General features: G+C 61.2%; 203 protein-coding genes, 5 tRNA genes and 1 pseudogene (2 of these 209 running past the window's edge). 132 read left to right on the top strand and 77 right to left on the bottom strand.

The genetic code is table 11. From position 1 onward, the window contains the following. Both HGP31_RS21360 and HGP31_RS21355 read right to left on the bottom strand, forming a co-directional pair. Window positions 1-113 carry the start of a MarR family winged helix-turn-helix transcriptional regulator gene (locus HGP31_RS21360; RefSeq protein ID WP_020800394.1) on the bottom strand. 349 nt of this gene lie to the left of the window's left edge, so only the first 113 of its 462 coding nucleotides appear in the window; its start codon is at window positions 111-113; its stop codon lies beyond the left edge, outside the window. Between the two features lie 69 nt (window positions 114-182). Beyond that, window positions 183-1,139, bottom strand: coding sequence for a LysR family transcriptional regulator (locus HGP31_RS21355; RefSeq protein ID WP_020800395.1), 957 nt, complete (start codon window positions 1,137-1,139; stop codon window positions 183-185). A gap of 112 nt (window positions 1,140-1,251) precedes the next feature. Here HGP31_RS21355 and HGP31_RS21350 point away from each other — a divergent pair, with 112 nt between their 5' ends. Beyond that, a complete protein-coding gene (locus HGP31_RS21350) occupies window positions 1,252-2,001 on the top strand; it encodes a sulfite exporter TauE/SafE family protein (protein WP_020800396.1) in 750 nt (249 codons plus the stop codon). Here the strand turns inward: HGP31_RS21350 and HGP31_RS21345 are convergent. Continuing rightward, the gene (locus HGP31_RS21345; protein WP_020800397.1) at window positions 1,991-2,845 is read right to left on the bottom strand and encodes a LysR substrate-binding domain-containing protein; all 855 of its coding nucleotides are present in this window, start codon (window positions 2,843-2,845) and stop codon (window positions 1,991-1,993) included. The genes HGP31_RS21350 and HGP31_RS21345 overlap by 11 nt on opposite strands. Window positions 2,846-2,940: 95 nt before the next feature. Here HGP31_RS21345 and HGP31_RS21340 point away from each other — a divergent pair, with 95 nt between their 5' ends. From HGP31_RS21340 to HGP31_RS21330, 3 genes are all read left to right on the top strand, one after another. Then, entirely contained in the window at window positions 2,941-3,162 is a 222-nt protein-coding gene (locus tag HGP31_RS21340; RefSeq protein ID WP_020800398.1) for a DUF1127 domain-containing protein, read from the top strand. Between the two features lie 12 nt (window positions 3,163-3,174). Continuing rightward, the gene (locus HGP31_RS30820) at window positions 3,175-3,564 is read left to right on the top strand and encodes a DUF1127 domain-containing protein (protein WP_338106359.1); all 390 of its coding nucleotides are present in this window, start codon (window positions 3,175-3,177) and stop codon (window positions 3,562-3,564) included. Window positions 3,565-3,631: 67 nt separating this feature from the next. Beyond that, a complete protein-coding gene (locus HGP31_RS21330) occupies window positions 3,632-4,861 on the top strand; it encodes a winged helix-turn-helix domain-containing protein (protein WP_151142857.1) in 1,230 nt (409 codons plus the stop codon). A 104-nt stretch (window positions 4,862-4,965) separates the two neighbouring features. Here HGP31_RS21330 and HGP31_RS21325 read toward each other — a convergent pair whose 3' ends face one another. Continuing rightward, a complete protein-coding gene (locus HGP31_RS21325) occupies window positions 4,966-6,312 on the bottom strand; it encodes a class II 3-deoxy-7-phosphoheptulonate synthase (RefSeq protein ID WP_033041859.1) in 1,347 nt (448 codons plus the stop codon). A 159-nt stretch (window positions 6,313-6,471) separates the two neighbouring features. On the opposite strand from HGP31_RS21325, the gene HGP31_RS21320 reads away from it, so the two are divergent. Further along, the gene (locus HGP31_RS21320) at window positions 6,472-7,227 is read left to right on the top strand and encodes a spermidine synthase (protein WP_020800402.1); all 756 of its coding nucleotides are present in this window, start codon (window positions 6,472-6,474) and stop codon (window positions 7,225-7,227) included. 98 nt (window positions 7,228-7,325) lie between these two features. Here HGP31_RS21320 and HGP31_RS21315 read toward each other — a convergent pair whose 3' ends face one another. After that, on the bottom strand, window positions 7,326-8,117 hold the full coding sequence (locus HGP31_RS21315; protein ID WP_168758606.1) for a crotonase/enoyl-CoA hydratase family protein: 792 nt from the start codon (window positions 8,115-8,117) through the stop codon (window positions 7,326-7,328). Between the two features lie 420 nt (window positions 8,118-8,537). On the opposite strand from HGP31_RS21315, the gene HGP31_RS21310 reads away from it, so the two are divergent. After that, window positions 8,538-10,211, top strand: a complete 1,674-nt coding sequence (locus HGP31_RS21310) for a DEAD/DEAH box helicase (RefSeq protein ID WP_020800404.1) — start codon at window positions 8,538-8,540, stop codon at window positions 10,209-10,211. A 211-nt stretch (window positions 10,212-10,422) separates the two neighbouring features. Here the strand turns inward: HGP31_RS21310 and HGP31_RS21305 are convergent, their stop codons facing one another. The 8 genes from HGP31_RS21305 to minC form a co-directional block, all read right to left on the bottom strand. Continuing rightward, entirely contained in the window at window positions 10,423-12,579 is a 2,157-nt protein-coding gene (locus HGP31_RS21305) for a mechanosensitive ion channel family protein (RefSeq protein WP_168758604.1), read from the bottom strand. A 77-nt stretch (window positions 12,580-12,656) separates the two neighbouring features. Then, complete coding sequence (locus HGP31_RS21300; protein ID WP_008056983.1) at window positions 12,657-12,833, bottom strand: hypothetical protein; 177 nt, start codon at window positions 12,831-12,833, stop codon at window positions 12,657-12,659. A gap of 184 nt (window positions 12,834-13,017) precedes the next feature. Continuing rightward, window positions 13,018-14,307 (bottom strand): M18 family aminopeptidase, encoded by a 1,290-nt coding sequence (locus HGP31_RS21295; protein ID WP_020800408.1) that lies wholly within the window; start codon window positions 14,305-14,307, stop codon window positions 13,018-13,020. A gap of 88 nt (window positions 14,308-14,395) precedes the next feature. Continuing rightward, window positions 14,396-15,487, bottom strand: coding sequence for a hypothetical protein (locus tag HGP31_RS21290; protein ID WP_168758602.1), 1,092 nt, complete (start codon window positions 15,485-15,487; stop codon window positions 14,396-14,398). 146 nt (window positions 15,488-15,633) lie between these two features. Continuing rightward, a complete protein-coding gene (locus HGP31_RS21285) occupies window positions 15,634-16,269 on the bottom strand; it encodes an RluA family pseudouridine synthase (protein ID WP_020800410.1) in 636 nt (211 codons plus the stop codon). 76 nt (window positions 16,270-16,345) lie between these two features. Then, a complete protein-coding gene (gene minE, locus HGP31_RS21280; RefSeq protein WP_007974947.1) occupies window positions 16,346-16,600 on the bottom strand; it encodes a cell division topological specificity factor MinE in 255 nt (84 codons plus the stop codon). A 3-nt stretch (window positions 16,601-16,603) separates the two neighbouring features. Next, a complete protein-coding gene (gene minD / locus HGP31_RS21275; RefSeq protein WP_008056976.1) occupies window positions 16,604-17,416 on the bottom strand; it encodes a septum site-determining protein MinD in 813 nt (270 codons plus the stop codon). Window positions 17,417-17,616: 200 nt separating this feature from the next. Beyond that, on the bottom strand, window positions 17,617-18,354 hold the full coding sequence (minC, locus tag HGP31_RS21270; RefSeq protein ID WP_033044636.1) for a septum site-determining protein MinC: 738 nt from the start codon (window positions 18,352-18,354) through the stop codon (window positions 17,617-17,619). Between the two features lie 118 nt (window positions 18,355-18,472). Here minC and HGP31_RS21265 point away from each other — a divergent pair, with 118 nt between their 5' ends. From HGP31_RS21265 to HGP31_RS21260, 3 genes are read left to right on the top strand one after another with little or no spacing between them, the layout of a single operon-like run. Beyond that, a complete protein-coding gene (locus tag HGP31_RS21265; RefSeq protein WP_020800412.1) occupies window positions 18,473-19,405 on the top strand; it encodes a lipid A biosynthesis lauroyl acyltransferase in 933 nt (310 codons plus the stop codon). 25 nt (window positions 19,406-19,430) lie between these two features. After that, entirely contained in the window at window positions 19,431-19,553 is a 123-nt protein-coding gene (locus HGP31_RS30735; protein ID WP_020800413.1) for a hypothetical protein, read from the top strand. A gap of 16 nt (window positions 19,554-19,569) precedes the next feature. Beyond that, window positions 19,570-20,742 carry a patatin-like phospholipase family protein gene (locus tag HGP31_RS21260; RefSeq protein WP_020800414.1) on the top strand — a complete coding sequence of 391 codons (1,173 nt, stop codon included), beginning with the start codon at window positions 19,570-19,572 and terminating at the stop codon, window positions 20,740-20,742. Window positions 20,743-20,843: 101 nt separating this feature from the next. Here the strand turns inward: HGP31_RS21260 and HGP31_RS21255 are convergent, their stop codons facing one another. The 8 genes from HGP31_RS21255 to puuE all read right to left on the bottom strand — a co-directional run bounded on the left by HGP31_RS21255 (window position 20,844) and on the right by puuE (window position 28,971). Beyond that, the gene (locus HGP31_RS21255; RefSeq protein ID WP_033044650.1) at window positions 20,844-21,629 is read right to left on the bottom strand and encodes an outer membrane protein OmpK; all 786 of its coding nucleotides are present in this window, start codon (window positions 21,627-21,629) and stop codon (window positions 20,844-20,846) included. A 376-nt stretch (window positions 21,630-22,005) separates the two neighbouring features. Then, window positions 22,006-22,791 carry an outer membrane protein OmpK gene (locus HGP31_RS21250; protein WP_168758600.1) on the bottom strand — a complete coding sequence of 262 codons (786 nt, stop codon included), beginning with the start codon at window positions 22,789-22,791 and terminating at the stop codon, window positions 22,006-22,008. A gap of 170 nt (window positions 22,792-22,961) precedes the next feature. After that, window positions 22,962-24,314, bottom strand: coding sequence for a nucleobase:cation symporter-2 family protein (locus HGP31_RS21245; protein ID WP_020800419.1), 1,353 nt, complete (start codon window positions 24,312-24,314; stop codon window positions 22,962-22,964). Between the two features lie 138 nt (window positions 24,315-24,452). Further along, window positions 24,453-25,757: a urate hydroxylase PuuD gene (locus HGP31_RS21240; protein ID WP_033044497.1), complete on the bottom strand. Its 1,305-nt coding sequence runs from the start codon at window positions 25,755-25,757 to the stop codon at window positions 24,453-24,455. 50 nt (window positions 25,758-25,807) lie between these two features. Next, complete coding sequence (locus tag HGP31_RS21235; protein WP_007988150.1) at window positions 25,808-26,311, bottom strand: ureidoglycolate lyase; 504 nt, start codon at window positions 26,309-26,311, stop codon at window positions 25,808-25,810. A gap of 139 nt (window positions 26,312-26,450) precedes the next feature. Beyond that, complete coding sequence (gene alc / locus HGP31_RS21230; protein WP_020800421.1) at window positions 26,451-27,446, bottom strand: allantoicase; 996 nt, start codon at window positions 27,444-27,446, stop codon at window positions 26,451-26,453. An 86-nt stretch (window positions 27,447-27,532) separates the two neighbouring features. Further along, a complete protein-coding gene (gene uraD / locus HGP31_RS21225) occupies window positions 27,533-28,048 on the bottom strand; it encodes a 2-oxo-4-hydroxy-4-carboxy-5-ureidoimidazoline decarboxylase (protein ID WP_033042892.1) in 516 nt (171 codons plus the stop codon). After that, window positions 28,045-28,971, bottom strand: a complete 927-nt coding sequence (gene puuE, locus HGP31_RS21220) for an allantoinase PuuE (protein WP_020800423.1) — start codon at window positions 28,969-28,971, stop codon at window positions 28,045-28,047. Before puuE ends, uraD begins: the two co-directional genes overlap by 4 nt. Window positions 28,972-29,405: 434 nt before the next feature. On the opposite strand from puuE, the gene uraH reads away from it, so the two are divergent. The 3 genes from uraH (at window position 29,406) to HGP31_RS21205 (ending at window position 31,275) form a co-directional block, all read left to right on the top strand. Continuing rightward, complete coding sequence (gene uraH, locus HGP31_RS21215) at window positions 29,406-29,759, top strand: hydroxyisourate hydrolase (protein WP_020800424.1); 354 nt, start codon at window positions 29,406-29,408, stop codon at window positions 29,757-29,759. 265 nt (window positions 29,760-30,024) lie between these two features. Then, window positions 30,025-30,891: a transcriptional regulator HexR gene (gene hexR, locus HGP31_RS21210; protein ID WP_008056956.1), complete on the top strand. Its 867-nt coding sequence runs from the start codon at window positions 30,025-30,027 to the stop codon at window positions 30,889-30,891. Between the two features lie 171 nt (window positions 30,892-31,062). Continuing rightward, on the top strand, window positions 31,063-31,275 hold the full coding sequence (locus tag HGP31_RS21205; protein WP_033042891.1) for a PA3496 family putative envelope integrity protein: 213 nt from the start codon (window positions 31,063-31,065) through the stop codon (window positions 31,273-31,275). On the opposite strand, the gene HGP31_RS21200 is transcribed toward HGP31_RS21205, so the two are convergent. After that, window positions 31,217-32,179, bottom strand: coding sequence for a LysR family transcriptional regulator (locus HGP31_RS21200; RefSeq protein WP_033042890.1), 963 nt, complete (start codon window positions 32,177-32,179; stop codon window positions 31,217-31,219). The genes HGP31_RS21205 and HGP31_RS21200 overlap by 59 nt on opposite strands. 189 nt (window positions 32,180-32,368) lie before the next feature. Here HGP31_RS21200 and HGP31_RS21195 point away from each other — a divergent pair, with 189 nt between their 5' ends. The 3 genes from HGP31_RS21195 (at window position 32,369) to HGP31_RS21185 (ending at window position 36,856) form a co-directional block, all read left to right on the top strand. Beyond that, window positions 32,369-33,784, top strand: a complete 1,416-nt coding sequence (locus tag HGP31_RS21195; protein WP_008056950.1) for an acetyl-CoA carboxylase biotin carboxylase subunit — start codon at window positions 32,369-32,371, stop codon at window positions 33,782-33,784. 11 nt (window positions 33,785-33,795) lie between these two features. Then, entirely contained in the window at window positions 33,796-35,604 is a 1,809-nt protein-coding gene (gene oadA, locus HGP31_RS21190; protein WP_020800427.1) for a sodium-extruding oxaloacetate decarboxylase subunit alpha, read from the top strand. 193 nt (window positions 35,605-35,797) lie between these two features. Then, window positions 35,798-36,856, top strand: coding sequence for an AI-2E family transporter (locus tag HGP31_RS21185; RefSeq protein WP_020800428.1), 1,059 nt, complete (start codon window positions 35,798-35,800; stop codon window positions 36,854-36,856). Here the strand turns inward: HGP31_RS21185 and HGP31_RS21180 are convergent. From HGP31_RS21180 to HGP31_RS21170, 3 genes are all read right to left on the bottom strand, one after another. Next, window positions 36,853-37,044, bottom strand: coding sequence for a hypothetical protein (locus HGP31_RS21180; RefSeq protein ID WP_032831464.1), 192 nt, complete (start codon window positions 37,042-37,044; stop codon window positions 36,853-36,855). The two genes, HGP31_RS21185 and HGP31_RS21180, sit on opposite strands and share 4 nt — an antisense overlap. Window positions 37,045-37,159: 115 nt before the next feature. Continuing rightward, window positions 37,160-37,354, bottom strand: a complete 195-nt coding sequence (locus HGP31_RS21175) for a hypothetical protein (RefSeq protein WP_020800429.1) — start codon at window positions 37,352-37,354, stop codon at window positions 37,160-37,162. Between the two features lie 173 nt (window positions 37,355-37,527). Beyond that, complete coding sequence (locus tag HGP31_RS21170) at window positions 37,528-37,911, bottom strand: hypothetical protein (RefSeq protein WP_020800430.1); 384 nt, start codon at window positions 37,909-37,911, stop codon at window positions 37,528-37,530. 244 nt (window positions 37,912-38,155) lie between these two features. On the opposite strand from HGP31_RS21170, the gene HGP31_RS21165 reads away from it, so the two are divergent. Next, a complete protein-coding gene (locus HGP31_RS21165; protein ID WP_020800431.1) occupies window positions 38,156-38,983 on the top strand; it encodes a shikimate 5-dehydrogenase in 828 nt (275 codons plus the stop codon). Between the two features lie 42 nt (window positions 38,984-39,025). On the opposite strand, the gene HGP31_RS21160 is transcribed toward HGP31_RS21165, so the two are convergent. Continuing rightward, window positions 39,026-39,673: a YceH family protein gene (locus HGP31_RS21160; protein WP_020800432.1), complete on the bottom strand. Its 648-nt coding sequence runs from the start codon at window positions 39,671-39,673 to the stop codon at window positions 39,026-39,028. A 227-nt stretch (window positions 39,674-39,900) separates the two neighbouring features. On the opposite strand from HGP31_RS21160, the gene HGP31_RS21155 reads away from it, so the two are divergent. From HGP31_RS21155 to HGP31_RS21145, 3 genes are all read left to right on the top strand, one after another. Continuing rightward, the gene (locus HGP31_RS21155) at window positions 39,901-41,073 is read left to right on the top strand and encodes an acyl-CoA dehydrogenase family protein (protein ID WP_168758598.1); all 1,173 of its coding nucleotides are present in this window, start codon (window positions 39,901-39,903) and stop codon (window positions 41,071-41,073) included. Continuing rightward, complete coding sequence (locus HGP31_RS21150; protein WP_020800434.1) at window positions 41,070-42,263, top strand: acyl-CoA dehydrogenase family protein; 1,194 nt, start codon at window positions 41,070-41,072, stop codon at window positions 42,261-42,263. Before HGP31_RS21155 ends, HGP31_RS21150 begins: the two co-directional genes overlap by 4 nt. A gap of 78 nt (window positions 42,264-42,341) precedes the next feature. Beyond that, on the top strand, window positions 42,342-42,851 hold the full coding sequence (locus tag HGP31_RS21145) for a DUF1993 domain-containing protein (protein ID WP_020800435.1): 510 nt from the start codon (window positions 42,342-42,344) through the stop codon (window positions 42,849-42,851). A 189-nt stretch (window positions 42,852-43,040) separates the two neighbouring features. Here the strand turns inward: HGP31_RS21145 and sstT are convergent, their stop codons facing one another. Continuing rightward, complete coding sequence (gene sstT, locus HGP31_RS21140; RefSeq protein WP_020800436.1) at window positions 43,041-44,273, bottom strand: serine/threonine transporter SstT; 1,233 nt, start codon at window positions 44,271-44,273, stop codon at window positions 43,041-43,043. A gap of 324 nt (window positions 44,274-44,597) precedes the next feature. Here sstT and HGP31_RS21135 point away from each other — a divergent pair, with 324 nt between their 5' ends. Then, on the top strand, window positions 44,598-45,752 hold the full coding sequence (locus HGP31_RS21135; RefSeq protein WP_168758597.1) for an MFS transporter: 1,155 nt from the start codon (window positions 44,598-44,600) through the stop codon (window positions 45,750-45,752). 4 nt (window positions 45,753-45,756) lie between these two features. Here HGP31_RS21135 and nhaR read toward each other — a convergent pair whose 3' ends face one another. Then, complete coding sequence (nhaR, locus tag HGP31_RS21130) at window positions 45,757-46,656, bottom strand: transcriptional activator NhaR (RefSeq protein WP_020800439.1); 900 nt, start codon at window positions 46,654-46,656, stop codon at window positions 45,757-45,759. A 242-nt stretch (window positions 46,657-46,898) separates the two neighbouring features. Between nhaR and HGP31_RS21125 the strand changes: the two genes are divergently transcribed. Both HGP31_RS21125 and HGP31_RS21120 read left to right on the top strand, forming a co-directional pair. Then, on the top strand, window positions 46,899-47,141 hold the full coding sequence (locus tag HGP31_RS21125; protein WP_020800930.1) for a hypothetical protein: 243 nt from the start codon (window positions 46,899-46,901) through the stop codon (window positions 47,139-47,141). Between the two features lie 29 nt (window positions 47,142-47,170). Next, window positions 47,171-47,920, top strand: coding sequence for a TerC family protein (locus tag HGP31_RS21120; RefSeq protein ID WP_020800929.1), 750 nt, complete (start codon window positions 47,171-47,173; stop codon window positions 47,918-47,920). 78 nt (window positions 47,921-47,998) lie between these two features. Here the strand turns inward: HGP31_RS21120 and HGP31_RS21115 are convergent, their stop codons facing one another. Continuing rightward, complete coding sequence (locus HGP31_RS21115; RefSeq protein ID WP_020800928.1) at window positions 47,999-48,166, bottom strand: hypothetical protein; 168 nt, start codon at window positions 48,164-48,166, stop codon at window positions 47,999-48,001. Window positions 48,167-48,333: 167 nt separating this feature from the next. Between HGP31_RS21115 and HGP31_RS21110 the strand changes: the two genes are divergently transcribed. The 3 genes from HGP31_RS21110 (at window position 48,334) to HGP31_RS21100 (ending at window position 49,589) form a co-directional block, all read left to right on the top strand. Continuing rightward, window positions 48,334-49,062, top strand: coding sequence for a peptidase C39 family protein (locus HGP31_RS21110; RefSeq protein WP_168758596.1), 729 nt, complete (start codon window positions 48,334-48,336; stop codon window positions 49,060-49,062). A gap of 87 nt (window positions 49,063-49,149) precedes the next feature. Then, window positions 49,150-49,356 (top strand): DUF6021 family protein, encoded by a 207-nt coding sequence (locus tag HGP31_RS21105; protein ID WP_020800926.1) that lies wholly within the window; start codon window positions 49,150-49,152, stop codon window positions 49,354-49,356. 17 nt (window positions 49,357-49,373) lie between these two features. Beyond that, window positions 49,374-49,589, top strand: coding sequence for a hypothetical protein (locus tag HGP31_RS21100; protein ID WP_020800925.1), 216 nt, complete (start codon window positions 49,374-49,376; stop codon window positions 49,587-49,589). 103 nt (window positions 49,590-49,692) lie between these two features. Here the strand turns inward: HGP31_RS21100 and pbpG are convergent, their stop codons facing one another. Then, a complete protein-coding gene (pbpG, locus tag HGP31_RS21095) occupies window positions 49,693-50,634 on the bottom strand; it encodes a D-alanyl-D-alanine endopeptidase (RefSeq protein ID WP_020800924.1) in 942 nt (313 codons plus the stop codon). Window positions 50,635-50,873: 239 nt separating this feature from the next. Next, a complete protein-coding gene (gene folD / locus HGP31_RS21090) occupies window positions 50,874-51,728 on the bottom strand; it encodes a bifunctional methylenetetrahydrofolate dehydrogenase/methenyltetrahydrofolate cyclohydrolase FolD (protein WP_020800923.1) in 855 nt (284 codons plus the stop codon). 275 nt (window positions 51,729-52,003) lie between these two features. Between folD and HGP31_RS21085 the strand changes: the two genes are divergently transcribed. The 12 genes from HGP31_RS21085 (at window position 52,004) to HGP31_RS21030 (ending at window position 62,439) form a co-directional block, all read left to right on the top strand. Then, window positions 52,004-52,080, top strand: a tRNA-Arg gene (locus HGP31_RS21085). A gap of 32 nt (window positions 52,081-52,112) precedes the next feature. Beyond that, window positions 52,113-52,188, top strand: a tRNA-His gene (locus HGP31_RS21080). Window positions 52,189-52,244: 56 nt separating this feature from the next. Next, a tRNA-Leu gene (locus HGP31_RS21075) sits at window positions 52,245-52,329 on the top strand. A 78-nt stretch (window positions 52,330-52,407) separates the two neighbouring features. Then, a tRNA-His gene (locus HGP31_RS21070) sits at window positions 52,408-52,483 on the top strand. Between the two features lie 395 nt (window positions 52,484-52,878). After that, window positions 52,879-54,189, top strand: a complete 1,311-nt coding sequence (tig, locus tag HGP31_RS21065; protein ID WP_020800921.1) for a trigger factor — start codon at window positions 52,879-52,881, stop codon at window positions 54,187-54,189. Between the two features lie 93 nt (window positions 54,190-54,282). Beyond that, the gene (gene clpP, locus HGP31_RS21060; RefSeq protein ID WP_008062468.1) at window positions 54,283-54,918 is read left to right on the top strand and encodes an ATP-dependent Clp endopeptidase proteolytic subunit ClpP; all 636 of its coding nucleotides are present in this window, start codon (window positions 54,283-54,285) and stop codon (window positions 54,916-54,918) included. Between the two features lie 111 nt (window positions 54,919-55,029). After that, window positions 55,030-56,313: an ATP-dependent Clp protease ATP-binding subunit ClpX gene (gene clpX, locus HGP31_RS21055; protein WP_007946893.1), complete on the top strand. Its 1,284-nt coding sequence runs from the start codon at window positions 55,030-55,032 to the stop codon at window positions 56,311-56,313. A gap of 161 nt (window positions 56,314-56,474) precedes the next feature. After that, complete coding sequence (gene lon / locus HGP31_RS21050; RefSeq protein ID WP_168758595.1) at window positions 56,475-58,871, top strand: endopeptidase La; 2,397 nt, start codon at window positions 56,475-56,477, stop codon at window positions 58,869-58,871. Between the two features lie 148 nt (window positions 58,872-59,019). Beyond that, window positions 59,020-59,292, top strand: coding sequence for an HU family DNA-binding protein (locus HGP31_RS21045; protein ID WP_002552737.1), 273 nt, complete (start codon window positions 59,020-59,022; stop codon window positions 59,290-59,292). Window positions 59,293-59,345: 53 nt separating this feature from the next. Further along, window positions 59,346-59,423 (top strand) — tRNA-Leu (locus HGP31_RS21040). 101 nt (window positions 59,424-59,524) lie between these two features. Further along, entirely contained in the window at window positions 59,525-61,396 is a 1,872-nt protein-coding gene (locus HGP31_RS21035; protein ID WP_168758594.1) for a SurA N-terminal domain-containing protein, read from the top strand. A 200-nt stretch (window positions 61,397-61,596) separates the two neighbouring features. Next, window positions 61,597-62,439 (top strand): DUF2242 domain-containing protein, encoded by an 843-nt coding sequence (locus HGP31_RS21030; protein WP_020800917.1) that lies wholly within the window; start codon window positions 61,597-61,599, stop codon window positions 62,437-62,439. A gap of 337 nt (window positions 62,440-62,776) precedes the next feature. Here the strand turns inward: HGP31_RS21030 and HGP31_RS21025 are convergent, their stop codons facing one another. From HGP31_RS21025 to HGP31_RS21005, 5 genes are read right to left on the bottom strand one after another with little or no spacing between them, the layout of a single operon-like run. Next, the gene (locus HGP31_RS21025; RefSeq protein WP_168758593.1) at window positions 62,777-63,832 is read right to left on the bottom strand and encodes an AraC family transcriptional regulator; all 1,056 of its coding nucleotides are present in this window, start codon (window positions 63,830-63,832) and stop codon (window positions 62,777-62,779) included. 3 nt (window positions 63,833-63,835) lie between these two features. After that, window positions 63,836-64,966, bottom strand: a complete 1,131-nt coding sequence (locus HGP31_RS21020) for a carbon-nitrogen hydrolase family protein (protein WP_168758592.1) — start codon at window positions 64,964-64,966, stop codon at window positions 63,836-63,838. Between the two features lie 53 nt (window positions 64,967-65,019). After that, window positions 65,020-65,697, bottom strand: coding sequence for a TetR/AcrR family transcriptional regulator (locus HGP31_RS21015; protein ID WP_033042663.1), 678 nt, complete (start codon window positions 65,695-65,697; stop codon window positions 65,020-65,022). 45 nt (window positions 65,698-65,742) lie between these two features. Next, window positions 65,743-67,071 (bottom strand): spinster family MFS transporter, encoded by a 1,329-nt coding sequence (locus tag HGP31_RS21010; protein WP_052024745.1) that lies wholly within the window; start codon window positions 67,069-67,071, stop codon window positions 65,743-65,745. Continuing rightward, a complete protein-coding gene (locus tag HGP31_RS21005; protein ID WP_020800912.1) occupies window positions 67,068-68,051 on the bottom strand; it encodes a flavin reductase family protein in 984 nt (327 codons plus the stop codon). Before HGP31_RS21005 ends, HGP31_RS21010 begins: the two co-directional genes overlap by 4 nt. Before the next feature lie 170 nt (window positions 68,052-68,221). Between HGP31_RS21005 and HGP31_RS21000 the strand changes: the two genes are divergently transcribed. The 6 genes from HGP31_RS21000 to HGP31_RS20975 all read left to right on the top strand — a co-directional run bounded on the left by HGP31_RS21000 (window position 68,222) and on the right by HGP31_RS20975 (window position 78,355). Further along, on the top strand, window positions 68,222-69,685 hold the full coding sequence (locus HGP31_RS21000) for a coniferyl aldehyde dehydrogenase (protein WP_256229515.1): 1,464 nt from the start codon (window positions 68,222-68,224) through the stop codon (window positions 69,683-69,685). A gap of 56 nt (window positions 69,686-69,741) precedes the next feature. After that, a complete protein-coding gene (locus HGP31_RS20995) occupies window positions 69,742-71,394 on the top strand; it encodes a methyl-accepting chemotaxis protein (protein ID WP_168758591.1) in 1,653 nt (550 codons plus the stop codon). Between the two features lie 156 nt (window positions 71,395-71,550). Further along, on the top strand, window positions 71,551-73,119 hold the full coding sequence (locus HGP31_RS20990; RefSeq protein WP_168758590.1) for an amidase: 1,569 nt from the start codon (window positions 71,551-71,553) through the stop codon (window positions 73,117-73,119). A gap of 1,053 nt (window positions 73,120-74,172) precedes the next feature. Beyond that, window positions 74,173-75,882 carry an FAD-binding protein gene (locus tag HGP31_RS20985; RefSeq protein WP_168758589.1) on the top strand — a complete coding sequence of 570 codons (1,710 nt, stop codon included), beginning with the start codon at window positions 74,173-74,175 and terminating at the stop codon, window positions 75,880-75,882. 8 nt (window positions 75,883-75,890) lie between these two features. Then, window positions 75,891-77,585, top strand: coding sequence for an FAD-binding protein (locus HGP31_RS20980; RefSeq protein WP_168758588.1), 1,695 nt, complete (start codon window positions 75,891-75,893; stop codon window positions 77,583-77,585). After that, complete coding sequence (locus HGP31_RS20975; protein WP_168758587.1) at window positions 77,582-78,355, top strand: SDR family oxidoreductase; 774 nt, start codon at window positions 77,582-77,584, stop codon at window positions 78,353-78,355. Before HGP31_RS20980 ends, HGP31_RS20975 begins: the two co-directional genes overlap by 4 nt. Before the next feature lie 192 nt (window positions 78,356-78,547). On the opposite strand, the gene HGP31_RS20970 is transcribed toward HGP31_RS20975, so the two are convergent. From HGP31_RS20970 to HGP31_RS30605, 3 genes are read right to left on the bottom strand one after another with little or no spacing between them, the layout of a single operon-like run. Continuing rightward, entirely contained in the window at window positions 78,548-79,786 is a 1,239-nt protein-coding gene (locus HGP31_RS20970; RefSeq protein ID WP_168758586.1) for a hypothetical protein, read from the bottom strand. Between the two features lie 4 nt (window positions 79,787-79,790). After that, window positions 79,791-80,570 (bottom strand): hypothetical protein, encoded by a 780-nt coding sequence (locus HGP31_RS20965; protein ID WP_168758585.1) that lies wholly within the window; start codon window positions 80,568-80,570, stop codon window positions 79,791-79,793. Beyond that, window positions 80,563-83,304, bottom strand: a complete 2,742-nt coding sequence (locus HGP31_RS30605) for a glycoside hydrolase family 19 protein (protein WP_240963497.1) — start codon at window positions 83,302-83,304, stop codon at window positions 80,563-80,565. The genes HGP31_RS20965 and HGP31_RS30605 overlap by 8 nt, the downstream gene beginning before the upstream one ends. 522 nt (window positions 83,305-83,826) lie before the next feature. On the opposite strand from HGP31_RS30605, the gene HGP31_RS20955 reads away from it, so the two are divergent. After that, window positions 83,827-84,165, top strand: coding sequence for a DUF6124 family protein (locus HGP31_RS20955; protein ID WP_168758583.1), 339 nt, complete (start codon window positions 83,827-83,829; stop codon window positions 84,163-84,165). A gap of 221 nt (window positions 84,166-84,386) precedes the next feature. Next, window positions 84,387-85,499, top strand: a complete 1,113-nt coding sequence (locus HGP31_RS20950) for an SEL1-like repeat protein (protein ID WP_168758581.1) — start codon at window positions 84,387-84,389, stop codon at window positions 85,497-85,499. A 130-nt stretch (window positions 85,500-85,629) separates the two neighbouring features. On the opposite strand, the gene HGP31_RS20945 is transcribed toward HGP31_RS20950, so the two are convergent. After that, window positions 85,630-86,421: an enoyl-CoA hydratase gene (locus HGP31_RS20945; protein ID WP_168758579.1), complete on the bottom strand. Its 792-nt coding sequence runs from the start codon at window positions 86,419-86,421 to the stop codon at window positions 85,630-85,632. A gap of 135 nt (window positions 86,422-86,556) precedes the next feature. Here HGP31_RS20945 and HGP31_RS20940 point away from each other — a divergent pair, with 135 nt between their 5' ends. The 10 genes from HGP31_RS20940 to HGP31_RS20895 all read left to right on the top strand — a co-directional run bounded on the left by HGP31_RS20940 (window position 86,557) and on the right by HGP31_RS20895 (window position 98,352). Then, the gene (locus HGP31_RS20940) at window positions 86,557-87,342 is read left to right on the top strand and encodes an SDR family oxidoreductase (RefSeq protein ID WP_168758578.1); all 786 of its coding nucleotides are present in this window, start codon (window positions 86,557-86,559) and stop codon (window positions 87,340-87,342) included. 56 nt (window positions 87,343-87,398) lie between these two features. Beyond that, the gene (locus HGP31_RS20935) at window positions 87,399-88,367 is read left to right on the top strand and encodes a bifunctional MaoC family dehydratase N-terminal/OB-fold nucleic acid binding domain-containing protein (RefSeq protein WP_168758577.1); all 969 of its coding nucleotides are present in this window, start codon (window positions 87,399-87,401) and stop codon (window positions 88,365-88,367) included. 8 nt (window positions 88,368-88,375) lie between these two features. Further along, window positions 88,376-89,509, top strand: coding sequence for an acyl-CoA dehydrogenase family protein (locus HGP31_RS20930; protein WP_168758575.1), 1,134 nt, complete (start codon window positions 88,376-88,378; stop codon window positions 89,507-89,509). After that, window positions 89,481-89,900 carry a MaoC family dehydratase gene (locus HGP31_RS20925; RefSeq protein WP_033043866.1) on the top strand — a complete coding sequence of 140 codons (420 nt, stop codon included), beginning with the start codon at window positions 89,481-89,483 and terminating at the stop codon, window positions 89,898-89,900. Before HGP31_RS20930 ends, HGP31_RS20925 begins: the two co-directional genes overlap by 29 nt. 17 nt (window positions 89,901-89,917) lie before the next feature. Then, the gene (locus HGP31_RS20920) at window positions 89,918-91,096 is read left to right on the top strand and encodes a lipid-transfer protein (protein ID WP_020801276.1); all 1,179 of its coding nucleotides are present in this window, start codon (window positions 89,918-89,920) and stop codon (window positions 91,094-91,096) included. 10 nt (window positions 91,097-91,106) lie between these two features. Then, the gene (locus tag HGP31_RS20915; protein WP_020801277.1) at window positions 91,107-92,276 is read left to right on the top strand and encodes an acyl-CoA dehydrogenase family protein; all 1,170 of its coding nucleotides are present in this window, start codon (window positions 91,107-91,109) and stop codon (window positions 92,274-92,276) included. Window positions 92,277-92,341: 65 nt separating this feature from the next. Continuing rightward, window positions 92,342-93,547, top strand: a complete 1,206-nt coding sequence (locus tag HGP31_RS20910) for an acyl-CoA dehydrogenase family protein (protein WP_168758574.1) — start codon at window positions 92,342-92,344, stop codon at window positions 93,545-93,547. Next, window positions 93,544-94,686 carry an acyl-CoA dehydrogenase family protein gene (locus HGP31_RS20905; protein ID WP_020801279.1) on the top strand — a complete coding sequence of 381 codons (1,143 nt, stop codon included), beginning with the start codon at window positions 93,544-93,546 and terminating at the stop codon, window positions 94,684-94,686. The genes HGP31_RS20910 and HGP31_RS20905 overlap by 4 nt, the downstream gene beginning before the upstream one ends. 508 nt (window positions 94,687-95,194) lie before the next feature. After that, window positions 95,195-96,877, top strand: a complete 1,683-nt coding sequence (locus HGP31_RS20900) for a class I adenylate-forming enzyme family protein (RefSeq protein WP_151142827.1) — start codon at window positions 95,195-95,197, stop codon at window positions 96,875-96,877. Window positions 96,878-96,969: 92 nt separating this feature from the next. Continuing rightward, the gene (locus HGP31_RS20895; protein ID WP_020801281.1) at window positions 96,970-98,352 is read left to right on the top strand and encodes a DUF1329 domain-containing protein; all 1,383 of its coding nucleotides are present in this window, start codon (window positions 96,970-96,972) and stop codon (window positions 98,350-98,352) included. A gap of 221 nt (window positions 98,353-98,573) precedes the next feature. Here HGP31_RS20895 and HGP31_RS20890 read toward each other — a convergent pair whose 3' ends face one another. The 9 genes from HGP31_RS20890 to cysD form a co-directional block, all read right to left on the bottom strand. After that, on the bottom strand, window positions 98,574-99,029 hold the full coding sequence (locus tag HGP31_RS20890) for a nuclear transport factor 2 family protein (protein ID WP_020801155.1): 456 nt from the start codon (window positions 99,027-99,029) through the stop codon (window positions 98,574-98,576). 82 nt (window positions 99,030-99,111) lie between these two features. Continuing rightward, window positions 99,112-99,903 (bottom strand): SDR family oxidoreductase, encoded by a 792-nt coding sequence (locus tag HGP31_RS20885; RefSeq protein WP_020801154.1) that lies wholly within the window; start codon window positions 99,901-99,903, stop codon window positions 99,112-99,114. Window positions 99,904-99,943: 40 nt separating this feature from the next. Continuing rightward, window positions 99,944-100,411: an SRPBCC domain-containing protein gene (locus tag HGP31_RS20880; RefSeq protein ID WP_020801153.1), complete on the bottom strand. Its 468-nt coding sequence runs from the start codon at window positions 100,409-100,411 to the stop codon at window positions 99,944-99,946. Between the two features lie 20 nt (window positions 100,412-100,431). Then, window positions 100,432-100,887, bottom strand: coding sequence for a nuclear transport factor 2 family protein (locus HGP31_RS20875; protein ID WP_020801152.1), 456 nt, complete (start codon window positions 100,885-100,887; stop codon window positions 100,432-100,434). A gap of 22 nt (window positions 100,888-100,909) precedes the next feature. Further along, window positions 100,910-101,626, bottom strand: a complete 717-nt coding sequence (locus tag HGP31_RS20870; protein WP_151142818.1) for an EthD domain-containing protein — start codon at window positions 101,624-101,626, stop codon at window positions 100,910-100,912. Between the two features lie 18 nt (window positions 101,627-101,644). Beyond that, on the bottom strand, window positions 101,645-102,832 hold the full coding sequence (locus HGP31_RS20865) for a sulfotransferase family protein (RefSeq protein ID WP_168758572.1): 1,188 nt from the start codon (window positions 102,830-102,832) through the stop codon (window positions 101,645-101,647). Beyond that, window positions 102,829-103,941: a DUF1214 domain-containing protein gene (locus tag HGP31_RS20860; RefSeq protein ID WP_020801149.1), complete on the bottom strand. Its 1,113-nt coding sequence runs from the start codon at window positions 103,939-103,941 to the stop codon at window positions 102,829-102,831. The genes HGP31_RS20865 and HGP31_RS20860 overlap by 4 nt, the downstream gene beginning before the upstream one ends. A gap of 73 nt (window positions 103,942-104,014) precedes the next feature. Then, window positions 104,015-105,928, bottom strand: a complete 1,914-nt coding sequence (cysN, locus tag HGP31_RS20855) for a sulfate adenylyltransferase subunit CysN (RefSeq protein ID WP_168758571.1) — start codon at window positions 105,926-105,928, stop codon at window positions 104,015-104,017. After that, window positions 105,928-106,914, bottom strand: a complete 987-nt coding sequence (gene cysD, locus HGP31_RS30600; protein ID WP_225441952.1) for a sulfate adenylyltransferase subunit CysD — start codon at window positions 106,912-106,914, stop codon at window positions 105,928-105,930. The genes cysN and cysD overlap by 1 nt, the downstream gene beginning before the upstream one ends. A gap of 1,043 nt (window positions 106,915-107,957) precedes the next feature. On the opposite strand from cysD, the gene cysQ reads away from it, so the two are divergent. After that, window positions 107,958-108,722 carry a 3'(2'),5'-bisphosphate nucleotidase CysQ gene (cysQ, locus tag HGP31_RS20845; RefSeq protein ID WP_020801146.1) on the top strand — a complete coding sequence of 255 codons (765 nt, stop codon included), beginning with the start codon at window positions 107,958-107,960 and terminating at the stop codon, window positions 108,720-108,722. A gap of 148 nt (window positions 108,723-108,870) precedes the next feature. On the opposite strand, the gene HGP31_RS20840 is transcribed toward cysQ, so the two are convergent. From HGP31_RS20840 to HGP31_RS20830, 3 genes are all read right to left on the bottom strand, one after another. Beyond that, entirely contained in the window at window positions 108,871-109,317 is a 447-nt protein-coding gene (locus HGP31_RS20840; RefSeq protein WP_168758570.1) for a nuclear transport factor 2 family protein, read from the bottom strand. 95 nt (window positions 109,318-109,412) lie between these two features. Next, window positions 109,413-109,847, bottom strand: coding sequence for a nuclear transport factor 2 family protein (locus HGP31_RS20835; protein ID WP_083349416.1), 435 nt, complete (start codon window positions 109,845-109,847; stop codon window positions 109,413-109,415). A 260-nt stretch (window positions 109,848-110,107) separates the two neighbouring features. Then, on the bottom strand, window positions 110,108-111,436 hold the full coding sequence (locus tag HGP31_RS20830; protein ID WP_033045701.1) for a spinster family MFS transporter: 1,329 nt from the start codon (window positions 111,434-111,436) through the stop codon (window positions 110,108-110,110). Window positions 111,437-111,954: 518 nt separating this feature from the next. On the opposite strand from HGP31_RS20830, the gene HGP31_RS20825 reads away from it, so the two are divergent. From HGP31_RS20825 to HGP31_RS20775, 11 genes are all read left to right on the top strand, one after another. Next, on the top strand, window positions 111,955-113,040 hold the full coding sequence (locus HGP31_RS20825) for an alkene reductase (protein ID WP_020800075.1): 1,086 nt from the start codon (window positions 111,955-111,957) through the stop codon (window positions 113,038-113,040). Then, complete coding sequence (locus HGP31_RS20820) at window positions 113,037-114,890, top strand: long-chain-acyl-CoA synthetase (RefSeq protein ID WP_168758569.1); 1,854 nt, start codon at window positions 113,037-113,039, stop codon at window positions 114,888-114,890. The genes HGP31_RS20825 and HGP31_RS20820 overlap by 4 nt, the downstream gene beginning before the upstream one ends. After that, on the top strand, window positions 114,883-115,968 hold the full coding sequence (locus HGP31_RS20815; RefSeq protein WP_168758568.1) for an MBL fold metallo-hydrolase: 1,086 nt from the start codon (window positions 114,883-114,885) through the stop codon (window positions 115,966-115,968). Before HGP31_RS20820 ends, HGP31_RS20815 begins: the two co-directional genes overlap by 8 nt. Window positions 115,969-116,068: 100 nt before the next feature. Continuing rightward, window positions 116,069-117,703, top strand: coding sequence for a DUF1302 domain-containing protein (locus tag HGP31_RS20810; protein ID WP_168759207.1), 1,635 nt, complete (start codon window positions 116,069-116,071; stop codon window positions 117,701-117,703). 93 nt (window positions 117,704-117,796) lie between these two features. Further along, window positions 117,797-119,008, top strand: a complete 1,212-nt coding sequence (locus tag HGP31_RS20805; RefSeq protein ID WP_020800079.1) for a thiolase family protein — start codon at window positions 117,797-117,799, stop codon at window positions 119,006-119,008. Window positions 119,009-119,012: 4 nt separating this feature from the next. Beyond that, the gene (locus HGP31_RS20800; protein ID WP_168758567.1) at window positions 119,013-119,963 is read left to right on the top strand and encodes a bifunctional OB-fold nucleic acid binding domain-containing protein/MaoC family dehydratase; all 951 of its coding nucleotides are present in this window, start codon (window positions 119,013-119,015) and stop codon (window positions 119,961-119,963) included. A gap of 585 nt (window positions 119,964-120,548) precedes the next feature. Then, window positions 120,549-121,535 carry a WD40/YVTN/BNR-like repeat-containing protein gene (locus HGP31_RS20795; RefSeq protein ID WP_083349410.1) on the top strand — a complete coding sequence of 329 codons (987 nt, stop codon included), beginning with the start codon at window positions 120,549-120,551 and terminating at the stop codon, window positions 121,533-121,535. Window positions 121,536-121,549: 14 nt separating this feature from the next. Further along, window positions 121,550-123,982: an efflux RND transporter permease subunit gene (locus tag HGP31_RS20790; RefSeq protein ID WP_033044538.1), complete on the top strand. Its 2,433-nt coding sequence runs from the start codon at window positions 121,550-121,552 to the stop codon at window positions 123,980-123,982. A gap of 146 nt (window positions 123,983-124,128) precedes the next feature. Next, a complete protein-coding gene (locus tag HGP31_RS20785) occupies window positions 124,129-125,364 on the top strand; it encodes a helix-turn-helix transcriptional regulator (protein WP_168758566.1) in 1,236 nt (411 codons plus the stop codon). A gap of 246 nt (window positions 125,365-125,610) precedes the next feature. Continuing rightward, window positions 125,611-126,378, top strand: a complete 768-nt coding sequence (locus HGP31_RS20780) for an SDR family oxidoreductase (protein WP_020800084.1) — start codon at window positions 125,611-125,613, stop codon at window positions 126,376-126,378. An 11-nt stretch (window positions 126,379-126,389) separates the two neighbouring features. Further along, entirely contained in the window at window positions 126,390-127,223 is an 834-nt protein-coding gene (locus tag HGP31_RS20775; protein WP_020800085.1) for an SDR family NAD(P)-dependent oxidoreductase, read from the top strand. An 836-nt stretch (window positions 127,224-128,059) separates the two neighbouring features. Here HGP31_RS20775 and dmpG read toward each other — a convergent pair. The 4 genes from dmpG to HGP31_RS20755 form a co-directional block, all read right to left on the bottom strand. After that, window positions 128,060-129,088 carry a 4-hydroxy-2-oxovalerate aldolase gene (gene dmpG / locus HGP31_RS20770; RefSeq protein WP_168758565.1) on the bottom strand — a complete coding sequence of 343 codons (1,029 nt, stop codon included), beginning with the start codon at window positions 129,086-129,088 and terminating at the stop codon, window positions 128,060-128,062. Window positions 129,089-129,098: 10 nt separating this feature from the next. Further along, window positions 129,099-130,016 carry an acetaldehyde dehydrogenase (acetylating) gene (locus HGP31_RS20765; RefSeq protein ID WP_168758564.1) on the bottom strand — a complete coding sequence of 306 codons (918 nt, stop codon included), beginning with the start codon at window positions 130,014-130,016 and terminating at the stop codon, window positions 129,099-129,101. Between the two features lie 32 nt (window positions 130,017-130,048). Next, window positions 130,049-130,840, bottom strand: coding sequence for a fumarylacetoacetate hydrolase family protein (locus HGP31_RS20760; RefSeq protein WP_083349409.1), 792 nt, complete (start codon window positions 130,838-130,840; stop codon window positions 130,049-130,051). 73 nt (window positions 130,841-130,913) lie between these two features. Further along, complete coding sequence (locus tag HGP31_RS20755; protein ID WP_168758563.1) at window positions 130,914-131,687, bottom strand: glucose 1-dehydrogenase; 774 nt, start codon at window positions 131,685-131,687, stop codon at window positions 130,914-130,916. A gap of 1,009 nt (window positions 131,688-132,696) precedes the next feature. Between HGP31_RS20755 and HGP31_RS20750 the strand changes: the two genes are divergently transcribed. The 5 genes from HGP31_RS20750 (at window position 132,697) to HGP31_RS20730 (ending at window position 139,683) form a co-directional block, all read left to right on the top strand. Then, window positions 132,697-133,884: an acyl-CoA dehydrogenase family protein gene (locus tag HGP31_RS20750; protein WP_020801201.1), complete on the top strand. Its 1,188-nt coding sequence runs from the start codon at window positions 132,697-132,699 to the stop codon at window positions 133,882-133,884. Between the two features lie 78 nt (window positions 133,885-133,962). After that, on the top strand, window positions 133,963-134,985 hold the full coding sequence (locus tag HGP31_RS20745; RefSeq protein WP_020801200.1) for a ferredoxin--NADP reductase: 1,023 nt from the start codon (window positions 133,963-133,965) through the stop codon (window positions 134,983-134,985). Window positions 134,986-135,016: 31 nt separating this feature from the next. After that, entirely contained in the window at window positions 135,017-136,633 is a 1,617-nt protein-coding gene (locus HGP31_RS20740) for a FadD3 family acyl-CoA ligase (protein WP_168758562.1), read from the top strand. Window positions 136,634-136,728: 95 nt separating this feature from the next. After that, window positions 136,729-138,375, top strand: coding sequence for a DUF1302 domain-containing protein (locus HGP31_RS20735; protein ID WP_179057051.1), 1,647 nt, complete (start codon window positions 136,729-136,731; stop codon window positions 138,373-138,375). A 75-nt stretch (window positions 138,376-138,450) separates the two neighbouring features. Then, on the top strand, window positions 138,451-139,683 hold the full coding sequence (locus HGP31_RS20730; protein ID WP_168758561.1) for an NADH:flavin oxidoreductase: 1,233 nt from the start codon (window positions 138,451-138,453) through the stop codon (window positions 139,681-139,683). Between the two features lie 79 nt (window positions 139,684-139,762). Here HGP31_RS20730 and HGP31_RS20725 read toward each other — a convergent pair whose 3' ends face one another. Continuing rightward, on the bottom strand, window positions 139,763-140,596 hold the full coding sequence (locus HGP31_RS20725) for an alpha/beta fold hydrolase (RefSeq protein ID WP_168758560.1): 834 nt from the start codon (window positions 140,594-140,596) through the stop codon (window positions 139,763-139,765). 253 nt (window positions 140,597-140,849) lie between these two features. Here HGP31_RS20725 and HGP31_RS20720 point away from each other — a divergent pair, with 253 nt between their 5' ends. From HGP31_RS20720 to HGP31_RS20710, 3 genes are read left to right on the top strand one after another with little or no spacing between them, the layout of a single operon-like run. Continuing rightward, a complete protein-coding gene (locus HGP31_RS20720) occupies window positions 140,850-141,584 on the top strand; it encodes an SDR family NAD(P)-dependent oxidoreductase (RefSeq protein ID WP_168758559.1) in 735 nt (244 codons plus the stop codon). Between the two features lie 14 nt (window positions 141,585-141,598). After that, entirely contained in the window at window positions 141,599-142,372 is a 774-nt protein-coding gene (locus tag HGP31_RS20715) for an SDR family NAD(P)-dependent oxidoreductase (RefSeq protein WP_168758558.1), read from the top strand. Then, window positions 142,372-143,007: a nuclear transport factor 2 family protein gene (locus tag HGP31_RS20710; protein ID WP_020801193.1), complete on the top strand. Its 636-nt coding sequence runs from the start codon at window positions 142,372-142,374 to the stop codon at window positions 143,005-143,007. Before HGP31_RS20715 ends, HGP31_RS20710 begins: the two co-directional genes overlap by 1 nt. A gap of 123 nt (window positions 143,008-143,130) precedes the next feature. Here HGP31_RS20710 and HGP31_RS30590 read toward each other — a convergent pair. Further along, window positions 143,131-143,220 (bottom strand): annotated as a pseudogene (locus tag HGP31_RS30590) (outer membrane lipoprotein carrier protein LolA); the annotation flags it as partial. Between the two features lie 310 nt (window positions 143,221-143,530). Continuing rightward, window positions 143,531-144,700 carry an IS4 family transposase gene (locus tag HGP31_RS20705; RefSeq protein ID WP_168757130.1) on the bottom strand — a complete coding sequence of 390 codons (1,170 nt, stop codon included), beginning with the start codon at window positions 144,698-144,700 and terminating at the stop codon, window positions 143,531-143,533. Between the two features lie 607 nt (window positions 144,701-145,307). Between HGP31_RS20705 and HGP31_RS20700 the strand changes: the two genes are divergently transcribed. The 17 genes from HGP31_RS20700 to HGP31_RS20620 all read left to right on the top strand — a co-directional run bounded on the left by HGP31_RS20700 (window position 145,308) and on the right by HGP31_RS20620 (window position 162,817). Then, entirely contained in the window at window positions 145,308-146,198 is an 891-nt protein-coding gene (locus HGP31_RS20700) for a VOC family protein (RefSeq protein WP_168758557.1), read from the top strand. A gap of 12 nt (window positions 146,199-146,210) precedes the next feature. Further along, the gene (locus HGP31_RS20695) at window positions 146,211-147,086 is read left to right on the top strand and encodes a CoA transferase subunit A (protein WP_151144109.1); all 876 of its coding nucleotides are present in this window, start codon (window positions 146,211-146,213) and stop codon (window positions 147,084-147,086) included. Between the two features lie 12 nt (window positions 147,087-147,098). Further along, window positions 147,099-147,896 carry a CoA-transferase subunit beta gene (locus HGP31_RS20690; protein ID WP_020796877.1) on the top strand — a complete coding sequence of 266 codons (798 nt, stop codon included), beginning with the start codon at window positions 147,099-147,101 and terminating at the stop codon, window positions 147,894-147,896. Between the two features lie 15 nt (window positions 147,897-147,911). Further along, window positions 147,912-148,820: an enoyl-CoA hydratase gene (locus HGP31_RS20685; protein ID WP_168758556.1), complete on the top strand. Its 909-nt coding sequence runs from the start codon at window positions 147,912-147,914 to the stop codon at window positions 148,818-148,820. Next, complete coding sequence (locus tag HGP31_RS20680) at window positions 148,817-149,929, top strand: NAD(P)H-dependent flavin oxidoreductase (RefSeq protein ID WP_168758555.1); 1,113 nt, start codon at window positions 148,817-148,819, stop codon at window positions 149,927-149,929. The genes HGP31_RS20685 and HGP31_RS20680 overlap by 4 nt, the downstream gene beginning before the upstream one ends. Continuing rightward, window positions 149,926-150,678: an enoyl-CoA hydratase family protein gene (locus tag HGP31_RS20675; RefSeq protein ID WP_020796880.1), complete on the top strand. Its 753-nt coding sequence runs from the start codon at window positions 149,926-149,928 to the stop codon at window positions 150,676-150,678. The genes HGP31_RS20680 and HGP31_RS20675 overlap by 4 nt, the downstream gene beginning before the upstream one ends. A gap of 9 nt (window positions 150,679-150,687) precedes the next feature. Next, entirely contained in the window at window positions 150,688-151,851 is a 1,164-nt protein-coding gene (locus HGP31_RS20670) for an acyl-CoA dehydrogenase family protein (protein WP_033043316.1), read from the top strand. A 9-nt stretch (window positions 151,852-151,860) separates the two neighbouring features. Beyond that, on the top strand, window positions 151,861-152,919 hold the full coding sequence (locus HGP31_RS20665) for an acyl-CoA dehydrogenase family protein (RefSeq protein ID WP_020796882.1): 1,059 nt from the start codon (window positions 151,861-151,863) through the stop codon (window positions 152,917-152,919). 3 nt (window positions 152,920-152,922) lie between these two features. Beyond that, a complete protein-coding gene (locus HGP31_RS20660) occupies window positions 152,923-154,074 on the top strand; it encodes an acetyl-CoA C-acetyltransferase (RefSeq protein ID WP_020796883.1) in 1,152 nt (383 codons plus the stop codon). A gap of 59 nt (window positions 154,075-154,133) precedes the next feature. Beyond that, window positions 154,134-155,012, top strand: coding sequence for an SDR family oxidoreductase (locus HGP31_RS20655; RefSeq protein WP_033043317.1), 879 nt, complete (start codon window positions 154,134-154,136; stop codon window positions 155,010-155,012). Between the two features lie 1,078 nt (window positions 155,013-156,090). Beyond that, window positions 156,091-156,876, top strand: coding sequence for an SDR family oxidoreductase (locus tag HGP31_RS20650; protein WP_168758554.1), 786 nt, complete (start codon window positions 156,091-156,093; stop codon window positions 156,874-156,876). Between the two features lie 10 nt (window positions 156,877-156,886). Next, on the top strand, window positions 156,887-157,357 hold the full coding sequence (locus HGP31_RS20645) for a MaoC family dehydratase (RefSeq protein ID WP_020801039.1): 471 nt from the start codon (window positions 156,887-156,889) through the stop codon (window positions 157,355-157,357). Window positions 157,358-157,363: 6 nt separating this feature from the next. Further along, window positions 157,364-158,569, top strand: coding sequence for an acetyl-CoA C-acyltransferase (locus HGP31_RS20640; protein ID WP_083349405.1), 1,206 nt, complete (start codon window positions 157,364-157,366; stop codon window positions 158,567-158,569). Between the two features lie 76 nt (window positions 158,570-158,645). After that, the gene (locus tag HGP31_RS20635; RefSeq protein ID WP_168758553.1) at window positions 158,646-159,863 is read left to right on the top strand and encodes a helix-turn-helix transcriptional regulator; all 1,218 of its coding nucleotides are present in this window, start codon (window positions 158,646-158,648) and stop codon (window positions 159,861-159,863) included. Window positions 159,864-159,941: 78 nt separating this feature from the next. Further along, the gene (locus HGP31_RS20630) at window positions 159,942-161,318 is read left to right on the top strand and encodes a DUF1329 domain-containing protein (protein ID WP_168758552.1); all 1,377 of its coding nucleotides are present in this window, start codon (window positions 159,942-159,944) and stop codon (window positions 161,316-161,318) included. Between the two features lie 178 nt (window positions 161,319-161,496). Continuing rightward, on the top strand, window positions 161,497-162,537 hold the full coding sequence (locus tag HGP31_RS20625; RefSeq protein WP_020801034.1) for a 3-ketosteroid-9-alpha-monooxygenase, oxygenase component: 1,041 nt from the start codon (window positions 161,497-161,499) through the stop codon (window positions 162,535-162,537). 106 nt (window positions 162,538-162,643) lie between these two features. After that, window positions 162,644-162,817, top strand: a complete 174-nt coding sequence (locus tag HGP31_RS20620) for a hypothetical protein (protein WP_020801033.1) — start codon at window positions 162,644-162,646, stop codon at window positions 162,815-162,817. Here the strand turns inward: HGP31_RS20620 and HGP31_RS20615 are convergent. After that, a complete protein-coding gene (locus HGP31_RS20615) occupies window positions 162,804-162,962 on the bottom strand; it encodes a DUF2986 domain-containing protein (RefSeq protein WP_020801032.1) in 159 nt (52 codons plus the stop codon). The two genes, HGP31_RS20620 and HGP31_RS20615, sit on opposite strands and share 14 nt — an antisense overlap. Window positions 162,963-163,199: 237 nt before the next feature. Here HGP31_RS20615 and HGP31_RS20610 point away from each other — a divergent pair, with 237 nt between their 5' ends. From HGP31_RS20610 to nahK, 6 genes are all read left to right on the top strand, one after another. Continuing rightward, on the top strand, window positions 163,200-163,721 hold the full coding sequence (locus HGP31_RS20610; protein ID WP_020801031.1) for a sigma-70 family RNA polymerase sigma factor: 522 nt from the start codon (window positions 163,200-163,202) through the stop codon (window positions 163,719-163,721). After that, window positions 163,718-164,680 (top strand): FecR domain-containing protein, encoded by a 963-nt coding sequence (locus HGP31_RS20605; RefSeq protein WP_033042267.1) that lies wholly within the window; start codon window positions 163,718-163,720, stop codon window positions 164,678-164,680. The genes HGP31_RS20610 and HGP31_RS20605 overlap by 4 nt, the downstream gene beginning before the upstream one ends. 99 nt (window positions 164,681-164,779) lie before the next feature. After that, a complete protein-coding gene (locus HGP31_RS20600) occupies window positions 164,780-167,260 on the top strand; it encodes a TonB-dependent siderophore receptor (protein WP_168758551.1) in 2,481 nt (826 codons plus the stop codon). A 250-nt stretch (window positions 167,261-167,510) separates the two neighbouring features. Further along, window positions 167,511-168,695, top strand: a complete 1,185-nt coding sequence (locus HGP31_RS20595) for a porin (protein ID WP_020801028.1) — start codon at window positions 167,511-167,513, stop codon at window positions 168,693-168,695. A 247-nt stretch (window positions 168,696-168,942) separates the two neighbouring features. Then, the gene (gene nosP, locus HGP31_RS20590) at window positions 168,943-170,106 is read left to right on the top strand and encodes a nitric oxide-sensing protein NosP (RefSeq protein WP_168758550.1); all 1,164 of its coding nucleotides are present in this window, start codon (window positions 168,943-168,945) and stop codon (window positions 170,104-170,106) included. Continuing rightward, a complete protein-coding gene (gene nahK, locus HGP31_RS20585) occupies window positions 170,036-172,669 on the top strand; it encodes a hybrid sensor histidine kinase/response regulator NahK/ErcS' (protein ID WP_420850667.1) in 2,634 nt (877 codons plus the stop codon). Before nosP ends, nahK begins: the two co-directional genes overlap by 71 nt. Window positions 172,670-172,788: 119 nt before the next feature. Here the strand turns inward: nahK and HGP31_RS20580 are convergent, their stop codons facing one another. The 6 genes from HGP31_RS20580 to HGP31_RS20555 all read right to left on the bottom strand — a co-directional run bounded on the left by HGP31_RS20580 (window position 172,789) and on the right by HGP31_RS20555 (window position 177,884). After that, a complete protein-coding gene (locus tag HGP31_RS20580) occupies window positions 172,789-173,454 on the bottom strand; it encodes a response regulator transcription factor (protein ID WP_008056546.1) in 666 nt (221 codons plus the stop codon). 56 nt (window positions 173,455-173,510) lie between these two features. Further along, a complete protein-coding gene (locus tag HGP31_RS20575; RefSeq protein WP_033044204.1) occupies window positions 173,511-174,068 on the bottom strand; it encodes a PQQ-dependent catabolism-associated CXXCW motif protein in 558 nt (185 codons plus the stop codon). Window positions 174,069-174,195: 127 nt separating this feature from the next. Beyond that, window positions 174,196-174,987 (bottom strand): ABC transporter permease, encoded by a 792-nt coding sequence (locus HGP31_RS20570; RefSeq protein ID WP_020800562.1) that lies wholly within the window; start codon window positions 174,985-174,987, stop codon window positions 174,196-174,198. Then, the gene (locus tag HGP31_RS20565; RefSeq protein WP_168758549.1) at window positions 174,984-175,715 is read right to left on the bottom strand and encodes an ABC transporter ATP-binding protein; all 732 of its coding nucleotides are present in this window, start codon (window positions 175,713-175,715) and stop codon (window positions 174,984-174,986) included. Before HGP31_RS20565 ends, HGP31_RS20570 begins: the two co-directional genes overlap by 4 nt. Beyond that, a complete protein-coding gene (locus HGP31_RS20560) occupies window positions 175,712-176,671 on the bottom strand; it encodes a YVTN family beta-propeller repeat protein (protein ID WP_020800564.1) in 960 nt (319 codons plus the stop codon). Before HGP31_RS20560 ends, HGP31_RS20565 begins: the two co-directional genes overlap by 4 nt. A 28-nt stretch (window positions 176,672-176,699) precedes the next feature. Further along, window positions 176,700-177,884 carry an ABC transporter substrate-binding protein gene (locus tag HGP31_RS20555; protein WP_083349400.1) on the bottom strand — a complete coding sequence of 395 codons (1,185 nt, stop codon included), beginning with the start codon at window positions 177,882-177,884 and terminating at the stop codon, window positions 176,700-176,702. A 157-nt stretch (window positions 177,885-178,041) separates the two neighbouring features. Here HGP31_RS20555 and HGP31_RS30730 point away from each other — a divergent pair, with 157 nt between their 5' ends. From HGP31_RS30730 to HGP31_RS20545, 3 genes are read left to right on the top strand one after another with little or no spacing between them, the layout of a single operon-like run. After that, on the top strand, window positions 178,042-178,164 hold the full coding sequence (locus HGP31_RS30730; RefSeq protein ID WP_020800566.1) for a hypothetical protein: 123 nt from the start codon (window positions 178,042-178,044) through the stop codon (window positions 178,162-178,164). Between the two features lie 2 nt (window positions 178,165-178,166). Beyond that, entirely contained in the window at window positions 178,167-179,429 is a 1,263-nt protein-coding gene (locus HGP31_RS20550; RefSeq protein ID WP_168758548.1) for a sensor histidine kinase, read from the top strand. Further along, the gene (locus HGP31_RS20545; protein WP_033044193.1) at window positions 179,426-180,064 is read left to right on the top strand and encodes a response regulator; all 639 of its coding nucleotides are present in this window, start codon (window positions 179,426-179,428) and stop codon (window positions 180,062-180,064) included. Before HGP31_RS20550 ends, HGP31_RS20545 begins: the two co-directional genes overlap by 4 nt. A gap of 130 nt (window positions 180,065-180,194) precedes the next feature. Here the strand turns inward: HGP31_RS20545 and HGP31_RS20540 are convergent, their stop codons facing one another. Further along, on the bottom strand, window positions 180,195-180,842 hold the full coding sequence (locus tag HGP31_RS20540) for a pentapeptide repeat-containing protein (RefSeq protein ID WP_168758547.1): 648 nt from the start codon (window positions 180,840-180,842) through the stop codon (window positions 180,195-180,197). 96 nt (window positions 180,843-180,938) lie between these two features. Further along, window positions 180,939-182,831, bottom strand: coding sequence for a quinoprotein ethanol dehydrogenase (gene exaA / locus HGP31_RS20535; RefSeq protein WP_020800570.1), 1,893 nt, complete (start codon window positions 182,829-182,831; stop codon window positions 180,939-180,941). Between the two features lie 254 nt (window positions 182,832-183,085). Between exaA and pedF the strand changes: the two genes are divergently transcribed. The 16 genes from pedF (at window position 183,086) to HGP31_RS20455 (ending at window position 201,067) form a co-directional block, all read left to right on the top strand. Next, window positions 183,086-183,547: a cytochrome c-550 PedF gene (pedF, locus tag HGP31_RS20530; RefSeq protein ID WP_020800571.1), complete on the top strand. Its 462-nt coding sequence runs from the start codon at window positions 183,086-183,088 to the stop codon at window positions 183,545-183,547. A gap of 3 nt (window positions 183,548-183,550) precedes the next feature. Beyond that, the gene (locus HGP31_RS20525; protein ID WP_020800572.1) at window positions 183,551-184,426 is read left to right on the top strand and encodes a substrate-binding periplasmic protein; all 876 of its coding nucleotides are present in this window, start codon (window positions 183,551-183,553) and stop codon (window positions 184,424-184,426) included. 9 nt (window positions 184,427-184,435) lie between these two features. Further along, window positions 184,436-185,197, top strand: a complete 762-nt coding sequence (locus HGP31_RS20520; protein WP_151142778.1) for a quinoprotein dehydrogenase-associated SoxYZ-like carrier — start codon at window positions 184,436-184,438, stop codon at window positions 185,195-185,197. Between the two features lie 16 nt (window positions 185,198-185,213). Next, entirely contained in the window at window positions 185,214-186,152 is a 939-nt protein-coding gene (locus tag HGP31_RS20515; RefSeq protein WP_033044232.1) for a quinoprotein relay system zinc metallohydrolase 1, read from the top strand. A gap of 254 nt (window positions 186,153-186,406) precedes the next feature. Continuing rightward, a complete protein-coding gene (locus HGP31_RS20510; protein ID WP_020800576.1) occupies window positions 186,407-188,182 on the top strand; it encodes a PQQ-dependent methanol/ethanol family dehydrogenase in 1,776 nt (591 codons plus the stop codon). A 264-nt stretch (window positions 188,183-188,446) separates the two neighbouring features. Then, window positions 188,447-189,967 (top strand): acetaldehyde dehydrogenase ExaC, encoded by a 1,521-nt coding sequence (exaC, locus tag HGP31_RS20505; RefSeq protein WP_033044683.1) that lies wholly within the window; start codon window positions 188,447-188,449, stop codon window positions 189,965-189,967. Window positions 189,968-190,210: 243 nt separating this feature from the next. Beyond that, window positions 190,211-190,282, top strand: a complete 72-nt coding sequence (pqqA, locus tag HGP31_RS20500; RefSeq protein WP_003253598.1) for a pyrroloquinoline quinone precursor peptide PqqA — start codon at window positions 190,211-190,213, stop codon at window positions 190,280-190,282. A 55-nt stretch (window positions 190,283-190,337) separates the two neighbouring features. Continuing rightward, a complete protein-coding gene (gene pqqB, locus HGP31_RS20495; protein ID WP_151142775.1) occupies window positions 190,338-191,252 on the top strand; it encodes a pyrroloquinoline quinone biosynthesis protein PqqB in 915 nt (304 codons plus the stop codon). Between the two features lie 116 nt (window positions 191,253-191,368). Continuing rightward, window positions 191,369-192,121: a pyrroloquinoline-quinone synthase PqqC gene (pqqC, locus tag HGP31_RS20490; RefSeq protein WP_033041441.1), complete on the top strand. Its 753-nt coding sequence runs from the start codon at window positions 191,369-191,371 to the stop codon at window positions 192,119-192,121. Then, window positions 192,118-192,390 carry a pyrroloquinoline quinone biosynthesis peptide chaperone PqqD gene (gene pqqD / locus HGP31_RS20485; RefSeq protein WP_020800245.1) on the top strand — a complete coding sequence of 91 codons (273 nt, stop codon included), beginning with the start codon at window positions 192,118-192,120 and terminating at the stop codon, window positions 192,388-192,390. Before pqqC ends, pqqD begins: the two co-directional genes overlap by 4 nt. After that, entirely contained in the window at window positions 192,368-193,510 is a 1,143-nt protein-coding gene (gene pqqE, locus HGP31_RS20480) for a pyrroloquinoline quinone biosynthesis protein PqqE (RefSeq protein ID WP_168758546.1), read from the top strand. Before pqqD ends, pqqE begins: the two co-directional genes overlap by 23 nt. Before the next feature lie 234 nt (window positions 193,511-193,744). Next, window positions 193,745-194,908 carry an alcohol dehydrogenase-like regulatory protein ErcA gene (ercA, locus tag HGP31_RS20475; protein WP_020800247.1) on the top strand — a complete coding sequence of 388 codons (1,164 nt, stop codon included), beginning with the start codon at window positions 193,745-193,747 and terminating at the stop codon, window positions 194,906-194,908. Continuing rightward, a complete protein-coding gene (locus HGP31_RS20470) occupies window positions 194,892-196,628 on the top strand; it encodes a PAS domain-containing hybrid sensor histidine kinase/response regulator (protein ID WP_168758545.1) in 1,737 nt (578 codons plus the stop codon). The genes ercA and HGP31_RS20470 overlap by 17 nt, the downstream gene beginning before the upstream one ends. A 140-nt stretch (window positions 196,629-196,768) precedes the next feature. Further along, the gene (locus tag HGP31_RS20465) at window positions 196,769-198,808 is read left to right on the top strand and encodes an NADPH-dependent 2,4-dienoyl-CoA reductase (protein ID WP_168758544.1); all 2,040 of its coding nucleotides are present in this window, start codon (window positions 196,769-196,771) and stop codon (window positions 198,806-198,808) included. A gap of 248 nt (window positions 198,809-199,056) precedes the next feature. Next, window positions 199,057-200,004 (top strand): IS110 family RNA-guided transposase, encoded by a 948-nt coding sequence (locus HGP31_RS20460; RefSeq protein ID WP_168757207.1) that lies wholly within the window; start codon window positions 199,057-199,059, stop codon window positions 200,002-200,004. 103 nt (window positions 200,005-200,107) lie between these two features. After that, window positions 200,108-201,067: a 1-aminocyclopropane-1-carboxylate deaminase/D-cysteine desulfhydrase gene (locus HGP31_RS20455; protein WP_420850666.1), complete on the top strand. Its 960-nt coding sequence runs from the start codon at window positions 200,108-200,110 to the stop codon at window positions 201,065-201,067. 12 nt (window positions 201,068-201,079) lie between these two features. On the opposite strand, the gene HGP31_RS20450 is transcribed toward HGP31_RS20455, so the two are convergent. The 3 genes from HGP31_RS20450 to HGP31_RS20440 all read right to left on the bottom strand — a co-directional run bounded on the left by HGP31_RS20450 (window position 201,080) and on the right by HGP31_RS20440 (window position 203,907). Further along, entirely contained in the window at window positions 201,080-201,640 is a 561-nt protein-coding gene (locus HGP31_RS20450) for a cytochrome b (RefSeq protein ID WP_168758543.1), read from the bottom strand. A gap of 177 nt (window positions 201,641-201,817) precedes the next feature. Next, entirely contained in the window at window positions 201,818-202,645 is an 828-nt protein-coding gene (gene phnX / locus HGP31_RS20445; RefSeq protein WP_033044926.1) for a phosphonoacetaldehyde hydrolase, read from the bottom strand. A 152-nt stretch (window positions 202,646-202,797) separates the two neighbouring features. Further along, entirely contained in the window at window positions 202,798-203,907 is a 1,110-nt protein-coding gene (locus HGP31_RS20440) for a 2-aminoethylphosphonate--pyruvate transaminase (protein WP_033044927.1), read from the bottom strand. Between the two features lie 109 nt (window positions 203,908-204,016). On the opposite strand from HGP31_RS20440, the gene HGP31_RS20435 reads away from it, so the two are divergent. Further along, complete coding sequence (locus tag HGP31_RS20435; RefSeq protein WP_020800255.1) at window positions 204,017-204,880, top strand: LysR substrate-binding domain-containing protein; 864 nt, start codon at window positions 204,017-204,019, stop codon at window positions 204,878-204,880. Window positions 204,881-204,984: 104 nt separating this feature from the next. Here HGP31_RS20435 and HGP31_RS20430 read toward each other — a convergent pair whose 3' ends face one another. Beyond that, window positions 204,985-205,857 carry a LysR family transcriptional regulator gene (locus HGP31_RS20430; protein ID WP_020800256.1) on the bottom strand — a complete coding sequence of 291 codons (873 nt, stop codon included), beginning with the start codon at window positions 205,855-205,857 and terminating at the stop codon, window positions 204,985-204,987. A 268-nt stretch (window positions 205,858-206,125) separates the two neighbouring features. Here HGP31_RS20430 and HGP31_RS20425 point away from each other — a divergent pair, with 268 nt between their 5' ends. Further along, complete coding sequence (locus tag HGP31_RS20425) at window positions 206,126-207,451, top strand: MFS transporter (protein WP_168758542.1); 1,326 nt, start codon at window positions 206,126-206,128, stop codon at window positions 207,449-207,451. Window positions 207,452-207,455: 4 nt separating this feature from the next. Here HGP31_RS20425 and HGP31_RS20420 read toward each other — a convergent pair whose 3' ends face one another. Next, entirely contained in the window at window positions 207,456-208,868 is a 1,413-nt protein-coding gene (locus tag HGP31_RS20420; RefSeq protein WP_168759203.1) for a type VI secretion system Vgr family protein, read from the bottom strand. Window positions 208,869-209,093: 225 nt separating this feature from the next. Here HGP31_RS20420 and HGP31_RS20415 point away from each other — a divergent pair, with 225 nt between their 5' ends. Next, window positions 209,094-209,798 carry a YebC/PmpR family DNA-binding transcriptional regulator gene (locus HGP31_RS20415; protein WP_008063883.1) on the top strand — a complete coding sequence of 235 codons (705 nt, stop codon included), beginning with the start codon at window positions 209,094-209,096 and terminating at the stop codon, window positions 209,796-209,798. 978 nt (window positions 209,799-210,776) lie between these two features. Here the strand turns inward: HGP31_RS20415 and zapE are convergent. Further along, window positions 210,777-211,907: a cell division protein ZapE gene (gene zapE / locus HGP31_RS20410; RefSeq protein WP_168758541.1), complete on the bottom strand. Its 1,131-nt coding sequence runs from the start codon at window positions 211,905-211,907 to the stop codon at window positions 210,777-210,779. 245 nt (window positions 211,908-212,152) lie between these two features. Between zapE and HGP31_RS20405 the strand changes: the two genes are divergently transcribed. From HGP31_RS20405 to HGP31_RS20390, 4 genes are all read left to right on the top strand, one after another. Then, window positions 212,153-212,626, top strand: a complete 474-nt coding sequence (locus tag HGP31_RS20405; protein WP_020801191.1) for a MarR family winged helix-turn-helix transcriptional regulator — start codon at window positions 212,153-212,155, stop codon at window positions 212,624-212,626. Further along, on the top strand, window positions 212,623-214,092 hold the full coding sequence (locus HGP31_RS20400; RefSeq protein WP_168758540.1) for an efflux transporter outer membrane subunit: 1,470 nt from the start codon (window positions 212,623-212,625) through the stop codon (window positions 214,090-214,092). The genes HGP31_RS20405 and HGP31_RS20400 overlap by 4 nt, the downstream gene beginning before the upstream one ends. 15 nt (window positions 214,093-214,107) lie before the next feature. Beyond that, complete coding sequence (locus HGP31_RS20395) at window positions 214,108-215,310, top strand: HlyD/EmrA/EmrK family protein (RefSeq protein ID WP_168758539.1); 1,203 nt, start codon at window positions 214,108-214,110, stop codon at window positions 215,308-215,310. 168 nt (window positions 215,311-215,478) lie between these two features. Beyond that, on the top strand, window positions 215,479-217,008 hold the full coding sequence (locus HGP31_RS20390; protein ID WP_020801188.1) for a DHA2 family efflux MFS transporter permease subunit: 1,530 nt from the start codon (window positions 215,479-215,481) through the stop codon (window positions 217,006-217,008). Window positions 217,009-217,133: 125 nt separating this feature from the next. Here the strand turns inward: HGP31_RS20390 and lpxH are convergent, their stop codons facing one another. Together lpxH and HGP31_RS20380 are read right to left on the bottom strand one after the other, a co-directional pair. Then, window positions 217,134-217,862 carry a UDP-2,3-diacylglucosamine diphosphatase gene (gene lpxH / locus HGP31_RS20385; protein ID WP_033045694.1) on the bottom strand — a complete coding sequence of 243 codons (729 nt, stop codon included), beginning with the start codon at window positions 217,860-217,862 and terminating at the stop codon, window positions 217,134-217,136. After that, window positions 217,859-218,362: a peptidylprolyl isomerase gene (locus HGP31_RS20380; RefSeq protein WP_020801186.1), complete on the bottom strand. Its 504-nt coding sequence runs from the start codon at window positions 218,360-218,362 to the stop codon at window positions 217,859-217,861. The genes lpxH and HGP31_RS20380 overlap by 4 nt, the downstream gene beginning before the upstream one ends. Window positions 218,363-218,613: 251 nt before the next feature. On the opposite strand from HGP31_RS20380, the gene HGP31_RS20375 reads away from it, so the two are divergent. Next, on the top strand, window positions 218,614-220,311 hold the full coding sequence (locus HGP31_RS20375; RefSeq protein WP_020801185.1) for a glutamine--tRNA ligase/YqeY domain fusion protein: 1,698 nt from the start codon (window positions 218,614-218,616) through the stop codon (window positions 220,309-220,311). 14 nt (window positions 220,312-220,325) lie between these two features. Next, complete coding sequence (gene cysS, locus HGP31_RS20370) at window positions 220,326-221,708, top strand: cysteine--tRNA ligase (RefSeq protein WP_020801184.1); 1,383 nt, start codon at window positions 220,326-220,328, stop codon at window positions 221,706-221,708. A 229-nt stretch (window positions 221,709-221,937) separates the two neighbouring features. Here the strand turns inward: cysS and HGP31_RS20365 are convergent, their stop codons facing one another. After that, on the bottom strand, window positions 221,938-223,770 hold the full coding sequence (locus HGP31_RS20365; protein WP_042955948.1) for a sigma-54-dependent Fis family transcriptional regulator: 1,833 nt from the start codon (window positions 223,768-223,770) through the stop codon (window positions 221,938-221,940). Window positions 223,771-224,131: 361 nt separating this feature from the next. On the opposite strand from HGP31_RS20365, the gene HGP31_RS20360 reads away from it, so the two are divergent. The 6 genes in view from HGP31_RS20360 to HGP31_RS20335 are tightly spaced (at most 47 nt apart) and all read left to right on the top strand, a layout consistent with a single transcriptional unit that may run on beyond the window. Then, window positions 224,132-225,226 (top strand): ABC transporter ATP-binding protein, encoded by a 1,095-nt coding sequence (locus HGP31_RS20360; RefSeq protein WP_020801181.1) that lies wholly within the window; start codon window positions 224,132-224,134, stop codon window positions 225,224-225,226. Continuing rightward, entirely contained in the window at window positions 225,226-226,341 is a 1,116-nt protein-coding gene (locus HGP31_RS20355; RefSeq protein ID WP_020801180.1) for an ABC transporter ATP-binding protein, read from the top strand. Before HGP31_RS20360 ends, HGP31_RS20355 begins: the two co-directional genes overlap by 1 nt. After that, window positions 226,338-227,204, top strand: coding sequence for a carbohydrate ABC transporter permease (locus tag HGP31_RS20350; RefSeq protein ID WP_020801179.1), 867 nt, complete (start codon window positions 226,338-226,340; stop codon window positions 227,202-227,204). The genes HGP31_RS20355 and HGP31_RS20350 overlap by 4 nt, the downstream gene beginning before the upstream one ends. Before the next feature lie 7 nt (window positions 227,205-227,211). Continuing rightward, complete coding sequence (locus HGP31_RS20345; RefSeq protein WP_008061967.1) at window positions 227,212-228,012, top strand: carbohydrate ABC transporter permease; 801 nt, start codon at window positions 227,212-227,214, stop codon at window positions 228,010-228,012. Between the two features lie 10 nt (window positions 228,013-228,022). After that, the gene (locus HGP31_RS20340) at window positions 228,023-228,295 is read left to right on the top strand and encodes a DUF2160 domain-containing protein (RefSeq protein WP_020801178.1); all 273 of its coding nucleotides are present in this window, start codon (window positions 228,023-228,025) and stop codon (window positions 228,293-228,295) included. Window positions 228,296-228,342: 47 nt separating this feature from the next. Then, window positions 228,343-228,656: the start of an ABC transporter substrate-binding protein gene (locus tag HGP31_RS20335; RefSeq protein ID WP_168758538.1), read on the top strand. The gene runs 1,429 nt beyond the window's last position; the window shows 314 of its 1,743 coding nt (coding positions 1-314); it begins with the start codon at window positions 228,343-228,345; its stop codon lies off the right edge, out of view.

Below are 228,656 nucleotides of genomic sequence, written 5' to 3'. Positions count from 1 at the left end.
AAGGGCTTGTAGACCTTGGTCATCATCAGCGAAGTGGAATGCAGGGCGAAACAGGCCTGGTTGTCGAGCAGCAGGTCGTCGCAGTTGTCCGGGGTGTCGCGCTTGGTGGTCATTGGGAAACCTTGATCAGTGATCTTCATGAATCTAGCGGGCAAATCTTTAACGCGCCAGACAATTCTTGGCTAGTGCCGTCCCAGATGGGTTTGCAGCTCCAGGTCCCAGGGCGGAATGGGGCTGAAACGGGTTTTCAGGTATTCCAGGAGAAGGCGACTGCGGGAGTTGGGTTGTTGCTGCAGTCGCAAGGCGTAGATCCCGGAGCTTTCCGGCTTTGGCAGGCCGTTCTCGCAGAACAACGGCAGCAGTTCGCCGCGCAACAGGTATTCGCTGACGAGCCAGGTCGGCAAGTGGGCAATGCCCAGGCCGGCCAGTGCGCTGGAGATCAACGCTTCGGCATTGTTGGCGCTCATGCGCACGCGCGACGGCCGATGCAATTGCATCTGGCCGTTCCGTTCAAAGCGCCAGGCGAAGGGAGGGGCCAGGCCGGCCCAGTCCAGGCCATCATGCTCGACCAGTTGCGCCGGATCATTCGGCACGCCGCGGCGTTGCAAGTAGGCGGGACTGGCGCAGGCAATGCGAACCATGCTCGCCAGCGGCGTGGCCACCAACCGGGTATCGGCCAATTGCCCGGCGCGCAACACCAGGTCGACCTTGCCCAGGTTCAAGCCCTGCATGTCGACAAAGCTGTCGATCAACTGCAATTGCACGTCGAGGCCGGGATAGAGCAGCAGGAAATCGGCAATCACCGGTGCCAGATGACGCCGCCCGAACGCGGCCGGTGCGTCGATACGAATCAGGCCTTCCGGAGCACTGCTCAGGGACACCGCTTCGGCCCGGGCCAGGCGCAATTCGGCGACGATCCTGCGTGCGCGCTCAGCGAACGCCATGCCCGCAGGCGTCGCGCGCACCGCATGGGTGCTGCGTATGAACAATTGGCTGCCGACGGCGCCTTCCAGACTGTCAATGCGCCGTGCCACAGCCGAGGGCGTCAGTGGATGACGGCGTGACGCGGCGGAAAAACTGCCGGTTTCCAGAACGTCGAGAAACAGGCCCAGTTGATCGGTCAGTTGGTTGGGATTCATGAGTGGCTCGATGCTTGTGCGAGTTTGGCATAGCCATTGTGCGTTGCTGTGCGTTTCGCCGCCAGAACCAGTTGCGTAGGATGAATCGCCTGACGTTTGGGAGAGATACACAGTGATTGAGTTTGTGCTGTACCTGGTTTTCGGCGCCGCCTTGGGAACACTCGGCGGCCTCTTTGGCATCGGCGGGGGATTGATCGCCATTCCTATGCTGGGCGTGTTATTCGGTCTCGATCAGCAGATTGCCCAAGGTACGGCGTTGGTGATGGTGGTGCCGAACGTGATGCTGGCGCTGTGGCGCTACCACCAGCGCAACAAGATCGAGTTGCGCTACGCGCTGCCGCTGGCCTCGATGGGCTTTTGCTTCGCCTGGCTTGGATCGATCTGGGCGGTGGGTATCGATGCACAAAGCATGCGCATCGGTTTTGTCGCGTTCCTGATCGCGTTGTGCGCCTACAACCTGGTGCGGATGTTCTTCACCAGTGCAGCGCCTTCAACGCAGATGAACCATTCCTGGCCATGGCTCGGCGTGCTCGGTGCCGCATCCGGCACCATGGGCGGGCTGTTTGGCGTGGGCGGGGCGGTGGTGGCCACACCGGTGTTGACCAGCGTGTTCGGCACTACACAGGTGGTTGCCCAAGGGTTGTCCCTGGCACTGGCACTGCCGAGCACCGGTGTGACGCTGGTCACCTATGGCGTCCATCACCAGGTGAACTGGATGATCGGTGTGCCACTGGCGATCGGCGGGCTGATGAGTATCAGTTGGGGCGTGAAGATCGCCCACAGCCTGCCGGAGCGCCTGTTGCGCGCCTTGTTTTGCGGCTTCCTGCTGTGCTGTGCGGTCATGCTTGTGTTTAAAGCTTGAAGCCTTCGACGATATGCTCTGCCAGGCACTCGGTGATCGGTGACGGATTATGCAGGTTGCGCACCAGCATGATGCTGGCCTCGGGTAGCACTGGCAGGTCCTCGGCTTCACCCAGGATGCGCATGTCCGCGGTGATCAGGCTTTCAAGCTGCGCGGTGACAGCCAGGCCAGCGCTGACGACCGCCATGATCGCCGACAGACTGTCGCTGTTATACGCCACGCGATAATCGCGCCCTTGGGCATCAAGGGCGTTACAGGCCCACATCCGGCAGAAGCAATCAGTGTTGAACATCGCCAGGCGCAACGGCGTCTGCTCGTGGGCGCTGTAGCATTGCGCCTCGGCCCAGACCAAACGCTCCTTGCGCAACAACTGGCCGATTTCGCTGCCCGGTTCACGGGTGACGATGGACAGGTCGAGATCCTGGCGCATCAGCAGTTGTTTTGATGATTCACAATGCACTTCGATCTGGATCAGCGGATAGGATTGGGCAAACTGACGCAGGATCCCCGGCAGAAATCGCATCACGTAGTCGTCCGGGGTGCCAATGCGAACCGTACCGACCATGTGTGGCTCGCGCAGCGTGTTGAATACTTCGCTGTGCAGCTTGAGGATACGCCGCGCATAACCCAGCAGTACCTGGCCTTCGGCCGTGAGCCGCACCTGGCGTCCGTCGCGCTGGAACAATTGGCGCTGCAGCACATCTTCTTCCAGCCGCTTCATCTGCATGCTGACGGCTGACTGGGTACGGTTGACCAATTCACCGGCACGGGTGAACCCCCCCTGGTCAGCGATGGCGACAAAGGTGCGCAGCACTTCGGTATCAATACTCGGGTAGGCGGACATTCATCAATCTCCGAGATGGTTACCATCAGAAACATTCGTTGGATTGATCTTAGACCTGGGCAGAGACTTGAGCCATCCAAACGGAGGGCAACAAGATGAAAGGTCATCATGAAATTCACGGCACTGAAAAACATTCGGTTCACCTGATATCCGACCTGTTGCACAAGTTCAGTCGCTGGTACGAACTGCACCGTGAGCGCGAAATGCTGGCGAGCATGAGTGATGAGGCGTTGAAGGACATCGGCTTGAGTCGTGCCGACGTCGCCCACGAAGCTGAACTGCACTTCTGGCAAGACCCGATGAGCAATGGAAAATAGGCTCGACGACCCATGGAAATGTCCTGTCACTACCCCATTATCCCGGCCAAACCCCGGGCTGATGGGGTAGGCGCGAGTCCGAAACAGATGGTCATAGAGCTTTGCTGGAGCCTGGTTCTGCGCTGGCCGAAGATCCCCTCCCCAACATTGAGGAGTGGTGTCATGGATCGACAAGACATTGAACGAAGGCGTGCGAGGCATGGCGTGCGCGATGCGCTGCGCAGGCTCCGACAGCCCGTTTGGGCGGTGGTCACGCAAGTGCAGCGCTGGCGCAAACTGAACAGGGATCGAACCGAGTTGGCGCGACTGAGCGACGACTGCCTGCGTGATATTGGCTTGAGTCGAGCCGATGTCCGCAGGGAGTCTGCCCGGCCATTCTGGAATGATCCTCTCAAGCGATGAGGCGTTGGTAGTGGCGTTTTTCCCGCCTGCCGCTAAGGTGGGAAGACCCTTGCCGAAGAGCCGCCAGATGCCTGCATCCCTGTCTTTTTCCTTGAAGCAAGCCAGACGCCTGGCGCTGACCGCACAAGGTTTTGTCGGGCGCCAGCCCCCTGTTCCGGTCAAGCCTGCCAGGATCAATCGATTGATCGAGCGCCTGGGCATTTTGCAGATCGACTCGGTCAATGCGCTGGTGCGTTCGCACTACCTGCCGCTGTTTTCCCGGCTTGGCCAGTATCGCGCCGACCTGCTAGATCAAGCCGCCTGGAGCCAGGGACGACAGCGTACCTTGTTCGAATACTGGGGGCATGAAGCGTCCTTGCTGCCCTTGTCGATGTACCCATTGATGCGCTGGCGCATGCAGCGTGCAAGCCGTGGCGAAGATATTTATCAGCAACTGGCGCGTTTCGGTCGTGAGCAGCAGGACACGGTTCGCCGGGTGCTGGCCTGTGTTCAGGAGCAGGGCGCGTTGGGCGCTGGCAGCCTGTCGACTCGCCAGGAACGGGCAGGGCCCTGGTGGGACTGGAGTGCGGAAAAGCATGCACTGGAATGGCTGTTCGCCGCCGGTGAAGTGACAGTGGCAGGCAGGCGCGGCTTCGAACGCCTCTACGACCTGCCGGAGCGGGTTATTCCTTCTGCAATACTGGCCCAGCCGCTGCTGAGCGAGGCTGAGGCCCAGCGCGGGCTGATACGGCATGCTGCGTCGGCCTTGGGCGTCGGCACCGAGAAAGATCTGAGAGACTATTTTCGCTTGGGTCCTGGGGACAGTCGTCCGCGCCTGGCGGAGTTGGTCGAGGCAGGCGAGTTGCTCCGCTGCGAAGTCGAGGGCTGGCGGCAACCTGCCTATTGCCTGCCTGAGCCGAAGGTGCGGCGCAAGGTCGAGGCCAGCGCCTTGCTTTCACCGTTCGACTCACTGATCTGGGAGCGCAGCCGTACCGAGCGGCTTTTTGATTTTCGCTATCGGCTGGAGATCTACACGCCGCCGGACAAGCGGGTCTATGGCTATTACGTCCTGCCGTTTTTGCACAATGAACGGATTGCCGCGCGGGTTGACCTGCGTGCCGAGAGGGCGGCCGGGCGGTTGGCGGTGCATGCGGTACATGAGGAAGCGTCGGGGCTGGATGACGAGGGGATGTTGGCGTTGGCGGTGAATTTGCGGCGGATGGCGGATTGGCTGGGACTGGCGCAGGTCCAGTTGAATTGCCCGCGGGCGAGTGCGGCAAGATTGCGGGTGGCATTGGCCAGTATTGATGGTGCCTGAGCCGACCCCTTCGCGAGCAGGCTCGCTCCCACAGTAAACCGAGTTGCCCTGTAGGACGCGGTCCACTGTGGGAGCGAGCCTGCTCGCGAAGAATTCAGCGCTGTTTAACGCCGAACCTGCTTCAATGTCTCAGCAATCAAAAACGCCAATTCCAGCGACTGATCGGCATTCATCCGCGGGTCGCAATGCGTATGGTAGCGATCCGACAAACCGTCCTCGGTGATCGGCCGCGCTCCACCGATGCACTCGGTGACATTCTGACCGGTCATTTCGATGTGGATGCCACCGGCGTAACTGCCCTCGGCTTCGTGAACCTGGAAGAACTGCTTCACCTCGCCAAGGATCTGCGCAAAGTCGCGAGTCTTGTAGCCACTACTGGCCTTGATCGTGTTGCCGTGCATCGGATCGGAACTCCAGAGCACCTGCCGGCCTTCTTGCTGCACGGCGCGGATCAGTTGCGGCAAATGATCGCCAACCTTGTTCGCGCCCATGCGGGCGATCAGGTTCAGGCGCCCCGGATCGTTGTCGGGGTTGAGCACGTCGATCAGGCGAATCAGCTCCTCGGGATTCATGCTCGGGCCGACCTTGACCCCGATCGGATTATTCACCCCGCGCAGGAATTCGACATGCGCGCCATCGAGTTGGCGGGTGCGATCGCCGATCCATAGCATGTGGGCCGAACAGTCGTAATAGTCGTTGGTCAGGCTGTCGCGACGGACAAAGGCTTCCTCGTAATTGAGCAGCAGCGCTTCGTGAGCGGTGAAAAAACTTGTTTCGCGCAGTTGCGGCGAGCTGTCCATGCCACAGGCGCGCATGAACGCCAGTGTTTCATCGATGCGGTCGGCGAGGTGGCTGTATTTTTCCGCGAGGGCCGAGTTGGCGATGAAGTCCAGGTTCCACTTGTGTACCTGGTGCAGGTCGGCAAACCCGCCCTGGGCGAAGGCACGCAGCAGGTTGAGGGTGGCGGTGGACTGGTGGTACGACTGCAGCAGGCGTTCCGGGTCCGGCACGCGGCTTTTTTCATCGAAACCGATGCCGTTGACGATATCGCCACGGTAGGCGGGCAATGTCACGCCGTCGATGGTCTCGTCGTTAGCCGAACGAGGCTTGGCGAACTGCCCGGCCATGCGCCCGACCTTGACCACCGGGCAGCCGGCCGCGAAAGTCATGACAATGGCCATTTGCAGCAGCACCTTGAAGGTGTCGCGGATTTTCGCAGCGGAAAACTCGGCGAAACTTTCGGCGCAATCGCCGCCCTGCAGCAAAAACGCTCGTCCCTGGGTCACTTCGGCGAACTGACGGCGCAATTCCCGGGCTTCCCCGGCAAACACCAGCGGCGGGTAGCTGGCCAGGGTCTGCTCGACGTGCTGCAGATGCGCCGCGTCGGGGTATTGGGGTTGTTGCTGGATCGGCAGGGCGCGCCAGCTGTCAGGGCTCCAGGGTTGGCTCATCATGATCTCTAGTGTTTTCCGCTCGGACGACCATGTTATCAGCAATTAGTGCGTGACCTGTTCCCGTCGATTCGCGGACAATCGCGCCTTTGCCGCTTCCGCTGCGGTTTATCGCGTTGCTGTTTGCCCAAGAAGGCCCGGCAACGATCAGGAGACGAAATGACTGAGGAGCGCGTCGAGCATCTGCTCGCCGAGGTGCAGGACGAATATGGCGTGATTCGCGTGCTGGAAGTGGCCGATTACCGCTTCCTCGAATTCGGTGATGCCATCGAACAAAGTTGCGTGTTCACGGCCGATCCGAGCTGGCTCGAGTACGACTATACCCGGGCGATGCTGATCGGTGCGCTGTGCCATGAGCAGCCGGAAAGCGCGCTGTTCCTGGGGCTTGGCGCCGGAACGCTGACCCAGGCCTGCCTCAAGTTCCTGCCCCTGGAGGATGTCGAAGCCATCGAACTGCGCCCGGATGTGCCGCGCCTGGCCATCGAGTACCTGGGGCTGGACGACGACCCGCGCCTGTATATCCGCGTGGGCGATGCGCTTGAGCTGCTCGACACCGCCGAGCCTGCGGACCTGATTTTTGTCGATCTCTACACCGACGTCGGCCCGGGTGTCGGGCATCTGGCCTGGACCTTCCTGGAGAACTGTCAGAAGCGCCTGAATCCGGGAGGCTGGCTGGTGATCAACCAATGGGCCACCGACGATGGCAAGCCACTGGGCGCCGCGTTGCTGCGCGGGCTCTACCATCGGCATTACTGGGAGCTGCCGGTGAAGGAGGGCAACGTGATCCTGATCGTGCCGTCGGAACTGGATCAGGCGCTGGACATGGAAAGCCTGACCGCACGGGCCGAAGCATTGGCGCCGCGGTTGGGGTATTCGTTGCAGTCGCTGATCAAGGCGATTCGCCCGGCGACCTGAGAACACAAATCCCCGTGTAGGAGCTGCCGCAGGCTGCGATCTCTTGATTTTGTTTTTTAAGATCAAAAGATCGCAGCCTGCGGTAGCTCCTACAGGGGTCAACAACCTTTGAAAATTCCGGGGCGGCGCTCCACCAGTGACCGCACACCCTCCTGTGCATCCTCGCTGGCCAGTAATTTCTTCACCAGCGCCGGCAACCCTTGCGCTGCGGCGGTTTCGCCCTCGTAGCGGGCCTGTCGGGCAGACATCAATGTTGCCTGAACCCCCAGCGGCGCCTGCCGGGCAATGCGCTCGGCCAGTTCAAAAGCCCGCGGCAACAAATCCTCGCTGGCCATGACTTCCTGCACCAGGCCCAGGTGCAAGGCATCATGGGCATCGAATTCGTCGCCGGTCAGCATCCAGCGCATGGCATTGCCCCAGCCGGCCACCTGATGCAGGCGCAAGGTGGCACCACCGAAGGGGAAGATGCCGCGTTGCACCTCCATTTGCGCAAAGCGGGTGTTGCTGGCGCACAGGTTGATATCGGCGGCCAGCATCAACTCGATGCCGATGGTCAGGCAGTAGCCCTGGGCGGCGACGATCACCGGTTTGCTGACCCTGGGCCCGGCGAAGACCCCCCAGGGGTCGCAGCCACCGGGTGGGGCTTGCCAGCCTTCGGTCAGTGCCGCGCTGGCGCTGACCAGGTCCAGGCCGGCGGTAAAATGATCGCCATGCCCGAAGACCACGGCCACCCGTGCTTCGCTGTCAGCTTCGAATTCACCGTAGGCCAGGCTCAACTCGTTGAGCAGGTCGATATCAAAGGCGTTGCGCTTGGCCACCCGGTCCAGTCCGATCAACAGGACATGACCACGCTTTTCCCGACTCACACGGCTGGTATTGAGCTCTTTCATGGTGCATTTCCTCGAGCGGCTGAGGGCGCGCAGACTCAAGGTCTGTGGCGGGTGGGTGAACCGTTTTAGCGTCATCGCCCGCAGGGCAGGGCCTTTGAAAAGTAGACGTTCGAGCGATTATCCGCAAAGCCTGCGATAGAACGCCGTGCGCGGGAGTTTTGCGATAAAAAAAGCTCCCTTTTTCGGCAAATTCCGGTATAGTGCGCGCCGGCCTTTAGCCGGGCCGCGTTTAGGTGGCGCAATTCCCCGAAGTCAGATTCGGTTGCACGTTCGCCCAGCGAACTCTTCCTAAACGATTCTTTCATTCATTCGTTTTCGCAAATCCCCGCCGACAAAGCTGCCAGGGCGACTCTTGAGTCTCAACACGGCATGCGCAGCTTTGGAGCATGGGTCTTTGCGGATGCACTTAGAGGCAGACCCATGACCCAGGAAATCGGCGGCTTCGCCGCTCTTGAACTTCACCCTAATATTGTCGCTGCAGTAGTCGCTACCGGCTATGAAGAGCCTTCGGCCATTCAGCAGCAGTCGATCCCGATCATTCTCGCCGGTCACGATATGATTGGCCAGGCGCAAACCGGTACCGGTAAAACCGCTGCCTTTGCCCTGCCTATCCTGCACCGCATTGATCCGTCCAAGCGCGAGCCGCAAGCTCTGATCCTGGCCCCAACTCGTGAGTTGGCGCTACAAGTTGCAACCGCTTTCGAAACCTACGCCAAGCAAATGCCGGGCGTAACTGTTGTGGCTGTCTACGGCGGCGCGCCGATGGGCCCACAATTGAAAGCAATCCGTAATGGCGCACAGATCGTTGTCGCCACTCCGGGCCGTCTGTGCGACCACCTGCGTCGCGACGAAAAAGTTCTGGCGACCGTGAACCACCTGGTTCTCGACGAAGCAGACGAAATGCTCAAGCTGGGCTTCATGGACGACCTGGAAGTCATCTTCAAGGCCATGCCGGAAACCCGTCAGACCGTACTGTTCTCGGCCACCTTGCCTCAATCGATTCGTGCCATCGCTGAGCGCCACCTGCGCGATCCGAAGCACGTCAAGATCCAGAGCAAGACCCAGACCGTTACCGCGATCGAGCAGGCTCACCTGCTGGTTCACGCTGACCAGAAGACTTCCGCCGTTCTCAGCTTGCTGGAAGTGGAAGACTTCGACGCCCTGATCATGTTCGTGCGCACCAAGCAAGCGACCCTGGACCTGGCCAGCGCCCTGGAAGCCAAAGGCTACAAAGCCGCTGCGCTGAACGGTGACATTGCCCAGAACCAGCGTGAGCGCGTGATCGACTCCCTCAAGGATGGCCGTCTGGACATCGTTGTGGCGACCGACGTTGCCGCTCGTGGCCTGGACGTTCCGCGCATCACTCACGTGTTCAACGTCGACATGCCGTACGATCCGGAATCCTACGTTCACCGTATCGGTCGTACCGGCCGTGCCGGTCGCGAAGGTCGTGCATTGCTGCTGGTGACTCCACGTGAGCGCCGCATGCTGCAAGTGATCGAGCGTGTAACCGGTCAGAAGGTTGCTGAAGTTCGCCTGCCGGACGCTCAAGCCGTTCTGGATGCGCGCATCAAGAAACTGACCAACAGCCTGTCGCCGCTGGTGGCTGAAGCCGAATCGACCCACGGTGATCTGCTCGATCGCCTGACCGCCGACATCGGTTGCAGCCCGCGTGCCCTGGCCGCAGCCCTGCTGCGCAAGGCAACCAACGGTCAAGCGCTGAACCTGGCCGCTATCGAGAAAGAGCGTCCACTGGTGCCGAACAACGCACCGCGTGGCGATCGTCCAGAGCGTTCCGGTGATCGTCCTGAGCGTGGTGACCGCGAGCGTCGCGCACCGATCCCTCTGGCCGAAGGCCGTGCTCGTTGCCGTACCGCGCTGGGTGCGCGTGATGGTATCGCTGCCAAGAACCTGCTGGGCGCGATCCTCAACGAAGGTGGTCTGGCGCGTGAAGCCATCGGTCGCATCCAGGTGCGTGACAGCTTCAGCCTCGTCGAACTGCCGGAAGACGGTCTTGAGAAGTTGCTGAGCAAGCTGAAGGACACTCGCGTTGCCGGTAAGCAGTTGAAGCTGCGTCGCTACCGCGAAGATTGATCCGCCCACGGGCTGATTGATCGAACATAAAAAATCCCCGACTGGTTTGGGGATTTTTTATGCCTGTGATTTGTTGTTGTAGGAGCAGCCGGTCGACGCTCGAATGCTCGCGATGGACGTTAACGAAAACGCTGGCTGTCTGACACCCCGCGCTGCCTGATCCTCCATCGCGAGCATTCGAGCGTCGACTGGCTGCTCCTACATTATGGGGTTATTCGGCAGTTGGCCCGCCGCCCGCCGTCACCACCTGAATGCTCATGCGCGGTGTCGCCAGATCCAGTCCGGCTTCATCCAGATGCCGTTTGAGCGACAGGTTGAATGCCCGTGAAACTTCCCATTGCTTGATCGGAGCGGTCTTGAATCGAGCCCGCAGAATCGCGTTGCCAGACTCGAAGCTCTCCACGCCCTGAAACTCCAGGGGCGACCAGATATTGCGTCGTTGCAGCGGGTCGGTGCGCATTTTCTGGCCGACGTCGCGCATTAGCTTGATCGCATTGTCGATGTCCATGCTGGCAGGCACCGCGACCCGGAATATCGCGTAGCCAAATTCCCGGGAGTAATTCTTGATGCTCTTGATTTCGCTGAACGGAATGGTGTGGACGATGCCGTCGATGTCCCGCAGGCGCACGGTGCGAATGGTCAGGCCCTCGACGGTGCCGAGGTGGCCGCCGACGTCCACGTAGTCGTCGATGGCCAGGGAGTCTTCGATGATGATGAACAGGCCGGTGATCAGGTCGGCGACCAGCGATTGGGCGCCAAAACCGATGGCCAGGCCGATCACGCCGGCACCGGCCAGCAGTGGCGTAACGTTCATGCCCATGTTCGCCAGGGCGACGATCAGCGCGATGATGAAAATCGCCACGAACAGCACGTTGCGGATCAACGGCATCATGGTCTGTGCGCGGGCGTTGGCCAGGCCCTTGCGAGAGCGGGTGAGGGCGTGATGCACGGCGGTGTCGCTGAGGATCCAGATCAGCCAGGCAAAGATCAGTGTGCCAATAAGGCTGAACAGCTTGACGCTGACCTCATGTCCTTCACCTTCGGTGAAGCCGATCAGTGACATGCCCCACACCCGCAGGCCCAGTTCGATGAATGCCAGCCATACCACTAGATGGGCCAGGGTATAGAAGAAGTTTTTCAGGCGTTCCGAATACAGCGCGTGACGCTTTGCGCCGCGTTGCGGTTTGAGGGCGTGGCGGCGCACCAGGCCATTGATGACCATGCACAACACCAGCAACACGGTGCAGATCAGCGACTGGCGCAGCGCGGTGCTGGTGTCGCCTGCCGAGACGAAGGTGGCGAACAGCGAGATCCCCACCAGCACCAGTGCCGGTACAAACCAGAAGGTGCCGAGAATTTCGATGGTGTCGCTGAGGGCGCGGCGGGTCAGGCGCCGGGACAGTGGCTGATTGCGGATCAAGTGGGCAATCGGGCGCCGGAAACGCAGGATGAACAGCCCCGTGGACAACGCCGCCAACACATTGGCCACCGTCGCCGCCGTGTGCGCCAGGTGTACGCCAAGGCTTTCAACCAGGCGTGGGTCGCTCAAGGCCTCACCAAAAGCGGCGAAACTGCCGATCAACCATAGCGGTCGGAAGGCCTGGTGCCGCAGGATGTACAGGGCCCGGTGACGGTGTGGGCCGTCGAGCAGGGAAAAGGCAATCACGCAGATTGCTGAGAAACAGGTGCCGACCACCAGTGCATAGGCCAGCACCATGGCGAGGCTTTTACCGAGTGACGATGGCAGGGCGTAACTCATGTAGACGGTGATGACCAAGGCAATCAACCACGGCCCCAGCTTGCGCAGGGCAAAGCGCAGCATATCCACGGCCCGGGGGTGTTGCGGCAATTCCTCGGTCAGGCCGAAGCGCATCCGTACCCGATGGCTGACCCAGATCAGCACCGCCCCCAGCAGGCTCCAGACCATCAGGATCATGGCAAAGGCGAAGATGATCGGCGGCCACTCGCTGGCCGGCAGCACCAGTGCCGCCAATTCATCCTTGGCCAGGTCGAATTCGGCGGACCAGCGAGTGATTGGGCTGTCGGCGCCGGAAAATTGCTTTTCGAAACTGGCCAGGGTCCCGCCAATCAGCCCCAGCACGCCTTCCTCGGCCACCGGTTGGGCTTTTTTTGTGGCGTCGCGCAGCTTCTTCAGATCAGCCAGCAGCTTGCTGCGCTGCTGATCGTTCTCCAGCGACTTGATGACTTCGTCGAGGGATTGCCCAAGGGGTTCCTGCGCCTCGGGTTGGGTTTTTGCCGGGCTGCCAAGCAGGCCCGGCAACCCGACGGCCTGGGCTGGCGCTGACGCCATCAGGGTCATCAGGCAGATAAGGAAAAGACATGGCAGGGCGAACAGGCGAGCGAACACTAGGCGGTCAACCTCGAAATGGGCAGATCGACCGAGTGTACGAGCCCGTCAAAACCAATGCGAGCGGGGTGGGGATTTTATTCGTTGAGTTTGGCGAGGATCTTGAAGATCACCGTGGCCAGGATCAGCAGCATGCCGAGCCACATGGCGAGCACGCCGGCGTTCTTGTCGCGAAAATTGAAACCGACTGCCAACATGATCATCCCGATAAGAATGGGGATGAGCATGGCGTGAAATGAGGACATCGTGATCATGGCGACTGCCTTGTCAAAGGAGTGGTTAAAGTCTAGGTGGCATTTTGCAGGCTGCTGTCTGTAGGAGCGAGCATGCTCGCGATGGACGCCAACGAAATCGCTGGCCGTCTGACACCTCGCGGTGCTTGTGCCTCCATCGCGAGCATGCTCGCTCCTACAGATAAAGATGCAGATTCATGCGCGGTTACGGCAATTCGCGGCAGGCGTAGAACGCACTGAGCACCTTTACCAGGTGCGCCAGGTCATGGCTTCCGCACAGTTCGCGGATCGAATGCATGGCGAAGGTCGGCAGGCCGATGTCCACGGTACGCACCCCAAGGTGGCTGGCGGTGATTGGGCCGATGGTCGAGCCGCAACCCATGTCGCTGCGCACCACGAAGCTCTGCACCGGCACTTCTTCGGCCATGCACAGGTGACGGAAGAACCCGGCGGTTTCGCTGTTGGTGGCGTAGCGCTGGTTGCTGTTGACCTTGATCACAGGGCCGGCGTTGAGTTTCGGGCCGTGATTGGCATCGTGCTTGTCGGCGTAGTTGGGGTGCACGCCGTGGGCGTTGTCGGCCGAGACCAGCAGTGATTTCTGAATGGTGCGTACGAATTCATCGCCTTCTGGCAGCAGGCGGCGCAATGTCTGCTCCAGCATCGGACCGTCGGCGCCACAGGCCGAGCAGGATCCGACTTCCTCGTGGTCATTGCAGACCAGGACGCACGTTTCGTCGGTGTCCGTGGTCAGCAGCGCTTGCAGGCCGGCATAGCATGACAGCAGGTTGTCCAGGCGCGCGCCGGCGATGAAATCACCATGCAGGCCAATGACGGCCGCGCTTTGGGTGTCGTAGAAGCTCAATTCGTAATCCAGCACGACATCGGCGTTCAGGCCGTGTTCGCGGGCCAGTTGGTCGGTGAGCACGGCGCGGAAATCCACGCGCTCGTCCCCGGCGAATTGCGCAAGTACCGGGGGCAGTTCGGTCTGGGCGTTGATCGCCCAGCCCATGTTGGCTTCACGATTGAGGTGAATGGCCAGGTTGGGGATGATCGCGATCGGCGCCTTGAAGTCGATCAGCTGGCTTTCGACCTTTCCATCACGACGGAAGGTGACGCGGCCGGCCAGGGACAGGTCGCGGTCGAACCAGGGAGCCAGCAGGGCGCCTCCATAGACTTCGACGCCCAATTGCCAGAAACCCTGGCGTTGCAGTTCCGGCTGAGGCTTGACCCGCAGGCACGGGCTGTCGGTGTGGGCACCGACCAGGCGAATGCCGCCGTGCAGTGGCGAGTGCCGGCCCATCTTGATCGCGACGATCGAGGAGTCGTTACGGGTGACGTAGTAGCGACCATTGACTTCGGTGTTCCATGGCTCGCGTTCGTCCAGGCGTTGGAAGCCCGCCGCTTCCAGACGCTGAACAAGGCTGGCGGTGGCATGAAACGGGGTAGGGGAGGCCTTGAGGAAATCGATCAGGCCTTGGTTCAACTCTTCGCGCATAAGTAGCTCCAGACAGCAATGACGCCAGTTTAACGTATTGGCCCGGTGCGTTGGACAAGAGCTTGCAGCACCGGGCCTGGCCGGGCGCTCAATGGGTCATTCGCTCGCGCAGGTAGGCAATGATGGTTTGTTCGTCGCTGGACTTGGCTGGCCGCGGCAGATGTTTTGGCCAGCGACCCTTGTCCGTGCCGAAAAACCTTTTCTGTTTGTCTTCATCCCAGCGCAGGATTTCGCGGGAGGCGGACTCCCACCATTCATGGCGGCACACTTCGTAGTAAGGATGTTCGGGCGCCGCGCTTCCATAGAGCAGGTCACGACCGACCTTTTTCACGCTCTTGCGCTTGTTGCGCAGCTTCCACTTGATGCGCAAGCGCTGCCAGGGTGAGGGCACGGGCTTGCAGCGCGGGACTTCTGTGCACAGCGCTGGCAGCTCGGCACGGAACTGCTCGCCATGGCGGGAGAAAAAATGCTTCTGCATGGCATGGAAGAAGCGTTTTTCCGCGAAGTAGTGATAGACGAACTTCTTTGCTTCCTGAACGGGTTGGTTGCGCATCGCGAACGACAGGGCGATTTGCTCGATGGTGTGGATATCGAATGAGTCTCGGGTCCATTCATCGATCAGGCGGATTGATTCATCGAGCAACCGCGTATCACCGTCGGTGACACCGCACAGCCCGCTGTTATACAGCTTGAAACTGTTGTTGGCCGAGATGCCATGGGTTTGCAGGTAGCGGCCGAGCTTGACGTAGTCCGGGCGTTCGCAGACGTAGCTCCAGTCGTACTCGAAACGGTCCATGACATAACGCCCGGGCGCGATGCGGTCGAAGACGCGATGCGGCGATTCCAGGAACAGTGTATCGGTGTCGACGAACAGCGTCTTTTGCGCAAGCTTCAGCCCTTGGGCAATGGCGCAGGCCTTGCGTCGATGGTGATAGCCGTTTTCGCCCTGCCACTGGGTCATGGTCTGCTCGTTCAGGGCGATCGTGTCCACCGGCCAGCCAGCATAATCTTCCGGGCGATCGGTCATGACCCTGATGCACAATGACTCGCCCCGTTTGAGTTGCGACAGGGCGGTGAGCATGCTGAATTTGGCTTCGCGCCGGTAGACATCCTGGTTGCCATAGATGAGGTAGAGCAACTGGTGCGGTGTTTTTTCCAGGGGGGGCAGCGCTTCGCGCATAAGTAGCTCCAGGCAACAGAAGCGCGAGTTTACCGTATTGGCCTGGGGCAATGCAGGCGCGCTGTTGTCAGCAAATGTTGTAACGACAAATGAAAAGCGCCCTTCATTGCAAGGGCGTTTTCAATGCGCTTTCAGTGGTCAGCCACTCAAAAAGGTGCAGGGCACTCAAAGCGCAGTCGCTCGCCGCTTTGTGGGTGGGTGAAGCTAAGCATGCTTGCATGCAGGCACAGGCGTGGCCAGGCGGCCAGGGCTTGCTCATGGGCGTAGAGTCCGTCGCCCAGCAATGGATGACCGATCGACAGCATGTGCACGCGCAATTGGTGCGAGCGTCCGGTGATCGGCGTGAGTTCGACGCGACACCAATCACCGCAGCGTTCCAGCACGCGCCAGAAGGTCAGGGCGTGTTTGCCGAATTCATGGTCCACCACGTGACGTGGCTTGGTCGGCGGGTCGTAGCGCAGCGGCAAGTCGATGCTGCCACTGTCGAGCTCCGGCTGGCCCCAGCACAATGCGGTGTAGGCCTTTTCCGTTTCGCGGTCGTGAAATTGCCGAGACAGTTCACGGTGCGTATCGGGATCCCGGGCCAGCAGGATGATGCCGGAGGTTTCCCAGTCCAGTCGATGGACGATTCGCGCTTCCGGGTAGCCGTTTTCCTGCAGGCGGGTAATCAGGCAGTCCTTATTGTCGTCGGCCCGACCGGGCACGGAGAGCAACAGGGTGGGTTTGTTGACCACCAGGACAGCAGCGTCCTCATGGATGATGTGAATATTGGACAGCGGCATCAAACAGCCTCGTTACAAACGCCAACGGCGGTTCAGGCCTGCAGGCCTGAACCGCCGTGGTTCCACCCGGATCGACTCAGCGATCTGGCAGGGTGATATTGAGTTCCAGAATCGAGCAGCTGCCCTGGCTTTCCAGTGCGACGTGCACGTCATCGGACCCGATATTGACGTACTTGCGAATCACCTCGACCAGTTCCTTCTGCAGGGCTGGCAGGTAATCCGGGGTACTGCGTTGGCCGCGTTCGTGCGCCACGATGATCTGTAGACGCTCTTTCGCTACCGACGCGGTGCTTTGCTTTTTGTTGGCACGAAAGAAGTCAAAAAGGTTCATTGGTTAGTTGCCTCCAAACAGGCGCTCGAAGAATCCCTTCTTCTGTACATCAAGGAAACGATGTTCCACGGTTTTGCCCAACAGGCGGTCCACGGTATCGCTGTAGGCCTGGCCTGCATCGCTCTGGTCGTCGAGAATCACTGGAACGCCCTGGTTGGATGCCTTGAGCACCGCCTGGGATTCAGGGATCACGCCGAGCAGGGCCACCGAGAGGATCTCCTTGACGTCTTCGACGCCGAGCATTTCACCCTTGCTCACGCGCTCTGGATGGTAACGGGTAATCAGCAGGTGTTCCTTGATCGGGTCTTCGCCACGCTCGGCTCGACGGGACTTGCTGGCCAGCAGGCCAAGCATGCGGTCGGAGTCGCGCACCGAGGAGACTTCCGGGTTGGTCACCACGATCGCTTCGTCTGCGAAGTACATGGCCAGGTGAGCACCTTTTTCGATACCCGCCGGGGAGTCGCAGACCACGAACTCGAAGTCTTCCTTGAGTTGCATCAGGACTTTTTCCACGCCTTCGACCGTCAGCGCGTCTTTGTCGCGGGTCTGGCTGGCGGCCAGTACGTAGAGGTTCTCCAGGCGCTTGTCTTTGATCAAGGCCTGTTGCAGGTTGGCTTCGCCGTTCACTACGTTGACGAAGTCATACACCACGCGACGCTCGCAACCCATGATCAGGTCGAGGTTACGCAAACCGACGTCGAAGTCGACGATGACTGTTTTGTGACCGCGCAGAGCGAGGCCGGTACCGATAGCGGCGCTGGTGGTGGTCTTACCCACACCACCCTTGCCGGATGTAACCACGAGAATCTTGGCCAAGGTGTTTCACCCCTAAGGAAAAAGGACTTTTAGCCCCTGAAAAACATCTCTTGAAAACTACAGCAGTTGGACAGCCTTGGCTGGAATATGGCCGCAGACGGCATTTACCCCCGGTAAACACTGTTTGTAGCCTGTTTCCTACTTCGTTTGAGCCGTTTTCGCTACGTTTTAGAGATGCTTGGAAAATGCGGCAGTATCCGTTAAAGCCGAATGATGTTCAACACATCGCCAGACAGGCTGACCTGCACGCCCGAGCCCCACAACGGGTCGCGGCGCAGATCTTCGGAAACCTTGTAATGTCCGGCAATAGAGATCAGTTCAGCGCTCATTTGCTGGCAGAAAATCCGTGCCTTGGTGTCGCCTTTGACGCCGGCCAGCACACGACCGCGCATCGGGCCGTATACATGGATGTTCCCATCGGCGAGAAGTTCCGCCCCCGGGCTGACCGAGGAGATCACTACCAGATCACTGCCCTGGGCGTAGATCTGCTGGCCACCGCGCACTGGCGAAGTGATGATTTTCGTCGGCTTGATGGTCGGTTCCGCTGGTTTTTCCGGTTTTTTCGCAACGACGCCTTCGTTCAGGTCCAGCGCCCGTTCACGGGCCCCGGATGGCGGCAACACTGGCAGGTCGACGGCGATGGCGGCCGCGATGTCTTCGATGCGGCTGGCGCGGATGGCCAGGGTACGCAGGCCATGCTGACGGCAGATGCGCATCAGGCCGGGCAGATCCACGGCACCACCGTTGGCCGGGAGTTTGTCCAAAGCCAGGACCAGCGGTGCATTACTGAAGAAGTTCGGCGCCTGAGCGACTTTGGCGGCCAGCTGCCGATCGAGGCCTTCAAGGTCATTTCGGGCCAGTTCCAGCACCGTTATGGCAAGCATGCTGCCCTTCAACTGGAACACGGGATCTTGGTCAAGCGGTTCGGTTTGGCTCATGGTCGGCATACAACGACTTGTCACTAAAAGTGCCCAGACTTATAACGAGAACGCCCGCGAGCCGCAAGCCGGGTCGAACGATGTAGAATGCGCGGCCAACGTCTTTTCGGAACCTTTAATGGATCGCCCGCGTTTTCGAACAACTTTTCTGATGCCGCGTTTCTGGCCGCTCTGGTGCGGCCTGGGGCTGTTATGGCTGATTGTCCAGCTGCCGTACCCTGCATTGCTGTGGATCGGTCGGGTCCTGGGTGCCTTGATGTATCGGGTAGCGGCCGACCGGCGGCGCATTGCCAAGCGCAATCTCGAACTGTGCTTCCCGGAAAAATCCGCGGCAGAGCGCAAGCGTCTGCTCAAGGAAAATTTTGCGTCCACCGGTATCGCCTTCTTTGAAATGGCGATGAGCTGGTGGTGGTCACGCGAGCGGTTGGCGAAACTGGCCCATGTCGAAGGCCTGGAGCACCTGAAGAATGCCCAGCGTGAGGGCAAGGGCGTGATCCTGATGGCCGTCCACTTCACCACGCTGGAAATCGGTGCGGCGCTGCTCGGCCAGCAACACACCATCGACGGTATGTACCGCGAGCACAAGAACCCGCTATTCGACTATGTGCAGCGTCGCGGTCGCGAGCGGCACAACCTGGATTCGCTGGCGGTGGAGCGTGAGGACGTGCGCGGCATGCTCAAGTTGCTACGCGCCGGCCGTGCGATCTGGTATGCGCCGGACCAGGACTATGGCGCCAAGCAAAGCATTTTCGTGCCGTTGTTCGGCATCCAGGCCGCCACCGTCACCGCCACCAGCAAGTTCGCGCGGTTGGGCAAGGCGTTGGTGGTGCCGTTCACCCAGGAACGCCTGGCGGACGGGAGTGGGTATCGCCTGGTGATCCACGCGCCGCTCGAAGGCTTCCCAGGCGAAACCGAGGAAGCCGACTGCCTGCGCATCAACCAGTGGATCGAAGGCGTCTTGCGTGATTGCCCAGAGCAATACCTCTGGGCCCATCGCCGCTTCAAGAGCCGTCCGCCCGGTGAACCGAAGCTGTACCCAAAGCGCGGCTGAACGGCCGCACCCTGTAGGAGCGAGCATGTCGAATCGTCGCACCGTCGCGATGGTCGTCAACGATAATGCTGGCAGCCTGACACCCAGCGGCGTCCTCGGGTCCATCGCGAGCATGCTCGCTCCTACAAGGGACGATCCCCATCAATGAGCATGGAGCGTTATTCATGAATCCCGCTGAACCCGTCACGGGCTTGATCCTTTCCGGCGGCGGGGCTCGGGCGGCCTATCAAGTGGGCGTGCTGGCGGCGATTGCCGAGTTGCTGCCATTGGGTGCGGACAATCCTTTTCCGGTGATCGTCGGCACCTCCGCTGGCGCTATCAATGCCGTCAGCCTGGCCAGCGGGGCGATGGATTTTCGCGCGGCTATCGAGCGGCTGACGGCGTTCTGGCAGGGTTTTCGCAGCCATCTGGTGTTGCGCAGCGACTGGCCGGGCGTGATCAGCCAGGCCGCCCGGTTCGTTAGCCACAGTTTGTTGGGCCTTGGCGCCCCGGTGCCCGTGGCGTTGCTCAACAGCTCGCCGCTACGCGGATTACTCGACGACAAACTGCACATGGGCGGCATTGCCCACGCCATCGAGCAGAAGCAGTTGCAGGCCGTCGCGGTCACGGCGTTCGGCTATGAATCCGGTCAGGCGGTGACGTTCTATCAGGGCGGCGGCACTATAGACGCCTGGTTGCGCCATCGGCGGATCGGCGTTCCCACACAATTGTCGGTCGACCATTTGCTCGCCAGTTCGGCCATTCCGCTGCTGTTCGCCCCGGTGAAAATCGGCGAGGAGTATTTCGGCGACGGCGCGGTGCGCCAATCGGCACCGATCAGCCCGGCCCTGCATCTGGGCGCCAACCGGGTGCTGGTGGTAGGTGTCAGCGGCAACCCGCGCGGCATCGACCCGGAGCAGCCGCTGCAACGCGCCTACTCCGGTCAGCAGCCAACCTTGGCGCAAATCGGTGGGCATTTGCTCAACAGCACGTTCATCGATAGCCTGGAAAGTGATATCGAACTTTTGCAGCGCTTGAATCAGTTCAGTCGCCTCATGCCCGATGGCACGCCGATCCGTACGTTGGGGGTGGCGCCAGTGGAGGTGTTGGTGATTTCACCCAGCCAGCCGATCGACGAGATCGCCGCACGCCATCGCCAGGAACTGCCAGCGGCGCTGCGCCTGTTCTTGCGTGGACCGGGAGCGACCAAGACCAGCGGGGCGGGGGTGTTGAGTTATCTGCTGTTCGAGGCGGGGTATTGCAGCGAGTTGATTGATCTGGGGCGGCGGGATGCGTTGGCCAAGCGCGGGGAGATTTGCCGGTTTCTCGGGTTGGCGGAGCCTGTGGTTTCGGCTTGAGATTGGCGGTGCGGCATTCGCGAGCAGGCTCGCTCCCACAGTGAATCTTCAGTGCGACAAAGATCAAATGTGGGAGCGAGCCTGCTCGCGAAGTTTTTAAATCAGAAGTGCACCTTGACCAGGAAGCTGGTCACGCTCTGATCGGTCTTGAAGCCCTGGCTGTCTTCGATACCGTACTTGTTTTTCCAGTAGTCATACTCGACACCGACGTACAGCTGCTTGGCGCCCAGGTTCAGCACCTTGCCCAGGTCGTATTTGATCTGTGGGTTGAAGTGCAGGTTGGCGTGGTATTCGCCTTTCTTGTTGACGTCGTTGTCAACGACCCAGTCCATGAAACCGTCGATCAGCACGTCCGAGTCACCCACCGGAATGGTGTAGGACCAGGCGGGAGTGATCTGCCAGACATCGTCACCCGGGCGGTCGCCTTCGGTATGACGGTTGTAGAAGTTCAGCTGGAAGTAGTCAAAGCCGGGGATGGCCAGGTCGAAACCCGGACCGATCAGGTACGACTCGGTATCGTCTTCACCGAACTCATAGGTCATGGCGAGCAGCACGTCCTTGATCGGACCGAACTCCAGCTTCTGATCGAAAATCTTGTTGAACGACAAGCGCGGGCTGAATTCACCATAGTGAGTGTTCTTGCCCGCGAAGGCGTCTTCCTTGCCGTTGTAGAAGATTTTGTCGATGAAGAAGAAGTTGTCGCCGTATTTCCAGCCGTCGGCGTGTTCGAAGGTCACCGTCTGCTGGATGCGCGGGTTGACCTGGAAGTCCTTGCCATACAGGTAGGTCAGGCTGTTGTTCTGCCATTGCAGCAAGTCGCCGGCCATGGCCTGACCCCCCGCCAGCAACGATCCTGCCAGCATCAGGCTAGTGCACGTACGTTTCATTCGGTTGCTCCCAAAAAAGTAGTGGTTTCACGTTATTTTTTTAAGGTCGACGCTCTGGTGTGGCGCCTTTTTCCGTAACTGCAAAAAAATCATCCATTCGGTCAGCTTTGTACTGTTAGCAAGAGCTGCGCCAAGGCTTTCAGAAAACAAAAAAACTCCCGTTCGGCGGCTCTGGAGCAGTCGATTGAGAGTGGTTTGGGGGTGCCTTGGTACCGTCCAGAGCCGGGATAAGTTGGCTTTCTGGTCAGGAATTAAATCCGGGCTTTTTTTTAAAGCGGATTCAGGCGGCCGCGGAGAATACTGACTCCTCGGCCAGGTCTCAAGTGCTCCGCAACAGCGCACCGACGACAGGTTTGGGGCATGGTTGCGGATCATCTTAGAAATGCACCTTCACCAGCAGGCTGGTGGTGCTTTCGTGGGTATCGAGGTTGTTGTTGTTTTCGATGCCGTATTTGTCTTTCCAGTAGCTGTATTCGACGCCGACGTACACCTGCTTTTCCCGCCAGCCGAGGGTTTTGCCCAAGTCATATTTGACCTGCGGGTTGAAGTGCAGGTTGGCGTGATACGTGCCGCGCGAGTTCTGGTCATTGTCGACGACCCAGTCCAGGTAGCCGTCGATCAACAGGCTCGAGTTGCCCAGGGGCACGGTGTAGGACCAGGCCGGCGAGATCTGCCAGACGTCATCACCGGGACGCGAGCCTTCGGTCTGGCGATAGTAGAAGTTCAAGGTGAAAAAGTTGAAGCCCGGTACCGCGAGGTCAAAACCGGGGCCGATCAGGTACGCCTCGCTGTCGTCTTCGCCATTCTCGTAGGTCAAGGCCAGCAACACATCCTTGATCGGGCCGAGTTCGAAACGGCGGTCGAGAATCTTGCCGAAGGAGAGCCGCGGACTGAACTCGCCGTAATAGGCGTGCACGCCTTTGTTGCGGTCTTTCTCGCCGTTGTAGTAGGTGCTGTCGATGAACATGAAGTTGTCGCCGTACTTCCAGCGGTCGGCATGTTCAAAAGTGATCGTTTGCTGGATCGGCGGGTTGACCGCGAAGTCCTTGCCATACAGATAGCTCAAGCTGTTGGTTTGCCACAGCAGTAGATCGCCGGCCATCGCTTGGCTCGCGGCCAGGAGGCCAGCACCCATCAGCATGTTTTTCTGTGTCCGAATCATCTGTTGCTCCCTCTTGTTTTTATTTTTCAAGGCGCAGGAAACCCCAACCCCTGTAGGAGCGAGCATGCTCGCGATGGTCGTTAACGATTACGCGTGGTATCTGGTTAAACGCGTTGTCTTCACGTCCATCGCGAGCATGCTCGCTCCTACAGTGGGGGGGCGTTTCTGTCTTAGTGGGCGTGACAGTCGTTGATGGCCGCGCGTTCGGCGCCGCCGAGGATGTTGAACAGCAAGTTCAGGGTCAGGGCGCTAAGCGTGGCCATGGCGATACCGCTGTGGGTGATCGGGCTCATCCACACCGGCAGGTGGGCGAAAAACTCCGGCCGAACCACCGGAATCAGGCCCATGCCGATGCTCACCGCCACCAGCAATTGGTTGCGTCGGTCACCGATGTCGGCTTCCTGCAGGATCTTGATCCCGGTGGCGGCGACCATGCCGAACATTGCGATCGCCGCGCCGCCCAGCACCGCCGGTGGAATCGAGGCCACGAGGAACGCGGCCTTGGGCAGAAGGCTCAGCACGATCAACAAGCCGCCCGCAACGATGGTTACTGAGCGGCAACGTACGCCAGTCATCTGCACAAGGCCGATGTTCTGCGCGAAGGAGGAGTGGGTGAAGGTGTTGAAGAAGCCGGCGAAGAACGAGGCGCCAGCATCACACAACAAGCCGCGACGCAACATGCGCGGGCAGACTTCCTGGCCGGTGATCTTGCCCAAGGCCAGGAACATCCCGGTGGACTCGACGAAAATGATCACCACCACCAGGCACATCGAGAGGATTGGCGCGAGCTCGAATTTCGGCATGCCAAAGTGCAGCGGCGTGACAAATTGCAGCCATGGCGCCTGAGCCATGCCGCTGAGGTCGACCATGCCCAGCACGCCACAAAGTACATAGCCCAGGCACATGCCGATCAATACGGAAATGTTGACCCAGAAGCCGCGCATGAAGCGATGCACCAGCAGGATGGTGCCCAGCACCAACGCGGCGATGGTCAGGTAGATCGGTGAGCCGAATTGAGCGGCTTGAGCACCACCGCCGGCCCAGTTCACGGCCACGGGGAACAGCGACAAACCGATCGAGGTGATGACCGTGCCAGTGACCAGCGGCGGGAAGAAGCGCACGACCTTGGACATGAATGGCGCGATCAGCATGCCGAAGAACCCGGCGGCGATGGTCGCGCCGAAGATCCCCTGCAGGCCGATGCCCGGCATGCCGGCCATGGCGACCATGCTGCCGACGGCGGCGAAACTGGCACCCATCATCACCGGCATGCGAATGCCCATGGGACCGATACCGAGAGACTGGACGATGGTGGCGATGCCGGCGACCAGCAGGTCGGCGTTGATCAGGAAGGCGATTTCTTCACGATTCAGGCCAGCGGCCTGTCCGATGATCAGCGGCACCGCAATGGCGCCGCCGTACATCAGCAGAACATGTTGCAGACCGACCAGGATCAGTTGCAAAAGGGGCAAACGCTGAATGGCGGGTGCGTCGGGGATGCGCGCTTGGAAGAGCTCGGACATGCAACACCTCGGATCATTTTTATTCTTGTGATTTTTGCATCAGGGTCGACCGCGGTGCGGCCATTCGCGAGCAGGCTCGCTCCCACAGGTTTTGCATTGTCTGTGTGGGAGCGAGCCTGCTCGCGAAGCTTTTATTGCTTAATTGGTCGGGGCACCCTGAACGATCCAGGCGCCGATCAGGTCACGTTCCTGCTGGGTCATCTGGGTGATGTTGCCCAACGGCATGATCTGGGTGGCAACCGCTTGAGCCTGGATGCGCGCCGCGTTCTGGCGGATCTGCTCGGGGGTGTCGAGCATCACGCCGGCGGGAGCGGCGCTGAACAGTGGGCTGGTCGGTTTGGCCGAATGACAGACTGCGCAGCGTTCCTGGATCACGCTGTGCACCTTGTCGAAACCAGGGCCGGCGTTGGACGCCTTAACTTGCGCGGTTGCAGGGGCTTCGGCAGGTTTTGCTTCAGCCGGTTTCAAACCACCACCCACTGCTGTTTCCGGCAGAGGCTGGTACTCGATCGCGGCAGGTGCCTTGGCCACTTCAGGCGCGCTGGACATCGGCTTCGGACCAGACACATAGGCCAGGCAAATCATGCCCACCGCTGCCACCGGCAGGGTCCAGGCAAACTTGTGGCTGTCGTGACGGGTGTTGAAGTAGTGACGCACCAACACCGCCAGTACCGCGATCCCGGCCAGGATCAGCCAGTTGTATTGGCTGCCGTAGGTGCTCGGGAAGTGGTTGCTGATCATGATGAACAGCACCGGCAAGGTGAAGTAGTTGTTGTGGCGCGAACGCAGCAGGCCTTTGGCCGGAAGCGCCGGATCGGGCGTGCGGTTCTCGGCGATGGCCGCCACCAGTGCGCGTTGCGCCGGCATGATGATGCGGAACACGTTGCCGACCATGATGGTGCCGATGATCGCGCCGACGTGCAGGTATGCACCACGACCGCTGAACACCTTGCTGAAGCCATAGGCGGCGCCAATGATCAGTACGAACAGGATGAAACCCAGCAGGGCAGGGCGTTTGCCCAGGGCCGAGTCACAGAGGAAGGAGTAGATGAACCAGCCGATGAACAACGAGCCGATACCGATGGCCACGCCTTCAGGGCCGCTCAGGGTGCTGCCCGGAGCCAGCAGGTAGAGCGTCGGGTTGGAATAGAACACCACGCACAGCAGCGCGATACCCGACATCCAGGTGAAGTAGGCTTCCCATTTGAACCAGTGCAGGTTGTCCGGCATGGTCGGTGGAGCCAGTTTGTATTTTTCCAGGTGGTAGATACCGCCGCCATGGATCGCCCATAAGTCACCGGCCAGACCGCTTTTCGGGTTGACCCGATTGAGGTTGTTTTCCAGCCAGACGAAGTAGAACGATGCGCCGATCCAGGCCACGCCAGTAATCATGTGAACCCAGCGCACGCTCAGGTTCAGCCATTCCAACAGATGTGCTTCCACAGTCTTTACCTCTCGCCTGTCACTCTGTTGTCGAGTGATCAGACCTTCTCTTATTGGTGGGGGGCGAGGATCAAACGCTCATCCTCTTTGAAAAAATGCTCATCGCAGTTATTGCCTGTGCCACTGCGATCAACCACCAGGAAGTCATCCCGCTTTTCGATCGTCAGCACCGGGTGGTGCCAGACGCCGCGATGGTAATTAATGCCCTGCCTGCCGTTGGTGACGAAGGCGCGGACCAAGCCTGATACAGGTTCATCGCCAAGTGGCGCGACCACGATCAGAAAGGGGTTGCCGAGCAGCGGAATGAAAGCCTGGCTGCCCAGCGGATGACGCTCCAGCATGCTGACGGTCAGCGGCATGTCCTGCGCGTCGGCGCGGAAGATGCTGATGATCGCCTTGTCCTCTGGCGTGGCGGTTTCCACCGTCGCCAGTTTGTGAAAGCGCATGGTCGAACCGTTGTTGATCATGAAGTGATCGCTGCCGTCGGTTTCGATCACGTCACCGAAAGGGGCGAAGGCTTCTTTGGTCAGCGGTTCAATCGTCAGTGTGCGCATGCTGGTCTTCTTAATCTTTTGAATTTGATCGTTCCCACGCTCTGCGTGGGAACGCCGCCATGGACGCTCCGCGTCCACTGTGACGCGGAGCGTCACGGTATGCATTCCCACGCGGAGCGTGGGAACGATCATCTACACCTTATTTAGCGACCTTGCCGAGGACGCGCAGGCGGCTCACACCACCGTCCGGGAACACGTTCAGGCGGATGTGAGTGATCGGGCCCAGGGCCTTGATCTGCTCGGCGAAGGTGTGTTCGGCGTGCATTTCCAGCTTCTGGCTTGGCAGCAGTTCGCGCCAGAACAGCGACTGGGTTTCGATCTGGCTGTCGGTACCGCCCTTGACGAACGCGCCCTGGATCGAGCAGCTGTCCGGGTAGTTGCCCTTGAAATGCAGGGTGTCGACGATGATTTTCTCGATCTCGCCCGGATGGCCGAGGGCGACGATCACCCAGTCATTGCCTGGCGTGCGACGACGTGCGGTTTCCCAGCCGTCGCCCATGTTGATGCCACGGCCCGGGTTGAGGATGTTGCTCATGCGGCCGAAGTGTTCGTCGGAGCAGGCGAGGGCACGGCCACCGTTGAGGGCTGCCGCCAGGTCGACCTGCTCGTTGTCACCCACCGCCGACCAGTCGCGGAACGGGATGCCGTACACGCGCAGGCGAGCCACGCCGCCATCCGGGTAGATGTTGAAGCGCAGGTGGCTGAACGCCTGGTCGTTGCTGATTTCGTGGTAGTGGTGGCTGTTGCCTTGCAGCTCGACGGCCGACAGCACTTCGGTCCACTGGGTGTTTTCGTCTGGCTCACCTTCGGCCAGGAAGCAGGCTTCCAGGGAAGCCGACGGCGGGAAGTTGCCGGTGAAGAATGAAGTGTCGATGTCCACGCCTTTGATCGAGCCAGGCACGCCCAGGCGGATCACGGCGCTGTCGTAGCCTTCGAAGCGCTTGCGGCGCGACTCCCAGCCGTCCATCCACTTGCCGTTATCATCGAACACGCCCTCCTTCCATACGGCCGGGGTCGGTTGAAACAGACGGTTGGCGTCTGCGAACCAGTCATCGGTGACCGAGATGATCTTGGTGCCCAGGCGGGCGTCGGCCAGGTTGACGAACTTCTCGAAAGGTACGGCGTAAGCTTTCATTCTTCTTGTCTGCCTTTAATAAGTTGGCTTGGGATGCTTGCAGTGCCCTGGGTGCTTCAGCGTTTTTAACACTCGGGCAAAACTCGCTATAGGGTCAGTAATCGGAACAGGGCGATCTTGTTGATCTCCGCCAGCGCGCACTTGAACTCGGTATCTACCGGGTTGTGGATGCGCGTTTCGAACGCCGCGAGGATCTGATGCCGGTTGCTGCCTTTTACCGCCATGATGAAGGGAAACTTGAACTTGGCCTTGTAGGCGTCGTTCAGCTCGGTGAAGCGCTGGAACTCTTCGGCCGTGCATTGGTGAATACCGGCGCCAGCCTGTTCATGGGTGCTGGCTTCGGTCAATTGGCCCTGGACGGCAGCTTTGCCAGCCAGGTCCGGGTGAGCGTTGATCAGGGCCAACTGGCTTTCGTGATCAGCGCTCAACAGGATGTCGCTCATGCGCTGGTGCAGGGTTTCGATCTGGTCGATCGAGGCATCCCGGCCCAGGTCGAAGGCCTTCTCGGCCACCCATGGCGAATGTTCGTAGATGTCGGCGAAGGCTTTGACGAAGGCGTCGCGGCTCAGGGTCGAGGGTTTCAATGTTTGAAAGGCGCTCATTTCGCGGCCCCTTGGTACGGGTGGGTTTCCTGCCAGTGGCGTGCAATGTCGACGCGGCGGCTGAACCACACCTGTTCATGACTTTTAGCGTATTCGATAAAGCGCTTGAGCGAAGCCAGACGCGCCGGACGGCCGATCAGGCGGCAGTGCAGGCCGATCGACAGCATTTTCGGGGCTTCCGCGCCTTCGGCGTAGAGCACGTCGAACGCATCCTTGAGGTATTCGAAGAAATCGTCGCCCTTATTGAAGCCCTGCACCTGGGTGAAGCGCATGTCGTTGGTGTCCAGGGTGTACGGGATCACCAGGTGCGGCTTGCCGGTCGGGTTGTTCGGTTCCCAGTAGGGCAGGTCGTCGTCGTAGGTGTCGCAGTCGTAGAGGAAACCGCCTTCTTCCATCACCAGCTTGCGGGTGTTGGGGCCGGTGCGACCGGTGTACCAGCCCAGCGGACGCTCGCCGGTGATTTCGGTGAGGATGCGGATCGCTTCGAGCATGTGCTCGCGTTCCTGCGCTTCGTCCATGTACTGGTAGTCGATCCAGCGGTAGCCGTGGCTGCAGATTTCGTGGCCGGCATCGACCATCGCGCGGATCACATCCGGGTGACGCTGGGCGGCCATCGCCACGGCGAAGATGGTCAGCGGAATGTCGAATTCCTTGAACAGCTTCAGAATCCGCCAGACGCCGGCGCGGCTGCCATACTCGTAAAGCGATTCCATGCTCATGTTGCGCGCGCCCTGTAGCGGCTGGGCAGACACCATTTCCGAGAGGAATGCTTCGGACTCTTTATCGCCGTGCAGGATATTGCGCTCGCCGCCTTCTTCGTAGTTGAGAACGAATGACAGGGCGATGCGGGCATTGCCCGGCCAGTGTGGGTGCGGAGGGTTACTGCCGTAACCGATCAGGTCGCGAGGGTAGTCAGCGCTCACTGCAGTCTTCCTTCTTATATTCGTGGTGACAGTTGGTGTGACGCGACTAAAGGTTGGATCACTGGGTGGCGTCACAGCGATGGGGTGATTGTATACAACTTTATATTCACTTTGTAAGCCTGATTTTTTGCATTTTTCGTTAACGGTCATCTTTGCGTGTTAATGACAAGCTCCCGCAAGAAACCTGCCTGGCTGGTCAGTTAATGATTGCACGGTTCAGAGGTGGCGGGTTTCACAGGAAATCCGCGGGATTTTCATCGTTGGCGCCATCAGTCGCAAAAATGTCGTTTTTATTGTGTACAATTTTTTTGAAAAGTGTCTTAATCAATCGCTCGCCGCAGCTTTTCGTGCTCCGAATCGGTGCGGTCTCCTTTTCATCTGACTTCGGGAGGCGCGAAGCCTGGCTGCTCCACGCAGGCAGGTGCGCAGAATCAATGGGACGTTTGACTACACATGTTTTGGACGCTGCACATGGTTGCCCAGGCAGCTCGATCAAGGTCGAGTTGTACCGCGTTGAAGGTTCGCAGCTGGAATTGGTCGCCAGCGCGATAACCAACAGCGATGGTCGTGTCGATGCGCCGCTGCTGCAAGGCGATGAGTACCGGACCGGCGTCTACCAGGTTCAGTTTCATGCGGGCGACTATTACCGCGCCCGTGGTGTCCAGTTGCCGGAGCCGGCATTCCTGGATGTGGTGGTGCTGCGTTTTGGCATCTCTGCCGAGCAGGATCACTACCATGTACCGCTGCTCATTTCGCCCTACAGCTATTCAACGTACCGAGGAAGCTGATCCCCCAAGCAGCTTTCTCCACCTGGAAGCGACTGCGCATATAGCTTCTTTGGTCTTTCGCCCGCTCACACTGCGGGCTTTTTTTCGCAAAAAATCCTGGGTGGCAAAGGCCGGATCCGCTGCTACATAAAGCCCATCCCGCCAAAACAGGGTGTGACGAAGACAATTCAGTTACTTATTGAGCAGGCAAAAAGGCGATTCATGTAGTATAACTACAAGCGTGCTACATCCCCGGCGCCTGCCAAATAAAAAAGAGTCCAGCCCTTTGAATCTGCTGCAACACATCGCCCAGTCTCGCCACCTGTTACGCAAGTCGGAGCTCAAGGTCGCCGATCACGTTTTGCTTGATCCTGCGGCCGTGATGCACAGTTCCATGGCGGACCTGGCCCACAGCGTGGGGATCAGTGAGCCGACCATCGTGCGCTTTTGCCGCGCCATCGGTTGCTCGGGTTTCCAGGACTTGAAGCTGAAGCTGGCCCAGAGCCTGGCGGCGGGCGCGAGTTTCGGGCAGTTCGCGATCCATGAGGACGATTCGGTAGCGGACTACAGCCTGAAGATTTTCGACACCACCCTGCACACGCTGATGGAGGTTCGCGAGAAGCTCGATCCGCTGGAGTTGCAGCGTGCGGTGACACTCATGTCCCAGGCCCAGCGCGTCGAATTCTATGGTTTCGGCGCCTCTGGTGCGGTGGCGGCGGATGCGCAGCACAAGTTCTTCCGCTTGCTGCTCACGGCGGCGGCGTATTCCGATCCGCACATGCAGGCGATGTCGGCGGTTACCCTGAAACCAAGCGACGTGGCGATTTGCATTTCGCAGTCCGGCCGCTCCAAGGATTTGTTGATCACCGCCAACCTGGTGCGTGAGAGCGGCGCCTCATTGATCACCTTGTGCCCTAGCCAGACGCCTTTGGCTGAACTGTCGACCGTCAACCTGGCCATCGACGTGCACGAAGACACCGAAATCTATACGCCGCTGACCTCGCGCATTGCCCACCTGGTGGTGATCGATGTGTTGGCCATGGGCGTGGCCATGGCCCGGGGGCCGAGCCTGGTCAACCACCTCAAGAGCGTCAAGCGCAGCCTGCGCAGCTTGCGCCTGTCACCCAAGTCGGTGAAAGCGCTGGACGACTAAGGTCAAAAGATCGCAGCCTGCGGCAGCTCCTACAGGTGTTCACAAATCCCTGTAGGAGCTGCCGCAGGCTGCGATCTTTTGATTGTTCATCTCTCTGTCACCGACCCGCCGCCAAACCGTCATCCCTCGCGCCTATCTTGAAACTCCCGTATTCGACTTGGGAGAACTCAAATGGCCCAGCCCTACGAAGAACGCAACAGTGTCGTCAAAACCCGTCGCCAGCAGGAAGACCGGCGCCGCATGGCGTTTCGCCGTGCGATCGAAGATCGTTGTGAGCAGCGTCAGCTGCTGGCCGAGATCGCCGATTTTACTGGCGACCTTGAGCTCAATTACTGGCAGGCGGCCGCGACAGCTTCCCGTCGAAGCGCTCAACCAGCGCGCTGATCTGAATTCTTTCGCTTCGAATGAACGCAAGGAAGGCGTGAGCCACCGGTGACAGGCGTTTGGCCTTGGCCTGTACCAGGCACCAGCTGCGGTAGAGCGGCAGTTCTTCGATCGGCAACTCGATCAAGCCGCCGGTGGCCAATTCAAGGTTCAGGGCGTGGCGCGTCAACAGAGCCACGCCCAGGCCCGCCAGCACACATTCGCGCTGAGCTTCGGCCGAGGAGACCTCCTGGGTCTGGTTGAAGTGCACACGTTTCTCCTTGAAGTATTCCTCGCAGGCCAATCGCGTGCCCGAACCCACCTCGCGCATCAGCAAGGTGTAAGGCTCAAGATCCTGCAGGCGCAAAGGCCCCTGATGGCACAGCGGGTGGTCCGGCGGTGCCACAGCAACGATCGGATTGTTCAAGAACGGCAGGAACTCCAGCCCCATGTCCTGCGGCACCATGGACATGATCACCAGGTCGTCGCGGTTGTCCGACAGTCGCCGAATCACCTGGGCGCGATTGACCACCGTCAGTTGCAGATTCACTTCCGGATGCTGGCGCTTGAAGGCGGCAAACAGATGCGGTACGAAATACTTGGCGCTCGATTCCACCGCCAGTTTTAGTTGGCCTTGCAAGGAGCCCTGCATGTCCGACAGTTGCATGTCGAGGTTTTCCAGGCGCCCGAAAATGTCCCGGCTCGCTCGTTGCAGCGCTTCTGCGGCCTCGGTCATGTAGAGTTTTTTGCCGACATAATCGAACAGGGGCTGGCCAACCAGCTCTTCAAGTTGACGAATCTGCAGGCTGACGGCCGGTTGCGTGAGGGACATTTCGTCGGCTGCCCGGCTGTAGGACCTCAGGTCACAGACTTCGTTGAAGATCTGCAATTGACGTAATGTCATTCGCATCAAGGACTTACGCATTTTTTGAACACTCTGGCCACGGCTGGTGCGTCAACTATAAGTCTTTACTTATGCATGACCCAATAATTATTCATTTTTGTTAATCCCTTGTGAGCGCTAGTGTGGCGGTGCGACCAAATTGAAACATTTGGTCACTCGTCGACCTGGTCTAGCAGGTCGTGGGTACCACCGGATCAAGGGAAACTCCAAGTGATAAAAAAGATCCTGATCGCCAACCGCGGTGAAATTGCCGTACGAATCGTACGCGCTTGTGCCGAAATGGGCATTCGCTCGGTCGCGATCTATTCCGACGCCGATCGCCATGCCCTGCATGTCAAACGTGCGGATGAGGCCCACAGTATTGGTGCCGAGCCACTGGCCGGTTACCTGAACCCGCGCAAGCTGGTGAACCTGGCGGTGGAAACCGGTTGCGATGCCTTGCACCCTGGGTACGGATTCCTCTCGGAAAACGCTGAACTGGCCGACATCTGCGCCGAACGCGGGATCAAATTCATCGGTCCATCGGCTGAAGTCATTCGCCGGATGGGTGACAAGACCGAAGCTCGCCGCAGCATGATCAAGGCGGGTGTCCCGGTCACCCCGGGTACCGAAGGCAACGTTTCGGGCATCGAAGAAGCCCTGACCGAGGGTGACCGTATCGGCTACCCGGTGATGCTCAAGGCTACCTCCGGTGGTGGCGGTCGCGGTATCCGTCGCTGCAACAGCCGTGAAGAACTTGAACAGGCGTTCCCGCGCGTCATTTCCGAAGCCACCAAGGCGTTCGGTTCCGCGGAAGTGTTCCTGGAAAAGTGCATCGTCAACCCCAAGCACATCGAAGCGCAGATCCTCGGCGACAGCTTTGGCAACGTGGTGCACCTGTTCGAGCGTGACTGCTCGATCCAGCGCCGCAACCAGAAGCTCATCGAAATCGCGCCGAGCCCGCAACTGACCCCGGAACAGCGCGCCTACATCGGCGACCTGTCGGTGCGCGCAGCCAAGGCCGTGGGTTACGAGAACGCCGGTACCGTGGAGTTCCTGCTCGCCGAGGGCGAGGTGTACTTCATGGAAATGAACACCCGGGTGCAGGTGGAACACACCATCACCGAAGAAATCACCGGTATCGACATCGTCCGCGAGCAAATCCGCATTGCATCCGGCCTGCCGCTCTCGGTGAAACAGGAAGACATCCAGCATCGCGGTTTCGCGCTGCAGTTCCGGATCAACGCCGAAGACCCGAAAAACAACTTTTTGCCCAGCTTCGGCAAGATCACCCGTTACTACGCTCCCGGCGGCCCGGGCGTACGGACCGATACGGCGATCTACACCGGCTATACCATTCCACCGTTCTACGATTCCATGTGCCTGAAACTGGTGGTCTGGGCGTTGACCTGGGAAGAAGCGATGGACCGTGGCCTGCGCGCGCTGGACGACATGCGCGTGCAAGGGGTCAAGACCACCGCGGCCTACTACCAGGAAATCCTGCGTAACCCGGAATTCCGTAGCGGCCAGTTCAACACCAGCTTCGTCGAAAGCCACCCTGAACTGACCAACTACTCGATCAAGCGCAAACCCGAAGAGCTGGCCCTGGCCATCGCCGCCGCCATTGCCGCCCACGCAGGCCTGTGAGGAATAGAACAATGTCCAAGAAGATTTTCGTAACCGACACCATCCTGCGCGACGCCCACCAATCGCTGCTCGCGACCCGCATGCGCACTGAAGACATGCTGCCGATCTGCGACAAGCTCGACAAGGTCGGCTATTGGTCGCTGGAATGCTGGGGCGGCGCAACGTTCGACGCCTGCGTACGCTTCCTCAAGGAAGACCCGTGGGAGCGTCTGCGCCAACTGCGCGCCGCGTTGCCTAACACTCGCCTGCAAATGCTCCTGCGCGGCCAGAACCTGCTGGGCTATCGCCACTACAGCGACGACGTGGTCAGGGCTTTCGTCGCCAAGGCAGCGGTCAATGGCATCGACGTGTTCCGCATCTTCGACGCCATGAACGACGTGCGTAACCTGCGTACCGCCATCGAAGCGGTGAAAGCCGCCGGCAAGCACGCCCAGGGCACCATCGCCTACACCACCAGTCCGGTGCACACCATCGACGCGTTCGTGGCACAGGCCAAGCAAATGGAAGCCATGGGTTGCGACTCGGTGGCGATCAAGGACATGGCTGGTTTGCTGACCCCCTACGCCACCGGCGAACTGGTCAGGGCGCTGAAGGCCGAGCAATCGCTGCCAGTGTTCATTCACTCGCACGACACCGCCGGCCTGGCAACCATGTGCCAGCTCAAGGCGATTGAAAACGGCGCCGACCACATCGACACCGCAATCTCCAGCTTTGCCTCCGGTACCAGCCACCCAGGCACCGAGTCGATGGTCGCGGCCCTCAAGGGCACCGAGTACGACACCGGCCTGAATCTCGAGCTGATCCAGGAAATCGGCCTGTACTTCTACGCCGTGCGCAAGAAGTACCACCAGTTCGAAAGCGAATTCACCGCGGTCGACACCCGTGTTCAAGTCAACCAGGTGCCGGGCGGGATGATTTCCAACCTGGCCAACCAGTTGAAAGAGCAGGGCGCACTGAACCGCATGAGCGAAGTGCTGGCAGAGATCCCGCGGGTTCGCGAAGACCTCGGCTTCCCGCCACTGGTGACCCCGACTTCGCAAATCGTCGGCACCCAGGCGTTTTTCAACGTGCTGGCCGGCGAGCGCTACAAGACCATCACCAACGAAGTGAAGCTGTACCTGCAAGGTGGCTACGGCAAGGCGCCGGCCCCGGTGAACGAGCAACTGCGTCGCCAGGCTATCGGCAGCGAAGAAGTGATCGACGTGCGCCCAGCCGACCTGCTCAAGCCGGAAATGGCCAAGCTGCGTGCCGACATCGGTGCCCTGGCCAAGTCTGAAGAAGACGTGCTGACCTACGCCATGTTCCCGGACATCGGGCGCAAGTTCCTCGAAGAGCGTGCAGCGGGCACCCTGACCCCGGAAGTGCTGTTGCCGATTCCGGAAGCTGGCGGCGTCGCTTCGGCTGGCGGCGAAGGCGTGCCGACCGAGTTCGTCATCGACGTCCACGGCGAAACCTACCGCGTCGACATCACCGGTGTGGGCGTCAAGGCTGAAGGCAAGCGTCACTTCTACCTGTCCATCGACGGCATGCCGGAAGAAGTGGTGTTCGAGCCGCTCAACGAATTCGTCGGCGGTGGTAGCAGCAAGCGCAAGCAGGCCAGCGCACCGGGCCACGTCAGCACCACCATGCCGGGCAACATCGTCGATGTGCTGGTCAAGGAAGGCGACAGTGTCAAGGCGGGCCAGGCTGTGCTGATCACCGAAGCGATGAAGATGGAAACCGAAGTCCAGGCCGCCATCGCCGGCAAAGTCACCGCCATTCACGTGGCCAAGGGCGACCGGGTGAACCCGGGCGAGATCCTGATCGAGATCGAAGGCTGAGTTAACGGCCGCGATACAACGCTTTAAACCTCGGGGGGGCATGTGCTCCCCTTTTTTTTGCCCGGATTTTCACCATTGGTCCCCTGGGCGCCTTCCTCCGATGCTTTTTGAACAACGTACGGCACTCGCGCTCGCTGTGATGGCCTAAGCATCAGGGCGCAACGTTGCGCCCGGTGACTGGCCAGGATCGGATATGAACGAAGAGACGCTAAAAGATAAATCGCTGGCGGTTTTGCTGGTGTTGGTGAGCATCGCGTTCATCTGGATCCTGCTGCCATTCTACGGTGCGGTGTTCTGGGCGGTGATCCTTGGGATTGTCTTTGCGCCCATGCAGCGCCGGCTGCAGCTCAAGTTCGGCTGGGAGCGCAACCTGACGTCGTTCTGTACGTTAAGCATCTGCCTGGTGATTGCGATCCTGCCGGTGATCATCATCAGCTTCCTGCTGGTTCAGGAAGGGACGGCGCTGTACAAGAGTATCGAGAGCGGTGAGCTGGACATTGCCGCGTATGTAACGCAGTTCAAGCATCACTTGCCACCGTATTTCCAGCATTTGCTCGATCGGTTCGGCGTGGGAGAGTTGAACGGGCTTCGGGAGAAAATCGTCAAGAGCGCGATGGCAGGCGGCGAGGTGACTAATCGGGTGTTCAGTCTTGGCCAGGGTACATTCGAGTTCATCGTCAGCTTTTTCATCATGCTCTACCTGTTGTTTTTCTTCCTGCGCGACGGCGCTGAACTCGCGCGCAAGGTACGCATGGCCGTGCCATTGGAAGAACACCAGAAACGCCGTTTGCAGCTCAAGTTCAACCGCGTGGTGCGAGCCACGGTGAAGGGCAACCTATTGGTAGCGATTACCCAGGGTGCATTGGGCGGAATGATTTTCTGGTTTCTCGACATTCCGAGCGCGCTGGTCTGGGCGGTGTTGATGGCGCTTCTGTCCTTGTTGCCAGCAGTTGGGGCAGGGATTGTCTGGGCGCCGGTGGCGGCGTTTTTCCTGTTGACCGGCGCAGTCTGGCAAGGCGTGGTGCTGGGGTTGTTCGGGGTATTCGTAATCGGCCTGGTGGATAACGTGCTGCGCCCGATCCTGGTGGGCAAGGACACGAAGATGCCGGACTACATGATCCTGATCTCGACCCTGGGCGGCCTGGCGCTGTTCGGGCTCAACGGGTTTGTCATCGGTCCGTTGATCGCGGCCCTGTTCATGTCGAGCTGGGCCATTTTCATCGAGACCAAACCGCGGGTTCAGCTGCCTTAGGCACTGAGCTTGCCCGGCTGTCCCGTGCCGATTTGCAGGGACAACGCCTGGGCGTCCGGTAGTGAGGTCAGCGGGCCGCTGATTTGTTCGCCGTCCTGGACCAGGTACCAGCAGGCGAGCAACCCAAGCGCTCTGAGCGGTGCGGGAACGGCGCTGCCGATAACGGACATGATCTGAATCTGAGACATCATAGGGACCTCCATCAATCTGTGGAGTCACCTTACGGTCCGGGTGCGTCGAGGGAAAATCAACGTTTTCAATAGTGGTCATTGATGCCAGTGAGGTCAGCCCACCGGCTGACGCTCAGACGACCACCTGGTCGAGCATATGAACCACTTCCTGCTCGCTGAGCAGTCCCTTTCTCACCAGGTTCTGCGTCAGTAGCGAAAGGAACTTGGCGCTGCGATGACCTTCGAGCTGCTTGAGTTCCGTCAGGGCGTTGTAGACCTTGCTGCAAGTGCACAGGCCATTGATGCGGTGCGGGTTTTGCGTGGGCATGAGCTCGTCCTTGTTGTTATTGACCCGTTGCAGGCGCCGTTATTGCTGTTGCTGGCGCAAAAGGGAAGGGCGAGTCAATCTTGCCGACTTCACCGGTCGACACTGTCCCGAGAACGACACCGACAGGATCTTTCCAGACCTGTGACGACGAACGGCGGATTGCGCGCGCGGGATTACCAGCGGCCGTAGCCGTGGGGCGGACCGTAGTAGCCGCGAGGTGGGCCGTAGTAACCACGGGGTGGGCCGTAATAGACCGGTGCCGGGCGGTAGTAGATCGGTTGCCCCACATACACCGGTGCGGGTTGGTAGTAGACCGGTGGGGGCGGCGCCATGTACACCGGCTGCGGTTGCGCATAAACCGGCTGGGCGTAGACCGGTTGCGGCGTCACGTACACAGGCCGGTTGCTGTTGATGATTGCCGAGCCAACGATGGCAGAGCCGACGATCGCGCCAAATACCGCCGGACCTTCCCAACCGCCACCGCCATGGGCCTCTGCTTGGCCTGCGACCGCGAGGGCGCCGATCAGCAAAGCCACTGTGGGGATTCTACGGATCATGATGACTCCTCGGTGCTTCGCCCCGGCGCTTGTGTCTGCAATAGACTCAAGGAATGTCGCGGGGATACTTCTAAGACAGCTTTTTTTAAAAAAACAGCACAGCCGCCGGGTAAATTTTGTGTAAGGTCTGTGTCGTCATCCTTACGGTCATGCGGCGTCCGCCAGTGCACGCAAATATGATTGATCAGAACCCGATGGGCAGGCTAATCCCTTCCATCCGAAAGTGCAGCACAAGGAGATTCATATGCAGATGAACCCCAACAGAGACACCCAGCTGTGCATGTCCCTCTCCGGACGCCCTGGGAACTTTGGCCTGCGATTTCACAATCACCTGTATGAGCAGTTGGGGCTGAATTTCTACTACAAGGCGTTTTCCAGTCAGGATCTGCCGGGCGCCGTCGGCGGCATTCGCGCCCTGGGAATTCGGGGTTGCGGTGTATCGATGCCGTTCAAGGAAGCCTGCATAGCCCTGGTCGATGAACTGGACCCTTCTGCCGCAGCCATCCAGTCGATCAACACCATCGTCAATACCGACGGCCATCTCAAGGCCTTCAATACCGACTACATCGCCATTGCCCAGTTGCTGCAGACCCACCAGGTGTCCAAGGACACCACGTTTGCGTTGCTTGGCAGTGGCGGCATGGCCAAGGCAGTGGCCAGCGCCTTGCGCGATGGCGGTTACCGCGATGGCCTGATCGTGGCGCGTAATGAGCGCGCGGGCCAGGCATTGGCCCAGTCGCTGGGTTACCCGTGGCAAGCCGAGCTCGGTGAGCAACGTCCGCAAATGCTCATCAACGTCACGCCCATCGGCATGACCGGCCCACATGCCGAGCAGTTGGCGTTCGATGCCCATGCCATTGCGGCTGCGGATATCGTCTTCGATGTCGTCGCGGTTCCTGCGGAAACTCCGCTGATCGTGCGCGCTCGTACCGAGGGCAAACATGTCATCACCGGGCTCGAAGTGATTGCGATCCAGGCACTGGAGCAATTCGTGCTTTATACCGGTGTGCGCCCGACCGATGAGCAGTTTCAAAAAGCCGTGGAGTTTGCCCGCAGCAGCCTTGCCTATTGATTGACGGGCAGCCGCAATTGCCGCCCGCAAAGGCTCGCCCCTTTATTCGAGGCGTGCCAAGCGCTCTTCCAGCGCGGCAATTCGTGCTTCGAGCTCCTCGATTCGTTCAACCGATACCGCGCCGCCAGCACCACGCTCCGGCGCGTTTTGGCGGGCCGCGAGGATCGCTTCGATATCCGCCGGATCACCCAGTGCGTGGGTATAACGATCTTCGCGTTGTCCGGCCTGACGCGGGATCAGCACTGCCAGGCCACGGGCGATCAGGCGTTCCAGCTGATGCACGACCTGCTCCGCATCCTCGAAATCATGCATGCGCCCGCTGCGGGTCAGCAGTTCGTTGACCGTCTGCGGTCCCCTCAGAAACATCAGCCCGGTCAGGATCACCTGCGCTGGCACCAGTTCCAGTGCCTTGTCGACCTTGTGCTCCCAGCGATCGGCGCGGCTGCCCATCACCAGTCTGGCGAAGCCGCGTCCTTCGAGGGCGCGCAGGCTCTGGCCAACCTGGCCCTGGGTGAGGTTCATCACCGGCTCGCGGCTGGTTTTCTGATTGCAGGCAATCACCAGGGCATTGAGGGTCAGCGGGTAGGTTTCCGGGCTGGTGGCCTGTTTTTCGATCAGGGAACCCAGAATGCGGATTTCCGTGCTGTTCAGGCGTGGTTCGTCGAAAGTCGTTTCTTGCTCAGTACTCACAGTGTCTGGAACCTCGCTAAGGGTTGGTCAGGATTTTCTCGGCTTATAAGACCTCGTTGATGGAGGTTAGTCGAGCCTTGCCTGCGTTCAGCGCTTCATTGTCCACGGCATCGCTCGTTCGGACTAGGCAAGGCTGACGATTTCACCGCGCCCGCACAGCGGCAGACTTCATGTTCAAAGGGGTGTTGCGCCACGCGTGCCCCACCAGACGAGCAGAAGGCGCCGCGATGGAGTTTGCATTCAGCGACGAACAGGAAATGATCCGCGCATCGGCCGAGGGCTTGCTCGCCGATGTGTCGGATTCGGCCGCCGTGCGCGCGGCAATGGCCAGCGAACGGGGTTTCGACGAGGCCCTCTGGCAGCGGTTATGCCAGGAAATGTGTTGGCCGGCGATCCATATTCCCGAAGCCTATGGCGGCCTCGGGCTGGGCTTCGTCGAGCTGGCAATCCTGCTGGAGCAGATGGGGCGGCGATTGTTGTGCTCGCCGTTTTTCGCCACTGCTTGCATGGCCACGCCAGCGTTATTGCTGGCCGCCAATGATGAACAGAAGCAGCGTTGGTTGCCTTCGATTGCCGACGGCAGCCTGACCGCGACCCTGGCGTTCAGCAGTGCCAACGGCTGGTCGGCCGGCGATGTCCAGGCCACGGTGGTGGCTGAGGGCGACGGTTTTGTCCTCGACGGCACGCTCAAGCATGTACTGGATGGCCATGGCGCCGACCTCTTGATCATTGCCGCACGGCAACCCGGATCGACCGGCGAGGCGGGCATCAGTCTGTTCGCCGTTGACGCCGCGCGGGCGGGCATCGAGCGGCAAATGCTGCCGACCATGGACCAGACCCGGCGCCAGGCTCGCATCGAGCTCAAGGGCCTGTACCTCGAAGCCGACTGCCTGCTGGGTACATTCGGCAACGGCTGGCCGCACCTGGAGCAGGTCCTGCAACTGGCCTGCATCGGCCTGGCTGCCGAACAGACCGGCGGCGCGCAGCAGGTGCTCGACCTCAGCGTGGCCTACATGCAGGAGCGTCAGCAGTTCGGTCGCCCCATCGCCAGTTTCCAGGCCCTCAAACACCGTGCAGCGGACATGATGCTGCAAGTCGAATGCGCGCGTTCGGCCTGCTACTACGCGGCGTGCGTCGCTCAGGAAGCCCTTGATCCCCGGGGCGATGCCGACGTGGCGGGCGAACTGCCGCTGGCAGCAGCGCTGGCCAAGGCGCAGTGCTCGGAAACCTTTTTCCACTGCGCGTCCGAGTCGATCCAGTTGCATGGCGGCGTCGGTTTCACTTGGGAATATGACCCACACCTCTACTTCAAGCGCGCCCGCGCCAGCGAGAGCTTCCTCGGGCTGCCGGCCTGGCATCGCGAGCGGATCGCCGCGGTGATTCTTGGAGAGCAACCATGAAAATCAGTTTCAGCGAGCAAGACGAGTGCTTTCGCCAGGAAGTCGCCGACTGGATGAGCGCCAACCTCTGTGGCGAATTCGAGTCCCTGCGTTTTCGCGGCGGCCCTGGCGATGAGCACATGTTTCCCCAAGAGCGCAAAGCCTGGGAGCGCAAACTGGCCGAGGGCGGCTGGACATGCGTCGGCTGGGCGCCTAAGCATGGCGGGCGTGGGCTGTCGATCACGCGGCAGGTGATTTTTCACGAAGAGTACGCCCGCGCTGGCGGCCCAGGGCGCATGGGGCATATCGGTGAAGGCCTGGCCGGGCCGACTATTGCCGCATTCGGCACGGTCGAGCAGCAACAGCGTTTTCTGCCTGGGATCGTCAACGGCACGAGCTTCTGGTGCCAGGGCTATTCCGAGCCAGGGGCCGGCTCCGACCTCGCCAACGTCAAGACCCGCGCGACGCTGGACGAAGCGACCGGCAGTTGGGTGATCAACGGGCAGAAAGTCTGGACCTCCCTGGCCCATGAATCGGATTGGTGCTTTGTGATTGCTCGCACTGAACCGGGCAGCGTCGGCCATCGAGGTTTGTCTTTCCTGCTGGTCCCGATGGCCCAGGCTTCAATCACCGTGCGACCGATCGAGCAACTGACCGGCACCTCGGAGTTCAACGAAGTGTTCTTCGATGACGCCCGCACCGACGCCGCCAATATTATCGGCGCGCCGGGCGACGGCTGGAAAATCGCCATGGCGTTGCTGGGGTTCGAGCGCGGCGTGTCGACCCTCGGCCAACAGATGCAGTTCCAGAACGAACTCAACGAAATCATCGCCATCGCCAAGCGCAACGGGGCTGCCCGCGATCCGATCCTGCGCCAACGCCTGGCCGAGGCCTGGAGTGGGTTGCGGATCATGCGCTACAACTCGCTGCGCATGCTCTCGGGAAGCCAGGATGGATCGCTGCGCAAGGAGGCGACCATCTACAAGCTGTTCTGGTCGACCTGGCATGCCAGCCTCGGCAAGCTGGCGATGGACGTACTGGGCGCCGAGGCAGAACTGCTCGAAGCTGCGCCTTATCAACTGACTCGGCTGCAGTCTCTGTACCTGTTCAGCCGCGCCGACACCCTCTATGGCGGCAGCAACGAGATCCAGCGCAACATCATTGCCGAGCGCGCCTTGGGCATGCCTCGGGAGGCGCGTGCGGGCAAGTAGCAAAAAGAGCGATCTCGGGAGGACCGCGCACGGCTATAATCGGCCGACGTTTTCCTCCTGTCATCACACGAGACTGCCATGACTATTTCCCTGTACGACGCCTCCGTTCCTGTTTTCCAGCAAATGCTCAACGCCCTGAGCGACGTGCTGAAAAAAGCCGAGGCCCACGCCACTGCGAAAAACATCGACCCGAACGCTTTCCTGCAAGCGCGCCTGTACCCGGACATGTTCCCACTGGTACGTCAGGTGCAGATCGCCGTTGATTTCGCCAAAGGCGTGACTTCCCGTCTGGCTGAAGTCGAACTGCCGAAATACGACGACAGCGAAACCACCTTCGCCGAACTGCAAGCACTGATCGCCAAGGTCCTGGCCTACATCGGCGAGTTCACGCCCGAGCAGATCAACGGCAAGGAGGGCATCGAGATCGTAACCCGCCCAGGCACGCCGAAAGAGAAGCGTTTCTCCGGCCAGGCTTACCTGCTGACCTACGGCCTGCCGCAGTTCTTCTTCCACGTCACCACCGCCTATGCGCTGCTGCGTCATAACGGCGTGGAAGTGGGCAAGCGCGACTACATGGGCGCGTTCTAAACCGTCCAGCTGCAAAAAAGCCCGCCCAGGTTTGCGCCTGGGCGGGCTTTTTCGTGGGCGATCATTTTTCATGCTCAGCACCGGACCTGTGGGAGCGGGCTTGCTCGCGAAGTCGGTGTGTCAGGCAACGTTAATGTTGAAGCTGACGACCCCTTCGCGAGCAAGCCCGCTCCCACAGAGTCTGCAGCGTTACGCCAATCTTTGGACTTTCTGTTCTTCGCCCAGGCAAGCAGCCGCGGTGAACAGCACATCGGTAGACGAGTTCAGCGCAGTCTCGGCCGAGTCCTGCAGCACGCCAATGATGAAACCGACCGCCACCACCTGCATGGCGATTTCGCTCGGGATGCCAAACAGGCTGCACGCCAGCGGGATCAGCAGCAACGAACCACCGGCCACGCCCGAGGCGCCACAGGCGCAGATTGCCGCAACGACGCTCAGCAGGATGGCGGTCGGGATGTCCACGGCGATGCCCAGGGTGTGCACGGCTGCCAGGGTCAGCACGGTGATGGTGATCGCCGCGCCGGCCATGTTGATGGTGGCGCCGAGCGGGATCGACACTGAATAGGTGTCTTCGTGCAAGCCCAGGCGCTTGCTCAGTTCCAGGTTGACCGGAATGTTCGCCGCCGAGCTGCGGGTGAAGAACGCGGTTATGCCGCTTTCGCGCAGGCAGGTCAGCACCAGCGGATACGGGTTGCGGCGCAGTTTCCAGAACACGATGAGCGGGTTCATTACCAACGCCACGAACAGCATGCAGCCGAGCAGTACGGCCAGCAGTTGCGCGTAGCCGATCAAGGCGCCGAAACCGGAGGTAGCCAGGGTCGAGGCCACCAGGCCGAAGATCCCCAGCGGCGCGAAGCAGATCACCAGGCGCACGATCACCGTCACGCCGTTGGACAAGTCGCCCAGCACTTCACGGGTGGTGTCGCCGGCATGGCGAATGGCGATGCCCATGCCGATGGCCCACGCCAGGATGCCGATGAAATTGGCGTTCATCAAGGCGCTGACCGGATTGTCGACCACGCTCAGCAGCAGGCTTTGCAGCACTTCACCAATTCCGCCCGGCGCGGACACTGCAACGTCATGGGTCGACAGCACCAGGCTGGACGGGAACATCATGCTGGCAACCACCGCGACCACGGCGGCAGCGAAAGTCCCCAGCAGGTACAAGAACAGAATTGGCCGGATATGGGTTTCCTGGCCGTGCTTATGGTTGGCGATCGATGCCATGACCAACACGAACACCAGAATCGGCGCGACCGCCTTGAGCGCGCTGACGAAGACTTTGCCGATGAACGCCGTGGATTTCGCCGCTTCAGGCGCGAACGAGGCCAGGGCGATACCGGCGATCAGGCCGATCACGATTTGCGTGACCAGGCTCAGGCGTTTCAAGCGTTGCAATAAAGAAGGGGCTGAAGCAGTCATAAAACGGCATCTCGGATTTTTATAAGTGCAAGGTTTCACCGCTGCTGCAGAGCAGCTTCAGGCAGGAAACCGAAGAGGGTCGCGCTATCGACGTCATGAAAGGTCGATGAGCGCTGGGTGTACGTTTTGCAGGGCGCGGACTTTATCACAGCGTAGGAAGAATCCTTCAGGCCTGTGACGAACTGCCGCTCGACTAAGCGACGCGATTTGCAGGTTCGTGCAACCGCGTGCGCAATCACTCTGTTAATATTCGCCATCCTCATTTTCATGTCTGCCAGTGGGCCTTCGGGCTATCGCTGGTGTTGTCGTTTTCTGGAGTTTTGCATGCTGTTGCCCATTCTTCTGTTGTCTGCCGCCGGCTTCACGGTGCTGACCACGGAATTCGTTATCGTCGGCCTGTTACCGGCCATTGCCCGGGACCTGGACGTCAGCATCCCGCAAGCTGGTTTGCTGGTCACCCTGTTCGCCTTCACTGTCGCCGCATTCGGACCATTCCTCACGGCGTACTTCGCCCGCTTCGAGCGGCGCAAGCTGTTTATCTCGGTGTTGATCATGTTTGGCCTGGCCAACACCCTGGCGGCACTGGCGCCGAACATCTGGGTCATGGCGCTTGCCCGGTTGATTCCAGCGCTGGGGTTGCCGGTGTTCTGGGCGCTGGCCAGTGAGACCGCGGTGGACATCGTCGGTCCCGATTACGCCGGCCGCGCCATCGCCAAGATCGGCTTTGGCATAGTCTGTGCCACGGTGTTCGGCATTCCCGTGGGCACGTTGATTTCCGATGCGTTCGGCTGGCGCAGTGCTTTCGCCATTCTGGCGGTCATCGCCTTTGCCAAGGCACTGCTGCTGTTTATCTACTTGCCGAAAACCAACCTGCACCAGCATCAGGTGAGTTTGCTGTCGCAATTGAAGATCCTGCGCAGCCCGCTGATGCTGGGTCATGTGTTGCTGTCGGTGATTGTGTTCAGCGGCATGTTCACGGCCTACACCTATCTGGCCGATATCCTTGAGCGCCTGGCCGGGTTCAACGGCACCGTGGTTGGCTGGTGCCTGATGGGCTTCGGCGCGGTCGGGTTGATCGGCAACTCGCTGGGCGGTCGTGCGGTGGATCGTCACCCGCTGATGGCGTCGATGATGTTCTGTGCGTTCATGATTGCCGGCCTGGTGGCATTGGTGCCGAACATTCATTCGCCCTTTGGTCTGGCCGCGGCGATGGGCATTTGGGGCGTGACCCAGGCGGCGATGTTCCTGGTCAGTCACGTGCGCCTGATGAAGGCCGCGCCTGAAGCGCCGGCGTTCGCCGCCTCGCTGAACATTGCTGGCGCCAACCTGGGTATTGGCCTGGGCGCGATGATCGGCGGGCGGGTGATCGACAGCGTAGGGCTGCAAGGCCTTGGCTTCGCGGCAGCGGCTTTTATCCTCGCCTCAATCCTGCTGGCCATCGCCCTGATGACGTTCAAGCCCCGGGAAGTCTGCGCCTGAGGCTTTACAGTTCGGTAAACAACTCGCGTCGGGCACCTTCGGTAATGGCGACAATGCCAGGGTGCTTGACCTTGCGCTCCACTGAAATGGCGTAGAACGACTCGCTGACCGCGTCGGTCTGGCCAATCACTTGCACGCCGTATTGGCGCTGCACTTCGTTGGCGATCACGCTCGGGCCGATGAAGATTCCGCTGCCGGATTGGCCGAACGCCTGCATCAAGGCACTGTCGTCGAACTCGCCGACGATCTGCGGCTGGATCTGCTGCTCGGCGAACCAGCGTTGCAAACGGCTGCGCACCACGGTTTCCGGCCCGGGAATCAGCAGGGGCGCGCCGTGCAGGCTACGGGGAAAATCCTGGCCATAGCGCGCCGCCAATTCGGCAGTGGCGAAGAAACTGATCCCGCATTCGCCGAGTTTCTGGCTGTAGCCCTTGATGTCCAGGTGTGATGGCATCGGGCTGTCGGAGATCACCAGGTCCAGGCGCTGGATGGCCAGGTCGGCCAACAGCCGTTCGAGCTTGTCTTCGCGGCAGGTGATGCGCAGTGGCTCACTCAACTCCATGGTCGGCGCGATCAGGCGATAGACGATGGATTTGGGCACCACGTCGGCCACGCCCACGCGAAACAGGATCTGCTGCTCGTTGGGCTGCGCGCGCAGCATCAATTCCAGTTCGCCCCCCAACTGAAACATTTGCTCGGCGTAAGGCAAGGTTTGCCGGCCTGCCTCCGTCAGCTCAAGCTGTCGACCCACCCGGCGGAACAATTCAATGCCATAGGTTTGTTCGAGCAGCGAGATCTGCCCGCTGATGGTTTGTGGCGTCAGGTTCAGTTGCTCGCAAGCGCGCACGATGCTGCCCGTCTTGGCCACCACCCAGAAGTAATGCAATTGTCGATAGTTGAGCATGCACGCTGCGTTCCTTTGTAGGAGCTGCCGCAGGCTGCGATCTTTTGATCTTGTTTTTAAGATCAAGATCAAAAGATCGCAGCCTGCGGCAGCTCCTACAGGGTGAATTTTTATTTAGTTCGTTAAAACCGAAGTATAACCGCTAAAAATACGAATTTTCCTGAAGTATTCAATTGCCTAGAATCCCTCGCTATCAACGGGCCATCGTTTCGGCTGCGTTCGTTATATCGAGGAAAAACACCATGAAACTCAAAGCTACGGCCTTCTTGATCACCTCCTTGCTGGTCCTGGCCGGTTGCGACCAGGCAGAAAAAAGCGCCCAGCAGTTGATGGGCAAGGCTGCCGAAAGCGCGAAACAGGCAATCGACGATACCCACAAGGCCGCCGAGCAAGCGCTCAGTGATGCCACCGGTGGGTTGATCAGCAAAAAAGAATCATCGGAAAAAGAGGCGGAAAAATCCGCATCGTCCTCCCAGGAAATCTAAACCGTCTTACAGCGAGTCAGGACTGACCCATGGAATACCTTTTACAGTTAGCCGCCAGCCCCACTGCCTGGGTCGCCCTGGCCACCCTGGTGGTGATGGAAATCGTGCTCGGCATCGATAACCTGATCTTCATTTCGATCCTGACCAACAAACTGCCCGAGCAGCATCGGCAGAAGGCTCGGCGTATCGGTATCGGCATGGCGTTGATCCTGCGACTGGGCTTGCTGAGTACCATTGCATTCATCGTCCAGCTGACCGCGCCGGTCATTGAGATCTTCGGCCACGCATTCTCCTGGAAGGACATGATCCTGATCGCTGGCGGCTTGTTCCTGTTGTGGAAAGCCACCACCGAGATCCACCACAGCATGGACCCGGCGCCGGACGATCCGAAGTCGGCGACCTCGACCGTGACCTTGGGCTTTGCCGCTGCGATCGGTCAGATCCTGATGTTGGACATGGTGTTCTCCATCGACAGCATCATTACCGCTGTCGGCATGACCGAGCATTTGCCGATCATGATCATCGCCGTGGTGGTGTCGGTGCTGGTGATGTTGCTGGCGGCTGATCCGTTGGCCAAGTTCATCAATGACAACCCGACAGTCGTCATGCTGGCGCTGGGCTTCCTGATCATGATCGGCATGACGCTGATCGCCGAAGGCTTCGGCGCCCACGTACCGAAGGGCTACGTTTATGCGGCGATGGCGTTCTCGGCAGCGATCGAGGTGCTGAACATGATGTCCCGCCGGGCTCGGCAGAAGCGGGTTACCGCTGAGGCTTGAACCTCGCTGACATAAAGCGGCCGCCTGGATTCCAGGCGGCCGTTTTTTTTACTGATTTTTTGGGTGAGCAGGGGGCGTTCAATGGACAGTGGCGTGTGATGCGCTGGCTTTTTCGGTTTTCGCCAGAGGTGCCGGCTCGACAGGATGATGGTGCCGGCGGGTGATGCGCAGAACGCCCCATAACATGGCGGCCGCTACCGCCAACCATCCAGAAATCAACATTACGATCGTCATTGCCAGGCTCATCGAGGCCTCCTCTTCGCCCTGCTGCGGGCGCACACGCCATGCAAGTGACAGTCTAGTCGCTGGCGTGTTTCAGGCTATTGACCAAAGGTCGGCTATCACCAACCAGTTTGCTCTATCGAAGACGATCAACTGCCGATTAAGGCTATACCGCTGCAGTGCGGCGCCCTATGATCGACGGCCAAGCCGGGAATGCGATTGCCTGGCATCTGAATAAGAGAGAGATGATGGTGCGAGTAATTTCTCGAATGCTGTCGGCGGCACTGATCGTGGGATGTGTTGCCAGTTTGGCGGGGTGCGCCGGGAGCGTTTCGCCGCAGATCAAGCGTCTGCCGGAGCGTGTCGAACTCAGCGGCCGGTTCTACAAGGGTGTGGCCAATCAAAGCGGGCCGCAAGTCTTGGCGAGCATGCTGTCGCAACAGGGCATCGTGATCACCCCTGGCTTACTCGACAAGCCTTTGCATCTGCCGGGCGGTGAGGCGCAGTTGCAACAGAACATGCAGAACCTCGCCCGCGAGTACGGGATGGTGGTTTATCCCCTTGACAGCAATCTGCCCGCCTTGCTGACCCAAGTCGCGGCCGGTTACCCGGTGATGGTGCGCTTCACCGAAGGCTCGGCGCTCTGGGCCGAACCGCGCTACGCGATTTTGAGTGGATACAACCGTCAGAAGCAGACCGTCTTGCTACGTGCAGGTATGGATCAGCGGCTGATGATGGGGTTTGGTTCGTTCGAATCAGCGTTCAAGGACGCCGGCGGATGGGCCGTGTTGATTCAGAATCCGACCCAGCTGCCCGCTCAGGTCGATCAGCAGCGTTGGCTCAAGGCAGCCAGCGATCTTGCCCAAGCGGGCCAGGAACAGGCTGCCGCCAAGGCGAAGAAAGCGCTGGTCGCGCCGTAAGCCCGTTCGTCACTCGCCGGGCACCTGCGGCCTTTGCCAACCTCTTATCTTAAAGGCCCGGATTTTCCCGGGCTATCAGGAGGTGTCATGGCACATTCCAATACCCCCGACGGCCCTCACTCATCCGAGCATTCGTCTGGCGATGAGTTGGGGTTCGATCCCGACTCCCCGGACCTTGCCGATCCGGCGGTCGATCCAATCGGGCCAGCCAAGGCCCCGAGGGATGTGAAGCCGGGTGACAACTCCAAGGCTCCGGCCAAACCCTACGATCCATTGGGTAATCTCAAACCCTAGTTCTTTTGGAGGTGCGTATGTCTACCGATTCGAGCTTCAACGACGAACGTCCGGAAACCGTACCGACCACTCCCGAGAAGGACATGGATCCGGTGATGGACCCGGACAGTCCGCTGCGCGATCCGCTGGCGCGGCCGACGGTGGTGCCGACTGAACATCCGCAGGGCTGGCACGACCCCAGCAAAGGTGATGGTATTCCTGATGATGACCAGATGCCGCTGCCTAACGATTGATGGCGGGGAGGTCGTCCAATTTCGGCGGGGCCCATCGTAGCGAATGATCGTTCCCACGCTCTGCGTGGGAACGATCATATGTGTTCAATCACCCATTGCCTGCTTACTTCGAAGCCTCAACAACACCACTCTGGCGCTGCTTGAGGTTCTTGTCCGATTTGTATTGCAAGGCCGCAGAAGCCACGGCGGCGCTCTTGCCGGTTTCGACCCAATTGCGGATGCGGGCGGCGTCGGCAAAGTGTGTGTACTTGCCATAGGCGTCCAGGAGCACCAGGGCAACCGGACGATTACTCATCCGGGTCACCAGCACCAGGCAATGACCTGCTTCGTTGGTAAAACCGGTCTTGGTCAACTGGATATCCCAGTCTGGCTTGCGAACCAAATGGTCGGTATTGCGAAAACCCAGGCTATAGACGGGTTTACGGAAGGTGACGGTTTTTTCCTTGGTTGTGCTCAGCTCTGTCAGCAGCGGGTATTTGTGTGCGGCGATCAACAGTTTGCTCAGGTCGCGCGCGGTCGAAACGTTACGCGCGGAGAGGCCGGTCGGCTCGACGAAATGTGTATTGGTCATTCCCAGGGCTCGGGCCTTGGCGTTCATAGCGGCAATGAACGCGGCATAGCCGCCTGGATAATGATGGGCCAGGCTCGCGGCGGCACGGTTTTCGGAAGACATCAAGGCAATCAGCAACATTTCCCGGCGCGGCAGTTCGCTCCGGAGTTTTACCCGGGAGTACACACCCTTCATTTCCGGCGTGTCGCTGATGTTGATGTTGATGTATTCGTCCATGTTCTGCCGGGCTTCAACCACGACCAGGCCGGTCATCAGCTTGCTGACGGAAGCGATAGGGACGACGACGTCCGGATTGCTGGCATAGATGATTTTGTTGGTCTGCATGTCCAGCAACAAGGAGCTGCCGGAAGCGAGTTTGAGTTGCGAGGTGTCTCGAGGCGCCGCGGTGGTGGTGTCGCCCGCGGTGGCGATTGGCGTGATGAAAGTCCCTGTAACTGCAAAAAATAGGCTCAGGATGGAAAGACGGATTTTCACGCTGGCAGACTCAATGAAGTGTTGATAAGCCGTTTTGTAACGGGCTATTTCTTAAAAAGCGCGACATTCTGGAGTATGGCTGAATAACTGTCGATGGTTGTTCGAGGACGGGGTGAAAGACCCTGTAAACATGAAAAAAAAGTCACTTTCCGGCGGATGGTCAATCCGGTTTCACGGGCAAAAAAGAACCCCGCCATGGGCGGGGTTCCTTGTGTCGCGGGTGACCGTTGCCTTAAGCCTCAGCTGTGCAGGGTTTCTGCGGCGTACAGCGTGTTTTCCAGAAGGCAGGCGCGAGTCATTGGGCCGACGCCACCTGGCACTGGAGTGATCCACCCGGCGCGGGGCAGGGCGGTTTCATAGATCACGTCACCCACCAGCTTGCCGTCTTCCTGGCGGTTGATGCCGACGTCGATCACGATCGCGCCTTCCTTGATCCACTCACCTTTTACCAGGCCTGGCTTGCCAGCAGCGACCACCACCAGGTCGGCGCGGCCGACATGATCGGCCAGGTCATTGGTGAAGCGGTGGGTCACGGTCACGGTGCAACCGGCCAGTAGCAATTCCATTGCCATCGGGCGTCCGACGATATTGGAAGCGCCGACCACTACCGCGTTCATCCCGTACAGGTTGGCACCGGTGCTTTCCAGCAAGGTCATGATGCCTTTTGGCGTGCATGGGCGCAGCAACGGGATGCGTTGGGCCAGGCGACCGACGTTGTAAGGATGGAAGCCATCGACGTCTTTATCCGGACGAATGCGCTCCAGCAATTTGGAGGCGTCCAGGTGTTCGGGAAGAGGAAGTTGTAGCAGGACGCCATCAATCGCCGGATCGTCATTGAGGCGATCGATCAGGTCGGCCAGTGCTTGCTGAGTGGTGTCGGAAGGCAGGTCATAGGCCTGGGACAGGAAGCCGACCTCTTCACAGTCTTTACGCTTGTGCGAGACATAAACCTGAGAGGCAGGATCGCTGCCGACCAGGATCACCGCGAGGCCGGGCGTGCGCAGGCCTTGCTGGCGACGCTCGTTGACGCGTTGGGCGATCTGCTGGCGCAGGCTGGCGGCGATCGATTTGCCGTCGATAAGTTGTGCAGTCATTGCGCGTGATTAACCATCGAGAGGGGAAAAAAAGAGAGCGTATTCTCGCATGTCATGCGGTGAGGGCAAAGGCGCTTGGTCTGCAAATTCCGCTAACCCCTTTAATTAAATGAATTTTTTTCAAAAAGGATTTGACGACCTGCAGGGGGCTCTATACTATTCGTCGCACTTGTCGGGCACAGCCTAGCACTGGTTGAGAAGGTTAAGCGGGATTACGGTTCTGCAAGACTGAAAAGCACTTAGTTTGTAGTCCTCCAAGAGTACAGATTAACAAGGCGCCCGTAGCTCAGCTGGATAGAGCATCCGCCTTCTAAGCGGATGGTCGCAGGTTCGAGTCCTGCCGGGTGCGCCATTAGGCAGCTTTGGCACAAGTAACGCGATATGGTGGGCGTAGCTCAGTTGGTAGAGCACGGGATTGTGACTCCCGTTGTCGTGGGTTCGATCCCCATCGTCCACCCCATATTTCGAAGGGCGCCAGATTAACAATCTGGCGCCTTTGCTTTAAGGCTTCATCTCGCGGATGTGGTGGAATTGGTAGACACACTGGATTTAGGTTCCAGCGCCGCGAGGCGTAAGAGTTCGAGTCTCTTCATCCGCACCAAACAAGACTTCGTCCATGCCGCCTGGCCTGGTCGAGGTTCAACAAAGAAGTGATTTGGCTTCTTTGGCACGCAATATGGTGGGCGTAGCTCAGTTGGTAGAGCACGGGATTGTGACTCCCGTTGTCGTGGGTTCGATCCCCATCGTCCACCCCATATTTCGAAAAGGCGCCAGATTAATAGTCTGGCGCCTTTTTTGTTTCAGCGGTTTCAGCGACCGCCGGTTCCGGGTCGCAAGGGCAGGGCGTTTCGTCGTTTTTATGTTTCCCGATGATGCCGTGCTGCCCGCCGGCCTTGTTCGCAAGATCGGCTGTCAGGGAAATGATTGGCAACCTCCTCCCTATAAGGAAGGGTTGGCGCAGAGCCTTGGCGTGATTGGCTGTATTTGCCACCGGGGCGAGGTGCACTCGTGCATTCGCACCTATAAATTGCCTGCTGCGTTTTTACCCGTTTTCAGTAGGGTGACTTCTTTAGTTTGACCCACTAGAATGCATGCCCTTGATTCTGGGGTCGGAAACGGCCGGCTAACGTCTGTGCAACGAGGAATATCCATGCAAGTTTCTGTTGAAAATACTTCTGCTCTTGAGCGCCGCATGAGCATCACCGTGCCGGCGGAGCGCATCGAGACTCAGGTCAACAAGCGTCTGCAGCAGACTGCCCAAAAGGCCAAGATTGCTGGCTTCCGTCCAGGCAAAGTGCCAATGAGCGAAATCAAGCGTCGTTTTGGCGCTGAAGCTCGCCAGGAAGCGGTAGGCGACGTCATCCAGTCTTCCTTCTACGAAGCTGTGGTTGAGCAGAAGCTGAACCCGGCTGGTTCGCCTTCGATCGAGCCTAAATCCCTGGAAGCAGGCAAGGACCTGGAATACGTCGCTGTATTCGAAGTGTTCCCTGAGTTCACCGTTGCCGGTTTCGAAGGTATCACTGTAGAGCGCCTGAGCGCTGACGTGGCTGATGCCGATCTGGACAAGATGCTGGACATCCTGCGCAAGCAGAACACCCGTTTCGAAGTGGCCGATCGCGCTGCCCAGAACGAAGACCAGCTGAACATCGATTTCGAAGGCAAGGTCGACGGTGAAGTATTCGCTGGCGGTTCCGCCAAGGGCACCCAGCTGGTGCTGGGCTCCGGCCGCATGATCCCAGGCTTCGAAGATGGCCTGGTTGGCGCTAAAGCCGGTGAAGTGCGCGTCCTGAACCTGACTTTCCCAGAGGACTATCAGAATCTGGACCTGGCTGGCAAAACCGCCGAGTTCACTGTGACCGTCAACACCGTATCCGAGCCAAAACTGCCTGAGCTGAACGAAGAGTTCTTCGCGCAGTTCGGCATCAAGGAAACCGGTCTGGAAGGCTTCCGCGCCGAAGTTCGCAAGAACATGGAGCGCGAACTGCGTCAGGCGATCAAATCCAAGGTCAAGAATCAGGTTATGGATGGTCTGCTGGCCACCAACCCGATCGAAGTGCCAAAGGCTCTGCTGTCCAACGAAGTTGACCGTCTGCGCGTGCAGGCTGTTCAGCAGTTCGGTGGCAACATCAAGCCTGACCAACTGCCGGCCGAGCTGTTCGAAGAGCAAGCCAAGCGCCGTGTTGTCCTGGGCCTGATCGTGGCTGAAGTGGTCAAGCAATTCGACCTGAAGCCTGACGAAGCCCGCGTTCGCGAGATGATTCAGGAAATGGCTTCGGCTTATCAGGAGCCTGAGCAAGTTGTGTCCTGGTACTACAAGAACGACCAGCAACTGAACGAAGTTCGTTCGGTTGTGCTGGAAGAGCAAGTTGTGGATACTGTTCTGCAGAAAGCTAGCGTGACCGACAAATCGGTCTCTTACGAAGAAGCGGTCAAGCCGGTAGAAGCTCCACAAGCCGACTGATCATTTTTGCGCTAAGAAGCACACACCATAAGCCAGCTCTCGAGCTGGCTTATGCGTATTCAAGACATAACTATTTGGGAGTGACTGCAGAGCATGTTCCGTAATTCGTATATTCAGCAGAACTCTGATATCCAGGCCGCAGGCGGCCTGGTCCCGATGGTTGTCGAGCAGTCCGCTCGTGGCGAGCGCGCCTACGACATCTACTCGCGCCTCCTCAAGGAGCGAGTGATCTTTCTGGTGGGCCCCGTAGAGGACTACATGGCCAACCTGATCTGTGCGCAACTGCTGTTCCTTGAAGCGGAAAACCCGGACAAGGACATCCATCTCTATATCAACTCCCCGGGCGGTTCGGTGACGGCGGGCATGTCGATCTATGACACCATGCAGTTCATCAAGCCCAACGTGTCGACCACCTGTATCGGCCAAGCGTGCAGCATGGGTGCGTTCCTGCTGACGGCCGGTGCCAAAGGCAAGCGTTACTGCCTGCCGAACTCGCGTGTGATGATTCACCAGCCTCTGGGCGGTTTCCAGGGCCAGGCGTCGGACATCGAAATCCACGCCAAGGAAATTCTCTTCATTCGTGAGCGTCTCAACACGCTGATGGCCAAGCACAGCGGGCGCACCCTTGAAGAAATCGAGCGCGATACCAACCGCGATAACTTCATGAGTGCAGAAGCCGCGCGTGAGTACGGGTTGATCGATGAAGTGATCAACCAGCGCCCCGCTTAAATAAGCAGCTCAAAACAAGGCTGGTCGGCAAGTCTGATCACCGGCGGGCTTGAAAAAGCCCGCAATAGCCTTCATCTTGTGTTGCAAGCCTATCGGATTTGGATCGAACGAATGACTGACACCCGCAACGGCGAGGACAACGGCAAGCTGCTCTATTGCTCCTTCTGTGGCAAAAGCCAGCATGAAGTGCGCAAATTGATTGCCGGCCCCTCGGTCTTTATCTGCGACGAGTGCGTCGACCTGTGCAATGACATCATCCGTGAGGAGGTGCAGGAAGCCCAGGCCGAAAGCAGCGCGCATAAATTGCCTTCGCCTAAAGAAATCAGCGGCATCCTTGATCAATACGTGATTGGTCAGGAGCGTGCGAAAAAGGTTCTGGCCGTAGCGGTGTACAACCACTACAAGCGCCTCAACCAGCGTGACAAGAAGAATGACGACGTCGAACTCGGCAAGAGCAACATCTTGCTGATCGGACCGACAGGCTCGGGTAAGACCCTGCTTGCCGAAACACTGGCCCGCTTGCTGAACGTTCCGTTCACCATCGCCGACGCAACCACCCTCACCGAGGCGGGTTATGTGGGTGAAGATGTCGAGAACATCATTCAGAAGCTGTTGCAGAAGTGCGATTACGACGTGGAAAAAGCCCAGATGGGCATTGTCTACATCGACGAAATCGACAAGATTTCGCGCAAGTCTGACAACCCGTCGATCACCCGGGACGTTTCCGGTGAAGGCGTACAGCAGGCCCTGCTCAAGTTGATCGAAGGCACGGTGGCTTCCGTTCCGCCTCAAGGTGGTCGCAAGCACCCGCAGCAGGAATTCCTTCAGGTCGACACCCGTAACATCCTGTTCATCTGCGGTGGTGCGTTCTCCGGTCTGGAAAAGGTTATTCAAAACCGTTCCACCAAGGGCGGCATCGGTTTCAACGCGGAAGTTCGCAGCAAGGAAGAAGGCAAGAAAGTCGGAGAGTCCCTGCGTGAAGTCGAGCCTGACGATCTGGTCAAGTTCGGTCTGATCCCGGAATTCGTCGGTCGCCTGCCGGTCCTGGCTACGCTGGACGAGCTTGATGAAGCTGCCTTGATGCAGATCCTCACCGAGCCGAAAAATGCGCTGACCAAGCAATACGCCAAGCTGTTCGAGATGGAAGGCGTGGACCTGGAATTCCGGGCCGACGCATTGAAATCGGTCGCAAAACGCGCACTGGAACGCAAGACCGGTGCCCGTGGCCTGCGTTCGATTCTCGAAGGTGTGTTGCTCGACACCATGTATGAAATCCCCTCGCAGTCCGAGGTGAGTAAAGTAGTCATCGACGAAAGCGTCATAGAAGGCAAGTCCAAGCCACTGTATATCTACGAAAACAGTGAGCCTGCTGCCAAGGCCGCGCCAGACGCCTAAGCGTCGCGCAGTCGGTACAAAGAAGGGGCCTTCGGGCCCCTTTGTTTTTTCCAGGTTTTAACGCTGTCTTTGTGCTTGTTTTTTTTGAAGGCAGCCCCCATCTTGGTTTCAAGCTTACTTCCATCTGTTTCCGGCCTTATGGCCGCCGTAGAGGCGAAATCATGAAGACAACCATCGAATTGCCTCTCCTGCCATTGCGTGATGTCGTGGTTTATCCGCACATGGTTATCCCGCTGTTCGTGGGGCGCGAGAAATCCATCGAAGCCCTCGAGGCAGCGATGACGGGCGACAAGCAGATCCTTCTGCTGGCCCAGAGAAACCCTGCTGACGACGATCCCGGTGAAGACGCACTTTATCGCGTGGGTACGATTGCGACCGTCCTGCAGCTGCTCAAGCTGCCTGACGGCACGGTCAAGGTTCTGGTCGAAGGCGAGCAACGCGGTGCCGTGGAACGCTTCAACGAAGTGGATGGCCACTGCCGCGCCGAAGTCTCGTTGATCGACGAGGTCGATGCGCCAGAGCGTGAGTCGGAGGTGTTTGTCCGCAGCCTGCTGTCGCAGTTCGAACAATATGTGCAATTGGGCAAGAAAGTCCCTGCCGAGGTCCTGTCGTCGCTCAACAGCATCGACGAGCCAGGCCGCCTGGTCGACACCATGGCCGCGCACATGGCGCTGAAAATCGAGCAGAAGCAGGAAATCCTCGAAATCATCGATTTGTCGGCCCGTGTCGAGCACGTGCTGGCTTTGCTGGATGCCGAGATCGACCTGCTGCAGGTCGAAAAACGCATTCGCGGTCGCGTCAAGAAACAAATGGAGCGCAGTCAGCGCGAGTACTACCTGAATGAGCAGATGAAGGCCATTCAGAAAGAGCTTGGTGACAGCGACGAAGGGCATAACGAAGTCGAAGAGCTGAAAAAGCGCATCGATGCCGCTGGCCTGCCAAAAGACGCGCTCGCCAAGGCGACCGCCGAACTGAACAAGCTCAAGCAAATGTCGCCGATGTCTGCCGAAGCGACGGTGGTCCGTTCCTACATCGACTGGCTGGTCCAGGTGCCGTGGAAAGCGCAGAGCAAGGTGCGCCTTGACCTGGCTCGCGCAGAAGACATCCTCGACGCCGATCACTACGGCCTCGAAGAGGTGAAGGAACGGATTCTCGAATACCTCGCCGTGCAGAAGCGCGTGAAGAAGATCCGTGGTCCGGTATTGTGCCTGGTGGGTCCTCCTGGGGTGGGTAAAACCTCGCTGGCGGAGTCCATTGCACATGCCACCAACCGTAAATTCGTGCGGATGGCCCTCGGCGGCGTACGCGATGAAGCGGAAATTCGTGGTCATCGCCGGACTTATATCGGTTCGATGCCAGGAAGATTGATTCAAAAGATGACAAAAGTGGGTGTGCGCAACCCGCTGTTCCTGCTCGATGAAATCGACAAGATGGGCAGCGACATGCGTGGCGATCCAGCGTCGGCGTTGCTGGAAGTGCTCGATCCCGAGCAGAACCACAACTTCAACGATCACTATCTGGAAGTCGACTACGACCTGTCAGATGTGATGTTCCTGTGCACCTCCAACTCCATGAACATTCCACCCGCGCTGCTTGATCGGATGGAAGTCATTCGCCTGCCCGGTTACACGGAAGACGAGAAGATCAACATCGCCGTCAAATACCTCTCGCCGAAACAGATCACGGCCAACGGCCTGAAGAAAGGCGAGCTGGAATTCGACGCCGAAGCGATCCGCGACATCATCCGCTACTACACCCGCGAAGCCGGTGTACGGGGCCTGGAGCGCCAGATTGCCAAGGTCTGCCGCAAGGCCGTGAAAGAGCATGCGCTGGAAAAACGCTTCTCGGTGAAAGTGACGGCGGACATGCTCGAGCACTTCCTGGGCGTGCGCAAATTCCGCTACGGCCTGGCAGAACAGCAGGACCAGATCGGTCAGGTCACTGGCCTGGCGTGGACTCAGGTGGGCGGCGAATTGCTGACTATTGAAGCGGCTGTCGTTCCGGGCAAAGGCCAACTGATCAAGACCGGTTCCCTGGGTGACGTGATGGTCGAATCGATCACCGCAGCCCTGACCGTTGTTCGCAGCCGTGCCAAGAGCCTGGGGATCCCCCTGGACTTCCACGAGAAGCGCGACACGCACATCCACATGCCGGAAGGGGCGACGCCCAAAGACGGCCCGAGCGCAGGCGTAGGCATGTGCACGGCGTTGGTGTCGGCACTGACCGGCATTCCAGTACGCGCTGATGTTGCCATGACGGGTGAAATTACCCTGCGTGGCCAGGTATTGGCGATCGGTGGCTTGAAGGAAAAACTGCTGGCGGCGCATCGTGGCGGAATCAAGACGGTGATCATTCCTGAAGAGAATGTTCGCGATTTGAAGGAAATTCCGGACAATATCAAGCAAGATCTTCAGATTAAACCAGTTAAATGGATTGACGAGGTCCTGCAAATTGCGCTGCAATACGCCCCGGAGCCCTTGCCGGATGTGGCTCCGGAGATAGTCGCGAAGGATGAAAAACGCGAGTCGGATTCTAAGGAAAGAATTAGCACGCATTAGTACGTATTTGCCTGGGGGGCTTCCTTGACAGCTTTTTAGAGCCCTTGTTATAAAGCGGCTCTTAAGTGTCTGTAGGCCATTCAGCACTCGTTTTTGCTTTCACCAAAAAACTTAGAATCATACTCAAATAGATATAAGGGGACTTAGAGTGAACAAGTCGGAACTGATTGATGCTATCGCTGCATCCGCTGATATCCCGAAAGCTGCTGCTGGCCGTGCGCTGGACGCTGTAATCGAATCCGTCACTGGCGCTCTCAAGGCCGGCGACTCCGTGGTTCTGGTTGGTTTCGGTACTTTCTCCGTAACTGATCGTCCAGCTCGCATCGGTCGTAACCCACAGACCGGTAAGACACTGGAAATCGCAGCTGCCAAAAAACCAGGCTTCAAAGCTGGTAAAGCACTGAAAGAAGCTGTCAACTAAGTTCCATTCAGGTTTTTGCCTATCCGGGTCGGGGTCAAGCCTGACCTGGCAGCGGAGCGGTAGTCCAGTCGGCAGGTCGCCGGTCCGAGACACCGAGGCTCGCAAGGTCGAGTCATCGGTCCGCTCCGCCAGTTACGAGAAGGCGCATCCTCGGATGCGCCTTTCTTCTATCCGGATTCTACCCACGCTCCACGGTTGCCTAATTTGAAGTTCAACCGTTTATGGGGGACGCATGCTGCAAAATATCAGGGACAATTCACAAGGCTGGATTGCCAAGACCATTATCGGGGTCATCGTTGCACTGATGGCTTTGACCGGTTTCGACGCCATCTTCCAGGCTACGACGCACAAAAATGAGGCGGCGAAGGTCAACGGCGAAGAAATCAGCCAGAACGAGCTGAGCCAGGCGGTCGATATGCAACGCCGTCAACTCATGCAACAGCTGGGCAAGGATTTCGACGCCTCCTTGCTCGACGAAAAAATGCTGCGCGAATCGGCCCTCAAAGGCCTGATCGACCGCAAGCTGCTGTTGCAAGGCGCAGAAAATTCCAAATTCGCTTTCTCCGAGGCGGCGCTGGACCAGGTCATCCTGCAAACGCCTGAATTCCAGGTGGATGGCAAGTTCAGCCCTGAGCGTTTCGACCAGGTGATTCGTCAACTGGGCTACAGCCGCATGCAATTCCGCCAGATGCTGGCTCAGGAAATGCTGATCGGACAACTGCGCGCCGGTGTGGCGGGTAGTGGTTTCGTCACCGACGCCCAGGTCATGGCCTTTGCCCGTCTGGAAAAACAGACCCGCGATTTCGCTTCCCTGAGCATCAAGGTCGACCCGACGGCCGTGAAGCTGACCGACGAAGAGGTCAAGGCCTACTACGACGAGCACGCCAAGGAATTCATGACCCCGGATCAGGTGGTCATCGATTACCTGGAGTTGAAGAAGGCTTCCTTCTTTGATCAGGTCAGCGTCAAGGACGAAGACCTGCAGGCGGCGTATCAGAAAGAAACTGCGAACCTGTCCGAACAACGCCGGGCCGCGCACATTCTGATCGAAGTGAACGACAAGACGACCGAAGCGCAAGCCAAGGCCAAAATCGACGAGATCCAGGCCCGCCTGAACAAGGGCGAGCAATTCGAGGCCCTGGCCAAGGAATTCTCCCAGGACCCGGGTTCCGCCAACAATGGCGGCGACCTGGGCTTTGCAGGTCCTGGCGTCTACGACCCGGCATTCGAGAAGGCCTTGTACTCGTTGGCCAAGGATCAGGTTTCCGAGCCGGTTCGCACCGATTTCGGTTTCCACCTGATCAAGCTGTTGGGTGTGGAAGCGCCTGAAGTGCCGACGTTCGCCAGCCTGAAAGACAAGCTGACCCGTGAATTGAAGGCCCAGCAGGTCGAGCAGCGTTTCGTTGAAGCGACCAAGCAACTGGAAGACGCCTCGTTCGAAGCGTCCGACCTGGCCCAGCCTGCGCAGGACTTGAAGCTTACCGTTCACACCTCGAAGCCGTTCGGCCGCGAAGGTGGCGAAGGCATTACGGCCAACCGTGCCGTGGTCACCGCAGCCTTCAGCCCGGAAGTACTGGATGAGGGTGCCAACAGCACCGCCATCGAACTCGACCCCGAAACCGTGATCGTGTTGCGCGCCAAGGAGCATCTGAAGCCTGCGCAACTGCCATTGGAAAAGGTCGAGGGTCCGATCCGCGAGCAATTGGCCAGGGAGCACGCCAGCGCTGCTGCCAAGACCAAGGCTGATGAGCTGATTGCCAGCTTGCGCGATGGCAAGACGCCATTAAACGGCCCGATCGAGGGTCAGAACTGGAAGGTAACCGAAGCCGCGACTCGCACTCAGGAAGGGCTGGACCCGACTGTGCTGCAAGCGTTGTTCCGCATGCCAAAGCCTGCCGCCAAGGACAAGCCGACCTTCAGCAGTGTCACGTTGCCTGATGGCAGCCTGATGATCGTGCGTCTGAACGGCGTGAATGAGGCCGCAACGCCAACTGAAGAAGAGAAGGCTCAATACCGTCGCTTCCTCGCTTCGCGCGTTGGCCAGCAAGACTTTGCGGCCTACCGCAAGCAGCTGGAAAGCCAGGCCGAGATCAAGCGTTTCTGATCTGGACACGAGCTTTTTGCATGAAAAGAAGACCCCGGCCGCAAGGCCGGGGTTTTTTTTGGCTGCATTGCGCAACGCAGGCAATTTTCTCCCGACCATCGGGTCAACAGTTTTGTAACTGTTTTAAGACACAATCGGTGCGCCGCTAAGCATCGATCTGTTGCACAATACGCCCCGAACCGTTTCTCTCAGGATGTTCAATGTTTAAATCAATTCCCATGCGGGTTGTCGGGCTGGCCTTGGTGCTGGCTGCTGCTGCCGGTTGTTCGTCGAAGAAAGCCGCCATCTACGAGCATGAGAACTTCGATGATTCCGGAACGTTTTCCCGTAACTATCCAGTGACCGACTCGGTCTCCTGTGAAGCCGCTCGTCGGGCCTTGCTGAGCCAGGGCTATATCATCACCAGCAGTGATCCCAAGCTGGTCAGTGGGCACAAGAGCTTCCAGCAGACCGGTGAAAACCACATGGAGATCAGTTTCAGTGTGGTTTGCGCTGAAGACGGCACTTCGGCGCACCATGCCACCGTGTTCGCCAATGCCCTTCAGGACAAGTATGCGCTGAAGAAAACCAACAACTCTGCAAGCCTCGGTGTTGGCGTGCTGGGCTCGGTATCGATGCCGATCGGCTCCTCCGACGACTCGATGGTCAAGGTTGCCAGCGAAACCGTCACCTCAGCCAAGTTCTACGAGCGATTCTTCGCCCTGGTGGAGCTGTTCCTGCCCAAGGAAGTGAAGGCAGCGGCGCACATCCCCGAGAAGCCGAAAACCGATCTGGGCGTGCCCGAGCCCAAGGCCACGCCAGCGCCATTGGCCCCGGAATCCGCAGCACAGCCTGCACCAGCGCCTGAGGCCGCCAAGGCCGCCGAAGTTGCCCCGGCCGCTTCCGAGCCGGTAGCGCCGCCACCTGAGGCTGCACCCATTACCTCGAGCCCCACTGCCGCGCCAGCGCCTGCCACCGAAGAAGTGATCACGCCACCGGCCAATCCGAGCGACATGGCGCCACCTTCGGAACCGATCCAGGCCATGCCCATCACCGGCCAGTGATGGGTGCGATGGGGCCCGGCCAGCTCATGCTCCGGGCCCCTCGCCATAACAAAGATTGATCCGCGTCAAACAGGTCGTCGTCCCGCGACCTGCAGCAAAAAAAACCTGTGATAAATTCCCAACCGCCTGCTACGTTTTATCTGTAGGCGACGAAGTGTCGTGTCCGCGTCATTTTTCTTTCACGCGGGCACTTTAGGCTCAAGGCGCTGGTCATTTATTCAGACGTTTTTTTATGAGCTGTGGGGGATACGAAAATGGACGACTATCAAGAAGAACTGCTCGAGTATCAGGCGTTTGAACTGGACCCACCTGAGCCCGCCGAAGACGCAACCGAGCTTTAAAGCTTGCTGCCTGCGACTGTTTCCCTGCGACTGCGGCGAAACTCGCCGGGTGTCTGGGCGGTCCAGCGCTTGAAGGCGCGTTGAAAGGCTTCGGCTGAGGCAAAGCCCAACAGGTAGGCGATTTCTCCGAACGCCAACTCAGTGTCGCGGATATAGGTCATGGCCAGGTCGCGACGGGTGTCGTTAAGAATCGCGCGAAATTGCGTGCCTTCTTCAGAGAGTTTGCGGCGCAAGGTCCACACCGGCAGTTTCAGGCGTGTTGCCACTTCTTCCAGGTCGGGTTCCCGGCCGCCATTAAGCAATGGCCCCAGCAGCTGTGTGATGCGTTCACGCAGGCTGCGGGTGCGGGTCAATTGCTCCAGTTCCCGCTCGCACAGTTGCAGCAGGTGTCGCCAGGTGCTGGGGCAATGCTCGGGATTGCGCTGGGCAAGGCTGGCCAGGCTCAGGCGCAATTGATTGTGCTCGGCGCCAAACTGGATCGGGCAGTCGCCCAGAACCTCATAGGCAGCGCGGTAGCCGGGCTCCTCGAACTCGATGTCGATACGTTCGGCACGCAGCCGGGCAGGGCTGACGCTGGACAACTGATGCAACCAGCCGCAGAGGATCGAATCCACCACGAAGCGGTTATAGCTGTTGTAGGGGCTGATGGAATAGAAGCGCAGCCAGGCACCCTGAGCGTCTTCGTGGAAGCTTGATTGACCGCGATAGTTTGAGCCATACAAGGCTTCGAATCGAATCAGGCAGCGCGCCGCCTCGCGCACCGTCGGTGCCTGGGCGGCAGTGACGCCGGCAAGGCCGGCCTGGCTCAGGCGGCTGAGCTGGCCCATTTGCAAGCCGAGTGCCGGGTTGCCGGTCAGTTGGATGGCCGCGTGGCCCAGGCGCATGTAGCGCGGGATCGAGAGACGGGCACCGGCTTCACTCAGTCGGGCCGCATCAAGGCCATATTGCTCGAACAGTGGCTGCGGATCCGTGCCGTGGCTGCGCACGGCGTCGGCCAGGCTGTGAACAAAGCCCACCGACAGATCTCCCAGGCGTATCGGGGTGGGTTTCATGGCCTACAGCCAAAGGTTCAACAAGCGCGCGCCACGGGCCTTGCCATCAACGAAATGCTGGCCGTTGCTGCTGAGGAAACTCTGCCCGGCGCTGCCCTGATCCCAGAACTGTCCGCGCAGGAATACGCTCACGCCTGCGATTGCCCGGCTGGCGGGTGCCTGAGTACTCAGGTTCAGGCGCTGCCAGGCCTGTCCTTCACTGATCTCCCCGGCCTTGAGGCTGGCGGTGCCGGGTGTCGATGAGTCCTTGTAGCCACGCCACGGCTGGTCCCAGCTACCGCGGCCAGCAACAAACGCCGGGACTGCGACCAACTGTGCCTGCTGCGTGTCGAGTTTGCGGTAGTTGTCGGGGTACCAGCTGTCGCTGCCGATCAGCACGCCCAGGCGCCCGGCGGGGGTGTCGACGACATTGAGCGTGTGTTCGCCGTTGGCCTTGATCGCGTCCTGCTGCTCGAAAACCGGATGCATCTGGCGCTGGGGTTGCCCGATTGGCAGGCCATCGCGGCCAAACACTACGCTACTGTTGAACAACGCACCGCGGCCTATTTTCAGCGTGCCGTCGATGACACTGGGCTCGGGCAGCACGATGGAGCCTGCCACCAGGGTGACGTGAAATTCTTTAGCCAGCCCGCCAAACAACGCCTGGTAATCCTTGGCCATGCCTTTGGCTTTCATGCGCAGGTGCGCGTCCTCAATGCGGCTGTCGCCTTCGGCGCCAATCAGTGCGCGGACGAACTTCAAAGGATTGCTCACGGCCAGCCAGTTCATGGCCTCCTTGAAAGTGGTGGCCTGGTACAACTCGTCTTTTTCGCCGCTGACCATCAACCAGGTGCCCACATGCTCCGGCAATACGACGATGGTTTTTTCATTCAGCAGCCCCTGATCCCGGGCCGTCTGCAAGTAGGCGGCGAGTTTGCGGTGCAAGCGCTCGGGGCTTTGGTAGTCGGTGGGAAACAGCTCGGGCTGGATGCCCAGCAAATTGCCGCGGTCAGCGGGCGTGCCCTGGTCGACGGCGACATCGATTCGCAGGTCAGAGAGGTAGAGGCCCGTCGGGCGATCCGCGGCCCACATGGCGTAGGTCGTTAGAGCGGCGATCAACGCCATGGAGACAGTCAGGTACAAAAGTTTGCGCATGGGGAACAGTCAGCAGCCGTATGCAGGATTCATGGCTTTTCATCGGATTTGCATCAAGGATAAAGCGAATCACGGGGAGGGTGGGGAAAATTGACAGCGCTCCGGGAAATTGACCGCGTCGTACTTGCGTCGGTCTTCTGCCTGTTCGCGATAATGCATGTGACAACGTCGGTGAGTGTTTTTATCAATTGTGCTTCGGTTGTCTCAAGGGTGTACCACTGTGACTGGCCGAACAGCATGGCAATGACTGCACTGGTGGTGGGGCAGAGGTCGCGAGCGGCTGCACCTTTCTCGCCGTACGAGTCAGTGATGATGGCGTTTAAAATAGCGGCGTATTCGTTTCTCAGCTGGATAACCTGTTGCTTCTGTTCTTCAGTCAGATTCGTGAACTCGCGGCTAACCAGGGTCAGTTTGTATTTTTCGTTGAAGTTGAAGGCGACGAAGGCTTGAATGAACGACTGAAGACGCCCGCGAGCGCTTCGTGCGCCTTTCATTCGCCGCTGCGTGTCCAGCAGCAAGTCCGACAAGGCCGACTCGATCAGCTCGAACAACAGGGCCTGTTTGTTTTCGATGTGATGGTAGAGGGATCCGGCCTGCAGCCCCAGGTAGCTCGCCAAGTCCCGCAAGCCTATAGCCTGGTAGCCGTGTGTGGCGAAGAGTTCGAGTGCCGCGTCGAGCAGTCGATCGCGGGCGCTGTGTACGGGATTGGCTGATGCGCTGTTGGTTGGCATTGGAGCTCCGTCGACTGGACAATTAAAGCGTGGCCTTGAGCAAACCTATCCCCCGTGGCGGTAGCCCGTTCTGCCAGCATGGTGTGCCGTGCGCATCAACAGCAACACCGCGCAAATCACCGGCAGATTCACCAGCAGCAACGCATACCGCAATGACTCGTGGCCGAACAGCGGTAACAACAGGTCGCTGCACAAACCGGTCAACAATGGCCCGACGCCGATCCCCAGCAGCGTGCTGACGATGGTTTGCAGCGCCATTGCAGTTCCGCGTCTTCCGGCGGGCACCAGCTGCGTGACGAGGTTGTAGGAAGGCGCGACCCACCACACGGAAAAGAAGGCATAGAGCGCACACCAGAGCATGGCGCCTGGAACCGGCACATCACCCAGGCGCACCAGCACGGAGTCGGACCACAGCAGATAGGGGACCAGCGCACAGGTCGCCGCAATATGGCCCACTACCGGAATGGACACCTGCCAGTGTGGATCGCGGCGGCACAGGCGGTCACTCAACCAACCACTGAGCAGGCCACCGAATCCGGCCGACGTACCGCAGATCACGCCCGCCAATAAGCCGGCGTGTTGCAGTGACAAACCGTGGGAGCGCACCAGGAAACTGGTGTTCCACATCGCAATCGCATAGGAACTGAGCGTGGTCAGTCCGCCAGCGAGGATCAGGCAGCGGTAGGCCGGCAATGCCCAGAGCTTGCGGGCTTCGGCACCCATGCCAAGCAGCGCCGGCGCTGTGTGGGCGTGTGGCGTAAGGTCCCAGCGGCCACGCTGCGGTTCGCGCACGACGAAGGCCAGGATCGTACAGAACACCAGGGCCGGCATCCCCAACGCAATGAACGCACTGCGCCAGCCATAGTGCTCGACCACCCAGGCGCCGATGCTCAAGCCGATGATCGAGGAAAATGTGGGTGCGGCGGTAAAACAACTGATGGCGAATGAGCGTCGGTGCGTCGGATACAGGTCGGCGATCAGCGACAGCGACGCCGACGTGGTCGGCGATTCGCTGACGGCAACCAGCATTCGCGCAATGCCCAGCGCCAGGAAACTGCCCGCCCACCCGCAGGCCATGGTTGCCACCGCCCACAGCAGGCAAGACATGGCCAGCAGGCGGATACGCGGCATGCGATCCACCAGCCGCCCGGCCGGCAGGCCCATGAGTGCATAGACCGCCGCGAACGCCAGGCCCGAGATCAGGCCGATGGCAGTATCGCCGACGCCGAATTCGGCTTTGATCGGTTCGACCATGACTGCGAGTATCTGTCGCCCGACGAAGTTGTCGGCGAACACCAAGGCCAGCAGCAACAGCAGGCCATGGCTACTCCAACCGACCGTGGCCGCAGGCAGCGTCCCCTCGCGAGCGGTCATCGCGGTGCCCACAGATCAGGCAAGCCAGGGTCGCTCACGACGATCAGGCGCTTGAGCAAGACTTTCAAGGCTTGCGCATCGGCGGCGCCGAGCTTGGCCGACAGATCCTCTTCCACGGCCTTGGCCAGCGCCAGCTGATGCAGGGACACTTCTCGGCCTTGGGCCGTGAGGACAAAACGTGGCGATTGCGCCGGACCCTCGAAGGCCACCAGGCGCTGGCGCTCGAGAAACCGCATGCTGGCCAGGGTCACTTCGCGACCGGTGTAGGTCACGAAGGTGTTGATTTCCTCCAGCGTCATATCGTCGCGAATACACAAGATCGACAGCACGAAGAACGATTGTTCGTCCAGCTGCTGACTGTTCAGCAGTTGCCGCAGGGCATTGAGTGTCTGGTAATGCCCGCGCCCCAGCAAGTAGCCGAGCAAATCCTCGGTGTAGCTGCACTCGGGCGGTGGCGGCGTGGTTGCCAGGCGCAGCTCACTACGGGGCTTGCGCGTGGCCAGGGCATATTGGCCGCTCTGGAACGCCAGCGGGGCGCGATCACTGTGATCGAAGGCGAGCACTTCGCCGACGAAAATCACATGGTCTCCGCCTTCGTACTGGAACGCCGTGCGGCACTGGAAACGCGCGGTGCAATCTTGCAGCAATGGCGCCTCGCTGATGCCGTTGTCCAGTTCGATCTCGGCGAACTTGTCTTCGCCCTGGGTGGCGAAACGTCCCGAGAGGTTTTCTTGCTCCGTGGACAGCACGTGCACGTTCCAATGCTTGCCGCTGCTGAAGATCGGCAGGCTGCGCGCTTGCTTGGACAAGCTCCAGAGCACCAGCGGCGGGTTGAGCGACACCGAGTTGAAGCTGTTGGCGGTGATGCCCACGGGCGAGCCGTCTTCGGTCTGGGTGGTGATGATCGTGACCCCGGTGGTGAACGTGCCGAGTGCGGCACGGAAGGCCTGGGGATCGAAGCTGATATTTTGCATTGCCATGACTGGCCTCATGGAGTGGAGGTTTTCGTATGGCCAGTATTGGGCGTTTGCAGGCGTTCAGCATCGTCTCAACGGACTAACACTAATGCAGGGCCTCGTCCGATCGGACGAGGCGGCGCAGCGGTCTGCGCGGCTAGGGTGGCGCCAGGCGCATCGGGCGCTCAACGGCCATCGAGCCAACCTGCAAGGGGATAACAATGAGTTCAACGATGTCTTGCGACCAAGACCTTTCCAGCCTGCTGACGCGCCAGAAAGAGGCCTTCGCCAGCGCCGGCAGTGTCAGCGCCGACACCCGGCGCCAGCGCCTGCAGCAAGTGATCGACCTGCTGGTCGACAACCATGCGGCATTGACCACGGCCATCGACCAGGACTTTGGCGGACGGCCCGCCGGTTTTTCCTTGATGAATGACGTGCTCGGCGCCCTGGCTTCACTCAAATATGCCCGCGACCATCTGCAAGAGTGGATGCAAGACGAACCGCGCGAAATGTTTTCCCCTTATGACCAACTCGGCGCCAGGGCCTGGGTCATGCACCAGCCAAAAGGTACGGTGGGCATCCTGGGTACCTGGAACGCGCCGCTGTACACCTTGTTCAGCCCGCTGGCCTCGGCGCTCGCGGCCGGCAACCGGGCCATTCTAAAACCGTCGGAAGTGGTGCCGCGCACCGCCGCACTGGTGGCGCGCCTGTGCGCCGAACGCCTCGACCCGCTGGTGGTGGCCGTGGTCAATGGTGGCCCGGAACTGGGCGAGGCCTTCAGCAGCCAACCCTTCGACCACCTGGTGTTCACCGGCAGTACGGCGATCGGCCGGCGAGTGATGGGCAATGCCGCGAAAAACCTGGTACCGGTGACACTGGAACTGGGCGGCAAGTCGCCGGTGATCGTTTCGGCCACGGCCGACCTGAACAAAGCGGCGTTCAGTATCGCCGCAGGCAAGTCCACCAATGGCGGACAGATCTGCATCAATCCGGACCTGGTGTATGTACCCAAGGCCCGACTCGAAGCCTTCCTCGATGCGCTGCGCAGTGCTTATCGCGACCTCAACCCGACGGTAGCCGGCAACCCGGACGTGGTGGCGGTGGTCAACCAGCGTCATCTGGAGCGGGTCGAGGGCCTGGTCGAGGACGCGCAGTTGCGAGGGGCGCGCATCGAGTGCCTGCCCGAACCCCTGGCACTGGATGCCCAGGACCGTCGTCGCCCGCTGCGAGTCGTAGTGGACCCGGCCCCGGACAGCGAGATCATGCATGAGGAAATCTTCGGTCCGGCCATGGTCGTGCTGAGTTATGACGACCTCGACCAGGTCATCGCGCAAATCAACGCAAGGCCGCGTCCGCTGGCGCTGTACTACTTCGGCGAGGATGCCCGGGAGCAACGTCACGTGCTGGAGCACACCCTGTCCGGCGGAGTCACCATCAACGACGTGATGATGCATGCCGCCCTGCACGATGCGCCGTTCGGTGGTATCGGCGCCTCGGGCATGGGCCATTACCATGGCCGCGAAGGATTTCTCGAATTCAGTCACCTGCGCACGGTGTTCAAGGCCTCGGCCCACGACCCGCGCCGTGAATGGGGTCTGTTGCCGCCTTACGGCGAGCATTACCTGGCGGCGATGCTGGCCGGCGTCACTCGCGACTAATTCCAGCGTTGGGGGCCTTGCGCACCCCGTCCGCTGCATGAGACAGGCCATTGATCATGTTCAAGGCAATTACTATCGCCCAGCGCCTGTGGCTCTGGGCGTTGTTGGCCACCTTGCTGTTTGCCCTGGCGGTGTTGTTCGGTGCCTATGGCTTGCAGCAGGCGCGCGACAGTCTGCGAGCCATCAACGAGGACAACCTGGCGACGTTGTTGATGTTCGGCGACATCAGGCAGCGGCTCGATGAAAGCCGGCGCCAGGTCCTGCTGGCGATCCAGCAGGACCCGGAAGGCCCGCTGGTGGCAGCGTTCGACCGCCCGGTGGAAGCCACCCTGAGTGCCATCGAGAGCAATGACCGGGCGTTGACCGAGATCTGGGCGAGCTATCGTCTGCGCACGTTGAGCGGTGAGGAACAACAGGCCGCCGAGGCGTTCGACAAACACTATCAGGCCTGGCAGGAAGAGTTGGGCATCTTCCTCGATTCCTTGCGCGCCGGTGATTTTCGCCTGCCGGGCATCCTGTCCTATTTGCGCATGGCCGAGCCGGAAGGCAATGCCGCCATGGTTGAACTGAGCAAGCTGCAAGCGCTGCAGAAAGCCAGCGCCTCGCAGGCCTACGAGGCGGCGCAGCGTCGTTATCGCTCGACGCTGTTGGCTTACATGGCGCTGGCGGTGGTGGGCGGGCTGGCGGGCAGCCTCACCGCGTTTTCCACTTTGCGTCGGCTCAAGCGTGCGTTTGCCCAGGCGGGTGCCAGCGTGCGGGCCATCGCCAGTGGCGACCTGGTGCAGCCGATCGAGATCAAGGGCGGTGACGAATTCGCACTGATGCTGCGCGACATCGCGCTGATGCGTGACAGCCTGCACGGGCTCATTTCACAAATGCGCGAGTTGGTGCAGCGGGTCAGTCGCGAAGCGGCGCACATGGCCGAATCGGCGGAGTCGGCCTCCACGGCCACCCAGCAACAGGCGGACGCGGTGCGCGGGATTTCCCGGGCGGTTGAGGACCTGTCGGGGTCGATTGGCGAAGTGGACAATCAGGTTGGCGTGTCTCGCGACATCACCCAGCATTCGGCACAGCGTTCGGGCAAGAGCGAGGGCTTTATTCGTGACATGGCCCAGGAGATGAACCGCATCAGCGACGTGATCAGCGCTACGGCCGTGCACATTCGCCAGCTCGAAGGGTTCTCCGGGGAGATCAGCCATGTGCTCAAGGTGATTCGCAGCATTGCCGAGCAGACCAACCTCCTGGCGCTGAACGCCGCCATCGAGGCCGCACGGGCCGGCGAGGCGGGGCGCGGGTTTGCCGTGGTAGCCGACGAGGTTCGACTGTTGGCCCAACGCACCGCCAGTTCCATTGGGGAAATCGACCTCACCGTGCAGCGTATTCAGGAAGGCACACTGGCGGTGGTCGACGGCATGGGACGCGTGGTCAGCCGGGTGCGTGACGGCGTCAACCTGGCCCATGAGGCAGGCGATTCGGTGGCGCAGATTCGCAGCGGCACCGATGATGTGATCCGCAGCGTGGACACCATCGCCACGCTGATCACCGAACAGGTGCGCGTCACTCGGGAAATGGTCGCCAGGGTCGAGAGTGTCTCCAGCGGCACCGGTGCGCTGTCGGCCAACGCCGGGCGCAGCGCGATGGCCGCCGCGGACCTGGAGCAACTGGCGCGGGCACTGGATCAGTTGTCGGCACGCTTCAATGTCGCTTGAACACCACAAACCCTGTGGGAGCGAGCCTGCTCGCGAAGAGGTCAGCACATTCAACATCAATGTTGACTGATCCAGCGCTTTCGCGAGCAGGCTCGCTCCCACAGGGCGTAAGGCCTGAATACTCTAATAACCCACAATCAGGGCGTGATCACTACCATGGATAACCAAGAAAACGCACCACTAAACTCCGCCACCGGCTGGCCGCGCCGCAGCGTGCTCAAGGCCGGTGCCGTGGCGGTTGGCGTCGGGCTTCTGGGGCGTTTTGCCGACGCCCGCGCGCAAGGGCTTTCGGCCAGTGACTACCAGGCCATGGATGCCTGGGCCATGAGCCAGGCGATCCGCAGCGGCGAGCTGAGTGCCGAGGACCTGCTGGCGGCGACGCTTGCTCGCTATAACGAGGTCAACCCCAGGGTCAATGCGGTAAACATGCTGCACGAAGCCTACGCCCGTGCCTTGATGGCCCAGCGCCGCGCGGCCGGCACTCAAAACCAGGGCGCCCTGGCTGGTGTGCCACTGCTGATCAAGGACCTCAACACCTCACTGCAAGGCACCATCACCAGCAACGGTAGCCGGATGTTCAAGGACGCACCGCCCGCCGCCCGCACCAGCACCTTGATCGCTCGCTATGAGCAGGCCGGTGCGGTGCCGTTCGGCAAGACCACGTGCCCCGAGTTCGGCTTGACCACCACCACCGAATCCCTGGCTTGGGGCCAAACCCATAACCCCTGGAACCTGGCCATGAGCGCAGGCGGCTCCTCCGGTGGCGCGGCAGCGGCGGTAGCGGCGGGGATCGTGCCCGTGGCCCATGCCACCGATGGCGGCGGTTCGATCCGTATTCCGGCCTCGTACTGCGGCCTGGTCGGACTCAAGCCCACTCGCTATCGCACCCCCAGCGGACCGCTGCATTTCGAAGGCTGGTTTGGCGCCAGCGCGGCCAATGTGGTCTCGCGCACCGTGCGCGATACCGCGTTGTTCCTCGATATCGGGCAAGGCCATGAAGCGGGCAGCGCCTATTGGTGCTCGCCCCTGGTAAGACCCTATGTGCAGGAACTGCAGCAAGACCCGGGCAAACTGCGCGTGGCCGTGGTGCGTCAATCGATGACCGGCGCGCCGCTTGAACCGGCGATCGCCGCCACGCTGGAGCAGACCCTCAAGCAACTGCTGACCCTGGGGCACGAGATCGACGAATTGACGCTCAACGTCGATCCACGCCAATTGTTCGGTGCCCATGGCACGGTGATCGGCACAGGGCTGCGGACCCTGATCCACGACCGTGAACAGGCGCTCGGACGCGCGGTTACGGCACAGGACCTGGAAAAGATCACCCTGGTCAATCTGGAGCGTGCGAAGGGCACCAGTGGGGAGGACCTGTATCGCGCCCGCCAATCGTTCGAGAGCATCGGCGCGACCATGGAGCAGCACTTCGAACGCTACGACGTGATCCTCTCGCCCGTCACCGGCAGCCTGACGCCGAAGCTCGGCCTGTTGTCCCTGGATCAACCCTGGGAGAGCTACGCCCACAATGCCATGGGCAGCGCCGGCTTCACCGCGCTGGCCAACGTCAGTGGGCAGCCGGCCATCTCGCTACCCTTGGGCCAGAGTGACAACGGCTTGCCGGTGGGCATGATGTTTACTGCGCGGCTGGGTGGTGAAGATGTGCTGTTGCGCCTGGCGAGCCAGTTGGAGCAGGTTCATCCGTGGGCTGCAAGACGCGCTGTGTTGTAAAGGCGCATTGGGATGGGATGGTGTACATATCCGTTTCCTCGGTAACGGCAACTTGCACAGCCTGTAGGAGCCAGCGGTGCGGCGATCCGACTTGCCGGCGAAGGCGTCCTGATAGCCGACCTATTGTTTGTTGTCGGAGTACATATCCATTCCTGCGGTAACGGTCACCTAGGGTTTCGCTCTTACAGCGAGTCACTTGGAAGAGCCCCAAGTAACCAAGGGCTCTTGCCCCTGGCGTTCGGCCCCTCGCTGAGGCTCGGGGTACCCTCGCTCCGGTCCTGCTCCATGGGTCGCCGCGATGGGCCATCCTTGGCCCAGCGCGGCTAAACCGGCATCCCTGCCGGTTTACCCACTGCGCAGAACCTCCACTCGGCCTCTCGATGGGGCAAGAAAATCAAAAGCCAAAGCAGAGCAAAAGCAAAGCGAGGCGGCCTTATAGCCGACCTGATCGGGAGCCGTACGCGTTCCCCTTGTAGAGCCAGCGGTGCGGCGATCCGACTTGCCGGCGAACCAGACGCTGCGGTGTGTCTGTTGTTCCGCGTTATCGTTCTTCGCCGGCAAGTCGGATCGCCGCACCGCTGGCTCCTACAGGGGATTGGGGGTATCTGCAAAAGTCAGGTCGGCTGTCAGGCCGCCTCGCTTTTGTTTTTGATCTGGGGCGCCCCGTTAACCACGATGGCCGAACGCAGGCATTGCGCAGTGGAGAAACCGGCAGGACGCCGGTTTAGCCGCGCTGGGCCAGGGATGGCCCATCGCGGCGACCCACGGAGCAATGCCGGAGTGAGGGCATGCCGAGCCCTAGCGAGGCACCGAGTGGTGGGGCAAAAGCGTTTGGTTACTTTGCGCTTCTCAAAGTGACCCGCTGTAAGAGCGGAACCATAAGTCGCCGTTACCGCAGCAATGGATATACACCCAATCCCCTAGGCCACCCCCCCCTAGTCCACTTTGACGATGAGCCCATCCCCCCGCAGCCCCGATCATGGGCTGCACTCCGCCAGCGCACCCTGCGTGGTCGGCGGTTCTTTCCTGACCTCAGCTAATGGCATAACAACAATGACGGCTCAAGTTCAGTCTCAGACCCACTACGACGTGATCGTCGTCGGTTCGGGTGCAGGTGCGATGACTTCGGCGGTATTCCTCGCCGACCAGGGTTTCAGTGTGCTGGTGGTGGAGAAAAGCAACCAGTACGGCGGCACCTCGGCGATCTCCGGAGGCGGTATCTGGATTCCCAACAACCACTATTTCGCGCGCATGAAGGGCAACGACAGCTACGCCACCGCCCTGACTTACCTGAAGGCGGCAGCGGGCGAGCATGTCGGTGAAACGCGCCTGCGTGCCTACCTGGACAATGCGCCGAAGATGATCGAGCAGCTCACCCGTATCAGCCGGGTGCGCTACGCCGTGGCGGCCAAATACCCTGATTATTATCCGCACCTGCCGGGGGCTTTGCCCGGTGGGCGGACCCTGGATCCGGAGTTGTTCGACACCAGTCTGCTGGGTGAGGAACTGGCAAACCTGCGCAAGCCTTCGCCTTCGACCCTGCTGATGGGGCGCATCGCCTGGACGGCGCGCGATGCGCACAAGGCCATGGCCCGTAGCTTCGGCTGGCGCCTGCTGATCATGAAACTGATGCTGCGCTACAAGCTGGACTTCAAATGGCGACGCAAGAGCAAGATGGATCGCCGCGCGTCCTTGGGCAGTTCGTTGGTGGCGTCTTTGCGCCGCTCGCTGATGGATCGCAATGTACCGTTGTGGCTCAACACCGATTTCTGCGGCCTGGTCACCGATAACGGTCGGGTCAGCGGCGTCACCGTGCGCCGTGACGGTGCCGAGCTGCAACTGCAGGCACGCCACGGTGTGATCCTGGCCTCCGGTGGCTTCGAACAGAACCAGGCCCTGCGTGACCAGTACCTGCCCAAGCCAACCCGCAAGGCCTGGAGCGCGACACCGCCCGGCAACAACACCGGCGCGGCCCTGGAAGCCGGCATGGCCCAGGGCGCGGCCACCGCGCTGATGGATTGGGCCTGGTGGGCGCCGACCATTGCCGTACCGGGAGAAGACAAACCCCGGGGGATTTTTGCCGAGCGTGCGTTCCCCGGCGCCATCGTGGTTAACGGCCTGGGGCAACGCTTTGTCAACGAAGCCGCGCCTTATCTGGAATTTGTCGATGCCATGCATCAAGACAACCAGAAAACCGGCGGCAAGTCGGTACCGGCCTGGGTGATCTTCGACGCGCATTTCCGTTTCAACTATGCCATGGGGCCGTTGATGCCAGGGCAGATCATGCCCGACAGCCGCCTGCGCAAGGAGTGGCTCAATAACCTGTATTGGAAGGCCGACACTGTGGCTGGCCTGGCCCGACAGATCGGCGTCGACAGCCTCGGTCTGGAAGCCACCGTGGCCAAGGTCAACGACTATGCAGGCTCCGGTGTGGACCTCGACTTCGACCGTGGTGGCAATGTCTTCGATCGCTACTACGGTGACAGCAACATCAAGCCCAACCCGTGCCTGGCGCCCCTGCGCAAAGGCCCGTACTACGCCATGCGCCTGGACGCCGGGGACATCGGCACCAAGGGCGGCCTATTGACCAACGAGCATGCCCAGGTGGTGCGCGAAGATGGCACCGCCATCGCCGGCTTGTACGCCATTGGCAACTGCTCGGCGTCGGTGATGGGCACCAGCTATCCGGGAGCGGGTGGCACCCTGGGGCCGGCGATGACCTTCGGCTATGTCGCCGCCAATCACCTGGCTAGCCAGCGTTAGGAGGGGCTATGTCAATGTCCGATAACCTCCCCAGCACCGATGTGCTGCCGCCCCTGCAAGTAACCGATGGCAGCAGTGTGGACTGGGACGAACGTTGCGACGTGCTGGTCGTCGGCTGGGGCGCGGCCGGTGCCTGCGCCGCGCTGGAAGCTCGGGCCCAGGGGGCCAACGTGCTGATCGCTGACCGCTTCACCGGCGGCGGCGCCAGCGCCAAGAGTGGCGGGGTGGTCTACGCCGGTGGCGGTACGCGTCATCAACAGGCCGCGGGCTTCAACGACAGCCCCGAAGCCATGTTCGATTACCTCAAGCACGAAACCGGGGGCGTGGTGAGCGATGACACTTTGCGGCGCTTCTGCGCCGACAGTGTGAGCAACCTCGAGTGGCTGGAAAGCCACGGCGCGCCCTATGCCCACCAGATGCCACCGGGCGGGGGAAAGACTTCGTACCCGCCCGACGGCTACTTCCTCTATTACTCGGGTAACGAATTGGTGCCTGACCACGGCGGCCCCTTGCCGCCTGCACCACGAGGGCATCGCACCGTGGGCAAGGGGCAGGGTGGCGCGGTACTTTTTGCCCACCTGAAGGCCGCGTGCCTGAAGGCCGGAGCGAAAACGCTGTTGCAGGCGGCGGCGCGACGACTGTTGGTCGACCCCCGGGGGCGGGTACTGGGTGCCGAGTTCTGGTGTATGCCCGAAGGCAGCAAGCAAGCCCAGTTGCACGCACGACTGTCCGCCCGCGCCGAACGCCTGCAGAACTTCGCGCCGGGCTATTGCAACAAACTGCGCAAGAAGGTCTGCCAACTGGAACGGGATTTCGCCAAGCCCCGTCGGGTGCAGGCACACCATGGCGTGATCCTGAGCACCGGCGGCTTCATCTTCAATCGCCAGTTGATCGAACAGCACGCACCGAAGTTCCGGCGCAACTTCAAGGTCGGTGCCACCGGTTGCGATGGGAGCGGCTTGCGCCTGGGCGCCAGTGTCGGCGGCCAGGGGGCGGGGCTGGAGAGGGTATCGGCATGGCGCTTCATCAACCCGCCGTACAGTTGGCACAAGGGCATCGTGGTCAACCGCGAGGGCCGGCGCTTCTGCAACGAAGAAGTCTACGGCGCCACCCTCGGCCAACCGTTGATGGAAGAACAGGGCGGCAAGGCATGGCTGGTGCTGGACGCGCCGTTGCGCAAGAAAGCCATCCGCGAAGCGCTGTTCGGCGGCTATTGGTGGTTCCAGAGTTTTCCGGCCCTGGCGCTGATGCTGTTCAAGGTGCGCAAGGGCAAGAGCCTGAGCGAGTTGGCCAGTGCGACCGCCATGGACCCCGCCGTACTGCGTGCGTCGGTGCTGGCCGCCAACGCCGCCGCCCGTGGCGAAGCGCCGGAGCCATTCGGCAAGTCCGAGGGCGGTCGCCAGGTGCTTGAGCAGGGGCCTTTCTATGCCTGCGATATCTCCGTGACCAATCCGGTCTTCCCCCTGGGCGCCCTGACCCTGGGCGGCTTGCGCGTGGATGAGCGCAGCGGCGCGGTGCTGGACCAACACGGGCAAGCCATCAGTGGCCTGTACGCCGCCGGCCGCAGCGCGTTGGGCATTCCCTCGCACCTGTACATCAGTGGCTTGTCCCTGGCCGACTGCGTGTTCTCCGGTCGACGAGCCGGTGCCGCTGTCGCGCGCACCCAGCAAGCCGAAACGATCCATACACACGAGATGACATGATGACCGACAACAAGAATGGCCGGGTTCACGGCAAGGTCGCGCTGGTCACCGGCGGCGCCAAGGGCATCGGCGCCGCGAGCGTGCGGCTGCTCGCGGCCGAAGGCGCCCAGGTGCTGATCAGCGACCTGGACGTCGAGGCAGGTCAGGCCCTGGCGATGGAGATCGGACCGACTGCAGCCTTCATCCGTCACGACGTCAGCAGCGAAGCTGAGTGGCGCCAGGTCATCGACCATGTGCGCGAGCGCTACGGTCGCCTGGACATCCTGGTCAACAATGCCGGCATTCTCATCGCCGGCTCGATCGAGGAAACCACCCTGGCGGACTGGCACAAGATGCTGCGAGTCAATGCCGACAGCGTGTTCCTGGGCTGCCGCGAAGGCATCGCGTTGATGAAGGACAGCGGTGGTTCGATCATCAACCTCTCATCCATCGCGGCCCTCGCCGGGCGTGACGACTACCTGGCCTACAGCGCCTCCAAAGGCGCGGTGGCGGCCTTGTCGCGTTCGGTGGCAGCGCTTTGCCGGCGGCGCAAATACCGCATCCGCTGCAACACCCTGCACCCCGACGGCGTCCTCACCGACATGACCCGCGCCAGCTTCCCCCAAGGCGTCGACCCGAACCGCCTGACCATCGACAGCGACCCGATGAACCGCATGTGCCTGCCTGAGGATGTGGCGGCCAGCGTGCTGTTCCTGGCCAGCGATGAGGCGCGGGCGATCAATGGTGTGGAGTTGCGCATTGATAGTGGGCAGATGGTGATGAGTATCTAGCGGCTGATGTGGCCCTTGTAGGAGCGAGGCTTGCCCGCGAAGAACGATGACACGGTGTCACAGTCCACGGGTAAGCCGGATCGCCGCCGCCCGCGTGCTCCTGCAGGCGAAGGCGTATCTGAATCAGACGGCTTGTGCGCCTTGGGGTGGCTCGGAAACCTGGTTAGCCTCACTGATCTTCAGTGATCAGGTTTAGTCGCCCAGGCAAGGTTGAATGGGTGATACCGGCATCAACACCGTGCCCCACAGCCCAGCTGCAGCAGCACCGCCACTGAAGATGAATTGCGACCCAGCACCGCGCTGGACGGCCTGCGTCCCGGCACCGATGGCTAGCCAAGGCGACGCGCAGCCTGGATGACCCAACATTGCATCGAGGTTGCACAGCCCCGTCTTGTTGGCTGACATGGGCACTTTGGACAATACGCTGGCGATGGCGACAGCACGTTGCGCGTCGATGCCCACTCGCCAAACTCGCTCGATCGATGTCGATTCAAGCGGCACCCAATCAAGGGCCTGGCGCGTGGCATAAAGCAGGTCATCGGAGGAGGGCATGCGCTCCTGCTCCGGGCGGTGAAGATAAGCTATTGGCGCTAAGGTGGTTTGCGTCAGGCGGTTGCCAAACAACAACCCGACGCCGGCTTCCGCCGTGCCTTCAGGCTGCTGCGGTGCAAACTGCACGGCCACCACCAGCAGCAACGCCCGATCGCGGATACGCCGGTCGAGCCACTGGTCCAGTGCAGCCAGTCCGCGGCCATCGACAGGGGTAACGGGCTGGCGAATACCGGATTCGCGCCACGCCTGTCGCCAGACTCGGCGCCACTGGCTCTCCGGCAAACCGGTTTCGACGTCCAGCAACAGGGCCAGAGGTTGATCAGCAGGCAACTGCGCTAATGTTGGCGCGAGGTCGGCGAGCGTCTGCGCCCATATACCCAGCAACAGCGCTTCCGGATTTTCATCGGCATCGCAAGATAAGCAACTATGGCGAAGTATTGCTCCATCCATTCTGGACGCTTGGGACTTCAGCGCATTCGCTCCACTCAGCAGAGCCTCCAGTTGTATTGACGGTTCATCACCAGGCTGCTGAAGCGCCGTCTGCAAACTCACGCCCAACACCTGTTGCGAGCGACGCCCCTGACGAATCTTGCGGATCAGGTCTTCTTCACGAGCTTCATCCCAACCTTCGGCGGCACCATGCTCGCCGACGTATAACAGCGCTCGCCCGAAACCCAGCACAAACCAACCCAGGATTGGAAAGACCAAGGCCGCGCACCAGAACTCCGCAGGCCGTTGAGGTACGGTTTCGTCACCGAACAACAGCGTTCCTCCTGTGCCCAGCAAACAGAACAGCAACAACAGGCCGAGCCAAAGTAAAAATCGAGGTGATTGAGGGCGCAGTGCGGGAGCAGGAATTTTGTCCAGTCTGATTGGCATAAATTCACCTGATCACTGAAAAATTTATTGACTTACACTGCGCCCACTTCTTAATTATCTTCACCTTTGTTTGGTATAAAACCCTGCACCATCCGGCCGTCGTATCCTCCACTAAAACTCTGTCCCCTTTGATTAAATACATCTTGTTTGAATACTCCGGCAACGGCTCCGAACCACCACCATGAAGAAATGTTTTTTCCATGATGGTGCCTGTGACTTTTTCGTCAGCAACGACGGTGTGAAACAAGGGCGAAGCAATCGCAGTCTCAATACTTTTCTTATCTTTGTAGGGGTACATATAAGTTGGTTTCCCGTGCTCGTCAGCAGTATCCCCACCTATATCAAAAAAACGAGTACGCTTTTGATCGGGAAGTAGAGTGTCTCCCTCCCACCTAAAAACACTGACGCTGTAAATATCACTCACGGAGTCCCACGATTTTGGCGCTTCCATGCGGTGAATAACAAATAGCGTTTCTTCGAACTCCCCTTCAACTGTAAAGAAAAATGCGTCGGTGATTGTTCCTTCCGTGCCCGCATATGGGAATTGAAAAATAAGTTTCGGTTTTTTAGATGAGGCGACTGAGTAAAGAGATATTTCGTCTGGATCGCTAGATAACTTTTTTTCGGCTCGAACATCTGCTTTTGTGTAGGCGAAACATATGTCCAATCCATTTGTGCTCATGGATTTATAAGCTTCCCGAAGACCAACGTTGCTGCACTTTTCATTGCTTGCGAAAGCGGTCGATCCAAAAAAAAAGCTCAGAAGTAAAATTAATTTAATCATTTCGCTTGCACCTACTATCAAAATTGGCAGTAAATTTTTCAGTTATGTCCCGCTTGTATTTTTGGCGATCTGACAAACCTGCCAACCCGATATTTATGGGGCGAGTCACCGCAGTAACACCTGCATCCCCATTTAGGGTCGGATCCTCCGCAATCGCGGATATGCGCCTTGCCTTCCAGAACCACAGTGCTGTTTCTATAGCGACGGCGAAATCTTTCTCCAATAGCTCTGGATTAGAGTCAATCGGTAGACCTGTGTCTTTGGCGCATTTCTTATAGGTTTCATAGTGAGTGAGATGGATTAACCCTCGCCCCCTGAAGTCTTTCCCTGGCTTTTCAGAATTGCCATAACAATGCAATCCGTAAGCTACATCGTTACCAATAAGATGCTGATCTATCCAAGCCAGTTTTTCTTCTTCACTCGAGAAAGAAAGCCCTTTTCTGGAGAAGCCCGCATTTATTACAGTCGGAGACAGTCTGTAAAGTTTGGCGGCAGTGTATGTCCTCCTAGAGTAGTTTAGCGACTCTCTAAAGTGTACAAACCCACCAGTCTCTTTCTTTGCTTGTGCTAGTAGGTGGGTGATTTGTTCGCAGCTATCTAATCCGTACTTTTTGAACAAGTGTTTAGCTGCATCGACCATCGCACTGATAAAAAGCGGGTTTACTTCGTTGCCGCATATTTCGCTCAAAAAATCATTCGTTAATTTGAGCGTAGCACCGCATATTTTGCAGTTCAGCATTCCGTTTACGGGGTTCGCGAAGTTACCAAGAATCCCAAACGGATGAAAATGATAGGCACTCCCCCACGAAGGCAGCCCCACCTTTTCTGCGACGTCCCTCCACCACCCCAGCTCTGCAATCCGCTGCTTCTCCGCCAACCAGTTCAAGTGCGGCGTCGAGCCGCTATGGCCGAGCAGCTCATCCAGGGCGTCCCAGATCTTCGGCTGCTGAAACCATTCGCTTTCCTTGTACAGGATCATCTGCGAAATCGACTGCGCATACGCCGGCAGCTTAAGGGCCGCTTGCAGTTCAGTGGCTGTCATCTTGCCGTCGCGGTTGCGATCGATGATCGCGTACAACCGGCTTTTCATCGGGCCCTTGTCGTCTTTTTCGGCAATGGCGCGATAACGTTCGCGTTGTGCTTCGGTGAAACGGTCGACGGCGCTGAGAAAAGACGCCATCAAGTGTTTGGGTCTGCTGTAGTCGATGATGACGTCATAGCCTTCCCAGGCCCACGGACTGACCCAAGGCGTTACGCCAATCTCTTCACACACCCAGCCATCGAGGAGATTGTTATCGGCGTCGTGCAGCAAGTTTTCCAGGCGATACCAGGTGCGTGCTTTGCGGGTCGGGCTCGCGGGCACCTGGATTTTTCGGTCCGCTGGCAGGTCATCGAGCAACTTCTTCGGGACCAGCAAGTCGGCCGCACTGATTGGGCTTGAAGCACTGGCCATCTGCATTTGCGCGGCGGTATGTCCTTCAGGCGCCACCACCGGAGTGCCCTTGGCGAGCTTCAGCCAGGTCCGGTCTTTTTCCGGCAGGCGCTGGGCCCAAGCCCGGCTGGCTTCGATGAACGCCTCGACGTCATCACCGCTGAACGATTCCAGGTGCAGCTTCTTTTCCGGCTGATCTGCGTCACTGTCCTGATACAGGCCGAGGTGGCCGATCAAGTCTCCAGCCTTGATCGCCACGGGGGTGTCGAGGGCCACGATCCGGTCCGTCGCCAGCGGTTCCAGCACGCTTTGCAGTGCAGCGAACTGTACCCACTGCGTGACCCGATCCAGCTTGCAAAATTCGCCTCCACCGCTGACGGTGACGATCGTGCCTTTGGGCAGTTCGCTGATTTCCTTGCTGTGCAGGCTCGCTTCCGGTCGCACCTTGAGTGCACCTCTAGCCGTTTCGATGCGATGCTGGCCGTCCACCACCGACTGCAGGAACCGGGAGGCGAGGTAACCGCGCAGTGAGCCATCGGCGTTGCTCAGGCTGGCTGGGCCCAGGCGATTTTCCAGGCGGCGGTAGTCGCCGTCGCCGCTGATGATCACCTCGGCGCCGCGGGGCAAGAAGTCAGCGACCTTGTCGGACCGGGGGCGGTAGTAAACGTACGCGCCGCGTTGTTCGGGATCGTCAGGATGCGGATCATTCGCCGTGGCCTTGACCCGGTGCACTTCGCCCCAGAATCCCGGGCGCGCCAGCGTCGGATCGTCGTCATACTTCACCCAATCCTGCAGGTGCAGGTACAGGCTGTAGAAGATCAGGCACGGGGGTGCCTCCGTACTGTCCGGGATCGCTGGCGGCTGCAGGCGATGGCGGACCAGCACGAAGTTGCGCGAGAAGGGTTTTTCAACTTCTTCATTGACGAAGTACGTCGTTTTCGGCGAATTCGTATCGATGCGGTAAGCCACCACTTCGCCGTCCGCCAGGCAGTGCACATGGGATTGTTGCTTAAGGCCAACGGCGGTGCCGCTGTCGAAATGCACGCCGCCATGCCATAGGCCATTGCGGCCCAGAGGGTAGTAACCGGCGGTGGCGGTGGCCAAGTGGGTCAGTTGTTGCAACGGGTCACGCGTGTCCTTGAACGGGTGGCACCAGTTTTTCAGCGGCGGCAAGCGTTCGGCTGCCGGGGTCGCCGTTGGCTGGGAGGGCTGGGTGGTAGTGGTTGGCCAGACCTGGGGCATGGCACTGGGGGTGCTTGAGTCGTAGTGGCGTCCAAAAATCCAGTCGAGCAGCTTGGCCATGGTGGGTACGCTCCTTGTAACGAAAAGGGATCAGGCAGCGAAACGGTCAGCGCCAGAGTCGCTGGCACACGCACGGGCAAAATGATTTTTATGAGCAGCCGCGTGCGAGCCTCGCAAGCCTTCACGAAGTCGGGTCGAGGTGGAAATAGGACGTTTCTGATGGATGCGTAGGACGCTTCTGATCGTCCTAGTCTTCGTAGGAAGGCCATTCCCGAAAGCCACAACACCTTGCGTCGTTGCCTACCGTTACTCCAGAATCCGCCGGCTTGTGCACCCTGGGGTCGCTCGGTAACTTGACTCCCGTCACTGCCCATCAGTGATCGGGTTTAGTCGCCCTGTTAGTTCCCTCACGGTTGCACATGCGTCATCCAGCCAGGTATCCACCTGTACTTGATGGTGGCTGTGCGCATGGCGCCTTCGGGCGCGCCGGGTTTGGGTGCTTTACCGGTCGACTAACTTGCGCACAGCTGCCTCCCTTTCGTTTAGTCGCGAAAGAGTCGTGGCTCTACTGGAGAAGTACCCATGTTCAAGGTCACACCGAATCCGCCGAACCCCGATCCGACATCCTCGTCAGAAAACTCCGACTCAAACAATCCCAACGACCCCATCCCCTCAGCCGCCGACATCAACGCCACCCCGCGCAAACTCTGCACCACGTTCATCGTAAACCCTGAACTCGATACCGAAACCCTCCTGGCCCACGCCTGTGAGTCACTGGCTTCAGCCAATGTCATGGCCCTGGATCTGGCGGATCGCACGCAGGGGTCGAGTCGCAATACCCTGCTGGGTATTGCGCAAGTCATCATGCTGGGGGAGTTGGCGGTGAACCGGGCGCTGGATCGGTTTGATCCGCGGGAGTAGAAGATCAAAAGATCGCAGCCTGCGGCAGCTCCTACAGGGGTACGAAAATCTGTAGGAGCCAGGTAATTTCAGATGTTTCCTACTTACTTTCGGCGACGCGGGCTGTAGCTTTCGAACGGCATACCGTTCTTCTAGCACTCAACGCCCTGAGTTCGCGCAGTACGTGCACACACCAAAGTGACGCAGGGACAGTCACCAAAAACGCCGAAAGGATTAAGAGCATGGAAAGGAAAACGCCAACGCAGGTGGGACTAGCGGCGCTGTTCGCATCGCTGCTTGCGGTTTGCTCCAACGTGGCCGTTGGGCGTGAATCGCCGGTCACGACCAGCGGTATACGCTCAGATTTCGTGTGCACGCATGATGCGGGTCCTTCGGTCGTGTCTCAGGACGCAAATGCACAACACCTGTTCGCCTTTGCACGACATCTCGATTACTTGTATGGAGGGCGTGATTTCAAAAGTGAGAACGTCGATGATTTCAATCGCATAAGTCGTTACTACCGTATCGCGTCCGCATTTGGAAACGCCGATGCGACCGAAGCGTTGCGCGACCTACAATGGAGGCTAACTGATAATACCTATGATGGTGTCATCAGCCAGCTTCGTCGAAATCGCATGGAAGAGGTCGAGCGTCTGACGACGCTGCTCTCGCAGCAGTATCCGTCCCGGGGTTATTGGTTCCAGGCAAACAGGTTTGCCCAGGCATATAACCTTCATGAAGCATTCATCCTTTACCGCAAGGCGGCGGACTTGGGCAATGCCGAGGCGCAATACCGACTGGCCCAGTATCTCGACGTCGAATCGGTCGTACTGGCCAAAGCATTCGGTGCGAAGGCCAAGGACATCGCATTCGCATTACCGCTATATCGCTGTGCCGCACAACAAGGACACGGCGGTGCGATGTACGAGCTTGCCATCAAACAAGTCGACAACCGGCGCTACACCGAAGCGATGGCGGGATTCCAGCAAGCGATAATGATGGGAGAGAACGGTGCTGCGTTCAGGCTTAGGGAGGCTTTTGGCGACAAGTCGAACTGGCCACCATCACTAGCAATGGCAAAGGACGCAGCGCGTTATGAAAGATACGAGAAGATCCGCATCTTCTTGATCGATGAGAGAAAATTCGCTCCGCGGGTGCCCGACCTAAACTCTATTGTGCCATTGCCTCCTGCAGCTTTGCCCGAGTGGAACGGAACGTTCCTGTGGAAGAACGAGCAGCTCACGCCGAGCGAGGCTCCATCGGAGACGTTGGTCGCACAGATGGCCAAAGCTAAAAGGTTGGACGCGCGGACGGGGCTGCCGGAAGCAGGAAAGCCGAAGGACATGGTGCCGTGATAGCGACCACCTTCTGCCGCAGGACATCCCCTTGCTTCGTGGGCTGGATGAAAATGAATTCATCACCTTAGGTCATTTTTCAATCCTTAAAACCCTACATTCGGGGATCAGCATTTTCGTCCGGAAGATTTCAATTCCCTTCAAACCGCGCAGGCCGCTTGTCGATAAACGCCTGCATCCCTTCCTTCTGATCCCGTGACGCAAACAGCAGCGCATTAGCCTTACGCTCCAATGCCAGCCCAGCTTCCAGTGGCGCATCCATACCCGCCAGGATCACCTCCTTGATCTGCTCGGCGGCCAGTGCCGGCATCGCCGCGATGACGCGCGCCAGCTCCAGGGCGTGGGCCTGTACCTGGTCATCGTCCACCAGGTCGCTGACCAGCCCGGCCACCCAGGCTTCCTCGGCGCTGATGGGTTGGCCGGTGAGCGCCATGCGCATCGCCTTGACCTTGCCCACGGCCCGGACCAGACGTTGGGTACCGCCGATGCCGGGCATGATGCCGATGCGGATTTCCGGTTGGCAGAAGCGTGCGCTGCGCCCGGCGACGATCAGGTCGGCGTGCATCGCCAGTTCGCAACCACCGCCGTAGGCGTAGCCGCAGACGGCCGCGATCACGGGTTTGGGGCAGTGCTGGATCGGCCCCCAGACCCGTTCGGTGTGGCGCTTGTAGATATCGATGGCGCCGACCCCGGCCATGCTGTTGATGTCGCCGCCAGCGGCGAACACCTTGTCACCGCCGGTCAGGATGATGCAGCGCACCTGGGGATCTATCGCCAACTCACTGAAATGACGCGACAGCAGCGCCTGCAGTTCCAGGCTCAAGGCGTTGGTCGCGTGGGGGCGGTTGAGTCGCAGCAGGGCCACGCCGGGCAGTGGGTGTTCGAGCAGAACCGGTGCAGCAGATGAGTCGGACGTGGGCATCTTCGAAGACCAGGCAAGGTGTGAATAATCGCCAGTGTCCTGTTCACGCCGCTGAATTTTCATCGTCCGTTCAGACGTAGTTTGGCCCGCGGTTCGTCCCTAGAGTGATCCTTGTCAGTAGAAAAGGAGCACATGATGGAGCTGCATTCGGGTCTTGATTACAGCGGCAAGGTGGTGCTGGTTACCGGTGGCACCAAGGGCATCGGCGCCGGTATCGCGCTGGGATTTCTCGCCGCGAACGCTCGGGTGATCATCTGTGCCCGGCGCGAACCTGATCAGGTGCCGACATTGGCCGGCAAGCGCGCAACCTTCATTGCCGCCGATGTGCGCGACCACGATTCCCTGCAACGCCTGTTCGCCACCATCGAGCGCGATTTCGGCCGCCTCGACGTGGTGATCAACAACGCCGGTGGCAGCCCTGCCACCGACGCGGCCACGGCCTCGCCGAGGTTTCATGAAAGCATCATCAGTCTGAACCTGATCGCCCCGCTCAATGTCGCCCAGCACGCCAACCGGCTGATGCAGGCACAGACCCAAGGCGGTTGCATCGTCTTCATCGGCAGTATCAGTGCGCTGCGTTCCTCGCCAGGCACCGCCGCTTACGGCGCGGCCAAGGCCGGGGTGCTGGCGCTGGTGCAATCGCTGGCGGTGGAGTGGGGGCCCAAGGTGCGGGTGGTCACGGTCAGCCCGGGCCTGGTGCTGACCGAACAGGCGCATCTGCACTATGGCTCCGAGGCCGGTATCGCCGCTGTGGCTGCCGGCATTCCGGCGGGCCGCATGGCCGTGGCCGAAGACATCGCCAACGCCTGCCTCTACATCGCATCGCCGCTGGCCGGTTACGCCAGCGGTTGCAACCTGTTGCTGCATGGCGGTGGTGAACGCCCGGCATTTCTCGGTGCCGCGCAGGTGCTGCCCACCTGATCGACCTATTGCGGCGACCGGGTTCGGTGGCCGCCTTCAATGTGAAGGAGACGACTTTGGCTGATCCACAATTGCTATCCAATGTGCGCGCCCTGGTGGGGCGCGAGTACGGCCGCGTGTATGCCTGGGACGAGGTCAACGCACCGATGATTCGCCAGTGGTGCGAAGTCATGGGCGTGGACAACCCGTTGTACACCGATGCGGGTTTCGCCCTGGGCACCGCACATGAGGGCCTGATCGCCCCGCCTGCGATGCTGCAGGTGTGGACCATGGAAGGCCTGCACGCCAACAACTATCCACCTGGCTCCACCGACGAGAACCCTTACGAGGTGCTCAAGGAAATGGAAGCCTACGGCTACGCCTCCACCGTGGCGGTGAACTCCGAACTGAGCTTCACCCGCCCGGTGCGCTTGGGGGAAAAACTCTACTACACCACGCGCCTGGATTCGGTCGGCGATGAGAAAACCACCGCCTTGGGCACTGGTTTCTTCGTCACCCTGGTGATGAGCCATTTCGTCGAAAAAGCCGGTGGCGATGAGCCGGTCGGCGAGTTGCTGTTTCGCGTCTTCAAGTTCCGAGCGGCCAATGCCCAGGCGCCGGCAAAGGTTGAGTCAGCACCGGCCAAGGCCAAGCGCCCGCTGCCGGGCATCAGCGATGACACGCGGTTCTTCTGGGAGGGCTGCGAGCAGGGCCAGTTGCTGATCCAGCGCTGCACCGCGTGCCAGACCTTGCGTCATCCACCGGCACCGGTGTGCATCCAGTGCCACAGCTTCGACTGGGACACTGTGCAGGCCAGCGGCCGCGCCACCTTGTATTCGTTCGTGGTGATGCACTACCCCGAAGTGCCGCCGTTCGATTACCCCAACCCGATCGGCCTGATCGAGCTGGCCGAAGGCGTGCGCCTGATCGCCGGCCTGGTCGGTGTCGAGCGGGACCAGTTGCAGATCGGCCAGCCGTTGCAGGTCGAGTTCCAGACCTTCGATGACCAGCTGACCCTGCCGATGTTTCGGCCGGTAGAGGCATAGGAGCCCCCATGGATTTCGAATTGAGCGAAGACCAGCGCGCCATTGCGCAGATGGCCGACGGCCTGTTTGTCGACCACTGCCATGACGACTATATGCGCCAGTGGGATACCAGCGGCGAGCCGATAATGGCGCCGCTGTGGGCGCTGTGCATCGAGACCGGGTTGCATGCCCTGGCCATTCCCGAAGAGCACGGTGGCAGCAGCCTGGGCATGACCGAACTGATGCTGGTGCTGCAAGCCCAGGGCAAGGCCCTGGCCCAGGTGCCGCTGTGGCGTCATCAATTGGCCGCCGCGACCCTGGCCCGTTTTGATGCTGGCGACAGTGCCGGCTGGGTAGCGAGGGCAGCAACCGGCGAGGCGCTGTTGAGCCTGTCCATGGAGGGCCTGAGCAGCGCGCTGGGTATCGAGTTGCAAGCCTGTCCGTGCGCCGACGGCTGGTCGGTCAACGGCCGGGTCGCGGCCCTGGCATTGGGCGAGCAATCCCAGGCCGCGCTGGTGTTGGTAGACGTCGACGCGCAGCCACGTTTGCTGCTGCTCGATCTGTCGGCGCCCGAGATAAAGCGGGTGCCGGCAGTGATGACCCACGGCGAAGCGGCGGCCGACCTGCACATCCAGGGCTTGACCGTGAACGCGGCGGCGCTGTTGCCGGCCGAGGCGGTCGCCTGGCTGGAGCTGCGCAGCGTGGCGGCATTGGCGGCCCTGCAACTGGGGGTCAGCGAAGAGCAGATCCGCCGCACCGTGGTCTATGTCAGCGAGCGTCGGCAGTTCGAGCGGGTCATCGGTAGCTTCCAGGCGGTGCAGATGAGCATGGCCGACAACCATATCGCCGTCGAAGCCTTGCGCACGGCGCTTTGGCAATTGGCCTACCGCATCGATGCCGGCTTGCCGGCGCCTTCCGAAGCCCTGGCCACCGCCTGGCTGGCCTGTGAAGCGGGGCACCGCATCGGCCACACCGCCCAACACGTGCATGGCGGTATCGGCGTCGACCTGACGTACCCGATCCACCGTTTTCTCTACTGGAGTCGCGGCCTGTCCCTTGCCCTGGGTGGCTCGGCAGCCAACCTGGAACGCCTGGGCGACTGGCTCAACGATAACGACAAGCTGGGATGGAAATATGACCTCGAAGAACACCAAGCGCTTTGAAGACGTGCGCCCCGGCGAAGTACTGCCGGAGCTCGCGGTGCCGATCACCGTGACCCTGATCAACGGCGGGGCGATTGCCACCCGTGATTACTTTCCCGGTCACCACGACGCTGAGGCGGCCCGTGCCCTGGGTTCGCCCCATGTGTTCATGAACATCCTCACCACCAACGGGTTGGTGCAGCGCTTCATCGAACAATGGGCCGGGCCGCTGGCGCAATTCACCGCGCTGAAAATCAAGCTCGGCGCGCCGAATTATCCCGGTGATTGCATGACCTTCAGCGGCAGCGTCAGCGCGCTCGATGCCGACACCCGCGCGGTGGAAATCACCTTGAGCGGCAAAAATTCCATGGGCAACCACGTGACCGGCACGGTCGCGCTGGTCCTGCCCTGACAGCCGGAGAGACACAGATGACTGATTCATCGATTTCCGGGCGCGCCGCGATCGTTGGCCTCGGCGCGACCGAATTTTCCAAGAACTCCGGACGCACCGAATTGCGCCTGGCCCTGGAGGCCACCTTGAGTGCGCTTAAGGATGCCGGCATCGACCCAAGCGAAGTAGAGGGCTTCAGCTCCTACTCGGTGGACAAGGTCCCGGAGTACGAAATCGCCCGTCTGCTGGGGTGCAAGGACGTTAAGTTCTTCTCCCAGGTGCCCCATGGCGGCGGCGCGGCCTGCGGCCCGGTGATGCACGCGGCGATGGCGGTGGCCACCGGCGTGGCGAAAGTGGTGGTGGTGTATCGGGCCATGAACGAGCGTTCCTGGTATCGCTTCGGCACCGGTGCCTACGGCTTCGCTTCGACGCCGACCTTCGACAACGTCAACTACGGCTGGTACATGCCCCACGGCTTCCATACGCCAGCCGCCTGGGTCGGGATGTTCGCCCAGCGCTACATGCACACCTATGGCGCCACCTCCGAAGATTTTGGCCGTGTCGCGGTGGCGGCGCGGGATTTCGCTGCGACCAACCCCCAGGCGTTTTTCCATGGCAAGCCGATCACCCTGGAAGAACACCAGGCCTCGCGCTGGATCTGCGAACCGCTGCACCTGCTCGACTGCTGCCAGGAATCCGATGGCGCCGTAGCGATGATCATCACCTCGGCCGAGCGTGCCCGCGACCTGCGGCAGAAGCCGGTGACCATCAAGGCCGGCTCCCAAGGCATCAGCCATGGCCAGCAGAGCATGACCTCGTTCTACCGCGACGACATCACCGGGCTGCCGGAAATGGGCGTGGTCGCCCGCGAACTGTATCGCCAGTCGGGCCTGGGCCCGGACGCGTTCCAGACCGCGGTGATCTACGACCACTTCACCCCGTTCGTTTTGCCGCAGCTGGAAGAGTTCGGCTTCGTCAAACGCGGCGAAGCCAAGGAATTCATCCGCGCCGGGCACCACGCCCGTGGCGGCAAACTGCCGATCAACACCCACGGCGGGCAATTGGGCGAGGCCTATATCCACGGCATGAACGGCATCGCCGAAGCGGTACGCCAGGTGCGTGGCACGGCGGTCAACCAGGTGGCGGATGTGCAGAACGTGCTGGTCACCGCCGGCACCGGCGTACCCACCAGCGGCCTGATACTCGGCACAGCCTAAGGAGCAGCAGATGTTCGTCGACCTCACTCCCGAACAACATGCCCTGCGCCACAAGGTGCGGGACTATTTCCAGGCCCTGATGACCCCGGACATGCGCGCGCAGTTGCGCGGCAAGGAAGGCGGCGAGCTGTTTCGCCAGACCATCCGCCAGATGGGCCGCGACGGCTGGCTCGCGGTTGGCTGGCCCAAGGCCCATGGCGGCCAGGGCTATGCCGCCACCGAACAGTTGATCTTCTTCGAAGAAGCCAACATCGCCGGGGCGCCACTGCCGTTCGTGACCATCAGCACCGTCGGCCCGGCCTTGATGGCCCATGGCAGCGAGCTGCAGAAAGAGCGCTTTCTGCCAGGGATCGCCGCGGGCGAAATCATGTTCGCCATCGGTTATTCCGAACCCGACGCCGGCAGCGACCTGGCCGTGCTGAAAACCAGTGCCCGTCAGGACGATGAAGGTTTCCTGGTCAATGGCAACAAGCTGTGGACCTCAGGTGCCGAATCGGCTGATTTCGTCTGGCTGGCGGCCCGTACCGATCCGACCCAGGCGCGGCACAAAGGCATCTCGCTGCTGATCGTCGATACCACGACACCGGGCTTCTCCCACACGCTGATCCATACCGTTGGCACTCCGACGGCGGCCACCTACTACGACAACGTACGGGTGCCCAACGAGATGCTGGTCGGTGAGTTGCACGGTGGCTGGAAACTCATCACCTCGCAGTTGAACCACGAGCGCCTCGGCCTGGGTACCTGGTCGGACAAAGTCGTGGCGCTGTTTCGCCGGGTTTACCTGTGGGCGCGGGCCCGCGATGAACAGGGCCGTCGGGCGATGGACAAAGCCTGGGTGCGCAGCTCGCTGGCCGAGTGTTACGCGCGCCTGGAGGCGATGCGCCTGATCAACATGCGCATAGCCGCCGATCTCGAGCTCGACCGCATGAGCGTCGCGCTGAGTTCGACCACCAAGGTGTTTGGCTCGGAGTCGGCCATCGAGATCCTGCGCAAGCTGGCGGCGATCGTCGGTGCCAATGGTTCGATGCGCAGCGGTTCGGCGGCGACGCTGTTGGAGGGTGACCTGGAGTATGAATTGCGCTCTGCAACGACCCTGACCTTCGGCGGCGGCACCAATGAAATCCAGCGCGAACTGATCGCCCAGTTTGGCCTCGGCATGCCGCGCACCCTGCGCTGACGCTCGTCCATCAACAACAAGAACCGTACTCGCCCCGGATCCGGGGCGGGTCGAAGGGGACTTTCATGAGCACGATCGAACAATTTCGGCAGGACACCCGTGCCTGGCTGGAGGCCAACTGCCCGCCGTCCATGCGCACGGGCATGGCGGAAGGCGATGTGGTGTGGGGCAGCCAGAACCCGCAATTTCCCTGTGAAGACGCGCGCCTGTGGTTCGAGCGCATGCGCGACAAGCGCTGGTTCTGCCCTGAGTGGCCCGAAGAATATGGCGGCGCCGGCCTGAACGACGAGCAACTGGCGGTGCTGGAAAGCGAGATGCGCCGCATCAAGTGCCGGCCGCCGCAGATCAACCTCGGCATCTGGATGCTCGGGCCGGTATTGCTGGCCTATGGCAGTGAGCAACAGAAACGCGACCTGCTGCCGCCGATTGCCCGCGGTGAAGTGCGCTGGTGCCAAGGCTTCTCCGAGCCGAACGCCGGTTCTGACCTGGCCAGCCTGAAAATGGCTGCCCGCGATGCCGGTGACCACTTCGTGGTGGACGGCAGCAAGATCTGGACCTCCTACGGCGACAAATCCGACTGGATGTATGCCCTGGTGCGCACCGACTTCAACGCGCCGAAACACGAAGGCATCAGCCTGATCGTGCTGGACATGCGCAGCCCCGGGGTCAAGCCGCAACCGATCGATTTGATCAGCGGCAAGTCGGCGTTCTGCCAGGTGTTCTTCGACAGCGTCAAGGTGCCCAAGAGCCAGTTGATCGGGCCGCTCAATGGCGGCTGGAACCTGGCCAAGTACCTGTTGCAGCACGAACGCAAGGCGATGTCGAAATTCGGCGAGTTCAGCTTGCCGTCGCACGTCGACCTGCTGGCGCTGATGCGCCAATACGTGCCGGCACCACAGACCCAGGGCGAGCATGCCTTGCAGGCGCGGGCGACGGCCTGCGCGATGAATGAACATGCCTACAACCTGACGGTGCAGCGCATGGGTGAGGAAGCACGGGCCGGCGATGACATCGGCGGCCTGATGTCGATCATGAAGCTTACGCACACTGAACAGGAGCGCGACAAGTTCGAAGTGCTACTCGATGCCATGGCCGGGCACGCCTTCGGCTGGAATAGTCCGGCGTTCAGCGAGCAGCAACTGGCGGTCACCCGTTCCTGGTTGAACAGTTATGCGCTGACCATTTCCGGCGGGTCCTCGGAGGTCCAACTCAACGTCATCGCCAAGCGCGTGCTGGGCTTGCCCGACGCTAAAAAAGGAGTCACCCCATGAGCCTGCGTTACAACGATGACCAGCGTTTGCTGGCCGACAGCGCCCGGGACTTTCTCGCTGCCCGCAGTCCGGTGAGTGCCCAGCGTCGGTTGCGGGATGAGGCGGTGGCCCTGGGTTTCGAGCCGCAGCTGTGGCGTGACGCGGTAGAGTTGGGCTGGAGCGCAATTGCGTTTCCCGAAGAGTTCGGTGGCCTGGATTTCGGTTGCAAGGGCCTTGGGCCGATTTTCGAATCCATGGGCCGCAACCTGTCTGCCACGCCGCTGTTGTCCAGCGTGGTGCTGGGCGGCTCGCTGGTGCAACTGGCGGGTAATGCGGCGCAGAAGGCGCAGTGGTTGCCAGCGCTGATCGGTGGCGATCAGCGCCTGGCCTTGGCCGTGGACGAACACTCGCGCCACGATCCGAGTCGCATTGCCCTTGAGGCCAAGGCCGAAGGGCAGGGCTATCGCTTGCACGGCGACAAGTTCTGGGTCGTCGATGGCCTGGGTGCCGATGCCTACGCGGTGGCGGCACGCACGTCCGGGCAGCCGGGTGAGACGCAAGGCATCAGCCTGTTCCTGGTGCCGGCCGGTACGCCGGGCTTGACGGTCAGCGCCTTGCCGCAAATCGATTCGCGCAACCACGCACGCCTGCAACTGGATCAGGTGCAATTGGGCAGTGACGCGCTGCTGGGCAACCTGGGCGAGGGCTGGGCCGTGCTGGAAACAGCACTGGACCGGGGCCGCGCCTGCCTCGCGGCGGAACTGTTGGGGATGGCGGAGCAGCTGTTCGAAACCACCTTGGAGTACCTCAAGACCCGTGTGCAGTTCGACACGCAGATTGGCACCTTCCAGGTCCTGCAACATCGCGCCGCGAAGATGTACATCGACCTGGCGCTGAGCCGCAGCGCCCTGATGGCCGCGCTGGCGACCCTGGATGACACCGGCCTCGACCCTCGGGCCCGCGCTCGACTGGTCAGCCTGGCGAAATGGAAGGCCGGTGACACGGCGATCAAGGTCGCCAACGAAGCGGTACAGATGCACGGCGGCATCGGCGTCACCGACGAGCTGGATGTCGGCCTGTACCTCAAGCGCGTGCGCGTTGCGCAGAGCTGCCTGGGTGACCGGGATTTCCATTGCGAACGCTATTCGACCAACGCGTAAACCCCTGTGGGAGCGAGCCTGCTCGCGAAGGCGCAGTGCCAGTCAATGAGGATGTTGAACGTGCCGGCCCCTTCGCGAGCAGGCTCGCTCCCACAAGGATTGCGGGTGTACCCGACACCTGTACACCACACAACACCCCTGTGGGAGCGGGCTTGCTCGCGAAGGCGGAGTACCAGGCAATGAGGATGTTGAACGTGCCGGCCCCTTCGCGGGCAAGCCCGCTCCCACACGGATCGCGGGTGTACACGACACCTGCACACCACACAACACCCCTGTGGGAGCGAGCCTGCTCGCGAAGGCGGAGTGTCAGGCCATGAAGATGTTGAATGTGCCGGCCCCTTCGCGGACAAGCCCGCTCCCACAAGGATCGCGGGTGTACACGACACCTGCACACCACACAAAACCCTGTGGGAGCGGGCTTGCCCGCGATATCGGAGTGTCAGGCGATGAAGATGTTGAATGCCGAGCCGCGCCCACAGGTCCTTCGCCCGTTCTGGAGAAAACAAAAATGAGCATCGAACTCTGGCAAACCGCGTGGCGCCAACTGATCGCCCCCGGCTCGCCCTTTGAAGTGGTGACGCCCGATGACGGCGCTCCACGCTACTTCCGTCACGCCCCCCACGACCTGCTGCAAGTCATCGACGCCGGTCGAGTCCACGGCGATCGCGAATTTCTGATGTGGCAATCGCAACGCCTGACCTTCAACCAATACTTCGACCAGGTCGACCGCCTGGCCGGGCAGATGGTTGCCAATTTTGGTGTGCAGCCGGGCGATCGGATAGCGATTGCCATGCGCAACCAGCCGGCATGGCTGGTGGCCTTCGCGGCGATCCAGCGCTGCGGCGCGGTGTGTGTGCCGCTCAACAGTTGGGGCTTGCGCGACGAGTTGCAATACGCGTTGCAGGACAGCGGTTCGCGCCTGCTGCTGTGCGACGAAGCGCGCCTCAATACCCTGCGTGAAGACCTGGCCCGCGAGCAGCGCACCACGATCGTCGTCGGGGCTGAGGATCCTGCCTTGCCCGAGTACTGCCTGCGTTTCGAGGACTTGATCAGCGCCCCCGCACAACCTGTACCAACGCTGGAAATAGATCCTGGCGCACCAGCGCTGATCCTCTACACCTCCGGCACCACCAGCCGCGCCAAGGGCGTCGTGTCCAGTCACCGGGCAATCTGCCAGGCGCTGTTTGCCCTGGATTTCCAGGGCGCGTTTTGCGCCATGAGTTCGCCCGAGCGTGTCGGTGTGGTGATCAACAGCGGTTATCCACCCACCACGCTGGCGGCTGTTCCGCTGTTCCATGTCAGCGGCTTGCATGCGCAGTTTTTGTCGGCATTGCGCGGCGGTCGACGCTTGATGCTGATGTACAAGTGGGATGTCGAACGCGCGATCGACCTGATTCGCGACGAGCGCTGCACCCAGTTCAACGGTGCCCCGGTGATGATGCAGCAATTGCTCGCCTCGCCGCGCTTTGGCAGTGAGCAGACCGCCAGCCTGTTCGGTCTGGGCCTGGGCGGCGGCGCATCGTCCGCCAACGTGCTCGACGACATGCTCAAGATCAAGCCCGACGTCATCGGCGGAGCCGGCTACGGCCTGACCGAAAGCAACGGCATCGGCGCGGCGATTGGTGGTGATCCGTTTGTCTACAAGCCGGCGACAGCAGGTTGGGCATTGCCGATTGTCGACATCCGCATCGGTGAAAGCCCCGAGCAGCCGCAGCCGACGGGCACTCGCGGGGTGATCTGGTTGCGTTCGCCAACCTTGATGAGCGCCTACTGGAACCTGCCCGAGGCCACTGCGCAAAGCCTGCGCGACGGTTGGCTCGATACCGGCGACATCGGTTACCTCGACGATGAGGGTTTCCTCAGCATTACCGGCCGGGTCAAGGAGTTGATCAACCGCGGTGGCGAAAAGATCTCCGCCGCTGAAGTTGAAACCTGCGTCCTCGATATGCCCGGTGTCCTGGAAGCGGCTGCATTCGCCATCGCCGACCCGCTGCTGGGGGAGACGGTGGGGCTGGCCGTGCATGGCCAGGCATCGACGCTGCCCCAAGCGGCGCAGATCTGCGCATTCATTGCCGAGCGCCTGGCTGCCTACAAAGTGCCGACACAGGTCTATCGGGTACTCGAACCCTTGCCCCGCAATGCCACCGGCAAGGTGCTCAAGGCACAGCTGCAAGAAAAACTGGACGCATAACGCCGCCTTAGTCTTTCCGGACGATGTTGGGGCCGGCAGAACACGAACAATGGGTACACACCACAAAGCCTTATCAGCGAAGGAGGCATTACATGAAAATAACAAGAACAGGTCTCATGCTCGCGGTCGCAGTCACAGCCAATAGCGGGCTGATGGGTTCTGCGCACGCCGAGGTGTCACCTCAGGAAGCCGCCAAACTGGGCAAGGAACTGACCTGTGTCGGCGCCGAGCAAGCAGGCAACGCCGAGGGCACCATTCCGCCGTACACCGGCAAGTACCTGGGTGAAGTGCCAGGCTGGAATCATGTGAAGTACTCCGGCGACCAGCCGGTAGATCCTTATGCCGCGGAAAAGCCGATCCTGGTGATCACTGCGCAGAACATGAGCCAGTACGAGTCGCGCCTGACGGAAGGGCAGAAGACCCTGCTGAAGAAATACCCGACCACCTACAAGATGAATATTTATCCAGGCCACCGGGATTTCCGCTACCCCGATTATGTCTGCCGCCGCGCGATGGACAACGCGTTGCACGCCAAGCTGGTCAACAACGGCGACGGGTTCACCGGGATTGGCCAGGTGCCGTTCCCGATCCCTAAAAGCGGCGTGGAAGTGTTGTGGAACCACCAACTGCCAGCCCGTGCCTACACGGAGGAAAAGACCTCCGACCTGGCGTCGGTCCTGCCCAACGGCAACATTGGCTGGGGGCGTGCCTACGCGCGTAACCTGTCGTTGGCCAACTCACCCACCGTCGATTCCCGCACGGAAGACAAGCTCTCGGCCCTAAGTAACAACATGACCCTGAAACCGGCCCGGGACAACGGTAACCTCAGTATTGCCCATGAACCCTACAACTATGGCACCGATGCGCGTCAGGCCTGGTCCTACAGCCCATCGACCCGACGCGTACGGCAACTGCCGGGTTATGGTTACGATCAACCGATGATCGGCACCAACGGCACCATGACCGTCGACGAGGACCGCTTGTTCAACGGTTCACCGGAGCGCTTCTCCTGGAAGCTGATCGGCAAGCGCGAGATCTACAGCCCGGCCAACGCATTCAAGCCTAATACCGGGACGGTCAAGTACGCCGACATCCTTACACCGAACCATCCCAACCCGGACTTCATGCGTTACGAGTTGCGCCGTGTATGGGTGGTGGAAGCCAACTTGAAGGAAGGCTTCCGTCATGTCTACGGCAAGCGTGTGCTGTTCATCGATGAAGATACCTGGAACGCCGTCATGGCCGACAACTACGATGCCCGTGGGCAGCTGTGGAAACACGCCATGATCAACTACTACTACCACCCTGACATGAGCGGCTGGCAGGCCGGTTCGCAGTTCTTCATGGACCTGAACTCCGGCCAGTACACCGGCTACGGCATGACCAACGAATCGAAGAAAGGCCCGATCCTCAACGAAGGCAAGTTCACCCCGGACCAGTACACCGCTGATGCGGCGCGAGCCATCGGGCGCTGAGCCCTGGGTCGTTGCAATGACAAAAGCCCTATCGCATTGCGGTAGGGCTTTTTTTTTGCCCGCTGACTGATCGTTCCCACGCTCTGCGTGGGAATGCCGCCAGGGACGCTCCGCGTTCCGCTGTCGACGCCTGACTTGAGCCCTGCGCAACGGTGACGCGGAGCGTCACTGGATGCATTCCCACGCAGAGCGTGGGAACGATCATCAGGGGGAGAGGAGTATCAGTTGATCGGCTGAGAGGTGATCGACCATTGGGGATCCAGCGGGCCGATCATCTCCAGCAGCCGTTTGTAACCGGTACGCAGGATGCGCCACTCGCCTTCCAGCTTGACGTAGCAATCCTCGTAGATCGCGCTGCCGTTGAGCAGGGTCTGCTCATCGAGGTTGATGAACACGTCGTTGAGGTACCACAGGCCAGTGGCCTCATCACCGTTGACCGCAATTTCCGGGGTGTGGCCGTTGTGCATGCCGAAACGGCGGTTGGTAAAGCTGGTGCGGTAGAACTCGATAGCCTCTTCTATCCCGTTGAGTTCGAACTGGTAAGTCGGGCTGTCGAATCGGACCTTCACGTCGGGTGAAAGGATGCTGCGCAGCAGCTCAAGGTTGCAGGTATCGACTCCACGAAAGTAGCGGGCCTTGAGCTGTTTGATCTGCTCGATGGCAACGAGATCCAGCATGTCGGTAATCTCCAGGGGGAGGGCCACACGGGCTTCGCATGGCCGTCGCAAAAGAGGCGACGTTCACGTCGCCTTGAAGGGTTCAGCAGGGCAGGAAGTGGCCGCCGTTGACGTCCAGTTGCGCGCCGGTAATGGCCTTGGCGTAGTCGCTCGCCAGGTACAGCGCAGCCATGGCGCAATCACTGTCTTCAGGAATCTTGCGCAGCGGAATCTGTTGGGCGATCTGCTCGACCAGCGACTCCATCGGCACCCCCAGGCGCTTGGCTTCGCTCTGGAAGTAGCCAATCACCGGCGCGCCCCACATCCAGCCCATGAAGGTAGAGTTGACGCGGATGCCGAACGGGCCAAGATCCTGGGCCAGGTACTGCACGGCGGTTTTCAACGCGCCTTTGGAGACGGCATAGCCCGATTCCAGCTGGTTGGGGGTGCGGGTGGCCATGGTGTTTATCATGACGATGCTGCCGCACTTCTGTTTCTTCATCTGTGGGAGCACGGCCTGGGTCATGTGCAGGGTGCCGAACAGGTTGACGTCCATTGCGCTGCGCCAGTCGTCCATGGCCGATGCGGAGGAGGTGCCCCAGGCGCCATGGGCGTAGGCAGAGTTGATCAATACGTCGATCCGGCCGAAGTGCTCGGTCGTCAGGTCGGCGAGCGTCTGGCACTGTTCGGGCTGGGTGATGTCGGTGGGGACTTTCAGGATCGGGGTGCTGTAGCCAGCGTCGCGCACCGCTTGTTCGGCCTGATCGAGCTTGGCCGGCGTACGCGCGGCCAACACCACGGCCTTGGCCTGGTACTCCGCGGCACGCACGGCCAGCTTGATGCCCAGGCCAGGACCGATACCGGAAATGATGACGACTTTGTCTTTGAGCAACATGGCAATTACCTTCTTATTGTTTTGGTCGGGAATAAGGCGATCAGGCGCGACTGGCGTGCAGTTCTTCAGCGCGGCGTTTCAGGTCCAGGGCCATCTGGTCGAAGCCGATTTTTACCCAGGCGCCGTGTTCACGCATGATGGTGTCCTGGTTCAGGCCCAGGAAAATGTCAGTGGTGAAATAGCTGCAGCGGTTGGCATCGATGGCCTTGATGTACTGGTCGCGGCGGGCGGCGTCCATGTTCTCGGGAACGGGGCGCTGCTCCCACGACAACAGCTGCTCGGGGTCGCAGGCCACGAGGTATTCGAAGACCGGGACGGTCTCGCCGGTATCGGGAGTCAGTACCTGCATATGTACTTCGTCGCCGATCTGCAGGCCACAGCGGATGCTCGGACAGAAGCTGTTCCACAGGTGGTAATTGTCCAGGTCAACGAGCACTTCCCAGACCACTCGGGCGGGGGCGTCAATTTCCACTGTGTGGGAGGTCACTATGTTTTCGGCTCTGGCCATGACGGCCTCCTGTCGTGCGTTCAGTTGATGGGGCGGGAAGTGATCTGCAGGTGTTCGCTCAAGGGCTGGATCGTCTCGAGCAGGGTTTCGTAACCCGTCTGGGCGATCATCCAGCGCTCGCCGCGCTTGATGTAGCGATCCTGGTAGATGGCGCTGCCATGCATGTGGGTGTTGTCCTCGAGGTTGATGAACACGTAGCTCAGGTACCAGAGCGCTGTGGCCTGATCGCCGTTGACTTCGATTTCCGGGGTGTGACCGTTGTGGGTAGCCAGGCGGGTCTTGGTGAACGAGGTGCGGTAGAAGTCCAGTGCATCGCCCAGGCCGTTGACGTGGAACTCGTAGGCCGGGCTCTTGAACGACAGGGCTACGTCCTCGGTGAGCATGTCTTGCAGCATCGAGAGGTTGCAGGTGTCGATGGCGCGGAAATAGCGCGCCTTGAGCTGCTTGATCAGCTCGATTGCTTCTAGATCCAACATGGAAAGCCTCCTTGTGGGCTACTCACTCGCTGAGCTGGTATTCACTGGTTTGGATGCAGTCAATTTTCTCGAAGTCGATGAACTGGCTGGTCGATTCGTACATGGCCTGCTGGCGCTTTGCGCAGGTGTCCGGATCACCAAGGGCTGCGAAGAACCCCTGCTGATTGCCAATGGCTTCGGGCGGGAAGTTTTCTTCGACAATGGCGTGCAGCACCGGCGCGCCGAAGGACAGCGAGCGCACCACGGTGTTCTGTCGGTAGCCGAAAATCGATTGCAGGGGATAGGCCTTGGGCCCGTGTCCGTTGCGCCAGGTGTCGTGCCATTGCTCGTAGCTCAACCGGTGGGGCTTGTGTAGCAGGGCCACCTGATTCATGCCGGGTGTGCGCTCGCCAAGTGGCACCCGGTACTGAGCGGCGCGAGCCTGGCGTTCTTCGGGGTAGGGCTCGGATTCCACCACCAGATAAGCTTCCTGGCGGCGGGTCTGCGGCGCCACGATCGCCTGGATGGCGGGCCATTGCGAGGCACTGTCCAGCCACAACGAAAGCAGCCCGTCCAGCGGCACGGCGCTGTTGGTGATGCGCTGTGCGTGGGCGGCGGCCACCGCCTCATCGACCACCATGACACGGATATTTTTGGCGCCGGCACGAGCCAGTTCGTCGTGTAGGCCAAGCAAGTCCGCACGCCATTGCCCGGCGCTCGGTTGTGTCGGCTTCCACAAGGTCAACATGATTTTTTCCATGGTTACTCCAGCCCTTGTTCAGTGATTGACGCTCAGGTGACGGGCGCGATACTCGCGGTAGTCCTCGGTCATTTGCGTCTCGTTAAGACCGAAGCGCTCCAGGCTGTAGTCATGGCTGGCGCGTTTTTCCCGGCTGTTTTGCGACAGCCAGGCCTGCGCGTCGGCGCGGGCTTTATCGGTAAACGGCAGATCGACAAAGGCGTAGACCTTCTCCAGCACTTGCAACGGCTGGGTCACGGTGTCGGCGAAGTTGATGTCGAGAAAGCGCTCGGCAGCGTGTTGATCGCGCACCTGCATGGTGTGACGGATGCCACGCGCCATGCGGTTGTTCCACTGCTCGCCGGCAGCTTTCGGATCCGGGTCGTCGCTGTACATCTGCCACAGGGTGTGGGCCATGCTGGCCATCGACGGGATGGTCTGGGCCGGTTCGCGGTGGGTCAGAATCACCTGGGCCTTGGGGAAGACATCCAGCAGCAAATGCAAGGTGTGCAGGTGCTGGGGCGCTTTGAGCAGCCAACGCTGGCCCATCGGTTCACCCCGTTGTTGTTTCTGCCACTGCAGGAACTGCAGCATTTTTTTCAGTTGGGTGTAGACCGGGCGCTGGTCCTGGCGGTCCAGCCAGCGGGTGTAGCTGGGCACATTGACGTAGGCGTCCATGGCGCACATGAACGAGTGTTCCATGAGCATGAACTCTTCGTCGCAGAGCATGGCGTCCAGAGGGTGGATCGCCAGGATCTGCGGAATGACCTCGGCCATCAGGTCGACCTCGGCCTTGGCCTGGGCGATGCGCTTGGCCGGCACGGCCAGGGTTTCGTCGGCCAGCGGGGCCGGAAAACGCGTCTCCCACCAGGCGGCCGAGTAGAAGCGCGGGTCGACCGCCAGGGTGCGCTGAAGCATGGTGGTGCCGGTGCGCGGCAGGCCCACGATGACCAGCGGATCATCGATCGCTATCTCGGTGATTTCCGGGTATCGGCGCAGGTAGTCCTCCATCACCAGGCGGTTGACCAGTTGCCCCACCAGCCGTTCTTCCAGCAAATACAGGCCGGACGGTGACAGCCGGGCTTCGGCGGCCAGCGCAACCAGCAGCGCCTGCAACGACTCGCGATAGTTGTCATCGCCAAAATCGCTCAGGCCATTGGCGCGCGCGATGGCGCTGGCCAACAGGTTTTCCACGGTCAGGTCTTCAATGCGAGTGAGCGCGTTCATACGACCTCCGCCACGGCAGACACGTTGATTACGCGAGTGGTGGGGTGGCATTGCTCCTGGGCGCCGACCCAGCGCAGGCACAGGGTGCCTTGGCGTACGCCGGCGGTTTGCAGCCAGTTGCTTACCCCAGGGTCGAGCTCGCTGAGTACCAGGGTCACGCCGCCGTTTTCGTCGTAGCGGGCCTGGTGCTTGTTGAAGCAGATCTGGTGGTAGCGGTAGTCCAGCGATTCCATCCAGTAGTTGTTGATCTGCAAGTTCCAGAAGTCGCAGTCCGGCACCTTGTCGATGTGAATCACCAGCGCCTCTTTCTCGGCCAGCGCCCAGTGCGAGTGGTAATAGAAGATGTTCGGGTCACCGCCCACGGACTGGCAGAGCGCCTGGTTGGCGGGAGGCAGTTGATTGCTGTGCGGCAGGTAGCTTTGGCTCCAGTCGGCGAACAGCCTCGCGGTGTTTTCCACGAAGCTCGATACCCGCGCCAGGCCCTGTTGGAATGTCGCCGGATCAAGGGCCTGCGGCTTGCTCTCGGTGCCGATGCGCTCAATGCTCAGCTTGGCCGGCACTTCGCTGCGACGGTCAAGAAACGTCTGGCGCACGATCAGGGCATTGGTGGCGTCTTCCATCTTCAGCCAGTTGCCCGGTTGCGGCTCGGTGCTGAGGATGATCTCGAAATTGCCCTGGGCATCGACCTGCAGCTGGCTGGCGTCGATGAAGCCGGTCTGGATCAAGGTGCCGTCGGTTTCGTAACCGCCTTTCTGGGTGCCAAAGCTCAGGTAGGCGACGCTGCCGCGCTGGCCTTTGATGCGGTATTGCAGCGTGCCGTCCAGGCGCGAGTACTCGTAGAGGTTGTCCGGGTTGTCGGCACCAATCTTCGCGGTCTCGTGGGAAGTCTTGAAAAAGCTGGGAAAGGCCGGGTCGGCAAACTCGATGTGCATCTCCAGGCCGATGCGCAGCAGGCGTGTGAGGTAGCGGAAACCTTCGGCGCGGGTGGCCGCATCGGCCGGTGCTTCGGGGCGCAGGATCTGCTCGCCGCAGCGCTTGAGGTGATCGCAGAACGTGGCCCAGGTCTGGCCACTCAACAACTGTTGTTCGTCAATAGAGCTGATTGTCATTGTTAGACTCTCTTGATGGGACGAGCACCGCCGCAGGGTGCTCGCTGGATGCCCGGCGAACCGGGCGCCGGGGCTAGAGTTCCTTGCCGATGAAGCCGCGCTCGATCAGCACCTTGATGATCCGATCCACTGCACCCTCGGGCGTCAGCTTGCTGGTCTGGATATGAATATCCGGCTTGCTCGGCACCTCATAAGGCGAGTCGATGCCCGTGAAGTTTTTCAGCTCGCCGCGGCGGACTTTCTTGTACAGGCCCTTGGGGTCGCGCTCTTCGGCCACGGCCAGCGGCGTATCGACGAAGATCTCGATGAACTCGCCTTCCTGCAGCAGCCCACGCGCCATCTCGCGCTCGGAACGGAAGGGCGAGATGAAGGCGGTCAACACGATCAACCCGGCATCCACGAATAACTTGGACACCTCGGCTACCCGGCGGATGTTTTCCACGCGGTCGGCGTCAGTGAAGCCCAGGTCGCGGTTCAAGCCGTGACGCACGTTGTCGCCGTCGAGCAGGTAGGTATGGCGGCCGCGAGCGTACAGGCGGGTTTCCAGCAGGTTGGCAATGGCCGATTTGCCGGCCCCCGACAAACCGGTGAACCACAGCAGCACCGGCTGCTGGCCCATCTGTTCGGCGCGAGCCTTCTTGTTCACATCCACGTGTTGCATATGGATGTTCTGCGAGCGGCGCAGGGAGAACTCGATCAGGCCGGCGCCGACGGTGGCGTTGGTCAGGCGGTCGATGAGGATGAAGCTGCCGGTTTCCCGGTTGTTCTTATAGGCATCGAAAGCGATCGGCTGGCTGGTAAACAGGTTGCACACGCCGATCTCGTTCAACGCCAGTTCCTTGGCCGCCAAGTGCTCCATGGTATTGACGTTGATCTTGTACTTGGGCACCGCCAAGGTGACCGACAGCGTCTTGCCGCCGATCTTCATCAAGTACGGGCGGCCGGCGAGCATGGCCTGTTCGTGCATCCAGATCAGGCTGACCTGGAATTGGTCGGCGACGCTGGCCGGGTCTTCGGCGGTGGACAGTACATCGCCGCGGCTGCAATCGACTTCATCGGTCAGGGTGAGGGTGATGGACTGCCCAGCCACGGCTTGTTGCAGGTCGCCATCGAGGGTAACGATGCGCGAGATCCGGCTCTCTTGCCCGGCTGGCAACACACGGACGCGGTCACCGGGATGGATCACGCCGCTGGCGATGGTCCCGGTGAAACCACGGAAATCCAGGTTGGGGCGATTGACCCATTGCACCGGCATGCGGAACGCCAGTTTCTGCTGGTGCGCCTCGTCGACCTCAACGGTTTCCAGATAGCCCATCAGCGTGGTGCCGCGGTACCACGGCATGTGCTCGCTCTGCTCGGTGATGTTTTCGCCGCGCAGTGCGGACATCGGGATCGCGGTGAAATCCTGCAGGTTGATCTGTTTGGCGAAGGCGCGATAGTCATCGACGATGGCGTTGAAGACTTTCTCCGAGTAGTCCATCAGGTCCATCTTGTTGACCGCCAATACCACCTTGCGAATGCCGAGCAGCGAGGCCAGGTAGCTGTGACGCCTGGATTGGGTCAGTACGCCGCGTCGGGCATCGATCATCACCACGGCCACGTCCGCGGTGGAAGCGCCAGTCACCATGTTGCGGGTGTACTGCTCATGGCCCGGGGTGTCGGCAACGATGAACTTGCGCCGGTCGGTGGAGAAAAAACGGTAGGCCACGTCGATGGTGATGCCTTGTTCGCGCTCGGCGGCCAGGCCATCCACCAACAGGGCGAAGTCCAGTTCGCCACCCTGGGTGCCGTCTTTTTTCGAGTCGGCCTCCAGCGCTTCCATCTGGTCTTCGAAGAGCATTTTCGAATCGTAGAGCAGGCGTCCGATCAGGGTGCTCTTGCCATCGTCGACGCTGCCGCAGGTGATGAACCGCAGCAGGCTCTTGTGCTCGTGGGCCTTGAGGTATTGGCCGATATCCTCGGCAATCAGGTCAGATACGTGTGCCATTAGAAATACCCCTCTTGTTTTTTCTTCTCCATCGATGCGGACGAGTCGTGGTCGATCATTCGCCCCTGACGCTCGGACGTGCGGGTCAGCAGCATTTCCTGAATGATCTTGGGCAGGGTGTCGGCCTCGGATTCGACGGCACCGGTGAGCGGGTAGCAACCCAGGGTGCGGAAGCGCACGTTGCGCATCATCGGCACTTCACCCGGGTTGAGCGGCATGCGTTCGTCATCGACCATGATCAGCATGCCGTCACGCTCGACCACCGGGCGCGGCGCGGCGAAGTACAGCGGTACGATCGGGATGTTTTCCAGGTAGATGTATTGCCAGATGTCCAGCTCGGTCCAGTTGGAAAGGGGGAAGACGCGAATCGACTCGCCTTTGTGCTTGCGCGTGTTGTACAGGTGCCAGAGTTCCGGGCGCTGCTTCTTCGGGTCCCAGCGGTGCTGGTCGGAGCGGAAGGAAAAAATCCGTTCCTTGGCCCGGGATTTTTCCTCGTCGCGTCGCGCACCGCCGAAGGCCGCGTCGAAACCGTAGTGATCCAGAGCCTGTTTCAGGCCTTCGGTCTTCATGATGTCGGTGTGGATCTGCGACCCGTGCTTGAACGGGCTGATGCCCATTTCAATGCCTTCGGGGTTGGTGTGGGTCAGCAGGTCCACGTTCAGCTTGGCCACCATCTGATCGCGGAAGCGATACATCTCCTGGAACTTCCAGGTGGTGTCGACATGCAGCAAAGGGAAGGGCGGCTTGGCCGGGTAGAAGGCCTTCATGGCCAGGTGCAGCATGACCGCGCTGTCCTTGCCGATGGAGTAGAGCATGACCGGGTTGTCGGCTTCGGCGACAACCTCGCGCATTGCCTGGATGCTCTCGGCCTCCAGTCGTTGCAGGTGGGTAAGCGTCATAGATTTTCCTCTCGCTTTTTGTTGTTGTCGTTTATCAACGTACAACTGCTGCGATTCGGACTTATGCGCGACTTGATGTTTTAACATCAGGCGCAACATCTGCAGCATGGGGTCGCGGGGAAGAGGGGGGGCGATGGTCGCTGGCACATCGTCATGGCTGACGCGCGCGGCTTGCTGACTGATCTGGGTCGCCAGTTCGCGGGCACCGCTGAGCATTGCGCTGGCTTGCGGCAGATGGAACAGATGCAGGCGTTCAGCGCGTTCGCCAGCCCAGGTGATAAAGGTCGCGGCGCGTTGCCAGTGCATGCCCGAGAGCAGCGCGAAGACTTTGCGTTCGGCCGAGCGACACAGGCGGTCGAAGAACTCTTCCAGGTGGGGGGCGCGCAACCCGTCTTCGTAAGGCAGCCAGAGCACCTTGCCGCGATTGCTGACCGCGCGCAGCACCCCGTAACTGAGCTTGCCCTGGTCGTTGCGCGCACCGTAGTCATCGATCCAGTGGATCTCGCCGTTCTGCGTACGCGCCTGTTCGAGAATGTCCCGGTAGGTGCTGCGGTACCAGCGCTGCACCGCCAGCGAAGCATTGGCGACACGCTTGGCCGGGCGCTCGGCATTGAGCTGCCAGCGTTGCAGATAATGGGCGGCGGTGCGTTCTGGCAGGTCGATATCGTGCAGACGCTTGACCAATGCCTGCATCGCTTCCAGTTGCCAGAGCAGGAACGGCAGCTGGTGCCGTTCCGGCAGCGTGCTGACCAGCAATTGGTAGATGCTGCGTTCTTGCTCGGCGCTGAGGCTGCGGCCCTCACCTTGCTTGCGCCCACGTTCGCGCACAGGCACGGCGCTCCAGCCACCGGCTTGCCACGCCTTGTAGGCAGAGATGATGGTCGGCGATGAGAGCCCGGTGTCCTGGCTGATGGTCTTGAGCGTGCTGCCGCCGATGCGCAACTGCACGGCACGCAGGCGCAGCTGGTTGATCTGCGCAACGGATAACTGATTGCCGTGGGACACGGGAACTCCTGTTAAACATCCATTTGCTGAGTGGCGGGGCTGTAGATGTCTGTACTGTTCCCGGATCCGCAAAACGGCGCATAGGCCGAACGGACCATACGAAGAACAAAAACAGGAGAATTCCCATGAACGACTCAATGACTGTTCTGCTTGAAGACGTCATCGGTATTGTTCGCGCAGCGGGCGAGCTGGTGATGGAGGTGTATCGCTCGGATTTCGAGGTGCGCGGGAAAGTCGATACCTCGCCGGTGACCGAGGCTGACGAGCGCGCCGAGGCGCTGATTCTGCAGGCCTTGGCTGCACGCACGCCGCAGATCCCGGTGATTTCCGAAGAGGCCGCCGCTGCCGGCCATGTGCCCGAGGTGGGCCAGCGGTTCTGGCTGGTGGACCCGCTGGACGGCACCAAGGAGTTCATCAATCGCAATGGCGAGTTCACCGTCAATATCGCCCTGATCGATAACGGTGAACCGGTGCTCGGGGTAGTCCTGGCGCCCGCGCTGGACCGACTGTTTGCCGGTGCCCGTGGTTACGGCGCCTTTATCGAACAGACGGGAGAGCGCCAGGCAATTCACTGCCGAACGGTGTCGCAGGAGGGGCTGGACGTGGTCGCCAGCCGCTCCCATGGCGATGCCGAGGCGCTGGATAAATTCCTCGACGGGCGTCAGGTGCGTTCACTGAAAAGTGCCGGTTCATCGCTGAAGATTTGCCTGGTGGCTGCTGGCGAAGCAGACCTTTATCCGCGCCTGGGGCGCACCATGGAGTGGGACATTGCCGCGGGGCATGCGGTGCTTGTCGCGGCCGGTGGGCAGATTCGCACCCTTGCCGGCGATGCGCTGCGTTATGGCAAGCCCGGCCTGGACAACCCGCATTTCTACGCTCAGGGTCTATAGAGCGCCGGGTATTCGCGAATGTAATCGTTCCTCCCTCCTGTAGGAGCGAGCATGCTCGCGAAAAACCCGAGGGCGCCGCGGGGCATCTGGTTTAACGCGTTATCGTTCACGACCATCGCGACGGTGCGACGATTCGACATGCTCGCTCCTACAGGGTAGGGTCGGGGCGCAGGATTTCGCGGCAGCCCTGCTCGTGACTGATGACCATGCGTCGATGGGCAATACGCCAGCCGTTTGGCGTGGATGCCCAGCGATCCTGGTATTCGGCCAGCGATTCATAGGTCAGGTCCTGCAGGCTGCCGGCGCCGCGATGCGCGGCGCGCACGTACACGCGGCTCTTGACGGCCGAATCGCTGGCGTCGACCAACAGGTTGCCAAGCAGGTGTTGGGACGGTCCGCAACCGTCCAGATGTGCACGGATCATGGCCACGATCGGTTCACGCCCTCGAAGTGGGTGCAAGCCGCCATAGTCAGCGGTGGCGTCTTCTAAAAAAACATCATCCATGGCGGACCAGTCGCGTTGGTCGCAGGCACGTGCATAGCGGGAAAGAACCACATTGAGCTCGCGCTCAAGCAGCAGATTGTCGATGTCCATCTTGCCTCCCTTTGTTTTCGTCTTCCGGTTTTTCGGCTGACCTGATGCTCGGGCCGGCGCGGGTTTCCCTCATCGTCCGTTCAGACCATTTGTGCCTACATCAACAAATGCCCGCGCAAGTCCCCCATCATGTCCAGGTGTGAATAATCACGAAAGCTGAACCGCCAGACCCCGTCGACACGTTCGAATTCATCCAGGTAACGCCCGGCGGCGATGGGTTGCAGGGTTAGCGTGTCGGTAGCCTGCAGCACGGTGTAGCAGGCGCGAACCGTGGCGGTTCCGGAGGCTTCATCGATGTCGACGATGGGGTTGCTGATGACGTGTCGGGTGCGCGGAGTGCCGCAGGGGTAGAGCTTGATGCGTTGCTGCCAGATCCCCAGCAGGGCTGTGTGATCAATGCACTTGTCCTGGCTGCTTACCTTGATACGGGCGTGACGAAACAGCTCGGCGGCCTCGACCAGCTGGCCGCTGTCCAGGTGCTCGGCGTAACGGTAGAGCAGGTTGCAGATCTGTACGGCGCTGGTACTCATGGTGATCCTCATGAGAAAACGTTTTTCACGCGATCCCGGTAAAACAGATAACGCGATACTTGTAGGAGCAAGCCTGCTCGCGATGGAGGTCAACGATGACGCGGGGAGCCTGACGCCCCGCGGTGCTATCAGGTTTTTCGCGAGCAGGCTCGCTCCTACAGGTAATGCTTCATACATTTTTCCCGGGAATGCATGACGAACCCTTAAAAAAGCCGCTGGAACCTGGCGAGGTTGCAGCGGCGCGATGGTGCGGGAAAGGGTCAGGCCGTCACGGCACGGACCGGTGCAAGGTGCGCAGCCGGGCTCTTCATCTGTTGGCGATAACGGGGCAGTGCAAAGGCCAGGAATACGCTGGCCAGCATCAGCATGGACACCGACGAAGCCAGGGCATAACGCAGGGATTCACTGCCCAGGGTCGGCACGAAGAAATCGCTGAGCATGCCGACGAACAGCGGCCCGATACCGACGCCCAGCAGGGTCATCGACATGACGAAAATGGCCGTGGCCTGGGCCAGTCGCGTGGCCGGGAACAGGTGGGTGATCGCGCTCAGGCACGGTGTTGCCCACCACACACCGAAAAAGGCGAATGCGCTGTAGAACAGGAACGCCTGGGGTACTGCGATGTTGCCGATATGGAATGCCGTGCCTTGGGGCCAGAGGAAGTACGCCAGGGCGAAGGGAATGCTGATCAGCGTACCCAACAACGGCACGCCGATTTGCCAGCCGACATCGCGACGCGCCATGCGGTCGGTAACCATGCCGCACAGCAGGGTGCCGAAGGTCGCACCGGTACCGCCCACTACACCGACCAGGAATCCGGCTTCCTGCAGGTTGAGACCGTGGGAGCGTATCAGGAAACTCGGGCTCCAGGTGCCAATCGCGTAACCGGCAATCGCCGCCGCGCCGCCGGTGAGTACCAGGCACAGGAACGAGGGCATGCGAAACAGCTCGACCAGGGTCTTGAGCCAGCCATCCTGTTGCATCGCGAGATGGGCCTGCGGCACTACGCGCTTGGGCGTGCGCACGGTCAGCAGTAAAAGCAGGCCCAGGAAGATCCCGGGTGCGCCGATCAGCAAGAAGGCGTAGCGCCAACCGTGGTGCTGGGCAATCCAGCCACCCAGGCCCAAGCCGACGATCGCCCCCAGGCTGGAACCGAGCATCAGCACCGACAGGGCAGTGGATCGGCGGTTCGCCGGGTACAAGTCCGAGACCATCGCCACCGAAGGCGCAGTGCCACCGGCCTCACCGACCGCCACGCCGATCCGCGCCAACACCAGGGTCAGGAAGTTGCCGGCCATGCCGCACAGCATGGTCATCAGGCTCCAGGCAATGCAGCTGAAGGCGATCACCGGCTTGCGTCCGATGCGGTCTGAGAGGCGCCCCAGCGGGAAGCCGAACACGGTGTAGAACACCGCGAAGGTCACGCCCGAAAGCAGGCCGATGCCGGTATCGGAGATGCCGAATTCGAGCTTCACCGGCTCAATCAGGATCGCCATCAACTGGCGGTCGATGTAGTTGAACACGTAGATGCTGGCGAGCACGAACAACGCATAGTGCGTTCGCCATGTCACGGGGGTGGATTGGTTCACTGCGGGTGCTCCCGGTTTTGTTCTAGTTGTCGCGATGCTGGGCTTGTCCCGGTTTTTTCTCATCGTCCGTTCAGACCATCTTTTTCGCCCCGGAACGGTTCACTCGTAGGAGCCAGGCTTGCCGGCGAAGAACGATGACGCGGTATGAAAGGGACACCGCGGTGTTCCGATCGTCTGTAGGAGCGAGCGGGGGTCGATCCGACTTGCCCGCGAACCAGGCGCCTCGGTACATCTGCCAAACCGCGTCATCGTTCTTCGCGGGCAAGCCTCGCTCCCACAGGCGGTGTGTCAGATACACCGCAGCGTCCCTTTCGCCGGCAAGCCTGGCTCCTACGGAACCGTACAGACGATGCGGTATCGGGTTCGTCCTGTCGATAGCGAACCTAGTCTTGTCGGACGATGTTTCGCCCGCGCTCACGATCAATCATTCAGCCCATATCCGCTGGTGTGCCAGCGCTTGCCCACACTGTGGCAAGCCCTCAGGCAGCCAGAAAACAATAAGAAGCTGAGGAATTGAAATGAGCGTCTTGTTCGAGCCGGTCGCCCTGGGCGAACTGCAACTGGCCAACCGCATTGTCATGGCCCCCATGACTCGCAGTCGCGCCCTTGCCGATGCGGTGCCCGGCAGCGCCATGGTCGAGTACTACCGCCAGCGTGCCAGTGCCGGGTTGATCGTGGCGGAAGGCACCGCGCCGTCCGCCAGCGGCCTGGGCTATTGCCGCACCCCAGCCATCTACACCGGCGAACAGATCGCCGGCTGGCAGCAGGTCACCGAGGCGGTGCATGCCGAGGGTGGGCGCATCGTCCTGCAACTGATGCACGTCGGCCGCGCCGCCAGTCGGCACAACAAGCCGACATGGGCCGCCACGGTGGCACCTTCGGCGCTGCGTGCGCGCACCCAGGTGTTCAGCGATGCCGCGGGCTTGGTGGACACCGACGAGCCACAGGCGCTGACCTTGCAAGGCATTGGCGATGTGATCGAAGACTATCGCCAGGCCGCGTTGAATGCGCGTCAGGCCGGTTTCGACGGTGTCGAGCTGCACTGCACCAGCGGTTATCTGCCGATGCAATTCATGGCCTCCGGCAGCAACCAGCGCAGTGATGCCTACGGCGGTGACGCGAAGGGGCGGGTGCGTTTTGCCAAGGAAGTGATCGAAGCCATGGCGACTGCGATCGGCGCCGGCCGCGTTGGCTTTCGCCTGTGCCCCGGCAACCCCTACAACGACATCGACGACCGCGATCCGGCCGAGACGGCGGCCGCCTTGTGTGAAGCCGTGGCGCCGTTGGGCCTGGCGTACCTGCACATCATGCGCTCGCCCCTGGCTGACCTCGATGCCTTCGCCCTGGCGCGCCGGCACAGCCCCCATGCGTTGATTCTCAACGATGGTTTCGACGGCCTTTCGGCCAGCGCCGCTCTCGCGTCGGGCGAGGGGGCTGCCGTGTCGTTCGGTCGTCACTTTATTGCCAACCCCGATCTGGTGGAGCGCTTGAAGCGGGGCCTGCCGCTCAGTGGTTTCGACCGCAAGACCCTCTACACGCCAGGCCCGGCCGGCTACTCGGACTACTCCGCCTATCAAGCGATCGCCCAGGAGGTGGCGCAATGAACCTGAACGACCTGACCGGCGTCCTGCCGACCCACCCCGTGCCTCGGGAGCAAACCCAGGCGCTGCTCGACCAGCGTTCGGCCGCCGCCGGGCTGATCAAGCCGAGCGATCGTTACACCCTGGCCGACCGACTGGAACACCAGGCGCGTGAACAGGGCGATCGCCCGTTCCTGATCTACAACGAGCAGACCTTGAGCTACTTGGAGGTCGATGCGCGGGCCAATCAAATGGCCCACACGTTTTATGCCAATGGCCTGCGTGCCGGCGATGTCTGCGCCCTGGCCATGGAAAACCGCCCCTCGTTCTTCTGCACCTGGTTTGGCCTGGTCAAGCTCGGGGTGGTGGTGGCCTTCATCAACACTCAGGTCAACGGCCGTCCGCTGCTGCATGCGTTGCAAACCACCGACGCCAAGGCGCTGGTGATCGGTGAAGAATGCCTGGCCAATATCCAGGCCACCGAAGGTTTTCCGGACCTCCCGTGCTGGCTGATACGCGACGCGGAAAATTCCTGGAGTGGCCCGCTGCCCAAGGGCGTCGACGGGCATTTCGATGCGCGCCTGGAGAAAGCCCCGCGCACGCCGTTTCCCCGCGATATCCGCGCGCACATCGAAGCGCAGGCCGCGACCCTGCTGATCTTCACCTCGGGTACCACCGGCTTGCCCAAGGCGGCGCGCTACAGCCATATGCGCTGGATGTCCTCGGGCGATGTGATGGAAGTCACCCTGCAAGCTACCCGCGAGGATGTGTTCTATTGCTGCCTGCCGTTGTACCACGGCGCCGCGGCCACGTCGGTGACCTCTACCGCGTTGCGGGCCGGTGCGGCCATCGTAGTGCGCCGCAAGTTCAGCGTGCGCGAGTTCTGGAACGACGTCGCGCGTCATCAGATCAGTATCTTCCAGTACATCGGCGAGATCTGCCGCTATTTGCTAAACCAACCCGTGCGAGCGGGCGAGCGCGAGCACAGCCTGCGCTGCATGCTCGGTGCCGGTTTGTCACCCGACTCCTGGCAACGCTGGCTGGAGCGCTTCGGCCCGATCCAGGTGTTCGAGGGTTGGGGCGCCACTGAGGCCAATGCCGCGGTGATCAACGTCGACAACTATTTCGGTTCTTGCGGGCGCGTGCCGGACTGGAACAAGACCAACGTGCGGCTGGTGCGCTACGACATCGAAAACGACTGCCACCCACGGGACGAAAACGGTTTCTACCAGCTCTGCGAAGTGGGCGAGGTTGGCGAGGCCATGGGCTTTATCGTCGATCACCCTGAGATCGGTGGTGGGCGTTTCGAGGGTTACACCTCTGCGGAGGCGACCGAGAGCAAAATCCGTCGCAATGTGTTTCGCGAGGGCGATGCCTACTGGAGTTCTGGCGATTTGCTGCGCGAGGATGCCAACGGTTACTGCTATTTCGTCGATCGTATCGGCGATACCTATCGCTGGAAAAGTGAGAACGTTTCGACCCTCGAAGTGGCGGGCGCCCTGGGCGACCTGGCGGGCCTGGAACTGATCAATATCTATGGCGTCCAGGTGCCGGGCCATGAAGGCCGCGCCGGGATGGCCGCGGTGCTGATGCAGGCCGGCCAGGCATTCGATCCCGACGCCCTGTACGCCCTGACCGAAGCGCGCCTGCCGCGTTATGCGGCCCCGGTGTTCATCCGGGTCACCCAGTCGGCAGACCTGACGGCCAGCTTCAAGCTGCGCAAGGTCGATCTGCAACGCCAGGGCTATTGCCCGAGCCTGTGCAGCGATCCGCTGTTCATTCGCGACGACCAGGCGCGCACCTATGTGCCCTACTCGGTAGAGGCCCTGACGCGCGCCGGCCTCACGCCCTTTTCGGTGGCCAACCATGGCTGACCTCGACGACAACGGTCACGAACTGCGCGGCGGCCTGCGTTATCCCTGGCCGCAGGCGCCCGATCGCGGGCAGGTGCGCGAAGTGGCGCCGGGCGTGTGGTGGCTGCGCATGCCGCTGCCGTTTCGCCTGGACCACATCAACCTCTATCTGCTGCGTCACACCGATGGCTGGGTGGCGGTCGACACCGGCATGAATACCGACCAGACCCGCGAAGTCTGGGAACGGGTGTTCAGTGAAGTGTGCGACGGGCTGCCATTGTTGGCGGTGGTCTGCACGCACTTTCACTCTGACCATGCCGGCGTGGCCGCGTGGCTTTCGGAGCGCTTTCAATGCCCGGTGTATATGACCGCCAGCGAGTTCCAGGCGCTGCACCTCAAGTTTCCCGCCGGTCAACCACCGGGCTGGGACTTCCTCGACTTCTACCGCAAGGCCGGCGTGGCTGACGAGCAAAGCACCGAGATGTTCGCGGTGATGAGCAATGCCCATTTTCTGCCCGCGCCGCTGAACCATTACCGCCGTTTGCGCGAGGGCAGCCTCCTGAATATCGGTGGCCGCACCTGGCAGGTGGTCATCGGCCGCGGTCACTCGCCGGAGCATGCCTGTCTGTATGCCGCCGATGACGGCTTGCTGATCTCCGGCGACCAGGTGTTGCCACGCATCACCTCCACCGTCGGCGTACATGCCACGGAGCCGTTGGCCAACCCGCTGGGCGACTGGCTCGATTCCATCGAGCATTTGCGCAGCGTGCCCGACAGCGTGCTGGTGCTGCCGGCGCACGAGCGGCCGTTTTTCAATTTGCATGAACGCCTGGATCAGCTGGACGCCCATCACCGCGGGCATCTGGCGCAGATGCTGGCCAACTGTGACGAGCCGCGCACCGTGCTCGAGCTCATGGCTGTGCTGTTCCCCAGGCTGTCGGGTCGTTTCGACGAACTGATGGCGCTTGGCGAAACGTTGGCCCATGCCAACTACCTGGTGGCCGAAGGGTCGCTTGCGCGGGAAGAGGACCGGGGGTGTTTTCGCTACCGGCGTGCTGTAAGGGGAGCGTGCCCGGTTACACCGCTCAACGTGTTTTGAGCGGATGGCACGGCAGCAGTGTTGAACATTCCAGGCAGCCAACCGGTTGCCCTTGAGGAGAATCAGTGTGATCAACAACAACAAAAATAACGCTAAGGTCATGGTTTCGAGCGCATTTCAGGTCAGCAGCCTGGCGGCGGCGATTGCGCTGGTGACCACGCCGGTATGGGCCGGCGATACGATCGAATTCGACAACGGTTTGACCATGGACTGGTCGGTGACCACCAGCTATGGCATCGGTGTGCGCACCGGCAGTCAGAGCGATCGCTTGCTGACGGTCAACGCCGACGATGCCAACCGCAACTTCGATAGTGGCAGCCTGACCACCAACCGTGTGGGCGCGCTGGGCGAAATAATCCTGCGCAAGGACAACTATGGCGCCGTGGTGCGCGGCAGTACCTTCTACGACGACGTCTACCACAGCGGGAACGATAACGACTCGCCCGCCACCGTGAACAAAACCGGCAGCAATGACGAGTTCACCAGTGATACCCGTTACTACAGCGGCGGACGTAGCAAACTGCTGGATGCCTATGTGTTCAGCGGCTGGCGCTTTGACAACGACACCATGCTGGACGTCAAGGCCGGGCGGCATATCGAATCCTGGGGCGAAAGTTTGTTCTACCCGGGTGTGAATGGCGTACAAAACCCGTCTGACGCGGTAAAAGCGTCCCAGCCGGGTGTCGAGGTCAAGGAAATACTCTTGCCGGTGGGCCAGTTCTCCGGCTCGTTCCGACTGAACCCCCAGCTGACGTTCGGTGCATATGTGCAATACGAATGGAAGGGCACCGAACTGCCGCCGGTGGGTAGCTACCTATCGAGCAGTGACGTGGTTGGCCCCGGTCGCGAGTTCATCTACGCCAACGGCCAGAAGATCGCTTACCGCGGCACCGACGAACCGCGCGATAGCGGCCAGTGGGGCGTGCAGGTGCGCTACCGCCCGGTACCGGCCATCGAGCTGTCGTTGTTCCACGTCAACTACCACGACAAGAACCCGGCCACCGCTCTGGTCGGCTACGACCCGCGGCCGGTGGGCGGTGGCCTCAACGCCTTCGTCAGCAATGGTTACCGGATCAAGTACTTTGAAGACATCAAGCTGACCGGCATCGCCGCCTCGACCAAGATCGGCGACACCCAGTTCGGCGCCGAATGGTCGTACCGCGACGGTGCGCCAGTGATGGTCAATACCGGCCTTGGCGCGGTGCCGTCCAAAGGCAAGGGCCAGCAAATGCAGCTATCGGCGCTCCGGATCCTGGGGAACCGCCCCTGGGCCAGCCAGACCACCCTGACTGCCGAAATCATCCGTGTGCAGGTCGACAGCGTTGAATCCACTTCGGCGGCGCCCAACCTGCAAGGCGTGAACCTATTACCCTCCTTGGCACCTCTAGTGGCCTCTTCCGATGACTACACCTACAGCACAGCCGCGGGTTACCGCACCAAGTCTTCCAGCGCCTACACCGTGGGCGCATCGTTCAGTTATCCGGGAGTTTTCCAAGGCTGGGATCTGGAAGTCCCCTTCAGTTTCTCCAACGTCTTCAGCGGCTCCACGCCCATGGCCGGAAGCATCTCCGGCGTCGCCGGTGACCGACGCCTGAGCGCGGGCACGACCTTCAAGTACCTGGGCAACCTGGAACTCGGCTTGAGATACATCTCTTATCTGGGTGCAGCTGATCCGATCGACCGTCCGTTCGCCGACCGCGACTACGCCACGTTCTCGATGAAATACACCTTCTGATCGACCCCCCAAGATCCGGGTCGCCGTGGTGTGCCCGGAGCTTCAACACAACCTGGAATAGGCCGCAGCTGAACGCTTCGGCATGGAGGCACTATGGGACTCAAAGGGCATGCGGCCATCGTTGGCAGCGCACAATACAAACCGGAAAAATATTCGACCGCGCCCAAGATGTTTCACCTCGAGCAAGTCGCCGACCTGGCGGCACAGGCCCTGCGCGATGCCGGGCTGAAGGCCTCGGACCTCGATGGGCTGGTGATCAACGGCCCGCACTTTCACGAGGCTTCGGTGTTCGTACCGGCGATGGCCGCCGAATACCTGGGCCTGCGATTGAACTTCGCCGAAGTGGTGGACCTGGGTGGATGCACCTCGGTAGGCATGGTCTGGCGCGCTGCCGCCGCCATCGAACTGGGGCTGTGCCAGGCCGTGCTGTGCGTCATTCCTGCGCGCATGGCGCCGCTGGGACCCGACGAAGATCCCGGCTGGATGGCCCGCTCCATGCGTTTCGGCGGACACAGCACCGCGTTTGGCGCGCCTGAAGCCGAGTTCGACCTGCCTTATGGGCACATGGGCCAGAACACCGGCTACGCGATGATCGCCCAGCGTTATGCCGCTCAGTACGACTACGACCAGCGGGCGATGGCCAAGATCGCCGTCGACCAGCGCACCAATGCCTTGGCCAACCCGCAAGCCATGTTCTATGGCCAGCCGTTGACCATCGAGCAGGTCCTGGCGAGCAAAATGGTCGCCGACCCTCTCCACGTCCTCGAGATCGTCATGCCGGTGGCCGGTGGCGCCGCGCTGATCATCACCAACAAGGAAGTGGCGGCACGGGCCCGCAAACGCCCGGCCTTCATTACCGGCTTTGGCGAGCACCTGGCATTCAAGTCGCCATCGTATGCCGAGGACATGCTGCGCACGCCGATTGGCCCGGCTTCCGAGCGGGCCTTTGCCATGGCGGGCCTCAAGCCCAAGGACGTCGATGCCGCACAGATCTACGACTGCTACACCATCACCACTTTGCTGACCCTGGAAGACGCCGGTTTCTGTGGCAAGGGCGAGGGCATGGCCTTCGTGCGTGAACACGACCTGACCTGGCGAGGCGACTTCCCGATGAACACCCACGGCGGGCAACTCAGTTTCGGCCAGTCGGCCTCGGCCGGTGGCATGAGCCAGGTGATCGAGGCGGTGACGCAGATCGCCGGCACTGCCGGCGAGCGCCAACTGGGGCGCTGCGACAGCGTCTACGTCTCCGGCACCGGCGGCGTGATGAGCGAGCAGGGCGCATTGATACTTCAGGGAGCATAAGCACATGTCCAACAACAAACCGATGCCGGTCGCGACGCAGATCTCCGCACCGTTCTGGGAGGGCCTGAAGGCTCGCCGCCTGTTGATCCAGCAATGCAATGCCTGTACGCACTGGAATTTCTACCCGCGCCGGCATTGCCCGGTGTGCCTGGAACATGATTTGGCCTGGCGCGAAGTCGACGGCGCCGCGACGCTGTACAGCTACACGGTGACGCGCATTGCCACCTTGCCCGATTTCATGGATGAAATGCCGCAGAAGCTGGCAGTAGTAGAGCTGGCCCAAGGGGTGCGCATCAACACCAACCTGGTGGGCCTCGAAGAAGACGAAATCCGCATCGGCATGGCCTTGCAGCCGGTGTTCGCCGAAGTCGATGCCAAGGGTAACCGCCTGCTGCGTTTCACCGGGGTGGACAAGGACGCGGCGAGCCTTGAGCCGCTGCCCGCGCAGGACAGCGAACCGGCGCCGGTGGCGTCGGAGCAACCGCCCGTGCGGCAGATTGACCTCAATGATGAAGCGGCCTTGCAGGCCCTGGTCAGCGATCAGTTCAGCGACTGGAGCAACGTGGTGGTGGTCGACCAGGCGCTGATCGACGCCTTCGCCCAGTTGTCGGGCGACGATTACTGGATCCATACCGATCCGGAACGCGCCCGCCTGCAAAGCCCGTTCGGCGGCACGATCGCCCACGGCGCGCTGGTGCAGGTGCTGCAGTCACGGATGAAACTGGCACTGGGCTTCGAAATCAGTGGTTTCACCACCCAGGTCAACTACGGCTCCGACCGCCTGCGCTTCCCGGCGCCAGTACCGGCCGGCTCGCGCATCCATTCGCGGGCTCGGGTGAAAAAGGTCGATCTGTCGGCCCGTGGCACCCAGCTGACCCTGGAACTCACCACCCACGTGGTGGGCCAGGACCGGCCGTCGGTGATCAACGACCTGGTCATCCTGTACCTCGCCTGATCGCCACCGGAGCCATTGAATGGGTGAGGTCCTGTGGGAGCGAGCCTGCTCGCGAAAGCGTTAGATCAGTTGACCTGGATGGCGACTGGCATGGCCTCTTCGCGAGCAGGCTCGCTCCCACAATTGGATCGTGGACAGTCCTGCAATCAGGTCGACTGTCAGGCCGTTTGCCTTTGCCTTTGCTTTTGCTCTGCTTTGGTTTTTGATTTTTTGCCCCCGAGTGCAGGTTCTGCCCAGCGCGGCGGGCCCTGTAGGAGCAGCCGGTCGACGCTCGAATGCTCGCGAAAAACCTGAGAGCACCGCGGGATGTCAGGCTCCCCGCGTCATCGTTGACCTCCATCGCAGAGCATGCTCGCTCCGACGGGGGATCGAATACTCCCGCAAAAAAACCAAGTCCCGACCGCCACGCCATTTGCGCCAATCCATAAGCCATTTGGACGATGTGTGACCCACCCCTTGCGCCGACTATTGCCCCGGAGGCAACGCCCGATTCGGTTGCCTCGCATGCCCTGGCGCCTGACAAGAACAAGAGGATTGGCCTATGACTTGCCCTATGCACGCGTGCCCCGAACAGGAGCGTTGCTCATGCGCTCTGTGATCGGCTACCTGGTCTGCCTGGTGGTCGCCCTGACCATCGGCTACACCTTTTCCCCAAAATCTCCACCGCAGGCAGAACTGTTGGCCACACGCCCGGACCGGGTGCAGATCAACGGTCTGCTCAACCTTGGCTCGCGCGTGGTCGCCGTGGGCGAGCGCGGCAGCATCCTGCTCAGCGACGACCAGGGCGTCAGCTGGCAGCCCGCCAGTGTCGCCCCGCAACGCGATGCCACCTTGACTGCCCTGGTGGCGCTGGACCCGCAGCGCTTGCTGGCGGTGGGGCATGACGGCTTGATCCTGCGTTCCACGGACGCCGGCAGCCATTGGCAGGAAATTCGCTACGACAGCGATTTGGGCGAGCCATTGCTGGGGATCTGGAGCAGCGGTGGCGACAACGTCATGGCGTTCGGCAGCTTTGGCAAGTTCTATCAATCTTCCGATGCCGGACAGACCTGGACACCGCAGGTCCTGGACATCGACAGCGCACACCTCAACAGCATGGCCGGTGGCGACGATGGCCGACGCATGCTGGTGGGCGAACAGGGCCTGGTGCTGCGCACGGCCGATGGCGGCCAGCATTGGCAGACCTTGCCGGCGTTCTACAGCGGTTCGCTGTTCGGCATCGTGCGCCTGAGCGCGAATAATTGGGTGACTTATGGCATGCGCGGGCATGTGTTCGTCAGCCACGACTTCGGCGACAGCTGGACCCAGATCGACGTGGGTAATCAACTGCCGCTGTACGGCCATGTACTGCTGCCCGATCACTCGGGCCTGGTGATCGTCGGTGCCGGCAGCTCGGTGGTGCGCCTGGATGCACAGGGTGCACTGGTAGGTGTCGCGCGGCTGGCCGGGCTCGGTACGTTGACCTCGGCGGCGATGGTGGGCTCGCGCCTGCTGGTGGGTGGCGAGCGTGGGGTATTGCAGGGTTCAGGTGGCAGCGTTGCTGCCCTAGTGGCCACACAGGCCACCCAGTAAATGAGAGGCAGGCAATGAATCAAGGTAAACACTGGGTGACGCGTGGCGTCGAAACGTGCGCGGACTACCTGATGGCCTGGCGCAAGGGACTGCTGTTGCTGTTTGTCCTGGTGACGCTGGGCCTGGGCTACAGCGCTACCCACACGCAACTGGACCCGGGCTTCAACAAACAGATCCCGGTGCGTCATGAGTACATGGTCAACTTTCTCAAGTTCAGCCGTTACTTCACCGGCGCCAACCGTTTCCTGGTCAGCGTGCGCTGGAAAGGCGAGGGCGACATATACAACGCCGAGTACCTGGAGACCCTGCGCAAAGTCACCGACGACGTGTTTTTCATTTCCGGAGTCAGCCGTCCCAGCGTGACGTCGCTGTTTACCGCCAACGTGCGCTATATCGAAATTACCGAGGAAGGCTTCTTCGGCGACGTGGTGGTGCCACCGCGCTTCAGCGGCACCCCTGAGGACCTGGCGCAGGTGCGCAGCAACACTGCGGCGTCCGGACAGGTCGGCCGCCTGGTGGCCAACGACCTGAAGTCGGCCATGGTTCGTGCCGACTTGCAGGACACTGACCCCAAGACCGGCCAGCCGGTCTCCTATGTCGAAATCGCCAAGCGCCTGGAAGAAGTTCGCGGCAAGTACAACAGCCCTGACATCGAGATCAACATTGTCGGCTTCGCCAAACTGGTGGGCGACGTGGTCGAAGGGTTGAACACGGTAATCGGCTTCTTTGTCGTCGCGTTCGTGATCACCGGGTTGCTGCTGTGGCTGTACTCGCGTTCCCTGCGCCTGACCGTGGTGGCGCTGCTGGTAGCGTTGCTGCCGGTGGTCTGGCTGCTGGGGTTGTTGCCGCTGTTGGGGTTGGGCATCGATCCGATGTCGATCCTGGTGCCGTTCCTGATCTTCTCCATCGGCGTATCCCATGCGGTGCAGATGACCAATGCCTGGAAGCAGGACGTGCTGGCCGGCAGCAGTTCCAGGGAAGCGGCGCGCCTGGCGTTCTGCAAGATCTTCATCCCCGGCTCCCTGGCCTTGCTGATGAACGCCCTGGGGTTCGCGGTGATCATGATGATCGATATCCCCATCGTCCACGAACTGGGGGTAACGGCCTGCATCGGCGTGATGCTGATGATCATCACCAACAAACTCATGCTGCCGGTGATCATTTCCTACCTGCGCCTGGAACCTGCGCTGTTGCGCCGGGCGCAGGCGCGGCCGGCGGGCAGGCATCGCCTGTGGTGGCGCCTGTCGGCGCTTGCCGAACCGGGGCCGGCCCTCGGGGTGTTTGCCGTCAGCCTGTTGCTCCTGGCAGCCGGGGCCTGGAAGGCTCGCGACCTGGCGGTAGGCGACATCGGCGCGGGCGCGCCGGAACTGCGGGCCGATTCGCGCTACAACCAGGACAACGCCAAGATCATCAACAGCTACTCCATCGGTCTTGATGTGTTGTCAGTGTTCGTCCAGGTCAAGGGCGTCGACGAAGGCTGCCTGTCACCCACGGTGATGCGTGCGGTGGAGGCGTTCGACTTTCGTATGCGCACCGTCACAAGCGTTCAGTCGATCCAGAGCGTGGCGGACATGGGCAAGCGGGTGATCGCCGGCAATAACGAAGGCAATCCGCGCTGGGCGGCGATTCCGGGCTCGCCCCGAGGCCTGAGCCAGGGCGCAAGGGCCTATATGCCGGATGACGGACTGGTCACCGACGGCTGCCAACAGATGCAGATCCTGGTGTTCCTGGCCAACCACGAAGGCAGCACCGTCAGCCATGTGATCAGTGAGGCCAACCGCATCATTGCCGAAGTCAGCTCGCCAGAAGTCGAATTCCTCCTGGCCGGTGGCAACGTCGGGGTGATGGCAGCCTCCAACGAGGCGGTCAAGCGTGCCGAAGTCATCATGCTGGGGGCACTATTCGGATCGGTGGCGTTGTTTTGCTGGCTGACCTTCTTGTCGATCCGCGCGGTGCTGTGCATTCTGGTGCCGCTGGCGATTGTTGCGATCCTGTGCAACGCGCTGATGACCCTGCTCGGGATCGGCCTCAAGGTTGCCACCTTGCCGGTGATGGCGCTGGGAGTGGGGGTGGGGGTCGACTACGGGATTTACCTGTACGAGCGCATCCAGCATGAAATGCTGCGCGGTGCCAATCTGCGGGAGGCGTTCTACGAGGCCATGTGCCAACGGGGTACGGCCGCGGTGTTCACGGCTGTGACCATGGCCATCGGGGTCTGCACCTGGGCGTTCGCGCCGCTGAAGTTCCAGGCCGACATGGGCGTGCTGCTGTCGTTCATGTTCCTGGTCAACGTGCTGGGGGCAATTTTCCTCCTGCCGGCGCTGGCGGCCTGGTTCAATCGCGGGCGACCGCTGGTCACCGCACGGGTACGCCAACCGGTACCGGCACACGGGCAGTTCCGCTTGAAAAACAGCCCGGCTGCGCGTGATACCGCGAACGAAAAATAATCCTGCCGGACCTATTGTGGAGTCCGCAGGCGCTGGTGAAACTGGCGGGCAAGTAGCAGTCGAGAGAGGGGAGCCCTGGGCTCCCCAGCCGAAATTATAAAAATAACAAGGGAAGGGCACAGTCCTTACCCGAGCGAGATAAGACTATGCAAAACGGTGACTTGACCCATGAAGCCCTGGCCAGTCTTGGCCTGGACCTTACACGCTACAACCAGTTGGTGGGCGAGATCTATGAAGGCGCACTCGATCCGAAACTGATGGCCACGGCGCTCAGGAGCTTTCTCAAACTCTACGATGCCAACTTCGTCACGCTGATCCTGCGGGTGCCGGATCAACCCGATACCGGCGTGATGATCATCGTTGGCGAGATCGAAGGTGCCGGTGATGTCTGTTACATGACCTACCCGCAAACCAATTCACCTTTCGCCAATCAGCCGCTGGACCATGTATTCACCGTGGACGACATCATGAGCACCACGCAGTGGGAGCAGAACGGCTACTTCAAAATGTTCTGCGAGCCCCATGACGTGTACCACCTGATGTGTGCCGACATTTCCACGCCGGACGGCGGCAAACTGCGTTTTCGCATGACCCGCCCTAAACGGGCAGCCAATTTCTCTGCCCATGAACGCGCGGTGTGCGCCAGTTTCCTGCCCCACCTGCGGCGTGCCTCGCAATTGCATAACCTGCTGGACCGCAGTGAATCGCTGAGCGAGTTGTACTCCCAGGCCATCAGCCGGCTATCGGTGGCGACCCTGGTGCTCGACGAGAGCGGCAGCGTGTTGCAGATCAACCCGGTGGCCCAGGAAATCCTCGCCCGTTCCGACGGCTTGAAACTGGTGGGCGGGCGCCTGGAGGCGACTTACCCCAGCGACAACCGCGAGCTGCAACGCTTGATTCGCGCCGCGTTTTCCCCGGATGCTCCAAAAGACGCCGAGGCCATGTCAGTGACCCGTCCTTCCGGACTGGTCGCCCTCGGTGTAGTGGTTGAATCGATACGGTCCCTGGACTGGGCCGAGGAGAAGGGCCAGCCCGCAGCGCTGGTTTACATCCGCGATGCGTCGAGTAAATCCCTGGCCAGCGAGGTGGTGACCAAGCAGTTGTTCAACCTGACCAAGGCCGAAACTGCCCTGGCCATGGAACTGGCCAACGGCCTGTCCCTGGAAGAAGCTGCAGAGGTTCTTAATATCAGACGCAATACCGCGAGGGCGCATTTGCGCTCGATATTCTCCAAGACCGGCGTGCGGCGCCAGACCGAGTTGGTGCGCATCCTGCTCAACAGCGTGGTGGCTTTGGGCAAACCCAGGCTTGGGTTGAAAGTGACGGAAAAGATCAAAGTGCCGCCGCTGCAACTGGCCGTGCCGATTTATCGCCAGGCCTGAATTTGATGGTCTGTAGGAGCGAGGCTTGCCCGCGAACCAGGCGCCGCGGTGTATCTGTCACTCCGCATAATTGTTCTTCGCCGGCAAGCCTGGCTCCTACAGGCGAACCAGGCGCCGCGGTGTATCAGTCACACCGCGGCGCCCGGGTTTCCTCTGGTTTCAACACATCAATTTTTAGTCCGCACGGACGATGCCGTCCCGTGATTGCCCTGTCGATACTGGGCGGACCTATCACGGAGAACCACTATGCCAATTACAGCCATCACCGGCAGCGCCTCGGGAATCGGCGCCGCCGTATCCGCCGCCCTACGCGCCGCCGGGCACCAGGTTATCGGGATCGATCGCAGCAACGCCGAAGTGATCGCCGACCTGTCCACTGCCCAGGGGCGTGACGCGGCCATCACCCGAGTGCTTGAGCTCAGCGGCGGCGTCCTCGACGGGCTGATCTGCTGCGCCGGAGTGGGTGTCACGGCGCCGACCTGCGGCCTGATCCCGGCGGTCAACTACTTCGGCGTCAGCCAATTGCTCGATGGCTTGCAAGGTGCGCTTGCCAAGGGTCAGCAACCGGCGGCACTGGTGATCGGCTCGGTGGCGGCGACTCATTCAGGCGTCGACGGTCAGGCGATGGTTGAAGCGATGATTGCAGGCGATGAAGTCCAGGCGCTGGAACTGGCCAATACCCTCGGTCAGCCTCATGTCGCCTATGCGGCCTCCAAATACGCGATCAGCCGTCATGCTCGTAGCCTGGCCGTAAGCTGGGGCAAGCGGGGCATGCGTTTGAACGTGGTGGCGCCGGGTGCGGTAGAAACCCCGCTGCACCAGGCGTCGCTGGATGATGCGCGCTTTGGCCAGGCAACCCGTGATTTCGTCGCGCCCCTGGGCCGCTCCAGTTGCCCTGATGAGATCGCCGCCGTGGTGGTCTTCCTGCAGTCGCCACAAGCGTCTTTTGTCCACGGCAGCGTGGTTTTCGTCGATGGCGGCATGGACGCCATGGTCCGCGCTCCGCACTTCTGAAAGGAACTTGCATGAACAAGGTGGCATTCATTACCGGCGCCAGCCGTGGTATCGGTCGCGAGGCGGCGCTGGCGTTCGCCCGCGCCGGTTTCGACCTGGCGATCAGCGCCCGTACCCTCAATGAGGGTGAACAACATGAACATGCCCTGCGCGATGCCGCCGGAGCGCCACTGGCTGGCAGCCTCAACGGCACTGCGCAGGCGTTGCGCGATCTTGGTTGCCGGGTGCTTGTCGTGCCCATGGACCTGCTCGACAGCGCTTCGGCCCTGGGCGCCTGCCAGGCGGTGCTGGCCGAGTACGGTCGCATCGACGTACTGATCAACAACGCGATCTACCAGGGCAGCGACCTCAACGCCGGGTTCATGGACTTGCAAGCCCAGACCCTGGAGCGGATGTTCCAGGGCTATATCCTCACCCCATTCCTGTTGACCCAGGCGGTGGCTGAACACATGGTGACGCGCGGTGGCGGGGTGGTGATCAATGTCACCTCCGGCGCCGGCGAAAGCGATCCGCCGGTGGCGGCGGGCAAGGGCGGCTGGGGTTATGCCTACGGCGCGGGCAAGGCGGCGGTGTCGCGACTCTCCGGGGTAATGGCCACGGAATTGGGTGATCTCGGCGTTCGTGCCTACACCCTTAATCCAGGGGTGGTGACGACCGAAGCGCTCAAGGCCACCATCGGTGACAAAGGGTTGATCGCTTTGCGTTCCGGCAGCGCACCGCCCCATGTTCCGGCGGCGGTGATGTTGTGGCTGGCTACTGCAGAGCAGGCACCAGGGTTTCAGCGTCGGACGATTGCTGCGCAGCCGTTTGCGTTGGAGCATGGGATTGTTGCTGATTGGCGTTAGGCCAGTGATCGACTGTTTTTTTTCGTGTACATATCCATTCCTGCGGTAACGGCCACCTAGGGTTTCGCTCTTACAGCGAGTCACTTGGAAAAACGGAACGCCGCCCGGCCCTAAGTAACCAAGGGCTCTTGCCCCTGGCGTTCGGTGCCTCGCTAATGCTCGGCATGCCCTCGCTCCGGTCCTGCTCCGTGGGCCCGCCGCGATGGGCCATCCTTGGCCCAGCGCGGCTAAACCGGCATCCATGCCGGTTTACCCACTGCGCAGAACCTCCACTCGGCCTCTCGATGGGGCAAGAAAATCAAAAGCCAGATCAAGATCAAACGCGAAAGCGAGGCGGCCTTAAAGCCGACCTGATTTCAGGTCTGCCTGCTATCTCATTGTGGGAGCGAGCCTGCTCGCGAAAAATCTCCAGGCAACGCGTTCATCCAGACTGGGCACGTTATCGTTGACGTCCTTCGCGAGCAGGCTCGCTCCCACAGGGGATTAGGGTTACCGCAAAAGTCAGGTCGGCTTTAAGGCCGCCTCGCTTTTGTTTTTGATCTGGGGGCGCCCCGTTAACCACGATGGCCGAACGCAGGCATTGCGCAAAAAGTGGGTAAACCGGCAGGACGCCGGTTTAGCCGCGCTGGGCCAGGGATGGCCCATCGCGGCGACCCACGGAGCAATGCCGGAGTGAGGGCATGCCGAGCCTTAGCGAGGCACCGAGTGGTGGGGCAAGAGCGCTTTGGTTACTTTCGCGCTTTTCGAAAGTGACCCGCTGTAAGAGCGGAACCATAGGTGGCCGTTACCGCAGCAACGGATATGTACACCTGAAAAAAATCGCGTAACACAAAGCCTTACCCCAGCCGCCGCAGACGAGCAAGTGTCATGGCAGTGTCCTCGATCATATCCTCCTGCCCACCAACCATCCCACGACGTCCCATCTCAACAAGAATTTCCCGAGCTGACACGCCGTACTTCTTCTCGGCGCGCTTGGCGAACAGCAGGAACGAGCCATAAACCCCGGCGTAGCCCATGGTCAGTGCATCGCGGTCGCTGCGGATCGGGAAGTCCATGATCGGTACCACCAGGTCTTCAGCCACATCCTGGATGCCGAACACACTGACGCCGGTGTCGATACCCATGCGATCACACACCGCCACCAGCACTTCCATCGGCGTGTTGCCCGCGCCGGCACCGAGTCCTGCGCAGGCGGCGTCGATGCGATTGGCCCCGGCGGCAATCGCAGCAATGGAGTTGGACACACCCATCGACAGATTGTGGTGGCCATGAAAGCCAATTTCGGTCTCAGGCTTGAGGGCCGCGCGCATCGCCGTCACGCGAGCACTGACGTCGTGGGGCAGCAGATAGCCCGCCGAATCGGTCAGGTAGATGCAGTTGGCGCCGTAGCTTTCCATCAGCAAGCCCTGCTTGACCAGGCCTTCAGGGCTGTTCATGTGGGCCATCATCAGGAAACCGACGGTGTCCATGCCCAGGCTGCGGGCGTGCGAGATATGTTGTTCGCTGACATCGGCCTCGGTGCAATGGGTGGCCACGCGAATGGTATTGACCCCCAGTTCATGGGCCATTTTCAGATGATCGACGGTGCCGATGCCAGGCAGCAGCAGGGCTGAGACCTTGGCCTTTTTCATCAATGGGATCACTGCCGACAGATACTCTTCGTCGGTGTGGGCCGGGAAGCCATAGTTCACCGAGCTGCCGCCCAGGCCGTCGCCGTGGGTGACTTCGATCAGCGGCACGCCGGCCGCGTCGAGGCCGCAGGCGATGTCTTTCATCTGTTGCAGGCTGATCTGGTGACGCTTGGGGTGCATGCCGTCGCGCAGGCACATGTCGTGAACGGTGATGCTTTTGCCGCGAAGATCCATGGTCGACTCCTTATGCGTGAGCGGTTTGGGTGAGTACCAGCTCGCCCTTGAGGATTTCCTCGGCGAACATCTCGGCGGTGCGCGCTGCGGCGGCAGTCATGATGTCCAGGTTGCCGGCGTACTTGGGCAGGTAGTCGCCCAGGCCTTCGACTTCCATGAAGATCGACACCCGATTGCCGTCGAACACCGGGCCGTTGACCAGCTTGTAGCCGGGCACGTAGCGCTGCACTTGCTCGATCATGGCCTCGATGGCGGCGGTGATCGCGGGCTGGTCGGGTTCGCTGGCGGTCAGGCAATGCACGGTGTCGCGCATGATCAGCGGCGGCTCGGCGGGGTTGATGATGATGATCGCCTTGCCTTTCTTCGCACCGCCGACCTTTTCCACGGCGCTGGCGGTGGTGCGGGTGAACTCGTCGATGTTTTTGCGGGTGCCGGGGCCGACCGACTTGGACGCGGCGGTGGCAATGATCTCGGCGTATTCCACCGGCTGCACGCTGGACACTGCCGCCACCAGCGGAATGGTGGCCTGACCGCCGCAGGTGACCATGTTGACGTTCATCACACCCAGGCCCAGTTGCGCCTTGAGGTTGACCGGTGGCACGCAATACGGGCCGATGGCCGCCGGAGTCAGGTCGATCATCAACACGCCCAGGGCATTGAGCTTGCGCGAGTTCTGGGCGTGGACGTAGGCCGACGTGGCGTCGAAGGCGATCTGGATCTGGTCTTCGAGGACATGCGGGAGCAATCCGTCCACGCCGTCTGCGGTGGTTTTAAGGCCCAGCTCGCGTGCTCGTGCCAGACCTTCGGAGGTGGCGTCGATGCCCACCATCCACACCGGTTCCAGCACCTCGCTGCGCATCAGTTTGTACAGCAGGTCGGTGCCGATGTTGCCCGGCCCGATCAGCGCGCATTTGATCTTTTTACTCATGGTTTTTTGGCTCCTGAAGAGGGAAGGGCGATTCACGGGACAAAGCGCAGGCTGGCTTCGCCCAGGCCGGTCATGGACAGGCTGATGTGGTCACCGGCGATCACCGGCACCAGCGGCGCCAGGGCACCGGAAAGAATGATTTCGCCACGGCGGAACGGGATGCCCAGCTCGCCCAGGGTATTGGCCAGCCAGGCCACTGCCGCGCAAGGATGGCCTTGCACCGCCGAGCCCAGGCCCGAGCCTGCCGGTTGGCCGTTTTTGCTCATTTGCATGTGCACCGCGGCCAGGTCCAGCGAGCGCGGGTCGATGCGCTGGGAGCCGAGGGCGAACACACCGCACGAGGCGTTGTCGGCCACGGTGTCCTGGATGCGGATCTGCCAGTCGTCGATACGCGAGTCGACGATCTCGAAGCACGGCACCACCCATTGGCTGGCGGCCAGCACGTCCTCGGCACGGATGCCCGGGCCTTGCAAATCTTCGCCGAGAATAAAGGCGATTTCGCCTTCGGCCCGGGGCTGTATCAGGTTGTAGCGGGCCAGGCTGACGTCACTGCCATCCTCGACCTGCATGGCATTGGTGAGGAAGCCGAAATCCGGTTGGTGGACATCGAGCATTTCCTGCACGGCGCGGCTGGTGACCCCGATTTTCTTGCCGATCACGTGCTCGCCGAGGGCTTCACGGCGCTGCAGGAACTGCAGGGAAATCCCGTAGGCCTGCTCCAGGGTGATCTGCGGATAGCGGCGGGTCAGGGGGGGCAGCGTCTGCCTGCTGCGCAGGGCGTTGAACAGCTCGTCACCGAGCGCGTTGATCAAATGGGCGTCCATGGCGAGGGCTCCAGAGGGGTGGAAGAAAAAAGGCCCGCCCCAACGTCATCAGGGGCGAACCCAAAGGAGTGGGTCAGCCGGGCCAGACCGACGAGTCGGCACCGCCATCGACATCAATGATCTTGCCGGTCACCCAGGCCGATGCGGGGCTGGCCAGGTACAGCGCGGCGGCGGCGATGTCTTGCGGGGTGCCCAGGCATTTGAGCGGGGTGTTGTTTTCCATGACCTGGCGCATGGCGGCAGGCATCACGCCGTTAAGTGCTTCGGTCAGGGTGGGGCCGGGGGCGACGGCGTTGACTCGGATTTGCGGCGCGAAGTCCTGGGCGAGCAGGCGGGTCAGATGGCTGAGGGCCGCCTTGGCCGTACCGTAGGCGCTGAAATGGCGCTGGGCATAACGCGCCGCCACTGAGCTGATATTGATGATGTTGCCGCCGCCGGCCTCGCGCATCAGCGGTACGCACAACTGGCAGAAGGCGTAGGTGGTGGCGACGTTGAAGTTCAGCACCTGGGCGAACTGCTCGGGTGTCATGCTCAGCGGGTCATTGGGCCCGCCACCGCCGACGTTGTTCACCAGATGAGTGATCCGGCCCATGTGCTCGACGCTGTGGCGCACCAGTGCCTGGCGTTGCTCGGCATCGTTGACGTCGCAGGCGAAGGCCAGGGCGCGCCGACCGAGGGCGCGAACTTCCTCGGCCACGGCCTGCACTTCGTCCAGCGAACGTGCCGAGCACACCACATCGGCGCCGGCTTCGGCATACGCCAGGGCAATCGCCCGACCGATACCGCGGCCGCTGCCAGTGACGATGGCGACGCTGCCGTCCATTTGGAAACGCTGCAAAATACTCATGGCCCTTGCTCCGTGGGGTCGATTTTGGATGGGTTTACTATCGCTGCGGTGATCGGGTTGGGCATCGTCTCAACGGACTAGCGGGGGGCTGGATGAGGTGGGTTCGTGTACATATCCGTTTCTTCGGTAACGGCCACCCATGGTTTCGCTCTTACTGTAGGAGCGAGCATGCTCGCGATGGAGGTCAACGATGACGCGGGAAGCCTGACTCCCCGCGGTGCTCTCAGGTTTTTCGTCGGAACGCCGCCCGGAGCATGCTCGCTCCTACGGGGCCCGCCGCGATGGGCCATCCCTGGCCCAGCGCGGCTAAACGGCATCCATGCCGGTTTACCCACTGCGCAGAACCTCCACTCGGCCTCTCGATGGGGCAAGAAAATCAAAAGCCAAAGCAAGGCGAGGCGGCCTTAAAGTCGACCTGATCGGGAGCCGTACGCGTTCTCCCTGTGTGATCGTTCCCACGCTCTGCGTGGGAATGCCGCCAGGGACGCTCCGCGTTCCGATGACGACGCATGACGTGAGCCGTGCGCAACGGTGACGCGGAGCGTGGGAACGATCAGGTCGGGGGTTACCGGAAAAGTCAGGTCGGCTTTAAGGCCGCCTCGCTTTTGTTTTTGATCTGGGTCGCCCCGTTAAACCACGCTGGCCGAACGCAGGTATTGCGCAGTGGGTAAACCGGCAGGACGCCGGTTTAGCCGCGCTGGGCCATGGATGGCCCATCGCGGCGACCCACGGAGCAATGCCTTCGTTCTGGCATGCCGAGCCTTAGCGAGGCACCGAGTGGTGGGGCAAGAGCGCTTTGGTTACTTTCGCGCTTTTCGAAAGTGACTCGCCGTAAGGGCGAAACCATAAGTAGCCGTTACCGCAGCAACGGATATGTACCCCGTAAATATCCCAGTAGGCTATCAGCCCACGCACCCCTAGTCCGCTTTGACGATGAATGATTCCCCGCTCAATCCGATGATCCATCACAACTGGCGCAGTGGCGCAGTGAGATCGGGAGAATTGAGTGATGCACAGCATGCGAGAAAAGACCCAGGACGAACGTGATCTGCTTGAACGGGCACGCAGCCTGGTGCCGGCACTCAAGGCACGCACGGCGCAGGCCGACAAGGACTTGAAGGTGCCGGTGGAGAGCGTCGTCGAGTTGCAGTCCGCCGGCCTGCTGCGGGCCTTGCAGCCAAAGGCGTTCGGCGGTTATGAAGTGGACCCGCGCACCTTCTTCGAAATCCAGACCATCCTCGCCGAAGGGTGCATGTCCACAGCCTGGATCTACGGTGTGATGGGCGTTCACCCCTGGCAGCTGGCGCGTTACCCGATCGAGGCGCAGCGCGAAGTCTGGGCCGATGACCACAGCGCGCTGATTTGCTCGACCTATATGCCGGCGGCCAAGGTCACGGTGGTCGAGGGCGGTTACCGCATCAGCGGGCGCTGGGGTTTCTCCAGCGGCAGCGAACACTGCCAGTGGGTGTTCCTGGGCGGCATCCTGCCACCCGATGGCGAGATGGCCGCCGAGCACGGTACCTTCCTGCTGCCGCGTCACGACTATCAGATCGAACACAACTGGGACGTGATGGGCCTGCGCGGCACCGGCAGCCATGACATCGTGGTCGAAGATGTATTCGTCCCGGCCCATCGTGTGCAACGCACCAACAATTGGACCCTCGAAGCGACACCCGGGCGCCTGGTCAACACCAACCCGATCTACGCGATCCCGTTCGCCCAGGTGTTCTCCCGCGCCGTCTCGACCTCGGCCATCGGCGCCCTGCAGGGCGCGATCAACGAGTTCCGCGACAATGCCGCCAAGCACATCGGCAAGCACGGCGCCCGTACCGCTGAGGACCCGGTGGCACAGACCGCCGTGGCCGAAGCGATGGTCACCGTCGATAGCCTGCGCCTGGTGCTGGAGCGCAACTACGAGCACCTGATGACCCTGGCCCGTGCCGGCGAATACCCGGACACCGAGACCCGTCTGTTGTATCGCTACCAGTCGGCCTATGTGACCAACATCTGCGCCGAACGCGCCAACGATCTGCTGCGCAGCATGGCCGCTTCGGGTCTGTACAACACCAACCCGGTGGCACGACTGTTCCGCGACCTGCACCAGGCGCGCGGACACATCGCCAACAACTACATGGCCTACGGGCGCAGCTACGGCGCGGTGATGCTCGGCCTGCCCAACCCGGACCCTTACGTCTGAGGCGACGGAGCCTGTTTCGCCCCCTTGGGTTTCCACCTGTCCGTGATCCACGGCCAGGTGGTCATGAGTACCTGACCTATGAACAATTATCTTGCCCTGCGCGTGGCGCGCGTGATCGAGGAAACCGCCGATGCGCGATCCCTGGTGTTCGACGTGCCCGAGCATCTAAGCGAACGTTTTCGCTATCAACCCGGCCAATTCCTGACCTTGCGCGTCCCTTTCGAGGACGGTTGGCTGCCCCGATGTTACTCATTGTCCAGCACGCCGTTGCTGGATGAGCCATTGCGAGTAACGGTCAAGCGCGTGCACGAGGGACGCGCGTCGAACTGGTTGTGCGGCGAGTTGCAGGCCGGGCAGAACCTTGAGGTGCTGCCACCGGCCGGGGTGTTCGTGCCACGCAGCCTTGACGGTGACTTGCTGCTGTTCGGTGGCGGCAGCGGCGTGACCCCGGTGCTGTCGATCCTGCGTTCGGCGTTGCTCGCCGGAACCGGCCGGGTCCTGCTGATCTATGCCAACCGCGATGAGTCCTCGGTGATTTTCAAGGACGAACTCAGAAGCCTGGCCAGCGCTCATCCGCAGCGCCTGCAAATCGTCCATTGGCTCGATTCGGTGCAGGGCATCCCGAGCGTCGGGCAACTGGCCGAGCTGGCGCGGTCGTTTATCGACGCCCAGGCGTTCATTTGTGGTCCGGGCCCGTTCATGGACGCGGCGGTCAGTGCGCTAAAAACCCTCGGCATGCCGGATCGCCGGGTGCACGTCGAACGCTTCGTCTCGCTGCCCGGCGAAGGTGAATTGCCGCAGGTGACCAGCAGCGAGGCGGCCGTGGCCGCGCAGTTGGCGGTGCGCCTGGATGGCGAGGATCACCAGCTGGCCTGTGACAGCGGCGAAACCGTGTTGGCTGCCATGGAGCGCGCCGGCCTGAACCCACCCAGCGCCTGTCGTGTCGGTGGCTGCGCCTCGTGCATGTGCACCCTGGAAAGCGGCGAGGTCGAACTGCTGCACAACGATGCACTGGACGCGGGCGATCTGGCCGAAGGCTGGATCCTTGCCTGCCAGGCGGTGCCCACCAGCGCACAACTGCGTATCCGCTTTCCCGATTGATGCCCTCCATGATGCCAAGCACGAGCCCACGATGAATCAGAGCCTGAACCTTGCCGCGCCCCTGAGCGCTGCCCCTGCCACCCTTGCCCAGTTGGTCTTCAGCAGTGCGGAACGTTTTGCCGGGCGCACGGCCATTGAAGAACACGGCCAATGCATCGACTACGCCGATCTGCCCGATCGCGTCATGGGCTTCGCCCGGGGCTTGATGGCCCTGGGTATCCAGGCCGGTGACCGGGTTGGCGTCTGGGCACCAAACAGTGGCGACTGGATCCTCGCGGCGCTGGGCATTCAGTGCGCCGGGGCGGTGCTGGTGCCGATCAACACGCGCATGAAGGGCCTTGAGGCCGCGGATGTGCTGGAGCGCAGCGGTTGCCGGGTGTTGTTTGTCCAGCAGCGTTTTCTCGACGTCGACTACCCGGCGCTGCTCGCACCTCGTCGGCCGGCCAGCCTCGAACACCTGGTGATCATCGATGGCGACACGCCGGAGCAGCCTTCGGACCTGACGCTTGCACAGTTCCTGCAGGGTGCCGCGACTATCGATGCCGGCAGCGCCAAGCGCCGTGCAATGGCGGTCGGCCCCGAGGCCATGTGCGACCTGTTGTTCACCTCCGGCACCACCGGCAAACCCAAGGGCGTCATGAGTGGCCATGGCCAGAACCTGCGGGCCTTCACCGAATACGTCAGGGTCCTCGGCCTGGTACCAGAGGACCGCTACCTGATCGTCAATCCGTTCTTTCATGCCTTTGGCTACAAGGCCGGTTGGCTAACCTGCCTGATCGGCGGGGCGACCATCCTGCCCCATGCGGTGTTCGATGCCGAACAAGTGTTCCAGCGCATCGCCCGTGAGCGCATCAGCGTCCTGCCCGGTGCGCCGACCCTGTATCTCTCGCTGCTGGCCCATCCGCAACTCAAGCAGACCGACCTGTCGAGCCTGCGAATCGCGGTGACCGGCTCGGCGAGCATCCCGCCGAGCCTGATCGAGCGCATGCGCAATGAGCTGGGATTCGCCGTGGTGACCACCGCCTACGGCCTGACCGAGTGTGGCGGACTGGCGACCATCTGCGATCCACAAGATTCGGCGCAGGTGATTGCCGGCACCAGCGGCCGGCCGATCGCCGGCACCGAAGTGAGCATCCGCGACCCGCACAACCAGGCGCTGGAGGCCGGTCAAACCGGTGAGATCTGCCTGCGTGGTTTTCACATCATGCAGGGCTATTTCCAGAACCCTGAAGCGACCCGCGAAGCCATCGACGCCGAAGGTTGGCTGCACACCGGCGATGTCGGGCGCCTGGACGGGGCGGGCAACCTGATCATCACCGATCGCTTGAAGGACATGTTCATCGTCGGCGGTTTCAACTGCTACCCGGCGGAAATCGAGGCAGCGCTGATCAGGCACCCGGCCATTGCCCAGGTGGCGGTGATCGGTGTCGCCGATGAACGCATGGGCGAAGTCGGGTGTGCCTGTGTGGTGCTGCGTGAAGGACGAGAGCTCGACGAGGCGCAATTGATCGCCTGGAGCCGGGAGCAGATGGCCAATTACAAGGTTCCGCGCCAGGTGCGCTTCCTCAATGCCTTGCCATTGAACCCGTCGAGCAAGGTGGCGAAGAACGAACTGCGCGCGCTGGTGGCCAATAGCGCCCAGGCATGAGGCGCACTCATCTCACCAAACGGACGATGTGCGTGGCATCGGCTTTTTTCATGCTGTAGCGACACCAGAAAAAACAACAACAAAAGGAGAGGAGCATGTTCACGGGAAACACTGTCGCGCGCCATTCGGGAGAGTTGAGCGTTGGCCGCTGTCTGTTGGCAACGGCCATCACCATCGCCAGTGCCACGGCCAGCGCCGCACCGAGCATTGAGCTGGGGGAAAATACCACCCTGGATTCGTCGCTGACGGTCAACTACACCGCCTCCATGCGTACCGCCAAGCAGGCGAGTCAGTACCTCAACGATCCGAACAACGACGACGGCACGCGCAACTTCAAGCGCGGCTCGTTGATCAATAACCGCCTGAGCCTGTTCGGCGAACTGCAGCTCAAGCACGACAACCTTGGAGCGGTGCTGCGTGGCAGCCAGTTCTATGACGATGTCTATAACCAGAAAAATGCCAACGATTCGCCGCAGACGGTGAACAAGACCGGGCACAACGATGGTTTCAGCGACGAAACCCGCAGGCTTAGTGGCAGCATGGCGCGCCTGCTCGATGCGTATGTGTATGGCAACTTCGAGCTCGGCGAGACCCAGTACCTGTCGCTCAAGGCCGGGCGGCATCTGGTGGCCTGGGGCGAGAGCCTGTTCTGGCCCAACATCAGCCAGGGCCAGGCCCCGGTAGATGCGACCAAGTTCAACGTGCCGGGTACCGAGGCCAAGGACTCGTACTTGCCGGTAGGGCAGGTGTCCGGGTCGTGGTCGCTGAACGAAGACCTCGCGCTGGTGGGCTACTACCAGTACGAGTGGGAAAAGACCCAGCTCAATCCCGTGGGCGACTACTTCGGCAGCGACACCTTCGGTCCCGGTGCCGAGTTCTATCGCCTGGGCAGCGGGGTGGTCAACAGCCTGCCCAACGGCCTGGCGGTCGGTTATGCCGGTGAAAAAGACGCCAGCGACAGCGGCCAATGGGGCCTGGGCGTGCGCTACCGGATCACCGAGAACACCGAAGTGGGGTTGTTCCATTACCGCTATAACGAGCGCATCGGCTCGATGTTCTTCGACTTCACCGGCACCACCCAATACTCTTCGCTCAAGGGCATCGGGCATGACGGCACCGCGCCGTCCTATCGCCTGGGCTACTTCGAAGACGTCAAGCTGACAGGTGTCAGTTTCAGCTCCAAGGTCGGCGATTCGGTGCAGTACGCCGGTGACTTGAGCTACCGCGATGGCGCCTCGGTCTACCTCAACAACGGCGCGCCGACCACCGGGCAGATCTGGCAGGGCAACCTCAACGCCATGTACATCCTGGGGCCAAGCCTGCTCGCCCAGCAGACCACCTTCATGGGTGAGGTGGTGCATCAACACATCGACGGGGTCGACAGCCTGACGATCACCGGTGGCGGGGCCGGCGTGGACGGCACCTTCGACCAGTTCGAATCGAAGACCCAGACCCGTGGCTCGACCCTGTTCGGCGTCGGCGCCTACATGGATTACCCGTCCATCGCCACCGGCCTGGACCTGAGCACCAAAGTGGTATGGACGCAGAACGTCGACGGCAGCGCCTATCAGGGCCTGGGCCGCGACGAGAAGCGCCTGACCGTGGGTGGCGACTTCAAGTACCTGGGCAACTTCCAGATCGGCATGACCTATGTCGCGTACCTGAGTTCGCCGGACGTTGCCCAGGGCCGACTGCTGGCTGACCGCGACTACCTGTCGCTCAACGCCAAGTACACCTTCTGATGATCATGGCTGCGTCGCGCGTCTGGCGACGCAGTCCCTCGTTTTTAGCCCGATAAAAATAAAGAGAGGCCTGTCATGAATCCTCGTCCGACCCCATCACCGTTCAGCCCGATCACCATTGGCCCACTGACCCTGAAGAACCGCTTTATCAAGTCCGCCACCAACGAGGGCATGAGTGCCCAGAGCGTGCCGTCCAAGCAACTGGTCAAGCTGCACTCGGCCCTGGCCGCTGGCGGCATCGCCTTGACTACCGTGGCCTACTGCGCGGTGAGCAGCGATGGTCGTACCTTGCCCAACCAATTGACCCTGACCCAATCCAGCCTGCCGCACTTCAAGGCCCTGACCGAGGGTGTGCACCAGGCCGGTGGCCTGGCCAGCGCGCAGATCACCCATGGCGGTTGCTTTACCTTTATCCGCGAGCGCTCGACCAAGCGTCCGCTGTCGGCCAGCGGCGGTTTCAACAAGATAGGCCTGATGAGTGGCATGTTCCTCAAGCAGGCGATGAACGAATCCGACATGCAGCAAGTGGTGCGCGACTTCGCGCAAGGCGCACGCCTGGCACGCCAGGCGGGATTCGATGCCGTGGAAATCCACATGGGCCACGGCTACCTGCTGAGCCAGTTCATTTCGCCGATGTACAACAAGCGCCGGGACCAGTACGGCGGCAGCCTGGAAAACCGCCTGCGCTTTCCGCGCCGGGTGCTGCGAGCGGTGCTGGATGCGGTCGGCCACGACATGGCGGTGATCTGCAAATACAGCGTCACGGAAGGCGTGCGCGCCGGTAACAGCGACGAAGACGGGGCGAAGATTGCCCGCATGCTGGAAGAAGAGGGCGCGCACTTGCTGGTGCTCAGCGCGGGTATGAATGCCGAGTCGATCACCACCATGTTCGGCTCCTCGTTCCCCAAGGAAAACCGCGTGCAGCAGAAAAACAAGATCATTGCCCTGGCGATGGCCATCCAGCGGCGCAAGGAGCCGACGGTGGAGTTCCGTGAACTCTATTTGCTCGAGCATGCGCGCAAGGTGCGTGCGGCGGTGAAAATGCCGTTGGCTTATCTGGGCGGTGCCAAGAGCCTGGCGAGCATCGAAAAAATCATGGCCGAGGGCTTTGACCTGGTCGCCATGGGCCGGGTGTTGCTGGCCGAAAATGACTACATCAACAAACTCGAAAGTGGCGCCAGCCGCGACTCGATCTGCACCGCCTGCAACCGCTGCGTGGCGATGATGTACACCCCGGGTGGCACGTCTTGCGTACTCGGCCAGCCCGGTGACGCGATATTGAACAGCCAGAAGGCGGCAGATCGCTAACAACCCAGGCAACCAATACACCACAAACCCTGTGGGATCGCCGCACCGCCGCTCCCACAGGTTTTGTGGTGTTTGTCGATCAGCCGTTCTGCAGGAAATCGATGCAGCTGCGGTTGAACAGTTCGCGGTGTTCCACCTGGACCCAATGCCCGCAGCGGTTGAGCACAATGAAGCGGGCGTTCGGCGCGCCGTCGATGATGCGTTGGGCGCCACTGACCGGGTTGAAGTGATCGTTGGTGCCCCAGAAGCCCAGGATCGGACACTGAATGTCACCCAACTGCGCTTCCATGTTCGGCACCATCATCGTACTGAACAGGTTCTTCGGCTGGGTCACCGCCACCGCCACGCGTTCCTGCAGCAGGCTTTCCGGCAGGATCGAGTCATCGAACAGCTGCAGGCGCATCATGCTGCGCATCTCCTCCATGCCGATGGGGCCGGCGCTGAACAGGCTGACCATGCGCACGATACCTTCCATCTTGAAGTAGGTTTCCCGCTCTTCGACACCACCGGGTGCCAGCAGAATCAGGCTCTGAACCAGTTGCGGCAGGCGCAGGGCCAGACCCAGGGCGATCGCGCCACCCAGCGAATTACCCAGCAGCGTGCAACGTCGCACACCGACCGACTCCAGGAAAGCCGCCACGCAATCGACGAAGAACTCCAGGTTGTACTGCACGTCCTCGGGTTTGTCCGAACGACCGAAACCGGGCAGGTCGAGCACCAGGTTGCGATAGCCCGCGGCGACGAATTGCGGGTAGTTGCCCTTGAAGTTGCTGAAGCCACTGGCACCCGGCCCGCTGCCGTGCAGCCACAGCACCACGGGGCCTGCGCCCTCATCCAGATAGTGCAGGCGCAGGCCGTTGGGCAGGGTCGCGTAATGGCCGACGGGCAGGGGCAGGTCTACGGGTTGGTTCATGGGGTTCTCCATTGTCTGCGGATTCATGAGGCACAACCGCGCCAGGCGCTGCAGCGGATCGAAGGGGAAACAGCGCCTGGCGAGATGCGCGCCTTGCGAATGCTGGGCGTAGACGGGGGTGTTCACATCGTCCGTTCAGACCACGTGGCGCTAGTCCCATCGGACGATGTGTGCCCGGGGCCTTGCCGCTAATCATGCAAGTGACGGCTCCATTACAGCGGGCCGCAGCGTATTCGCACACTTGGAGATTGCTATGAAGTTACTCGATAAAGTGGCCTTCGTGACCGGCGCCGCGCAGGGCATGGGCCAGGCCATCGTGCGCGGTTTTGTCGCCGAAGGCGCCAAGGTGGTGGCCGTCGACCTGAACCAGGCTGCCCTGGCCGAGAGCCTGGCAGATCTGGGAGGCAGCGTACTGGCGTTGTCTTGCAACGTCGGTGACGGCGCCTCCGTGGCCGACGCCATGGGCCAGGCCGAACAGCACTTCGGCGGTCTCGACATCCTGGTCAACAACGCGGGCGTGGGCGCGCTGGACAGCTTCCTCGAAACGCCGGACGAAAGTTGGGCGCGGGTGATCGGCGTGAACCTGGGCGGCACCTTCCTGTGCTGCCGCGAGGGCGCCAAGCTGATGGTCAAGGGCGGCCGCAAGGGCGCAATCATCAACCTCTCCAGCACCGCCGCACTGACCGGTGACGGCCCAAGCCATTACTGCGCTTCGAAAGCCGGGGTGATGGGCCTGACCCGTTCGATCGCCCGTGAGTTGGCTGCCAGTGGCATACGCGTCAACACCCTGGTGCCTGGGCCGACCAACACACCGATGATGGCCGGCATCCCTGACGACTACATGCAGGCGCTGCTGAAAAACGTGCCCCTGGGCCGTATGTGCGAGACCGACGAGATTGCCCGGGTCGCGGTGTTCCTGGCCAGCGAAGATGCCAGTTTCATGACCGGGCAGAACATCGCCGTCAACGGCGGCATGGCCTTTATCTGATCAGGGAGTCACCCATGAGCAAGCGTCTACAAGGAAAAATCGCCTTCGTCACCGGTGCCGGTTCCGGCATCGGCGAAGCCACCGCATTGCGGTTCGCCGAAGAGGGCGCCACGGTGGTGCTGTGCGGGCGTCGCATCGAGCCCCTGCAGGGCGTGCAGGAAAAGATCCATGCCCAGGGTGGGCAGGCCGAGATCGCCGTCGCCGATGTCAGCGATGAACAGGCCTACGTCGGTGCGCTGCAAGCCACCGCGCAACGTCACGGGCGCCTGGACATCCTGGTCAACAACGCGATGGCCTACACCTGGGGCGGCATCGACACCATGACCACGGCCGACTGGCACGCCAATTTCGCCACCACCGTGGACGGCACCTTCTGGGGCACTCGCACCGCGATGCAATTGATGAAAGTGCAGGGCGGCGGTTCGATCGTCAACATTGCTTCGATCTGCGGCCTGTTCGGTACGGCGTGGATGGCCGGTTACTCGGCGGCCAAGGCAGCGGTGATCAACTTCAGCCGCGCGGCGGCCAGTGAAGGTGCACCGCACAACGTCCGCTGCAACGTGATCATTCCTGGCGTGGTCGACACCCCGGCCACGGCCGGCATGTTGGCCGATGCCAAGACCCGCAGCAACACGGAAAAAGTCATCCCGATGAAACGGGTCGGCCTGCCGGTGGAGTTGGCCAACGCCATTGTGTTCCTGGCCAGCGACGAGGCGTCGTATGTCACCGGCGCGAGCCTGGCGGTGGACGGCGGACGCGGTTCGGACCTGTACACGGTGCTCGACTGATGAACCAGGACAACGACAGCTTGCTTGAGCGCATCGACCGCCTGGAGTCGCTGGACGCGATCCGCCAACTGGCCGGCAAGTACGCCCTGGCCCTGGACATGCGCGACATGGACGCCATGGCCAACTGCTTCGCCCCGGACGTGCGGGTGGGCCGCGACAAGAGCGGCCGCGCGCACCTCAAGGCGTGGCTGGACGAAACCATGCGCAAGCAGTTCCACGGCACCTCCCACCACTTGGGGCAACACATCATCGAGTTCAGCGATGCCGATCACGCCACGGGCGTGGTCTATTCGAAGAACGAACATGAGACCGGTCCCGAGTGGGTGGTCATGCAAATGCTGTACTGGGACGACTACGAGCGGATCGACGGGCGCTGGTGCTTCCGTCGCCGCTTGCCGTGCTACTGGTACGCTAGCGACCTGAACAAACCGCCAATCGGCGGCCTGAAAATGCGCTGGCCAGGGCGGGAGCCTTACGCCGGTACCTTCCACGAGCTGTTTCCGTCCTGGGATGCCTTCTGGGCGCAACGCCCGGACAAGGATGCCTTGCCGCAGATCGCCGAACCTGCACCGTTGGAGGGTTTCCTCGCCAATCTGCGTCGGGGGGCGGGTGATCCGAAGATTCGGGTGCGTTGAAAACCGTGGGATCTTTGAGGTGGTGAATCGCCGGCCGCTTGCTCCTGCTGGGTAGCTCTGGCTGCCTGTTTGGTCTGGATTGGGTGTGTATCCGTTGCTGCGGTAACGGCCACCTAGGTTCTGCACTGTAGGAGCGAGCATGCTCGCGATGAACCTGAGAGCGCCGAGGGGTGTCAGGTGCCCAGCGTCATCGTTGACGACCATCGCGAGCATGCTCGCTCCTACAATGGCCCAGCGTGGCTAAACCGGCATCCATGACGGTTTAGCCACTGCGCAGAACCTCCACTCGGCCTCTCGAGGGGGCAAGAAAATCAAAAGCAACAGCCAAAGCAAGGCGGCCTGACAGCCGACCTGTTTGTCGAAGCGTGCGCTTGTGAACGTTCCCACGCGCAGCAAAGGAATGCCGCCAGGGACGCTCCGCGTTCCGCTGACGACGCATGACGTGAGCCGTGCGCAATGGTGACGCGGAGCGTCACAGGATGCATTCCCACGCAGAGCGTCACTAGTGTCCGGTAAACATGTTTCATAGCTGAAGGCTGCCTTGGGCAGCCTTCAGCTTTTCTCGCTCCTGCCTTCGTCGATCCCTCAGTTCTGGAGTAGCGGGCCGTTCGTGCAGGACGTGAGATATGCGAACCGTCAGCTCGAACAACGAACCGGTAAATCCTGAACGACGATGGAAAAGGTGCAGTAACAAGTAGCTGATCAAGGCACTGTAAATCTGCAGGCGCACGGCGTTTTCAGAGAAGGCATAGAAGCGTTTGAGTTTCAGATGTTGCTTGATCCACTTGAAAAACAGCTCGATCTTCCAGCGATCTTTGTACAAGCCCGCGACTTCTTCAGCTGTTCTTGCGAAGTCGTTGGTCACTAGGATTAATGGCGTGGCATGTCCCTCGCGCTCAACCACCACGCGTCTTACCGGCGTTTCTCGGTAGTCATTCAGACGCTTACCGCCCAGATGCTTTTTGCCGAACAGAATGACTTCATCGGTCATGACCGGGCTTTGCTCGGCTACGGTCGAGTGCTTGTGCAGCACTTTGATATTGGCGTTTTTCTTCAGGCGGGTGACGAAAAAAGCGCCTTTGGTCTGCAACTGGTGCCACCAGTTGTAATCGCAATAGCCCTTGTCAAAGACATACGTCATGCCGGCCTGAATCGGCATTTCCAGTGCATCGCTCAGGTCGTTGACGTTGGCAGGAGTGATGTTGACGTACACCGGGGCCAACTGTGCCAAATCTAGCCCGACATGTACTTTCAAGCCCTGCGTAATGCGGGTTTTCGTGGCGGCTGTCCAGCCATCGAAGTGAGGTCCGCGCAAAGTGATCGACGTGGAATCAAGCAGGCTAACCATGGCACCGACTTCTTTGCGCTGCTGGCGGCTGATGCCGCGCAACAGCAACTCGCAAAGGTCCTGGAATGGCCGGTAGTCACGCTTGTTCAAGGCATCCGACAGGGTCGAGCGGGCGACGGGACCCGCTTTAAGATGGTAGCTATGCGGGCTTAGAGTTTCGGAGAAAGTCGCCAAGGACCGCAGGCTTAAGGCTTGGGTTACATGACCGCTGACCAGTGTCACCAGCAATTGCCAGGACGTGCAGCGTTTGACGTAGCGATCAGCCTGGTGCCTTTCGGTGGATTGCCGAAAGAACTGGCGCGGGATCGCACTGAGCAGGTGGGCTAAACGGGTGCTGGTAAACATGAGCCAAAATCGAGTCTGAAAAATCCGATTATGACTGACGGCCGCCAACAGCAAGGGGGAGCAAGCTCCCCCTTCGGTTTTTACCGGACACTAGTGACGCAGAGCGTGGGAACGATCAGGTCGGGGGTAACCGGAAAAGTCAGGTCGGCTTTAAGGCCGCCTCGCTTTTGTTTTTGATCTGGGGTGCCCCGTTAACCACGCTGGCCGAACGCAGGCATTGCGCAGTGGGTAAACCGGCAGGACGCCGGTTTAGCCGCGCTGGGCCAGGGACGGCCCATCGCGGCGACCCACGGAGCAATGCCGGAGAGAGGGCATGCCGAGCCCTTGCGAGGCACCGAGTGGTGGGGCAAAGCCTTTTGGTTCCTTTTTGGCGTTTGAAAAAGGGACTCGCCGTAAGGGCGAAACCATAGGCGGCCGTTACCGCAGCAATGGATATGCACACCACCCTAAAAATCCCAGTCGCCAGACACAAAGCCTTCGCGACCAAGCCCGCTCCCACGAAGAGCCCAAGACCCACCCGTGCTTAGTCTCAACGGACGATGAAGCCACGCGCACTGCTTTGCACAATGCTCACCACGAAACCCTTTCAGCCAACGAGGACCCAGGCATGATCGACATTCGCGGTTTGAGCTATTTCGTCTCGCAGATCGAAAACCTCAGTCATTGGCAGCGTTACGCCGAAGACGTGCTGGGCATGCAAGTGAACCCGGCGCCGGGCGGTGGCCTGTACGTGAAAATGGACGAGCGTCCGTTTCGCATGCTGATCGTCGAAGGCGCTGAAGCGCGTTATTTGGCCTCTGGCTGGGAGTTGGCCAACGAGACGGCATTCAAGGCCGCCCTCGAGCATCTAAGTGCAGCCGGTATCGAATGGCAGCCAGGCTCCGCCGCCGAGATCGAACAGCGCGGCGTACAGGCGCTGGTCAAGCTCACCGACCCGTCGGGCAACTGCCATGAACTGAGTTGGGGCCATCGCTCAGATTGCCTGCCATTTGTCTCGCCCCAGGGTGTGCCGCGTTTCGTCACTGGTGACATGGGCCTGGGTCACACGGTGCTGCCGGCGCCGAACTTCGACGCCACCCTGGCGTTCGCCAAGGATGTGCTGGGCTTCGAACTGTCGGACATTTTCAACTTCCGTCCAGACCCGTCCGTGGCGCCGATCCGCATTCACTTCCTGCATTGCCAGAACGCTCGCCACCACAGCCTGGCACTGGCCGAGTACCCGGTGCCGTCAGGTTGCGTGCACGTGATGGTCGAGGTCGATTCGATGACCGAAGTCGGCCGTGCCCACGACCGTCTGCGCGCCCATGAGGTAGCCCTGTCGGCCACCCTCGGCCAGCACCTCAATGACCGCATGACCAGTTTCTACATGAAGACACCGTCCGGCTTCGACCTGGAGTACGGCTTTGGCGGGTTGCAAGTCGACTGGGCCGAGCACTCAGCGTTCGAGTTCACCCGCGTGAGCATTTGGGGGCACGACTTTTCGGTCGGCCAACGTTAAGGAATTGTCATGATGAACAAACAACTGACAGCGGCCGATGCGGTCGCTCAATTGCGCGATGGCATGACCATCGGTTTCGGCGGCTGGGGCCCGCGGCGCAAGCCGATGGCCATCGTGCGCGAGATCCTGCGCTCAGACGTCAAGGACCTGACCGTGGTCGCCTACGGCGGTCCGGAAGTGGGCATGCTGTGCGCTGCCGGCAAGGTCAAGAAGCTGGTGTTCGGTTTCGCCACCCTCGATGCCATTCCGCTGGAACCCTACTATCGCAAGGCCCGCGAAGCCGGTGAGTTGGAGTTGATGGAACTGGACGAAGGCATGTTCCAGTGGGGCCTGCGTGCCGCTGGCATGCGTCTGCCGTTCCTGCCGACTCGTTGTGGCCTGGCCACCGATGTGACGCGCCTGAACCCGCAGCTCAAGACCATCCAGTCGCCCTATGCCGATGGCGAGGTGCTGCTGGCGATGCCGGCGCTCAACCTCGACGTGGCATTCCTGCACGTCAACGTCGCCGATCGCCTGGGCAACTGCCTGGTGACCGGGCCGGACCCGTATTTCGATCACCTGTTTGCCCGCGCCGCCAAGCAGTGCTTTGTCTCGTGCGAGCGCCTGGAAGATCGCCTGGCGCTGAGCGCCGAGCAAGCCCGCTTCAATACTTTCGAGCGCTATCTGGTGAGCGGCGTGGTGCATGCGCCCCTGGGTGCGCACCCGACACTCTGCGCCCCCGACTACGGCTGGGACATGAAGCATCTCAAGGGTTACGTCGCCAGCAGCCAGGCGGAGAACGGCTGGCAGGACTATGTGCAGACCTACATCGCCGGTGGCGAGCAGGCCTATCAGGCACAGAACGGCGGTGCCGACTCCATGGGCGCCTTGCCCCTTCCCGTGTTCTGAGGAATATCGACCATGTCTGCAACCTGTGATTTCACCCTGGCTGAACTGATGATCGTCGCTGCCAGCGAAGCGTGGCGCGGCAATGGCGAGGTGATTGCCTCGGGCCTGGGCGTGATCCCGCGCCTGGGCGCCAGCCTGGCCAAACTGACCCACAGCCCGGAACTGTTGATGACCGACAGCGAGGCGTTCCTGGTCGAAGAGCCGATCCCGCTGGGCCCGCGTGGCGACTACGTACCGCGTTATTCGGGCTACATGTCGTTCGAGCGAGTGTTCGAATGCGTGTGGGGCGGACGCCGCCACGCGATGATCGGGCCAACCCAGATCGACCGCTGGGGCCAGACCAACCTGTCCTGCGTCGGCGATTATCAAAAGCCCAAAACGGCGATCCTCGGCGTGCGCGGCCTGCCGGGCAACAGCATCAACCACCTCAACTCGTTCTTCGTGCCCAGCCATAACAGTCGGGTGTTCGTCAGCGGCGAAGTGGACATGGTTTCCGGTGTCGGCTTCAAGGCCGAGCGCTGGCCCGAAGGTACGCGTCGCGACCTGATGGACATCCATTGCGTGGTCAGCGACCTGTGCGTCCTCGACTTCAACGGTCCGGACCGGGCAGTGCAGGTGCGTTCGCTGCACCCCGGCGTGAGTTTCGAGCAGGTCCAGGACAACACCGGCTTCCCGTTGCTCAAGTCGGCGCAGTTGCACGAAACCGCGCATCCGACCCCTGAGCAGTTAGCGCTGATCCGCCGACTCGATCCCCACGAATACCGCGCCACGGCGATCAAGGGCAACCCGCCCGGCATCCGTACGGCCTGAGACAAGGAGGCGAGCATGCACAGCAGCGACAGTGAATTCATCGTCCGCCAGGACAACGCCCTCTACGAGACGGACACCCCGGTGCTGTACAGCGTGGCCGAGGGTATTGCCACGTTGACGCTGAACCGGCCGACCTTCAACAACGCGCAAAACTCGCAGATGACTTACGCCCTGGACGGCTTTTTCCGCCAGGCGGTGAACGATGACAGCGTCAAGGTCATCGTCCTCAGGGGCAACGGCAAGCACTTCTCGGCGGGCCACGATATCGGCACGCCGGGGCGGGATATCGACAAGCCGTTCGAGCGCGCGCACCTGTGGTGGGACCACACCAACAAGCCCGGTGGCGAGCAACTGTATGCCCGTGAGCAGGAGGTGTACCTGGGCATGTGCCGACGCTGGCGCGAACTGCCCAAGCCGACCATCGCCATGGTCCATGGCGCGTGCGTGGCGGGCGGGCTGATGCTGGCCTGGGTCTGCGACCTGATCGTCGCCAGCGACGACGCGTTCTTCCAGGACCCGGTGGTGCGCATGGGTATTCCGGGGGTCGAGTATTTTGCCCATCCCTATGAAATGAACCCGCGAATCGCCAAGGAATTCCTCTTCACCGGCGACCGCATGAGCGCCACCCGAGCCTGGCAAGTGGGCATGGTCAACCGCCTGGTCAGCCGTGATGAGCTGGAGCAGGCCACCTATGCCCTGGCCGCCGGCATTGCCCGTCAGCCGCGCATGGGCCTGGCCCTGACCAAGCAGGCGATCAACCACGTCGAAGACCTGCAAGGCAAACGCACGGCGATGGATGCCGTGTTCGCCTGGCATCACTTTGCCCATGCCCATAACGAGCTGTTGTCCGGCGACAAACTGGGCGGCTTCGACGCCAAGGGCATGGCCCGGGCCAACAAGCAGGCCGAGGACAAAAGCCAATGAACCGCTGGCTGGATACACCACTGACCGAGGCCCTCGGTTGCCGTTACCCGATCGTGCAGACCGCCATGGGGTGGGTCGCCGACGCCAACCTGGTGATCGCCACGACCCAGGCCGGGGGCTTCGGTTTCCTGGCTGGCGCGACCATCGCGGCCGACGAACTGGAAGGCGAAATCCGCAAGGTGATCGACGCCACTGGCGCCAGCAACTTCGGGCTCAATTTCCATATGTTCCAGGACAACGCCGCGCAGTGCGTCGACCTGGCGATCAAGTACCGTCTGCGCGCCGTGAGTTACGGGCGCGGTCCGGACAAACAGACCATCGCCCGCTTCAAGGCGGCCAAGGTGCTGTGCATTCCAACTGTCGGCGCCCTCAAGCATGCGCTCAAGGCCGTGGAACTGGGCGCCGACATGATCACCATCCAGGGCGGTGAGGGCGGCGGCCATACTGGCGGCGTACCGAGTTCGATCCTGCTGCCCCAGGTGCTGGCGGCGGTCAAGGTACCGGTGATCGCGGCCGGAGGATTCGCCACCGGCCGTGGCCTGGCCTCGGTGCTCGCTGCCGGTGGTGCCGGCATCGCCATGGGCACGCGGTTCCTCATGACCCGCGAATCGCCGACACCGGCCGCGACCCTCGAACGTTACCTGAAGGTCAACGATCCGCAGTTGGTGCGCGTGACCACGGCGGTGGATGGCATGCGCCACCGGATGATCGAAAACCGCTTCATCAATCACCTGGAACAGGCGGGCCCCTTCGGTCGCCTGCGCATAGCCCTGGGCAGCGCGTGGCAGTGGAAGCAGCAGACCGGCATGAGCCTGGGGCACATAGCTGCAGTCTTCCTGCGCGCATTGCGTGAAGACCCCTCGCAACTGTCGCAGGTGGTGATGGCCGCCAACCAGCCGGTGCTGTTGCAGCGCTCGATGGTCGATGGCGCTCCGGACGAGGGCATCCTGCCCAGCGGCCAGGTCGCCGCAGCCATTGGCGAATTGCTCAGTTGCCGCGAAGTCATCGAAGGCATCGCCAGCGAGGCCCAGCACTGCCTGGATGCGCTCCTGGCACGCAGCCAGACACACGCCACGAATCAACCCGCCAGTATCGGAGAACCCCTGTGAACCAGGCATTTACGACACAACTCAATCAGGGGATCGCTGAACTGGTGATCGCCAAGCCACCGGTTAATGCCCTCGACAGCCAGGAATGGCATGCCCTGGCGCGACAGATCGAAGCGCTCGGGGCCAATCCCGAGGTGCGGGTGATCGTGATCCGCGCCGAAGGCCGCGGTTTTTGCGCCGGTGTCGACATCAAGGAACTGGACAAGCATCCGGAGCGAATCGTCGAGGTCAACGCCGGTAACTACGCCACCTTCAAGGCCGTGCACCGCAACCCGGTGCCGGTGATTGTCGCGGTCCATGGTTTTGTCCTGGGCGGTGGTATCGGCATCACCGGGGCGGCGGACATCGTCGTCGCCTCCGAATGCGCGACCTTCGCTCTGCCCGAAGTCGACCGTGGCGCCATGGGCGGCGGTGCGCACTTGCAACGGCTGTTCCCGGTACAAAAAGTTCGTTACCTGTTCTTTACCGGGGACAGCATCGGCGCCCCTGAAGCCCTGCAGTACGGCTTTATCGAACGCATTGTCAGCAAGGACCAGTTGCGCGAAACCGCCTTGGGCATCGCGGCGAAAATCGCCGAGAAGAGCCCGGGCATGATCCGCATTGCCAAGGAAGCCTTGAACGGTATCGAAGACGGCAACCTGGAAGATAAATACCGCTGGGAACAGGGCTTCACCATGCAGGCCTACAGCAGCCCGGACTCCGCGGAAACGCGGCGGGCCTTCGTCGAAAAACGCGACGCCAAGTTCTGAGATAACGCCATGGACCTGACTTATACCTCCAAGCAAAACGCCTTCCGCGCCGAAGTACGGGCCTGGTTGGCGGCCAATGTGCCCCGTGAACCCTTGGCCAGCTACGACACCCGCGAAGGCTTCGAGCAGCACCGCGCCTGGGAGGCCACGCTATTCGAGAGCCGCTGGTCGATGGTGATGTGGCCGGCCGAACTGGGCGGCCGCGGCAGCGACCTGATCGAGTGGCTGATTTTCGAAGAAGAGTATTACGGCGCCGGCGCGCCGATGCGCGTCAACCAGAACGGCCAGTTGCTGTTGGGGCCGACCCTGATGGAGTTCGGCACCCCGGAGCAGAAGCAGCGCTTCCTGCCGCGCATGGCGGCCAGCCTGGACATGTGGGCGCAAGGCTGGTCGGAGCCCAACGCCGGCTCCGACATGGCGGCGATCACCAGCAAAGCGCTGCTCGACGGCGACCATTACGTGATCAACGGGCAGAAAACCTGGTCGACCCGGGCGATCTACGCCGACTGGCTGTTCGGCCTGTTCCGCAGCGAGCCGGGGTCGGCCCGTCACCACGGCCTGTCCTTCATCATGGTGCCGCTCGATACGCCGGGGGTGAGCATTCGCCCGATCAAGGCGCTCAACGGCAAGGACGCTTTCGCCGAGGTGTTTTTCGACGACGTGCGGGTGCCGGTGGCCAACCGCATCGGCGCCGAGGGGCAGGGTTGGCACGTGGCGATGGCCACCGCTGGTTTCGAGCGCGGCCTGCTGCTGCGTTCACCGGCGCGCTTCCAGGCCACGGCACGCAAGCTGGTCGAGCTGTACAAGGCCAACCGCGCCAGCGCCGACCGCGATCCGGGCCTGCGCGATGCCGTGCTGGAGACTTGGATGGGTGCCGAGGCCTATGCGTTGTCGGCCTACCACACCGTGGGACGCTTGAGCAGGGGCGAGCAGATCGGCGCCGAATCAAGCATCAACAAGATCATCTGGTCGGAGCTGGACCTGAAGATGCACGAGACCGCCATGCGCATTCTCGGTACGCGCGGCGAGCTGGTTGCAAAAGGCGCGCAGGCGGGCGATGCGGCAGGTTGGCTGGAGGGTTTCCTGTTTGCCCAGTCCGGGCCGATCTATGCCGGCACCAACGAAATCCAGCGCAACATCATTGCCGAGCGCATGCTCGGTTTGCCGAAATAAGGAACCGCCATGGACTTCACTTTCAACGATGACCAGTTGGCGTTCCACGAAGCCATCAGTCGTTTCCTGATGACCGAAGCCGCCCCGGAAATGCTCCGGGAAATCTGGGAGACCGATGCCGGGCGCTCCCGCGACCTGCGCAACAAGATCGCCGGCCAGGGCCTGACCGCCTTGTCGGTGCCCGAGGCCGAAGGCGGCCTGGGCATGGACGATGTGACCTGGGCCCTGATGACCCAGGAGCTGGGTTACTACGCCATTCCCGACTCATTGGCCGACACCGCCTATGTCGCCAGCGGCTTGCTCGCCGCTCTGCCGGCGCAGCATCCGGCCCGCGCCGACCTGTTGCCGCGTATCGCCGATGGCAGCTTGCGCCTGGCGATCAGTCATCCAGTCAATGCGCTGGTCAGTGATGCGCAATTGGCCGAAGTGTTGATCCTCACCGATGGCGATGACATCCATGTGGTGCCGCGCTCCGAGGTCGAGGTGGAAAACCACCCGAGCATCGATGCCTCGCGACGCCTGGGGCGGGTGACCTGGACTCCGTCGCCGACCACCTGCGTGGCCAGTGGCGAGCAGGGACGGACCTTGCAGGCGCACCTGCTGGACCGCGGTGCACTGTCGGTGGCCGGGCAACTGCTGGGGCTCGCGCAGCGCATGCTCGACCTGTCGGTGGACTACGTGGCCCAGCGCAAACAGTTCGGCAAGCCGATCGGCAGCTTCCAGGCGGTCAAGCATCACCTCGCCGATGTCGCCCGCTACATCGAACAGGCCAAGCCGGTGCTGTACCGCGCGGCCCATGCCTTGGCGCGGGGTGACGTCAACGCGGGCGCCTGGGTCTCGCAAGCGCGCCTGGCGGCCAACGAAGCGAGCTGGCTCGCCGCGCGCAAGGGTATCCAGGTGCATGGTGCGATGGGGTACACCTGGGAGGTGGATTTGCAGATGTTCATGAAACGCGCCTGGGCCCTCGATGCGTCCTGGGGCGACCGCGGCTTTCACAAAACCCGTGTCAGCGACTACCTGTTCGCCGACGCCACCGGCCTGGGGCCGGGGCATACTTTCGAGGAATGAGTCATGGCACAGGCCTACATTGTTGATGCACTGCGCAGCCCCACCGGCAAACGCAAGGGCTCATTGAGCGAGATCCACGCCATTGACCTGGGCGCCCATGTGCTCAAGGCGCTGGTGGCGCGCAACGTGATCCCTGCCGAAGACTATGACGACGTGATATTCGGTTGCGTCGACACCATCGGTTCCCAGGCTGGCGATATCGCCCGCACCAGCTGGCTGGCCGCCGGCTTGCCGCTGACGGTGCCCGGCACCACAGTGGATCGTCAGTGTGGTTCGTCGCAACAGGCGCTGCATTTCGCCGCGCAGGCGGTCATGAGCGGCACCCAGGATGTGGTCGCGGTGGGTGGGGTACAGACTATGACCCAGATCCCGATTTCTTCGGCGATGCTGGCCGGCCAGCCCCTGGGCTTTGCCGATCCGTTCTCGGGCAGCGTTGGCTGGCGTGCGCGGTTTGGCCAGCAGCCCGTCAACCAGTTCTACGCCGCGCAACGGATCGCCGATCATTGGCAGATCAGCCGCGAGCAGATGGAAGCCTTTGCCTTGCAGAGCCACGAACGCGCCCTGGCGGCCATCGCCAGTGGCCGATTCGCCCGGGAAATCGTCAGCTGCCAAGGCCTGGCGGTGGATGAAACGCCGCGTCACAGCAGCCTGGCGAAGATGGCCGAGTTGCAACCGGTGGACCCGCAGTTCCCGTCGATCACCGCCGCCGTGTCCAGCCAGACCTGCGACGCCTCGGCGGCACTGCTGGTGGTGTCCGAGGCGGCGCTCAAGCGCTACGACCTGACGCCACGGGCGCGGATTCATCACCTGACGGTGCTCGGTGACGATCCGATCTGGCACCTCACCGCACCGATCGCCGCCACCCGCCGGGCCTTGGCCAAGAGTGGCCTGAGCATGGGCGACATCGATCGGGTCGAGATCAACGAAGCCTTCGCCTCGGTGGTCATGGCCTGGGCCAAGGAGCTCGATTACGACCCGGCGCGCACCAACGTCAACGGCGGCGCGATTGCCCTCGGTCATCCGCTGGGCGCCACCGGCGCACGCTTGATGACCACGCTGCTCAACGAACTGGAATGCAGCGGCGGTCGCTACGGCCTGCAAACCATGTGTGAAGGCGGCGGGCAGGCCAACGTGACCATTATCGAACGCCTGTAATTTTTCATGCGGGCCGCCGCTTCGGGCGCGCGGCCACACAAATTCTCAAGGAGTCAAACATGGCTATGTGTGCAGACCGCACCGTGATCATCACCGGGGCCGGCGGTGGCCTCGGTCGCGCCTACGCGCTGGCGTTCGCCGCGCAAGGGGCCAATGTAGTGGTCAACGATATTCGCGCCGAGGCCGCAGAAGATGTGGCAGGGGAGATTCGCGCCAACGGTGGCCAGGCCATCGCCAACAGCGATGACATCACCACCCTGGCCACCGCGCAGCGCATCGTCGATGCGGCACTGGCGGCGTTCGGTGAAGTGCATGTGCTGATCAACAACGCCGGCGTGTTGCGCGACCGCATGTTCATCAGCCTCAGTGAAGAAGACTGGGACATGGTCATGCGCGTCCACCTCAAGGGCCATTATTGCCTGGCCAACATCCTCGGCCGCCGCTGGCGCGACCTGGCCAAGGCCGGCACGCCGGTCGATGCACGGATCATCAACACCAGCTCCGGCGCCGGGTTGCAAGGCTCGGTGGGGCAGTCCAATTATTCGGCGGCCAAGGGCGGCATTGCCTCACTGACCCTGGTGCAGGCAGCGGAACTGGCGCGCTATGGCGTCACTGCCAACGCACTGGCGCCGGCCGCACGCACCTCGATGACCGAGAGCGCCATGCCCGACGTGGTGAAGAAACCCGAGGACGGCAGCTTCGACGCCTGGGCTGCAGAGAACGTCGCGCCGCTGGTGGTGTGGCTGGGCAGCCCGGCGTCGGCCCACGTCACCGGCCAGGTCTTCGAAAGCCAGGGCGGTCGCATCTCCCTGGGCGATGGCTGGCGCACGGGCGTTACCTGCGACAAGGGCGCGTTGTGGAAAGTCGAAGAGATCGGCGCGGCGGTGGATGCAATTCTTGCTGAAGCGCCGAAGGCGCAGAAAGTCTGGGGGAGCTGAATGTCCTGATCAATTGTAGGAGCTGGCTTGCCAGCGAAGCCACCCTGACAGCCGACCTATTGTTTGTTGACGGAGTACATATCCATTCCTGCGGTAACGGCGGCTTATGGTTTCGCCCTTACGGCGAGTCACTTGGAAAAGCCCCAAGTAACCAAGGGCTCTTGCCCCTGGCGTTCGGTGCCTCGCTAATGCTCGGCATGCCCTCGCTCCGGTCCTGCTCCGTGGGCCCGCCGCGATGGGCCATCCTTGGCCCAGCGCGGCTAAACCGGCATCCATGCCGGTTTACCCACTGCGCAGAACCTCCACTCGGCCTCTCGATGGGGCAAGAAAATCAAAAGCCAAAGCAGAGCAAAAGCCAAAGCGAGGCGGCCTGACAGCCGACCTGATCGGGAGCCGTATGCGTTTCCCTTGTAGGAGCCAGGCTTGCCGGCGAACCAGACGCTGCGGTGTGTCTGTTGTACCGCGTTATCGTTCTTCGCCGGCAAGCCTGGCTCCTACAGGGGATGGGGGGTATCTGCAAAGATCAGGTCGGCTGTCAGGCCGCCTCGCTTTTGTTTTTGATCTGGGCGCCCCGTTAACCACGAAGGCCGAACGCAGGCATTGCGCAGTGGGGAAACGGGCAGGACGCCGGTTTAGCCGCGCTGGGCCAAGGATGGCCCATCGCGGCGACCCACGGAGCAATGCCGGAGAGAGGGCATGCCGAGCCCAAGCGAGGCACCGAGTGGTGGGCACAGCCTTTTGCTTCCTTTTTGGCGTTTGAAAAAGGGAGTCGCTGTAAAAGCGAAACCATAGGTGGCCGTTACCGCAGCAATGGATATGCACTCCGACAATAAATCTCAAATAGCTTGCTGTAACGCCCCGCATCAACGTTGCGTACGGCTCAATTAACGCGTCGTCAGTGGAACGCGGAGCGTCCCTGGCGGCATTCCTTTGCTGCGCGTGGGAACGATCAATCGCCAGCAGGCTGGCTCCCCCAAAGAGGGATTGCGCCACGGCCTTTCTACCCCATTTTGACGATGCGCCCGCATCGCCCCCTCCGTACAAATGCAGCGTATTGATTTCTTCGGAGGTAGACGCTGTGAAACAAGCCCCCCCTTATGTTCCCGGTCATCAATTGCTGGTCGGCAAGTCGGTGCTGATCACCGCTGCCGCGGGTGCCGGTATCGGTTATTCGGCGGCCCGGCGCAGTGCCGAGGAAGGTTGTCGGGCGTTGATGATTTCCGATGTGCATCCGCGGCGCCTGGAGGAAGCGGTGGAGCGGCTCAAGGCTGAGACTGGCCTGCAGGCGATTTATGGCCAGTTGTGCAATGTCACCGTCGAAGACGAAGTCCAGGCCCTGGTGACGGCGGCCGAAGAGGCGCTGGGCGGGGTCGATGTGATGATCAACAACGCGGGCCTGGGTGGTCAGAAACGCGTGGTGGAGATGAGCGACGAAGAATGGCTTCGGGTGCTGGACGTGACCTTGACCGGCACCTTCCGCATGACCCGGGCGATGTTGCCGCACATGCAACGCCGTGGCGCCGGGGCCATCGTCAACAACGCCTCGGTGCTCGGCTGGCGGGCACAGAAGGAACAGGCCCATTACGCCGCTGCCAAGGCTGGAGTAATGGCCCTGACTCGCTGCAGCGCCCTGGAAGCCGCCGAGTTCGGCGTGCGCATCAACGCGGTTTCACCGTCGATTGCCTTGCACGATTTTCTCAAGAAGGCCTCCAGCGAAGAGTTGCTCGCCAGCCTGGCGGGGCGCGAGGCGTTCGGTCGCGCTGCCGAAGTCTGGGAAGTGGCCAACGTGATGATGTTCCTGGCCAGCGACTATGCCTCCTACATGGTGGGCGAAGTGTTGTCCGTCAGTTCACAACAAGCTTGAGGATGGGCGCATGAGTCACGTTTTCAGCAGTGCCCAGGCGTTGCTTGCGGCCGAGGGCCTGGACCTGGGCCACACCGAATGGCTGACCATCAGCCAGCAGCGCATCGATCTGTTCGCCGAAGCCACCAGCGATCACCAGTGGATTCACGTCGACCCGGTGCGCGCCGCCAGTGGCCCGTTTGGTGCCTGCATTGCCCACGGCTACCTGACCCAATCGCTGGCGAACCTGTTCATGCCGCAGTTGCTGATCATTGAAAACATGGCGATGGGGGTCAACTACGGCAGCGACCGGGTGCGCTTCCCGGCGCCGGTCAAGGTCGACTCGCGGGTGCGGGGCAGCGGCCAGATCATCCGCGCCGAACCACTGGGCGATGCCGTGCAACTGACGGTGCGCATCACCGTTGAAGTCGAAGGCCAGGCCCGTCCCGGCTGCGTGATCGACACCATCAGCCGCTACACCTTCAACCCCATTTGCGAGTGAGTACCCATGGACCTGAATGAAGTCGTCATCGTCGCCACCGCCCGTACCGCGCTGGCCAAGTCGTTTCGCGGATCGTTCAACGATACCGAGGCCCCGGTGCTGGGCGGTCATGTGGTGCGCGCGGTGGTCGAACGCGCCGGCATCGAGCCTGCCGATGTAGAGGATGTGATCATGGGCGCGTCGGTGCAGCAAGGCACCCAGGGCTTCAACATCGGTCGGCTCTGCGCCTACACCGGCGGTTTGCCGGACAGCGTGCCGGGCATGGCCGTGGACCGCATGTGCGCCTCAGGCCTGATGAGCATCGGCATGGCCGCCAAGGGCATCATGACCGGCGAGATGAGCATCGCCATCGGCGGCGGCGTGGAGTCCCTGTCGCTGACCCAGACCAAACACAAGAACGCCTATCGCGCCCGATCCGAAGCGGTGCTGCAGGTGATGCCCAGCGCCTATATCCCGATGATCGAGACCGCTGAGATCGTGTCGCGCCGCTATGGCATCAGCCGCGCCGCCCAGGATGAGTATTCGCTGCAGAGCCAGCTGCGCACCGCCGCCGCGCAGCGAGACGGCTTGTTCGACGATGAGATCGTCGGCCTGAGCGTGGATAAATTACTGTTCGCCGATGGCCAGCCCAATGGCCATGAACGCGTGCAGGTGGTCAAGGACGAGTGCAACCGTCCCAATACGCGCCTGGAAGACCTGGCGGCATTGAAACCGGTGTGGAAGGACGGCAGCTGGATCGAGCAGGGCGAGTTCGTCACGGCCGGCAACGCCTCGCAATTCTCCGACGGTGCCGCCGCCAGCCTGCTGATGAGCCGGGCCGAAGCCAAGCGCCGCGGGTTGACGCCACTGGGCATCTACCGCGGCATTGCCGTGGGTGGTTGTGCGCCGGAGGAAATGGGCATCGGCCCGGTGATCGCCATTCCCAAGCTGCTCAAGCGCTTTGGCCTGAGCGTGAAGGACATCGGCCTGTGGGAGATCAACGAGGCTTTTGCCAGCCAGGTGCTGCATTGCCGCGATGCGCTGCAGATCCCGGCAGAGCGCCTGAACGTCAACGGCGGGGCGATTGCCATTGGTCACCCATTTGGCATGTCCGGCGCGCGGATGGTCGGCCACGCGCTGCTCGAAGGACGGCGGCGCGGTGTACGTTATGTAGTGGTTGCCATGTGCATCGGTGGTGGCATGGGCGCCGCCGGCCTGTTCGAGCTGCCATGAGGCCAGCGGGACACCGACGTTCTGTCGATTAAATCCATGGGGGCCCGCCAGTCGGGTCCTCTGCTGGGGAATGGTTATGCAAAGTTGTGTGCCCAATGCACAGGTCCTGGCGCAAATGGGCCTGGACTTGGCCGAGTACGAACGGATTATTGGCAACATCTACGATTCGGCGATGGACACCCGCTGCCTGAACGATTCTTTGCGCGAGCTGAGAACCTTGTTCAAGGCCAATTTCGTGACCTTGATTTTGCGGGTCCAGGATGAGCCGCTGTTGTCGCCCATGGTGGTGGCGGGCGATGTCGAACTCGGGGAGGGCGGTATCAACCATTATGCCTACTACGCCAAATCCACCCTGTTCGACGGCCTGCCCACCGATACGGTGTTCACCGTCGATGAACTGATGAGCGATGCCGAATGGTCCAGTTCGGCGTTCTACCTGCTGTTTTGCCAACCCCACGATTGCTACCACATGCTCGGTGCCGATATCCGCATGCCGGATGGCGGCACGGTGCGCTTGCGGATCAATCGACCCCAGGGGCACCCGGCTTTCAGCGCCCTTGAACGGGCCCTGTGCGCGATGTTGTTGCCGCATTTGCGCCGGGCCCTGCACATGCATTCGCTGCTCGATCGCAGTGAGTCGCTGGGCAGCCTGTATTCGCAGACGATCAGCCGCCTGGCGGTGGCGACTTTCGTGCTCGATGAAACCGGCAGTGTGCTGCAACTCAATCCCGTGGCCCGGGAGATTCTCGACAGCCAGGACGGCCTCAAGGTGGTGGGCGGGCGGCTGGAAGCGACTTACCCCAGTGATAATCGCGAGTTGGCGCGCCTGGTGCGCAATGCTTTCCAGCGCGCCAAACAGGGCGTGGGCAAGGGCGTGCAGGTGGCGGAGGCGACGTCGATATCCCGCCCCTCGGGTCAGGTCAGCCTGGGGGTGGTGGTGGAGTTGATCCCGTCCCAGGAACTGCTCGAAGGCAACGGCAAGCCCACGGTGGTGGTGTATGTGCGCGATGCGGTAAGCAAGTCGCTGGTGAGCACGGTGCTGACTTCGCAACTGTACAACCTGACCCCGGCGGAAACCACGCTAGCCCTGGAACTGGCCAACGGCCTGTCGCTGGAAGAGGCCTCGGAAATCCTCAATATCCGCCGCAACACCGCCCGCGCCCACCTGCGTTCGATCTTCTCCAAGACCGGCGTGCGGCGCCAGACCGAACTGGTGCGGATCATGCTCAACAGCGTGGTGGCCCTGGGGGCACCGCAGCCGGTGGTGAACCCGGCCAGTGCCAAAACGCGTTAGTCCGTGCGGACGATGCTGCCGGGTTCCTCGCCTGTCGATACTGGGCAACCGTTGCGAACGTGAATAAGGAGAATAAAAATGAACGGCAGTAATCAGTCCCCAAGCTGGGCCTTGGCGTTGTTGTTGGGATGCTGTGCCATCGGCACGGTGCATGCCGCGCCAGAGGACGTCGAGCGCCTGGGCAAGGACTTGACGTGCCTGGGCGCGGAAAAGGCCGGTAATGCCGACGGCAGCATTCCGCCGTTCAGCGGCAAGTGGCTGGGTGTTCCACCCCACGTTGATTTCAAGGGCACCGGCAACCACCCGGTGGACCCGTACCCGGACGACAAGCCGCTGTTCGTGGTGACCGCGCAGAACATCGGCCAATACAATGACTACTTGTCCGATGGGCAGAAAGCCCTGTTCAAACTGTACCCGGCCACCTACAAAATACCGGTTTACCCCACGCGCCGGGATTTTCGCTTCAACGACGCGGTCTGCCAGGCCACCAAAGAGAATGCCAAGGTGGCGCGGCTGGTCGATGATGGCGAAGGGGTGGTCGGCAAGACCGGCGGCACCGCTTTCCCGGTGCCGCGTAGCGGCCTGGAACTGTTGAAGAATGCCTCGACCTTTACCTTGCGGGCCTGGACCGAGGAGTACATCTCCGACAACGCCTACGTGCTCAAGGACGGCAACATCAACTGGGGCCGCGTGCATTCGCGCAACCTGGCGCCAGGGCTCGAACCGGACAAGATTGGGGATACCACTGGCAACTCGTCGTTTTATCTCAATGAAACCCTGCTGCCGCAACGGGACAAGGGTGAGATCAACACCGGCACCGAATTCTGGAACGACAAGACTGAACCGCGCCAGTCCTGGCGCTACGATCCGGGTACCCGCCGCGTGCGTCAGTCGCCGGGGTATGGCTTCGACATGTCGTTCCCAGGCAGCGGTGGTTCCATCACCGTCGACGAGGTACGCCTGTTCAACGGTTCGGGGCAACGTTATGACTGGAAGATCGTCGGCAAGCGCGAGATGTTCATTCCCTACAATACCTACCGCCTGCATGCCGCCAACTTCAAGTACGCCGACTTGCTGACCCCTGGTCACATCAACCCGGATGCCATGCGTTTTGAGCGCCATCGGGTCTGGGAACTGGAAGGCACGCTCAAGCCGGGCTTCCGCCATCTGTATGGCAAACGCAAGCTGTACATCGACGAAGACACCTGGTTCCCGATGCTCGCCGACAACTACGACAACCGTGGCGAGCTGTGGCGCACTTCGATGGTCAACTATTTCTACGCCTACGAAAGCCAGCGGCCGCAAGCGGGCGTGGGCCTGTACTACGACCTCAATGCCGGCAGCTACCTGGCATTCAACCTGATCAACGAACAGCGCAACGGCTACCTGTTGAACAAAACCGGTTTCAGCCCCCGGGACTTCGGCCCGGAGGCCGCTCGCCGCTTCGGCCAGTAACCACCCGGCGTGGCGCCCGTGGAGACAGGGGCGCCCATTGAGAGTGGCTCGCGTTTGATCTAGTCCAACTGAAGGATGTTCTCCCGGCAAGGCTGCTCAATGATGCTCGCCATGGGATCACCCTGATTTTCTTGGGGGCATAGCCTGCCCCGAAGTCTGTAATCGAGGAACAATAACAATGACGAAACTCGCTGAACTCAACATCGAGAACGCCCAGCGTACCCACCGTTACGCGCGCGGCTGGCACTGCCTGGGCAATGCCGCCGACTACCGTGATGGCAAGCCCCACACCCTGGAAATCTTCGGCACCCGCCTGGTGGCCTTTGCCGACAGCCAGGGCACCATCAGCATCCTGGATGCCTATTGCCCGCACATGGGCGCCGACCTGTCCCAGGGCACCGTCGAGAACGACAGGCTGGTTTGCCCGTTCCACCACTGGAAGTACGACACCGGTGGTAAATGCGTGGAGATCCCTTACTGCAAGCGCATTCCACCCAAGGCCAAGACCCGCAGTTGGTTGAGCTGCGAGGAAAACAACCTGCTGTTCGTCTGGAACAACCCCGAAGGCCGTGCGCCGAAAGACGGCGTGGTCATTCCGCACCTGCCCGAAATGGACGATCCGGACTGGATTCATGACTGGAACATCGACACCATGCACATCGAAACCAACCCACGGGAGTTGGTCGATAACCTGGTGGATGCCCAGCACTTCGGGCCGGTGCACGGTACGCCGACCAAGTACTTCGCCAACGTCTTCGAAGGGCACATCGGCCATCAGATTTTCCATGGCGACTCCGAGCGCCTGGGCGGCGACCTGATCGCGCCATCGGCCTACTACGGCCCGGCGACCCACTTCACCCATATCAGCTCGATGTTCGGCGATGTGCGCATCCACGCCATCCTGCTTAACAGCCACGTGCCGGTGACGCCAAACAGCTTCGACCTGCGCTTTGGTTGCATGGTCAAGAGGGTGCCGGGCTGGACCGAAGAGCAGAACCAGGAAGTGGCCAGGGCCTATGTCCAGGGCAACCGCGATTCGTTCTATCAGGACGTGGTGATCTGGAAGCACAAGATCCGCATCGACAAGCCAGTGCTGGCCGAAACCGACGGCCCGGTCTATCAGTTGCGCGAGTGGTACGAGCAGTTCTTCACCGACGAGGACGACGTGCCCGCGTTCATGGCCGAGCGTCGCGAGTTCATCACGGTGGACGAGCGCTGACAGAGCACCAGGGCGCCTTGCCGAGAACCCCATCCGTCGCGGAAAGGCGCCGTTCCCAGGGCACTGCTAACGCAGTTTCGATTCAAAGGTCATGAGAGCACAGACAATGAAAATAAAAAGTCTTCTCGCCTACTACATCCCTTTTTTGGTCCTGTTTTTCCTGGTGTTTACCGTACTGTTTTCCGTGCCGCCGGAACCGGCCAGCGTCAAGGCCTGCAAGCGCTACGCGAGCTGTGTGGCCATGAGTTCGAGCGCCCCCAACTGGATCAATTTTCGCTAGGGGAACTGATCGAGGCGTCAGCTTCGGCAGCCAGTTTCAATCGGTCGGCCTTGCTGATGTATTTAGGCTTTTTCGGCGCCAGTTTGGCGCTGGCCTTTTTGGCCTTCTCCTTGAACAACTGCTTCAGCTTTTTCTGACGGTTCATGTTTTTCCACCTGGCTTGTAAGTTCTTGAATGATATCAGCGTCGCCCTTGCCTTGCCCTCGTTCTTCGCCTGTAGGAGCGAGGCTTGCCCGCGAACCAGGCGCTGTGGTGTATCAGTAATACCGCGTTATCGTGCTTTGCCGCCCGCTGGCTCCTACAGGCCACAGTGGCTATTGCAAATCACCCTGCGCACACATGACAATGCGAGTCATTATCACTCGCGAATTATTCCATCGTCATGTCCGCCAACGATTTATCCCTGCGCAACGCTGTCAATGATCTGTATTGCGACCATCACGGTTGGCTCAAGGGCTGGCTGCGCAAGCGTCTGGGCAATGCTTTCGATGCGGCGGACCTGGCGCAGGACACGTTCGTTCGGGTCATCAAGGCGCGAAACGCGCTGGAGATTCGCGAGCCACGGCCCTACCTGTCGATGATCGCCAAGGGCTTGCTGATCGATCTGTTTCGCCGCCGTTCGCTGGAACAGTCCTACCTGGAAGCCTTGGCCGCCATGCCCGAATGGCAGCAACCTTCATTGGAGGAACAGGCGATCCTGTTGCAAGCCCTGATGGAAATCGACCGCCTGCTTCAAGGATTGGGGACCAAGGTCAAGCAGGCGTTCATCCTGTCGCAGTTCGACGGGCTGACCTACCCGCAGATCGCCGAGCGCTTGAACATCAGCACGCGCACAGTCAACAACTACATGGCCAAGGCCATGGAGCATTGCTGTTTGATGCAGATTCGGCTGCAACTGGCGTGAGCCTTTCGCCCGCTGAGTTGAAGGCGATTGGCGCCGCTGCCCGGTGGTATGCCCGACTTCGGTCGGATATCGCCACCGATGCGGATCTGGCAGCCTGGAAAGACTGGCTGGCTTGCGACCCTGACCATCGCCAAGCCTGGCAGCGAATGCTCGACGTGGGCGAGCAGATGGCCAGTGTGCCGGGCTCATTGGCTGCGCCAGCCTTGCGTGGCGCTGATCGATCCCGGCGCCAGGTATTGCGCAGTGTGCTGGTGCTCGTGTCAGCCGGTTCGCTGGGCGGGCTGGGCTGGTACAGCGAGACCTCGCGCAACCTGTTTGCCGATTTTCGCACCGCAGTGGGTGAGCGCCGTGAGTTTCGTTTGGCCGATGGCAGCGCGTTGCTACTTAACACCGATACGTCGGTCAACCTTCGCTTCGACGGTCGTCACCGTGTACTCGACCTGTTGCGGGGCGAGATACGAGTGACAACCGCGGTCGATCCCTTGCAGCGGCCGTTCAAGGTGCTCACTCGTCATGCAGAAGTGTTGGCGCTCGGCACGCGTTTTATCGTCCGCTGCGATGAGCAGGGCGCTGGCGTGGCGGTAATCGAGAAGGCCGTCGAGGTCCGTTCGGCTGGCGCTGGCTCGACGGTGCGTGTGGAAGCCGGCCAGTCCCTGGACTTCGATGGCCGCTCATTGGGCGTTGTACGGCGCAACGATGCTTCGGTCGGTGCCTGGCAACAGGGAAGCATCATCGCCATCAATCGTCCCCTGGCCGAGTTGCTGGACGACCTTTCGCGCTACCGCCCAGGTGTACTGCGCTGCGATCCGCGAATTGCCCAACTGAAAGTCTCCGGCGCTTTTCCCATTGATGACACTGATCTGGCACTGGCTGCGCTGGAGAGTGGTTTCGCGCTACAGGTCACTCGGTACAGCCGGTATTGGGTCGATGTGTCGTCGCCTGCCACCACGCTTTCATAGTGAGTTGAAAAAGTTTGTCAGCGTTTTGCACTATTGATGCACATCGTTCGGCTCATCCCTCAATGAGTTTTTACAGATCGTCTTTGGGGGAGGGGAAGCATGTTTCGGGTGTACAAGCCGGGTCGTTTGGCGGCCGCAGTAAAGTTCGGGCTATTGGCGGCAACGACGGCGGGTGTCTGGTCAAGCGTAGCGTTGGCGGTGCAGCTGCCGGCGCAACAGCAAAACTCGGTCAAGTCCTTTGACATCGCTGGCGGCAGCCTGACTGAAGTCCTCAGTCATTTCGCCAGCGCGGCGGGTGCTGCGCTTTCGTTCGATGCGCGACAAACCGATGGCTTGAAATCTCCAGGGCTCCAGGGAGCGTTTGGTGTCAGCGAAGGGTTTGCGCGGATTCTGGCGGGTAGCGGACTGCAGGCCGAACCGCAGGCTAACGGTACGTATGTGCTGCGGCCAACTCCGAGGGCTGGTTCGGCGCTGGAACTGGGCGCGACCAACATCAATGGCCAGGTGCTGGGCGCGACCACCGAAAACAGCGGCTCGTACACCACCGGAGCGGTCACCATCGGCAAGGGTGAGCACTCGCTCAGGGAAACGCCGCAATCGGTCACGGTGATGACGCGCAAGATGCTCGATGACCAGAACCTGAACACCATCGACCAGGTCATGGAAAAGACCCCGGGCATCACCGTCTACGACTCGACCATGGGCGGCAAGTACTTCTACTCGCGCGGGTTCCGCATGTCGGGCCAGTATCAGTACGACGGTGTGCCCCTGGACATGGGCAACCTGTATGTCCAGGCCGACAGTTTCAGCGGCGACATGGCGTATTACGACCGGGTGGAAATTCTGCGCGGCGCCGCGGGCATGATGAAAGGCGCGGGTGGCACCGCCGGCGGGGTGAACTTCGTGCGCAAACGCGGCCAGGCTGCCGCGCACACGGACATCACGCTGTCCGGTGGCAGCTGGGACAACTATCGCGGACAGGTCGATACCGGTGGCCCGCTGAACGAATCCGGCACTTTGCGCGGCCGGGCGGTGGTCGCGGAGCAGAGCCGGCACTATTTCGTCGACGACGCCAGTCGCAAGGACCAGGTGTATTACGGCGCGCTGGACCTTGACCTGAGCCCCGACACCACGCTCGGCCTGGGTGTCGCCTATGAAGACGTGGATGCCAGCCCTTGCTGGGGAGGCCTGCCGCGTTACAAGGACCGCAGCGACTTGAAGCTCAGCCGCTCGACCTGCCTCGATCCTGCGTGGAACACCTGGCGCAGCCAGCGCACCACGGTCTTCAGCGACCTGAGTCACCAGCTCAACGACGACTGGGCCTTGAAGGTCGCCAGTGTCTATACAAAAAACACCCAGGACATCAAGTACGCATTCGCTTCCGGCGCCGTGACGCCTGGCACCGATACCACCGGCATGCTGGGCAGCATGTACGACTACGATCAGGTTGATTACGGCCTGGATGCCTACGTCGACGGCAAGTTCGACGCGTTCGGTCAACGCCATGAACTGGTGGTGGGTTTCAATGCCAGCCGTTCGAAAAAGAACGACTTCTACTCGGTGGCGTTCCTGCCGCAGCGCCAGAATGTGTTCAACCCCGACAAGTATATTCCGGAGCCGGATGACAGCTACTTCATCGACAATTCATCTCGCGGCGGTCCGGTCGACTCAGTCACCAGGCAGAAGGGCATTTACTCGACACTGCGCTTGAAACTGGCTGATCCACTGACCGTTGTCGTTGGCGGCCGGGTGAGCTGGTACAACTCCGATACCGACTACGACTTCATCAACACAGGCACTTCGGAGCACGCCAGCACCACAGAGACCGGGCAAGTGACGCCGTTTGCCGGTGTGCTGCTGGACCTGAACGAGAACCTGACCGCCTACGCCAGCTATTCGGAAATCTTTACCCCGCAAGGCAATTACCGCTCAGAAGACGGTGCTGCGCTCAAGCCGCTCGTGGGCCAGAGCTATGAGCTGGGGATCAAGGGCGCCTGGTACGACGGTCGACTGAACAGCGCCTTCAACCTGTTCCGCACGATCCAGAAGGACCAGGCGCAGACTGACTACAACTCGTCCTGCCCGTCGTCCGACGGCTACTGCTACGTCAATGCCGGCAAGGTTCGCGCCCAGGGTTTCGAAGCCGAGATCAGCGGTGAAGTCATTGAGCGCCTGCAAGTGCTGGCGGGTTACACCTATACCCAGACCAAGACGCTCGACGATATCGACACCAGCCTGAACGGCGCAGCGTTCAACAGTTATGTGCCGCGGCATATGTTGCGGATGTGGGGCGATTACGCCCTGAGTGGCTCGCTTGAGCGATTCACCCTGGGTGCAGGGGTCAACGCGCAAAGCGATAACTTCCGTGTTTCACCTTCAAGTGGTGAGAAAATCAGCCAGTCAGGCTATGCGATCTGGAACGGCCGCATCGGCTACCGCATCGACGACACCTGGTCGGTCGCGCTCAACGGCAACAACCTGTTCGACAAGCGCTACTACGCCACCATCGGCACTGAGACGTTCGGCAACTACTACGGTGATCCACGCAACTTCATGTTGTCGGTCAAGGCGAGTTTCTAACGCCGGCAGATGCCGCAATCGTGCAGTCGATGCAGGAAAAGCCCGGGTCGCAAGAACCGGGCTTTTCGATGGGCGTACAGGCCTACACCCTAAGTTGTGAGCCCTGCCGACCGGCGGTCTTACGCCACAGTTGCCGCGCGCTTGCGGCCATTCCAAAGCACCTCGAAACCACCCCCAAGGCAGCGTATGGCGCCGCCTGCCAGCTTTCGATAATCGCCTCCGACACCTCGTCCCAGTCGCGGAGCGCGCCATGCACAACAATAAGAACTTCACGCATCGTTTTTTACCGGCCTTGATCGCCAGCCTGTCTGCCCTCGGCATGAGTGCCACGGCCGAAGCCGAAATCATGCTGTACGACAAGGACCAGACCACGTTCTCCACCGACGGCTACATCAACGCCTTCTATGTGAACAGCGATGTCGACCGCGAAGGGGATCAGTACGACCGCCGTCAATCGCGGGTGAAAATGGGCTTCCTGCCCAACTACCTGGGCTTCAACATGGGCAAGCAGGTCGATGATCTCAAGCTGGGTGCCCGCGCCTCGTTCTGGGTCACCATCAACGACAGTGAAACCAATGGCACCGACACCGCCATCGATGTGCGGCAGTTCTACGGCACCGTGGCCAACCCCGAGTGGGGGGAAGTGCTGATCGGCAAGGACTTCGGCCTGTTCGCCCGCTCCAACATCCTGCTCGATGAGCTGCTCGCCGGCTACGGCCAGGTCAGCGATACCCTGGGGCTGGTGGATGGTGGCGGGGTGTCGTTCGGCAACATCGGCACCGGTTATCCCTATCCGTTCCCGACCTCGCAGATCACTTACCGCACACCGGTGATGGACGGTTTGCGCGTGGCGGTGGGGATCATGGACCCGGTGGACACCAATGACAGCAGCCCGACCGGCAAGGCCTACCAGGAAAATCCGCGCACCGAGAGCGAGATCACCTATCAGTTCGACCTCGCCGGGGCGAAGATCTACAGCTGGGTCAACGGCAGCTACCAGACCTCGGACAATACCGATTCCAGCGTCGACACCGTCACCTCCAAAGGCGTCGGTTATGGCGTGCAGGCAAAAATGGGTGGCTTGTCCCTGACCGGGTCGGGCTTCCAGGCCAAGGGCATCAACCCGTTTTTCACCAACAACGCCGGCGAACCGACCCTGCGCAACGTCGACAGTGACGGGTACCTGTTGCAGGGCTCCTACAAACTGGGCAAGAACCGCCTGGCCTTGTCCTACGGCAAGACCAATGACGATGGCAACGGCGTGGTCGGCAGTGGCGCGGACTACGAGACCCGCGGCATCGCGCTGTTCCATGACGTGAACGACAACCTCAAGCTGGTGGCCGAGTACAACCAGTTCGAAATCAACGGGCATGACAGCAGTGCGCAGAACGAAGACACCGATACCGTTGCAGTCGGCGCGGTGTTGACCTGGTAGTGGCTACGTGACTATCCACTGTGGGAGCGAGCCTGCTCGCGAATTCGGTGTCTCAGGCAACATCATTATTGACTGCAAGAGAGCATTCGCGAGCAGGCTCGCTCCCACAAGGATTTAACTATCTGCTGGATCTGCGGCACAAGTCTCATCCCATTGAAGCGCCTACCTGCTACCCAAGTAGCATTCGTGGCACTCGGCTGGCTTCGTACACTCGTGCCTCACACACACGCACCTGCGAGGGGCGACGATGCAGCAGGTCCAGAACGAAGGGATCGTCAGTGCGATGTCCCAGGCCACCGATCCGCAGCAGGTGGCGCAGGAGCTGGCGCGGCAGTTGCTGCATCCGCACCTGGGCTTCGTGCTGTTTTTCTGTTCCGCCGAGTACGATTTGCAGGGGTTGGGCCAGGCCTTGCAGCAAGGCTTCGGCGGCATACGCCTGGCGGGTTGCACCAGCGCCGGGGAAATCACTGCGCAAGGATATGGGCGCAATTGCGTGACGGCGGTGGGTTTTGATCATCGGTACTTTTCCATCGCCCTGGAACTGATCGACGAGATGGAGCACTTCAGCCTGATCGACGCTCAGCAGATGGTCGAGCGCCTGGTCAACGGCTGTCGCAGCAACACCCTGGCACCCATCAAGGGCAACAGCTTTGCCCTGACGTTGCTTGATGGCCTGTCCAGCCGCGAAGAAATGGTCCTCGCCGCCTTGAGTGCGGCGCTGGGCGACATCCCGCACTTTGGCGGCTCGGCCGGAGACGACAACTACCTGACCCACACCCATGTCTACTCAGGCGGCGGTTTCCACAGCGGCGCGGCGGTGGTGGTGCTGGTCAATACCTGGCTGGACTTTGAAGTGTTCACCACCCACCACATTCTGCCGCGAGCGGAGAAACTGGTGGTCACCGGCGCGGACAGCGCCTCGCGGCGGGTCTTCGAACTCAACGCCGAGCCGGCCGCCGCCGAGTACGCCCGGCACATCGGCGTGCCGGTGGGCCAACTCGACCACCGGGTCTTCGCCGCGCACCCGTTGGCGGTGCGGATCAACGAGCAGTATTACGTGCGCGCCATCCAACAGGTTCATCCGGACCTGAGCCTGAGTTTTTACTGCGCGGTGGAGAACGGCATCGTCCTCACCGCCATGACCCCGGGCCCACTGCTGCCGAACCTGCAACGCCTGTTCGACGGCTTGCAGGAGCGCCTCGGCGATCTGTTGCTGACCATTGGTTGTGACTGTTTCCTCAGGCGCCTGGAGTTGGAGGACAACGGCAGCCTGGAGCAAATCGGCAGTTTTTTGCGCGAACAGCGGGTGATGGGGTTCAACTCCTACGGAGAACAATTCAATGGCATGCACATCAACCAGACCTTCACCGGCGTTGCCATTGCCCGCGGCCGGTCCCGTGGACAGCGCTGAACTGCGGGCGCAAATCGGCGTCCTGCAAAACGACAATCAGAAACTGCAACGCATCAATGCGGCGCTGATCGAGCGCATCGAGTCCGGCGTCACCCGCGGCAACGATCCGTACGCCGCCTTCCAGCATTCGGTGGTGCTGGCCGAGCAGGTGCGAGAACGCACCGATGCCTTGAACCAGGCCATGGCCGAACTCAAGGCCGGCAACCATTTGCTCAGCGACGCGCGCCTGCGTGCCGAAACGGCCCATCAACACCTGATCGATGCCATCGAGAGCATTTCCGATGCCTTCGTGCTGTTCGATGCCGAGCAGCGCATTGTCTTGTTCAACAGCCGCTTCAAGGCGTTCTGGAGCAACAGCCGGGTGCGGATCAACGCCGGCATGCGTTTGACCGAGGTCAAGCGCCTGATGCAGAGCAACGGGTTGTTTACCGAAGAGCCTCGCGGGCATGCCGACGAAAACCTGCTGTACCGCCTGCAGGACGGTCGCTGGCTGCAAGTCAGCGAACGGCCGACCCAGGAAGGTGGGCGGGTGATCCTGTTTACCGACATCACCGACGTCAAGCTCAGCGAGACCGTGCGCCGGGAACAGGCGGTGGCGCAAAAGTCGCACTTGCTGCAACGGGCGGTCGACAACCTCTCCCAAGGGGTGGCGATGGTCAATGCCGAGGGCATTCTCGAACTGTGGAACCGGCGCTTCCTCGAGCTCAGCGGCTTGGCACCGGTGGCCGCCCATCGGCCCTTTGCCGAAGTCATCGCCGACAGCGAACTGACCCTGCTGACCCCGGCCAGTCGCGGTCCGAATGGGCGCCCCGTGCAAGAGTGCGAACAACGCCTGTGCGATGGCCGGGTCCTGGAAATCCGCACCCATCCATTGCCCACCGGCGGTTTCGTCAACACCTTCACCGACATCACCGAACGCTACCAGCACGCCGAAGCCCTGAGCGAAAGCGAGCGCTGGATTCGCTTGATCACCGACCATGTGCCGGCATTGATCGCCTACCTCAATGCCGATCTGGTCTACGAGTTCACCAATAAGGTCTATGAAGAATGGTACTGCTGGCCGCGCGGCGTGATGCTCGGCCAGAGCCTGCGCGAAGTGCACAGCGAGCAGCATTACCAGCGCCTGGAGTCCTACGTGGCCCGAGCGCTGGCCGGGGAGAGCGTGACCTTCGAATTCGCCGAGACCAACGTCAACAACCAGGAGCGCTACATGTTGCGCTCCTATGTGCCCAATCGCCTGGCCAGCGGCGAGGTGGTGGGGATCTTCGTGTTGATCCGCGACATCACCGAGCGCCGCCGTACCGCCGAGGCGCTGCACCAGGCTTATCAGAATCTCGAACTGCGGGTGCGTGAGCGCACCGCCGAACTGACCCATCTCAACGACCAGTTGCTGCGCGAAATCGAAGAACGCCGCCGGGTCGAATCACGCTTGCGTGAGGCCAAGCTGGAAGCGGAACAGGCCAACCTGTCGAAAACCAAGTTTCTCGCCGCCGTCAGTCACGACCTGCTGCAACCGCTGAATGCCGCGCGGTTGTTCACCAGTGCCTTGCTGGAGCGACGCGAGCCGATTGCCAACGAGAACCTGGTGCGCAATGTCAGCAACTCACTGGAAGATGTGGAGAGCCTGTTGGGCACCCTGGTGGATATTTCCAAGCTCGATGCCGGTGTGATCAAGGCCGATGTTGCGCCGTTCGCCTTGAGCGAACTGCTGGAAAACCTCGCCGCCGAATACACCCAGGTGGCGCGCAGCGAAGGCCTGCAACTGCATTTCATCGCCTGTTCGGCCCTGGTACGCAGCGACATCCAGTTGCTGGCGCGCATCCTGCGCAATCTGTTGAGCAACGCTATTCGTTATACCTACAGCGGTCGCGTGGTGCTGGGTTGTCGGCGTCATGAGCAAAGCCTGTCGATTCAGGTCTGGGACAGCGGGATGGGCATCGCTGAAAATCGCCTGGAAGAAATCTTCCAGGAGTTCAAGCGCGGTGATGTGCAACGCCCGGATCAGGACCGTGGCCTGGGCCTTGGCTTGGCGATTGTCGAGAAAATCGCCGGCATTCTCGGCCACCGCATTCACGTGCGTTCGTGGCCTGGCCGGGGCTCGATGTTTTCAGTGGAAGTGCCGATCAGCGCCACCGCACCCAAGCCATTGCCGAACCTGCTGATGAGCGAGCCGATGCTCGAACGGCTGCGCGGCGCGCGGGTCTGGGTGCTGGACAACGACGCGACCATTTGCGCCGGGATGCGCACGTTGCTGGAAGGATGGGGGTGTCGCGTGGTGACGGCATTGTCGGAAGAGGACCTGGCACGGCAGGTGGACAACTACCATGCCGGCGCCGACCTGTTGATTGCCGACTATCACCTGGACAACGACCAGAACGGCGTCGATGCCGTCGCGCGGATCAATGCCCGCCGAGCTTGCGCTATCCCGGCCATGATGATCACCGCCAATTACAGCAATGAACTCAAACAGCAGATCCGCGAACTGGGCCATACCCTGATGCACAAACCGGTGCGGCCGATGAAGCTGAAGGCGGCGATGAGTCATCTGCTCGCCAGGCCTTGAGGTCTGATCGTTCCTACGCTCTGCGTGGGAATGCAGCCCGGGACGCTCCGCGTCCCTTTAAGAGCCGAACGCGGAGCGTCCGTTGAGGCATTCCCACGCAGAGCGTGGGAACGATCAGGTCACCGGCGCAGATATGAGCCGAAATCGATATCCCCGGCACTCAGGATCGCCTGCACGCGGTTGTGCACGTTGAGCTTGCGCAGGATCGCCGAGACGTGGGCCTTCACCGTGGTTTCGGCGATTTCCAGGGTATAGGCGATCTGTTTGTTCGATTCGCCCTTGGTCATGCGCTCCAGGACCTGCAGTTGCTTGCGGGTCAGGGCCTGGAGCAGTTCCGGCGGGAAGCTCGGGGCATCGTTCATCCGCCGGTGCGTGCTGCTTTTTGCGGTGCGGATGATGTCCGGCGGCAGGTAGACATTGCCGTTGAGGATCTGCTGGATCGCTTCGGTCATCTGCGCACGGGGCGAGGATTTGGTGATGAAACCCACCGCGCCGTAAGTGATGGCTTGCAGGACGATCTGTTTGTCCTGCTCGGCGGAGACGATGACCACGGGAATGGTCGGCGCTTCGTTGCGCAGGTTGATCAGGCCATTGAGCCCGTGCATGCCGGGCATGTTCAGGTCGAGCAGGATAAGGTCCAGGTCATCGTGTTCCTGGGTCAGCGCGAGGGCACTGTCGAGGTCGGCGGTCTCCATCACCTCGCTACCGGCAAAGCCATCGCTGATGACGTTGTGTATGGCTTCGCGAAACAGCGGGTGATCGTCGGCAATCAGAATTTTGTACATGGCCTTTCACCTCATTATTTTGATTATGGTGTGGCAACAACACGCACGCGTAAAGCTCAGGGAAAGGGTTCGGGCTGGGCTGGCGTGACCGGCAGCCTGGCAGCCTGCCAGGCGTCGAGGCCATCGCGATACCAATACAGTGATTTATAGCCCAGGCTGGCCGCGCGTTTGACCGCATTCCAGCTCAACCAGCAATCGGAGCGGCAGTAGAAGACCAGCGGTTGCGTCGGGTTGCCGGCCGTCAGTTTTTTCAGGTTGTCGGCGAAATACGCCTGCCACTGCGGCGTCAGCTCACCGTCGCCCGTGTTGGCCAGCCAATGGCTGCCGGGCAGGTTTTCGTGGAGTTGGTCTTCGATGAAGCGGCCTTGCAGCCATTGGCGGCGGTAGACGTCGATCAGCACCGGGCGCGGGTCCTGTTCAAGCAGATTTTGCAGGATGGGTGTATCGATGATGGTCGCGTCCTGCATCACGTCCGGCGTAGGGCTGCGGTACAGGTCGATGCGATAGCCGTCATGGGAAAACAGCGGGGTTTGGGCGTGTACACCGCCCAGCCACAGGCTCAGCGACAACGCAGCGAGTGTGGGACGCAACAGGTGACGTCGGGCACGCGGCATGGGGTAGGTCCTTATAGTTATGAACCCATTACATGCCAGTCGCGCTGCGTTGGGAATGCGACGATAGACAGGTAAAACCAGTACTAAAGTAGTAAGTTTTCTGTGGCGAGGGGATGATCAGGGAGTGTCAGCTGGATTTGCGCAGGGCCGCGTGTTGTGGGTTGAAGGTGAGCACGGCGAGCAGGGCGAACAGCAGGGTCAACCCTACGCACACCGCCAGCGCCAGCGGATTGAATCGTTCGTACAAGGCAAAGCGCACCAGCTCCACCGCATGGCTGAACGGGTTCACCGCGCATAGCCAGTACAACCACTCGCTGGCTTCGCGCATTTTCCACAGCGGATACAGAGCCGAAGACAGGAAAAACAGCGGGAAGATCACGAAGTTCATCACCCCGGCGAAGTTCTCCAACTGGCGGATCGCGTTCGACAGCAACAGGCCCAGTGCGCTGAGCATCAACGCCACCAGCAACAGCGCCGGCAGGGCAACCAGCAAACCCATGGCTGGCGGTCGCACGCCGTAGAGCCAGGCGATCGCCAGGAAGGCATAGACCTGCAGCAGCGAGATCAGCGAGGTGGCCAGCAGCTTGCTGCACAGCAGGAAGGTTCGGGGCAGGGGGCTGGTAAGCAGTACGCGCATGCTGCCCATCTCGCGGTCATAGACCATCGACAGTGACCCTTGCATGCCGTTGAACAGCAGGATCATGCAGGCCAGTCCCGGGATGATGTAGACCTCATACGGAATGTAGGTGTCGTAGGGTTCGATGATGGCGATTCCCAGTGCCGCGCGAAACCCCGCGGCGAACACCAATAACCACAGCAACGGCCGCACCAGGGCGCTGAGAAACCGCGTGCGTTGCAGTACGAAGCGCAGCCACTCGCGCAGGACGATACCGCGCAAGCATTGCCAGTAGGCGTTCATTGGGCAGCTCCTGGAGTGGTCAGGCGAGTGAAGGCCGAGCCCAGGTCGCCACCGTATTCCAGGCTCAGTGCGTCGGCCTGTCCGCTGGCTACCAGGCGGCCCTGGTGAAGGATCAACAAGTCATCGCCGGGCTGCACTTCGTCGAGCAGATGAGTGGTCCAGAGCACGCTGATGTGCTGCTCGTGGCACAGCGTGCGAATGTGCAGGTTGAGCGCCAGGCGACTGGCCGGATCGAGGCCGGCGCTGGCTTCGTCGAGCAGCAACAGACGCGGTTCATGCAACAGCGCGCGGGCGATTTCCACCCGGCGGCGATGGCCGCCATTGAGTTCGCGCACCCGTTCACCACGGCGCTCGTCCAGGGCCTGGCGAGCCAGTTCCGCATCGACCCGCAAGCCGGTCTCGCGGCGGGACAAGCCATGCAGCGCGGCGTGATAACGCAGGTTCTGCTCGACGCTCAGGTCCAGGTCCAGGGTGCTTTGCTGGAACACCACACCCAGCTGTTTCAGCGCCGGACGCGGGGCGCTGCGCAATGAACAGCCGCCGACCCGGATATCGCCGTGCTGCAGGTCATAGAGGCGGGTGAGCAAAGCGATCAGGGTTGATTTGCCGGCGCCGTTAGGCCCCAGCAGCGCGGCGAAACGCCCGGGTGCGAGGCTGAAATTCACCTGGCGCAAGGCCTCCCGAGGCCCGTAGGTAAAACTCAGGTCGCTGACTTCCAGGGCGTTCATGGGGTCACCACCACGCCCCAGGGATAACGTCCGACCTTCACCGATTTGCTGACCTTGAGGTTGTCGACATCGATCACCGAGACATCGCCGCTGACGCCATTGGTGGCGAGCAACTGCTTTTGATCGGGGGTGAAAGCCAGTTGCCAGACACGTCGGCCCACCAGCAGGTAATCGAGGATCTCGAAAGTCTTGGCGTCGACGACCGCCACGTGGTTGGCCGGCCCCAGGGCAACGAAGGCGTACTTGCCGTCGGCGCTGAGCTTGATGCCCACCGGCTGCACTTTGTCCGGGTGCACGCCCTTGATCTGGAAGTTCAGGGTCTTGAGGATGTTGCGGTGGGCGACGTCGAGAATCGTCACCGTGCCACCGATCTCCGCCGAGGCCCAGAGCTGCGAACCGTCGTTGTTGAATTCGACGAAGCGCGGCCTTTGATCCACCAGCGTGCTGTCGGCCAGGGTCTGGGTGCTGGTGTCGATCCAGTGCAGCATGTTGGTGGTTTCGCTGGTGTTGACCGCCCACTTGCCGTCAGGGCTGACGGCCATGCCTTCAGGCTCGACACCGACGTTGATCTGCCCGAGGACCTTGGACGTCTCGGTGTCGATCACCGTGACCAGCGCATCGTCTTCGTTGGAGACGTACAGCCAGCGATTGTTAGGGTGCAGGGCGAATTGCTCGGGGTCTTTACCCGAGGGCAGTTCCTTGATGATCTTGCGGGTGGCCACGTCCATCACCTGGACCCGGTCCGAGTCGCTGGCGCAGATGTACAGCAACTTGTTGTCATGGGACAGCAACAGGCCACGGGGGCGCTGGCCGACAGCGAGGGTGTCGGTGACTTGCAGGGTCTGCATGTCGATCAGGCTCAGGCTGTTGTCCTTTTCATTGGAGACCCAGGCGGTGCTGGCGGCGGCATGGCCCGTGGCGAGCAGCAGGGCGCAGGAAATCAGAGTGCGGCGCATGGCAGTTTCCTTGTTGTAGTTGTTGTATTCAGGGAAAGCGGCAACTGACCTCGGGCTTGTCGTAACCCAGGCTGTCCATCTCGTTGAAGGGGTGCAGGAAGCCGTCCTGGGGTGAGGTGCTGACCAGGGCCCGCGGCTGCACGATCGGAATCGGTTGGCGCAGTTGGCCGTTCCACGGGCGGTAACTGAGCTTGCGTCCCTTGAAACCGTCCAGCGGCAATTGATCGCTGATTTCCAGGTCGCGGATGGCCATCGGCTCGGTTTGCCGCGACTTGCTGACGGCGCTGGCGATGCTGCGCACGGCGATCCAGGCCGCAAAGTCACGGTCATTCATCCAGCGCCCGGCCAAGGCTTCGAAGCGCTTCTGTAGTTGTGCGGCGCCGTAGGTTTCCACGGTCTTGTGCCAACCCACCGGGGTCAGGCCCTGGGTACCGGCAACCGGCCGCGGGTACCAGGTCTGGTACGGCACGTACTCACCGAAATCACCGCGCTCATCGGCCACCAGCACCACGTCGTATTCGGCGGTCTGGGTGAACAGCGGCATGTCGGCCTGGGCGCTGCGCCGTTGATCGTTATCGAAGCTCCAGGGTTTTTCCGCCACCAGTTGCAAGCCAAAGCGCTTGGCCGCGCGGCGCAGGGCCGCGGCATAGGCTTGATCGTCGCCGGTCGGGCCAACGATCAGCAGCGCCCGCTGCCATTTGCGCACTACCAGAAATTGAGCCAACGCGTCGGCGAGCATTGCCCGGCTCGGCAGGCTGTGCAGCACGTTGGGTAAACAATCGGTGCTGCGCAGGCTGTCGTCGGGGCTGCCGGCATTGAACAGAAGGCTATCGGGCAGCGCTGCACTAAGTTGGCGCAGGCTGCTGGCAGGTGCGTTCACCACGAACAGGCGCAGGCCTTGGTCGTGCTGGTTTTTTGCGGCGCTGAGCAAGGCTTCGGGACTGTCGACACTGGCGCTGACCAGGCTGTAGGCGTGATTGAGAAAACGCCCGGTGCTGTTGCTGTCGGTGATCGCCAGTTCGGCGCCGCGCAACCCGGCGTCGCTGGGTTCGGGGATGACGTTCGACAGCAGCGGGCCAGGGTCCGGGCGATAGCCCAGGTAGCCGATCCGTACCTGCAACGGCGCGTCCGCCGCCTGGCTTTGGGTGACCAGCCCGGCGGCGCAGGCAATCGCCAGCAGGTAGATCAGGGCGTAAGGGGCAAGCTGGCGCATAGGGCACTCCATTACAGGTAGCGCCAGCATAGGAAGCCCATGCCGCCGGGGAAATATGCAGAAAGTACCAAGCAGCCAGTACCAAGGTAGTAGCCCGCGCCGGGCGGCGCGGTTTTAGCATGATCAACAACGGCCACTGCTCTGGAGGGGATTGACCATGCGTATCGTCAAGGCACTGCTCCTGCCGTTTTTGCTGATCCTGACCCTGATCGGTGTCGACCGGCTCCACGGCTCGCGTCCCGTGGCGTTGCAGGTCATGCCCGCGACACCGGGGCGCTAGGCATGTCAGCCCTGTGGCGGATCAATCTGTGGGTCTGCGGTTTTTTTGCGCTGGTGACCCTGGCTTGCATGACGTTGTTGGTGCATCAAGCGCTGCAGGACGTGGAACGTGAGCTGCAATCGGCCGAAGCGGTGGTCGAGTACCTGAGCGAAACCGCCGAACGTGACCCGATCAGCCTGCAACCGCGGCTGACCCAAGGCCTGCGCCACGTCCGCGTACGCTGGCTGGGGCCGGAGGAACAGCCACCGCTAGCCGTGCAAAGTGGGCTCGATGCCTGGCTGGGCCGCCTGCTGTTCGCCGAAGTGCGTCATGGCGCCAGAATCCTCGCTCTGGCGGATGGCCGACGGGTGCAGATTGCGCTTGATCCACGGGATGAAATCGACGAAGTCTGGGACTCCGTGCAACAACTGCTCAGCCTGTGTGCGATGGCCCTGGTGGTCAGTCTGCTGACCATCCGCTGGGCGGTGCGTCGTGGCATGGGGCTGCTCGATGAGCTGCTGCGGGCGTTCCAGCAGGTGTGTGCCGGACAGCTCACAGTGCGCCTGCGTCCAGAAGGGGGGCCGGAGGCGCGGCAACTGGCAACGCATTTCAACCGCATGACCGACGCGCTGGAACAGGCTGGTAGCGATAATGCCCGGCTGACCCAGGCCTTGCTGGCGGTGCAGGAACAGGAACGTACCCAGCTGGCCCAGACCCTGCACGACGATCTCGGCCAGTACCTGGCCGGGATCCGTGCGCAGGCGTGCCTGTTGCGCCTGGCGGCCGATCAACCGCAGACCGTCGAGCGCACGATGCGCGAACTGGAGCACAACTGCGAACACCTTCAACAAGGCTTTCGGGCCCTGGTGCACAACCTCTATCCGGTGGTCCTGCAACACTTGCCGTTGGCCGAAGCCATCACGTTGCTGGTGGAGCAATGGCAAGGCCGGCAGGGTATTGATTGTCGGCTGCGGCTCAGTGCGCAGTTACCGGCGCTGTCGGGGCCGGACAAAACCCATCTGTACCGATTGCTGCAAGAAGCCCTGACCAACATCACCCGGCATGCCGACGCCAGTCAGGTGCGGGTGCGCCTGCAACATCACGGCGCACGCTTGCGCCTGCTGGTGCGCGATAACGGTCGCGGTGCGGAGCAACCACAGCGCCCCGGTGTCGGGCTGTATTCGATGCGCGAACGCGCCCGCAGCCTGGGCGCTGAGTTGCGCATCATCAGCCAGCCCGGCGCCGGTTGGGCGCTAACCTTGAGCGTGCCTTTGGAGGTTTCATGAGTATTCTGCTGGTCGATGATCATGCGGTCGTCCGCCAGGGCTACGCTAGCCTGTTGCGAGCCCTGATGCCGGCGATGGAAGTTCGCGAGGCGGCAACGGGCGAGGAGGCGTTGCTGCGGGTTCAGGACAGCGTGCCGCACCTGGTGATCATGGATTTCGGCCTGCCGGGTATCAGTGGCCTGGAAACCACTCGGCGGCTGCGGCAACGCCTGCCACAATTGCGGGTGCTGTTTTTCAGCATGCACGATGAACTGCCGCTGGTGCGTCAGGCACTGGAGGCAGGGGCATCGGGATATTTGACCAAGAGCTCGGCGCCAGAAGTGTTGATCGAGGCGGTGCGGCGCGTGCTCGCAGGCCATGCCTACATCGAACAACCGCTGGCCACTCAACTGGCCTGCCATCGCCAGCAGGACGCCAGCGACCCGCGCTTGCAGAGCATGACCCAGCGCGAGCTGGAGATTTTCGTGATGCTCGCCAAAGGCACCCCCACGCGGCAGATCGCCGAGCAGTTGAGCATCAGCAGCAAGACCGTTTCCAATCACCTGACGTTGCTCAAGAGCAAGTTGCAGGTGAGCTCCCATGCCGAGCTGGTGCATCTGGGGATTGATATGGGGGTGGTGCGCAAGGCGGGCTGACGCGGGATTGATGATCGTTCCCACGCTCTGCGTGGGAATGCAGCCCGGGACGCTCCGCGTCCCCAAAAGCGTGACGCAGAGCGTCACAAGAGGCGTTCCCAAGCAGAGCGTGGGAACGATCGGTACCCGGTCACCTGCCCCATGTCGTCGGGCACCCCGTGCAGCCCTCCATGTTCGCATCCTGGAAATTCGCATAATGCTGGCGCGAGCCGCCGAGGTTGGCGTTTTCCAGGTTGCTTTCGCCCAACTTGGCCTCTTGCAGGTTGGCGTCGCTGAGGTTGGCGCCCTTGAGATCGGCCTTGCTCAGCCAGGTCATCTCCAGATCGGCGGCGCCCAGGTTGGCGTTGTGCAACCTGGCCCCGGACAGCCGCGCGAATTGCAGGTCGGCGGCGCTGAGGTCGGCGTTCTCGAATTGCGCGCCCTGGGCGAACAGCCCCCAGCCCTGGATTGCCACCAGCGTGGCGCCGGTGAAATCAGCCAGGCGCACATTGCTTTGTTGCAGGCTGGCGCGGGTCAGGTTGGCGCCCTGTAGCTGGGCCTGTTCCAGGTTGGCCAGGTCGAGGCGGGCGTGGCGCAGGTCGGCCTCGCGCAGGTCGGCACCGCTCAGGTTCATGTTGCGCAGGTCCTGGTTGCTCAGGTTGGCGCCCTTGAGATTGGCGCCGGGGCATTGGCTGTGTTCGGCGATGGTGCAGCCGTTGATGATCAGTGGGGTGTCGCCGCCGTCGTCGGCGTGGACCAGCTGCAGGGTCAGTAGAAGAAACAGCGGCAGGTATTTCATGGCAGGGTTCTCTTGGGAGTGAGATTGCCGAACGGACGCAGAGCGTCCGGGGCTGCATTCCCACGCAGAGCGTGGGAACGATCAGGTGTTGGGGTGTTATTTTTGCGCGGTCTGGTTATCCCAGCTCGGAATCTTGAACACCCAGAACGATCCGCCTTGAGCTACCGGCTTGGTCAGCTCCGCCATGTCGCCGCCCCACAACGGCACCGCGCCGCCGTAGCCCACGGTCACGCCGATGTACTGCTCGCCGTCCTGCTCCCAGGTGATCGGTGGGGAAACGATGCCGCTGCCGGTCTGGAATTTCCACAGTTCCTTACCGGTCTTGGCATCGAAGGCCTTGAAGAACCCGTCGCCGGTACCGGTGAACACCAGGTTGCCCTTGGTCGCCAGCACGCCGGCCCACAGCGGCAGGTGTTCCTTGTGCTCCCAGACCACTTTGCCGGTGGTCGGGTTCATCGCCCGCAACGTCCCGACGTGATCGTCGTACATGCGCTTGATGCGGAAACCCATGCCCAAATAGGCCGAGCCTTTCTTGTAGTTGACCTCTTCGGTCCAGTATTCCTCTTTCCACTGGTTGCCCGGGATATAGAACAGCCCGGTGTCCTGGCTGTAGGCCATGGGGTTCCAGTTCTTGCCACCGAGGAACGGCGGCGAGACTTCCACGGGCTTGCCCTTGGTTTCCCCCGGCAACGGCTTGGCCGGACGCTGGCCTTCGTTTTCCACCGGGCGGCCGGTCTTGAGATCGATGTGGCTGGCCCAGGTGATGTTGTCGACGAAGGGGAAGGCGTTCTGCAATTTGCCGTTGTTTCGGTCGACCACATAGAAGAAGCCGTTGCGGTCGGCGTGGCCGGTGGCCTTGACCGTTTTGCCGTCCTTGTCCTTGTAGTCGAACAGCACCAATTCGTTGTTGCCGGAGAAGTCCCAGGCATCGTTCGGCGTGTGCTGGTAGAACCATTTCACTTCGCCGGTGCTCGGGTCGACGCCGACCTGGCCAGAGGTGTAGAGGCTGTCGTAATCGTGTGGGTTGCCGTCCTTTGAGGTACGCGCCCAAGTGTTCCACGGGCCTGGATTACCGGCGCCGACGATGATGGTGTTGGTTTCGGCATCGAAACTGGCGCTCTGCCAAGGTGCGCCGCCACCATGGCTCCAGGCTTCGACCTTGCCGGTTTCGGTGGTCGGATCGTTCGGCCACGACGGCGCCTTGACGTCGCCGGTGGGGGTGCTGTCCTTGCCGTTCAAGCGGCCCATATGGCCTTCGACGAAAGGCCGCATCCAGACTTCCTCGCCGGTGTCCGGATCCCGGGCGAAGAGCTGGCCGACCACGCCGAACTCGTCACCGGAACTCCCATGGATCAACAGCACCTTGCCGCTGGCCTTGTCCTTGATCAGCACCGGCGCGCCGGTCATGGTGTAGCCCGCGGCGTGGTCGCCGAACTTCTTGTTCCACACGACTTTTCCGGTGTTCTTGTCCAGGGCGATCAGCCGAGCATCTAGGGTGCCGAAGTAGATTTTGTCGCCATAGATCGCCGCGCCGCGGTTGACCACGTCGCAGCACGGCCGAATGTTGTCCGGCAGGCGATGGTTGTAGGTCCATAGGCGCTTGCCGGTCTTGGCATCGAGGGCGAATACCCGCGAATACGAGCCGGTGACGTAGACCACGCCGTCGCTGACGATCGCCTGGGATTCCTGGCCGCGCTGTTTCTCGTCGCCGAAGGAGTAAGACCAGGCCGGAGTCAGCTTGAACACGTTCTTGTCGTTGACCTGGGCCAGTGGGCTCCAGCGCTGGGCGTTAGTGCCCATCCCGTACTGCAGCACGTCCTTGGTGGTCAGGTGATCGTTGGCAATGTCTTCCCAACTCACGTTACGGGTGGCGCTGGCCGGTGCGGTCTCGGCGAATCCGGCAGGGCTCAGGGACAGGCTGCCGACCAGCAAAAAAGCGTGTACGGCGACGGTCAAGGGGGAAAGGGCGGGTAGCGATCTTATTGTCATGGTTGCAGTTCCCAGTGGAGGTTTTGACCTGCACAGGGTGGGGCGCCGGGGCGGACGGCGGATACGGAAAATGTCCCGCCGTTGCCGGGAAAACTTCCCATGTGCCACCTGATTTAGGTGTCCCTCCAAGGCCTTACTACCAAGGGATTAGGCGCCGACCACCAAAGCAGCATGGGGTGCATGCCACGGGGTTTCTAAGATGGCTGCCATAGCCTCTGCCAAGAGGTCTTGCGTGCAATCCTGAGGGCATAACAATGACAACAAAACGCAACGCCTTGCTCGTGACCGGGCTGCTGGTCGGTCTTATCAGTGCGGGTTCCGTCTGGGCCCACGGCAATGTGGTGCCGCAGGCCGTCGCCACCCAGGGCCTGACACCGATCAAGGATGCCGGCGTACCGCTCGATGCCGATGGCTGGGCAGCGGTGAACCCTTACCGTACTTCCCCGGAACATGATAAGGCGGTGGAAATCGGCGCGTCGGCCTACAACCAGAACTGCGCGGCCTGTCATGGCCTGGAAGCCAAGTCCGGTGGCATCGCCCCCGATTTGCGCATGCTCGATGTCGCGGATGCCGGTGATGAGTGGTTCGTCGAACGAGTACGCCACGGCGCGGTGCGTGATGGTCGGGTCTACATGCCGAAAATGGCTGATTACCTGAGCCAGGAAGCCCTGTGGGCGGTGCGTACTTATCTGGACAGCGTCCACGTCGAGGAGTGACCCATGCGCCTGCTCGCGGTGTTGATCAGCGCTGTGTGGCTGTGCTGCCAGTCGGTGCAGGCGCAGGTTCGCAACTATGACGAAATGATCGCCGCCGGTGAACTGAAAGTGGCGGTCTACAAGGACTTCGCCCCCTACAGTTTTGAAGACGCGGGCCAGCCCCGGGGCGTAGACGTGGAACTGGCCCAGGCGCTGGCGAAGGCCCTGGGGGTGCGCTTGACGTTGATCTGGGCGCCCGCCGGGGAAAAGCTCGACGATGACCTGCGCGATTACATCTGGCGTCCCAGCCCACTGCACAATCAGCAACTGGCCGACCTGATGATGCGGGTGCCTTATGACCGCGATTACGCGCAGAAACGCAACGAATTCGGCGAGATGGAAAACGGCCATGTGGTGATGTTCGGCCCTTACCAGAACGAGCAATGGCAAGTCGCTTACGACCGCCGCCGGCTGGACAAGGTCGCCAGTGTCGCGGTGTTTGAACAGCACCCGATCGGCGTCGAAGTCGACAGCGTGCCTTCGTTCTACCTGACCTCGGTGTTCAACGGCATGCTCGCCGGCAAGACCCGCCACTACCCGGGCGTGCCTCAGGCGTTTGCGGCGATGAAGGCCGGTGAGGTCGACGCCGTCATGGCCATGCGTGGCGAAATCGACTGGCAGGTGCACGAAGCCGCCGACCCGCAATTGGCCCTGGCAGAAAACGCTTACCCGAACATGGGCAAGCAACTCTGGGAGATCGGCATGGCCGTCCACGAAAGCAACCGGCAACTGGCCTATGCCGTGGAGGAGGCGCTGGAAAGCCTGATCCGCGAGGGTTCGGTGAAAACCATCTACGGCCAGTACGGCTTGCGCTACGACGTGCCCGAAATGTACCAATAGGAGCAGGCGATGAATTGGCAAAGGAGTTGTCTGTTGGCCTGCTGTTTGAGCCTGGCGGCCCATGCGGGCGCTGTCGATCCCGGCAAAGACCCGGTGCCGTCGGTGATGTGGGCCTTCTATCACAAGCAAATGCTCGGTGAGGCGCCGTTCGTGTTCGATGAGCGGGTCAAGCTGCTGGCGCCACCGTTCGCCGAAGACGCACGTCAAGTGCCGCTGGAAATCGATGCCCGAGCCTTCAAGGGCGAAGTGGTCAGGATCCTCGCCTGGGCTGAACTCAACCCCTTGCCGAAAATCGTCGATTTCCAGCCGCTCAGTGGCGTGCTGCCATGGCTGTCGATCCGCATCCGCGTCGAACAGGCGACGCCTTTGCGCGCGGCGGTACTGACCCGTGACGGCGTGTGGCATGTGGGGTCGACCCTGATCGACGCCGCGGGTGGCGGCTGTACCGCGCCAAGCGTGGTGCGCACTGAGGCGGGTTGGGAAGAGCATGTCGGTGAGGTGCTCGGCGGTCGTTATCCTCGTGGTGAATTCAGCCGCGTGCGCGTGCAGGTAGCGCATCCGATGGACAACGGGATGGTCAGTGGCATCCCGGAATTTTTCCTCGAACATGCCGAGCTGCGCGATCAGCACGATCAACTGCTGGCCCGTCTCGAACTGTTCCCCGCCGTCAGCGAAAACCCCAGCCTGGCCTTTGATATCGAAGGGGCAGGGCAGACGCGCCTGTTGCTACGCGATAACAGCGGCAACCAATTCGATGCGTCGATCCCCTGAATTCAAGGAGCCTGTCATGCGCTGGATGCTGCTGTTGTTGCTCGGCCTGGGCCTGCCAGCCATGGCCGATCTCGAATATTCGCTCAAGCCCAGGCAAATCGCCGAAGACACCTGGTTGCTGGAAGGCAGCACCGATAATTTTGCCAAGGACAATGGCGGCAACATCGTCAACACGGCATTCATCGTTACCGAGCGCGGCGTGGTGGTGATCGATACCGGGCCGTCCAGGCGTTACGGCGAGGCCATGCGCCGGGCCATAGCGGCGACCACCGACAAGCCGGTGATCCAGGTCCTGTTGACCCATCATCATCCTGATCATGTGCTGGGCAACCAGGCGTTTACCGACGTGCCGATCGGCGCCCTGGCCGGCACCACTGAGTTACTGCAAAAGCAGGGCGATGCCATGGCCGAGAACATGTACCGGCTGGTGGGCGACTGGATGCGCGGCACCGAAGTGGTGTTGCCGAACCGGGCGCTGGCGCCTGGTGTGGAAAGTTTTGGGAATCACGATCTGCGCCTGCTGAGCCTGGGTGGGCATACGGGTGCGGATCTGGCTATTCTCGACCAGCGAACCGGCGTGCTGTTTGCCGGCGACCTGGTGTTTTATCAACGGGCACTGACCACGCCCAACAGTCCGGGGCTGTCGGTGTGGCTGGCCGATATCGCGACTCTGCAGTCTTTGCCGTGGAAACTGATCGTGCCCGGTCACGGCCCGCTGGCCAGTGATCCGCAACCCTTCGCACAGATGCGCGATTACCTGGGCTGGCTCGATCAATTGATGCGCGACGGTGCGGCCAATGGTAGCGACATGAGCGAGATGATCCGCAGCCCGATTCCCGAACGGTTCGCCGGGATCAGCCTGAGCCGCTACGAGCTGATTCGCAGCGTCAGTCATTTGTACCCGCGATACGAGCGTGCGCAGATGACGCGAGTCGATTCCGCCGCCAGCAACTGATTCGATCGTTCCCACGCTCTGCGTGGGAATGCCTCAACGGACGCTCCGCGTTCGGCTCTTGAAGGGACGCGGAGCGTCCCGCGCTGCATTCCCACGCGGAGCGTGGGAATGATCATTTCAACACCCAACCCTGTACCAAGGAACTAGGAATCTCCACATTGCGGGCAATTGTTGTCCGGGCGGCGGCGCCCAAGAATCTGCACCAGACCGGGAAAATTTCCCGGAAATAACAAAAAACTGCAGAGGAAGCCGTCATGACTCAACCCGCACGTCGCCAGCCCTTCGTCTTGAGCCTGTTGCTCAGTGCCATGCTGTTGTCCGGTCAGGCATTGGCCGGGGTTTCCGACCAGGACATTCTCCAGGACCCCAAGAACCCCGAGCAGGTCGTGACCAACGGCCTGGGTGTGCAGGGGCAGCGCTACAGCCCGCTGGATATCCTCAATGTCGACAACGTCAAGGAGCTGCGACCGGCGTGGGCCTTCTCCTTCGGCGGGGAAAAGCAGCGCGGTCAGCAAGCGCAACCGATGGTCAAGGACGGTGTGATGTACATGACCGGCTCCTATTCACGGGTATTCGCCGTGGATGCACGCACCGGCAAGAAACTCTGGCAATACGACGCGCGCCTGCCGGATGACATTCGCCCCTGCTGCGACGTGATCAACCGTGGCGTCGCGCTGTACGGCGACCTGGTGATCTTCGGCACCCTCGACGCCAAGCTCGTGGCGCTGAACAAGGACACCGGCAAGGTGGTCTGGAGCAAGAAAGTCGCCGACCACAAGGAAGGCTACTCGATCAGCGCCGCACCACTGGTGATCAACGGCAAGCTGATTACCGGCGTGGCTGGTGGCGAATTCGGCGTGGTGGGCAAGATCGAAGCCTACGACCCGAAAAACGGTACTTTGCTATGGTCCCGGCCGACGGTCGAAGGCCACATGGGTTACGTCTACAAGGACGGCAAAGCCGTGGAAAACGGCATCTCCGGCGGCGAGGCGGGCAAGACCTGGCCGGGTGACCTGTGGAAGACCGGTGGCGCGGCGCCTTGGCTGGGCGGTTATTACGACCCGGAAACCAACCTGCTGTTGTTCGGCACCGGCAACCCGGCACCGTGGAACTCGCACCTGCGCCCTGGCGACAACCTGTACTCGTCGTCGCGCCTGGCGCTCAACCCGGACGACGGCACCATCAAGTGGCACTTCCAGAGCACGCCCCACGACGGTTGGGACTATGACGGCGTCAACGAACTGGTGTCGTTCAACTACACCGAGGGCGGCAAGGAGATCAAGGCGGCGGCCACCGCTGACCGCAACGGTTTCTTCTACGTGCTCGATCGCACCAATGGCAAATTCATCCGTGGCTTCCCGTTCGTGGACAAGATCACCTGGGCCACCGGCCTGGATAAAACCGGCCGGCCGATCTACAACGAAGCCAGCCGTCCTGGCGCACCGGGCACTGAAGCCAAGGGCAGCTCGGTGTTCGTAGCGCCGGCATTCCTCGGCGCGAAAAACTGGATGCCGATGGCCTACAACCGCGACACAGGGTTGTTCTACGTGCCGTCCAACGAGTGGGGCATGGATATCTGGAACGAAGGCATCGCCTACAAGAAAGGTGCGGCGTTCCTCGGTGCCGGCTTCACCATCAAGCCATTGAATGAAGACTACATCGGCGTGCTGCGGGCGATCGACCCGAAAACCGGCAAGGAAGTGTGGCGGCACAAGAACTTCGCGCCGCTGTGGGGCGGGGTGTTGACCACCAAGGGCAACCTGGTATTCACCGGCACGCCGGAAGGTTTCCTGCAGGCGTTCAACGCCAAGACCGGCGAGAAGGTCTGGGAATTCCAGACCGGCTCCGGCGTACTCGGCTCGCCCGTGACCTGGGAAATGGACGGCGAGCAGTACGTCTCGGTGCTCTCCGGCTGGGGCGGCGCCGTGCCGCTGTGGGGCGGCGAAGTGGCCAAGCGGGTGAAGGACTTCAACCAGGGCGGCATGCTCTGGACCTTCAAGCTGCCCAAGGACCTCGTCGCCAAGCACTGATCCGAATCCGCCACATAACCCCTGTGGGAGCGAGCCTGCTCGCGATGGTCGTCAACGATGACGTGGGGAGTCTGGTGCCCCGCGGCGTTCTCAGGTTCATCGCGAGCATGCTCGCTCCTACAGGGGGAGGGGGCGGTGTGAAATATACGACCAAATAACGAGAGTCCCTCCTGCCAACGATGCATTCGTCTGGCACTCGGGGCTCTCTAGTATCGGTTCATCGCCTGTCGACACGACAGGCATCGACCCAGACAGAGGCCCACCATGATCTACGCCCAACCCGGAACACCTGGCGCCGTCGTTACTTTCAAGCCACGCTACGGCAACTTCATCGGCGGCGAATTCGTCGCGCCGGTCAATGGCGAGTACTTCACCAACACCTCGCCGGTCAACGGTGAAGTGATCGCGGAATTCCCGCGCTCCAGCGCCGCCGATATCGAGAAGGCCCTGGACGCCGCCCATGCCGCCGCCGATGCCTGGGGCAAGACTTCGGCCCAGGACCGCTCCCTGGTGCTGTTGAAAATCGCCGACCGCATCGAGCAAAACCTGGAGATCCTCGCCGTCACCGAAACCTGGGACAACGGCAAGGCGGTGCGCGAGACCCTCAACGCCGACGTACCCCTGGCGGCCGACCATTTCCGTTACTTCGCCGGCTGCATCCGCGCCCAGGAAGGCGGCGCCGCCGAGATCAACGAGCTGACCACTGCCTATCACTTCCACGAGCCATTGGGCGTGGTCGGGCAGATCATTCCGTGGAACTTCCCGCTGCTGATGGCCGCCTGGAAACTCGCGCCAGCGCTGGCCGCGGGCAACTGCATCGTGCTCAAGCCCGCAGAGCAAACGCCGCTGTCGATCATGGTCTTCGCCGAATTGATTGCCGACCTGCTGCCGGCGGGTGTACTGAACATCGTCCAGGGCTTCGGTCGCGAAGCCGGCGAGGCCCTGGCCACCAGCAAGCGTATCGCCAAGATCGCCTTCACCGGCTCGACCCCCGTCGGCGCCCACATCATGCATTGCGCCGCCGAGAACATCATTCCGAGCACCGTCGAACTGGGCGGCAAGTCGCCGAATATCTTCTTCGAAGACATCATGAACGCTGAACCCGCGTTCATCGAAAAAGCCGCCGAAGGCCTGGTACTGGCGTTCTTCAACCAGGGCGAAGTCTGCACCTGTCCGTCCCGGGCACTGGTGCAGGAATCGATCTACGAACCGTTCATGGCCGAAGTCATGAAGAAGATCGTCAAGATCAAGCGCGGCAACCCGCTGGACACCGAGACCATGGTCGGCGCCCAGGCATCCGAACAGCAATACGACAAGATCCTTTCGTACCTGACCATCGCCCAGGAGGAGGGCGCCGAGCTGCTCACTGGCGGCGCGGCCGAGCGCCTGGAAGGTGACCTGTCCAGCGGCTATTACATCCAGCCGACGCTGCTCAAGGGCCACAACAAGATGCGCGTGTTCCAGGAAGAAATCTTCGGGCCGGTGGTGGGCGTCACCACCTTCAAGGACGAAGCCGAAGCGCTGGCCATCGCCAACGACAGCGAGTTCGGCCTCGGTGCCGGTCTCTGGACCCGCGACATCAACCGCGCGTACCGCATGGGCCGGGCGATCAAGGCAGGGCGCGTGTGGACCAACTGCTACCACCTGTACCCGGCGCATGCGGCGTTTGGTGGCTACAAGAAGTCCGGCGTCGGCCGGGAGAACCACAAGATGATGCTCGACCACTACCAGCAGACCAAAAACCTGCTGGTGAGCTACGACATCAATCCGCTCGGGTTCTTCTAACTCACTGACTGCACATAAACCCCTGTAGGAGCTGCCGCAGGCTGCGATCTTTTGATCTTGGAATTCACAATCAAAAGATCGCAGCCTGCGGCAGCTCCTACAGGGGTTTATGTGTGTTTCATGTATACGTTTACCCCCTACCAAAGCCCCCCAAACCTCCTTCGAAAGTAGCATTCGGGCGCCCGGCGCCCCGTGCATTAATGGCTCTACCGGAATCGCCCGGCACAAGAAGAGGAATGACCCATGTGGACTAAACCCGCGTTTACCGATCTGCGCATTGGCTTCGAAGTGACGATGTATTTCGCCAACCGTTGATTGACCACCCGGCCAGCCGTTGCGTTGGCCGGGCCTGCCTTCTGGAGCATTGCCCATGCACATCCGCGTACTCGGCTCCGCCGCTGGCGGTGGTTTTCCGCAGTGGAACTGTAACTGTCGCCAGTGCGCCGGTGTGCGCAATGGCAGCCTGCGGTCCCGGCGTCGCACGCAGTCCTCGATTGCCTTGAGTGACAACGGGGAGGACTGGGTGCTGTGCAATGCTTCGCCAGACATCCGCGCGCAACTCGAGGGCTTTGCGCCGCTGCAACCGGCCCGCCGCTTGCGTGACAGCGCCATCACTGGCGTGGTGTTGCTCGACAGCCAGATCGATCACTGCACCGGCCTGCTGAGCTTGCGTGAAGGCTGCCCACATGCGGTGTGGTGCACCGAGCGGGTTCATCAGGATCTCAGCAGCGGTTTCCCGTTGTTTACCATGCTCAGGCACTGGAATGGCGGGTTGCGGTGGCAACCGATTGCGCTGGATCGCGAACCGTTCAGTATCGGCGCCTGCGCGCACCTGCGGTTTCACGCGATTCCCCTGGTCAGCAACGCACCGCCGTATTCGCCCAATCGCGGTGATCCGCAACCGGGCGACACCATCGGGTTGTTCGTTGAAGACCAACGCAGCGGCGCATCGCTGTTTTACGCACCTGGCCTGGGCCAGGTCGATGATCAAGTGCTGGCCTGGATGCAGCGCGCCGATTGCCTGTTGCTGGACGGCACCCTGTGGCGCGATGACGAGATGCGTGTCTGCGAGGTCGGTCAAAGCCTGGGCAGCGACATGGGCCATTTGCCCCAGAGCGGTCCCGGCGGCATGCTGGAAGTGCTGCAAGGTTTTCCCCGCCAGCGCAAGGTGCTGATCCACATCAACAACACCAACCCGATCCTCGATGAAGACTCGGCCGAGCGGGCGCTGCTGGAACGGCGGGGGATCGAGGTGGCTTACGACGGCATGGATATTGTGCTGTAGCGACGGACGCCTTCGCGAGCAGGCTCGCTCCCACAAGGGCGACGCAATCCACTGTGGGAGCGAGCCTGCTCGCGAAGGGTCCAGATCAGACACCGAAGATTCCCCGGAGACCCGCAATGACCGATACACCCATGACCCCCACCGAATTCGAGCAGGCCCTGCGTGCCAAAGGCGCCTACTACCACATCCACCACCCATTCCATCAAGCGATGTACGCCGGCCGCGCCACTCGCGAACAGATCCAGGGTTGGGTCGCCAATCGCTTTTACTACCAGGTCAACATCCCGCTAAAGGACGCCGCGATCCTGGCCAACTGTCCCGACCGTGAAGTGCGCCGCGAATGGCTGCAACGCATCCTCGATCATGATGGCGTGCCCGGCAGCGAAGGCGGTATCGAGGCCTGGCTGCGCCTGGGCGAGGCGGTGGGGCTCGATCGCGAGCAGATCCTGTCACAGGAGTTGGTGCTGCCCGGCGTACGTTTCGCCGTGGATGCCTACGTCAATTTCGCCCGTCGTGCCTGTTGGCAGGAAGCGGCCAGCAGTTCGCTGACCGAGCTGTTCGCACCGCAGATCCATCAATCGCGACTCGATGCCTGGCCGACCCATTACCCGTGGATCGATTCCGCCGGCTACGACTACTTCCGCACACGGCTGAGCCAGGCCCGGCGCGATGTAGAGCATGGCTTGCGCATCACCCTGGCACATTACGTCACCCTCGAGGCCCAGCAACGCATGCTGCAGATCCTGCAATTCAAGCTCGACGTGTTGTGGAGCATGCTCGATGCCATGAGCATGGCCTATGAGCTGGAGCGTCCGCCGTATCACACCGTCACACGGGACAACGTCTGGCACCGGGGGATTGTCCTGTGAGCCTGATCGATCGCAAGCAGTCACCCTCATTGCGCCGGGGCTTTCGCCTGCAATGGGAACCGCGCCAGGACTGTCATGTGCTGCTGTACCCCGAAGGCATGATCAAACTCAACGCCAGTGCCGGGCAGATTCTCGATCTGGTGGACGGCCAGCGCAGCGTCGCGGCGATCATCGATCGGCTGACGGCGAGTTTTCCTGACGTGCCGGGGATCGACGAGGACGTACTGGCCTTCCTGGAGGTGGCCCATGCGCAATTCTGGATCGAGTGACGCGCTACCGGGGCCGCCGTTGTGGCTGTTGGCGGAGCTGACCTACCGTTGTCCGTTGCAGTGTCCGTATTGCTCCAATCCATTGGATTTCGCCCGGCACGGCGAGGAACTGGACACGCAGGAATGGATCCGGGTATTTCGTGAGGCGCGGGACATGGGCGCCGCGCAACTGGGCTTTTCCGGTGGCGAACCACTGGTAAGGCAAGACCTGGCCGAGTTGATCAAGGCCGCGCGGGACATGGGTTACTACACCAACCTGATCACCTCGGGCATCGGCCTGACCGAGCAGAAGGTGCGGGACTTCAAGGTCGCCGGGCTCGATCACATCCAGATCAGTTTCCAGGCCGCCGACGAAGCGGTGAACAACATGCTCGCCGGCTCGCGCAAGGCGTTCGCGCAGAAACTGGCGATGGCCCGGGCGGTGAAAGCCCAGGGCTATCCGATGGTGCTGAACTTCGTCACCCATCGACACAACATCGACGACATCGCCCGGATCATTGATTTGTGCCTGGAACTGGAAGCGGATTTCGTCGAATTGGCCACCTGCCAGTTCTATGGCTGGGCCGAGCTCAACCGCGTCGGCCTGTTGCCGACGCGCGAGCAATTGCAACGCGCCGAGCGCATCACTAACGAGTATCGCGAGCGCCTCGAGGCGCAGGGCCATCCGTGCAAATTGATATTCGTCACCCCGGATTACTACGAAGAGCGCCCGAAAACCTGCATGAATGGCTGGGCCAACCTGTTTCTCGACATCACCCCGGACGGCACGGCGTTGCCTTGTCACAGCGCCCGGCAATTGCCGGTGCAGTTTCCCAATGTGCGTGAGCACAGCATCGAGCACATCTGGAACGATTCGTTTGGCTTCAACCGTTTTCGCGGCCATGACTGGATGAAAGAACCCTGCCGTTCCTGCGATGAAAAACACAAGGATTTGGGTGGGTGCCGGTGCCAGGCGTTCATGTTGACGGGCGATGCCGAGAACGCCGACCCGGTGTGCAGCAAGTCGCCTCATCACGGGGTGATCCTCAAGGCCCGCGAGGAAGCAGATGCGCCAGGGCTAGGCATGGGGCACCTGACGTTGCGCAATGAGAAAGCTTCGCGCCTGATCTACCGCGGCTGACCCAAGCGACATAAATCCCCTGTAGGAGCGAGCCTGCTCGCGAAGAACCAGAGTGCGCCGTGGGGTGTCAGGTTCCCAGCGTGATCGTTGACGACCATCGTCGGAACGCCGCCCGGAGCATGCTCGCTCCTACAAGGGATCTGCGGTGAATCCAGCCATTGGTCTGATTGCATTCACCACTGGATGGGTTAGTGTGGACCTTACCTTCCAAAACAATAAAAAACAGGCTTTCCAATGAGCCAGAGTCTCAGTCAGCTGCGTAAATTCGTTTCGCCTGAAATCATCTTCGGTGCCGGCTGCCGGCACAACGTCGGCAACTACGCCAAGACCTTTGGCGCGCGCAAGGTGCTGGTGGTCAGCGACCCGGGGGTGATTGCCGCCGGTTGGGTGGCGGATGTCGAAGCCAGCCTGCAAGCCCTGGGCATCGAATATTGCCTTTACAGCGCCGTCTCTCCCAACCCGCGTGTTGAGGAGGTGATGCTCGGTGCCGAGATGTACCGGGAAAATCACTGCGATGTGATCGTCGCCGTCGGCGGCGGCAGCCCGATGGATTGCGGTAAAGGCATCGGTATAGTGGTCGCCCATGGCCGCAGCATCCTCGAGTTCGAAGGCGTGGACACCATCCGCGTACCGAGCCCGCCGCTGATCCTGATTCCGACCACGGCCGGCACCTCGGCCGACGTGTCGCAATTCGTGATCATCTCCAATCAGCAGGAGCGCATGAAGTTCTCCATCGTCAGCAAGGCGGTGGTGCCGGATGTGTCGCTGATCGACCCCGAAACCACCCTGAGCATGGACCCGTTCCTCTCGGCTTGTACCGGTATCGACGCGCTGGTGCACGCCATCGAAGCCTTCGTCTCCACCGGGCACGGGCCGCTGACCGACCCCCACGCACTGGAAGCGATGCGCCTGATCAACGGCAACCTGGTGCAGATGATCGCCAACCCGACGGACATCGCCCTGCGCGAGAAAATCATGCTCGGCAGCATGCAGGCCGGGTTGGCGTTCTCCAACGCGATCCTCGGCGCGGTGCATGCCATGTCGCACAGTCTCGGTGGCTTTCTCGACCTGCCCCATGGCCTGTGCAACGCGGTGCTGGTGGAACACGTCGTGGCGTTCAACTACGACTCGGCGCCGGACCGCTTCAAGGTCATCGCCGAGACGTTCGGCATCGACTGCCGGGGCCTCAATCACCGGCAGATCTGCGGGCGCCTGGTGGAGCACCTGATCGCCCTGAAACACGCCATCGGTTTCCACGAAACCCTCGGTTTGCACGGGGTCAGGACCTCCGACATTCCGTTCCTGTCGCAGCACGCCATGGATGACCCGTGCATCCTCACCAACCCGCGCGAATCCAGCCAGCGTGATGTCGAGGTCGTCTATGGCGAAGCCCTCTGACGAGCAACAACGGGCATTGGCCGGCCTGCTCGGATTAGGCAATCATTCGGCGCGCAAGAGCCATTACCCGGAGCTGGCCGCGCGCTTGGATGAACTGGAAGCCGAGCGCAATCGCTACAAATGGTTGTTCGAAAACGCGGTCCACGGGATTTTCCAGGCCAGCCTGCAAGACGGCATGCGCGCCGCCAACCCGGCGATGGCGCGCATGCTTGGCTATCAAGACCCGCAGGAGGTGCTGTTTTCCCTGGCGGACCTGGCGAGCAATCTGTTTGTCGGCGGTGTGCAGGAGCTGGAAAACATTGGCGAAATCCTCACCCACCAGGGCAGCTTGCACGGCTATGAAACCCAGTTGCGGCGCAAGGATGGCAGCCATCTCGACGTGCTGATGAACCTGTTGCTCAAGCCCGGTCAGGAAGGGCTGGTGGAAGGATTCGTCGCCGACATCACCGAGCGCAAACTCGCCCAGCAACGCCTGCAGCAACTCAACGACGAACTGGAACAGCGCGTAACCGCGCGCACCGATGAGTTGTTGGAAGCCAACCGCAACCTGCAACAACAAATCACCCAGCGTAAGCAGATCGCCAAGGCCTTGCGCGATGCCCGTGACGCCGCGGAGGCCGCCAATCACAGCAAGGACAAATACCTCGCTGCCGCCAGTCACGACCTGCTGCAACCCCTCAACGCCGCACGGTTGCTTATCTCGACCTTGCGTGAGCGCAAGCTGCCCGAGGTCGAGCAGGTGCTGGTCGAACGCACTCACCAGGCACTGGAAGGCGCCGAAGATCTGCTCACCGATTTGCTGGATATCTCAAGGCTCGATCAAGCGGCGGTCAAGCCGGATGTCGCGCTGTACCGCCTCGACGAGTTGCTCGGGCCGCTGGTATCGGAGTTCCAGTCCGTGGCCGAGGCCGCCGGGTTGCGTCTACGGGTGCACATGGGCGACTACGCCATTTGCACGGACCTGCGCCTGATGACCCGGATCCTGCGAAACTTCCTCAGTAATGCCTGCCGCTACACCGACGAAGGCAGCATCCTGCTGGCGGCAAGGCGCCGGGGCGACAAGCTGAGCCTGGAAGTGTGGGACACCGGACGCGGGATTCCGGCCGATCGTCTCGATTCGATCTTCCTCGAATTCAATCAACTGGACGTCGGCCGCGCGGCCGACCGCAAGGGCGTGGGGTTGGGGCTGGCGATCGTCGAGCGCATCGCGAAGATCCTCAACTACCGGATCCAGGTGCATTCACTGCCCGGCCGGGGTTCGATGTTCAGCATTGAGGTGCCGATCTCCCGTGAAGTGCCGTTGCCCATCAGCCTCACGGCGCCTCAATCGGGCACGGGCAATCCATTGCCGGGCCGGCGCTTGCTGGTGCTGGACAATGAAGTCAGCATCTTGCAGAGCATGGGCGCGTTGCTCGGGCAGTGGGGCTGCGACGTCGTCACGGCCACCGATGAAGCCTCGGCGCTGGCAGCCCTGGCCGGCCAGGCCCCGGAACTGATCCTGGCGGACTATCACCTTGACCACGGCGTGGTGGGGTGTGATGTGGTCAGGCATCTGCGCGAGCATTACAACCAGCTGATTCCTGCGGTGATTATCACCGCGGATCGCACGGACCAGTGCCGGCGCGCATTGCAACGGCTCGAAGCGCCGTTGCTGAACAAACCGGTGAAACCCGGCAAGTTGCGAGCGGTGTTGAGTCAGTTGTTGGGAGCGCCAGCTTGAACTTGGCTGCACATTTCGATCATTAAGTTGTCACTTTCGGTCATTGAGTGCTGGCGGTGCGGCTCTTAGTCTGTCGAACATGACTGACGGGGGCCGTAGAGCTTCCGCTTTTCCCGTGATCGCTCGCTGTGGAGTTACCGATGACCGCCGCTCATTACCCGCACCTGCTGGCCCCGCTGGACCTGGGATTCACCACGTTGCGCAACCGCACCCTGATGGGTTCAATGCACACCGGCCTTGAGGAAAAGCCCGGCGGTTTCGAGCGCATGGCGGCGTACTTCGCCGAGCGTGCCCGTGGCGGTGTCGGCCTGATGGTCACTGGCGGTATCGGCCCGAACGACGAGGGTGGTGTATATTCCGGTGCAGCCAAGCTGACCACCGAGGAAGAAGCGCTCAAGCACCGCATCGTCACCCGCGCGGTGCATGAGGCGGGCGGCAAGATCTGCATGCAGATCCTCCACGCCGGTCGTTATGCCTACAGCCCGAAACAGGTCGCGCCAAGCGCCATTCAGGCGCCGATCAACCCGTTCAAGCCTAAAGAGCTGGACGAGGAAGGCATCGAGAAGCAGATCAGCGATTTCGTCACCTGCTCGACGCTGGCCCAGCAGGCCGAGTACGACGGTGTCGAGATCATGGGCTCGGAAGGTTATTTCATTAACCAGTTCCTTGCCGCCCACACCAACCACCGCACCGACCGTTGGGGTGGCAGCTACGAAAACCGCATGCGCCTGCCGGTGGAAATCGTCCGTCGCGTACGCGAGGCGGTTGGCCCGAACTTCATCATCATTTTCCGCTTGTCGATGCTCGACCTGGTCGAAGGCGGCAGCAGTTGGGAAGAAATCGTGCTGTTGGCCAAGGCTATCGAGCAGGCCGGTGCGACGCTCATCAACACCGGTATCGGCTGGCACGAAGCGCGGATTCCAACCATCGCCACCAAAGTGCCGCGCGCGGCCTTCAGCAAGGTCACGGCCAAGCTGCGCGGCTCGGTGAACATTCCGCTGATCACCACCAACCGCATCAACACCCCGGAAGTCGCCGAGCAGATCCTCGCCGAGGGCGATGCCGACATGGTTTCCATGGCTCGGCCGTTCCTGGCCGACCCGGACTTCGTCAACAAGGCCGCTGAAGGTCGCGCCGATGAAATCAACACCTGCATCGGTTGCAACCAGGCGTGCCTGGACCACACCTTCGGCGGCAAGTTGACCAGTTGCCTGGTCAACCCGCGTGCCTGCCACGAAACCGAACTCAACTATGTGCCGGTGCAGCAGGTCAAGAAAATCGCCGTGGTCGGTGCCGGGCCTGCCGGCTTGTCTGCCGCGACCGTGGCGGCCGAGCGTGGCCATGCGGTGACGCTGTTCGATTCGGCCAGCGAAATCGGCGGTCAGTTCAACGTCGCCAAACGCGTGCCGGGCAAGGAAGAATTCTTCGAGACGTTGCGTTATTTCGGTCGCAAGCTGCAGACCACCAACGTCGAGGTGTGCCTGAACACCCGTGTCGATGTGGCAAAGCTGGTCGAGGGCGGCTACGACGAGATCATCCTGGCCACCGGCATTGCGCCGCGGTTGCCGGCGATTGAGGGCGTGGACAATGCCAAGGTGCTGAGCTACCTGGACGTGCTGCTTGAGCGCAAACCGGTGGGCAAGCGTGTCGCAGTGATCGGTGCCGGCGGTATCGGTTTCGACGTCTCGGAGTACCTGGTTCACCAGGGCCAGGCCACCAGCCTGAACCGCGATGAGTTCTGGAAGGAGTGGGGCATCGATACCCACCTTGAAGCACGCGGCGGTGTCGCCGGGATCAAGGCAGCCCCCCATGCGCCGGCCCGCGAAGTGTTCCTGCTGCAACGCAAGAAATCCAAGGTCGGCGACGGCCTCGGCAAGACCACTGGGTGGATTCATCGCACGGGATTGAAGAACAAGAAGGTGCAGATGCTCAACAGCGTCGAGTACCTGAAGATCGACGACGAAGGCCTGCACATCCGCATCGGCGAAACCGGTGAGCCGCAGGTGCTGACGGTGGACAATATCGTGATCTGCGCCGGGCAGGACCCGTTGCGCGAGTTGCAGGACGGCCTGGTGGCGGCGGGGCAGAACGTGCATCTGATCGGCGGCGCGGATGTCGCGGCGGAGCTGGATGCCAAGCGGGCGATCAATCAGGGTTCGCGATTGGCGGCCGAGTTGTAATCCGCAGGCCCCGCGTGCCAATGGCCTTCGCGAGCAGGCTCGCTTGTATGGTAGGACTTGAAGGGAGGAGGAGGGACAAGGCTCGATTCTGACTGTTGACGCAGTACAGACTGTGGGAGAGTTCGCCCCTCCTCCTTTCACCCAAGCGCCGATAAAGAATGCATCTGGCCTAGACCGACGATAGGAACAAGCCTGCGCCTCTGGGTGAGCCCTTCAAGTGCTTAAAACCTTATCCCGGAGGAAAACCTATGGCAATGCCGGTTTCTGTTTCAAAGCCGATCGTGGGCGTGGATGTCGCCAAGAAAGAATTGGTGATTTATCACGCCGAACTGGACCTGCTTGAAGAGATTCCCAACAACAAAACCAGCATCAACAAGTGGTTAAAGGACTTGCCGGGGAGTGTGGCTATTGCTATTGAAGCCACCAACATCTACCACCTGGAGTTCGCTGACCTGGCCTTTGAGGCCGGCTGCGTGATTTACATGGTGGGCGGCTATGAGCTCAAACATTACCGAGAAGGTGTGAAGGTCCGTGCCAAAACCGATGCACTGGATGCCAAACTGCTTGCTCGCTATCTGAAGAACGAGCATGAAGAACTTCACCCATGGACGCCGCCGACACCGCTGTATCGCCAACTCCTGAGTCTTTTTCGCCGCCGGGCGGCCTTGGTCCAGGCCAGGGTCGGCCTAGTGCAAAGCTGGTCGAATGAGCCCTTGCTGAAGGCTGCTTTTTCCGAGCAAATAAAGTCCATGCAGCAGCTTGAGACGCTGATCGAAAAGACGATCAACGATCAGCTGAAAGAAGCCGGTTTGCTGGGGCAGTTGAAGCGTTGCTTGAAAGTTGAAGGGGTTGGATTTTTGACTGGCGCGCGCTTGCTCACGGCGTTCCAGCGCGGAGACTTCCGAAACGCAGATGCCTTTATCGCCTTTCTTGGAATGGACTTGCGGGTGTCAAAATCAGGGCAAAAAGATGGTCGCCGGAGTTTGACCAAGCGAGGCGATCCAGAAGCCCGCCGCCTTCTGCACAATGCGGCTATGTCGGCGAGTCGAACCGAAGCCTGGAAAGGGTTTTACCAAGAACAAAGAAATCGGGGTTTCAGCACCACTCAAGCCCTGGTGATGCTGGCTCGCAAGCTCGCTCGTATCGTATTCGCCCTGCTGAAGGGGCAGAGTGAATACCAACCGAAAACCAGTTGAGGGCTTCCCCTCAACCATAGAATCTCCCACATTGGATCTGTGTCGTTCAGAGAACCCTTGTGGGAGCGAGCCTGCTCGCGATAGCTGCTTATGAGCGATTAGAATGCTGACTCTTCATGAGCTCAATCAGGCGCCAATGTTTTCTTCTGCTTCCAACTGGCTACCCCAAGCCCCCCTCGAGTCCCTCCATCTAGACTGGCTCAAAACCGCCGACATCGAAGTCGCCATCCTGCGCCTGGACCAGATCGACCCGCTGATCAGCGGCAACAAATGGTTCAAACTCACCGAACATCTCAAAGCCGCTGACCAGTGCGGCGCCAAAGGCATCATCAGCCTCGGCGGCGCGCATTCCAATCACCTGCATGCGCTGGGCGCTGCCGGCAAGCGTTTCGGTTTCGCCACGGTCGGCCTGTTGCGCGGACACGCTCAGCAAACGCCGACGGTGGATGATTTGCAGGCGTTCGGCATGCAACTGCACTGGCTCGGTTATGGCGGTTATCGGGCGCGGCATGAAGCGGGTTTTTGGGAGCCATGGCTGGCGCAGTATCCCGATCTGCTTGCGGTTGCGGAAGGCGGCGGCGGGCTGCCGGGGGCACAGGGTTGCGTGCAACTCAAGGCATTGGCCTGTCGGCAACTGGACGCACTGGGCTGGAGCGGCTACGACGGTTGGTGGCTGGCCTGCGGAACCGGCACGACCTTGGCGGGCCTGGTCCTAGCCGAGGCGGGAGAGCACCCGGTCTATGGCGCCCTGGCGGTGCCCGGTGATCATGGCGTGGCACAGCAGGTCGCAAAGATTGTGGAGGAGGCGGGCGTGAATCATTCGTCTTATGAACTGTTCGACGCCAGCCGTGGAGGCTTTGCCAAGGTCGACCCGCCGTTACTCGAATTCATCGCGCGCACCGAACAAGCCAGCGGCATTGCCCTGGAACCGCTGTACACCGGCAAGGCATTGCTGGCGCTCCGGCAGCAGGTCGAGGCGGGGAAGTTTGCCCCCGGTACGCGACTGATCTTTATTCACACGGGTGGTTTGCAAGGCCTGCGGGGTTTCAATCCACAAGCCTGATACGGGGTGATCTCAAGTATCCCTGTTCACCCGCTTGGGCATCATCCGCAACAAGGTGTTATCGCCCACCACATAGTGATGATACAGCCCGGCGATGGCGTGCAGGCCGATCAGCCAGTAACCGATGGTGCCACCGAGTGCGTGCCAGCCCTCAATCTGCTTGGCCAGGTCCTTGTCCTGCGCGATCAAAAGGGGCAGGTCGAAGCCGTAGAACATCACCTGGTTACCTTTGGCGCTGGTGACCAGCCAACCCAGTATTGGCATGGCGATCATAAAGATGTAGAGCGCCCAGTGCATCAATTTGGCCAGCATGGTTTGCCACTTGGGCGAGGCCGGGAAGATCTGCGGTGCCGGGCCTAGGCTGCGGGCGAACAAGCGTAGCCAGACCAGCACGAATACGGTCAGGCCAAGCATGAAGTGCGATTCCACGATCAGCGTTCGACCACCGCTACCCTTGGGAAAGAGGCCGCGCAGCTCGATGCAGGCGTAAACCACTACCAGCAGGACCAGCATCAACCAATGCAGCGCGATCGAGACGGTGCTGTAGCGCGCGTCGGAATTTTTCCACGGCATACGGTGTTCCTCACAGGGGGGTGTAACCACCGTCAACTGTAATCCTGTTTCACCGGGTTTGCCTGAGGCTATTTGACGCTGAATGCTCTGTAGGAGCTGCCGCAGGCTGCGATCTTTTGACTTTTTAAGATCAAAAGATCGCAGCCTGCGGCAGCTCCTACAAAGGGGGGCGGTGAGTCAGTTACTTTGCGGCATCTCGCCGTTGGCCAAGCGCTTATTGATGTCGGCAATCACTTCTGGCAAGTCGGTGATGGTGTCGATCATATAGTGCGGGCGCGAACCTTCGAACAAGGCGTGGATGCGCTTGCGTTCGCTGTCCAGCGTGTCGCTGTCCAGGGCGCGATAGCCTTCATAGTCCAGCCCCAGCGCGTTGCCCGAACAGATCAGCGCCACGGTCCACATGCCGGCACGACGGCCTTCGAGAATGCCCGGTACGGTGTCGTCGATCTTCACGCAAGCGGCGACATCGTCGATGCCCAGGGCGATCACGTTGGCCAATGCCTGAGCTGGCCATGGACGGCCGTTCGGCACTTCGTCGGTGGCGACCACGTGGTCGGCCACGTAGCCGTTGGTGGCGGCCAGTTCGACGACTTTATCCATGACCTGTTTCGGATATCCCGAGCAGGAGCCAATCTTGATCCCCTGTTGGCGCAGGTTGGCGATGGTGTCCAGGGCGCCGGGAATCAGCGCCGAGTGTTCGGCGATTTTCTCGATCTGCAGTGGCATGAAACGCTGGTAGATGGCGGTGACGTCATCGTCGGTCGGCGTACGGCCGAACACCTTGCGATAGCGCTCGGCGACTTGCGGCTGATCGCACAGGGTGCGGATGTGGTCCCACTTGCCCATGCCCATCGGGCCACGGGCTTCTTCAATGGAGACCTGGACGTCGAACTCGGCGAAGGCCTCGACGAAAATCTGCGTCGGCGCGAACGAGCCGAAGTCGACCACGGTGCCGGCCCAGTCGAGGATGGCGGCTTGCAGTTTGGTTGGGGTGGTGTAGTTCATGGTGATCAAGTCCTGTGGCAACTGGCTAAATGGAGAGCTGCTTTTTGTGGGAGCGAGCCTGCTCGCGAAGGCGGAGTGTCAGTCGACATCATCGTTGAATGTCAGGACGCTTTCGCGAGCAAGCCCGCTCCCACAGGGGAAAGTGGTGGGGGTTAGATTTCGAGTACTTCCATCTCGCGCAGCACTTCGGCAATCGCCGCCACCGCTTCGCGCATTTCCGAAGGTTGCACATGGCCGATACACCCGACGCGGAACGTCTCGACCTGGGTCAGCTTGCCGGGGTAGAGGATGTAACCCTTGGCCTTGACCCGCTCGTAGAACGCCTTGAACTGATAGCGCGGATCTTTCGGTGCATGGAAGGTCGCGATGATCGGCGCCTGGATGGCGGCCGGCAGGAAGCTGCGCAGGCCCAGCGCGGCCATCTCTTCCATCAGGGCCTGGCAGTTGGCGGCGTAGCGCTGGTGCCGGGCTGGCAGGCCACCTTCTTCGTTGTATTGCAGCAGGGCTTCGTGCAGCGCCGCGACCACGTGGGTCGGCGGGGTGAAGCGCCATTGCCCGGTCTTGGCCATGTAGGTGTGCTGGTCGTGCAGGTCCATCGCCAGGGAGTGCGAGTTGCCAGCGGCGTTGGCCAGGGATTCTTTGCGGGCGAAAACGAACCCCATGCCCGGCACGCCTTCCAGGCATTTGCCGGAAGCGGCGATCAGCGCATCGAACGGCACCTGTTGCGCGTCCACCGGCAGCGCGCCAAAGGAACTCATGGCATCGATGATCAGGCGCTTGCCGTGTTGCGCGACCACCTGGGCGATTTCCGGCAGCGGATTGAGGATGCCGGTGCTGGTTTCGCAGTGAATCAGGGCAACGTGGGTGATGCCATCGTCGGCCCGTAGCAGACGGTCGACGTCGGCAGCGGTGGTTGGTTCGTCTTCGGCGGTTTCGAACGTACTGAACGAGCGGCCCAGTACTTCGCAGATCTTCGCCAGGCGCTTGCCGTAGGCTCCGTTGATCAGCACCAGGATCTTGCCGTCGCGTGGCACCAGCGTGCCGATCGCCGCTTCGACGGCGAAGGTGCCGCTGCCTTGCAGGGGCACACAGTGGTGGCTGGCCGCGCCGTTGATGATCGCCAGCAGTTGTTCGCAAAGGCTGGCGGTCAGTTGGTTGAAACGGTCATCCCATGAACCCCAGTCAACCATCATCGCCTGGCGGGTGCGGGCCGACGTCGTCAACGGGCCGGGGGTGAGCAGGATGGGTGCGGCAGTACTCATTCTCGTGTCCTCGCAATCGATGGGATCAAGCTACGGGGCTTAAATTGCAATTTGCCGAGCTATCAATCAAATTGTTTGTTGTTATGCCAGCCATCAGTGAGACTTATTCATGAACCTGTTTCAGCTCCGTGCCTTCGATGCCGTGGCCCGTGAGGGCAGCTTCACTCGCGCCGCTGCTCGACTGTTCATCAGCCAGCCGGCGGTCACCGGCCACATCAAGGCGCTGGAGGAGCACTACCAGATCACCCTGTTGCGCCGCACCGCGCGACGTGTGGAGCTGACGGAGGAGGGCACCCGCCTGGCGGCGATCACCCGGGCGATGTTCGGTCTGGCCGAAGAAGCGCAAGCGATGCTGGAGGCCAACCGGCAGTTACTGACCGGGCGCCTGGAAGTGGCGGCGGACGGTCCGCACATGGTCATGCCGATGCTCGCGAGCCTGCGTGCGCGTTATCCGGGGATCACCGTGAACCTGCGCTTGGGCAATGCCCAGGAAACTCTGGCGGCGCTGTTGTCCGAGCATGCCGACGTGGCGGTATTGACCGAGGTCGAACCGCGCAAGGGCCTGCACTTGCAGGCCCTGAGTGAATCACGGATCTGCGCGCTGGTACCCGAGGGGCATCCCTGGGCGCGGCGCACCAAAGGCGTACCGCTCAAGGATCTGGACCAGGTGATCATGGTGTTGCGTGAACCGAGTTCGATCACCCGGCGTACCTTCGATGACGCCTGCGTACAGGCGAAGGTCAATCCGCGGGTGTTGCTGGAGCTGGACAGCCGCGAAGCGGTGACCGAGGCGGTCGCTGCCGAGTTGGGGGTGGGCGTGGTGTCGTCGGTGGAGGTCAGCCATGACCCGCGGGTGGCGGCGGTGCCGATCATCGGGGAGGGGTTGGTCAATCGGCACATGATGGGGTGCATGGAGCGGCGGCGGGACTTGCGCTTGATCCAGGCGTTTTTCGGCTTGGCGCCTTCCAGGTAGACCGAGTCGTCTGCCTTCGCGAGCAGGCTCGCTCCCACAGTGGTTTTGTGTGCGACAAAAATCCCTTGTGGGAGCGAGCCTGCTCGCGAAGGGGCCAGGCCTGCCTACACCAGACTTTCGCGAACCATCTCCAGGAAAGTCGCCACAATCCGCCGCGAGCTCTGTTCGCGCAAGCACACCAGCGTTTCCGTCAACCGCCGTTTGCAATCGGTGATCGGCAACGCGCATACCCGTGAGTCGGCGCCGAATTCAGCCGCCGAGACCACGCCAATCCCGATTCCCACCACCACCGCCTCACGGGCGGCTTCCCGACCTTCGACCTGGATCGCCGGACGAATGCGGAACCCGGCGCCGGCCATTTCTTCTTCCAGGGTCTGGCGGGTCACCGAACCGATTTCGCGCAATACCAGCGGCGTGTCGTCCAGGTCCGCAAGGGTGATGGATTGGCGATCCGCCCACGGGTGATTGCGCGACACGAATGCCACCATCGGGTCATTGCGCAGCGGCAGCGAGATCAATCGTTCGTCGCTCACCTCGCGACCGAGCAACGCCAGGTCGGCCTGGTAATTGAACAATCGGAACAGCGACTCATCGGTGTTGCCGGTTTCGATCTTCACGCTGATGCCGGGGTAGCGTTCGCAGAAGCGCGCGATCTGTGGCAGTACATGCACCGGCGCATCCACCGCCAGAATCAGGCTGCCGGTCTGCAATGCCTGGGAGTCCTGCAACAATTCCTGGGCCTCGGCTTCGATCACGAACAGTTTCTGGGTGACGCTCAACAAGCGCTCGCCCAGGTCGGTGAGGCGTACCGAGCGTTTGTTGCGGTGGAACAGCAAAACACCGTAACGTTCTTCGAGTTTGCGCACCTGGTCGGAAATCGCTGGCTGGGTGAGAAACAACCGTTCGGCGGCTTTGGTGAAGTTGCCATGCACGGCCACGGCATGGAAGGCTTTGAGTTGGGCGTGGGAAACCGACATGGGAATCTCCAGTAACAAGCTGCGCTTATTTTGGAAATACGATAAAGCGATTTCACTTATTAATCAGTAATTGTTTCTATTCATCTCAGGTTCCGTGACTGCTCGGTCGAGCAGCGCGGATGCCATGAGCCCTTGCGTGCAAGACACAGGACTTATCTGACCGGAATCGCCCACAGGGACAAGGTGATTTCGCAGTGCTCAACAATAAGAACACAGGCGTTTTCTTTCAGATCTGCCGGCACACTCATACCCTGAGGTCAGAACCACAATGAACCAGCACATCGGCACCCTCAAACGTTGGCGCGTGCAGATCTTCGCGATCACCTGGCTTGCCTACGCCGCTTTCTACTTCACCCGCAAAGCATTTTCCGTGGCCAAGCTCGGCATCGCCGAAGACCCGACCTTCATGCTCGACAAGATGGCCATGGCCAACCTCGACGCGATCTACCTGACCGCCTACGCCATCGGCCAATTCACCTGGGGCATCCTGGCCGACCGCTTCGGGCCGCGGGTGGTGGTGCTGGGCGGGTTGCTGATTTCCGCCGCAGCGGCACTGGTGATGGGCAGTTTCGCCACCTTGCCGATCTTCGCCACCTGCATGCTGATCCAAGGCCTGGCGCAGTCCACCGGTTGGTCGGGGTTGTGCAAGAACCTTGGCAGTTTCTTTCCCGCCCAACAGCGCGGGCAGGTGCTGGGACTGTGGAGTTCCTGCTACGCCTTCGGCGGCCTGGTGGCCTCGCCATTTGCCGGTTGGTGGGCCTATACGCTGATCGGCAGCTGGCATGCGGCGTTCATTTCCAGTGCGGCGGTGGTTGGGCTGGTCGCCGTGCTGTTTTTTATTTTCCAACGCAATACACCGCAAGACGTCGGCTTGCCGGCGGTTGAGCCAGAGCCGCAGCTGAGCGTCGAGGAGGCCCATGCCCAAAGCAAGATCAGCCTGTGGGAGCCGTTGAAGGACATCCTGCGCAACCGCACGGTGCTGGTGCTGGGGTTGGCGTATTTCATGCTCAAGCCGGCGCGCTACGCGATTCTGCTCTGGGGCCCGGTGATCGTTTTCGAACAGATGCCCTCGGTGGGCAAAGTCGGCGCGGCGATCATTCCTACCGCGTTCGAACTGGCCGGCTTGCTCGGGCCGATCATGCTCGGCCTGGCCTCGGACAAACTCTTCGGCGCCCGGCGCATGCCGGCCTGCGTGCTGAGCCTGTTGGCATTGACCGTGTCCCTGGGGTTTTTCATGGGCGCGCTGCACAGCGGTAGCGTGGTGCTGGTGGTGGCCTTGCTGTTCGTCATGGGCCTGACGCTCTACGGACCTGACTCGATGATCAGCGGTGCGGCCGCCATCGACTTCGGCACCGCCAAGGCGGGTGCCACGGCGGCGGGTTTCGTCAACGGTTGCGGTTCGGTCGGGGCGATTCTCGGTGGGTTGCTACCAGGCTACTTCGACACCGTGACCGTCTTCATCGTCTTTGCCGGCTGCGCGTTGTTCTCTGCCGTGGTACTCATCCCGCACTGGAACAGCCGCCCCGCGGGCCAAGGTAGCCACAAGGCCCGCTTGCCCAATCAGGCGATCACCATAAAACCCCTGCGCACCTGAACGGTCACTCGGGGTCGGTGCGATTGATCAGCCAGTCGAGCAGCAGGCGGGTGTCGCTGTGGCGGGTGTCGGTGCGTACCGCTGGTGGGCTGCGCAGCTGCCCACCGCTGGCGCAGAGCACCGGGCGGTCGGGGTCGCTGTCGAGAAAACTGACCCAACCGTCGCTGCCGGCCATTGGCAGCTGGCTCGGTTCCCCGTGGGCAGGGGACATTGTCAGTGCGACAGGTAGCCAGAGGCCGCTGCTCGCCTTGGGATCGACCTCCGTGCCTGGCCACAAAGTCGCCAGCAGGCGGCCTTGATCATCCTGTTTTGCGTGCTGCCCGGGCAGGCCATGGACCCGGGCGGGCTGGAAGCCAGGGATGCGCGGCCTGGCCTGGTCCAGGGGGGGGCGAAATACCGTCGACCAGGGAATGGCCGTGAACTGATTTTGATAGCGCCGGGCAATGCTGTCCTGAGACAGGATCGAACCCTGCTGGCCCTGATGCCGCGCCTGAAAGACCAGCCATTGGTCGTTGAACCCCGGCACGGGATGCTCGGCTATCTGCACGATGCGTGCGCTGCGTAACAGGCCTTGATTGCTTTTTCCGTGCAGCTGCAATTGCTGGCAACGCATACGCTGCAGATCGCGGCGCTCGAGTTGATCTCGATGATGTTGCTCCTGGGAAGGGCGGGGTGCGAAGGTGTGGGAAAAAGCGTGATTGGCCGCACCTTCATCGACCGCAGTTCCACGATTTTTAGCCGCCACTCGTGGGTAAACGGCTTGTGAGTCATGGCGCTGGAACAACTCGCTGATCACAGGCGTGGCGCCATCGCCCGGTTCATCGCCCTGGAAAGGCATCAGCAGCGGCTCCTGGGGAAAGCTCATGTTGTCGTCGGCCAACACCAGTACATGACCGTCACGCCGGTGTTCGAAGTGATAGTGAATGCCTTCCTCCTCGCACAGGCGCTGCAGCAAGGCCAAGTCGGTTTCCTCGTACTGAATGCAAAAAGGCCGCAGGGGATAATGCCCGTCTGCCAGCTCCAGGCGATAGCTGTCGGCGGGCAGGTCATGTTCCTCCAGCAGCTGGCGCAGGATCATTGGCACGCTGAGGTGCTGGAAGATCCGCCGCGATTTGTATCGATCCAGCGCTTGAAGGGCCGGCATCAGGACCAGTTTATAGCCCACCCGTCCTCGCCCCCGGTGTTCGCAGCTGGCGCTGTGCAACACACCATGGATGCCCTGGCCTTGCCCAAGGTCGAGCAGCGCCGGTTGTTGCAGCAGCCGTTCAAGGTTGAGTGCCGGTGCCAGGCCGATCACTTCGATATCGAATCGATAGGGTTGGTTGAGGGCCTCGTGCCCACTGAACTGCACTACTTGCAAACTCAGGTGGTCGTCGAGGAGTGTCAGGGTGTAGGGACTTTCCTTGTCGTTGTGCATCGGACGCGCTTCTACCATGGAGTACGGCCACAGAGAGTACGAAACCCGCATGCCTTGTGGACATCGCCAATCGAAATTTCAGAATTGCCCTACAACCATCGGTAAAGATGCCGATCCTTGGATGAGCCTGAGATTTTTTGGTCGATTGCCAACTTTAGGCCGTATAAACTTGGCGCCATGCGTCGGCCAATAGATGTTTCGGCGCCATAGACAAGAGAGTGAGTAATGGGCGCACAGTGGAAGGTTAAACACAAAGAAGCGGCAGCCAACGCCAAGGGCAAGATCTTCGGCAAACTGGTGAAGGAAATCACCATTGCTGCGCGCAACGGTGCCGATACCGCCACCAACGCACACCTGCGTCTGGTGGTCGAACAGGCCAAGAAAGCTTCGATGCCAAAGGAAACCCTGGATCGCGCCATCAAGAAAGGCGCCGGTCTGCTGGGCGAAACCGTGCAATACCATCGCGTGACCTATGAAGGCTTCGCGCCACACCAGGTGCCGCTGATCGTCGAGTGCGTAACGGACAACATCAACCGTACCGTCGCTGAAATCCGCGTTGCTTTTCGCAAGGGCCAACTGGGCGCTTCCGGTTCGGTGGCTTGGGACTTCAACCACGTGGGCATGATCGAGGCCTCGCCGGACACTCCGGACGCCGATCCGGAAATGGCTGCCATCGAAGCCGGTGCCCAGGATTTCGAACCGGGCGAAGACGGCGCGACGCTGTTCCTGACCGAACCTACGGACCTGGACGCGGTACAAAAAGCCCTGCCTGAGCAAGGTTTCACCGTGTTGTCGGCCAAGTTGGGCTACCAGCCGAAGAACCCGGTCAGCGGCCTGAGCGACGAGCAGATGGCTGAGGTCGAAGCGTTCCTTGAAGGGCTCGATAACCATGACGACGTGCAGGATATGTTTGTCGGCCTGGCGGGTTGATTTGCGCCCTCGCGGCGACTGAAAAAACAACCCCGTAGGAGCCAGGCTTGCCGGAGAAGGCCGACCTATGTTTTGTTGACTGCGTACATATCCATTCCTGCGGTAACGGCCGCTTATGGTTTCGCTCTTACAGCGAGTCACTTGGAAAAACGGAACGCCGCCCGGCCCTAAGTAACCAAGGGCTCCTGCCCCTGACGTTCGGTGGCTCGCTAAGGCTCGCCATACCCTCGCTCCGGTCCTGCTCCGTGGGTCGCCGCGATGGGCCATCCATGGCCCAGCGCGGCTAAACCGGCGTCCTGCCGGTTTCCCCACTGCGCAATGCCTGCGTTCGGCCATCGTGGTTAACGGGGCACCCAGATCAAAATCAACAGCGAGGCGGCCTTAAAGCCGACCTGACTTTTTGCTGCCGTACCAGATCCCCTGTAGGAGCGAGCCTGCTGGCAATGGACGTCAACGATAACGCGCCCTGTCTGGATGAACGCGTTGCCTGGAAGTCCATCGCGAGCAGGCTCGCTCCTACAGGGGGATCGCAGACAGGCCTGCAATCAGGTCGGCTTTAAGGCCGCCTCGCTTTGGCTGTTGCTTTGGCTTTTGATTTTCTTGCCCCCTCGAGAGGCCGAGTGGAGGTTCTGCGCAGTGGGTAAACCGGCATGGATGCCGGTTTAGCCGCGCTGGGCCATGGATGGCCCATCGCGGCGACCCACGGAGCAATGCCGGAGTGAGGGCATGCCGAGCCTAGGCGAGGCACCGAGTGGTGGGGCAAAGCCTTTTGCTTCCTTTTTGCTGGGCCGGCACTCCGGCGTTTGAAAAAGGAAGTCGCTGTAAGAGCGAAACCATAAGTGGGCGTTACCGCAGCAACGGATAGAAAACAATCTCCCACAACAAGCCTCGACCCGGCATGGACCAACGTTGGTAGAGGCTCAGGAGCTACCGCAGGCTGCGATCTTTTTCTTCAACCCCGCAGCAAGTTGCCCCAACTCAAACCCCCTCCCTTACCTCCACCAATTGCCCCAACCGACTACGCGTGCGCGCCAGGTCTATAGCGTCACCGCCCAGGCTGTCGCGCAGGGAGCGCTGGCCGAGCAATGTCAGGTGCTTGTCCTGGTCATACAAGACGTCGACCAGGTTGATGAATCGCTGCTGCGCGGCAATCGAGCAGTCGGCGAGGTCGGGCAGTTCGTCGATGATCCAGTGATCGAAGCGGCGACACAGCTCCAGGTAATCCATGACCGCTGTGGGGTGGTCGCACAGGTCGCTGAAAGTAAAACCGACGGCGCGTCCTTTGCAGAAGCGGGCCGATAGATGGCGAGTGCCGACGGCCAGGGCAATGGCCGGTCCGTTCGGCGCCGGCAGGTTCGATGCCTGGCGTTGCGCCAGCGTGGCGGGCCAGACGTATCGGCCCTGGGTGAACAGCTGGTGCGCATGGGTTCTGGCCTGGCTGCGATAGTCGTGGGGCCCGCCGACTTCCATGACGTGCATGCGCGCATTGATCAGGTCGATCACGGGCTTGAAGCGCGCATGGTAAAGCGGGTTGGGCAGCAGGCCTTCAGGCGGGTAATTGGAGGTGACCAGTAGCAGGATCCCCCTGTGGAACAGCGCCTTGAACAGTCGCGAGATGAGCATCGCATCGCCGATGTCGTGGACGTGAAACTCGTCGAAACACAGCACCCGACAATCGCTCAGTAACTCATCCAGCGTGGTCGCCAGCGCATCCGGTTCGTTGCGATGGCTGAACATGCCCTCGTGCAGGCGGGCAAAAAAACCGTGGAAGTGCAAGCGCTGCTTCTGGGCAATGGGGATCGCCTGGAAAAAACCGTCGAGCAGCCAACTCTTGCCACGGCCAACTGCACCATGCAGGTAAAGCCCGGGCAGTGTCTTGCCTGGCGTACCCAACAGTTTTGATGCGTGCTGCGCCATGCAGTCGATGACCCGTTGCTGGCTATGGCTGAGGGTGTAGCCCTGAGAGCAGGCCTTGTGGTGAAAGTAGTCGTGAATTACCCGCGCATTCGCGCAGTGACGGTCAGGCCCGGCCGATATCTTGCCGAAGAGGCGGCGCAACGCTGGCCAGCGCGGAGTGAGTCGCGAATGCTTGGGTGGTCGAGCGGCCACTGTGATGTCCCCGTGATCTTCAGTCAGGCTCCTTGAGCCGCGGCGGCATAGTTTAACCAGTTGGGTAGTTTTGCTTCCAGTTGTGTCGTCGGTTTGCGGACGATGACGTCGATAAACGGTCGCTCAATAACCAACGCCATTTGTCAACTAATTACTAAGCAACCTAACTATTACGTTGACATTGGCTGCCTAGGCAGTAATATCTCGACATACATTCACTGCCTAGGCAGCTAATCGGTATTCAGATGAAGCATTTCACGCCAGACGATTTCCATAATTGCCACCTCGGCCTCCTGCTCGGGCGCGCTGCGTTGCTGAAGGACCGGATCATCGATACGCACATGGAACCCCACGGCATCACCGCGGCGCAGTTCAAGGTGCTGATCATCATGGCCCAGTTCGGCGTCGATTCGCCGGGTGAGCTGTGCCGGTACCTGTCCCTGGACAGCGGTTCGATGACGCGCATGCTCGATCGCCTGGAACAGAAAGGTTTCCTCGCCCGCCAGCGCTCCGAGGCAGACCGTCGGCAGATTCAGCTAGTGCTGACCGACGAGGGCCAGAAACTGGCCGATCTTCTGCCGGGCATCGGCACCGAAGCCATGAATGAACTGGCCGGAGCCATCACGCCGGAAGAACTGAAAACCCTGGAATCCATTCTCAAGAAAATCCTGGTAGCGGCCGGTGACTCGATCACCCTGCAGCGGTTAGGTGACCAATGAACGTGAAAACCTTGCGCACCGGCGTCAGCCTGCTTCTGTTGGCCATGGGCCTGGCCGGTTGCGCCAGTTACAGTGGCCTGACCACCGAAGGTGTCAGCCTTGATGCAAAAAACCTCAAGGCGGGGCAATCCCTCAGCGGCGTGACGCTGTCGCCGGCGGCCTGGCCGAAAAGCGACTGGTGGAAAAGTCTCGGCGATCCGCAGCTCGACGGTCTGATCCGCGAAGCCCTGCGCGACAGCCCCGACATGCAGATCGCCGACGCCCGCGCCCATCAGGCCAGCGCCGCGGCCTATGCCGCCGACGCCGCGCGGATGCCGACACTGGATGCCAGCGCCGGCGTCAGCCGTTCGCGTCTGGCCCGGGACCAGGACCCACTGGGGCAGGGTGGCAATTACTCCACGGTGCGCAACATCAGCGCCATCTTCAATCACAACTTCGACCTCTGGGGCGGTCAGCGTGATGCCTGGGAAGCGGCGCTGGGGCAGGCCCGTGCCGCCGAGGTCGACCAGCAAGCCGCGCAGTTGACCTTGTCCGCTGACGTGGCTCGCGCCTACAGCGATCTGGGGCAGGCGCACATCGTCCATGACCTGTCCGCCGAAGACCTCAAGCGTACCCGGCAAATGCTTGATCTGAGCCAGCGCCGCCTGAGTTCGGGGATCGACAGCCAGTATCAGTTCCAGCAGACCGAAAGCCTGGAAGCCACCTCCGAAGCCAATTTGATCGATGCCGAGAAGCGCCTGCAAAGCGCCAGGATCGCGCTGGCCGTGCTGCTTGGCAAAGGCCCGGATCGCGGCAACGAAGTCGCTCGACCGAACATTCTCAAGCCGGGTGCCGTGGCCCTGCCGTCGGTGCTGCCAGCCGAACTGCTCGGACGTCGTCCGGACCTGGTGGCTGCGCGCTGGCGGGTCGAGGCGGCGAGCAAGAATATCGATGCTGGCAAAACCCAGTTCTATCCAAACTTGAACCTCAGCGCCGCGGCCGGTGCCGAATCATTGCTGGGCGATGCGATGTTTGGTTCGGCCAGCCGCTTCTTCAATGTCGCACCGACGATTTCCGTACCGATTTTCGACGGTGGTCGACTGCGCGCCGACCTCGATTCCCGCGACGCCGACTACGACCTGGCGGTGGCGCAGTACAACAAAATCCTGGTCAGGGCGCTGGGCGACGTCAGCGACAGCATCAATCAGTTGCGTGACATCGGTCGCCAGATCGCGGCCCAGCAACACGCCACCGACATCGCCCAGGAATCTTACAACACCGTGGTCCAGCGCTACGGTTCCGGCATCGGTAACTATCTGGACGTGCTCAGTATTGAGCAGCAGTTGCTCCAGGCCCAGCGCCAATTGGCCAACCTGAATGCCGAGCAGATCGACCTGTCGATCCAGCTGATACAGGCGCTGGGCGGCGGTTTCCAGCCAGAGGCCATTGCCTCGGCCAATACCGCGCCAGCCACGCTGACCCAATAATTCAAGGAATTTGTCATGGCCACTGCCGATACAACGCCAACCACTGAAAACACCCCGGCCAATCCCGATTCGGGCAAGCGCAAGTTCATGCTGCTGGCCCTGGCGGTGGTGGTCGCGCTGGGCAGCGCAGGCGTCTGGGCCTATCACGAATTTTACGGGCGCTGGAGCGAAAGCACCGACGATGCCTATGTGAATGGCAACGTGGTGGAAATCACCCCGCTGGTTACCGGTACCGTCGTCAGTATCGGCGCCGACGATGGCGACCTGGTCCACGAAGGCCAGGTGCTGGTGAACTTCGACCCGAACGACGCCGAAGTCGGTCTGCAAAGCGCCCAGGCCAATCTGGCCCGGACTGTTCGTCAGGTTCGCGGTCTGTACAGCGACGTCGACGGCATGAAAGCCCAGGTCAACGCGCAACAAGCTGAGGTGCAAAAAGCCCAGGACAACTTTAACCGACGGAAAAATCTTGCCGTCGGCGGGGCGATTTCCCAAGAGGAACTGTCCCACGCCCGTGATGACCTGACCTCGGCGCAAAACGCCTTGGCCACCGCCCAACAAAAGCTCAAGACCACCGCCGCACTGGTGGATGACACGGTGGTTTCATCGCACCCGGACGTGATGGCCGCCGCTGCGCAATTGCGTCAGGCCTACCTCAACAACGCCCGTAGCACCCTGATCGCGCCGGTCACCGGCTACGTGGCCAAGCGCACCGTGCAATTGGGCCAGCGAGTGCAGCCGGGGGAGGCGCTGATGGCGGTGATTCCGCTGGATCAATTGTGGATCGACGCCAACTTCAAGGAAACCCAGCTGCGTGACATGCGTATCGGCCAGCCGGTGGAGATCGAAACTGATCTCTACGGCAGCAGCGTGAAATACAGCGGCAACATCGACAGCCTTGGCGCTGGCACGGGCAGCGCGTTTGCCTTGCTGCCGGCGCAGAACGCCACTGGCAACTGGATCAAGATCGTGCAACGGGTGCCGGTGCGGATTCATATCAACGCCCAGGAGCTGGCCGAGCATCCACTGCGCGTTGGCCTGTCGACCGTGGTCGATGTGAACCTGCGTGACCAGAGCGGCCCGGTGCTGGCGCAGCAGCCGCCGCAAAAGGCTTCGTTCAGCACCGCCATCTATGACCGCCAGTTGACCGAGGCCGATGCGATGATCACGCAATTGATCCACGACAACAGCGCCGCGGTGAGCAAGACCGCGCGTCGCTGACTCGCCAATCTGCCATCACACCAACCCCTGTGGGAGCGAGTCTGCTCCGGGCGGCGTTCCGAGGATAGCGTCCGGTCAGTCAACATTAGTGTTGGATGGGATGCCGCTTCGCGAGCAGGCTCGCTCCCACAGGGTTAGCGGCGTCAGCCGAGTATCAAAGGATTCGCGATGAGCAATAACGCGTCATTCACGCCCCCCAGCCTGGTGCTGAGCACCATCGGCCTGTCGCTGGCGACCTTCATGCAGGTGCTCGACACCACGATCGCCAACGTGGCGCTGCCGACCATTTCCGGCAACCTGGGGGTGAGTTCGGAGCAGGGCACCTGGGTCATCACGTCTTTCGCGGTGAGCAACGCCATCGCGTTGCCGCTGACCGGCTGGCTGAGCCGGCGGTTCGGCGAGGTGAAGCTGTTCCTGTGGGCGACCGTCCTGTTTGTGCTGGCCTCATTTCTCTGCGGTATTTCCACATCGATGCCGGAGCTGATCGGCTTTCGGGTGCTGCAAGGCCTGGTGGCGGGACCGTTGTACCCGATGACCCAGACGCTGCTGATCGCCGTTTATCCGCCCGCCAGGCGCGGCATGGCCCTGGCGCTGCTGGCGATGGTCACGGTGGTCGCGCCGATTGCAGGGCCTATCCTCGGCGGCTGGATCACCGACAGTTACAGTTGGCCGTGGATCTTCTTCATCAACGTGCCGATCGGGATCTTCGCGGTCATGGTCGTGCGTTCGCAGCTCAAGGCGCGGCCGGTGGTGACCAGCCATCAGCCGATGGATTACGTCGGTTTGATCACCCTGGTCATCGGCGTCGGGGCGTTGCAGGTGATCCTCGACAAGGGCAATGACCTGGACTGGTTCGAATCGAGCTTCATTCTCATCGGTGCGGCCATTTCGGTGATTGCGCTGGCGGTGTTCGTGATCTGGGAAATGACCGACCAACACCCGGTGGTCAACCTGCGCCTGTTCGCCCACCGCAACTTCCGCATCGGCACCCTGGTGCTGGTGTTGGGGTACGCCGGTTTCTTCGGGATCAACCTGATCCTGCCGCAATGGTTGCAAACCCAGATGGGTTATACGGCAACCTGGGCCGGCCTGGCGGTGGCGCCAATTGGCATCCTGCCGGTCCTGATGTCGCCGTTTGTCGGCAAATACGCGCACAAGTTCGACCTGCGCTTGTTGGCGGGCCTGGCATTCCTGGCGATTGGCTTGAGCTGTTTCATGCGTGCCGGCTTTACCAGCGAAGTGGACTTCCAGCACATCGCCCTGGTGCAGTTGTTCATGGGCATTGGCGTGGCGTTGTTCTTCATGCCGACCCTGAGCATCCTGATGTCGGACCTGCCGCCGAGCCAGATCGCCGACGGCGCGGGGCTGGCGACGTTCCTGCGGACCCTGGGCGGCAGCTTCGCCGCGTCGTTGACCACCTGGATCTGGATTCGCCGTGCGGACCAGCACCATGCCTACATGAGCGAAAGCATCAGCACCTACGAGCCCGCAACCCGCGAGGCCCTGCATGCACTGGGTGGTGCGAGCAACCCGGCGTATGCGCAGCTCGACCACGTGTTGACCAGCCAGGCGTACATGCTCTCCACCGTGGACTACTTCACGTTACTGGGGTGGGCGTTCATGGGGTTGATCCTGATCGTATGGCTGGCGAAACCGCCGTTTGCGGCGAAGGCTGGGCCTGAAGCATCCGGCCATTGATGTAGCGGACAGATCGTTCCCACGCTCTGCGTGGGAATGCCTCAACGGACGCTCCGCGTTCGGCTCTGGAAGGGACGCGGAGCGTCCCGGGCTGCATTCCCACGCAGAGCGTGGGAACGATCAACTCAAGAAGAGGGGAAATCAAACGGTGCCAGGGCAAACCCGCTGTCGTCGACCTGCAACGCCCAACCCTGTTTATCCCAATCCCCCAGCACGATACGCCTGGCTGCCAGATCGCCGATCTGCAACTTGTGAATGGCCGGACGATGGGTATGCCCGTGGATCAAGGTTTTCACGCCATATTGCTGCATGATCCGTGGAATCTCTTCGGGCGTGACATCGACAATGTCATTGGCCTTCATGCGCGTCTGCGCCCGGCTTTCACTGCGCAGCTTGCGTGCCAGCTTATGCCGGGTGCTTAACGGCAGATGCCGCAAGATGAACAGGGTGATCGGGTTGCGCAGGTAGCGCCGCAGCTTCATGTAGCCTTCGTCGCGGGTGCAGAGGCTGTCGCCGTGCATCAACAGCACGGGTTCGCCGTTGAACTGCACGACACTCGGATCTTTGAGCAGGGTGCAGCCGGCCTGTTTGCAGAACGCCTTGCCCAGCATGAAATCGCGATTGCCGTGCATCAGGAAAATGGCCGTGCCGCTGTCGCTCAATTCGCGCAGGGCCTGGCAGATGGAACGCTGGAAAGGGGTCATGGCGTCATCGCCAATCCACGCCTCGAAAAAGTCGCCCAGAATGTACAGTGCACTCGCCGAGCGGGCGCGCCCGGCGAGTAAATCCAGAAACGCCCGGGTAATGTCCGGGCGCTCCTCTTCCAGATGCAAGTCTGAAATCAGCAGTATCACTCAATGATCTCGGCTTTCTCGATGATCACGTCGTCTGCCGGTACGTCCTGGTGGCCGGCCTTGGAAGTGGTGGCCACGCCTTTGATCTTGTCGACGACGTCGGTGCCGGCGGTCACTTTACCGAATACCGCGTAGCCCCAGCCCTGCACGTTCTTGCCGCTGTGGTTGAGGAAGCTGTTGTCAGCCACGTTGATGAAGAACTGCGCGGAAGCCGAATGCGGCTCCATGGTGCGGGCCATGGCGACGGTGTACTTGTCGTTGGAAAGACCGTTGTCGGCTTCGTTCTGGATGCTTGGGCGCTTGTCTTTCTTTTCTTTCATGCCAGGCTCGAAACCGCCGCCCTGGATCATGAAGTTACCGATGACACGGTGGAAAACCGTGTTTTCGTAGTGACCGGCTTTAACGTACTCGATGAAGTTGGCCACGGTGATCGGGGCTTTCTCGGCGTTCAGGTCCAGGACGATGTCGCCGTGGTTGGTGGTCAGTTTGACTTGAGTCATGATCGCTACTCTTTAAGGAATTCGTGGGTTTCGGGGCAGTACGGCCCCCAACCGGTTTGGCCAGCGCTGGCCAAGGTGCGCAGTTTAGCGTGACAGGCACGAATTTCGAGGCTGTTTTTTCATTTACAGCCTATTAAATGCGACGGTTTACAGAGCGCGCTCTGTCAGGTACTTGACGGCATCGGCTATGATAGCGGCTTTGTTTTGTCCGGCCTTCATTACGGCCACGCACTTGTACGTTCAAGGATCCTATGAGCAAGCCCACTGTCGACCCTACCTCGAATGCCAAGACCGGCCCTGCCGTGCCGGTCAACTTCCTGCGGCCGATCATCCAGGCAGACCTGGACTCGGGCAAGCACACGCAAATCGTCACCCGTTTCCCGCCTGAACCCAACGGCTACCTGCACATCGGCCACGCCAAGTCGATCTGTGTGAACTTCGGCCTGGCCCAGGAGTTCGGCGGCGTCACGCACCTGCGTTTCGACGACACCAACCCGGCCAAGGAAGACCAGGAATACATCGACGCGATCGAAAGCGACGTCAAATGGCTGGGCTTCGAATGGTCCGGCGAAGTGCGCTACGCCTCGCAATATTTCGACCAATTGCACGACTGGGCGGTGGAGCTGATCAAGTCCGGCAATGCCTATGTCGACGACCTGACCCCTGAACAGGCCAAGGAATACCGTGGCACCCTGACCGAGCCAGGCAAGAACAGCCCGTTCCGCGACCGCAGCGTCGAAGAGAACCTGGACCTGTTCGCCCGCATGAAGGCCGGTGAATTCCCGGACGGCGCACGCGTGCTGCGTGCCAAGATCGACATGGCTTCGCCGAACATGAACCTGCGCGACCCGATCATGTACCGCATCCGCCACGCTCATCACCACCAGACCGGCGACAAGTGGTGCATCTACCCCAACTACGACTTCACCCACGGTCAGTCGGACGCCATCGAAGGCATTACCCACTCGATCTGCACCCTGGAATTCGAAAGCCATCGTCCGCTGTACGAGTGGTTCCTGGAGAACCTGCCGGTGCCGGCCAAGCCGCGCCAGTACGAATTCAGCCGCCTGAACCTGAACTACACCATCACCAGCAAGCGCAAGCTCAAGCAGCTGGTCGATGAAAAGCACGTCAACGGTTGGGACGATCCACGCATGTCCACGCTGTCGGGCTTCCGTCGCCGAGGCTACACACCAAAATCGATTCGCAACTTCTGCGAAATGATCGGCACCAACCGTTCCGACGGCGTGGTCGATTTCGGCATGCTCGAATTCAGCATCCGTGACGACCTCGACCACAGTGCCCCGCGTGCCATGTGCGTGCTGCGTCCGCTGAAAGTCGTGATCACCAACTACCCGGAAGGCCAGGTCGAGAACCTTGAACTGGCATGCCACCCTAAAGAAGACATGGGTGTGCGCGTCCTGCCATTCGCCCGTGAGCTCTACATCGACCGTGAAGACTTCATGGAAGAGCCGCCAAAAGGCTACAAGCGCCTGGAGCCGAACGGCGAAGTGCGCCTGCGCGGCAGCTACGTGATCCGTGCCGACGAAGCGATCAAGGACGCCGATGGCAACATCGTCGAACTGCGTTGCTCGTACGATCCGGACACCCTGGGCAAGAACCCTGAGGGCCGCAAGGTCAAGGGCGTTGTGCACTGGGTGCCGGCCGCTGCCAGCGTCGAGTGCGAAGTGCGCCTGTACGATCGCCTGTTCCGTTCTCCCAACCCGGAGAAGGCCGAAGACAGCGCCAGTTTCCTGGACAACATCAACCCTGACTCGCTGCAGGTACTCACCGGTTGTCGTGCCGAGCCTTCGCTTGGCAACGCACAGCCGGAAGACCGTTTCCAGTTCGAGCGCGAAGGTTACTTCGTCGCGGATATCAAGGACTCGAAACCCGGTCATCCGGTGTTCAACCGTACCGTGACCCTGCGTGATTCGTGGGGCCAGTGATTCAAGGAAATAACGTGCTTACGATCTACAACACGCTCACCAAGAGCAAAGAAGTCTTCAAGCCGCTTGATGGCAACAAGGTGCGCATGTACGTGTGCGGCATGACCGTGTACGACTACTGCCACCTCGGCCACGGCCGTAGCATGGTCGCCTTCGACCTGGTGACCCGCTGGTTGCGTTTTAGCGGCTACGACCTGACTTATGTGCGCAACATCACCGACATTGACGACAAGATCATCAATCGGGCCAACGAGAACGGCGAGTCGTTCGAAGCGTTGACCGAGCGCATGATCGCGGCGATGCACGAAGACGAAGCGCGCCTGAACATCAAGAAGCCGGACATGGAGCCGCGTGCCACGGATCACATCCCGGGCATGCACGCGATGATCCAGACCCTGATCGACAAGGGTTACGCCTACGCCCCGGGCAATGGCGACGTGTACTACCGCGTCGGCAAGTTCATGGGCTACGGCAAGCTGTCGCGCAAGAAAATCGAAGACTTGCGCATCGGCGCACGCATCGAAGTCGACGAGTCCAAGCAGGACCCGCTGGACTTCGTGCTGTGGAAAGCCGCCAAGCCGGGCGAGCCGAGCTGGGAGTCGCCATGGGGCGCCGGGCGTCCGGGCTGGCACATCGAGTGCTCGGTGATGTCCACCTGCTGCCTGGGTGAAACCTTCGACATTCATGGCGGCGGCAGTGACCTGGAGTTCCCGCACCACGAAAACGAAATCGCCCAGAGCGAAGCGGCCACCGGCAAGACCTACGCCAACGCGTGGATGCATTGCGGCATGATCCGCATCAATGGCGAGAAGATGTCCAAGTCCTTGAACAACTTCTTCACCATTCGCGACGTGCTCGATAAGTACCACCCGGAAGTCGTGCGTTACCTGCTGGTGTCGAGCCACTACCGCAGTGCCATCAACTATTCGGAAGACAACCTCAAGGACGCCAAGGGCGCTCTGGAGCGTTTCTACCATGCATTGAAAGGCCTGCCGAGCGTGGCGCCGGCCGGTGGCGAAGCCTTCGTCGAGCGTTTCACCCAGGTGATGAACGACGACTTCGGCACGCCGGAAGCCTGTGCGGTGCTGTTCGAGATGGTGCGCGAGATCAACCGCTTGCGCGAGAGCGATCTGAACGCAGCGGCCGGCCTGGCTGCGCGTTTGAAAGAACTGGCCAGCGTGTTGGGCGTGTTGCAGCTTGAAGCCGATGACTTCCTGCAAGCCGGCGCCGAAGGGCGTGTGGATGCAGCTGAAGTCGAGGCGCTGATTGCTGCGCGCCTGGCGGCGCGTGCCGGCAAGGACTGGGCCGAATCCGACCGTATCCGCGACCAGCTCACTGCCATGGGCGTGGTGCTGGAAGACGGCAAGGGCGGCACGACCTGGCGTCTGGCTGACTGATTGCTGCACCGGATGATCGTTCCCACGCTCTGCGTGGGAATGCAGCCCGGGACGCTCCGCGTCCCAAATCAAAAGCCGAACGCAGAGCGTCCGTTGAGGCATTCCTTTGCGGCGCGTGGGAACGATCAATTTTTGTGATGTTTGAGTTTTGTGTGCGAGGCAGATCCTCTGTGGGAGCGAGCCTGCTCGCGAAGGTCTCAAGCCGAGCACTGCCAGGGTGGATTGCGAATTACTCCGCCTGGCGAAGTCGCTTGTAAAGGGTATTGCGACTAACCCCCAACCGCCGTGCCAGATGCGAAATATTCCCCCCCACCGCCTGCAACTGCCGGTTCAAATCCTCGGCATCATCAAGATCCACCGCCAACGGCTCTGGCGTCTCCACTGGTTCCATCTCCAGATCGACAAAAAAATCATCCGGCAAATGCTCCGGCCGCACCGGTTGTTCCTCGGCCATGGCCAGCGCCACCTGCATCACGCTGCTGACTTGCCTTAAATTCCCCGGCCAAGGGTGACGGCTGAACAGTTCCAGCACCTCGCGACTCAATCCCGCCCATTGCGAGGGTTCACGATGCTGTTCCCACAAGCGTTTGAACAGCGCCTCTTTATCACTGCGCTCCCTCAATGGCGGCAGTTCCAGGGTCAGGCCACCAATGCGGTAGTACAAGTCCTCGCGAAAGCGCCCCAGTTGTACCTGCTCGCGCAACGAGCGGTTGGTCGCCGAAATGATGCGAATGTCCACCGGGAACAACTCGCTGCTGCCCACCGGTTGCACACAACGCTCCTGCAGCACACGCAGCAAGCGCGCCTGGGTTGGCAGCGGCATGTCGCCGATTTCATCGAGGAACAGCGTGCCTTTGTCGGCCTTGCGGATCAGGCCGATGCTGCCTTTCTGGTTGGCGCCGGTGAACGCGCCTTTTTCATAGCCGAACAGCTCAGACTCCACCAGTTCGGCGGGAATGGCCGCACAGTTCACGGCGATGAACGCCTGTTTGTTGCGCGAGCTGGCCTGATGCAGGGCTTTGACGAACACTTCCTTGCCGACCCCGGTTTCGCCATGAATCAACAACGGAATGTCCTTTTCCAGCAGGCGCTCGGCCTGGCGCACGGCTTTTTCCACGCGGCTGTCGCCAAAATGCAGGGTGTTGAGGCTGATGGCGGCGGGCGCCGTGACGCTGGGTTCGGTGAACACCCGCGCTTGAACAGGTGCCATCTTTGGCCGCTTCAACAGGCACTGGAATCGATTGCGCCCGCAAGTCTGAAGCGAGAAGGGCAAGCCTTCGGGTTGATTGAGCAGCTCCAGCAAGGAAACCTTGAACAGACTCTCGACACTGACCCGCGACAAGCTCACGCCCAGCAGGTTGTCGGCGCGACGATTGGCGGACAGCACCTGGCCACTCTCATCGAAGATCAGCAACCCGGCCCACTGGCTGTCGAGATTGTTCAGGCCGGTGTTAAACGTCAGTTGAAAATGCTGGCCGTGGAACAGGTTGAGAATCAGCCGGTTTTCCACGGTCTGGCTCATCATCTTGACCATGCCCAGGGTATGGGAGGGCGGCAGGTAGCTGTCGCTGGACACATCCAGCACGGCGATGACCTTGCGCTCGGCATCGAAAATCGGCGCGGCGGAGCCGGTCATGAAACGGTTGGCCTTGAGAAAGTGCTCATCGTGCTCGATGTGCACCGCCTGTTCGCAAGCCAGCGCGGTACCGATCGCATTGGTCCCGCTGCAGCGCTCCATCCAGCTGGCACCAGCGCTGAAGCCACGGGTCAGGCTCGGTTCGATAAACCGTTGGGTGCCCCAGGATGTCAGCACCTGGCCCTGATTGTCGGCGAGCATGATCAGGCAGTTGGAGTTACTGAGGATGTTTTCGTAGTACGGCAGGACTTCCTGATGGGTGGTCTGCACCAGGGAATGCTGGCTCTCCAGCAATTGCTTGATGCCTTCGGCGGGCAGTTGATCGAAGGCCGGGGTGCTCTGATGGTTGAGGCCGAAGGCGCGACAACGTTTCCAGGAGTCCTGGATGATGGCGTCGTGGGTCAGCGGCGAGGCGGATGTGACCATGGCAGTCAGTCTCTGAATCAGCATTTTTATTGTTGTTATAGGCACATGCTATCCCCTGTAGGAGCTGCCGCAGGCTGCGATCTGTTGATCTTGATTTTGAACAGCAAAATCAAAAGATCGCAGCCTGCGGCAGCTCCTACAGGGGGCGTGAACAGTGTGTAGATTGTTGTTCACTAATGTTCATTGTCAATCGTTGAACTGTTCAGTTGTTCAGTCCCGATTGTTCATTTGTGTTCAGCAATGAACGTGACCAGGTAGTCACTTTTAAGGATTCAGAGCCAAATCAACCACTTGTATTTTTTGGCACAGATGTCGCTATACCGCTCAGGTCGCTTGACTCCAAAAATAAAAAGGCCGAGCCATGTCATTAACCCTGGAGCATGTCAGCCGCACCGTCGAGGGCCAGACCTGGATCGACGATGCGTGCCTGCGTTTCGAACCCGGATCTTTCAATGTCTTGCTCGGGCGCACGCTGTCCGGCAAGACCAGTCTCATGCGCCTGATGGCCGGGCTGGACAAGCCTGACACCGGTCGCATCCTGATGAACGGCGTCGATGTCACCCAACGCCCGGTGCGCCTGCGCAACGTGTCGATGGTGTATCAGCAGTTCATCAATTACCCGACCATGACCGTCTTCGAGAACATCGCCTCGCCGTTGCGCCAGGCCGGTGTGTCCAATGAGCTGATCCAGAGCAAGGTGCTGGAAACCGCGAAGATGCTGCGCATCGAGAAGTTCCTGCAGCGTTTTCCGCTGGAACTGTCCGGTGGCCAGCAGCAGCGCACCGCGATGGCACGGGCGCTGGTCAAGGATGCCGAACTGATCCTGTTCGACGAGCCACTGGTCAACCTCGACTACAAATTGCGCGAAGAGCTACGCCAGGAAATGCGCGAGCTGTTCAAGGCGCGCCATACCATCGCCATCTATGCCACCACCGAGCCCAACGAAGCCCTGGCCCTGGGCGGCACCACCACCATTCTCCATGAGGGCCGGGTGATTCAGAGCGGCCGGTCGTCCGAGGTTTACCACCAACCGCAGACCGTGCTGGCGGCCGAGTTGTTCTCCGAGCCGCCGATCAACCTGATGCCGGGTCGCATTGCCGGCAACGAAGTGAGCTTCGCCAATTTCGTGCACTTCCCGTTGAACGTCGACTTGCGCCCGGTGGGCGAGGGCGAGTTCCGCTTCGGCGTGCGCCCCAGTCATATCTCGCTGGTGCCGAGTAACGACGATGACCTGGAACTCGCGGTGACCGTTGAAGTGGCGGAAATCAGCGGCTCGGAAACCTTCCTGCACGTGCGCAACGAGCATTTCCTGCTGGTGCTGCACTTGCCTGGCGTTCACGAATACGACGTCGATGCGCCGATCCGCATCTACATACCGACCCATAAACTGTTTGTGTTCGATGCGCAGGGGCGGCTGGTCCAGGCGCCCGGCCGGCGCGTCGCGAGGGTTGCCTGATGGCCGAAATCCGTTTGCAGAACCTCGCTCACAGCTATACCAGTACCCCGAGCGGCCCAGAGGACTACGCGATTCGCCAGATGGACCACGTCTGGGAACAGGGCGGCGCCTATGCCTTGCTCGGCCCGTCGGGCTGCGGCAAGTCGACTTTGCTCAACATCATTTCCGGCTTGCTCAGCCCGTCCCAGGGGCATGTGTTGTTCGATGGCAAAGCCGTCAACAACCTGACCCCGGAGAAGCGCAACATTGCCCAGGTGTTCCAGTTTCCGGTGGTGTACGACACCATGACGGTGTTCGACAACCTGGCGTTTCCGCTGCGCAACCAGGGCATGGCCGAGGCGAAAATTCACACCAAGGTGCGGGAAATCGCCGAGGTTCTCGACCTGCAAAGCCTGCTGAGCAAGAAAGCCAGCAACCTCACCGCTGACGAAAAACAGAAAGTCTCCATGGGCCGTGGGCTGGTACGCGATGACGTCTCGGCCATCCTCTTCGACGAGCCGCTGACGGTGATCGACCCGCACCTGAAGTGGAAGCTGCGGCGCAAGCTCAAGCAGATCCACGAGCAGTTCAACATCACCATGGTCTACGTCACCCACGATCAGTTGGAGGCCTCGACCTTCGCCGACAAGATCGCGGTGATGTACGGCGGGCAGATCGTGCAGTTCGGCACGCCGCGAGAATTGTTCGAGCGGCCGAGCCACACCTTTGTCGGCTATTTCATCGGTAGCCCGGGGATGAACTTGATCGAGGTCGAGGCGCAACCGGGGGGCGTCGGTTTCGCTTCGACGCATCTTCCGTTGTCCGAGGCCATGCAGAAATGCATCGCCGAATCCGAATGGCACACCCTGAAGGTTGGAATTCGCCCGGAGTTCATTCATGTCTGGGACGAACCTTTTGATGACGCGCTGCGTGCACAAGTCGTACACGTCGAAGACCTCGGCACCTACAAGATCATGACCTTGAACCTCGATGGCGTGCCGCTGAAAGTGCGCCTGGCCGAAGACAAACCGGTGCCCGAAGGCACGGCGTATATCAGTTTTCCGGCGCAGTGGCTGATGGTCTATGCCGATGATTTCCTGCTGGAGCCGCAATCAGTAGGTGAGGTGCAACCATGAACAAAGTGCAGAACAACAAGGCCTGGTGGCTGGTGCTGCCGGTGTTCCTGCTGGTGGCGTTCAGTGCGGTGATCCCGATGATGACCGTGGTCAACTACTCGGTGCAGGACATCTTCGACCAATCCAGCCGCTACTTCGTCGGTGCCGACTGGTACAAGCAGGTACTGCTCGACCCGCGTCTGCACGACTCGCTGCTGCGCCAGTTCATCTACTCGGCGTGCGTGCTGCTGATCGAAATCCCGCTGGGTATCGCGATTGCCCTGACCATGCCGACCAAGGGGCGCTGGTCGTCGGTAGTGCTGATCATCCTGGCGATTCCCTTGCTGATCCCGTGGAACGTGGTCGGCACCATCTGGCAGATCTTCGGTCGGGCCGACATCGGCCTGCTGGGGGCGAGCCTCAAGGCCATGGGTATCAACTACAACTATGCGGCGAACACCATGGACGCCTGGGTCACCGTGCTGGTGATGGACGTCTGGCACTGGACCTCACTGGTGGCGCTGTTGTGTTTCTCCGGGCTGCGGGCAATTCCGGACGTGTACTACCAGGCGGCGCGGATCGACCGTGCCTCGGCCTGGGCCGTGTTCCGCCATATTCAGTTGCCCAAGCTCAAGAGTGTGCTGTTGATCGCCGTGATGCTGCGCTTCATGGACAGTTTCATGATCTACACCGAGCCGTTCGTACTGACCGGTGGCGGGCCAGGCAATGCCACGACCTTCCTCAGCCAGACCCTGACGCAGATGGCGATCGGACAGTTCGACCTGGGGCCGGCCGCAGCGTTCTCGCTGGTGTACTTCCTGATCATCCTGTTGGTGTCCTGGCTGTTCTATACCGCCATGACTCACTCTGACGCCAACCGCTGAGGCCATCATGAGCATGAGAAAGCTTGTTCCACTGCTGATTTACATCCTGTTCCTGCTGGTGCCGATCTACTGGCTGCTGAACATGTCCTTCAAGAGCAACAGCGAAATTCTCGGCGGCCTGACGCTTTTCCCACAGGATTTCACCCTGGCCAACTACAAGGTGATCTTCACCGATCCAAGCTGGTACACCGGTTACATCAACTCGGCGTACTACGTGAGCCTGAACACGATCATCTCCCTGACCGTGGCATTGCCGGCGGCCTATGCGTTCTCGCGCTACCGTTTCCTGGGCGACAAGCACCTGTTCTTCTGGCTTCTGACCAATCGCATGGCACCGCCGGCGGTGTTCCTGTTGCCGTTCTTCCAGCTGTATTCATCGATCGGCCTGTTCGACACCCACATCGCCGTGGCCCTGGCGCACTGTCTGTTCAACGTGCCACTCGCGGTGTGGATTCTCGAAGGCTTCATGTCGGGCGTTCCCAAGGAAATCGACGAAACCGCCTACATCGATGGCTACAGTTTTCCCAAGTTCTTCGTGAAGATTTTCATCCCGCTGATCGGCTCCGGAATCGGCGTCACGGCGTTTTTCTGCTTCATGTTTTCCTGGGTCGAACTGCTGCTGGCGCGAACCCTGACCTCGGTAAATGCCAAGCCCATCGCGGCGGTGATGACTCGCACGGTCTCGGCGTCCGGCATCGACTGGGGCGTGCTGGCAGCGGCGGGGGTGTTGACCATTCTGCCGGGCATGCTGGTGATCTGGTTTGTTCGCAACCACGTGGCCAAGGGCTTTGCCCTGGGCCGGGTATGAGGAACTGATGATGGAATGGATGAGTTGGACCGTCCCCACGGCGGCGTTCTTCAGCGTCATTGCCTTGATCCTCGTAGGCATGACGACCTGGGAATTGCGTTCGCCGAGCATATTGCGACGAGGTTTTTTGCCGATTGCCACCACCCGTGGCGATCGGTTGTTCATCGGTCTTCTCGGCAGCGCCTACCTGCATTTGCTGGTAATCGGCGTGACCGACTGGAGCATCTGGGTCGCCTTCGCGTTGTCCCTGGTGTGGCTGTTGGTGGTGATGCGTTGGGGCTAGTCGAATCGCTCGGCAATGTTGCACCGAAACTCAATAAGGAGGTCTCTATGTTCGACAAAAACAATAAGCTGCGACATAGCATTTCATTGGCAGCCATGCTGGCACTCAGCGGTTTGAGCGCGTCTGCCTGGGCCGATGCCTATGAAGACGCCGCGAAGAAATGGATCGGCAGTGAATTCAAGCCGTCGACCCTGACGGCCGATCAGCAACTCGAAGAGCTGAAGTGGTTCATCAAGGCGGCGGAGCCGTTTCGTGGGATGAGTATCAAGGTGGTTTCGGAAACCATCGCCACCCACGAATACGAGTCCAAGGTGCTGGCCAAGGCCTTCACCGAGATCACCGGGATCAAGCTGACCCACGA

Origin of the sequence: Pseudomonas umsongensis (assembly GCF_012647205.1) — a bacterium.
Classification (GTDB): Bacteria; Pseudomonadota; Gammaproteobacteria; order Pseudomonadales; family Pseudomonadaceae; genus Aquipseudomonas; species Aquipseudomonas umsongensis.
This window is presented reverse-complemented; position numbering and strand designations above follow the sequence as displayed.

Bases quoted from the DNA above. Each gene is read 5' to 3' on its own strand.
- HGP31_RS21355 (WP_020800395.1), bottom strand. From the start codon at position 1,139: ATGAATCCCAACCAACTGACCGATCAACTGGGCCTGTTTCTCGACGTT.
- HGP31_RS21345 (WP_020800397.1), bottom strand. From the start codon at position 2,845: ATGTCCGCCTACCCGAGTATTGATACCGAAGTGCTGCGCACCTTTGTC.
- HGP31_RS21340 (WP_020800398.1), top strand. From the start codon at position 2,941: ATGAAAGGTCATCATGAAATTCACGGCACTGAAAAACATTCGGTTCAC.
- HGP31_RS30820 (WP_338106359.1), top strand. From the start codon at position 3,175: ATGGAAATGTCCTGTCACTACCCCATTATCCCGGCCAAACCCCGGGCT.
- HGP31_RS21330 (WP_151142857.1), top strand. From the start codon at position 3,632: ATGCCTGCATCCCTGTCTTTTTCCTTGAAGCAAGCCAGACGCCTGGCG.
- HGP31_RS21325 (WP_033041859.1), bottom strand. From the start codon at position 6,312: ATGAGCCAACCCTGGAGCCCTGACAGCTGGCGCGCCCTGCCGATCCAG.
- HGP31_RS21320 (WP_020800402.1), top strand. From the start codon at position 6,472: ATGACTGAGGAGCGCGTCGAGCATCTGCTCGCCGAGGTGCAGGACGAA.
- HGP31_RS21315 (WP_168758606.1), bottom strand. From the start codon at position 8,117: ATGAAAGAGCTCAATACCAGCCGTGTGAGTCGGGAAAAGCGTGGTCAT.
- HGP31_RS21310 (WP_020800404.1), top strand. From the start codon at position 8,538: ATGACCCAGGAAATCGGCGGCTTCGCCGCTCTTGAACTTCACCCTAAT.
- HGP31_RS21300 (WP_008056983.1), bottom strand. From the start codon at position 12,833: ATGATCACGATGTCCTCATTTCACGCCATGCTCATCCCCATTCTTATC.
- HGP31_RS21295 (WP_020800408.1), bottom strand. From the start codon at position 14,307: ATGCGCGAAGAGTTGAACCAAGGCCTGATCGATTTCCTCAAGGCCTCC.
- HGP31_RS21290 (WP_168758602.1), bottom strand. From the start codon at position 15,487: ATGCGCGAAGCGCTGCCCCCCCTGGAAAAAACACCGCACCAGTTGCTC.
- HGP31_RS21285 (WP_020800410.1), bottom strand. From the start codon at position 16,269: ATGCCGCTGTCCAATATTCACATCATCCATGAGGACGCTGCTGTCCTG.
- minE (WP_007974947.1), bottom strand. From the start codon at position 16,600: ATGAACCTTTTTGACTTCTTTCGTGCCAACAAAAAGCAAAGCACCGCG.
- minC (WP_033044636.1), bottom strand. From the start codon at position 18,354: ATGAGCCAAACCGAACCGCTTGACCAAGATCCCGTGTTCCAGTTGAAG.
- HGP31_RS21265 (WP_020800412.1), top strand. From the start codon at position 18,473: ATGGATCGCCCGCGTTTTCGAACAACTTTTCTGATGCCGCGTTTCTGG.
- HGP31_RS30735 (WP_020800413.1), top strand. From the start codon at position 19,431: ATGTCGAATCGTCGCACCGTCGCGATGGTCGTCAACGATAATGCTGGC.
- HGP31_RS21260 (WP_020800414.1), top strand. From the start codon at position 19,570: ATGAATCCCGCTGAACCCGTCACGGGCTTGATCCTTTCCGGCGGCGGG.
- HGP31_RS21255 (WP_033044650.1), bottom strand. From the start codon at position 21,629: ATGAAACGTACGTGCACTAGCCTGATGCTGGCAGGATCGTTGCTGGCG.
- HGP31_RS21250 (WP_168758600.1), bottom strand. From the start codon at position 22,791: ATGATTCGGACACAGAAAAACATGCTGATGGGTGCTGGCCTCCTGGCC.
- HGP31_RS21245 (WP_020800419.1), bottom strand. From the start codon at position 24,314: ATGTCCGAGCTCTTCCAAGCGCGCATCCCCGACGCACCCGCCATTCAG.
- HGP31_RS21235 (WP_007988150.1), bottom strand. From the start codon at position 26,311: ATGCGCACACTGACGATTGAACCGCTGACCAAAGAAGCCTTCGCCCCT.
- alc (WP_020800421.1), bottom strand. From the start codon at position 27,446: ATGAAAGCTTACGCCGTACCTTTCGAGAAGTTCGTCAACCTGGCCGAC.
- uraD (WP_033042892.1), bottom strand. From the start codon at position 28,048: ATGAGCGCCTTTCAAACATTGAAACCCTCGACCCTGAGCCGCGACGCC.
- uraH (WP_020800424.1), top strand. From the start codon at position 29,406: ATGGGACGTTTGACTACACATGTTTTGGACGCTGCACATGGTTGCCCA.
- HGP31_RS21205 (WP_033042891.1), top strand. From the start codon at position 31,063: ATGGCCCAGCCCTACGAAGAACGCAACAGTGTCGTCAAAACCCGTCGC.
- HGP31_RS21200 (WP_033042890.1), bottom strand. From the start codon at position 32,179: ATGCGTAAGTCCTTGATGCGAATGACATTACGTCAATTGCAGATCTTC.
- oadA (WP_020800427.1), top strand. From the start codon at position 33,796: ATGTCCAAGAAGATTTTCGTAACCGACACCATCCTGCGCGACGCCCAC.
- HGP31_RS21185 (WP_020800428.1), top strand. From the start codon at position 35,798: ATGAACGAAGAGACGCTAAAAGATAAATCGCTGGCGGTTTTGCTGGTG.
- HGP31_RS21180 (WP_032831464.1), bottom strand. From the start codon at position 37,044: ATGTCTCAGATTCAGATCATGTCCGTTATCGGCAGCGCCGTTCCCGCA.
- HGP31_RS21175 (WP_020800429.1), bottom strand. From the start codon at position 37,354: ATGCCCACGCAAAACCCGCACCGCATCAATGGCCTGTGCACTTGCAGC.
- HGP31_RS21170 (WP_020800430.1), bottom strand. From the start codon at position 37,911: ATGATCCGTAGAATCCCCACAGTGGCTTTGCTGATCGGCGCCCTCGCG.
- HGP31_RS21165 (WP_020800431.1), top strand. From the start codon at position 38,156: ATGCAGATGAACCCCAACAGAGACACCCAGCTGTGCATGTCCCTCTCC.
- HGP31_RS21155 (WP_168758598.1), top strand. From the start codon at position 39,901: ATGGAGTTTGCATTCAGCGACGAACAGGAAATGATCCGCGCATCGGCC.
- HGP31_RS21150 (WP_020800434.1), top strand. From the start codon at position 41,070: ATGAAAATCAGTTTCAGCGAGCAAGACGAGTGCTTTCGCCAGGAAGTC.
- HGP31_RS21145 (WP_020800435.1), top strand. From the start codon at position 42,342: ATGACTATTTCCCTGTACGACGCCTCCGTTCCTGTTTTCCAGCAAATG.
- sstT (WP_020800436.1), bottom strand. From the start codon at position 44,273: ATGACTGCTTCAGCCCCTTCTTTATTGCAACGCTTGAAACGCCTGAGC.
- HGP31_RS21135 (WP_168758597.1), top strand. From the start codon at position 44,598: ATGCTGTTGCCCATTCTTCTGTTGTCTGCCGCCGGCTTCACGGTGCTG.
- nhaR (WP_020800439.1), bottom strand. From the start codon at position 46,656: ATGCTCAACTATCGACAATTGCATTACTTCTGGGTGGTGGCCAAGACG.
- HGP31_RS21125 (WP_020800930.1), top strand. From the start codon at position 46,899: ATGAAACTCAAAGCTACGGCCTTCTTGATCACCTCCTTGCTGGTCCTG.
- HGP31_RS21120 (WP_020800929.1), top strand. From the start codon at position 47,171: ATGGAATACCTTTTACAGTTAGCCGCCAGCCCCACTGCCTGGGTCGCC.
- HGP31_RS21115 (WP_020800928.1), bottom strand. From the start codon at position 48,166: ATGAGCCTGGCAATGACGATCGTAATGTTGATTTCTGGATGGTTGGCG.
- HGP31_RS21110 (WP_168758596.1), top strand. From the start codon at position 48,334: ATGATCGACGGCCAAGCCGGGAATGCGATTGCCTGGCATCTGAATAAG.
- HGP31_RS21105 (WP_020800926.1), top strand. From the start codon at position 49,150: ATGGCACATTCCAATACCCCCGACGGCCCTCACTCATCCGAGCATTCG.
- HGP31_RS21100 (WP_020800925.1), top strand. From the start codon at position 49,374: ATGTCTACCGATTCGAGCTTCAACGACGAACGTCCGGAAACCGTACCG.
- folD (WP_020800923.1), bottom strand. From the start codon at position 51,728: ATGACTGCACAACTTATCGACGGCAAATCGATCGCCGCCAGCCTGCGC.
- tig (WP_020800921.1), top strand. From the start codon at position 52,879: ATGCAAGTTTCTGTTGAAAATACTTCTGCTCTTGAGCGCCGCATGAGC.
- clpP (WP_008062468.1), top strand. From the start codon at position 54,283: ATGTTCCGTAATTCGTATATTCAGCAGAACTCTGATATCCAGGCCGCA.
- clpX (WP_007946893.1), top strand. From the start codon at position 55,030: ATGACTGACACCCGCAACGGCGAGGACAACGGCAAGCTGCTCTATTGC.
- lon (WP_168758595.1), top strand. From the start codon at position 56,475: ATGAAGACAACCATCGAATTGCCTCTCCTGCCATTGCGTGATGTCGTG.
- HGP31_RS21035 (WP_168758594.1), top strand. From the start codon at position 59,525: ATGCTGCAAAATATCAGGGACAATTCACAAGGCTGGATTGCCAAGACC.
- HGP31_RS21030 (WP_020800917.1), top strand. From the start codon at position 61,597: ATGTTTAAATCAATTCCCATGCGGGTTGTCGGGCTGGCCTTGGTGCTG.
- HGP31_RS21025 (WP_168758593.1), bottom strand. From the start codon at position 63,832: ATGAAACCCACCCCGATACGCCTGGGAGATCTGTCGGTGGGCTTTGTT.
- HGP31_RS21020 (WP_168758592.1), bottom strand. From the start codon at position 64,966: ATGCGCAAACTTTTGTACCTGACTGTCTCCATGGCGTTGATCGCCGCT.
- HGP31_RS21015 (WP_033042663.1), bottom strand. From the start codon at position 65,697: ATGCCAACCAACAGCGCATCAGCCAATCCCGTACACAGCGCCCGCGAT.
- HGP31_RS21010 (WP_052024745.1), bottom strand. From the start codon at position 67,071: ATGACCGCTCGCGAGGGGACGCTGCCTGCGGCCACGGTCGGTTGGAGT.
- HGP31_RS21005 (WP_020800912.1), bottom strand. From the start codon at position 68,051: ATGGCAATGCAAAATATCAGCTTCGATCCCCAGGCCTTCCGTGCCGCA.
- HGP31_RS20995 (WP_168758591.1), top strand. From the start codon at position 69,742: ATGTTCAAGGCAATTACTATCGCCCAGCGCCTGTGGCTCTGGGCGTTG.
- HGP31_RS20990 (WP_168758590.1), top strand. From the start codon at position 71,551: ATGGATAACCAAGAAAACGCACCACTAAACTCCGCCACCGGCTGGCCG.
- HGP31_RS20985 (WP_168758589.1), top strand. From the start codon at position 74,173: ATGACGGCTCAAGTTCAGTCTCAGACCCACTACGACGTGATCGTCGTC.
- HGP31_RS20980 (WP_168758588.1), top strand. From the start codon at position 75,891: ATGTCAATGTCCGATAACCTCCCCAGCACCGATGTGCTGCCGCCCCTG.
- HGP31_RS20975 (WP_168758587.1), top strand. From the start codon at position 77,582: ATGATGACCGACAACAAGAATGGCCGGGTTCACGGCAAGGTCGCGCTG.
- HGP31_RS20970 (WP_168758586.1), bottom strand. From the start codon at position 79,786: ATGCCAATCAGACTGGACAAAATTCCTGCTCCCGCACTGCGCCCTCAA.
- HGP31_RS20965 (WP_168758585.1), bottom strand. From the start codon at position 80,570: ATGATTAAATTAATTTTACTTCTGAGCTTTTTTTTTGGATCGACCGCT.
- HGP31_RS30605 (WP_240963497.1), bottom strand. From the start codon at position 83,304: ATGGCCAAGCTGCTCGACTGGATTTTTGGACGCCACTACGACTCAAGC.
- HGP31_RS20955 (WP_168758583.1), top strand. From the start codon at position 83,827: ATGTTCAAGGTCACACCGAATCCGCCGAACCCCGATCCGACATCCTCG.
- HGP31_RS20950 (WP_168758581.1), top strand. From the start codon at position 84,387: ATGGAAAGGAAAACGCCAACGCAGGTGGGACTAGCGGCGCTGTTCGCA.
- HGP31_RS20945 (WP_168758579.1), bottom strand. From the start codon at position 86,421: ATGCCCACGTCCGACTCATCTGCTGCACCGGTTCTGCTCGAACACCCA.
- HGP31_RS20940 (WP_168758578.1), top strand. From the start codon at position 86,557: ATGGAGCTGCATTCGGGTCTTGATTACAGCGGCAAGGTGGTGCTGGTT.
- HGP31_RS20930 (WP_168758575.1), top strand. From the start codon at position 88,376: ATGGATTTCGAATTGAGCGAAGACCAGCGCGCCATTGCGCAGATGGCC.
- HGP31_RS20925 (WP_033043866.1), top strand. From the start codon at position 89,481: ATGACCTCGAAGAACACCAAGCGCTTTGAAGACGTGCGCCCCGGCGAA.
- HGP31_RS20920 (WP_020801276.1), top strand. From the start codon at position 89,918: ATGACTGATTCATCGATTTCCGGGCGCGCCGCGATCGTTGGCCTCGGC.
- HGP31_RS20915 (WP_020801277.1), top strand. From the start codon at position 91,107: ATGTTCGTCGACCTCACTCCCGAACAACATGCCCTGCGCCACAAGGTG.
- HGP31_RS20910 (WP_168758574.1), top strand. From the start codon at position 92,342: ATGAGCACGATCGAACAATTTCGGCAGGACACCCGTGCCTGGCTGGAG.
- HGP31_RS20905 (WP_020801279.1), top strand. From the start codon at position 93,544: ATGAGCCTGCGTTACAACGATGACCAGCGTTTGCTGGCCGACAGCGCC.
- HGP31_RS20900 (WP_151142827.1), top strand. From the start codon at position 95,195: ATGAGCATCGAACTCTGGCAAACCGCGTGGCGCCAACTGATCGCCCCC.
- HGP31_RS20895 (WP_020801281.1), top strand. From the start codon at position 96,970: ATGAAAATAACAAGAACAGGTCTCATGCTCGCGGTCGCAGTCACAGCC.
- HGP31_RS20890 (WP_020801155.1), bottom strand. From the start codon at position 99,029: ATGCTGGATCTCGTTGCCATCGAGCAGATCAAACAGCTCAAGGCCCGC.
- HGP31_RS20885 (WP_020801154.1), bottom strand. From the start codon at position 99,903: ATGTTGCTCAAAGACAAAGTCGTCATCATTTCCGGTATCGGTCCTGGC.
- HGP31_RS20880 (WP_020801153.1), bottom strand. From the start codon at position 100,411: ATGGCCAGAGCCGAAAACATAGTGACCTCCCACACAGTGGAAATTGAC.
- HGP31_RS20875 (WP_020801152.1), bottom strand. From the start codon at position 100,887: ATGTTGGATCTAGAAGCAATCGAGCTGATCAAGCAGCTCAAGGCGCGC.
- HGP31_RS20870 (WP_151142818.1), bottom strand. From the start codon at position 101,626: ATGGAAAAAATCATGTTGACCTTGTGGAAGCCGACACAACCGAGCGCC.
- HGP31_RS20865 (WP_168758572.1), bottom strand. From the start codon at position 102,832: ATGAACGCGCTCACTCGCATTGAAGACCTGACCGTGGAAAACCTGTTG.
- HGP31_RS20860 (WP_020801149.1), bottom strand. From the start codon at position 103,941: ATGACAATCAGCTCTATTGACGAACAACAGTTGTTGAGTGGCCAGACC.
- cysN (WP_168758571.1), bottom strand. From the start codon at position 105,928: ATGGCACACGTATCTGACCTGATTGCCGAGGATATCGGCCAATACCTC.
- cysD (WP_225441952.1), bottom strand. From the start codon at position 106,914: ATGTTAAAACATCAAGTCGCGCATAAGTCCGAATCGCAGCAGTTGTAC.
- cysQ (WP_020801146.1), top strand. From the start codon at position 107,958: ATGAACGACTCAATGACTGTTCTGCTTGAAGACGTCATCGGTATTGTT.
- HGP31_RS20840 (WP_168758570.1), bottom strand. From the start codon at position 109,317: ATGGACATCGACAATCTGCTGCTTGAGCGCGAGCTCAATGTGGTTCTT.
- HGP31_RS20835 (WP_083349416.1), bottom strand. From the start codon at position 109,847: ATGAGTACCAGCGCCGTACAGATCTGCAACCTGCTCTACCGTTACGCC.
- HGP31_RS20825 (WP_020800075.1), top strand. From the start codon at position 111,955: ATGAGCGTCTTGTTCGAGCCGGTCGCCCTGGGCGAACTGCAACTGGCC.
- HGP31_RS20820 (WP_168758569.1), top strand. From the start codon at position 113,037: ATGAACCTGAACGACCTGACCGGCGTCCTGCCGACCCACCCCGTGCCT.
- HGP31_RS20815 (WP_168758568.1), top strand. From the start codon at position 114,883: ATGGCTGACCTCGACGACAACGGTCACGAACTGCGCGGCGGCCTGCGT.
- HGP31_RS20810 (WP_168759207.1), top strand. From the start codon at position 116,069: ATGGTTTCGAGCGCATTTCAGGTCAGCAGCCTGGCGGCGGCGATTGCG.
- HGP31_RS20805 (WP_020800079.1), top strand. From the start codon at position 117,797: ATGGGACTCAAAGGGCATGCGGCCATCGTTGGCAGCGCACAATACAAA.
- HGP31_RS20800 (WP_168758567.1), top strand. From the start codon at position 119,013: ATGTCCAACAACAAACCGATGCCGGTCGCGACGCAGATCTCCGCACCG.
- HGP31_RS20795 (WP_083349410.1), top strand. From the start codon at position 120,549: ATGCGCTCTGTGATCGGCTACCTGGTCTGCCTGGTGGTCGCCCTGACC.
- HGP31_RS20790 (WP_033044538.1), top strand. From the start codon at position 121,550: ATGAATCAAGGTAAACACTGGGTGACGCGTGGCGTCGAAACGTGCGCG.
- HGP31_RS20785 (WP_168758566.1), top strand. From the start codon at position 124,129: ATGCAAAACGGTGACTTGACCCATGAAGCCCTGGCCAGTCTTGGCCTG.
- HGP31_RS20780 (WP_020800084.1), top strand. From the start codon at position 125,611: ATGCCAATTACAGCCATCACCGGCAGCGCCTCGGGAATCGGCGCCGCC.
- HGP31_RS20775 (WP_020800085.1), top strand. From the start codon at position 126,390: ATGAACAAGGTGGCATTCATTACCGGCGCCAGCCGTGGTATCGGTCGC.
- dmpG (WP_168758565.1), bottom strand. From the start codon at position 129,088: ATGGATCTTCGCGGCAAAAGCATCACCGTTCACGACATGTGCCTGCGC.
- HGP31_RS20765 (WP_168758564.1), bottom strand. From the start codon at position 130,016: ATGAGTAAAAAGATCAAATGCGCGCTGATCGGGCCGGGCAACATCGGC.
- HGP31_RS20760 (WP_083349409.1), bottom strand. From the start codon at position 130,840: ATGGACGCCCATTTGATCAACGCGCTCGGTGACGAGCTGTTCAACGCC.
- HGP31_RS20755 (WP_168758563.1), bottom strand. From the start codon at position 131,687: ATGAGTATTTTGCAGCGTTTCCAAATGGACGGCAGCGTCGCCATCGTC.
- HGP31_RS20750 (WP_020801201.1), top strand. From the start codon at position 132,697: ATGCACAGCATGCGAGAAAAGACCCAGGACGAACGTGATCTGCTTGAA.
- HGP31_RS20745 (WP_020801200.1), top strand. From the start codon at position 133,963: ATGAACAATTATCTTGCCCTGCGCGTGGCGCGCGTGATCGAGGAAACC.
- HGP31_RS20740 (WP_168758562.1), top strand. From the start codon at position 135,017: ATGAATCAGAGCCTGAACCTTGCCGCGCCCCTGAGCGCTGCCCCTGCC.
- HGP31_RS20735 (WP_179057051.1), top strand. From the start codon at position 136,729: ATGTTCACGGGAAACACTGTCGCGCGCCATTCGGGAGAGTTGAGCGTT.
- HGP31_RS20730 (WP_168758561.1), top strand. From the start codon at position 138,451: ATGAATCCTCGTCCGACCCCATCACCGTTCAGCCCGATCACCATTGGC.
- HGP31_RS20725 (WP_168758560.1), bottom strand. From the start codon at position 140,596: ATGAACCAACCCGTAGACCTGCCCCTGCCCGTCGGCCATTACGCGACC.
- HGP31_RS20720 (WP_168758559.1), top strand. From the start codon at position 140,850: ATGAAGTTACTCGATAAAGTGGCCTTCGTGACCGGCGCCGCGCAGGGC.
- HGP31_RS20715 (WP_168758558.1), top strand. From the start codon at position 141,599: ATGAGCAAGCGTCTACAAGGAAAAATCGCCTTCGTCACCGGTGCCGGT.
- HGP31_RS20710 (WP_020801193.1), top strand. From the start codon at position 142,372: ATGAACCAGGACAACGACAGCTTGCTTGAGCGCATCGACCGCCTGGAG.
- HGP31_RS20705 (WP_168757130.1), bottom strand. From the start codon at position 144,700: ATGTTTACCAGCACCCGTTTAGCCCACCTGCTCAGTGCGATCCCGCGC.
- HGP31_RS20700 (WP_168758557.1), top strand. From the start codon at position 145,308: ATGATCGACATTCGCGGTTTGAGCTATTTCGTCTCGCAGATCGAAAAC.
- HGP31_RS20695 (WP_151144109.1), top strand. From the start codon at position 146,211: ATGAACAAACAACTGACAGCGGCCGATGCGGTCGCTCAATTGCGCGAT.
- HGP31_RS20690 (WP_020796877.1), top strand. From the start codon at position 147,099: ATGTCTGCAACCTGTGATTTCACCCTGGCTGAACTGATGATCGTCGCT.
- HGP31_RS20685 (WP_168758556.1), top strand. From the start codon at position 147,912: ATGCACAGCAGCGACAGTGAATTCATCGTCCGCCAGGACAACGCCCTC.
- HGP31_RS20680 (WP_168758555.1), top strand. From the start codon at position 148,817: ATGAACCGCTGGCTGGATACACCACTGACCGAGGCCCTCGGTTGCCGT.
- HGP31_RS20670 (WP_033043316.1), top strand. From the start codon at position 150,688: ATGGACCTGACTTATACCTCCAAGCAAAACGCCTTCCGCGCCGAAGTA.
- HGP31_RS20665 (WP_020796882.1), top strand. From the start codon at position 151,861: ATGGACTTCACTTTCAACGATGACCAGTTGGCGTTCCACGAAGCCATC.
- HGP31_RS20660 (WP_020796883.1), top strand. From the start codon at position 152,923: ATGGCACAGGCCTACATTGTTGATGCACTGCGCAGCCCCACCGGCAAA.
- HGP31_RS20655 (WP_033043317.1), top strand. From the start codon at position 154,134: ATGGCTATGTGTGCAGACCGCACCGTGATCATCACCGGGGCCGGCGGT.
- HGP31_RS20645 (WP_020801039.1), top strand. From the start codon at position 156,887: ATGAGTCACGTTTTCAGCAGTGCCCAGGCGTTGCTTGCGGCCGAGGGC.
- HGP31_RS20640 (WP_083349405.1), top strand. From the start codon at position 157,364: ATGGACCTGAATGAAGTCGTCATCGTCGCCACCGCCCGTACCGCGCTG.
- HGP31_RS20635 (WP_168758553.1), top strand. From the start codon at position 158,646: ATGCAAAGTTGTGTGCCCAATGCACAGGTCCTGGCGCAAATGGGCCTG.
- HGP31_RS20630 (WP_168758552.1), top strand. From the start codon at position 159,942: ATGAACGGCAGTAATCAGTCCCCAAGCTGGGCCTTGGCGTTGTTGTTG.
- HGP31_RS20625 (WP_020801034.1), top strand. From the start codon at position 161,497: ATGACGAAACTCGCTGAACTCAACATCGAGAACGCCCAGCGTACCCAC.
- HGP31_RS20620 (WP_020801033.1), top strand. From the start codon at position 162,644: ATGAAAATAAAAAGTCTTCTCGCCTACTACATCCCTTTTTTGGTCCTG.
- HGP31_RS20615 (WP_020801032.1), bottom strand. From the start codon at position 162,962: ATGAACCGTCAGAAAAAGCTGAAGCAGTTGTTCAAGGAGAAGGCCAAA.
- HGP31_RS20610 (WP_020801031.1), top strand. From the start codon at position 163,200: ATGTCCGCCAACGATTTATCCCTGCGCAACGCTGTCAATGATCTGTAT.
- HGP31_RS20600 (WP_168758551.1), top strand. From the start codon at position 164,780: ATGTTTCGGGTGTACAAGCCGGGTCGTTTGGCGGCCGCAGTAAAGTTC.
- HGP31_RS20595 (WP_020801028.1), top strand. From the start codon at position 167,511: ATGCACAACAATAAGAACTTCACGCATCGTTTTTTACCGGCCTTGATC.
- nosP (WP_168758550.1), top strand. From the start codon at position 168,943: ATGCAGCAGGTCCAGAACGAAGGGATCGTCAGTGCGATGTCCCAGGCC.
- nahK (WP_420850667.1), top strand. From the start codon at position 170,036: ATGGCATGCACATCAACCAGACCTTCACCGGCGTTGCCATTGCCCGCG.
- HGP31_RS20580 (WP_008056546.1), bottom strand. From the start codon at position 173,454: ATGTACAAAATTCTGATTGCCGACGATCACCCGCTGTTTCGCGAAGCC.
- HGP31_RS20575 (WP_033044204.1), bottom strand. From the start codon at position 174,068: ATGCCGCGTGCCCGACGTCACCTGTTGCGTCCCACACTCGCTGCGTTG.
- HGP31_RS20570 (WP_020800562.1), bottom strand. From the start codon at position 174,987: ATGAACGCCTACTGGCAATGCTTGCGCGGTATCGTCCTGCGCGAGTGG.
- HGP31_RS20565 (WP_168758549.1), bottom strand. From the start codon at position 175,715: ATGAACGCCCTGGAAGTCAGCGACCTGAGTTTTACCTACGGGCCTCGG.
- HGP31_RS20560 (WP_020800564.1), bottom strand. From the start codon at position 176,671: ATGCGCCGCACTCTGATTTCCTGCGCCCTGCTGCTCGCCACGGGCCAT.
- HGP31_RS20555 (WP_083349400.1), bottom strand. From the start codon at position 177,884: ATGCGCCAGCTTGCCCCTTACGCCCTGATCTACCTGCTGGCGATTGCC.
- HGP31_RS30730 (WP_020800566.1), top strand. From the start codon at position 178,042: ATGCGTATCGTCAAGGCACTGCTCCTGCCGTTTTTGCTGATCCTGACC.
- HGP31_RS20550 (WP_168758548.1), top strand. From the start codon at position 178,167: ATGTCAGCCCTGTGGCGGATCAATCTGTGGGTCTGCGGTTTTTTTGCG.
- HGP31_RS20545 (WP_033044193.1), top strand. From the start codon at position 179,426: ATGAGTATTCTGCTGGTCGATGATCATGCGGTCGTCCGCCAGGGCTAC.
- HGP31_RS20540 (WP_168758547.1), bottom strand. From the start codon at position 180,842: ATGAAATACCTGCCGCTGTTTCTTCTACTGACCCTGCAGCTGGTCCAC.
- exaA (WP_020800570.1), bottom strand. From the start codon at position 182,831: ATGACAATAAGATCGCTACCCGCCCTTTCCCCCTTGACCGTCGCCGTA.
- pedF (WP_020800571.1), top strand. From the start codon at position 183,086: ATGACAACAAAACGCAACGCCTTGCTCGTGACCGGGCTGCTGGTCGGT.
- HGP31_RS20525 (WP_020800572.1), top strand. From the start codon at position 183,551: ATGCGCCTGCTCGCGGTGTTGATCAGCGCTGTGTGGCTGTGCTGCCAG.
- HGP31_RS20520 (WP_151142778.1), top strand. From the start codon at position 184,436: ATGAATTGGCAAAGGAGTTGTCTGTTGGCCTGCTGTTTGAGCCTGGCG.
- HGP31_RS20515 (WP_033044232.1), top strand. From the start codon at position 185,214: ATGCGCTGGATGCTGCTGTTGTTGCTCGGCCTGGGCCTGCCAGCCATG.
- HGP31_RS20510 (WP_020800576.1), top strand. From the start codon at position 186,407: ATGACTCAACCCGCACGTCGCCAGCCCTTCGTCTTGAGCCTGTTGCTC.
- exaC (WP_033044683.1), top strand. From the start codon at position 188,447: ATGATCTACGCCCAACCCGGAACACCTGGCGCCGTCGTTACTTTCAAG.
- pqqB (WP_151142775.1), top strand. From the start codon at position 190,338: ATGCACATCCGCGTACTCGGCTCCGCCGCTGGCGGTGGTTTTCCGCAG.
- pqqC (WP_033041441.1), top strand. From the start codon at position 191,369: ATGACCGATACACCCATGACCCCCACCGAATTCGAGCAGGCCCTGCGT.
- pqqE (WP_168758546.1), top strand. From the start codon at position 192,368: ATGCGCAATTCTGGATCGAGTGACGCGCTACCGGGGCCGCCGTTGTGG.
- ercA (WP_020800247.1), top strand. From the start codon at position 193,745: ATGAGCCAGAGTCTCAGTCAGCTGCGTAAATTCGTTTCGCCTGAAATC.
- HGP31_RS20470 (WP_168758545.1), top strand. From the start codon at position 194,892: ATGGCGAAGCCCTCTGACGAGCAACAACGGGCATTGGCCGGCCTGCTC.
- HGP31_RS20465 (WP_168758544.1), top strand. From the start codon at position 196,769: ATGACCGCCGCTCATTACCCGCACCTGCTGGCCCCGCTGGACCTGGGA.
- HGP31_RS20460 (WP_168757207.1), top strand. From the start codon at position 199,057: ATGGCAATGCCGGTTTCTGTTTCAAAGCCGATCGTGGGCGTGGATGTC.
- HGP31_RS20455 (WP_420850666.1), top strand. From the start codon at position 200,108: ATGCTGACTCTTCATGAGCTCAATCAGGCGCCAATGTTTTCTTCTGCT.
- HGP31_RS20450 (WP_168758543.1), bottom strand. From the start codon at position 201,640: ATGCCGTGGAAAAATTCCGACGCGCGCTACAGCACCGTCTCGATCGCG.
- phnX (WP_033044926.1), bottom strand. From the start codon at position 202,645: ATGAACTACACCACCCCAACCAAACTGCAAGCCGCCATCCTCGACTGG.
- HGP31_RS20440 (WP_033044927.1), bottom strand. From the start codon at position 203,907: ATGAGTACTGCCGCACCCATCCTGCTCACCCCCGGCCCGTTGACGACG.
- HGP31_RS20435 (WP_020800255.1), top strand. From the start codon at position 204,017: ATGAACCTGTTTCAGCTCCGTGCCTTCGATGCCGTGGCCCGTGAGGGC.
- HGP31_RS20430 (WP_020800256.1), bottom strand. From the start codon at position 205,857: ATGTCGGTTTCCCACGCCCAACTCAAAGCCTTCCATGCCGTGGCCGTG.
- HGP31_RS20425 (WP_168758542.1), top strand. From the start codon at position 206,126: ATGAACCAGCACATCGGCACCCTCAAACGTTGGCGCGTGCAGATCTTC.
- HGP31_RS20420 (WP_168759203.1), bottom strand. From the start codon at position 208,868: ATGCACAACGACAAGGAAAGTCCCTACACCCTGACACTCCTCGACGAC.
- HGP31_RS20415 (WP_008063883.1), top strand. From the start codon at position 209,094: ATGGGCGCACAGTGGAAGGTTAAACACAAAGAAGCGGCAGCCAACGCC.
- HGP31_RS20405 (WP_020801191.1), top strand. From the start codon at position 212,153: ATGAAGCATTTCACGCCAGACGATTTCCATAATTGCCACCTCGGCCTC.
- HGP31_RS20400 (WP_168758540.1), top strand. From the start codon at position 212,623: ATGAACGTGAAAACCTTGCGCACCGGCGTCAGCCTGCTTCTGTTGGCC.
- HGP31_RS20395 (WP_168758539.1), top strand. From the start codon at position 214,108: ATGGCCACTGCCGATACAACGCCAACCACTGAAAACACCCCGGCCAAT.
- HGP31_RS20390 (WP_020801188.1), top strand. From the start codon at position 215,479: ATGAGCAATAACGCGTCATTCACGCCCCCCAGCCTGGTGCTGAGCACC.
- HGP31_RS20380 (WP_020801186.1), bottom strand. From the start codon at position 218,362: ATGACTCAAGTCAAACTGACCACCAACCACGGCGACATCGTCCTGGAC.
- HGP31_RS20375 (WP_020801185.1), top strand. From the start codon at position 218,614: ATGAGCAAGCCCACTGTCGACCCTACCTCGAATGCCAAGACCGGCCCT.
- HGP31_RS20365 (WP_042955948.1), bottom strand. From the start codon at position 223,770: ATGGTCACATCCGCCTCGCCGCTGACCCACGACGCCATCATCCAGGAC.
- HGP31_RS20360 (WP_020801181.1), top strand. From the start codon at position 224,132: ATGTCATTAACCCTGGAGCATGTCAGCCGCACCGTCGAGGGCCAGACC.
- HGP31_RS20355 (WP_020801180.1), top strand. From the start codon at position 225,226: ATGGCCGAAATCCGTTTGCAGAACCTCGCTCACAGCTATACCAGTACC.
- HGP31_RS20350 (WP_020801179.1), top strand. From the start codon at position 226,338: ATGAACAAAGTGCAGAACAACAAGGCCTGGTGGCTGGTGCTGCCGGTG.
- HGP31_RS20345 (WP_008061967.1), top strand. From the start codon at position 227,212: ATGAGCATGAGAAAGCTTGTTCCACTGCTGATTTACATCCTGTTCCTG.
- HGP31_RS20340 (WP_020801178.1), top strand. From the start codon at position 228,023: ATGGAATGGATGAGTTGGACCGTCCCCACGGCGGCGTTCTTCAGCGTC.